The organism is Parasaccharibacter sp. TMW2.1890 (assembly GCF_023337645.1).
In the GTDB taxonomy this organism is placed as follows: domain Bacteria; phylum Pseudomonadota; class Alphaproteobacteria; order Acetobacterales; family Acetobacteraceae; genus Bombella; species Bombella apis.
In genome coordinates, this window is sequence record NZ_NWUV01000002.1 from 1 (window position 1) to 230,686 (window position 230,686).

Below are 230,686 nucleotides of genomic sequence, written 5' to 3' on the forward strand. Positions count from 1 at the left end.
AGCGTTCGCTCTGAGCCAGGATCAAACTCTCAGGTTCAATCCAGACCAACAGAATAAAACATCCAGCTTAATTCAACGCATCAAACTTAAAGTCAGATACATCAGCTTCCGTCTTCCATCAGCCTTCGCCAACGAAAACGCCGCCAACATATCCCTTCCAGTCTCTACTTTATAACCTATATTCTCTTGTCAATGACCACCCCAGCCGCCCCGAAACTTCCGCTCCAGCGCCGCCGGTGAATGGGCTTATACGCAGATCCCCCTCACCGCACAACCCCATCACACCAAAAAAATCAAAAAAACTTCAAAAAAAGTTACACCCCCAAAAACAGCAGAGGGAATGGACCCTGCGATCCACTCCCTCTGCCCACCCAAATAATAGAATCATCCAACCTCAGAAATTCGGCATGGAAGGTAACAAATCTCCCCCCTGCCGGAACGGACAGACCCTGATGGCAAGGCCCGTCACATCATCTGTCTCCACCATCAGGCCAGAGACAGTGGCCTTTCCACTCGCAGGCTGGAACCGTTCCGTCGGTACCTTTTTGAGCATCTTGCGAATGGCGTTCTCTTTTTCCATGCCAATCACACTATCATAGTCGCCACACATGCCTGCATCCGTCTGATAGGCAGTCCCGCCTCTCAGAATACGGTGATCGGCCGTTGGTACGTGCGTATGCGTCCCGACCACGAGAGAGACCCTTCCATCATAAAGATGGCCGAATCCCATCTTTTCACTGGTTGTTTCTGCATGGACATCCAGAATGGCCGCATGGACGGTTCCCCCGAGACGATGCCGGGAGAGAATCGCCTCCACCGCCCGGAATGGATCATCCAGCGCATCCATGAAAACACGTCCCATCACATTGATGACCAGAACCTTCCGTCCACAGGGCAAGGTGACGACACAGCTCCCATGCCCCGGGGTTCCTTCAGGATAATTGGCCGGGCGGACAACAGCTGGAAGCTGATCAAGCTGACCGATGAGGTCTTTGCGATCCCAGGCATGATTGCCCAGCGTGATCGCATCCACGCCACCATCAAGCAGATCCCGCGCGATCTGGGGAGACAGGCCGAATCCATGAGAGGCATTCTCTGCATTCGCCACAACCACATCCAGCGACAGCTCTTCCCGCCAGCCTTTCAGCCCACCAAGAACAGCCTCACGCCCTGACCGGCCAACAATGTCTCCCAGAAATAGCAGTCTCAATGTCTATCCTTCATTCTTTACTGATATGAATGACCTCACGCTCCGTCACGATGACTGGCAATCGATGGTCATGTTCATCCATGGGCAGGGCCTCCCTTTCCTGCGAGGACAGACCATACCCCACAAGAGCAGCCTGTGAGTGGAGCGGCAATGTCCTGTCATAATAGCCCCCCCCATAACCAAGCCGCCCTCCCTGTCTGTCGAACGCCACAAAGGGGACCAGAATGACATCCGGCGCCCACCGCCTACCTGTAGGGTGCTGCGTCCCGAAACGACCTTTCCGCATCGGCCGGTCATGCCGCCACTCCCGAAAGACGAGTGGCTGACCCCTGGGGGGAGTTTCCGGCAGAACCACACGATATCCCGCCCGACCAAGCTGCCGACACAACGGACGCAGGTCCGCCTCTCCAGGAAGGGGCCAGGTAGCAGCAATGACAGCTGGTTGCATCCGACGGAGATAGGCCAGAAGATTGGAAACAAGCTGGCGGTTCTGCCGGGGCAGGACAGAACGGCGACGGGCCAGGACTTCCTGACGGATCATCGCCTTGGTCTGATCGGAAGGAAGAGAAAGCAATGCCATGGAATCCATCACCTAGTGAAGCCGCCTTGGCCGTTGGTCTCATCAGCCCTCCCGGACCTGCTAGGGCAGGTGGGCACCGGTAATAACGTGACCACAGCCACGACAGAGCCAGTTCCCTTGGAAGTGCTTATCGGCCCAGAGGTTGATCTTGCCTGACGCACCAGGCAGCTCCGCCTCTCATATTGCACCCCTGCCCGGCGATAGACAAGCACTGGAGCCATGCTTTCTGCGGATTACAGCCACAGACAGAACCGATAGCCTCTACAGAATCTCATTCACTGGCCGCTGCCTCACCCGCAGCCGCTGCACTACCAGAAGGCCGAAGACCTTCTTCCACCCTGCTGAGCAGACTGGCCGCAATATCGGCAGCATCAGCCAGACGCCCTGCCGTCTGCTTGTAGGAGGCTTCGATCTGGCGGCTACGCTCTACCAGACTGCGCTCCTCATCCGTCATCTGCTTCTTTCGAGCCTCGTAAAGATCATCCGCCATGAGAAGCGATACCAGAAACATGGCCTCGCCATCACCACGCGGCCCCAATGTTCTGCGTACTTCCTCAAGACGCTGCGAAATGGAGGCGGCAAGCGCCTTCAGATGGTCTTCCTCACCATCCTGACAGCCAACCGTGTAGCTGAGGCCACCGACCGAAAGCGTTACCTGCGCCATGACCCTTATCTTTCCTCTTCTTCTGTTTCAGGAGACGCAGCAGCCCCGAGCGCCCCGGCATCCATCTCGAGAATTGTCCGCAGGCGGGCCTCAAGAGCATCGATCCTGTCCAGCAGGGCCTGCCTCATTTCCTTCTGTTCCGTACGCTCGGCTTCGGCCTGGATTTCCTGCTGCTCCAGAGCAAAACCAAGCTGGACAAGGGCAATTTCCAACCGTTCAAGATCCGGATTTTTCTGCATGACACTCAACTGCCTGTTCTCCTGCACTGACACCCCCACCTTCATGGCCTATGATGCACGTCTGCCATGGCAGGATTCCCCTGCACTCCCAACATGACCATCCAGCTGATTTCCCAGATAAAGCCAGAATGACCGATCTTTACAGTGCGTCAAGCACCTTTCCACCCTTTCCACGCCCCTTCATCACCATTTCCACCCGCCCTGCCCTCCTGAAGGCTCATCAACATTTCGCCACACGGCCCTTCACCATCCTCTCGCCCCTCCATGCCGGGGCAAGCCTGGGCGTAGACTGGTGGCTCCACCTCACCAGAGGATCTGAAGCCCCTTCCATTCTTGATTGCGGTGCCAGCGCCTCACTGGCCATCAACGCCCTGCATGAAGGGATTGACGGAGTCGTTTGCCGCGATTTCCGTGCTGGACTCCCCGACGACATGAAACATCGCCTTTTCTCCAGCCGCCCAGAAGGTGACGTCATGCTGGACCTGCCTCTCTTCCAGGAGACGAAATGCTGGTCAACCAGCCAACAATCTGTCACATCTGACCCTCATGAATCACTGTGACCTCTACCCTGTCATCCCCTCACTTCCCGCCCTGACACAGCTTCAGGCGCAGCTTCCTCCCCTGCTGGCGCAAGAGGCCGTCACGGCTCTGCGGCTCTGCTTCGACAGGCCACCAGAGCGGAAACAGCTGGATGCCGTTCGTCAGATGGCCTGGGAAAGAGATGTCGCCCTGATTCTGGCTCCCGCCAACCTTGATCTGCTCCATGGTCTCTCCCTCAAGGAGAGCGATGGCGTCCATCTTTCCAGCCCGAAAGATGTCAAAACCTTTGCCGGACGCAGAGACAGACCGGAAGCGTTCCAGATCGGCTGCCATTGCCTGACACTGGATGACGCCATGCTGGCCGGGGAACAGGGAGCCGATTATGTCAGCCTGCCCGCCATCGGGCTGACAGCCCTGAAGCAGTGGAGCCTGTTTGCGGAACTGCCTGTCGTGGCCGAGCATGTCTGCACCACGGAAGAAGCCTTGGCGGCCACCCAGGCCGGAGCTGACTTTCTGGCCATCACGCTGGACCCGGCAGAAAATGGCCTGGACCATTTCACGGCCATAAGTGCAGCCATCCCCTGACGAAACCCTGTTACTGGTAGGGAAGGATTGAATCCACCATATACAGAACCCCGTTGGACTGCGGATAGCCATCACCGGCCAATGTCACGGTGCCATCTTTGCCGATGACCTCCACATTCCCGAAGACCGTGGGCTTCAGGATCACGTCATAGCCGGGGCCGGCCAATGTCCGCACCTGTATGCTCCCGCCCCTCTTCGCCGCCTTGCGCCGGATTGTCGGCATGTCCCAGTGCCCCACAAGAATCATCTGGCCAATGAAGCCCGTCAGATAACCATGCCCCGTTGCCCTCATGAGGTCCGGCCTGACCTCATGCTTGAAGGCTTCAAACGGCCCATTGGGAACAGCCAGCACGGTATGATCCTTCTCTCCCTCAAGAATGGACCAGTATCCCGCCCTTATGACGGCAGCCTCAAAATCGGCCAGCTCAATGGCACTGGCCAGATTGTCGCTCAACGGCCTGTCCTCAAAAGAGAAAGCAGGCGGCATGTGGTACCGGACCTGCGGATTGGGAGGCGCATCCGGTGCGGCAGGCCGGTATGTCGCCTGAATGCTTTTCGCCTCGGGCAAGGCCTCCGCATGGGTTGAGCCATGTACGTCAACAGGATCCTGCCGGACCACCCGGTGGCCAGAACAACCCGCCAGAACGGCAAGAACCATACAGGACAGACCCAGCCTCACGGACAGAGCCTGTCCTCCAAAAGAGCTACGCATCAGGCTCAACATCCTCCCCCATACAGCTTCCATCCCACAACCTTGTCTCCCACAACCTCAAATGTCGTCTGACAGGTAGCGCTGTAATAGCTCGGGGGAATGTTGATGCCCCCCCAGCCGCCACCATAGCCGTACCCGTATCCACCGCCCCAGCCCCAATCCCAGCTGGAATAGCCCGGCGAAACCTGCGTCTGTGTCTCGATATAAGAGAGGAAATTGTGCCCCTGTACATCGTAGGTACGGGCCGGAACCCCAAACCGCCGCAGCAGTTCAACGGTTGACTGACCAACCATGGAATCCAGAACCTTTGGCCGCTGAAGGGCCGGGACCGTACACCCGCCCAGCAGCATGACAGCCCCAAGGACCAGCCATGCCCGGCGCTTTCCCGAACCATTCACATCTCGTTCCATATTCCTCCCCCTGTTCCACACGCCTGCACCCTGAACACAGAAAATTCCACTCCGCCTCAGCTTAACCAAAGAATCTCCTCAAGACGAGGGGCACCCGTTGCCAGCATCACGAGCCTGTCGAAGCCCAGTGCAATGCCAGAAGTCGGCGGCATGTCGGCCAATGCCTCAAGAAAAGCTTCATCCAGCGGCCAGTCCTGCTCTGGTGTGATCTGCATCCGCCGCGCCCGGTCCGTTTCAAAACGCTGGCGCTGCTCCTGCGGGTCCGTCAGCTCCTCGAAGGCATTGGCCAGCTCCAGCCCGGCAGCATACAGCTCGAAACGCAGAGCCACCCGAGGATCAGCCGGATCACGCTTTGCCAGAGCCGCCTGTTCGGCAGGCCAGTGCGTCAGAAAGGTCGGTCGCTCCCGCCCTATATGCGGCTCGATCCTTTCCAGAAGCAGGCGGAAGAACAGGTCCTCCCAGCTTTCTCCCTCCCGCAGCACCACCCCGGCCTCACGGGCCAGACGGTCGGCATCCCCGGCACTGGCCAGCAGGTCCACCCCGACATGGCGGGCAAAAGCCTCCTGCATCGTCAGGCGTTCAAAAGGCCGGTCCAGCTCCAGCATGACATCCCCATGAGAGAGACGGGGCGGCAGGACACGACGCAGCAGGTCCTCCGTCTCATCCATGAGGGACGACAGCCCGGCACCGGGACGATACCATTCCAGCATGGTGAATTCCGGCATGTGGGTCGCACTCCGCTCCCCGTTGCGCCAGACACGGGCCAGCTGGAACAGGGGCTGCCCCGTGGCCGCCACCAGACGCTTCATGGCAAATTCAGGACTGGTATGGAGGTAACGGACCTCGTCCGTGCCATCAGGACGTTTCAGAACCGTGCGGAAACAGCGCAGATGCACCTCTTCCCCCGGTGCCGGAACGGCATAGGGTGTCTCGACCTCCAGATACCCCCTGCCCTCAAAAAAAGCCCGCACGGCCTGCACCATCCTGGCACGCCGGCGCAGCAGGGGCAGGCGCTCCTGTATCCGGGCTGTCGTCTGTGTTGCGCTGGAACTCTCCATGACCGTTTCCTTCCACCCTCATCCGGCGATGCCGTCCCCTCCCTATAGGCCAGAGGCCCCGCACGGCACCATAGGCAGAGTTTTCTTGCAGGACGACGCGGCCTTTCGCTAGAGCAACCTCATGCACGATACCGCCTCATCCTCCCCGTCAGGCAGAACCCTCCGCAGCACACAATCGCTTCTCGAGGCGAAGCTCATCACGCCGGAACAGGCCCCGGCACTGGAGGAGGTGGCCAGGCATTATGCCACGGCCATTCCCCCCGCCTTCCAGCGGCTCATCACCAGCCCGGATGACCCGATCGCCCGGCAGGTCATTCCCGATGCCCGGGAGCTGCGGACCATGCCCCATGAAAGCGAAGACCCGATCGGTGATGAGGCCCTCTCCCCCGTTCCCGGCATCGTGCATCGCTATGAAGACAGGGCCCTGCTCAAGCCCCTGCTGGTCTGCCCGCTCTACTGCCGCTTCTGCTTCCGGCGGGAGCATGTAGGGCCCGATGGCGGCCTGCTGGGGGAAGAGGCTCTGGAAACCGCCTTCCACTGGATAGAGGCACATCCGCAGATACGGGAAATCATCCTAACCGGGGGCGACCCGCTGATGCTCTCCCCCCGCCGGATGCAACACATCATCCAGCGCCTGTCCTCCATCAGTCACATCGACATCATCCGCATCCACAGCCGTGTTCCCGTCGCCGCCCCGGAACGCCTGACCACGGCGCTTCTCGATGCCATGGAGACTGACCGTGCCCTCTGGATGGTTGCCCACATCAACCATGCCCGGGAGCTGACGGACGAGGCCCGTGTGGCTGTCCGGCAGATGCTGGGCCGGGGCATCCCCGTCCTGTCCCAGTCCGTCCTGCTGCGGGGCGTGAATGACACGACGGAATCGCTGGAGGCCCTCCTCCGTGCCCTGATCGCCGCCCGCATCAAGCCCTACTACCTGCATCACCTCGATTCCGCCCCCGGCACGGCGCATTTCCATGTGCCGGTGGAGGAAGGCCGTGCCCTGCTGGAAAGCCTGCGGGGCCGGGTCTCCGGGCTGGTCTGGCCGACCTATGTCGTGGACATACCGGGCGGGAAAGGCAAGGTTCCACTCGGGCCGGATTATCTCGTCTCCACCCCGGCCGATGAAAGCTCCGGCTCCTCGCAGGCACGGGGACCGGACGGAAAGCCTTACCCTTTTACCTAGAGTGTACAGAGGGAGCTTGCGCCCGCCCCACCGACGCGGCTAGAAGTCTCCCTGAAGTTCATCAGAGAGTTTCCGCTTCTGCCCTGCCTGCATGGCCAGAAGCCTTGAGCAATACCCGATCTTTTGCATGTACATCAGGAGCTGACATGAAACAGCAAGCCAACCTCATCCGGGCCGGGCAGGTCATCGAACATAACGGCCGCCGCTGGACCGTCCTCAAGCAGCAGATTCTGACCCCCGGCAAGGGCGGTGCCTTCATCCAGGTGGAGATGCGCGACCTCGCCAGCGGCAACAAGAGCAACGAGCGGTGGCGTACGGCCGACACCGTCGAGCGTCTCGTCACAGAGGACAACGACTACATCTATTCCTACATGGATGGCGACAACATCGTCCTCATGGACCCCGAGACGTTCGAGCAGACCATGCTGCCGAAGGACATCCTTGGCGATCAGCTCCCCTTCCTTCAGGACAACATGACCATCAGCGTCAAGCTGGTCGAGGGCGACCCGGTGGCCGTCACCCTGCCGCCGCAGGTCACGCTGGAGATTGCCGAGGCCGACCCGGTCGTCAAGGGCCAGACGGCCAGCTCCTCCTACAAGCCTGCCGTGCTCTCCAACGGCGTGAAGGTGATGGTGCCTCCTTTCATCGAGGCCGGTGAGCGCATTGTCGTCCGCACGGAAGACGCCACCTACGTCGAGCGTGCCAAGGACTGATCATGCGTCTTTCTCCCCATATGGCTGTCATGCAGAACACCGCGCAGAAAGCGGCGCGGTCTCTCCTGCGTGACTTTGCCGAGGTCGAGCAGCTCCAGGTCAGCATCAAGGGTCCGGGAGACTTCGTCTCCCAGGCCGACATGCGGGCCGAGAAGACCATCCGTGAAGAACTGGCCCGTGCCCGTCCCGGCTATGCCTTCCTTATGGAAGAGAGCGGGGCCTCTGGCGGTGACAACTGGACATGGCGCTGGATTGTCGACCCGCTGGACGGCACCTCCAACTTCCTCCACGGCATTCCGCACTGGGCCATTTCCATCGCCCTCCAGCGTCGCCATCCGAATGGGGACGTCGAGCTGGTGGCCGCCGTCGTTTACAACCCGGCCTCTCATGAGATGTTCTGGGCCGAGAAAGGCATTGGTGCCTTCCTCAATGACCGGCGCATCCGTGTCTCTGCCCGGCGCAAGCTTTCGGAAGCCATGTTTGCCACGGGGATTCCTTTCGCCAAGGTACCGGCCCAGTACCGCATGCCTTTTGGCCGCGTGCTGAGCAGCCTGATGCCCAAGGTCGCTGGCATCCGCCGCTGCGGCGCTGCCGCCCTGGACCTCGCCTGGCTGGCTGCCGGCCGCTATGAAGGTTACTGGGAGCTGGGCCTGAAGCCGTGGGACTGTGCCGCAGGGCTGCTGATTGTCCGGGAGGCCGGTGGCCATGCCACGGATGTTGAGGGCAACGACCTCGGTGCCCTTGATGATGATGTCCATGTCGTCGCTGGCAACCAGCACTTCCATGCCCCCCTGCGTGAACTGGTGCACAACGCCCTCACGCAGGACTGAAACATCATTCCACCATGACCGGGGATGGAGCCGTGTTCTCTGCTATGGTACCGCCATAAAGATTGCAGGATGCGGCTCCTCCGCATAGGATGCAGGCATGAAAAACCGGCTGGCTTCCCTCTTCCCTCTGCTTTGCACGCCTCTCATGGCGGGGCTTCTGTGCGCCCCGGCGGTGCGGGCCCAGGTTTCCACGAATCTGGATGCCCTCCCCGAGGCTGCACCAGCAACCCAGACACCCCGGCAATCCGCCCGGCATGAAAATCGCACGGTGACCCATCCTGCCCCCGTACCGCAGGCCCCGCCCGTACCGCCGGGATATACCCGGGTTCCCAGCATTGCTGCTGAGGCTCCCAAACCGACAGTCATCACCCCACCAGAATTCCCTGTCATCCTGCACCCTGCCGTTCCCGCAGCGGACGTCCAGCCCGACGGAAGCAGCCACAGCCATACCGAGCCGCAGGAGGCAGACGCCCTGCGCATCCTGTTCGACACCGGCAGCACCGGCCTGAACGCCACAACCATCGAGTCCATCCGCCATTATGCGGAGACCATGGCCCCGAAAGCAGACACACGCTTCGTACTCCGCAGTTATGCCACGGTGCCCGGCAGCGACATCTCTGCACCCCGCCGTCTGGCCCTCTCCCGTGCCCTGGCCGTGCGTGGCCTGCTGGTACGGAGCGGCATTGCCACGACACGCATCTATCCCATCGCCCAAGGGCGGCCAGACAGTACCGACACCGCCCCTGCGGACAGGCTGGACATCCTCCCCGAAGCCAACCCCTCTCCTTCAGACAGTCCTGAAAAAGGAAACACGGCACCATGACGCGCCCGACCCGTTATCTCGTCCGTATCGTTGTTTTTCTGCTAATCATCATGGGGCTGGCCTTTGCCCTGCGGGATGTGCTGGTCCATGCCTTCATGGTCAATCCGGGACTGGACGGTGTCATCATCGCCATCCTGATGCTGGGCATTCTCTGGAACCTCCATCTGACCATCCGGCTCTTTCCTGAAGTCCGCTGGGTCAACATCCTGCGTCAGCCACGAGCCGGGCTGAAAGTGCCGGAGCCGCCCCGGCTTCTCTCCCCCATGGCCCGTGTCCTGCGGGCACGGCGGGATGAGAATCCCGGTCTCTCCCTCTCCACCCAGACCACACGGGCCATGCTGGAAAGCCTGGAAGCCCGCATGGATGAAGGCCGGGAGATTTCCCGCTACATCACGCAGCTTCTGGTCTTTCTCGGGCTGCTGGGCACGTTCTATGGGCTGATTCTCACCGTACGTTCCGTGGCAGATGTCATCAGCGCCATGCCTTCCGGCGGGGCGGACATATCCACCATGTTCGAGCACGTCAAAACAGGACTGGTCAAACCGCTCGGTGGCATGTCCACGGCCTTCTCTGCCTCCATGTTCGGTCTGGCGGGGTCGCTCATTCTCGGCTTCCTCGACCTGACATCAGGACAGGCGCAGAACCGTTTTGCCAATGAGATCGAGGAATGGCTGGCTGACCAGACCTTTCTCGAAAACCCGGAAACAGGACCTGACAGCCCCGCAGAAGACAGACTGGCCACCATGGAAGCCTGGCTGCCACGTGTGCAGGACTTCATGCGGCTCACGACGGAAAATGTGGCCCTGCTCCAGCAGAACATCACCATCCTGCGCCGCATCCTGGAGGTGGACGGAGAGGACAACGCCAAGATCATTCTTGGCCTGCGCGCCCTGAACGAAACCATGCACAAGCTCTATGCCGATGGTGCCTTCCACAAGGACCAGTCCGCCATTCTCGGCCAGCTGACCAGCATGAATGAGACCTTCCGCAAGGGAGCTCCAGCGACGCAACATGACACATCCTCCCCATCCCGTGAAAATCAGGGGTCTCTCATTGAGAGACTGACGCGCATCAGCGAGAATCTCCTGCATCATCGTGAAGCAGCCGCTCAGCCTCATGACAAAGTCCTCCGTGAAGGGCAGGCCGCCATCATCGAGAAGCTGGCGGATATCCGTGAAGCCCTGCCTCATGAACGTGAAACCACATCCCATCAGCATGATGAGGCCATCCGGGCTGGACAGACGCACATCATTGAGAAGCTGACAGAAATCAACGAGACCCTCCGCAGCCATCAGGCACCCCCTGCCGCCCCTGCGCAGGACCTCTCGCAGCTCCAGCAGATCCTTCAGCAGATAGAAGAAGGGAACCAGGCCACACTGCGGACCATGAAGGCCCTGAGCAGCAGCGTCAGCCAGCGTCACTTCGAGGATCCGGCCGTCACCCAGCTGCTTCAGGACATGGAAAGGCAGCTGCTCGGCCTGCGTACCGATATCGTTTCCCTTGCCAGAAGTGAGAAAAGCCCCTTCATCTCCCGGCGTGGGGAGGGCTGACCATGGCCCGCCGCCGTCACCGCTCCGGCTCCATCAATGCCTGGCCGGGCTATGTGGACGCCCTCTCCTCCCTGCTGATGGTGGTCACGTTCGTCCTGCTCGTCTTCGTCCTCGGGCAGGAATTCCTCTCTGCGACCATCACCCAGAGAGAACACGCTCTGGAAAACCTGAAGCAGGAGCTCACCCATCTCAGTGACATGCTCTCCCTCAGTGAGGCAAAGGTCAAAACGCTGAGCAGTGCCGAGCAGGAACAGCGTGCCATGGTCGCCACGCTGAAGAGCCAGCTTGATGAGCGACAGCATCAGCTGGACGACATGCAGACCCACTCAAAAGAGGTCGAAAGCGCCCAGCTTGGCAGCATTGCCGATCTCTCATCGCAGATCACCGAGCTGACCCGCCAGCTCCAGGCCGTCTCCAGTGCCCTGGAGATTGAAAAAAAGAACGAGGTGGACAAGGATGCCCGCATCGCCGAGCTGGGGCAGAAGCTCAACATCGCCCTCGCTGACAAGGTCAACCAGCTTCAGCGTTACCGTTCCGAGTTCTTTGGCAGACTGAGGGACATTCTCAAAAATCAGCCGGGAATCTCCATTGTGGGCGACCGCTTTGTCTTCCAGTCCGAGATTCTCTTCCCCAGTGGCAGCGCAACTCTCACCCCGACAGGCCAGAAACAGCTCCTCACCCTGGCCCGTACGTTCCGTGAGGTGGCGGCCACCATTCCGTCTGATGTCCCATGGATTCTCCGTGTTGATGGCCATGCGGACCGCAAGCCGATCCGCTCCACTTTCCCAAGCAACTGGGAGCTGTCATCCGCCCGTGCCATTACGGTCGTCAAAACACTGATCACCAATGGGGTGGACCCGCATCACATTGCTGCCACGGCATTCTCCGGCTATCAGCCACTGGACAATGGCTCAAGCCCGGAAGCTCTGGCCCGCAACCGACGGATCGAGTTCCGCCTGACAGACCGCTAGCCCCCTTCACCCGTGGCGGGGGCCTCCCCGCCACCACACATGCTGACAGAACTTTCAGAATCACCTAATTAGGGCGTCATGACCGACACACCGCTTCACCTCATCCGCAATTTTTCCATCATCGCCCATATCGACCATGGCAAATCCACCCTGGCCGACCGGCTGATCGAAGCCTGCGGCGCCCTGACTGCCCGTGAAATGAAGGGGCAGGTTCTCGATTCCATGGAGCTGGAGCAGGAGCGGGGCATCACCATCAAGGCCCAGACTGTCCGGCTGACCTATCCCGCCAAGGATGGCAACGTCTATACGCTCAACCTCATGGACACGCCCGGCCATGTGGACTTCGCCTACGAGGTCAGCCGTTCCCTCGCCGCCTGCGAAGGGTCCCTGCTGGTCGTGGATGCCTCACAGGGCGTCGAGGCGCAGACTCTGGCCAACGTCTATCAGGCAATTGACGCCAACCATGAGATCGTCCCCGTTCTCAACAAGATTGACCTCCCAGCCGCTGAGCCGGAACGTGTCCGTGCCCAGATCGAGGAAGTGGTCGGCATCCCGGCAGATGATGCCGTGGAGATCAGTGCCAAGACGGGCCTGAACATCGAAGGCGTGCTGGAAGCCCTTGTCCAGCGCCTGCCTGCCCCCAAGGGTGATGCCGAGGCTCCCCTCCAGGGGCTGCTGGTGGACAGCTGGTACGACAGCTATCTCGGCGTCATCATCCTTGTCCGCATCAAGGAAGGCCGCCTGAAGCGGGGCGACAAGATCCGCATGATGCAGACCGGGGCAACCTATCATGTCGACCAGGTCGGCGTGTTCCTGCCCAAGATGCAGCCGGTCGATTCCCTTGGCCCGGGGGAAATGGGCTACATCAATGCCGCCATCAAGACCGTGGCGGACTGCAATGTCGGTGACACCATCACGCTGGACAACCGCCCGGCGGAAAAGGCCCTGCCCGGCTTCAAGCCCTCCATACCGGTCGTCTGGTGTGGTCTCTTCCCTGTCGATGCCGACGATTTCGACAAGCTGCGCACCAGCCTCGGCAAGCTGCGGCTCAATGACGCCTCCTTCCACTTCGAAGCGGAAACATCGGCTGCCCTCGGCTTCGGGTTCCGCTGCGGGTTCCTCGGGCTGCTGCATCTGGAGATCATCCAGGAACGTCTCTCCCGTGAGTTCAATCTGGACCTCATCGCCACCGCTCCCTCCGTCGTGTACAAGATGCACATGAACAACGGCGAGGTCGAAGAGCTGCACAACCCGGCCGACATGCCGGAGATCAGCAAGATCGACTATATCGAAGAGCCGTGGATCAAGGCCTCCATCCTCGTGCGGGACGAGTATCTGGGGTCCGTCCTCACCCTCTGCACGGAACGTCGTGGCGTCCAGATCGACCTGACCTATGTTGGAGACCGGGCCATGGTCGTGTACCGCCTGCCCCTCAACGAGGTGGTGTTCGACTTCTATGACCGTCTGAAATCCCTCACGCGGGGTTATGCCTCCTTCGAGTATCAGATGGATGGTTACGAGGAGAGCGATCTGGTCCGCATCTCCATCCTCGTCAATCACGAGCCAGTGGATGCCCTGGCTTTCATCGCCCACCGTACCGTGGCCGAGACACGGGGCCGGGCCATCTGCGCCAAGCTGAAAGACCTCATCCCCCGCCAGCTCTTCAAGATCGCCATCCAGGCCTCCATCGGCTCCAAGGTAATCGCCCGTGAGACGCTGGGGGCTCTCTCCAAGGATGTCACGGCCAAATGTTATGGTGGTGACATCTCCCGTAAACGCAAGCTGCTGGAAAAGCAGAAAGAGGGCAAGAAACGCATGCGGCAGTTCGGCAAGGTCGAAATTCCGCAGAGCGCCTTCCTCGCCGCCTTGAAGATGGACTGACCCATGCCCCGGACCGCCGCCCTTCTCTGCGTCCACAATGAAGCCAACAGGCTTGGCTGGTGGATCGCCCACCATATGGCGGCGGGTTTTTCGGCCCTGCTCATCTGTGACGACCATTCCACCGATGGTACGCAGGACATCCTGACCCAGGCAGCCCGCAACTACGACATCCGCCTGCTGACAACGGACCGCCAGGAAACAGACAGCCTGCACCGCCATCAGGATGCCCTGCTGACCATGCTCCAGCAGGAAGGCGACCATTTCGACTGGATCATCCAGCTGGCCGTGGATGAATATTTCACGCCTGATAGCGGCTCCGTGAAGGCGTTCCTGACCGGGATGGAGGCAGAACTGGGGGCAGAGACCTTCCAGAAAACCAGTCATCTCCCTGTCAACTGGTGCCTGACCGGCCTTGGCCAATGGGCCCACAAAACCCTTGATGGGCAGATGCCCCATCCACGGGCCCTCTTTCAGACCCACGCCGACAGCAATTTCCCGGACAGCCGGGTCACACGGTCTTTTTTCCGTCCTTCCAGCAGACAGGGCCTGCCAGACCCGTTTGCCCATATCCATGCAGCGCCGGACTGGTCCGCTGCCCGCATCCTGCATGATGCTGCCACCAGCAGCCACACACCGCAGATGCGCCGCCACTTCGACCGCAGCGAACAGTTCTACGACAAAGGGCAGGCTCTCCTGCCCCAGACGCTGGATATCAGCGCCCATCTCCTTCAGGGCCTGATCCTCGGTGCCTGTTACGCCATACAGAATGGACAGGCCCCTACCTCCTCCACCGGGGCACCTCCCCCCGAGACCGCCTGCCGCTTCAACCGGTTCCATCTGCACCGCGACGGACAGCGGCTTGCCCTGAACAGGGACAGCCGCATGACAGGCTTCCACCCCCTTGAGGAACTCCGGGACAGTCCCACGCTGATACCGCTCTGCCTCATCAAGCCGGAAAGCCCCGTACCGGGAATGGAAAATCGGGCATGGCTGTATGCAGACCGTCCGTCTGGCCTCCCATACCTGCCCGCAGCAGCCCCTGCCTCCACCTGTTTCCCGACCCTGCTGGACTGCCTGCCCCTCCATCTCCAACAGGATGACGGAGCTGTCAGGCTCTCGCTCCGCCCGACGGCGCTGGCTTTCCCCGATGACGCCCCCGTAACCCTCGTCCCCGCAGAGATCTCCTCATTCTCCAGGCTGGACCCCGTGGAAAACGCTCTCCAGCACTTTACACTCCATGGTTTTTCAGCCGCTGGACTCCATGAAGCCATACGGCAGGGCCGGTGGCTCTCACCATCCGTCATCGGGGCTCTCTATGCCCAGCTGCCAGAGCAGGAGGCCCGTACACTCTTTACCCCCCTGCTCTACCGGCTCTTCCACGACTGGCCCCGCTAGACATCCCCTCTTTCATGAAACATGACGCCGTGATCCGCTCTTCCCTTGACCATTTCTTCCAGATCACCCGGCGTCACTCAACAATCCCCCGTGAAATCAGTGCCGGACTGACCATTTTTGGCTCCATGGCCTATATCATGGCCGTCAATCCGGCTGTTCTGGCAGGTGCCGGACTGGCCCGCCATGACATGATCATGACCACCATCGCCGGTGCCGTAGCCGGAACACTGCTCATGGCCCTATGGGCACGGCTGCCCATAGCCCTGGCCCCCGCCATGAGCAGCAATGTCCTGTTTGCCCAGGTGGTCGTTCAGCAGGCCCATGTCTCACCCTCCACGGCCTTCACGGTCGTCCTCTTCAGCGGGACGTGTTTCACGCTCCTCTCGCTCACACGGCTTCGCCTGAAAATCATACAGAGCTTTCCACCCTGCATCATACTGGGCATCCAGACAGCCATTGGCGCTTTCATCGCCCGGATCGGTCTCATCTCCGCCGGAATCGCCGTCCCATCCGCAGGCGGGCTTGGTTTTGCCTCCCTCTCGCACCCGGCCGTGATCCTTGCCCTGGCTGGGGTGATGTTCTGCCTGCTGCTCCAGCTTCTCCGTATTCCCGCAGGGCTGCTTGTCACCATCATGGTCCTGACCCTTGCCGGCCTTGTCGTCCCCGGCCCTGATGGGCAGCCCCTGACCCAGCTTCCCGGCCACCTGATTGACTGGCCCCATTATCCGGTCAACATGCTTGCGCCCTTCGACTTCCATGAATTCTTTCAGCATCTCGGGCTGCTGCTGCCCATCACGCTCTATATCCTGCTCAGCGATTTCTTCGATGCCACAGGCACGATGCTGACAGTGACACGACAGGCTGGGCTCTGCGGCACCAGAGAACAACCCGACCTGCCTCCCCGCGCCTTTGCAGCGGACGGAGCAGCCAGCATCATCGGGGCCCTGCTTGGAACCTGTACCGTTTCCGCCTATCTGGAAAGCCTGACAGGCGCCGAAGCCGGTGGCCGTACAGGCCTCAGCGCCCTTGTGGTCGCCCTGCTGTTTGCCCTCTCCTGTTTCTTCTGGCCCCTGATAACAGCCATCCCCGCTCTGGCAACGGCCCCTGTACTGGTCTTTGTCGGAATCATCATGCTCAGCAACCTGACCGAACTGCCCGACAATCTGGAAGAGTCCTTCCCACCCCTCTGCATGGTTCTGCTGACGGTCGTTACGGGCAGTTTCATGCTGGCCCTTGCCTGCGGAATGCTGCTCTACACGGCCATGCTACTCATCAGACGGGCATTTCACAAAGTTACACCTGTCATAATTTGTCTTGATATAACTTTTCTCTGTTACATGATTCTGCAGGGGCGGTTTTAATGAAACTGTAAGACAAAAGCCCTGATGTTCCTCGATAAAAAACGTTAAAACAGGGTTGCCACTCTCCCGGAAAAACATCACGGCGCTCCGTGATGTTCCCCGACGGGCAGGATGAGGGCTGGAAAAAATCTCTCCATCCCTGTAATGCCCTGTAAGTTTCATGATCTGAACCCCGGCTGGATAGTTCATGCCCGACCCTACGACGACACAGACAACACCGCTGCACCAGCTTTCTTTTGAAAACGCCCTGGCCGAACTTGAGCAGATCGTCCGCGGGCTGGAAAGCGGCCAGATGAAGCTGGAAGACGCAATCTCCGCTTATGAGCGCGGTGCTGCCCTGCGCCGCCATTGTGAGGAAAAGCTGGGAGAGGCAGAAATGCGTGTGAAGGCCATCGTCCAGAAGGCTGATGGCTCCCTGTCGGAAGAACCTCTGGAGAAGGCGGAACAGCCTGCCCCACGCAGAAGGGCCAACGCCAGCCCCAGGAGGCCATCACCCGCCCCAAGGGAAGGCTGGTCTTCCCCGCCGCCTCATCTGGATGATGAGATTCCATTCTGATGAATCATTGCCTGCACACACTTACGACAGCCACCTTCCGCAAGGAGACTTCCCGATGACCGACAGCCACGCCCTTCCCCTCAAGGATGCCCTCCGCCAGGCCTGTCGTGAGATCGAGGCCAGCATTGATGCTCTCCTGCCGCCAGTGCCGGGTGATGAATCCCTGCTGATCGACGCCATGCGCTATGCCGCCCTGAATGGCGGCAAACGGCTGCGAGGATTCCTCGTGCTGGAGATCGCAGCCCTTTTCGGGGCATCCCGTGATGCCGCCCTGCGTGTGGCTGCCTCCGTCGAGTTCCTGCACGCCTATTCTCTCGTCCATGATGACCTGCCTGCCATGGATGATGATGACCTCCGCCGGGGCCAGCCTTCCACCCACAAGAAATTCAATGAAGCCTTCGCCATCCTCGCTGGTGATGCCCTCCAGACCAGTGCCTTCGAAGTCCTGCTGGAAGACGCCACAAGTGCAGACCCCACCATCCGGGCCGAGCTGGCGCTGGCACTGGCCCGTGCCTCCGGCAGTGCAGGCATGGTGGGCGGTCAGGTCATCGACATCCGCGGGGAAGGCAAGGCTCTTCCTCTCGAGAAGGTCAAACGCCTTCATGCCATGAAGACAGGTGCCCTCATCCGCTATGCAGCAGAAGCCGGGGCCATTCTGGCAGGGCTCAAGGCCGATGACCCACGCCGCCAAGCCATCGTCCGCTACGGGACCGACCTCGGCACGGCCTTCCAGGTGGCTGATGACATTCTGGACACTACCGCCAGCACCGAAGAACTGGGTAAAACGGCAGGGAAAGATGAAGATGCCTGCAAGTCCAACTACGTCTCGCTGCTTGGCATCGAAGGGGCCCGCAAAGAGGCCCTGCGCCTGAGCGAGCAGGCCCGCCAGTCCCTTTCCTCTTTCGGCCCCCGTGCGGATACGCTCCGTGCCCTCGCTGATTATTTCGTTGAACGCAGGAACTGATTGTTCATGAGCACGTCTTCCTCCATCCCTACTCTGGGCCGTTATCCTCTTCTGGATCGGGTAAGCGTACCGGCGGACATGAAAAACCTGTCCATCGAGCAGCTCACCACCCTGGCCGAAGAACTCCGCTCGGAGACCATCAATGCGGTTTCCACCACGGGTGGGCATCTGGGTGCCTCCCTCGGCGTGGTCGAGCTGACGGTCGCCCTCCATGCAGTGTTCAACACACCGGATGACCGGGTGATCTGGGATGTCGGCCACCAGGCCTATCCGCACAAGATCCTGACCGGCCGCCGTGAGCAGATCCGCACACTGCGCCAGCCGGGCGGTCTCTCCGGCTTCACCCGCCGGTCGGAAAGCCCCTACGACCCCTTCGGTGCGGCCCATTCCTCCACGTCCATCTCTGCTGGACTGGGCATGGCCGTTGCCCATCACCTCTATGCGGAGGACCATCCTTCCTACCGGGAACGGAATGTCATCTCCGTCATCGGGGACGGGTCCATCTCCGCCGGCATGGCCTATGAGGCCATGAACAATGCCGGGGCCATGGGTGGCAAGGGAGCGGAACGGCTCATCGTCATCCTGAATGACAATGAGATGTCCATTGCGCCGCCTGTCGGGGCCATGTCCAACTATCTCAGCCGCCTGATGTCCTCCCGCCGCTTCCTCACCCTGCGGGACATGGCGGGCAAGCTGGCCAAACGGCTGCCCTCCCGCATTGAGCGCACAGCCAAACGGGCCGAGGAATATGCCCGTGGCATGATCACCGGCGGCACGCTGTTCGAGGAGCTGGGCTTCTATTACATCGGCCCGGTAGATGGACACGACATGCACCAGCTCGTCCCCATCCTCCGCAACCTGCGGGATGCCGAGGACAAGGGACCCGTCCTGCTGCACGTCATCACGGAAAAGGGCCGTGGCTACAAACCGGCCGAGGCCGCCGGGGACAAATATCATGCCGTCGCCCGCTTCGACGTGGAAACCGGCAAGCAGAAAAAAGGGCCTGCTGGTCCCCCCACCTACACGGATGTCTTCTCCCGCGAGCTGCTCCACCGGGCCAACCAGGATGACAGGGTGGTTGCCATCACGGCAGCCATGCCGTCCGGCACCGGGCTGGACAAAATGGCCCAGCAGCATCCTGACCGCTATTTTGATGTCGGCATTGCCGAGCAGCATGCCGTGACCTTTGCCGCCGGGATCGCCAGCGAAGGGATGCGCCCCTTCTGCGCCATCTACTCCACGTTCCTCCAGCGGGCCTATGATCAGGTCATGCATGACGTGGCCCTCCAGAACCTGCCTGTCCGCTTTGCCGTGGACCGGGCCGGGCTTGTCGGTGCGGACGGCGCAACCCATGCAGGCTCCTTTGACCTGAACTATCTCTGCTGTCTGCCCAACATGACGGTCATGGCTCCGTCTGATGAGGTGGAGCTGCTTCACATGACGGCCACGGCATGGGCGCATGACAACGGACCAATCGCCCTGCGCTATCCCCGTGGGGCTGGTCTGGGCCAGAAACTCCCCGATGAAGGGGAAATTCTGGAAATCGGCAAAGGCCGCATCATCCGCTCCTCCGAAGGAGAAGGCGTGGCCATCCTTGCCCTCGGCCCCCGCCTGCACGAGGCCCTGAAGGCCGCCGAAACGCTGGCCAGGGACGGTATTGCCGTCACCGTGGCCGATGCCCGCTTCGCCAAGCCCGTTGACGGTGCGCTGATCGAATCCCTCGCCCGCCAGCACAGGGTCTTCATCACCATTGAGGATGGCGCACCGGGTGGGTTCAGCACGCAGGTAGTGCAGCATCTGGCCGAAACCGGCCTGCTTGATCAGGTCCGTTTCCGCCCCATGGCCCTGCCGGATACGTGGATCGACCACAACACCCCTGCGGCCCAGTACGAAGAAGCGGGCCTGACAGCCCGTCACATTGCCGATCTGGCCCGCAAGGCCTTTGATGGCAAGGCTGGGGCCTGATGGCCAAACGCCGTGCGGACCAGCTCCTTGTGGACAGGGGGCTGGTGGAGACACGCAGCCGGGCACAGGCCCTCATCATGGCCGGGCTGGTCTATGCCGGCCCGCATGGTGACAGGCCCGTCAAAAAAGCAGGGGATCAGCTCGCTGAAGACATGCCCCTGACCCTGAAAGGGCAGGACCATCCCTGGGTCTCCCGTGGTGGGCTGAAACTGGCCCATGCACTGGAACATTTCCCCCTCTCTGCGGAGGGAAAGATCGCCGTGGATGTCGGAGCCTCAACGGGCGGCTTTACCGACGTGCTGCTCCAGAATGGAGCGGCAAAAGTCTATGCCGTGGATGTCGGACACGGCCAGCTGGCCTGGAAGATACGCTCCGATGACCGTGTGGTGGTGCTGGAGAAAACCAACGCCCGCCACCTGAATGCCGAACACATACCCGAGGCCCCGGACATCGTCGTCTGCGATGCCAGCTTCATCAGCCTGAAAACCGTTCTGGCTCCGGCCCTTGGCATGGCAAAAAATGGGGCCTGGGCCGTGGCCCTCATCAAGCCGCAGTTCGAGGCAGGCCGGACCGACATCGGCCCCAAGGGGGTCGTACGGGACCCCGCCGTGCATGAACGTGTCTGCGAGGAAATCCGGGACTGGTTTGCCAGCCTCCCCGGCTGGACCATCCTTGGCCTGGTTCCCAGCCCGATCACCGGGCCCGAAGGCAACAGGGAGTTCCTCATCGCCGCCCGCAAGGACGCCATCGGGTAAGCCCACCCTTGCCCCTCACTTTTCTGACCCGGAAACGGGTTCCCATGCTATAGCCACCACATGACACATCCGATGCCTTCTTCAGCTCCCATTTCCTCCGATGCCGTGAATGCCCTCAACGAGAGCGAGCGCAAACGCATCGAGGCCAAGTCAGCCCTGTTCGCACCGCCAACACCGGTCACGGAGGATGGACGCCGTGAGCTGGTCGGCCTCTCCCGGGAAGAGCTGGCCGGGGTCCTGACCGAGATTGGCGAGAAGCCCTTCCGGGCCAAGCAGCTCTGGCACTGGATCTATCATCAGGGCGTGACGGACTTCTCCCGCATGTCCACCATCGCCAAGCCCTTGCAGGCCAAGCTGGAAAAGCACTTCATCGTCGGCCGCCCCAGCCTGACGACGCAGCAGACATCCAAAGACGACACGCGCAAGTTCCTCTTCCGCTTCCGGGACGGGCAGGAGGCAGAGACTGTCTATATTCCAGACAGGCGGGAAGACCGTGGAGCCGTCTGCATCTCCTCCCAGGTGGGCTGCACCCTGTCCTGCACCTTCTGCCATACGGGAACGCAGAAGCTCGTCCGCAATCTGGGAGCAGCCGAAATTGTCGGGCAGTTCATGGCAGCACGGGACAGCTATGGCGAATGGCCCAGCCCCAAGGGGGACACGCCCCGCCTGCTCTCCACCATCGTGCTGATGGGCATGGGAGAGCCGCTCTACAATTATGAGAACGTCGCCAAGGCCATGAAGATCATCATGGATGGCGAAGGCATCGCCCTCTCCCGCCGCCGGATCACGCTCTCCACCTCCGGCGTCGTGCCCATGATGGACCGCTGCGGTGACGAGCTGGGCATCAATCTGGCCATTTCCCTCCATGCCGTCCGCAACGACCTGCGGGACCAGCTCGTACCGCTGAACCGGAAATACCCGATTGAGGAGCTGATGGCCGCCTGCCACCGCTATCCGGCCGCCTCCAACTCCCGCCGCATCACCTTTGAATACATCATGATCCGGGACGTGAATGACAGTGATGCCGAAGCCCGGGAGCTGGTGCGGCTGATCCGTGGCCTGCCCGCCAAGGTCAATCTCATCCCCTTCAATCCATGGCCGGGATCGGACTTCCGCCCCTCCACACGGGAGCGGCTGGCCAGTTTTGCCCAGATCGTCATGGATGCCGGTTATGCCGCCCCCATCCGCATGCCCCGTGGCAAGGATATCCTCGCCGCCTGCGGGCAGCTCAAGACACAGAGCGAGCGGAAACGGCAGGCCGAATCCCGCAAAAACGAGGCCTGAGCCTTCTCTTGCGGATATGGGCCTCTGGCCCAATGGCCTGACAGCTGTTACAAGACCATAATAACTTAACGATATCTGGTTCTGTCTTTCAGCAGAGGTATATAACGATCATGAGCAAAGCCTCAGGCATCAAGAAAGTCGTTCTGGCCTATTCCGGTGGGCTGGATACGTCCGTCATTCTCCGCTGGCTTCAGGAGCATTATGGCTGCGAGGTTGTCACCTTCACGGCTGATCTCGGTCAGGGGGAAGAGCTGGAACCCGCACGCCGCAAGGCTGAATCCCTTGGCGTGAAGGAAATCTTTGTCGAAGACCTGCGGGAAACCTTCGTCAAGGACTACGTCTTCCCGATGTTCCGTGCCAACACGGTTTATGAAGGCCAGTACCTGCTGGGCACCTCCATCGCCCGCCCGCTGATCTCCAAACGCCAGATCGAGATTGCCGAGGCCGTCGGTGCGGACGCCGTGGCGCATGGTGCGACAGGCAAGGGGAACGATCAGGTCCGCTTCGAGCTGGCCTATTACGCCCTGAAACCGGACGTGAAGGTTATCGCCCCATGGCGTGAATGGGACCTGACCTCCCGCACCAAGCTGCTGGACTTTGCCGAGAAGAACCAGATTCCTGTCACCAAGGACAAGCGGGGCGAGGCTCCGTTCTCCGTCGATGCCAACCTGCTGCACTCTTCCTCCGAAGGGAAGATTCTGGAGGATCCCTCCCTGCCGCCGGATGAGATCGTCTTCCAGCGCACCATCTCCCCGGAAGCTGCCCCGGACAAGGCAACCGAGATCACCATCGACTTCAAGCATGGTGACCCGGTGGCCATCAATGGTGAGGCCCTCTCCCCGGCCAATCTGCTGGCCCGCCTCAACGAGCTGGGCAAAGCCAACGGCATCGGCCGTCTCGACATCGTGGAGAACCGCTTCGTCGGCATGAAGTCCCGCGGCATTTACGAGACGCCCGGCGGTACCATCCTGCTCCAGGCGCACCGCTCCATGGAGTCCATCACGCTGGACCGTGAAGCTGCCCACCTCAAGGACAGCATCATGCCCCGCTATGCCGAGCTGATCTATAACGGCCTGTGGTTCTCCCCGGAGCGTCACATGCTTCAGGCCCTGATCGACAGCAGCCAGAAATCCGTCAATGGCCGTGTGCGCCTGAAGCTCTACAAGGGCAATGTCATCTGCGTGGGCCGTGAAAGCCCCGACAGCCTGTATGATGCCCGTGTCGTGACCTTCGAGGATGACGAAGGTGCCTACAATCAGGTGGATGCACAGGGCTTCATCCGTCTGAACGCCCTGCGGCTGCGGCTGGGTGCCAACAAGGGACGCCGCGGCGGCACACCCTGAGCCTGCCGTCTCCACCGGGTCTGACGGCCCGGTGGTGCCCGCCTTTTCCTCCCAGCTTGCAAAGAGGCATTTCCATGTCCCGTTGTCTGCGTTCTTTCTTCCGTTATCTGCCGGTCTGCGCTCTGGCTGGTCTGCTCGGCCTGACAGGCTGCTCTGGCGACCAGAAACCGGACCTGACACCCCAGCAGTTCATGGATCAGGTCTACAAACAGCCCGGAGTGCAGAAACTGCCTGACGGTCTGGCCTACAAGGTCCTGAAATCTGGCCCCAAGGATGCGCCCCACCCACAGAAGGGAGCCACCATGATGGTCATCTATGAGGGCCGCCTGCCAGACGGGGGCATTTTTGATGCCTCGGAAATGCACACCGGCGCCGCCTACATGGAGATGCCTCTTGATGGTGTCATCGACGGCTGGATGGAAGGGCTGCCCCTGATGCGTGTTGGCGATACATGGGAGCTCTATGTCCCGCCCCAGCTGGGGTATGGCAAACGGTCCATGGGGATCATCCCGCCCAACAGCCCGCTGATCTTCAAGATCCAGCTTCTGGGTGTCGAGGATGACAATTCCCTTCAATAAGGGCATAGCCTTCTGCCATCTACCCAGCCAGCAGGGTTTTCCGCCGTCCCCTCACCTCTGAGCGGGGCGGCTTTTGTCTTTTCCTTCTGTCAGGACCATGTTCATGCAGCGTGTTTTTTCAGGAATCCAGCCAACAGGCATTCCCCATCTGGGCAATTATCTCGGAGCCATCCGCAACTGGGTCACCTTGCAGAAGGACCATGACTGCCTGTTCTGCCTTGTGGACATGCACTCCCTGACCATGCCATGGTCCCCGGAGGCCCTGCGTGAACAGACACTGGCCTCCACTGCCTGCCTTCTGGCCTCCGGCATCGACCCGACCCGCCTGTACAACCAGTCCGCCGTCAGTGCCCATGCCCGCCTCGGCTGGATTTTCAACTGCGTGTCCCGTCTGGGCTGGCTGAACCGCATGACACAGTTCAAGGACAAGGCAGGCAAGAACCGGGAAAACCATTCCGCTGGCCTGTATGTCTATCCCAACCTCATGGCGGCGGACATTCTGGCCTTCCACGCCACACGGGTGCCCGTGGGTGACGACCAGCGGCAGCATCTTGAGCTGGCCAATGACATCGCACAGAAGTTCAACCACGATATGGGTGTCGAGTTCTTCCCGCTGATTGAACCGCTCATTCCGCCTCATGCTGCCCGTGTGATGAGCCTGCGGGACGGCAGCAAGAAGATGTCCAAGTCCGACCCGTCTGCCCAGAGTCGCATCATCCTGAATGATACGGCAGACGATATCGCCCAGAAGATCCGCAAGGCCCGCACGGATGCCGAACCTCTGCCCTCCGAGGAAGCCGGGTTGGAAGGCCGCCCGGAGGCCCGCAATCTGCTGACCATCTACGCTGCCATGTCCAACAGGACGTTGGCTGACGTGCTGGGCCAGTTTGCCGGGCAAGGCTTCGGCACCTTCAAGCAGGCTCTGGCTGACCTGCTGGTCGAAACACTGGCCCCCGTGGCCGATGAAACCCGCCGCCTGATGGATGACAAAGCTCACCTCATGCAGGTCCTGCGCCAGGGAGCCGAACGGGCCCGTGCCGTCTCGGAACCGATTGTGAGCGAGGCGGAAAAGCTGGTTGGCTTCCTGCGCTGAAAGCACTCCCAGGTTGCCATCCTTTGGCATGAAAAAAGCCTGTCCCCTAGCAAGGACAGGCTTTTTTCATGAGCGCCGCAATTCAGACAATGGCGTTTCCATCAATGCCAATACCTCTCTGGCCGCTGACATGGCAGGCAGCTCCCCGCCCGGAGCTTCCAGCATGGCCAGAATATCGGCAAAAGCCTCCTGCTGGGCCTGCCGCTTTGCCCCATCTGTCAGGAGAGAAGTAATTTCATCCGCCAGTTTCTGGGGAGTACAGTCATGCTGGACCAGTTCTGGCACGACTTCACGCCCTGCCAGAATATTGATCATGGAAATGAAGGGAAGCCGCAGGAAAAGCCGCCCCAGCAGGGCTGAAAGCGGATTGACCCTGTAGGTGACCACCATGGGTACCTGCCCTATGGCCAGCTCCAGAATGGATGTACCCGATTTGGTCAGGGCACAGTCAGCAGCCCGGATAGCATCGTGCTTGTCCTCCGTATCCGTCAGGATGGAGGGGTGAACCGCCCAGTGCCGCACCATCTTCTTCACGAGTGGGGCCATGCCCGACGTAGCCGGAATGACGGGCTGAAGATCGGGGAAACGTTCATGAAGAATTCCGAGAGTCTTCTCAAAAACAGGCAGCAGCTTTGGGACCTCGGAGGACCGGCTGCCCGGCATGAGGATCAGAATAGGGCTGTCCGACCGAATGTCATGCCGTTTATGGAAACGCTGTGCCTGACCATGCGCCACGCCCGATTGCAGGATGGGATGGCCGACAAACCGGGCCTCGGGCAGGCCCCGTTCAGCAAACCATGCTTCCTCAAACGGGAAAAGGCAGAGCAGCCTGTCCCACAACCCCCGATACCCTTTGACCCGACTCTCCCGCCAGGCCCATGTCTGCGGCGCTACATAATGCAGGCGCCGGACATTCAGCTTGCGGATGCGCCGCAGAAGCCGGAACGAAAAACCCGGGCTATCAATGGTGATGACAATATCAGGACGGCGCAGCTCAATATCCTGCTCAGCTTCCAGCAGCCTCTGTGACAGAAGGCGCAACCGGGGCAGGACTTCCATGAACCCCATGACCGTCAGGTCTTCCATCGGGAAGAGGCTCCGCAGGCCCCGGGCCTCCATCCGCCCTCCGCCAACACCAGCAAAGACCAGCATCGGGTCAATGCGGTGCAGGGCCTGCATCAGACGGGCCCCGATACTGTCCCCACTGGGCTCACCGGCCAGAATCCAGATCACCCGGCCATGGTGATGAAGGGGAACCTCACCCTCTACAGGGGCACTCTCATCCACCATGGCAGCCTCTCCTTCTTTCCCGCCGTTGCAGGGCTCAACGCCGCAGCGTTGCCCCCGTCGCCTTCTGGACGGCACTTTCTACAGCCGTCATCAGCGCATCAAGCTGAGTATCCGTCAGGCTGTCTTTCTGCGGCTGGAGGGTCACCTCCACTCCCAGAGAGCGATGCCCTGCCGGAACGGAGCCACCTTCAAAGATGTCGAAAAGACGCACATCCGTAATCAACTTGCGGTCTGCCATACGGACAGCCTTCAGCACATCCTGTATCTGCACCTTTTCATCAGCCAGGAAGGCAAAGTCACGACGGACAGGCTGAAGGACCGACAGCGTCGGGGCAGCCTTCCGCTTCACCTTGGGCAGCGGAACCCTGTCCAGCGTCATCTCAAAGAGCGCCACCGTGCCGCTCAGGCCGAAGTGACGAGCCACACGGGGGTGCAGCTCACCGAAGCTGCCCAGCACCAGCTTGGGCCCCTGCCGCACGACACCGGAACGCCCCGGATGGTAATAGCCCGGCGCATCCGCCGTGCTGCTCAGGGAAGCCTCGGCCACACCGAGAGCTGCAAGAGCCGCCATGAGATCGGCCTTGGCATCCATCCATGATGGTTCCTCGGCAGACTGACCCGGAGCTCGGCCACTCACGCCACCCCGCACACCAGCCAGCACCATACGGGTGCCCTGCTGCCCGAAGCAGGGGCCAAGCTCGAAGAAGGAGGCATCCCCGCTGAAGCCCTGCCCGTGAGCCAGATTCCGCCCAAGGGCACGCAGCAGGTTGATGATTGGTGTCGGCCGCAGCTGGTTCAGGTCCGTTGCAATCGGGTTCAGCAACCGGTCCTGCTCCCGTCCTTCTTCAAACAGGGCCGCATCCTGATCGGACACGAAGGAAAAACCAACGGTCTCCATCAGGCCACGCCCCGCACACAGGCGGCGCAGAAGGGCTACCCGGGCCTGCTGTGGTGTCACCGCCGGAGCAGGCACCATATGGGCACGGGGCAGGGACAGGGCCGGAACTTCATCCAGACCACGGATGCGCAGAACCTCCTCGACCAGATCGGCCTCGGCTTCCATGACCTCCACACTGGCGGCAGCCCGTTCGGCCACAGCGGCATCGAGCGTGACAGCCTGTGCCAGACCATGCCCTGCCGCCACGTCATTCCGCCATGACGGCACGGAGAACACGGCCTTCTCTGCCGTGCGCTCCTGCACCTCAAACCCCAGGGCCTCGAGGATGTCCACGGCCCTGTCCGCCTCGATCTCCAGACCGCCCAGCGAGGCCAGACGCTCGAAACGCAGGCTGGCGGTTCTCTGCCATGCCGGTTCCGCCCCCGCCTCGGTCACCTCACTTGGCGTGCCGCCACACAGCTCCACGATCAGGGCCGTGGCGGCTTCCAGACCGGAACGTACGAGAGCCTGATCCACACCACGCTCGAAACGGTAACGGGCATCCGTCTGCACCCCAAGGCGGCGGCCTGTCAGGGCGATGCGCACCGGGTCAAACAGGGCGGATTCCACGAAGACATCGACCGTCTCATCGGTCACCGCACTGGCCTCACCGCCAATGATGCCCGCCAGCGACTGCACCCCGGCCTCATCCGCAATGACAAGATCATCCGTACCCAGAACCAGCTCCTGCCCATCCAGTGCACGGAAATGCTCCCCCGTGCCGGATGTCAGGGAAAGCCTGTCACCGGTCAGGCGGGCGGCATCAAAAACATGCAGCGGCCGCCCGACATGCATCATCAGATAATTGGTCACATCCACCAGGGCGGACTGCGGCCGCAGCCCCACGCTCTCCAGACGACGCTTCAGCCAGACCGGGCTGGGGCCATTCTTCACGCCACGGATCAGCCGCCCCGTAACATAACGGCAGGCCGGGTGGCTGATCTCCCACTGGATCGGGCTTTCACCCTGCCCTTCCACCGTCTCCGTCAGCCACGGCTTCAGGGTGCCCAGCCCCGCAGCGGCGAGGTCACGGGCAATGCCCCGGACGCTCAGCGCATCGCCACGGTTGGGCGTGATGGCAATCTCGATGACGGGGTCATCCAGCCGGGCATGGCGGACATAATCCTCACCCAGCGGAGAACCATCAGGCAGTTCAGCAATGCCATTGGACTCCTCACCGATCCCGAGCTCCCGCAGGGAGCAGAGCATCCCGTTGCTGGCCTGTCCCCGAATCTTGCCGGGCTTGATCGTCATGTCACTGCCGGGAATGTAGGTCCCCGGCGGAGCGAAAATGACATGCAGCCCCGTGCGGGCATTCGGCGCACCACAGACGACCTGAACGTCCTCGAAGCCCTGACCGGCCGAGACACGGCAGAGCTGAAGGCGGTCTGCATCCGGATGGGGGGAAGCCTCCAGAATCTTTGCCGTACGGAACCCGGCCAGACGTTCCGTCAGGTCATCCACGCTTTCGACCTCAAGGCCGATGCGGTTCAGCGTCGTGCATATCTCGTCCAGAGAGGCGGTAAAATCGAGGTGATCCCGCAGCCATGAGAGTGAAAATTTCATGTCAGAAACCCTCCGTCAGCGTTGCCGGGGACAGTGATGAAAAACCGTAATGACGCAGCCAGCGCAGGTCACTTTCATAGAAGGACCGCAGGTCCGTGATGCCATTCTTCAGCATGGCCAGACGTTCGATCCCCATGCCGAAGGCAAAGCCCTGCCACTCTGCCGGGTCCAGCCCGCAGTTGCTCAGCACCCGGGCATGGACCATGCCGGCACCCAGCACTTCCAGCCAGTCCGCCCCGGCGCCGATCACGCCTGTCTCCCGGGACCAGCCGATGTCAATTTCCATGGATGGTTCGGTAAAGGGGAAGTAGGAGGCACGGAACCGGACAGGCAGGTCCGGCTGACCAAAGAAGGCCCGCAGGAATTCGGTCAGGCAGCCCTTCAGATGGCCCAGCGTGATGCCTTTCTCGATGACCAGCCCCTCGCACTGGTGGAACATGGGGGAATGGGTGGCGTCATGATCGGCCCGGTAGGTCCGGCCCGGTGCGATGATGCGGATGGGGGGCTTCTCACCCAGCATGGTGCGGACCTGCACGCCGGATGTCTGCGTCCGCAGCACCCGCAGGTCCTCGCCTTCTCCGGCTGCCGGAAGGTAGAACGTGTCCTGCTCTGTCCGGGCCGGATGATGTTCCGGCGTGTTCAGGGCGGAAAAATTGTGCCACTGGCTTTCAATGTCCGGCCCTTCCGCCACATGGAAATCCATCGCCCCGAAGATGGTCGTGATTTCCTCGATCGTCCGGCTGACGGGATGGATGAGACCGGCCGGTGCCGGGGCGGGAGGCTGGGTGATGTCCACCGTCTCCTCCGCCAGACGCTGCTGGAGGGCCAGCTCCTCGATCTCCCTGCCACGCTGCTCGATCAGGGCCGTCAGCTCGTCACGCAGGCGGTTGAGGGCCTGCCCCCGCTCTTTCCGCTCCTCGTGCGGGAACGAACCGAGCTGCCGGAGCAGGCCGGTCAGTTTGCCTGAGCGTCCCAGCGTCCCCACACGGACAGCATCCCATTCCCCATGGGTGCTGGCCTGTTTCAGGGCCGCCAGTGTCTCATCCTTCAGAGTGTCGAGGTCATTGGCCATAGCCTGTCTTCCATCATCTCATGAGCCTGTTTCAGGAACGCTTCCTGCCCCGGCCCCTGAAGGTCCGGATGTTGAAACGTTTCTGAAGCAGCCTCAAAGAAAAACGGGCTGCTCCGTTGCCAGAACAGCCCGCCAATCATCAGTCCCATTCCTCACGGTCCATCAGGAACAGACCATGAAGCATGAGGAATCCCCTTACAGGGCTGCCTGAGCCTTGCGTACGATCTCGGCAAAGGCCGCTGCATCGTCATAGGCGATGGCAGCCAGAACCTTACGGTCGATCTCGATCCCGGCCTTGTTCAGACCGTTGATGAAACGGCTGTAGGTCAGGCCATGCTCACGCACGGCAGCGCTGATGCGCTGGATCCACAGGGAGCGGAAATCACGCTTCTTGTTGCGGCGGTCGCGATAGGCATAACGCAGTGCCTTCTCGACGCGCTCCAGAGCGATGCGATAGTTTGTGGAAGAACGCCCGCGATAGCCTTTGGCCAGATCAAGGACCTTCTTGTGACGGGCGTGGGTGGTCGTACCCCGTTTAACACGTGCCATGGTTTCTTAACTCCTTATGACAGCCCGTAGGGTGCCCACTGTTTGACGGTACGGGCATCCATGTCCGTCATTGTCTGCGGACCACGGTTGCTGCGCTTCATCTTCTGCGGACGGTTAATCAGGCCATGGCGTTTGTTGCCGGGACCACAGGTCACCTTGCCAGTCGCGGTGATCTTGAACCGCTTCTTGACCGAAGACTTCGTCTTCAATTTGGGCATTTTCATCTCCTTACAGTTCTGAAGTTCCCATTCCCCTAGTGGACAACGGAAACCGCACGGCCGGGCATGCCACATCATATGGCCCGGGCGCGTGCACGACCTGTTGGCGCTTATAGGGACAACGGGGGACGGCCTCAAGCAAAAACCGCATCAGAACGGCATGTTTTTTGAGCAGTGAGCATTAACTATTGTGAAGTAAATATCACATGGTTGTGAATATGATGATAGAGGCACTCATCCAGTCCGAATTATTACCCCCTGATGCTTGACCCATGGCCCCTTCCCTGTGCTTAAAGGCAGGAGATCATCATCCATGACGGGACATTCCTGTCAGGGCAACGCTTATCCAGGTTGAGTGATCGAGTTTAACAACACTGAGGCTTATCCATGTCCTCCACTTCCCGTACGGGGGGAATCTGGGTCTCGCTGGTTGCCATCCTCATGGCGATCGTCGGCCTGCTGCTGGTTGCCGGTGGTATCTATGCCATCAGCGAAGGCGGTCCCTTCTATTATCTCATCAGCGGGCTGGGCACGCTGCTCAGCGCGTTCTTCGTCCATAAACGGAAGCCGATCGGCCTTGCTGTCTATGCGGTCGTCCTGCTTGGCACGCTCATCTGGGCTCTCTGCCTCGTAGGCCTCAACCTCTGGAGCCTCGTGCCCCGGCTGGATGTGGTCATCGTCATCGGCATCGTCCTTCTGCTTCCTTTCATCCGCCGTCCGCTGGCTGCCAACCGGCTGGCCACCATTCCTCTGGGCATCGGCGTGGTCCTCAGTGCCCTGGCACTGGTGGTTTCCGCCTTCATGGACCCGTATGACATCGGTGGTTCCCTGCCTACGGAGCAGGTCAATGCCAGCCCGGCAAACCCGGACAACGTGCCGGATGGTGACTGGACCTCCTACGCACGCACGCAGGATGGCAATCACTGGTCCCCTCTGACACAGGTCAACAGCCAGAACGTCAACCAGCTGAAGGTTGCCTGGGTCATGCGGACCGGTGACCTGCCGGACAAGTCCCGCGACCCGGGTGAGGCCACCAACGAGGCCACGCCGCTGGAGTTCGACAACACACTCTATTTCTGCTCCCTGCATCAGAAGGTCTTTGCCGTCGATGCCGTGACCGGGAAGACGAAATGGGTGTTCGACCCCAAGCTGAACGTCAATCCTGGCTTCCAGCATCTGACATGCCGTGGCGTCAGTGCCCACACGAAGCCTGAAAATGCTGTCGACAGCAGCGGCCAGCCTGTCACCACGACAGACTGCACCAAGCGCATCATTGCCATGGTCAATGACGGCCGCATGGTCGAGATCGACGCACAGACAGGCAAGGTCTGCCAGGGCTTTGGGGACAACGGCCAGGTCGATCTGCGCTTCTCCCACCAGCCTTACACGACGGCTGGGGAGTATGCCCCGACATCACCGCCCGTCGTTACCGACAAGCTGATCATCGTCAACAGTGCAGTGAAGGACAACGGCTCCGTCCACCAGCCTTCCGGGGCAACACGGGCCTATGACGTCTACACGGGCAAGCTTGTCTGGGTATTCGACGCCGCCAATCCTGACCCGAATGAAATGCCGAGCGAAGAGCATCCGCATTTCCATCCGAACTCCCCCAACTCCTGGTCCGTCTCGTCTTACGACAAGAACCTGAACATGGTGTACATCCCCATGGGGGTTGGCACGCCTGACCAGTGGGGTGGCTACCGTGACAAGGATGCCGAGCGCTATCCGCCGGGTGTCATTGCGCTGAATGCGGACACGGGCAAGCTCGTCTGGTTCTACCAGACCGTCCATCATGACCTCTGGGACATGGATGCCTCCGCACAGCCCAACCTTGTGGACATCACCCAGAAGGATGGCAGCCTGGTTCCGGCCATCTACATCCCGACCAAGAGTGGTGACATTTTTGTTCTGGACCGCCGCACCGGCAAGCCGATCGTTCCGGCACCGGAGGTTCCTGCCCCGGGTGGCGCTGCCACGGGTGACCATACAAGCCCGACCCAGCCCCATTCCGAGCTGAGCCTGCGCCCGAAAGATCCGCTGTCCGACCGTGACATCTGGGGGGCCACGATCCTTGACCAGATGGTGTGCAGCATCTACTTCCACAGCCTGCGTTACGAGGGGCCCTATACGCCGCCTTCCACGCAGGGGACGCTGGTTTTCCCTGGCGATCTGGGCATGTTCGAGTGGGGCGGCCTTGCGGTTGATCCTCGCCGCCAGGTAGCCTTCTCCAACCCCATCTCCATTCCGTTCGTCTCCACTCTGGTTCCCCGTGGCCCGGGCAACCCGCGCTGGCCCGACCCGAATGGTGACAAGGGTGGCAGCGGCGGTGAGACGGGTCTCCAGCCGAATTACGGCATCCCGTACGCCGTCAACCTGCATCCCTTCCTGGACCCGCTGTTTGCCAAGTTCGGCCTTTTCGTGCCGTGCCGCACGCCACCATGGGGGGCTGTCGCCGGGATCGACCTGCGCACCAACAAGGTTGTCTGGCAGCACCGCAATGGTACGCTGCGTGACTCCCTGCATGGCTCGTCCCTCCCGATCCAGCTGCCACCCATCAAGATCGGTGTCCCGAGCCTTGGTGGCCCGCTGGCAACGGCTGGCAATGTAGCCTTCCTGACATCATCGCAGGACTACTACATCCGGGCCTATGACCTGACGACCGGCCATGTCATCTGGAAAGACCGTCTCCCTGCCGGGGCACAGTCTGCACCGATGACCTACAGCATCAACGGTCGCCAGTACATCGTGACCTACGCTGGTGGGCATGGCTCCTTCCTGAGCCGGATGGGTGATTATCTGATCGCCTATGCTCTGCCGGAACAGGCCGAGAAGAAGTGAGACCCTGACAAACAGGTTGTCACAAAACAGAAAAGGGGAGGTCCAGCCGGGCCTCCCCTTTTTTCATCATGCAACTGATCCCGGACCATACAGGCCAGCAGCCAATATCCTTCCCGTGCAGCACTATCAGTAACCCGGGACGATGGAGACAATTCCAGAGCCCTGTCCCCCACCCAACCTCAATTGATAATATTTGGTAATGACTGGCCGTTATTCTTTAAAAATAACATAGACTTCACTATCAGCAGCCTGAATTTCCTGTATAGGATAATGCCAGCCTATTCGTTCCCTGTTCTGACAGAAGGAAAACCCCCCATGATGTTCCGTCGCATGGCCACATTCGCCCTCATTGCCAGTGCCCTGACCAGCCAGGTTGCCTTTGCCGCCTCTCATGGCAAGGCTCACCACTGCCGCAATGAGAAAGGTCAGTTCACAAAGTGTGAAAAGCCGAAGGCCAAGCCCTGCCGCGACAAGAACGGCAAATTCAGCAAGTGCAACACTCAGGATGCCGCCAGCGCCAAGCCGTCCGAAAAGGCCGAAGCTACAGCTGACAGCGTGAAGGACAGCTCCAACCCGATGAAGTCCGACATGCCTGCCACCGATGCTGCAGCTCCGGCCACGCACTGAGACACGGGGACAGCCCCTGCATGAAAATGCCCTCTGGTTTTACCGCCAGAGGGCATTTTCTGTTCCGGCCAACGGCTCAGACTGCGGCGGCTCTTTGCCGGATGGCTTTTGCCATGGCCTCCACGCCATTGCCCCGATTGGCTGAAAGCGCCTTCACCAATCCCAGCTCATGCAGAAAAACCGGGTCAGTCGCCAGAATCTCATCCCGTGTACGACCGGAATAGACACGCAGCAGCAACGCCACCAGCCCTTGAACGATAGCGGCGTCAGACGCACCAGCAAAAAACAGACATCCGTTTTTTTCCTCAGCTTCAAGCCAGACCTGGCTCTGGCAACCCGGCACCCGGTGAGCGTCATCCTGCCAATCCTGCGGAAAGTCCGGCAGTTTCCTCCCCATCTCGATGATGTACTGATAACGCTCCATCCAGTCATCGAACAGCGCCAGTTCATCCCCGATGGCCGTGATGGCCTGTGCTGCATCATCTTCCTGCGGCTGAACAAAACAGGCTTCCCTATCGGCCATGCCATCCCCCTTCCTTCATCAATTTATGTTCGTGCGATCCATCATAACTGGAGGCACCAAAATGGGAACCGCTCCCCTCCGAAATGTCTTCGGCTCACTGTTTCAGCAAGGGTAACAGAAGACGCATCACCGTTCCCTCTCCGGGCCGGCTCTGCACAACAACATCCCCATGATGGGCCAGAACGAAACTGTAAATGCCAGCCAGCCCCAGCCCTGTGCCTTTCCCCGCCTGCTTGGTGGTGAAAAAAGGCTCAAAAATATGGCGCTGGACCTCTTCACTCATGCCTTCCCCTTCGTCCCGGACATCAAGTGCCAGCGCATGATCCTGCTCGCAACTGGATGGGGCAGCAGGCAGGACGTGGCGTATCCGGCTGGCAGAAAGAGTCACGGTCCCGCCATCAGGCATCGCATCCCGGGCATTCACACACAGGTTGAGCAGGGCCATTTCCAGCTGTTCCGGGCAGGTCAATACAGGGGGAACAGTCCCTTCCGGGAGGTCCAGCACAAAACGGATGGCCGGGACGGCTCCATAAAAACCATGCCGGAACAGGCTGGCCCGTTCCTCCAGAAAAGCCGCGATGTCAAACGGGCGCACCGTCCCACCATTCCGCCCCGCCCGGCCAAACTGAAGCAGACGGCGGGTCAGCCCTTCCCCCCGTTCCACGGTCTCCAACGCCCGGGCCAGCCATTTCTTCTGGATGGCACGGGCCGCTTCATCTCCCTGCAACTGCCCGGAAAGAGCCTCCAGACAATTACCCAGAATGGTGAGCAGGTTGTTGAAATCATGCGCGACACCACCGGCCAGACGACCCAGGGCTTCCAGCCGCTCACCCCGGTTCAGCCGGTCTTCCACCATCACACGCTGGGTCACGTCCCGATCCATGCTGACCTGCCAGGCCTCTTTCAGCGGGACATCCTCCGGCCATTTCAGCGCCAGGCGGACAATCTCGTGCCAGCGTCTCTGCCCATCTTCCGCCACGACCTCCAGAAGCTCCTCTGCCTGCCCGTCCTCCCAGACCTTTTCCCGCAGACGGGCAATCACAGGCTGAAGAATGGCCGTGTAATGGTCACTCTCGCACGTCCCCTGATGATGCCGGTTGCTGCGGATACAACGGCCTTGCGCATCGGAAAAAACCAGACCGAACGGCAGGCTCTCCATGAGGCCATGCAACAGGGCCTGCTCCACCTTCAGGGCCCTCTGGGCCTGCCATGTCCTGTGTGCCTCATGGACGAGGGACAGCACATGGTCCGCCTCCCACGGCTTGTGCACATAGGCAACGATCCTGCCGTGATTCAGGGCTGCCACAACGGCATCCAGATCCGCATATCCTGTCAGCAGAATAGCCCGGGCGTCGGAGCAGGCACTGGCACGGCTGAGAAACTGGTCCCCTGTCATGCCCGGCATCCTCTGGTCTGAAATGATGACCGAAATCTCCGGATGGGCGGCCAGCAGGGCAAGGGCCCTGCCAGGCTCGGCCGCTGTCAGAACCGTGCAGCTTTCCTCCAGCAGATCCCCGAGTGCCACGAGAATCTCTTCCTCATCATCCACCAGAAGAACACAAGGTTGGGCCTCGATACTGTAAGGCTCGTTCATGCCGTTTTTACTTCCTCCTGTGCCCTGTGCCGTTCAGGCTCCCGCACAGCCCAGCCTTCTGCCGTCTCGTGGACAGGAAGGCGAATCACGAAATATGCACCACGCCCGCCATTGGTCTGCCCATCTTTCTGGCAGCCATCTCCAGCCTCACAGGCGTCTGTCACGTCGATGGTTCCACCATGGGCCTGCACGATGCCATGAACGATGGAAAGGCCCAACCCTGTCCCTTCCCCCTGCGCCTTCGTGGTGAAGAACGGGTCAAAAATCCAGGGGCGGATCGACTCTTTTATGCCTGGACCATTGTCACTTACCGTAATTTCATAAACATCATCGTAAAGACGGGTCGCAATCCGTATCAGCCCATCATGATGCTTCTGCCCTTCCCGCCGCATATCATTCAGCGCATCGGCAGCATTGGCAATGAGATTCATGACAGCCTGATGGAACAGTGTTTCCTGGCAGACCAGCTGCCGGGGTGCCTCAAGCTGGCAGTCCACGGCAATGGACCTGCCAAGCCTATGGCGGACCAGGGCCAGCCCTGTCTCTATCGCCTCGCCCACATCCACCATGCGCCACTCTCCTTCTTCCAGACGGGAGAAACGGCGCAGACGCACGACCAAGTCCCGGATACGCCCCAGCCCTGTCTTCATCGCAGCCAGACGGTCCCTGGCCCGCCGAATGCGGGTCTGACCATCCTCATCCTGCACGACAGTATCCATCCAGTGCAGGCATCGCTCGACCGTATCGGCATGACCCAGAGTGAACGCCAGAGGATTATTGATCTCATGGGCAATGCCGGCCACCAGCTCTCCCAATGAAGCCATCTTGGCCGTCTGGACCAGTCGGGCCTGTGTCTGCACCAGCTCCTCATTCGCCTTGGCCAGCTCCTTGTTGGCTCTGGCCAGAGCCTCCGCCAGCGAGGCCTGCGCCTGTGCAGCCTCCAGCGCCAGAGCCGACTGCTGGCGTTCCATCTCCCGCTGATGAAACGCCTCATTCTCCCGCCGCCGCCGGACCATGGCCCGGATGCGCAGAGCCAGCACCATGGGCGTCATGTCACTCGGAACAAGGTCCTCCAGGCCAGCTTCCAGAAAAGCCACGCAGGATTCACCCCGGAAGCGGGCTGCCTGTATGATGCAGAGAATGCGGAACGGTGTACCCCCCTGCTCCCGCAGGGCCTGGCGGCGCTGGTCCAGCAGACGGCAGAAAGCGAGGTCTGTCTCGTTATCCTGTATGTCCTCCAGCACGATGCAGTCCGGCCCGTCCGGGCCTGTCAGCCAGCCGCCATTCAGCAGATCACTGGAGCGGGTGACAGAGGTCACCGTGTGTCCATCCCGCCAGAGAAGCTCCCCCAGCCCAGCCTCCTCCGTGCCGTCCCGGCTGTTTTCATGATCCATGATGCTGGGGTCATTCCAGAAATCCAGCAGGGTCTCATCATCAGGGGCACGGACGATGACAACCCTGGCCCGCCGCATGTGCCATTGGGGATGAAGCTGGCGCTTTTCTTCCGCCAGATGCAGGAGCGTGCGTATCCGCAGCAACAGCAGGTCAGAATGGGCAGAGCTGGAAAGGTAGGCATCGGCCCCGCTTTCAAAGCAGTCCAGCTCAACCCGTGAGGATACATCCTCCGTCAGCATCAGCACCGGTACGCCCTGCATGGCAGGAGTCGCCTTGGCACGGCGAACGAACTGCCCGGCGCTCATGCCTTTCTGGAGAGTGCAGCAGATGACCATGTCCACCTGATTGATACGACAGCGGGCCTCCAGCACTTCCAGCATCATTTCAGCACTCTGCCGGCAGACAACATCCATCCCCTCCCTGCGCAGAAGCTCATGGACCCGACTGTGAGCAGGACCGGCTGGATCCAGAAGAAGAACATGGACATCTTTTTCATCCAGCGTGGGTAAGATTTGCATTACGCCTCTCTTGAAGCTAGGTGCAGAAGCAGGAGGACAGAACAGAGGCCCCTCCGCCCTGCTTTCCGTCTCCCTCGCCATTACTATGCCATTGCCAGCCCGGCTGTCTTGCAGGAAGGTCTGAAACATTCATGGATACATCGCCCTCTTCCTCCCATTCCTCCCCGGCACGGGGCGAACGCCTGCTCTCGGCCACGCCATCACGCCAGCAGCAGGGCGGAGCCATCATGGGGCGGGTCCTGCTCAACCTCATATGGGCCGTGGCGCATTTCGTTTTCAGCTTTCTCATTCAGCTGACAGAACTGTTTGCTCCCATCCTGCTCATCCTTGGCGTCGGCTGGTCCCTGCTGCCGCACCTTGTCACCGTTGCCACGGCCAATCTCGGGTCCCTCACGGAAGACCAGCAGACGCATGAGATCGTCAACCACATCGCCCATACCATCCCCGAACAGCTCATGGTAGCCGGTCACACCCTTACACCGCACGGGCTGATAAAGGATGGTCTGCTCCTCATGGCTCTGGCAGCAGCCTCCTCCACGGCGGCGGCCTGGCTGGCCCGGAGGCTCTGAGGCACAGCCATGCGGAGCCCTGCATGATCGCCCTGGAGACGCTTCCGCTGCCTGTCGGCACGTCTCTCGTGCCGGGTGGCGTGCAGCACCTGTCCCTGCGGCTGGAACGGGGTGGCACCCTCTGGGTGACAGGCCCTGCCGAAGCGGGCAAGACAGCCCTGCTGGATACCATCGCCCTGCGCCGCCCTGCCACGGGCGGGATGATGACCCTCCTCAACCATGCCGCAGGACCCGGTCTTTCCGTACGGGGTCGCAGGCAGCTCCAGCAGCGCATCGGGTACATCGAGGCAGCCCCCCTTTTCATGGACCGCCTGACGCTGGCGGACAATATTGCCCTGCCGCTGGAGCTGAACCACCTGCGCAGAGCAGATGTGAAACGGGAAACCGACTCCATCATCCGCTGGTTCGGGCTGGAGAGCCATGCACAGCTTCTTCCTCACTCACTCAGTCAGACCATGAGAATGCGGGCCGCCTGTGCCCGGGCCCTGATCACCCAGCCTTCCATCGTCTTGGTAGATGAACCAGCCCTGACCCTCTGCCCTGTCCTGCGGGATCATCTTCTTTCCACCCTGCGGGGCCTGGCCAGAAATGGCACCACAACCCTTCTGGCCATGCAGCACCAGCCAGAAGGGACAGACCCTGATGACCAGCTCCTGACCCTGCCCCGGCTCCCCCCATCACCGGAAGTCTCCATTTCTTCTGCCTCCGGGAATGATCTGGCAGCCCCGCTGATCCTGTCCCCCAGAGATGAAAGGCTGCTCCCATGACATGCCTGTCCCGTGCTACAGACCGGCCTGCCCTATGGCCCCTGCTGCTTGGCCTCTGTCTCGTCACATGGCTGGCCGGGCTGGCTCTGGCCCTGCCCCATGGTGTGGATGGAGCTGTCCAACGCTGGGAAGGACAGGTGAACAGCCAGATCGTCATCGCCCTGCCTGTGATCGGCAAGGAGGCTCCCGCCCTGGCGGACAGCCTGCCCAAAGCCCTGACCGCCACATTCCCCGAAACCCACGCCACCCTCCTGCCAGAGCAGGAGGTTTCCCGACTTCTGGCCGCATGGTCCACCCCGTGGGAGGGGCCTCTCCCCAGGATTCTCACCCTCTCGTATCATGGGGACATGACCAGACTGGCCGCCTTTATTCACAGCACCGCCCCAGAGGCCATCATCGTTCCGCCGCCGCCCCAGCTGACAAAGCTTACCCCACTCATGACAGTCCTCCAGCAGACTGCACGCCATGTCGCCCTGATGGCTGGGCTGGCAGCCGCCCTGATCGTTCCCGCCCTGCTCTATCTGGCAGCCAGAACCGTCGCTCTGGCCAACCGGCAGCAGCAGGCCGTCCTGTGGAGACTGGGCGGAAAGCTGTCCGTCCTTCACCGTATTTTTGCCCGGCGGGTCGCCCTGATGGCCTTTCTGGGCAGCCTTGCAGGCATCGTCCTGCTCCTGCCTTCACTGGGCTTCATCACCGCTGCTCTGCACCCTCTGCTGCGCCTGCCACCCGCAGAGGGAAGCATGTCGTCCTTCATCTCTCCATCACTGCTGCCAGTCCGGCTCTGGCTGGCCTTTTCCCTGATGCCGGTCCTGATGGCACTGGCGGGCTGGGCCATGGTGCATCTGGTCTGTGCCAGACAGGAGCAACAGGCATCATGAAACGGCCGGGCCCCACTGTCTGGTCTCTCTTCTCTGGTGGGGTGACCATCGCAGGATGGCTCATGCTGGCCAGTTTCATTTATTTCTGTGCCGATGCCCTGCGCCCCTCACCGGACCTGCACAGCATCCCGGCTGACTGCGACGGCATCGTTGCGCTGACGGGCGGCAAAAACCGCATAGAAGCCGGAATTGCCCTGCTCCAGCAGAAACCGGAGCGACTGCTCCTGATCTCCGGCGTTTCCCCCCATACGGGGCTGAACCATATTCTGGCCGCCACGGGAATCGGCCCGCTGCCGCCGGATCTGACGCAGCGCATCAGCCTTGGATATCGGGCCGCCACTACCATCGGCAATGCATGGGAAACCGCCCAATGGGCAAAGCAGAAAAACCTGCATCATCTTGTTCTGGTCACGGCGGGGTATCACATGCGCCGCTCCCTGCTGGAGTTCCACGATATTGCCCCGCAGCTTCAGTTCACCCCCTACTGGGTGCAGCCTCCCGCCATGAGCACCCCCTTTCATCCACACACCATGCTGCTGATGTTCAGCCAGTACGGAAAGCTGATCGGGGCCTTCATCCGTCTCATGGTCCTCCACCAGCCGGACCATGCCCAGGAAGGATTCCGCCCTGTTCCTCCAGCTTCAGGAACACCTCCCGCCTGATTTCTGGCTCGCCCATCTTTTTCCCTTGCTCTTCGGATAGATTCTGCGCCATGCAGGGAGCATTATGATGAGTCTCGTCCGTGGCAGCCTGTTCAACCTGTATCTCCTGATTCTGACCCTCGTCATGGGGGTCTTCGCCTTTCCCATCCGCCTGCTCAACCGGCGGGATGCCGCCTTGGGCTATGCCAAGCTCTGGTCCAGGGCCGTGCTCTGGGGGCTGGAACGCCTCTGCGGCATCCGCATCGTCATCAGCGGGCAGGAGAACCTGCCTGATGGCCCTGCGCTCATTGCCTCACAGCATCAGTCTTTCTTTGATGGTTTTGTCTGGATGAATACCGTGCCGCTGCCGGCCTATGTCATCAAGAAGGAACTGACATCCATTCCGCTGGTCGGCCCCATGCTCATTCTCAGCGGCATGATTCCTGTCGATCGTTCCGGCGGATCTCAGGCCCTGCGGGGCATGATGGATGCCGTGGCAAAGGCACAGGGAGCCGGGCGACAGATCATCATCTTCCCGCAGGGCACACGCACGAAACCCGGTCAGGCTGTTCCGCTACAGAATGGCGTCATCGCTCTGGCCCGGCAGGCCACCTGCCCCATCCTTCCCGTAGTGACGAATTCCGGCCTGTTCTGGCCACATTCCCCGTGGCGGAAATACCCCGGCACGCTCCGGGTTGCCATCGGGAAGCCTCTCGCCGCCAGCCTGAAGGGACGTGACCTCATACCGGCCATCAGCGGCGCCTGGGAGGCACTCTGCAAGGAACATGACCTGCCCCATGAAGCTGTGGAAAACTCTGTGGATGTGAAGAAGGATAACCAGTAATTCCTGTCCCGCACGGAATGGACGCAGGTATAGACCATGAAAGTGCTGCCCTGTGGGTATCTGCCTAACCATCTGTAATACAACACATTTCATGAGGACTGCAGAGGGCCTCCCTTTTTGCCCCGTATCAACATTCTGGTGTGATTACTCTACAAAAGGTGAAGAACCTTCTGGGGACAAAGTAACAGGCCCGTCGTTCTATCCTTCTTCCACAGCGGAGGACAAATCTTGAGCCTGTTCCGCCGCCATTTCATCCTGATCACCTCCTGTCTGTTCCTCGCTCTTCTGGCAGGCAGCTGGGGGTTGTACCTTCGGACGCAGGCCCTGCTTTCCAACCAGCTGGCCCATCTGGCCGTCCAGTCCCTGCCTTCGGACGGTCCCACCCCAACCCTGACCATACAGAGAACCTCTGCCAGAGGATGGCCTTTCGGGGCCTGGCGTCGGCTTTACGGCGTGTCCTTTCACACCCATCTCAACGGGGCCGATATTGTCGGGGCCACCCCCATGCTCCGCCTGGGTGGGAACTGGCTGGACTGGGCACATTCCCTGACCACACGGACCGAACTTCCGCTACAGCTGCCGGACAGCACCATCCTCCGCATGGTCCGCAACGGCGAAAGCCTGACCCTGCGCCTACGCAAGGCAAAACTGCGCATCAGCAAGGAAAGTCTTCCCTGTCCACCAGATGCCAGATGCCATGACCACGGCACGCTGCCCCTGTACTGGGCACATTTCCGCATTGCTGAACTGGAACTGGCCTTCTCCCGCCTGTCACACAGCCTCATGCTGAATCACCCTGCCGGGACCATCCGTTTTGCACCGCAGTCCCTGTCGCAACCTGACCCTGCCCTGCAGAACAGGCCTCTGCTTTCCGCTGCCATCACGGCCAGAGAGCTGACCTATCCCTCCTCATTTCTACAGAATTTTCGGGTGGAACAGGTTCATGCTGCTTTTGCCCTGCTACCCGGCACCGGCACGACACCCCTCAGATTGCCGCCAGAAACCGATCATGCCACATCCTCCTGGCCTGACATTCCGTTACAGCTCAGGCTTCATGAGCTCAGTGCCACCATCCATCCGGTGGCTCCGGGAAAACAGGACACGCCACCGCCGCATCTCTCCCTTGGTGGCAAACTTTATGTCCCGGCCTTTTCTGGCATTCTGTCCGTCAGTCTGACCAACTGGCAGGAGCCCCTGCATGATCTGCTTCAGAGTTCATGGATCCAGCGCAACGTACCCATCGCCATGCAGGGGCTCCTGAACGACATGATGACCAGCCCCCGGATGCTGTCCCTCTCCTCCCATCCCCTGACGGTCAGCATCCCTCTTGACCACGGCGTTCCCCCGGGGCTTTCATCCGACCATTTGCAGACCCTGTACAGCCATTTCCGCCAGCTTGCTCCTCATCCTCAATGACCTTCCAGAGCCTTTGCCCGACAGACCTGATTACCGTTCTCATGACATTGGGCGATGATGCACCCCACGTCGCCCTGCTGCGCCATGACCGGGACACTCCCCCCCTGGAGGAAAGCCATCATTCCCTGCAGAAACGCCTCTGCCATTGGGCGGAAACCCTGACACACTGCCCCATCGGTTACATGGAGCAGCTCTATACATTCAGCTCCTTTCCCATACGGGAACAGACGCCCCATATTCACATCACCTATCTGGCCCTGAGCCACAGCCATCCACGGGACTGTCACGGTTCGCTTTACCAGCGTTTCCCCTGGGAAGACCGCCGGGACGAAAGCGGCAACAAGCAGCTGGCCGAGTTCATCACGGCCATCAGGCAATGGGCCGACGACAATGAGGAACGCCAGAGCCGCATCGCTCCAGCCTTTGGGCTGGATGGCCTGCCGTGGGACGATACCCGTGTTCTGGAGCGTTACGAACTGCTGTGGGAATCCGGGCTGGTGCCACGCAGCCCGCCCAAACAGAAAAACACGGACCGGGATGACCGTCGCCTTCTCGCCACGGCCCTGTCCCGGCTACGTGCCCGCACCCGCTACAGTCCAGCCGTTTTTGAGCTGCTTCCTTCGTCTTTCACTCTTCTACAACTGCAACAGGCGATGGAAACGGTATCTGGCCGCCTCATGCACAAGCCCAACTTCCGCCGCCTTGTCCTGCATCAGCAGCTTGTGGAAGAAACTGGCACCTACGACCGCCCAACCGTAGGACGCCCCGCCCAGCTATACCGCTTCCGGCCAGCTGCCATGGCTTCCTGCTATCTGGGAGCGGCATTCTTACCGCTTGAGGTGCCGACTCTTTAAGCGATTTTTATCACGTATGATGGAACTTCATTGAAACAGGCCCATCTTTAGAGAAAGACATCACAAAACTGTCCCAATTTCCCTGTCCTGCTTCTTCCATAAGTTCGTGAAGTGCTGGTACACCCACCGACACTTCCCCAAGGCATATTCACTCAGGGGGCGCGGACTGGCTTTCACTGCTCTCATCATGCAAACGCCCTCCACCAAGAAGACCCGCAGAGTTCGCCGCCATCCCCTTGGCAAGGCCGACGAGCTTCTGCGACATCGATCCGGTAACCAAGCCGCCGCCTGCATGGCCGTGCTACGATAATCCGATATGTTCGCCCGTTGCATCTGCCCGAAAGCAGACAGGCTGCCATGAATGAGCCGAAGCCACTACCGTATTCCAAAGCCAGAAAGAGACAAAGGCTGAGCCTGCGATGATGCCCCCGCCACCATTACCCATCCGGTTCCCGGAGAAGGGCTGACCTTTCCGCCCACATATCTGGCTCCATTCCGGGTATCTCCGGTAACCGTACCCCCCAACCAGAAAACGCCACCTTCCCCTGATTGTGGAGAGCCTCTGCCCAGTCACTCCCATCCAGAATACGCTCCCGAAAGAACGGTACGATCTTTCCTCCTGACACACCCGGAGCAGAAACCCCTTGGCATGGTCTCCAGCAGGGCCTATATTATGCTCATATTGAGTATAACCTTGGTAAGGACCTCTCCATGATGCAGGGCATTGCCCCTTCTCCGTCCCGCGCTGCGCTGTACAGCCCCGTGGCCTCCCTCATGGCCCGGCAGGACTGGGACCGGCTTTTTGCAGATGACATCGAGGCCATTCTCGAGCTGAAGCGCAAGCATAATGCCGTCATCCTCGCCCATAATTATCAGACGCCAGAAATCTTCCACTGCGTGTCCGACATCAGGGGGGACAGTCTGGCTCTAGCCCGTGAGGCCCAGAATCTGGAGCAGGATGTCATCATCATGGCGGGCGTCCATTTCATGGCCGAAACGGTCAAGCTGCTGAACCCCACAAAGACCGTCCTCATCCCGGACGAACTGGCAGGCTGCTCCCTGGCCGAAGGCATCACGGCGGAAAATGTCCGCACCCTGCGGGAACGCCACCCCGGCGTGCCGGTCGTTACCTATGTGAACAGTTCCGCTGCCGTAAAGGCCGAGACGGACGTCTGCTGCACGTCCGGCAATGCACGCCGTGTCGTGGAAAGCCTTGGCGTGCCAGAAGTCATCATGATCCCCGATGAATTCCTTGCCCGGAACATCGAGCGGGAAACCGGCATCAAGATGCACACATGGTCAGCCCGCTGCGAAGTCCATGAACGGTTCACCCCGCAGGAAATCCGCCAGTACCGGCGGATGCATGGCCCTCTCCATATCATTGCACATCCGGAATGCTCACCCGATGTCGTGGCGGAAGCCGACCATGCCGGGTCCACAGCCAGCATGATGGACTACATCGCCCAGCATAAACCTGAAAAGGTCATGCTCATCACCGAATGTTCCATGAGCGACAACCTCGCCGCCATGCACCCGCAGACCGACTTCATCCGTCCCTGCAATCTCTGCCCGCACATGAAGCGCATCACCCTGAAGAACATCCGTCAGGCTCTGGAAACCATGAGCACCGAAGTCACCATCCCGGCTGACCTTCAGGAACCGGCCCGCCGCTCCGTCGAGCGGATGCTGGCCATCAAGTGAAGGACCGTCCCATGCAGGGACATGCCCTTTCCCGCCACGCAGGCTGGCCAGTCATCATCGGGGCCGGGCTGGCTGGCCTCATGGCGGCTCTGGAGATGGACGGCCCCTGCGTGCTGCTTGCTCCCTCCTTCACAGGGGAAGGAACATCCAGCACCCTGGCCCAGGGCGGCATGGCAGCGGCGGTCGGTCCCGGTGACAGTCCGGCCAGCCACGCCGAGGATACGCTCAGGGCCGGTGCCGGTCTGTGTGATCCGGCCATCGTGCAGCGCATCACCGAGGCAGGGCCGGGTGCCGTGGAAACGCTCCTGCGGCTTGGCGTGCCCCTGGCCCATAACGGAAAGGGCCAGCTTGCCCTCCATCTGGAAGCCGCCCACAGCCATGAGCGGATTGTCTTTGCCGGTGGCGACCGAAGCGGGCAGGTCATCCTTCAGCATGTTCTCCAGCAGGCCCGGGAAAAGGACACCATCCACTGGCTACAGGCCACGCTGGAAGGGTTCCACGCCCCTGATGGGACAGTGCAGGGTGTATGGACATCCGCCGGGTTCATCCCCACACGGCACTGCATTCTGGCCAGCGGCGGCTGCGGCGGGCTGTATCAGCACACGACCAGCCCGCTTCCCAACCGGGGTACGACACTGGCTCTGGCCGCATGGGCAGGAGCTACCCTGCGGGACATGGAATTCACGCAGTTTCATCCCACGGCCCTCGTCGCACCGGGCCAGACGGGCCGCCTCTCCCTCATCAGTGAGGCCGTGCGGGGAGCCGGAGCCGTGCTGCGTCTGGATGACGGCCATCGCTTCACGGAAGAACTCGCCCCCCGTGATGTCGTCAGCCGGGCCATCGCTGCCCAGCTGCGGGAAGGACGCACCGTTTTTCTGGATGGACGCTCCCTGCCGGGTGCCCCCTTCAGCGCACGTTTCCCCGGCATCACACAGGCCTGCCGAAAAGCCGGTCTTGATCCGGACACCCAGCTTCTCCCCGTCCAGCCCGCCATGCACTACCACATGGGCGGCCTGAAGGTGGACCAGACAGGCCGCACGACCCTGAAGGGATTGTGGGCCTGCGGAGAGGTCGCCTGTACCGGCCTTCATGGTGCCAACAGGCTGGCCAGCAACTCCCTGCTGGAGGCTCTGGTCTGCGGGAAATGGGCAGGGCGGGACGTCAACACCAGCCGGAACGATGGAACAGCTCCCCCTCCCGCCACGGTACCGGCACGCCCCACCTTCACGACGGACTGGCCTTTCCGGGCTGAAATGCAGCAGCATCTCGGCATTCTCCGCACCCGCACAGGACTGGAAAATTTTCTGGAACGCACCCTGCCACTGGCCCGCCAGAATCTCTGCGCCCTGACCGCCTCCTTCATCGGCTGGGCCGCCCTGAACCGCCCGGAACAGAGAGGGGCACACTGGCGGGAAGACACGCCCGGTCTTCAGCCGCCCCGTCACATCGACATGCAGCTGACCGACCTGCCCCTGTAACCTCCTTCCATCCAGCACCAGGAGACCTATCATCATGGCCCTTGAGACGCTTTTCCTGCCCGACCTGCTCTGGGAACCGGTCATCAGCAACGCCCTGCGGGAAGATTTCGGCACAGGTGGCGACGTCACCACGCAGGCTCTCATGCAGGGCCAGCCCACACTTCGGGCCTCCTTCGTCGCCCGGCAGGATGGACGGCTGGCCGGACTTCCCGGTGCCCGTCTGGCCTTCACGCTTCTGGATGGCCGGACCCGTTTCACACCCTTCAGACAGGAGGGCGACCGCATCACCCGTGGCGACGTTCTGGCCGAGGTGGAAGGCCCGGCCAGCGCCGTGCTGGGCGGAGAACGTGTGGCCCTCAACCTGCTGTCCCATCTCAGCGGAATCGCCACCACCACGGGCCAGATCGTGGATGCCGTGGAAGGTACGGGGGTCAGCATCTGCTGCACCCGCAAGACGCTCCCCGGCCTGCGTGCCCTACAGAAATATGCCGTCCGGGCTGGTGGTGGCAGCAATCACCGCCACAGGCTGGATGATGCCATCATGCTCAAGGACAACCATCTGGCTCTTTTCGGCAGCAACATCCCCGCCGCACTGGCCGCTGCCCGCCAGCGGGCCGGACACCTCATGAAGATCGAGCTGGAAGTGGACTCCCTCGCCCAGCTTGCCGAGGCGCTGGACTGCCCCGACGGGCCGGATGCCTACCTGCTGGACAACATGACCCCCGCCATGCTGCGTGAGGCCGTGAACATGATCGAAGGCCGGGCCATTGCCGAGGCCTCCGGCGGCATCACGCCCGACACGGCCCGCAGCATTGCCGAAAGTGGCGTGGACATCCTCTCCCTCGGCTGGCTGACCCACAGCGTGAAAGCACTGGATATCGGGCTGGACATCCGCACGGCCTGACAACTCAGAACTGGTCTTTCTGCTTCCGCAGGCGGGCCAGTTCTTCCGGCGTCCGGGCCATGAGGAACGGGTTGGTCTGCCGCTCCACGCCCAGCGGAACAGGCACCGAGGGCCGCCCTTCCGCCCGGAGCTGCGCCACCTCTGCCCTGCGGGCCTCCAGCGCAGGGGTGCTTCTGCCCAGTGAGGCAATGAATTTCAGGTTCCCCTGCGTGTATTCATGGCCGGGGCAGAGAAGTGTCCCGTCCGGCAGATCATCAAACTGGCGGAAGCTGGCAAAAAGCTGTTCCGCAGTCCCCTCGAACAGGCGGCCACTCCCACCACTGAACAGCGTATCCCCACTGAAGAGGGCCGGGGTTCCACCCTCCAGCGCATAGCAGAGGTGATCCAGCGTGTGACCCGGTGTGGCCATGACACGGAATGTCAGCCCGGCCACCTTCACCTCATCACCATCCTTCAGCGGGTGATCGACACCTGCCACATCCGCTGGACCATAAACCGGCACGTCGTGGCGCCGTGCCAGTTCTGCCACCCCACCGACATGATCGCCATGATGATGGGTCAGCAGGATGGCAGCCGGAGCCTCTTCTCCCAGCATCGCCTCTGCTGGCCCGGCTTCACCGGGATCGATCACCACCCAGGGGTGCCCCTCCTTACGGACGAACCAGATGTAATTATCCTGAAAGGCGGGAACCGGCCTTATCTCCACACTCATGAAACCTCTCTCCAGACAGGGTTATCCCGCAGGAAACAGCGGGATAACGGAAGCCATGCCTCCAAGATGGCCCCTGCCACCTTTCCCTGCAAGCACACACCCAGCCCTGACCACGCCCTCCCCATCCCCGTCACGAAATACTTGACCCATCCAGCAGGTGACGTATGAGTAATCTCATGTCACTGATCAAATCTCTCAAACTCGTCCTTGCTCCGCCGCACCGTGCGGCAACACCCTTTCTGGGCATCGGCCTTCTGGCTGGTGTGTTCGGGCGGGCCACGCCATGGCGGCTGACACGGGCCCTGGGGACAGCAGGCTTTGCGTTCACAGGCTTCTGCCTCTATTTCTTCCGCAACCCACGGCGGACGTCTCCACAGGGTGAAGGGCTCGTCCTCGCCAGTGCGGATGGACGTGTGACAGGTGTTTCCATGGTCCCGCCGCCGGCTGCCCTGGAGATGGGCAGTGAGCCGGTCTGGCGTGTTTCGACCTTCCTCTCCGTACTGGATGTGCATGTAAACCGTATGCCCGTCAGTGGGACAGTCACGAAAATTGCCTATCATGCAGGCAAATTCCTCAATGCCAGCCTGGACAAGGCCTCCGAACATAATGAACGCAACGAACTGCGCGTAACTCTCCGGGATGGCCGCCAGGTGGCCGTCGTGCAGATCGCCGGGCTGGTCGCCCGCCGTATTCTCTGTGATGTGAAAGAAGGCGAACAGGTGCAGGCCGGGGAGCTGTTTGGCCTCATCCGCTTTGGCTCCCGCACGGACATCTACCTGCCACCGGGTATCACCCCCGATGTCCTGGAGGGGCAGACGATGATCGGAGGCGAGACGGTCATAGCGAAGCTCTGAGGGCCAGACATATGCAGAAGCCATCTTCCGACACGGCCATGGTGCATAGATACCGGCGCAAGCGGCGCCGGGTCCGTGGGCTTTCCTTCAACCGGCTTGTCCCCAACATCCTGACGATGCTGGGCCTCTGTGCAGGGCTGAGCGCCATCAAATTTTCCATGACAGGCCATTTTACCCATGCAGCCGGGGCCCTGCTCATCGCTGCCTGCATGGATGGGCTGGACGGACGCATCGCCCGCCTGCTGAAGGGGACATCCCGTTTCGGAGCTGAATTTGACAGCCTGTCGGACTTTGTCTGCTTCGGCGTCGTGCCGCCCTTCATCCTCATGCTCTGGGCTCTGCCTGCCACGCAGCGGCTGGCCTTCATCCCGTTCATTCTTTTCACGGTCTGCATGGCCCTGCGGCTGGCCCGCTTCAACTCTGCACTGGACGACGATACGGCACCGGAATATGCCGCCAATTTCTTCTCCGGCGTGCCCGCACCGGCAGGGGCAGGGCTTGCACTGTTCCCGGTCTTTCTGGGGCTGGAAGCCAAGCGCAACAACCTGACAGGCATCGAGCATTTCGCCCACTCCCCATGGCTGGCCGCTGGCTGCCTGATCGTCACCGCCCTGCTGCTGGTCTCCACCCTGCCGATCTGGTCCTTCAAGAACTTCAAGGTGCCATCACGCTATATTCTGCCCATGCTGGTCGGCGTCGGTGCCTATGCCGCCATTCTGGTAACAGAACCATGGGGCGCTCTGGCCGCAGCTGGTGTCCTCTATCTCGTCATGATCCCGCTCTCCCGCCGGTCTTACTGGCGGCTGCGGCGTGAGGCAGAAGATGCGTGGGAGCCCGTGGGAGATGAACCACCCTCTGCCAGCTCCACCAACGCCTGAAGAATGGATGCGGGCGACGGCGGGCAGCCAGGAATGGACCCATAGACCCGGCTGAGCGCATGGAGGCCACCCAGCGTGGCGTATGTGTTCTTCCACAATCCACCATCATGGGCGCAGTCTCCCACAGCCACGAGGCTGCGTCCTGCGGGCATGGCCTCCCACGCACTGGCCAGATCGCCTGCGCAGGAGCGTGTCACAGAGCCGGTGACAAGGAGCCAGTCCGCATCCTCCGGATGCTGGACCCTCTGAAACCCGCTCCCTTCCAACGGGTAGGCGCTGCTTCCCAGAGACACCAGTTCCATCGCACAGCCTTCGCAGCTTCCCGCCTCAAGCGTGAACAGCCTGATGCGCCGCCCCTGCCGCCTCACGGGGCGGGGGCGCCATTTCTGTACATCCAGAAAAGCAAGCATCATGGTCAGGGGAGCTGACTGCATGGCAGATGTGATCCTCACAATGGGAACAAAACAGCAGAACCTGTAACAGAAGGTTCATGCCGGGCACTATATAGTGTCCCGGCCCAGAGTGAAGTACCCTCCCCCGCCATGCACCCACCATCCTCCTCACCGCACCCCCATCCCCGCAGAGCACTGCTCATCATCAACCCGACAGCGGGGCATCACTCTCCCCGGCGGCAGGCTGCCTTCGTGAAGCATCTGGAACAGGCCGGGCTGGACGTGCGTGTCATGGAAACCCGCTACCGGGGCCATGCTGCGGAGATCGTGAAAACCCACCTGCCAGAAACGGACCTCATCATTGCCGGTGGAGGGGATGGAACGATTGCCGAAATTGCCCACGCCATGCTGGGCCAGTCTTGCCCTCTGGCCCTCTGGCCCGTCGGATCAGCCAATGTGCTGGCACTGGAGCTGGGCGTCCCCTTCCATGACGCCCGCAACGCCACCCTGATCGCCAGCGGGCAGACCCGCACGCTCTGGCCGGGCTGGCTCACCACAGAAGGACAGGCCAGCCCAACCCTGTTCCTCCAGATGGTCGGGGTCGGCCCCGATGGCTGGGTGGTGCAGCAGCTCTCCACGGCCCTCAAGAAACGGATCGGCCGGGCCGCCTATGCCGTCACCGCCCTGCGCCTGCTGTCCACCTATCCCTTCCCCGCATTCGAGACAGACGTGGATGGCCGATGCTACCAGTCCCGCCTCACCATCATCTCCAAAGGGCAGCTTTATGGCGGTCCGTTCCGGCTGTTCCACCACAACCACCATGAAGAGGCCGCCTTCTCCGTCTTCATGCTGCACCGGCTGCACCCGCTCTGCCTGCTGAAGCAGGCATGGGCTTTCCTCTGCCGGAACGACTGCACCACCCCGGCCTTTTCCTTCATCCGGGGACGGACCGTCACCTGCCCCGGCAGCCAGCCCGTTCCTGCCCAGAGTGATGGGGACTTCAGAGGAACAACGCCGCTCCACATCACCAGCGCGCCAGCTCCCCTGACGGTCATCTGCCCGGCTAGAAATCAGCCCCCATCTGGAGAAAGAAACTTCTTCCGGCAATGTAGCCTGAATATTGGGAAAAGGCGGTATTGAAGGCCCCATCCGGCACGAAGGGCGGCCGACGGTTGAACAGGTTGCTGATGCCTCCCATCAGCTGGAACTGGTGCCACGTCCCTGACACCGTCACGTCATGCAGGATCGTTCCTCCCACGTGAGTTCGCCCGGATGTGGCCGGGTCAAGATCACGGTGCCCGTCATTCATCCTCATCCCGCTGATGAGGCGTGTCATCCAGATGAGGCTGACATGGTCATGCCGCCATGTCGTGCTGATGTAATGCTGCTCCCGTGGTCGGCCACTGCCATTCAGATAGAGCAGACGACCTGTATAGTCCTGCCAGCTCCCGTTGCGGGTCAGCTTCTGCCTGTAATTCAGAAGATACTGGGTGTTTTCATGAAGGCTCAGCTGGTCCCTGTCGCCCAGGGGCAAGCTGTAATGCAGGCTGAAATCCAGACCATCCGTCTTCAGGGCACCGACATTCTGCGGCAGGGCCTTGATGGCCGTGATCTGCCCGCTGCTGGAACGGGGCAGGATGGCACTACAGAAATCCGGCTCGCTGCCAGTGTAACATCCATCCAGAAGCGTCTGCGTGCTGAGGGTCGAGATCATGTCCCGCAGGCTGTAATGCCAGTAATCGACAGAGAGCCGCAACGCCCTGAGAGAGCGGGGCGTGATGTCCATGCCGACCGTTGCCGTACGTCCATATTCCGGCCCCAGCCGAGGATTGCCACCGGAGAGGGTCGGCAGCTGCCCGACCAGTGAAGAGGTGAAGCTGGCCGGGTTGATTCCTTCCTTCTGGCACCGTGCCTGCACCGCTCCCGCACGGCTGCCATAGCTTCCCACATGGGCGCAGGGATCGGATGCAGAAGCATAGCTCAATGTCTGGCCGCCATAGACATCATACAGCCCCGGCTGCCGGAACGAGGTGCCCAGCGTCCCCCGGAAGGCCACATCCTGAACCGGTGCCCAGTGCAGGCCGGTCTTCCAGTTCAGCGGTGTTCCGTAATGACTGTATGAAGAGACACGGCCCTGAAGGTCAACCGTCAGGTCCCGGGCCAGTGGCGCACGCCGCAGCAGGGGAAGCTGGATTTCTCCATAACCCTCCGAAACGGTGAACCCACCGCCCGTATAGGCCCCCGCCGCCCCTGTGGACGCCCCCTGCGCCACGAGGGCATCAGGGTGATAGCTCAGCTGCTCCCCCCTATGTTCCATGCCTGCCGCCACCCCGACCGGCCCGCCATACATCCACGGCAGGGCAAAGAGATGCGGGTTCCGCAGGCGCAGCATCGTGTCCCGCAGCTGATAGGTGGCCCGGTCCTTCTGAGTGAACCGGACATGATCCTTCGCCTGCTGGCTGTAAGGCGCAAAAGGATTCTGCAACACGCAGCCCTGCGCCGCCTGGCATATGCCCGGGTCATAGACCACGGGACTGCGGGAATCCATCACATCCAGCTGTCTCGTCCCTGTCGTTTCCAGCAGGTTGCGGTAATTGATCATGTCCTGCGTGTGAGAGGACAGATGGCTGCGCCCGTAGGTATAGGAGAGGTCATAATCCCACCCGGCTCCCAGCTGTCCTTTCAGGCCGGGCAGGAAGGTCCATGTATCAGTGTTGATGTGATTGCGCCGTGGCCCGACATCTTCCATCCGCTTGATGATGGACGCATCCCGCTCCCACGGATTGTACGGACTGGCCGCCGGCAGCAGCCATGAAGACGGCAGTGTGGATGGCGGGACACTCCCCTGCACCGGCGCTGGCGACTGGGTCCGTTCCACGAGCGTGTGGCTGTATCGCATGGTGCCATAGAGCGTCACGAACCGGGAAAACCGCTCATGGGCATCAAGAGAGGCCGTGCCGTCATCATGGCGGTTCATGATCGTGGAATAGCGGGCAAAATTGTACAGATCGTCCCTGGTGAAGCGGCGGAAGCCGCCCTGCCCGTCCGGCACCATCTTCTGCCCCGTCTGCGGATTGATGAGCACGCCGGAAGGAATGATGGACGACCCGTAACTGGGGCTGCCCGTGGCCGGATTGTCATTCTGTGGCAAGGCTGACCAGCTGCGGTCCCGGTTATAGATGGGGCCGGTCGTGCTGTAGCTGCCCGCCAGCGTGACGTTGCCCCGCCCCTCATCAAAATTCATGCCGTGATAGGCGGAGACCTCGCCACCCCGGGCATCCCCGGCCTGCGCAATGCTCCCCCGCATGGTGATGTTGCTGCCCGTGAGGTCGTGCCGCAGATGGATGTTGATGACCCCCGCCACGGCATCCGCCCCATACAGGCCGGACCCGCCATCCTTGAGAATTTCCACCTTCTCGATCTGCTGCAACGGGATGGTGTTGAGGTCTACACATTCGGACCCGGCATTGAGGGTCGCCCTGTGCCCGTCAATCAGCACAAGCACCCGCCCCTGCCCCAGATTCCGAAGGTCCGTGCAGGATGCCCCCTTGCCCCCGTTGGTCAGGCTGTTCGGCGAACCGGATGAGCCGATGGAAGGCATCCTTTGCAGATAGTCCCCCAGAGACGTCACGGCACTGCGCTGTATCTCCTTCCCCGTGATGGTCTGCACGGGATTGGGGGATGTCTTCCGCCCACCCTGAAGGTAAGACCCTGTGACCGTCAACTGCTCGACAGACTGGAAACGGGCCTGTGCTGCCTGATGTGCTGGTCCGTTGCCCCTGTTTCGAGAATGTTCTGGTGCTGAGGGGGTTTTCACCGTCCCGGCCGTCTCAGGCTCCGCCACTGGCGGTTGGGCCTGCGCGGGCAGCACCGTCAGGACCGGGCAGACCAGCCCTCCACCCAGCATGAGGGCAACGCCCTGTCTGATAAACCGCACAGCCCCTCACACAACGCATGATGAATCTTAAATCATATTTTATATGTTATAATATAACATCATGACGGATGCCAGAGCTTTTCAGGCAGGCCATCTCACAAGGCAACTCCGGCGGGCGACAGGCCCAGAGATACCAGCGCAAGCCCCAGCTGTTCCGGCTCATGCCCTTCCAGCACGGAACCCAGCACGGCCAGAAGAGGCACAAGCGGATCCCGTATCTGAACACTGGCCAACCGTCCCTCCTTCAGCACGACATGGTACCAGACATCTCCTCGGGCTCCCTCGGCCACGCCCAACCCTTCATCAGTACGGGGCATGGCCTGGCGCTCACTCTCCGCACCATAATCGGCGACAATACACTCCAGGATTTTCAGGGCTTCCTGGCTTTCTGCCAGACGCTGCCGACTGCGTGCCCAGGCATCCCCTTCATGACGCCCAGCCCCACCCATCGCCCGCGTGCGGACACCCTCATCCATGTAGCGCATGTCCAGATACCGCCCACTGGCCCGGCCAATCACCCCACCCAGCGCATAATCCCACGCCAGTTCTGTCGGCACGGTGGCTATGGTCTTCAACCGTCCATCCGACAAACGGGCCAGCTGTCTGATCTGCTCCAGCCGTGGGGCCACCCCCTCCACCACGGCCTGAACAAACGGAATCATCGCATCAACGCCACTGCTTCCCTCCAGCCTGATGCTGTCTGTCAGACGGCGGGACAGACCATGCGCCGTACAGAGGCCCGCAAGATGCTCCCGGGCATGGTCGCACAGGCTCGCCATCAGGCCAGCACCAGCCTGATGGGCCGTCTGCGCCAGATCAAACAGATGCAGCCCCAGCCGCTCCACCTCCAGCAAAATGAGCCGTCTGTCCCGCTCCCGTGGGTCTATCTGGCGATTTTCTGCCTGCTCCAGCGCCCGGACGAACGCCAGAGGATGGGCCACAAACCCACCTGCTGAAATCCGGGCCACCAGCGGCATGGCCTCCTGCGGTGTCAACCCGACCAGACGGGACAGGACACCACGATGGCCAGCCGCAATCTGCACCTCCACCTGCTGCATCACACCGTCGGCCAGCACATAATCCACACCCAGCAGGCCCGGTATGGCCGTACGGAAGGGCGCAATCCTGCATCGTGGCAAAGGCTGCCCCGTCCCCTCGCTGACAGGCAGGGGACGGGCAGACAATGGCGCCGCAAGGGACCAGCTGCCATCATCCAAAGCCGGACTGTCATCCAACGCAGACCAGGCCTCCACACCCCAGAGGTCCCTGGCCATACGCTCCCCCCACTGGGCCGCCGGGAAATACTGCGAGGCTGCCTGATAACGCCCCTGCACCACCGCTGTACTGAGCAGCAAAGGCTGCTCACCCTGTAACAGGAACAGGGCCGTGGCCCATTCCTCATCCGCCCAGAAACCCAGCAGGGACATCAGCCGGACATTCTGCTGCAACAGATGCAGCCAGCCCTCCGCCGTCACACGGTAATGAAACAGCCCGACACGCTCCCCTTCGGGCAGGACGACTGATCCTTCCGTCATGTTCAATGTCCTTTCAGGTCAGGCAAGGGAGGAACCAGCATGCCTCCCCAGACCAGCAACGCAACGGCCAGCAGGACCAGAAGAACCAGCAGCAGAAGGAGTTCCCGCATCACCCAGCCACCACGCTGCCAAACGGCCAGAACACCCTGCGGCATGGTTTCCAGCTCCAGATGCCGGAATCCCAGCATCACACAGGCCAGCAGCCCAAGCAGGGCCGGCCAGCCCAGCAGCGGCACCATGACAGCCAGTACGATCATGATGACGGGCAGGACCATCTGCACCGGCAGGGCAGCCACACCTCCCAGAAGCAGGCCATCACATCCCAGCCGCAGGGCCGTGGCGAGCAGGGCGCCCCCATAAAGCAGGAGAAGGCATGGCATCTGCCCTGTTCCCGCAGCCAGCACGCCCAAACCCGTCATCCATGAAAGAAGTGGAAAACTGCCCTGTCGCCCCAGAAACGTGCCTGCCAGAGCCAGCAGTCCAGCCACCACCATGAGGTGCCGCATGAAAGGGGTCACGGCCAGCAACGCCATAAGAAACAGCGGAACAAAACGCAGCCCCGCATCCAGCAGGACCAGCTCTGCCCGGCTGGACACGGCACTCCCCAACCCCGCCATCATGCACAACCCTGTCAGCGCCAGAACCTGCCCAACCTGGGCTGCACTCTCGCTGCTGGAAAACACACCCCCTCCCTGCATCACTGCAAAGCCAAGCCCCGCCAGTATCAGGCCACTCAGCCGCAGACGGACCACCTCCCAGGCAGGCATGGCCCGCCGGGTTGCCCGGCCATCCCACCAGGCCAGCAGGACAGTCCCGGCACCATCAAAAAACAGGGCTGCCAGAGGGGGGCGCAGCAGAAGCCCCATAAACACGCAACCTGTTACCAGAAAGGGCAGATAGACGCTCATCCCTTCCCTGAAGGACGCCGTCCCCGTGATCGGTTCAGTTCTGCCCCGCAGAACAAAGAGCAGCGCCGGTACACAGGCCTCCATGGCCAGACAGACCTCCTGTCCCCACGTCATGCCGGACGAACAGCCCAACAGGGCCAGGCCACTGAGACCCAATCCCAGCCGTGCCATGAAGCTGGCCTGATCGGGCCGGCGTGAAGCCCACAGGACCCAGACCACCAGAAACGGCCAGCACATCAGCCCGAACAGCACAGGAGACGCAAACAGTCCGGACGAGAAAGACGCGGCAGCCAGCATCATCACCCTTCCTCCACCCGCAACCAGGCCAGCCGGGGCAGAAGCACAAGTGCCAGGAACACCATGACCGCCCAGAGTGCCACAGCCGTCACGAACAGCCCCCATGAAGGCAGGATGGCCGCCATCACCATGAGGCCATCCACAGCCATGATCAGCCCGCAGAACTGGGCCAGAGCCACACCACAGGCTGCTGCACACAAACCGGCCAGCACCAGACCGATGCCAAAAGTCGGCACCAGTCCGAGACCTGCCCCAAAGAAAGCCAGAACAACCTGAAGGAGCAATGTCATCACGACAGGCAGCAAACCCCGCCCACTGGCAAGGAGACGCCCTTGCTGGCCAACAGCAAAATGCCGCACGAGCCCCCACAGGATCAGATTGAAAACCGGCAGCAGCAGGGCACAGAGACCTGCCAGCCCTCCCGTACCGGATGTCCCCGCAATGATGGCGCAGAACCCGCCATAAAGCGGCAGCCAGCGACCATCCCGCCCCAGCCTCAGCAGAACGAATACCAGTGCGCAGGCAAACCCGGCCATCATACGGCAAACCTCCCGGCAAGCGCCATCAACCCGGCCAGCCCCAGCAGAAGGGCCACAAACCGTCCATGCCGTCTCATGCCTGTCATCTGCCCCAGAGCTACCAGAACACTCCCCCCCACGAACCTGACAGACAGCCCGAGAACTCCCCCCGGCCCCTCCAGACCAAACAGGACAGGCAGCAGAAGATCCCCCAGAAGCAGCGACCAGCCAGCATGATACACGCCCACGATCACCTGTCGCTGATCCCGTGCCAACCGGCCAACAGGCTGGCCCCTCGCCACCATGTCATCAGCCAGTGTCTGGCGATCCGGCAGGGAGGTCGTCAGGGCCAGCGCCACGGCACAGCAGAGGGCTGTCCCAGCCAGACTGGACCCCGGTGCCGCCAGCAAAAGCTGCTGCACACCCCGCAGGCCGGTCACACCCGGAGCCGCCAGCACGATGAAAGCTTCTGTCAGACAGAGGACCAGGCAGCAGCGTCCATGCATCCACCAGAGCGGCCCCGGGACAGCCCAGAAAGCGCCAGCCAGCAGAACACTCCCCATCAGCAACGGGTCCGCCAGCCATGCACCCATCACGGCACCGACATCCGGCATGACGATGGACAAACCCGCCAGACAGAGCAGCACCAGCAGCACCAGAGCCAGCATCAGCCCATCCTCCAGCGGCAGGCCATGCCGCAGGGTCAGCCGCCAGAATGCAGCCATCCGGCCATATCTCTCCCGCAATGGTGCCACAGCCCTGCCAACCAGCAGGGCCGGAACATCCTCCCCCAGCCAGAACATTACCGGCAGGAGAAGCAGGATCACGGCCAGCTGAAGGCTCAGCTCCAGCAGAACACGAAGGCCAGAAAGCAGAACCATGCCCATCATTGCGCCAGCCCCATGACAACCAGCACACCCCCCAGAAAGACAAGCCAGAAAACTGCTTCCGGCTCCTGCACAGGGAGAAGGGACAGAATCTCCCTTGCGGAAAGACGAACACTGCGAACCTGCCGCTGCCCCCGCATCAACCACCGCCGCAGGCCCCGGGGACGGACAGGCTGTGCCTGCATGTAAGGCTGGAGACTACCCAGCATGGGGCTGCTCCCTCCATCCCGTTGCAGGCCAGCATCCGGCCCATCACGCCAGCGCCCACGGGACAGGCAGAACCAGAGAGGCAGCAGGCCCGCCCAGAACAGCGGCAGAGCCATCAGACTGCCATCACCACCGGACAGGCCATACAACCAGGCCGCCCAACCCGCACCATGGCCCGTCATCCAGCCTGCCACCATGCCACAGGCCGAAGGCAGCCCCATGGCCAGAAAGAGACCCCATATCCAAGACCGGCGGCGCTCCTCTGGCAGGACGGCCGCACCTTCACCCAGCAGCACCATGCCATCCCCACAGGCAAGCCCCATGATGGCCACCCCCAGCAAACAGCCCACCACGGTCCATCCTTCCGTACTGCTGCTCAACCCCAAAGCCGCATGAAGACCAACCCACCCTACGACAAATCCCGGCAACGGCGGAGCTGGCAACAGCAGCAGGGCCGCCCGGTGCCAGATCACAGCCAGAGACTGACAGACAAGGTCCAGCAGAAGCGCAAAAAGGGCACCCTCCACCCCAAGGTCCATGCCCTGTTGGCGTGAAATTTCCACAATGCCCAACAGAAGCACGGGCCGCACCAACCGACAGTGCCGATACAGGGAGAGCCGGTCCGGCCACGCCCCGGCCAGAAGACATACCCCCGCCAGACCGACAGCGGCCAGAACCCACCCCAGAGGATGCAGGGCAGCCAACCCATGCCCCAGCCCCAGCAGCAGGAACAGGGCGACCAGACGGGCCGCCCCATCGCTGCCGGCCCGGCCCGCAGCCCAGAGACAGACGGCCATCAACCCCACGCCCCCTGCCCCATCAGGCAGCAGACCATACCCAACCAGCGCCGGAATCCCCCAGACGGGCTGAAAAACGGTCCCTCCTCCCATGAGGGTGAGCGACACGGCCACCAGACAGGCCGCCGCCCCCGCATGGTGCGAGACTGCCAGCGCCAGCATGGCCACGACCATGCCTGCCATGTGGCAGCCGCCCCGCCGCCAGAGAGCCAGTGGCACGGAACGCCAGAGCCCGCTGACAAAAATGCGGACATGCCTCTCCCCACAGAGCAGCACGGCCATAAAAACCAGCAGACAGACCATGAAAGGGTCATGAAACGACATGTCCGGCTTTACCCTGCCCTTCTCCAACCTCTGGCGTCCTGCTGCCAGTATGTCAGGCGGTATCCGGCCTGTTTCATCTCTTTCCAGCGCAGACGGGCCTGCTGGACGGCGTCCCCGTCATGCCCGTTGAACAGGTCGAAAATCCTCCTGAACCCCGTCAGCGCCCCATCCCAGGCCCCATTCATGCGGAACAGGAAGGCGCCGCCATTGGGTAATTCATCACACGCTGTCAGCCAGACAGGCTGGCGGTCCGCATGGCCCATCGCACGGCTGCCATGTGGCAGCCAGACACCGGCAGGCGTGGCCCACAGGGCCTCGTCCAGCATCTTGACCTGCCCGGCATCCTGACAGCGAATCACGGCACGCTCGCCAGCCTCAAGCGTCCGGTTCAGCAGGGCAGGCAGGGCGGCTTCAAAAGACGTCCGTGTCAGATGATAGAACCCCACCTGCACGTCCTGCGGCGGATACACCCTGCGCGTGACCAGCCCATCAGACGGCTCCTGCATGTCATGCCTCTTTCATGAAAAGCCCTTGCCGGTTTCCTTTCCCACAGGGGGGAAACCAGCAAGGGCCAGCCCGGACATGCCCCCCTGCGGGGACTGCCCGTCTCTCCATCCCTCAGTGCCGGGACGTTCTCTCCTGATGCAACCGGACAAACCGGTCCAGCAGCCGTACACCAAACCCACTGGCACCTTTAGGGGTAATGGCAGAAGCCTGCTCTGCCCACGCTGTGCCGGCGATATCCAGATGAGCCCAGGGTGTATCCCCGACAAAACGCTTCAGGAATTCGGCTGCCAGAATGGAACTGCCCGGCCGTCCCCCGATGTTCTTCATGTCGGCAATGTCGGAATCAATCCGGCGATTGTAAGAGGCCCCCATCGGCATGCGCCACAGGGTCTCACCGCTTTCCTCACCAGCCTGGGCCAACGCACTGGCAAGCTGGTCATCATTGCTGAACAGCCCAGCATGATCGCTGCCCAAAGCCACGACAATGGCCCCTGTCAGCGTGGCCAGATTGACCATCAGGGCCGGTTCAAAAGTCTGCCGTGTGTAGGACAGGAGATCCGCCAGAACGAGACGCCCTTCCGCATCAGTATTCAGCACCTCGATGGTCTGCCCGCTATGGCTTTTCACGATATCACCCGGACGTTGGGCCGCCCCGGAAACCATGTTTTCCACAAGGCCGACAACCCCCACGGCATTGACCGGTGCCTTCCGGCGGGCCAGAGCGCTCATCACGCCCACAACAGCGGCAGCACCGCCCATGTCCATCTTCATTTCATCCATGCCAGCAGCGGGCTTGATGGAAATGCCACCGGAATCAAAGGTCACACCCTTGCCGATGAAGGCCAGCGGCGCACTGTCAGTCCCGGCAGCCCCCCTATGCCGCATGATGACGGTGAAAGGCGGCTTCTCGCTGCCCTGCGCCACGCCCAGCAGGGCCCCAAAGCCAAGCTCTTCCATCCGGGCACGGTCCAGCACCTCGACCTCCAGCCCCAGAGATTCCAGCTCTTTGATGCGCTGTGCAAATTCCTCCGGGAAAAGGACATTGGCGGGCTCGTTGACGAGGTCTCGCGTCAGGAAAACACTTCTGCCAAGCCCTTCCAGCTCCTTCCAGCCTGCCCGGGCCTCTGCCAGCTGTCCAGCATCAGGCAGGACCACATGCAGTGCCTGAAGGGCCGGTGTCCTGCTGCTTACCGTTCTGTAGCGGTCAAACCGATAGCTACCCAGCTGGGCACCCAGGGCGATTTCCGCCGCCAGCGGCGCCTGCCCGGCTTCCAGCAGCAAGGCAGCGTCCTGCGCCTCGACACCGCTGGCCTTCAGCAGTTTCACAGCCTCACCCCCGGCACTCCGGGCCGCCGTCCCAACACTCTGCGGCTCATCATCCGCCGGGGCGCAGCCCAGAAGGTGGAACTGCGCCACAGCCGCTGATGGAGCTGTCAGGCTGAGAGTCTGTCCGGCCTTGCCAGAGAAGTCCCGCAAGGAAACAGCACGGGACAGGGCACCGCCCAGAGCCTCATCATGCTGGCGGAACACGGCACCCTGTGCAAACTCCGCTCCATGACAGAGCAGAACAGCGGAAAGGCCATTACCATCTTCCGGGCGGGCTGCTGCTGTAAAAGAAATATCGATCATGATCATCCTGTTTCATTCTTCTGGCAGGCCCCACCTTCTGCAGGAACAGCATGGACCCTGCCCTCATCTGCAAAGAAAGCCACAGCCCCGGCCAGGACTGGCGGACCAGCCTCACATGAGCGTGACGGGATGGGACTTCCCCTTTTCAGTCCGCCCATCATAGCAGAGAAGAGGAGAAGTGACGAATGATCCATAATACGGTAACCTGTTGCCATGACTGTTTCCCCCGAGACCCTCCCACACGACCATGAGCTGCTGACGCTGGCTCTGGAAATTGCCACCGAAGCCGCCGGGATCGTAAGAGAGATCCGTGACCGTGGGTTCCAGACCGAGATCAAGGCCGATTCCTCGCCTGTCACGGAAGCAGACAAGGCATCGGAGCGCCACATCCTCGCTCGCCTGCGGGACGCCTGCCCGGCCATCCCCGCCATTGCGGAAGAGGAACATGCCGCAGGCATCCATGTCCCGGCGGGCAACAGCTACTGGCTGATTGATCCCCTTGATGGCACACGGGGGTTCGCCGCCGGAGGGGAAGATTTCACCATCAATATCGGGCTGATCCGCAACAACAGGCCCGTGCTGGGTGCCGTGGCCCTGCCCGCCAGACAGGGCGTGTATGGCGGGGGTATCGGGCAGGGAGCCTTCCAGCTGATCGGCATGCAGCGCCACCCCATCAGGACGACAGAGCCGGGACCGGATGGGCTGCGGGTTCTGACATCATCTCACCACACATCCGAGGCCCTGCTGAAAAAATGGCTGGCCGGACGGCATGTCCAGTCCGTCACGCACATGGGGTCTGCCGCCAAGATCATCCTCATTGCCGAGGGCAAGGCTGATTTCTACCCCCGCTTCGGTCCGACCATGGAATGGGACACCGCTGCCCCGCAGGCCATCCTGGAAGCCGCAGGCGGGCACCTGCTGGACGATGCAGGCCAGACACTGCGCTACGGCAAAAAGGGCTGGCTCAACTCCCCCTTCTTCTGCACCGGCTATTCGCAGGACTGACCTTTCCCCCTCCCAACTCTCTCCCCCTCCCCGCTTCATCACCCGGTATCATCACCATGCCCCATACTGCCTCCTCCCATCACCGCACAGAACGGCTCGACCAGGACCATGATGGTATCCGGCGTGCAGCCCGGCTGCTCCGGCAGGGGGCTCTGGTCGCCTTCGGGACGGAAACGGTCTACGGGCTGGGAGGGCTGGCCACCTCACAGCGGACAGTGGAGCGTATCTTCAAGGCAAAGGGACGCCCATCCTTCAATCCCCTCATCAGTCATTTCGCTTCAGCTGATGCCGCCTTTGCCGAGGCCGACATGGCCATTCCCCTGCATGACATGGCCCGACGTCTGGCCCAGCGTTTCTGGCCCGGGCCGCTGACACTCATCCTGCCCCGCCATGCGAAGAGCCGTATTGCACAGGCGGTCACCGCAGGGTTGGAAACGCTGGCGGTCCGTGTTCCCAAAGGCCGTGCGGTGGAAGACCTGCTCCGCCTGGCCGGGGCTCCCATTGCGGCTCCTTCCGCCAATCGTTCCGGCAGGGTCAGCCCTTCCACCGCACGTCACGTTCTGGACGAGCTGGAAGGCCGGATTGATGCCGTGCTGGACACGGGGCCCTGTGCCGTCGGGCTGGAAAGCACCGTGCTGGACCTCTCCGGGTCCCACCCCATACTCCGCCGCCCCGGAGGCGTGACGCTGGAAGAGTTGCAGGAAATCTGCGGTCCCATCATTGTGGCCGACCATGCTGGCGCAGCTGATGGCACCAGCCACCCCAACGCCCCGGGGCAGCTGTCATCCCATTATGCACCGTCCCTGCCTGTCAGGCTGGATGCTACCCACGCCCAACCCGATGAGGCCTTCCTGACCTTTGGGGACACACAGGCTGAGACAGTTTCCTCCAGCCTCACCCTCAATCTCAGCCCCGATGGCAATGTGGAAGAAGCTGCCCGCCGCCTGTTTGCCAGCCTGCGCCAGCTGGACCAGTCTGCCAGTCGGCAGGGACTGGCCGGCATAGCCGTGGCTCCCCTGCCGGATGCCGGGCTGGGCCGTGCCCTGAAAGACAGGCTGAAACGGGCGGCCGCTCCCCGCCCGACGGATTCTGCCGCTCCCCCAACCTGACATGGCCCGGCTCCATGCAGGCAGGGGCGGGCGCCTCATAAAACCCGAAAGGCTCCTCCCCCTGCGGGAACGTTACATCCTCCAGCACCTGCTTCTGGGACTGGCCGCCCTGACGGGCGGAGCCACTGCCCTGATATGGCTGACCCAGTCGCTGCATTTCATCGGCATGATCGTCCAGCACGGTCTCTCCCTGCCAGCCTTCCTGCATCTGACCCTGCTGATGCTCCCCTCCTTCATCACCGTCATTCTGCCGGTGACCTGCTTCCTCGTCATTCTCTGGGTCTATCAGCGGCTGGACAGTGACCGGGAACTGACCATCCTCCAGGCTACCGGTCTGTCCCCTCTACGACTGGCCTGCCCCGGCCTGCTCTGCGCCGGTTTTGCCACTCTGACAGCTTATGGATTGAGCCTGTGGGGGGCACCTCTCGCCTATCATCACTTCCACCGGTATGAGCTGGAAATCCGCAACCGGGCGGCCGCCTTCCTGCTGGAAGAAGGGGTCTTCACCCCCATCTCGAAAGCCATGACCGTTTATGTCCGTGAACGCCGCAGCGATGACAGTTTTGGTGGTATCATGATTGAGGACAACCGGGTTCCGGCCAATCCCGTGACCATCCTTGCCGAGGATGGGCTGGCAGAGCCGCACGGCAATACGCTGCGCCTGATCCTGCATAACGGCTCCCGCCAGACACTCAACCGCCGGACCGGGGAACTGAGTACCCTGCTCTTCCAGCTTGAAACGCTGGATTTCGGCTCCCCACATGACCAGGCCCTCAGCCCGGACGTGGCGGAACTGACCATGTCCCAGCTTTTCCACCCACAGGGCGATCTGTCCCCCCATGCACGCAACAAGCTGCTCATCGAAGGCTGGACACGCCTGACCGGCCCGCTGGCCTGCCTGTCCTACGGCATGATCGGACTGCTCTGCGTGCTGCGGGGGCGTTTCAGCCGCCATGGCAACATCATCCGGCCAACAGTGGCCATCCTGAGCGTCGTGGGGCTGATGATCCTGTCCCTGATGCTCAAGAATCTGGCGGAAAAAGACCCATCACTCGTGCCCCTGCTATGGACGGAGGTTCTGCTGCCCATTACCCTCGGGGGAGGGCTTCTGCTGTGGGATGCCACCCGCCGTTACAGGCTGTCCGCCGCCCCTGTTCCCTCCCCGGCCTCCCGCTAGCCCGACACGACAGAGAGCGCTGCGCCCCCATGGTCCATTCCGGTTTCTCTTTCACTCTTGCCCGTTATGTCGGCCGCCGGTTCGTCATGACAACGTGCCTGACCCTATTGGCCCTGACCGGACTGATCTCCCTGTTTGACTTCATCGACCTCCTCCGTCGGGCTGCCGCCCATCCAGAGGCTGGCCTTATGCGCGTGCTGGAAATCACCGCCCTGCATGTGCCGTATTATGTGATCTATATCCTGCCCTTTGCCATATTGCTGGGGGGTGTGATCTGCTTCTCCCGTCTGGCCCGGTCTTCCGAACTTGTCGTAACCCGGGCGGCGGGAATATCCGCCTGGCAGGTTCTCACCAGCCCTGCGCTCTGTGCCGCACTGATGGGACTTGCCGTCAGTGCCGGGCTGTCGCCCCTTTCCTCCTTCAGCTACGGGCTGGCGGCCCAGCTGGACAAGACATGGCTGCGGGGCCAGCACGACCATGACGGAACCCGTTTTTCCGATCTATGGATACGGGACCCCGGCAATCCGGCTGCCCATGGTGATGTCATTTTTCATATCGGCACACTTCAGCAGCAGGGCCAGACCCTGCGCGGGCAGGCCATCACCATCTTCCGGCTGGGTCATGACATGACACTCCAGCAGCGGATGGAAGTCTCCGAAGGTCTGCTTGCGGATGGCTTGTGGAGACTCCATGGCGTTCTTGTCCTTTCGGATAGCCATCCCCCACAATGGAAAAATGACAGCCTGTTCCCCTCCGGAATCACTGCGGAAACCTTAAAACAGCGCACCCTTCCGGCTGATGCCCTGTCCCTCTGGGCATTGCCCGGGGTGATTAAACTGTTGCGTCATTCCGGTTTTTCCACGATACCTTATCGTCTCCACTTTCAAGGGCTACTGGCCCTTCCTATGCTGGCCGTCACCATGACGCTTGTTTCCGCCGGTTTTTCCATGCGCCCAGCCGGGCGGGGCGGGATCATGCGCATGCTGGGCGTTGGTGTCACCGCTGGCTTTGCCCTTTTTGCTGTCTCCAAAATAGCCGAGCAGCTGGGAAAGTCTGGAGCTCTACCCCCGTTCCCTGCTGCATGGGGTCCGGCGGGTGCCGGTTTGTGTCTTGCCGCAGCCCTGCTGCTGCACTTGGAGGATGGCTGATGCCACTGTCTGATGACTTTCCATTCCGCGCTGGAAAGCCCCGGTCACTGCTTAGCCAGGCCCTTGCAGGGACAGCCCTGGGGGCCCTGCTTCAGGTCATTCCTGCCTCTGCCCAGCCCGCCCCGCAGACCACTCCCGACAGCACGGCAGCCATGGCGGGCACAGCTCCCCGGGCAAAAGCCCCGAAAAATGCCCGCACTCTGCCCTCCAGCCCGACGACGGACAGTTCAGCAGATGGGCGTGTTTCCAGCTCAGACCCGGTGACGTATCTGGCCGACCATGAAAGCTACGATAAAACCGGGCTGCTCATTCTGGAGGGGAATGTCCGCCTCTGGCAGGGCGAGCAGACCCTCCGGGCTGATACGGTCACCTACGACCGGGCAGCAGGCATCATCAGGGCCATCCATCATGTAGCCCTGACACAGCCTGACGGGACCATCGCCTACGCTGACCATGTCGAGCTGGCCCACGGCATGAAAGATGCTGTCAGCTCCTCCATGTATGTCCGCATGCCAGATGAGGCCAAACTCTCCAGCAGCGGCATGCGCCGGAGCAACAGCCGCGTGACGGATTTCGCCAACCCCGTCTATACGGCCTGTCCCGTCTGTGCGGCTCACCCCGAGCGCTCACCCGTCTGGGACATCAAGGCCCATGGCATGACGCAGGACAAGGACAACCAGAACATAGAGTTCGACCGGGCCTGGCTGCATGTCCTTGGTGTGCCGGTCTTCTATTTTCCTTATCTGCCTGTCACGGATCCCAGCTCACAACGCCACAGTGGCCTGCTGAATTTCAATGTCAAACCCCATGACCATTATCTGGGTACGGTCTTCAGCCTGCCCTATTACTGGGTCATTGACGGACATCAGGACGCCACCTTCACACCGCTGGTCTCCACCAAATCCGGCCCGCAGCTTTCCACCATCTACCGCAACCGCCTGAACAACGGTTATATCCGTTTTGAAGGCGGGGTGGCTGATGACACCCTGCGGGGACGGCCCTTCTACAACGCCTTTGGCGAGCTCAGCAACGGCGGGAAAGAACACGGCGCACAGGCCTATATCGCCAGCCGTGGCGAGTTCAATCTCTCTCCGCACTGGCGGGTTGGCTTCAATGCCAATCGTGCCACCTCAGCCAACTACATGCGCGACTACAGCCTGCCAGGCTATGGCAACGACACGCTCAATTCCAACGCCTATCTGGAAGGCTTCGGGGTCGGCTCCTATCTCCGGCTGGATACGCAGGTCTATCAGGGGCTGAACCAGGGGCTCATCAACAACAGGGACCTGCCCTATTCCCTGCCCCGCTTCACCTATGAGTTCCAGGGAGAGCCGGACCGGCTCGGCGGGCGGCTGAGCATCCACACGACCGATTTCGTGGTCCTGCGCGAGCGTGGTGCCAACGACCAGCGTGGCGAGCTTGCCCTCCAGTGGGACCGCCCATGGACCAACCGTTGGGGACAGCAATGGGTGCTGACCGCTCGTGTTGACTCCATGCTCTACCACGCCACCCGCATGCATGAGCAGCCGCTCTATGAAAATGCAGGCTCCCATGTCCGGGGGCAGGCCCAGCCGACGGTGGCTGTCAAGGTCAGCTGGCCCTTTCTCCGCTCCTTTGCCAAAGGGCATGGCACGCAGGTTCTTGAGCCCATCGTGCAGCTGATCGCCGCCCCCAATACCGGTAATGCCCTGCACAGACAGCTCCCCAATGAAGACAGCTTCGCCTATGAATTCAACGATACGACGCTGTTCGCGCTGAACCGGTACATGGGCACCGACCGGCTTGATGGTGGCCTGCGGGCCAATGTCGGCCTGCATCAGAACTGGAGCTGGAATGGCCGCTCCATCGACATGCTGATCGGGGAGAGCTTCATCGAGCACCCCACCCGTGGTGGTCCGGCCTATCTTGCCTATTCTGGTGTCCAGCACACCTTCTCCGACCCTGTCGGACGGATCCAGATGACACCGTCGCGCTTTTTCGACCTGACAGCCCGCGGGCGCTTCAATCCCTACAGCCGGAGCTTCGATTACGGGGAAGGGCTCGTTTCTGCCGGGCTGCCTTTCCTGCGTGTGTCGGCCGGGTATGTCTATGAGCCGATAACATCATATTACTATTACTACACCCCGCATTTCAGACATCTGAACCCCACAATCCTGAACAATCCCTATCTCAGCAAGACAAGCGAGATCAGCGGGGGCGTCACGGGCCGGTGGAAACATGTCCATTTCGCCTACTACACACGGCGCAGTATTTCCCGTAAGGAATTTGTGGCGAATGGTGGGGTAATCGGCTACTCTAACGACTGTCTCACAACAAATTTCTATGTCTCCCGTCAGAACACCCGCATTGGGGGACGGCGCCCCAGACTGTCTGTCGGCTTCAGCATTTCACTCAGATCTCTCGGTACGTTCGGAAAATGATCTTGACCACGTCCTTCTGCTCCCGTCTCTCCCGCTCCACCCTTCTGCCCCTGACAGCCTGCGCCGCCCTGATGGTCGGCGGTGGCGCCGTGGCCGCCCGCCATGGGCAGGCCCCAGCCCAGAAGCAGGCAGCTGCGACCCCATCAGACCAGGCAGGTTCTCCCTCTGCCCTGACAGAAGACCAGATCATTGCGATCGTGAACGGGCAGATCCTCACACAGCGTGATGTGGAAGACCGGGCCCGGCTGTTTGCCGTTTCCACCGGGCTGCCCCTCACCCCCGAAATCATGGCACGGATGCGCAGCCAGCTCATCAACCAGCTGATTGATGAACGGCTGAAAATGCAGGAAATCCTTGGCCGGCACATCAATGTCGAGCCTGAGCAGATTGCCGAGGCCATCCACACCATTGAGGCCCGCAATGGCATGCCGGAAAATGCCTTGCGGAACCGCCTGAAAGCGGATGGCATCTCCCTGACGACCCTGATCGACCAGCTGCGTGTCCAGATCGGCTGGATGCAGGTTCTCCGGGAAGACCTCGGCGTTCGCAGCCGTGTGACCCCCCTCCAGATCACCCAGCGTGAGCAGGCCCTTCAGAATGAAGCAGGCCGCCCGCAATATTTCATCAGTGAAATCTTCATCCCTGTCATTGATCCCCGTCATGATGAGACGGAACTCTCCTTTGTGAAGACCATCATCACACAGCTGCGCAACGGAGCTCCCTTTCCCATCGTGGCAGCCCAGTTCTCGCAGGACCAGTCCGCCCTTCAGGGGGGCTCCCGCGGATGGATGCAGGAAGACAACATCGAGCCGGAAGTGCTTTCCGTCATCAGAAAAATGCCGGAAAATGCCATCTCCAACCCCATCAAGGTTCCCGGCGGTTATGCCATTGTCACTGTTCATGCCCGCCGGACCATCGGCAAGCAGATGGGGACACTCCTCAGCATGAGACAGGCTTTCTTCCCCTTCAGCTCTGCCCTGAATCCAGCTGAACCGACAGACCAGCAGAAGCTCTCCCTCCAGAAAGCTCTTCATGCGTCCCAGACCATCAAAAGCTGCAATGAGATGGAGAGCCTGAACACCTCCCTGGGCAATACCCGCCCCAGCAATCCTGGCCTTCAGGTCATGGAGCGTCTTGCGCCGCAGATGCGGCAGGTCGTGGAGAAAATCCCCACGGGGCATGTCTCCCGCCCACTTGTGGCACCGGATGGCATTGCGCTCATCATGGTCTGCTCCCGCGAAGAACGCAATCTGGCACAGCAGACACCCGGCCAGATTGCCGACCAGCTGATGAATGAACGTGTTGAGCAGGCCTCCCAGCAGCTCCAGCGTTCCCTACGCCGCCACGCCATCATCAAGCTCCGTCCGGCCGCCAAAACCGTATTGTCCCACGGATGACACCCGAGACTGCCCTGCCCCCCCTTCCTTCCCTGCGGGAGAGCATCCGGGCGCATGGGCTGGACGCCCTCAAGACACTCGGCCAGCACTTCCTGCTGGACCCTACGCTCTGCATGCGCATTGCCGCTCTGGGCGGCAATCTGACCGACAGTCACGTCGTGGAGATCGGTCCCGGGCCGGGGGGGCTGACCCGGGCCCTGCTGCAATCCAATGCCAGAAGCGTTCATGCTGTTGAAATTGACCGACGGGCCTGGCCTCTCCTTGAAGAGCTTCAGACCCATTATCCAGACCAGCTGCACATCGTCCGCCAGGATGCGCTGAAGCTGGATGCGGCCCAGCTCGCCCCCGCCCCCCGACAGATCATCGCCAATCTGCCCTATAATGTCGCCACCCCTCTTCTTGTAGGCTGGCTACGACAGGCCGGCCAATGGTCCCGCATGGCTCTGATGTTCCAGAAAGAGGTGGCTGAACGGGTCTGCGCCGCCCCCGGCACCTCCGCTTACGGGCGGCTGGCCGTTCTTTCACAATGGTGCGCTGACTGCTCCATCGCCTTGACCCTGCCACCGGGGGCCTTCTCACCACCACCCAAGGTCCACTCAGCTGTGGCGCTCATCATCCCTCATGCTGAGCAGCCTTCTCCGGCCTTGTTCAAGGCCATGGAACAGGTCACGGCAGCCGCCTTCGGGCAGCGCCGCAAGATGCTGCGGGCTGCGCTAAAACCCATCAAGGGGGCCATACTGCTGGAAGAAACCGGCATCGACCCGACCAGACGGGCAGAGACGCTCTCCATTGCCGAATTTGACAGCCTCGCCCGCTGTCATCTCCAACAAAAGCAGAACGATACATAAACAGAAAGCCCCCCATCATTTATCTGGGGGGCTTTCTTCTTCACGGACCTATCGACAGGCTCAACCTCCCGTCTTCGCTCTGTCTTTTTCCCGCTGGGCATTTTCAGCCTCAAACATGTAATCACGAGTCAGCGGTACCGCTTCAATGCCCCGGGTGATCTGAAGCTGGAAGTTCATATGCCCCTGAATACGGAAGGCCAGCTCACTGGCCAGCAGATAAAGCTCGAACATCCGCACGAAACGGTCATCATACAGGGCCCGTATCTTTTCCCTGTTCCCATCAAAACGCTTCCGCCAGTGTGCCAGTGTCTTGGCGTAATGCAGGCGCCAGACCTCGCAATCCGTCAACCACAGACCTGTCTGCTCCAGTGCAGCCAGTGTCTCGCTCAGGGCCGGAGAATAACCGCCGGGGAAAATATATTTCGAAATCCACGGATTGGTCATGCCCGGCCCATCCATCCGCCCGATGGAATGAATGACCGCCACGCCATCCGGTTTCAGAAGCCGCTTGATGTGGTTGAAGAAGGTCTCATACTGCCGCACCCCGACATGCTCGAACATGCCGACAGACACGATACGGTCGAACTGCTTTTTCAGCGTCCGGTAATCCAGCAGCTCAAATGACACAAGATGATCCAGCTTCTCATCCTGTGCCCTCTTACGGGCCACCTGAAGCTGTTCAACGGACAGGGTAATACCCGTCACCTTTGCACCGTAATCCCGGGCAAGCGTCAGGGCCATGCCACCCCAGCCACAGCCAATATCCAGAACCTCCAGCCCCGGCTGATTCAGGTTCAGCTTGGCAGCAATGTGCCGCTTCTTGGCACGCTGAGCATCATCAAGCGACATGCCATCGTGCTCGAAATAGGCGCAGGAATACTGTCTGTCCTTATCGAGAAACAGCTCATACAGGCTGCCATTGAGGTCATAATGATGAGCGACATTGCTGCGGGAACGCTTGAGCGAGTTCAGAGGGCGCAGCACACGGCTGACATAACGCAGCCTGCCGCTGATATCCTCACTCAACAGCCCTCCACGCTCCACATTGGGTATGATGACCCACAGGACGTCCTCCAGCGAACAGCCATCAGGCACGACCGTGCCGTTCATATATTCTTCACCAAAGGCAAGCGCCGGTTTGAGAGCCAGTGCCCTCTCCGCTGCGGCTGTAAGGATCCGGACAGCAGCCCTGCGCCCCGGCCTTTCTCCCTGATACTGTCGCACCGTGCCGTCGCTATAGGTCACGGACAGGCTACCAAAATAAATGAAGCGCTTCAGCAGAGCATCAAGAACCGATTTCATGCGTTATTCCATCCTGATTCGGAACGAAACAGGTCTGTTGCTACCAACCCCCTGCTTCAACTGCTTTTTCAGACTTTGGCATAGTCCAGCAATATGGCAAGCCCCCCAGCGTACTGGAAAAACGTCATCAGCTGAAAGGCGTCACTTTCTTCCCGCCCCCAAAAAGAAAAAACCCGGCAGACGCCTTGCCTGCCGGGTTCTTCTGGACGATGTCCGAAAGGAATGATCGAAGATCAGCCCTCGTGACCAGCGCCTTCAGCAACTTCGCCTTCAGCTGCCAGAGCAGCGGACTCAGCCGCAGCCTCTTCAGCAGCCTGCTCGGCATGAAGCTCACCGAGGATGTTGTCCTCTTCCTCTTCATGACCGACGGCCTCACCACGAGCCTGACGCTCGGCCTCTTCCTCAGAACGGGCCACATTGACCGTGATCTGGATGGAGACTTCCGGGTGCAGGATGATGCGGGCTTCTACAAGGCCAAGAACCTTGATCGGCTCATCCAGCACAACCTGCTGGCGGGCCACTGTCAGGCCAGCAGCCGTAGCGGCAGCAGCGATGTCACGCGGTGTCACGGAGCCATAGAGGCTGCCGCTGTCACCAGCCTGACGGATCAGCGTCACGCTCAGGCCATGCATACGCTCGGAAAGACGCTCAGCCTCTTCACGCTTGCGGATGTTCTGGGCTTCCAGCTGGGCGCGCTCGTTATCAAAACGGGCACGGTTTGCAGCCGTGGCACGCAGGGCCTTGCCCTTGGGCAGGAGGAAGTTGCGGGCATAACCCGGCTTCACACGGACGACGTCGCCCATCTGGCCGAGATTTTCCACACGCTGAAGCAGAATCAGTGATGTCTGGGACATGTCGTGCTCCTCAGTTTACAACGTAAGGGAGCAGGGCGAGGAAGCGGGCGCGCTTGATCGCCTGCGCCAGTTCACGCTGCTTTTTGGCCGACACTGCCGTGATGCGGCTGGGAACGATCTTGCCACGCTCGGACAGGAAACGGCTCAGAAGACGCACGTCCTTGTAGTCGATCTTCGGAGCGTTCGCACCGGAGAACGGGCAGGATTTCCGACGGCGGTAGAAGGGACGACGTGCCCCAACAGCCAGACGGCGGGAGGCAGGGTTGACTGCCGGTGTCGTGTTTGTGTCTGACATGGTTTCTTACTCCGCTGCAGCCGCGTTGTGATCGCGCGTCTCTGAGGAATCGTTATGACGACGGCCGCCACGACCGCTCTCATAACGCCCACCGCTGCGAGCCCCACCACGGGACCCACGGTCACCACGATCATCCTTGCGGGACAGGATCGGGGACGGTGTCTCATCGATCTCATCAACACGGAGTGTCAGCAGACGCAGGACATCGTCATGCAGGCCCATCTGACGGCTCATCTCGTTCATGGCCTCGACCGGGGCTTCAATCCCCAGCAGGACATAATGGCCCTTGCGGTTCTTCTTGATGCGGTAAGCAAGGGTACGCAGACCCCAGAACTCACGCTTGCGGATGGTCCCGCCGTGCTCGCCAAGAATACCGGAGATGTTCTCGACCAGGGTTTCAACCTGAGCCTGAGAGACATCGTTACGTGCAATCAGCACGGTCTCATAAAGTGGCATGAAAACTCCCTTCGGATAAGGTCAACCCGGACCAGCCCAGTGCTGGCCTGACCGCACTCCCCCAATGAAGGAGTGCCGGGTATAGCCGTTGCGCCGCCATAGCGCACGGCAGGGAAAGCGGCCTTTAAGCACGAAAACGGCCCAAAGGCAAGGAAAACCGGCAGGGCCCGAGGCCCTTACCGGCAAACCGGATCAATCATCAAGGAAGGAGCGCAGCTTGCGGCTGCGGCTCGGATGCTTGAGCTTGCGGAGCGCCTTGGCCTCAATCTGGCGGATACGCTCACGGGTCACATTGAACTGCTGGCCCACTTCCTCCAGCGTGTGATCGGTGTTCATGCCGATACCAAAGCGCATGCGCAGCACACGCTCCTCACGAGGCGTCAGAGAGGCCAGAACACGGGTCGTTGCCTCACGCAGGTTCGTCTGTATGGCGGCATCCAGCGGAATGACGGCGGTCTTGTCCTCAATGAAGTCACCAAGGTGGCTGTCTTCCTCATCACCGATCGGTGTCTCAAGGGAAATCGGTTCCTTGGCGATCTTGAGGACCTTGCGGACTTTCTCCAGCGGCATACCCAGCTTTTCAGCAAGTTCTTCCGGGGCGGGCTCACGGCCAATTTCATGCAGCATCTGCCGGGATGTCCGCACCAGCTTGTTGATCGTCTCGATCATGTGCACGGGGATACGGATTGTCTTGGCCTGATCGGCAATGGAGCGGGTAATCGCCTGACGGATCCACCATGTCGCATAGGTGGAGAACTTGTAGCCACGGCGATATTCAAACTTGTCTACCGCCTTCATCAGGCCGATGTTCCCTTCCTGGATCAGGTCAAGGAACTGAAGGCCACGATTGGTGTATTTCTTGGCAATGGAGATCACCAGCCGCAGATTGGCCTCAATCATCTCCTTCTTTGCCCGGGTGGAATCACGTTCCCCACGGGAAATGGTCTGATAGACCAGACGGAACTCATCCACCGGCAGGCCAGTTTCCTTGGCCAGGGCAGCCACTTCGTCCCTCATTTTCTCAAGGGCGGGGAGGTGCTTGCTTGTCAGGGTTTTCCAGCCTTTGCCGGGAAGCTGGCAGATGCCTTCGATCCAGTCCGGCGCCAGCTCCTGATGACGATACCGGTCCATGAAATCTTCACGGGGAATCTTGCATGTTTCTGCCAGACGCAGCATCCGCCCCTCAACGGCATTCAGCTTCTGCACATGAGCCTTCAGGGACTGGACCAGCTCCTCAATACGATTGTTGTGCAGGCGCATCCGCTCCACAAGAGCGACAAGCTCCGTCCGCAGCTTGTTATATTTCTTCTCGTCCGTATCGGACGGGGACCGCCCTTCCAGCAGGACCTTGAGACGCTGGCTCTGCATCTTTATCAGCTTCTGATAAAGCGGCTCGAAGGCTTCAAACAGCAGCATGATGTCCGGGCGGAGTTTTTCCTCCAGCGCAGAGAGTGACAGGCCACTCCCCTCGCTGCCACTGCCATCCCCATCACTGTCCTCAGACTCGTCATCCGGTTCGTTCTCTTCCTCGGATGTCAGGTCTTCCATATCCTCTGGCGATTCAGGGTCGCTCTGGCTGGCCTCAAGATCGATCACCTCACGCAGGAGCAGCGTCTCGTTCTTGAGCTGCTCATACCAGCCCAGGATGGACTGGAAGGTCAGCGGGCTGCGGCACAGCCCTCCGATCATCTCTCCACGCCCGGCCTCAATACGCTTGGCAATGGCAATCTCACCCTCACGGGAAAGGAGCTCCACCGCTCCCATCTCACGGAGATACATGCGGACAGGGTCATCCGTCCGGCTGGCCGCAACAGCATCGACATTACCACCATTCGCCTCGTCATCCGAGGCGTCGTCATTGCCAGAACGGTCTTCGCTACTGCCCTCTTCTTCCTCCTTGTCCACGCTTTCGACCACCTGTATCCCCATTTCGGAGAGGGCAGCCATGACGTCCTCGATCTGCTCGGAAGACATCTTGTCCTGCGGGAGGATGGCATTCAGTTCATCAAACGTGATGTGACCGGCAGACCGCCCCTTGGCAATCAGCTTCTTGACGGCTGAGGACTGCACATCAAGCGGAGAACTGTCCTGCTCTGGTGCATTCCTGTCTGATCCAGAGGCTGATTTTGTGGCCATGCGTCTCTCCGTCAACTTTACTCGAAAGCCAGTAATGGGGCAGCTTGGAATTGGTTAATCCAGCCCTCCAAGTCAAGGACCGGGGCACCAGAAAGTTGCGATTGCGTGCTTTATCCCGGGCATCGGGCTCAACGTCCATCCGCTACTTCAGCCGTCTTCCGGCTCCAGCTGCGGGCTTTCTCCCCGGCGGAGGGCAAACAGCACGTTCTGCTTGGCCTGCATCGCCGCCAGTAATGTCCGCTTCGTTGCCTCATCCGATTCGGAGGAAGAATTCAGAAGCTGCTCCACTGTCCGGCGCACCTCTTCTTCCACTGTTTCCTGAAGTGTCCTGAGATTTTCCAGCGCATAGAAATGCCACCAGAGCTTCATGACCGCCTGCATGCGGTCCTCACCATCCTCCACCCGCACCTGCCGGGGCATGGAACTGCTGCACAGTGCTGCCACCGCATCTGCCAGCCCCTGCCCGGCCATCCACTCCCGGCAGCTTTCCGCCGTCAGGGCACCGGTACATTCATCAGCCCAGCTCAACAGGGCCGTACGGATGTCGGCGAGAGAGCCCGACAGGGCCAGCGCATTATACTCCCGGTCAATACCCGGCAATATGTCCGGATGCTGGAGCAGGATGGCCGTGAGAATGTTCAGCCGTTCACCACTGCCCTCCTCTACGGTGCGCTCCGCTGAGACCGGAATGACAGAGGCGGTCATGCTGTCCTGCTGCCCACGCCTCCCCCATCCCGGCTTCTGACGGCGATAGCGGGCGAAGAACATATCGTTCAACGTGCTGCGATATTCACCAGCCAGCACCTTGTCCGGAATCATCCGGGCCAGGGCATTGAGTTTCTCCCGCAAGGCCGCCCGCCGCTCGGGCGTCGGGTCACGCTCCTGCGCTGTCAGCAGGCCGAACAGCTCTTCTTCCATCGGGCGGGCAGCCGCAAGACGGCGCTCCATGCCCTGTACGCCCTCCCGCCGGAGAAGGGAATCAGGGTCATCTCCACCATCCAGACGACAGAACCGCAGGCTGCGCCCGACCTTCAGCAATGGCAGGGCAACCTCGCAGGACCGCAGGGCCGCACGCTGCCCGGCGCCATCACCATCAAAACAGATGATGGGCGTGTCCGTCATCCGCCAGAGCAGTTCCAGCTGCTCATCGCCCAGAGCCGTACCCAATGGCGCCACAGCCCCGGCAAAACCTGCCTGAGCCATGGCAATGACATCCATGTACCCTTCCACCACCACGGCCTTTGCGCCCTTGTGGATGGCCTGCCGTGCCAGATCGATATTGAAGAGTGTCCGTCTTTTGGAAAAGATTTCTGTCTCTGGCCCATTCAGATATTTGGGCTGGCCATCCCCCAGAACACGCCCGCCGAAAGAGATGATCCGCCCCTTCCTGTCCCGGATCGGAAACATGACCCGGTTGAAGAACAGCTCGCCCTTGGCGTGCCCATTTTCATCGGTCCGCATCAGCCCGACCTGAACCAGCGTCGCCGCTGTAATGTTTTTCCCTTCCAGCGCCTTCAGCAGGGAGCGCCCGTCACCAGACCAGCCGAGCCCGAAACGCTCCAGCGTCTCTTCACTCAGGCCACGCTTCTGCAGGTAATCCAGCCCGGCACGACCTTCCGGCTGGTAGAGCCTGCTGCGATAGATGGCCTGGACCTCATCCATGACATCATGCAGGGTCTGCCGGACACGGGCCTTCTCGACCTGCCGCGGGTCATCAGCCGGAACCTCCATCCCGGCTTCCGACGCCAACCGCTCGACAGCCTCACGGAACCCGGCCCCCTCACTCTGCATGATGTAGCTGATCGCATCACCATGTGCGCCACAGCCAAAGCAGTGATAGTGATCATCATAGATGTAAAGCGAAGGCGTCTTTTCCCCATGAAAGGGGCAGCAGACCTTCCAGTTCCGGCCGGACCGGACCAGCTTGTTCCGCCGGCCGAACAGGGATGTAAGGGATGTCCGCTGGCGCAGTTCATCAAGAAACGCAGTGTCTATGGCCATGCATACACTGTGACACTCTCCCCCCCAAAAAGGAAGACGCTCCCGATTCCCCCTTGACGAAAGAATCCCAAACTTCAACACACGACAGGTCACACCCTCCATTCCAGAGCAGAGAGCGGGCCTTTTCATGACACGTTCCACCTTCACCGGCATTGCCTGCGGCGCCGCAGCAGGAGCATTGTGGGGACTGTCCCTCCTCGCTCCGGAGCTGATCGGCCCCTTCGCACCATTGCAGCTCGCGTCTGTCCGGTTCGTCACCTATGGGGTCATCGCCCTGCTGCTGCTCGCCCCGAAGCTGAAGACACTCCTTCCCCATCTGGGTGCTGCCGAATGGTGGGGCCTGCTGGGGCTCAGCCTGATGGGCAACATCATCTATTACAGCCTGCTCAGCACGGCCGTGCAGCTCTGTGGCGTAGCCATGCCCTCGCTGATCGTCGGTTTCATCCCTGTCACGGTGACCCTCGTGGGAGCACTGCGGCATGATTCCACCCTGCATGTCCGCCAGCTTGTCCCTTCCATGCTGCTCAGTGCAGGCGGCATTGTCTGCATCGCCTGGCAGAATTTTCACAATGCCTCTCCCCAGCATCAGGGAGGCCTCTGGGTCCAGCTGGCCGGGCTGCTCATGGCGGCCTGTGCCCTGCTCAGCTGGACAGGCTTTGTCGTCAAGAACGCCAACTGGCTGCGGCGGCTTGACCACATCACCCACAATGACTGGAACCTGCTGACAGGCCTCGTCACCGGGGCTCTCGCCCTGCTCATGCTGCCTCTGGCCTTCCTGCTGCCGCAGCATCTGCCCGCCACGGGCTGGGCGCATTTCCTCATGGTTGCCTGCGGGATGGGCCTGCTGGCCTCGGTCGTGGCCAATGCGTTCTGGAACGGCATGACACGCCTGCTGCCCCTGACGATGGTCGGGCAGATGATCCTGTTCGAGACGCTCTTCTCCCTGTTCTACGGCTTCCTCTGGGAGCAGCGTTTTCCCCGGCCTCTGGAGGCCTGCGCCATCGTTCTGGCCATCAGTGGGGTCATCTCCTGCGTCCGTGCCCACGGTCCGGCGAAGCACGGCTGAACATTCTTCCCTCTTGACGCAGGCACCATTACCTACAACACAGGCCCATATCGCATAATTAACAATTCAAGAATGAGCCTGCATGACACGTTCCATCCTCATGGGCACCGCTTATGGTGCCATGGCGGGAGCATTCTGGGGGATAACATTTCTCGCCCCGGAGCTTGTCGCCCCGTTCACGCCTTTTCAGCTGGCAACGCTGCGCTATCTGACCTTCGGGATTGTCTCCCTTCTCATCCTTCTCCCACGCCTGAAAACGCTGCTGCCACACCTTACCTTCAAGGCATTCCGGGCGCTCGTACTTCTCGCCATACTGGGCAGCGTGGGCTATTACAGCATGATGGGCGTGGCCATCCAGCTGAGCGGCGTAGCCATGCCATCCCTCATCATCGGCTTCATCCCCGTCACGGTGACACTGGCTGGCATCTGTCGCCATAATGCCGTTGTCACATTCCGCCAGCTCATCCCATCCATCCTGCTCAGCACGGCGGGCATCCTCTGCATCTCCTGGCAGAATTTCTTTGTCGGCTCCGCCCTGCATCATACCGGCCCGCTGCTACAGGCCGTCGGCCTGCTGATGGCCATCGGGTCCCTGCTGGGCTGGACACTGTTCAATGTCATCAACTCTGACTGGCTGAAAAAGCTGGATCACATCACGAGCGATGAATGGAACCTGCTGACAGGCGTCATGGCCGGTATCCTGTCGCTGGTCATTCTCCTGCCAGCCGCCTTCTTCTGGCCGGCGCACCTGCCCACGACCGGCTGGACACGCTTCATCCTCATTTCCTGCGGTGTGGGGCTGTTCTCCTCCACCATCGCCAATGCGTTCTGGAACCGCATGACCCATCTTCTGCCCCTGACGATGGTCGGGCAGATGATCCTGTTCGAAACGCTCTTCTCGCTGATCTACGGCTTCCTCTGGGAGCAGCGCCTGCCCACCATATGGGAAGCTGCTGCCTTCCTGCTCTCCGTCAGCGGCGTTCTGGCCTGTGTCCGGGCCCACAAGAACAACGAAGCCTCCCACTCCTACCACTGACACGAAAACCCCGCCTGTTTCATCAGGCGGGGTTTTCACACTCCGGTCCGCAAAGCGGAAAAACCGTCAGCCAAGATGGGCCTTGACGAGACCGCTGGCCCGTCCGGCATCCAGTGCCGCACCGAAGCGACCTTTCAGCACACCCATCACCTTGCCCATGTCCTTCATGCCCTCGGCACCTGTTTCCTTCACGGCCTCGGCAATGGCTTCTTTCAGGGCATCTTCGGACAGTTCCGCCGGGAGATAGTTGCGGATGGTCTCGATTTCCGCCTCTTCCTTGGCGGCCAGTTCGGGCCGGTTGCCCTGATGGTACATGGCCGCAGACTCCGTTCGTGTCTTGATCATGGAACGCAGGGCCAGAAGGATATCATCCTCACTCACCTCCCCACTCTTGGCCCGGGCAGCGACATCAAGGTCCTTGATCTTTGCGGAAATGGCACGGATCTGCGCCACACGGTCAGACTGACCGGCCTTCATGGCTGCCTTGAGATCATCCATGATACGGGTACGGAGTGACATGATGGTTCTCTCTCTTAATGATGAGTTTATAAGTTCCATAAAGGAGCGTAAGAGGTACCAGCCCTGCACTATCCTGTCGATATTGCAGGAGTCCACAGGGAGCAGTCACAGATGCGGGAAAAAACTTCCCACCATTGCTTGTATTCCGGCACCCTCCCTCCATATGGGAAAAAACTTCCCATCACGCTCTGGCTGCCCTATGAAGGGACAGGCCCATCCGGGTTCAGAACAGACAGGGCACGAGGCAGAGCAGCAGACAGATGAACGTCGATTCACTCATCAAGAAAGCAGGCGGTGCGGCTGAAATCGCCCAGCTTACCGGTGTCAGCACCGAGGCCGTGCGCAAGTGGCGGCAGGCTGGTATGATACCCACAAAACACTGGCCTGCCCTGCTTCATGTGCCGGGGATCACCCTGGCCGACCTGAACGAGACGTCAGAGGAGACATCCGCCATGACCCACCCTACCGATGACATGCCCCCCAGAGGCGCAACGGCCGTCCTCGTGCTGGCGGATGGCTCCCATTTCTGGGGCCGTGGTTTCGGGGCTTTCAATGACGGTGCCGCAGGCGAGCTCTGCTTCTCCACCGGCATGACGGGCTATCAGGAAACACTGACAGACCCTTCCTTCGCCGGACAGATCATCACCTTCACCTTCCCCCATATCGGCAATGTCGGCACCAACGGGGATGATGACGAGGCCCCCACCATGGCGGCCCTCGGCCTCGTGGTGAAAGAAGATGTCACCGCCCCGGCCAGCTGGCGGTCCATCCAGCCACTGCAGGACTGGCTGAAAGCCCACGGGCGGGCCGGCATCAGCGGTGTGGACACACGGGGCATCACCCGCCTGCTGCGGGACAAGGGGCCGCAGAACGCCCTGCTTTTCTACCCGAAAGATGGCCGCTTCGACCTCGCCGCCCTGCGCCAGAAGGCTGCAGAATGGCCCGGTCTGGAAGGGATGGACCTCGTGAAGGAGGTTGCCCAGCCCGCCCGCAGCTGGACGAAAACCACATGGCACAACACCCGCCCCGAGCGGGCCGTGAAACGCCGTGTCGTGGCTCTGGATTACGGAGCAAAAGACAACATCCTCCGCAGCCTCGTTGCCGCTGGCTGTGAGGTGCATGTCCTCCCCGGCACCGCCACGGGTGAGGAGATCCTCGCCCTGAAGCCGGAAGGCGTCTTCCTCTCCAACGGTCCGGCCGACCCCGCCGCCACGGCCGTCTATGCTGTCCCGGCCATCCAGGCCGTCATGGAGGCGGACATTCCGGTCTTCGGCATCTGCCTCGGCCACCAGCTTCTGGCCCGGGCACTGGGCGGCACAACCTACAAGCTGGACCGTGGCCACCGTGGGGCCAACCAGCCGGTGAAGGACCTCACGACGGGCCGGGTGGAAATCACCAGCCAGAATCACGGCTTCGCCGTGGATGAGAAGTCCCTGCCCGATACCGTCAGGGTGACGCATGTCAGCCTGTTTGACGGCTCGAACGAAGGACTGGCTTCCACCGTGAAGGAAGCCTTCTCCGTCCAGTACCATCCGGAAGCCAGCCCCGGCCCGACCGACAGTTTCTACCTCTTCGAGCGGTTTGTCGCCGTGATGGACCGCCGCGCCGCAGCCCGCACAACCAGCAAGGCAGGAGCCTGACCCATGCCCAAACGCACAGATATCCGCTCCATCCTCATCATCGGTGCTGGCCCCATCGTCATCGGGCAGGCCTGCGAGTTCGACTATTCCGGCGCACAGGCCTGCAAGGCCCTGAAGGAGGAAGGCTACCGTGTCATCCTCCTGAACTCCAACCCGGCCACCATCATGACCGACCCCGGTCTGGCTGATGCCACCTACATCGAGCCCATCACGCCGGAATTTGTCGAGCGCATCATCCTCAAGGAGAAGCCCGACGCCGTCCTGCCGACCATGGGTGGCCAGACGGCCCTGAATGCCGCCATGGCGCTGGACAAGTCCGGCTTCCTCACCAGGCACGGCGTGGAGCTGATCGGCGCACGGGCTGACGTGATCGACCGTGCCGAGGACCGCCTGAAGTTCCGTGAGGCCATGGATGCCATCGGCGTGGAAAGCCCCCGCAGTGCCATCGCCCACACGCTGGACGAGGCCCGCACGGCCCTGGAGCATATCGGCCTGCCCGCCATCATCCGTCCGTCCTTCACCATGGGCGGCTCCGGCGGTGGTATCGCCTATAACCGGGAGGAATTCTCCCAGATCGTGGCCAGCGGGCTGGATGCCTCCCCCACCACCGAGGTGCTGATCGAAGAATCCGTCATCGGCTGGAAAGAGTACGAGATGGAAGTGGTCCGTGACGTGGCGGACAACTGCATCATCGTCTGCTCCATCGAGAACATCGACCCGATGGGCGTCCATACCGGGGATTCCATCACCGTGGCCCCGGCCATGACGCTGACGGACAAGGAATACCAGCGGATGCGTGATGTCTCCATCGCCTGCCTGCGGGCCATCGGCGTGGAGACGGGTGGTTCCAACGTGCAGTTCGGCGTGAATCCGAAGGATGGCCGCATGGTCGTCATCGAGATGAACCCCCGCGTGTCCCGCTCCTCCGCCCTGGCCTCCAAGGCTACCGGCTTCCCGATCGCCAAGATCGCCGCCAAGCTGGCCGTGGGCTACACTCTGGATGAGCTGACGAACGACATCACCGGCACCATTCCGGCCAGCTTCGAGCCGACGATCGACTACGTCGTCACGAAGATTCCCCGCTTCACCTTCGAGAAATTCCCCAGCACGCCGGCCCTGCTCTCCACCTCCATGAAATCCGTCGGTGAGGCGATGGCCGTGGGCCGCAGCTTCGCCGAATCCCTCCAGAAAGGCCTGCGCTCCATGGAGACGGGCCTGACAGGTCTGGACCCTGTGGAAGCCCCCGGCGATGGCTCCCCGGATGCCTACCGTGCCGCCCTCTCCGAGCCACGGCCGGAACGCATCCTCATGGCCGCCCAGGCCTTCCGGGCCGGTCTCTCACTGGAGGACATTCAGGAAGCCTGCCATTTCGAGCCGTGGTTCCTCCGCCAGCTGGAAGGCATCATTGCGACGGAACGTGAGATCGAAGCGAACGGCCTGCCGGATGACGCCATCAGCCTGCGCCAGATCAAGGCCCAGGGCTTCTCCGACCAGCAGCTTGCCCGCCTGAGCGGCAAAAGCGTGAAGGACGTCGTCGCCCTGCGCACAAAGCTGGACGTGCTGCCCGTCTATCGCCGGATCGACACCTGTGCAGCCGAGTTCTCTTCTGACACGCCGTATCTGTATTCCACCTATGAAGGGGGCTTCGGCATCCCGGACTGTGAGAGCCGCCCGACGGACAAACAGAAAATCGTCATCCTCGGCGGTGGCCCCAACCGGATCGGTCAGGGCATCGAGTTCGACTACTGCTGCGTCCATGCCGCCTACGCCCTGCGTGAGGCCGGTTTCGAGACGATCATGGTCAACTGCAACCCGGAAACCGTCTCCACGGACTATGACACGTCCGACCGTCTCTATTTCGAGCCGCTGACAGCCGAGGACGTCATCAGCCTCGTGAAGAAGGAGATGACGAACGGCACCGTTCTGGGCTGCATCGTGCAGTATGGTGGGCAGACCCCGCTGAAGCTCTCCCGTGCGCTGGAGGAAGCGGGCATCACCCTGCTGGGCACCCCGGCCGATGCCATCGACCGTGCCGAGGACCGGGAACGCTTCCAGGCCATGCTGCGCAAGCTGGGCCTGCGCCAGCCCCGCAACGGCATTGCCCGCACCCCCGACGAGGCCCTGAAGATCGCCGAGGAAGTCGGCTATCCGGTCGTGGCCCGTCCCTCCTACGTGCTGGGTGGCCGTGCAATGGAGATCGTCTATGACAGGGCCGGTCTTTCCCATTACCTCAACACCGTCCTGCGTGCCGCCGGTGAGGATGTCTCCACCGGGCCGGTCCTGCTGGATCACTACCTGAATGAGGCCATCGAGGCCGACGTGGACTGCATTGCCGATGGTCATGATGTCTATGTCGCCGGGGTGATGGAGCATATCGAGGAAGCCGGAATCCACTCTGGCGACTCTGCCTGCTCCCTGCCGCCCTACACGCTCTCCCCGGCTCTGGTGACGGAGCTGAAGGCCCAGACCGAAGCCATGGCCCGTGAGCTGGGCATCCGTGGACTGATGAACGTGCAGTTCGCCATCAAGGATGACGAGGTGTTCGTTCTGGAGGTCAATCCCCGTGCCTCCCGCACGGTGCCTTTCGTGGCCAAGGCCACAGGTGTGCCGGTCGCCAAGATCGGGGCCCGGATCATGGCCGGAGCCAGACTGTCCGAGTTCCCGCTGGAAGGCCGGTCCGTCGCCCCACATGTGGCCGTCAAGGAAGCGGTCTTCCCCTTCAACCGCTTCTCCGGCGTTGATACGATCCTCGGGCCGGAAATGCGCTCCACTGGTGAGGTAATGGGGCTGGATGCCAACTTCGAGATGGCCTTTGCCAAATCCCAGCTGGCCGCAGGCGTGAAACTCCCCCGGACAGGCACCGTCTTCCTCTCCGTCCGGGAGAGCGACAAGGCCCATGTGCAGCCACTGGCCCGCAAGCTGGTGGAGATGGGCTTCACCATTCTTGCCACCCGTGGCACGGCGGACCGGCTCAAGGAAGCCGGTATTCCGGTCACCCGTGTCAACAAGGTGCTGGAAGGTCGCCCACACTGTGTGGATGCCATCCACTCCAACGAGGTGCAAATGGTCATCAACACCGCCCAGGGTGGCCAGTCCGCCCGGGACAGCTTTGACATCCGCCGCTCCGCCCTGACGATGAACGTGCCCCATTACACGACCATCGCCGGTGCCCGGGCAGCAACCTATGCCATCTCTGTCCTGAAACAGAAGGAGCCGGATGTGGCGCCGCTGCAATCCTATTTCCACGGCGCCTTCTAAGAGAAGGCTTGCAGCACGCATGGCGTGCTGGTTATCCTGTCCGCCACAGCGTATGCCGCCCCGCCCTTTTCCGCTCCATGTGGAAGGGGGCGGGGCGGTGTGCCATTCATCTCTTTGTACCAGTGCGAGGATTCCCTCCATGCAGAAAAGCCCCATGACCGCCCAAGGACTGAAACGCCTTGAGGATGAGCTTCGCCAGCTCAAATCAGAGGAACGCCCCGCCGTCATCCGGGCCATTGCAGAAGCCCGCTCCCACGGGGACCTCTCCGAGAATGCGGAATACCACGCCGCCCGGGAGCGTCAGTCCTTCATCGAGGGGCGGGTGCTGGAGCTGGAGAGCCTGATCTCCACGGCCGAGGTGATCGACCCCACGACCCTCTCCGGCAGCCGCATCCAGTTCGGTGCCACGGTCGAGCTGGTGGATGAGGAAACCGACAAGGAAAGCACCTACCAGATCGTCGGCGCTCACGAAGCTGACATCAAGCAGCACCGCATTTCCATCTCCTCCCCCCTTGCCAAAGCCCTCATCGGGAAGGAAGCTGGGGACAGCGTTTCCGTCCCGGCACCGGGCGGGGACCGTACCTATGAAGTTCTGAAAGTGATCTACAAATAATGCCGGACTCTGCTTCCAAGACCAGCCTGACCTTCAACGACGTCAAAGACGCCCAGAAGCGCATTGCCGCCACCATTGCCCGTACGCCCACGATCAGCAATGTGGCCCTTTCCCGGCTGACGGAAGCAGAGATTATCATCAAGCTGGAAAATCTTCAGGCCATTGGCTCCTTCAAGGAGCGTGGAGCGGCCAACCGCATGGCCCTGCTCACGCCCGAGGAACGCAAACGGGGTGTCATCACCGTCTCGGCAGGCAACCATGCCCAGGGCGTAGGGCGGCAGGCCAGCCTTCTGGGCGTGGAAGCCACCATCGTCATGCCCCGTTTCACCCCCGCCACCAAGGTGGCCGCCACCCAGAGCTGGGGAGCCAGAGTCGTTCTGGCGGGCGAGAATTTCGACGAGGCCGTGAAAACGGCCGAAAAAATCCGTCAGGAAGAAGGCCAGACCCTCATCCACCCCTTTAATGATCCTGCCGTCATCGCCGGACAGGGCACCTGCGCTCTGGAAATGATTGAGGATGCGCCCGATCTGGACGCCATCGTGGTGCCGATCGGTGGAGGTGGCCTCATGGCCGGTTTCGTCACGGTACTGAAAGAACTCAGCCCGAAGACGAAGCTCTATGGCGTGCAGGTGGAGGGCTATTCCCCACTGGGTGCCTACCCTGAACCGCTCCGTTCCGTTCCCGGCGGGTCAACCATTGCCGAGGGCATCGCCGTCGTCCAGCCGGGCCATCACTGCCTGGATGTCATTGGCAGGAACCTTGATGGCGTGTTCGTCGTCAACGAACTCCAGGTCGAAAGTGCCATCACGACGCTGGCCGAAAAGGCCCGTCAGGTGGGCGAAGGGGCCGGAGCCACGCCACTGGCCGCCATTCTGGCCAATCATGACCTCTTCAGGGGCAAGAAGGTGGGCTTTCCCATCTCCGGCGGCAACATCAATGCCCGCATCCTTGCCCATGTCATCCTCCGCTCCCTGCTGCGGGAAGGACGCATCCTGCGGCTGATCTTCCAGATTCCCGACCGCCCCGGCCTGCTGGCCGCCATCTCCGAGAAGATTGGCAGCTATGGTGGCAACATCATCGAGGTCTCCCATCACCGCCTCTTCGCCGCACCTTCCGTGCAGACGGCAGAGCTGGTGGTGATGATCGAAGCCCGTGACACGGAACATGCCCTGGAAATCGAGCGGGAACTCTCCCGCCATTACCACGTCGAACGGGACTGACCCCTGGAACGTCCTCTGAAGCAGAAGGGAGTGGTCCTGCCCGTGTGAGACGGGGCCACTCCCTTTTTTGCGTTCAGGCTCCCTCTTCGTCCGGGACGAAATGAAGGGCCAGACCATTGGTGCAGTAACGCAGCCCCGTGGGCGGGGGGCCATCAGGGAAGACATGCCCCAGATGACCGTGACAGCCTGCGCAATGTATCTCCACCCGCACCATGCCGAGACTGCGGTCCTCACGCTCGCCCACCGCCCCGGGCACGGCCCGGAAGAAAGACGGCCAGCCTGATCCGCTCTCATATTTCGCCGTCGAGCTGAACAGCCTCTTCCCGCAGGCGGCACAGTCGTAATGACCGGGCCGTTTCTCACCATTCAGCGGGCTGGAACCCGGCGGCTCGGTTCCATGACCATGCAGGACATGCTTCTGCGCTTCACTGAGCGGCCCACAGCCACAGACGGCTGCTTTTTCAGATGTCTGGTCTTTCATCTCCACTCCTCTCCGGGGCACCATCCCGCCCCTCCGGCTGGACAGACAGCCCATTCTCCGCCACAAAAGACATACGAAAACCGATCATCGCATCTGTCCCGCATGTCCCTGTCACTCATTCCTGCCTGACTGATCTCATGCTGTCAGATGTGTTTTTCAAGCCCCATACCATCCCACCCGGAAAGGGATTCCCAGGCAGGCTCATGCTCCCGAAACGCACCAGCACATCCCTCGCCCTCTGCTGGCTGCTGCCTTGCCTGATGCTGACCTGCCTTGCCGACCAGCATCAGGCCCATGCCGCCCCAGACCAGGCCGGTACTCTGTGGGGATCAAACACGCCCATTCCCACCACGGAGGCTGGCATCCGCAAGGCACGGGCTGCACGGCGGAATCTTCAGCAGCTTCTGGCCCAGAAAGCCCAGCTGCTCCAGCAGAAGGAAGAAGAAACCCGCAAGGCTGAAGCCCAGGCGCATCTCAGTGCCCGTCAGCTGGCCCGCCTGCGCCAGAAGCAGGCCAGACTGGCCCGGCAGCACATGCTCGTGGAACGTCACCTCACAAAGGTTTCAGCTCAGCTGGACCAGCTCAGTACGGGCAATGACCAGCTGAAAGCCGAAGAAAACACCATTCTTCTGGATGAAGCCACACGTCTTCCTGCCCTCCAGCAGATGAACACCACGCCAGAACTCGCCCTTCTTATGCCACCAGACAATCCAGCCATCAGCCCTGCAGTTCCTTTTGCCCTTCTCGCCCTGCGCCACCAGCAGAACCGGGACGCCATGGCAGACAACATCCAGCGGCAGACCCATCTCCAGAGAGAGCAGATGCGGCTGACAGACCAGAGCCGTACCATCACAGCACAGGAAACCCGCCTCCAGACCAGCCAGAACGAGGCAGAAAGCCGGGCCGAGCAGGCGGCCATAAAATCGGAACAGGCCCAGCAGGCCCTGCTAAAGCAGCAGGCTCTACTGACACAGGCCCGCCAGAGCACGGAGGCCCTGACAGCCATCATCACCGTCCTGGCCCGGCAGGAAGCTGAAACACGCCGCCGCCTGCGGGCCCAGAAGGCCCGGTTCCACAAGCTGCACCAGCGCCACAAGGAACAGGAAGTGGAGCAGCAGGACCGCAGCTTCAACCCCGGCAAAGGGCTGATGCGGGGCTCTGCACGGGCCCCTGTGCAGGGGCGCATCGTCACACGCTGGGCACAGCCTACCGAGGCTGGCCCCGCCACGGGGCTGACCTACCAGACGGCTCCTTCCGCCCCTGTGACCGCCCCCTGCACGGGCCGCCTGCTCTTCAGCGGGGCCTTCCGCTCCTTCGGCCCCATGGTGATTCTGGACTGCGGGCAGAAACAGCGACTTGTTCTGGCCGGTCTTGGCACGCTCCAGCTACAGAGCGGCCAGTCCGTCCAGCAGGGGGGCGTGATCGGCCAGATGCCCACCCGGGACCCTCTCCTCTTCGTACAGCTGCGGCAGGGAACAAAGCTCATGGATCCGGCCCATTTCTTCTGAGGCCATGCTGAGTCCTGCCGGGAGTTTCACCCGTGCCGAAAACACTGTAAGCTGCCTCCATCATGTCTCCGGGCCAGGGCCCTCTCATATTGATCGCAGCGAACCGCCTGTCTTCTAAATGTTAAGGAATAGACCGACCATGAACTTCCGCACTGGCCTTATGCTGGGTCTTGCCTGTTCAGCCATGGGTGTTGCCTCTGGTGCCTTTTTTGCCAGTCGCCCGTCACTCGTCCCCCCCGCCTGGGCGCAGGAGATCACACACAAGGACAGCAACACGTCGGCCAACAGCAGCGACAGCAACAATGCTGAAACCGTCCGTATGCTGACACTGCTGGGCACGGTGATGGACATTGCCCATTCGGAATATGTCTCTCCCCTTCCCAACAAGAAGCTCATCCGCAATGCCATTGACGGAATGATCAGCAATCTGGACCCTCACTCCTCCTTCATGGATGCCCAGCAGCTCAAGGACATGCAGGATGAGATGTCCGGCCAGTTTGGTGGGCTTGGGCTACAGGTGCAGGGCGATGCCGGGCATGTACGGGTCGTCTCCCCCATTGATGGCACACCGGCTGCCAAAGCGGGCATCCAGTCCGGCGATGTCATCACCATGGTGGACAACAAGAGCATCGCCAACCTCACGCTGGATCAGGCCGTCCGCAAGATGCGGGGCAAGCCGGGAACGCAGATCACCCTGACCATCCTGCGCCCCAAAACTGGCAAGCAGCAGAACCTGACCCTGACACGGGAGATCATCCATGTGCAGATCGTCCGTTCCGCCCTCTATGGGCAGACGGGCTATATCCGCCTGAGTGAATTTGATGATTCGCTGGAAAAGGAGATGCGCAAGGCTTACGGCAAGCTGGTCCAGTCCGTCGCCAAGACGCCCGGCAAGACACTGAACGGCCTCGTGCTGGACCTCCGCTCCGACCCCGGCGGGAAGCTGGACCAGGCCATCGCCGTGGCCCGTGACTTCATCAAGGATGGAGAGATCGTCTCCATCCGTGGCCGCCACCCCGAGGGCAACCAGCATTGGGATGGTGTCGGCAAGGACATCACCCACGGCCTGCCCATCATTGTCCTGACCAACGCCGGCTCGGCCTCTGCCAGCGAGATCGTGGCCGGTGCGCTGAAGGACCATCGCCGGGCCATCATCATGGGAGACCGGACCTTCGGCAAGGGGTCCGTCCAGACGATCATCCCCATTGCCGACCAGGGGGCCATCCGGCTGACAACCGCCCGTTATTACACGCCGTCGGGCCGGTCCATCCAGGGGCTGGGCATCACGCCGGATGTGCCCGTTCTGGCCAGCCGGGATGATGACAGCCTCTTTACATACCATGAGGCCGACCTCGCCCACACCATCACCAACACGGATGGCAAACTGCCCAAGGAGGCCCCACGGACGGACCTGCCCGCTTTCGCCAAGACCGTGGAACGTCTGCCCCCTGCTAAATGGCCTGCCTTCGACCCCACGAAGCCGGAAACGGACTTCCAGCTCCAACAGGCCCTGCATTTCATCAATGCCCAGACTGGCGGGGCTGATGCAGCCCATGAGGCCGCCCTGCTCGCCCATCCACAACTGCCGCCACAGTCCCACGACACGGCCCCTGATGAGGCCAAGGACGACAGTGCAGCAAAGACGAAGAAATAAGCCCATGTCCCTGCGTGAAACACTGGCCTACCGCCCCAATGTCGGCATCGTCCTCTTCAATGGGAAAGGCGAAATCTTCATGGCCCGCCGTGCGGACCTGCCGGGGGACATCTGGCAGTTTCCGCAGGGCGGCATTGATGAGGGCGAAGAGCCGGAACAGGCCGTCTGGCGGGAAATGAAAGAAGAGATTGGCACAAACAACGCCACCATGATCGGTAAGCGGGATGGCTGGTTTCTCTACGACCTGCCGGACCACCTTATCGGCAAGGCCCTGCACGGGAAGTATCGGGGGCAGAAACAGCAGTGGTTCCTCTTCCGCTTCACCGGCCAGGACAGCGACATCAGGTTGGACACGTTTGAGGAAATCGAGTTCACCACATGGCGTTGGGTGCCACCGGAGGATGTCCTGAGCGGCAGGTACAATCTGGGCTTCAAGAAGGACGTCTACGAACGGCTCCTGCCCGACATTCTTGCCATCTACCGGGCGGCGTCCAGAGCCTGAGCCTTCACCAGCCGGGCGTAAAGTCCGGCCCTGGCCATGAGCTGGGCATGGGTGCCCGTCTCGACAATCTGGCCCTGATCCAGAACCACGATGTGATCGGCACTCTGTACGGTGGAAAGCCGATGCGCCACGATGAGCGTCGTCCGCCCCTGCCGAAGCTGGGCCAGAGCCTCCTGCACACGGGCTTCATTCTCTGAATCCAGCGCACTCGTGGCCTCATCCAGCAGCAGCAGGCGGGGGTTACGCAGCAGGGCACGGGCCAGCATGATGCGCTGCCTCTGTCCACCCGAGAGCCTCTGCCCACCGGGACCGATGATGGTTTCCAGCCCTTCCGGCAGATCATGCACGAAATCCAGTGCCGCCATCCGGCAGAGTGCCTCCACCTCCTCCCGTGTCGCAGAAGGACGGCCAAGATGGATGTTCTCCCGCACGCTCATGTCGAACAGGGCCGTTTCCTGACTGACATAGGCCAGATGATCCCGCAGGCTGGCCAGCGTGAGGGACCGTATGTCCACCCCCTCCAGCGTGATCGTCCCTTCCGTCACGTCAAAAAGACGGGGGATCAGGGCCAGCATGGTAGATTTCCCCGCCCCGCTCGGCCCGACCAGAGCCACGCTCTGCCCCGGCCTCACATCCAGAGATATATTTTTCAGGGCATGATGCCCATCCTGAAAACGATAGGATACATCCCTGAACACAAGGTGCCCCGGCCCTTCCGGCAGGGGCCGGGCCTCCGGCTGTTCCTGCACGCTGGCCGGTTCATCAATCACGGCAAAAATGCGTCCCAGCCCGGCCAGTCCTTCCTGCATGGAGGTGTTGAGCGACCCCAGGGCACGCAGAGGACGTGAGGCCGCAAACAGGGCGGCAATGAAGGCCGTGAAGTCCCCCAGCGTGGCCCCGCCCGTGGCGGCACGCCAGCCCGCAAACCCCAGCACGAAAGCGATCGCCACACCACCGATGACCTCCAGCATCGGGTCCAGACGGGCACGGTTGCTGGCAATACGGAAGAACATGTCATGCAGCCTGTCGAGAGCCGAACCGATGCGGTGATGCTCATGCTCCTCCATCCGGTAGATGCGTATCTGCCGGGACAGGGAGAAGCTTTCCGTCAGCAGGGCCGAGGCTTCCCCGACCTGCTCCTGCATCCCGCCGGAGGCCCGGCGCACCCGCCGCCCGAGCTTCTGCACGGGAATGATGGCCAGAGGATACAGCACGACCGCAATCAGGCTCAGTTCCCAGTCCGTCCAGATCATGGAGGCGACAAGCCCGATGATGGTGATGACGTCCCCCAGCGCATTGACCGAACGTGTCAGGGCTTCCCTCATGGCGAGGGCATCCGTGGTGAAGCGTGCCGCCCAGCGGGCGGGAGCCTCTCTTTCAATCCGGGCCACATCCGCCTTCAGGGCATGGGTGAACATGCGTTCCTGAAGACGCCGCACGACCTGAAGGACCAGTGCCTGCACGCAGACATTCTGCCCATACTGGGCCAGAGCCTTGGCCCCCGTCACGACCACAACCAGCAGGGGAATCTGATACAGGATGCGGGGATCATGTGCCGTGAACATGTCGATCGCCCGCTTGATGACAAGCGGATAGGCCGCCGTCAGCAAGGCCATGACGACCGTCAGCACGAACACGGCCAGCAGCATGAGCCGGTGCCGGGCAATGTCCTCCCGCCAGAGCCTCCGCATCAGGGGGAAGGTTGCCTCATACGCTGCCCTGTCCGCAGGGTGCCTGCCTGTCTGCTGTGTCATGCAGACCTTCTAGCAGCCCCCTCAGGAAGGGGAAAGCTGGTGGCTCACCCAGTCCCGACATGCCCCGGCATCGGGACGGCAACCCTGTGTGAGCCACCAGTGCTGCGTCTGTTTCAGCCACCGCCCCATTTCCGGCCCCGGTTTCACACCCAGAGCAATCAGGTCCCGCCCCGCCAGAGGAAAAACGGGCTGCTCCACGGTTTCCAGCCGGTGCCGCAACTCATTCCAGCTCCCATCAGGCCGTCCCAGCTCCTGCGCCTGCACCAGCCAGCTTCGCAGCAGCAGGATGGACCTGTCCTGCTGGAAAAGAACCCGCCGGATGTCGTCATCATCCAGCGTGACCGCCAGTTCCGGCCCGTATCTGGCAAAAGCGGCCAGCATGTTCCGGCTCTCATTGGAGAGTTTCAGATGGGCACCAACATCCGCCATGCCCTGCCCGTCCCCTCCGCCGGGTGGATACAGGACGGCAAGACGATGCAGCGGCTCGGCAGGATCACCACAGGCCAGAAGACGCTCCAGACCAGACAGGGGCGCATGATGCGGCAGCAGCACGGCAAGGGTGCCCGTTTCCTCCATCAGTTCCAGCGTTCGCAGAAGCTGCGGGCCTGACAGGATTTTCAGCAGCTCCATCGCCACACGCTCGACTGAAAGACGGGTCATCGTCTCCCGCAGGCGGATGATGGCCTGACAGGCCTCGCCATCCGGTTCGCCACGGCCATAACGGGCAAAAAAGCGGAAAAACCGCAGGCACCGCAGGGCATCCTCCTCGATGCGCCGTGCCGCCTGCCCGACAAACCGTACCTTCCCGGCCCGGAGATCATCCAGTCCGCCGAAATAATCATGCAGCTGCCCATCCTGATCCAGCGACATGGCGTTGATCGTGAAGTCCCGCCGCTGCGCATCTTCCTCCCAGTCATCCGTCCAGGCGACGACAGCATGGCGGCCATCGGTACTGACATCACGCCGCAGGGTGGTGATTTCATAAGGGTGATGGTCAATCACCGCCGTGATGGTTCCATGCTCAAGGCCGGTCGGTATCACCCTGGCACCGACCTCTTCCAGCCGCCGCTGGGCTTCTCCCGGTGGAACCGGGCTGGCCAGGTCAAGATCATGCACGTCGCGACCACAGAGCAGGTCCCGCACGCAGCCTCCCACCAGCCGGGCCTCCGGCAGGGCCTGCCAGATACGGGCCAGCCCGGCGTGACCGGGCACATCGGACAGGGCTGCCAGAAGGGCGGCCGGAGATGGTGTCCTGATGGTCACACGCACAGCTCCTCAAGGTCGTCCACGGTCTCATCCGGCAGGCGGGAAAGCGGGAAGAACATCCCGTGGCTCCAGACTCCCATGCAGGGTTCACCCCCCACGCAGCCCGGAACGGCCAGAGCCGCCAGCTCGAAAAGGACCGCCCGGCTGATGCGGGCCAGAATGGGCTGCCCGCCTGCTCCGGTCCTCATGTGGATGTAGGGCACGGTCGCTCCATCAGCCGGGCGGTCCCAGTCACACAGAAGGGGATGCTCCGCATCCACACAGAAAACCTCATCCAGATTGGTCCGCAGGCACAATGTCTGCGTCTTTTCCGAACAGCCTCTGAAATCCAGCTCCACCGCCAGAAAGGGAACGTCATCCACCTGTATGACGCCAGCCTCGGTCGGCGTCCGCAGCCAGTAACGTCCCTGGCGGTCCCGGTCGAGGCAGGAGGCGAACAGGCAGAGCATGGCCTTGCGCCGGATGGGCGTCCCCCGGTACAGCCATGTCCCGTCCCGCCGGATATGGAAAGGCAGGTGCAGGACCATCTCGTCCTCGGACATCACGGCCTCATCCGGCCCCTCCAGCGGGGGCACCGGTCTCTCATAAGGCTTGATGCTCATGATCTCCTCCCTTTCCGTCCTTCCATCACGATGGACCTGCATGATGGTGTGCCACTTTCCTGCGACCCTCTCTTTTTAAAAGGGCCTCTTACATGGTAGCTTACCGCCTGCCCCAGAGTTGGGAATGATCCCGGCCTGTTAAAACCCCCTACCCTCTGTTTCCGAATCTGTAATGACCCAGCATCCTTCTGCCTCCGGCCCGACATCCTCCCCCCAGGACAGGGCGTTCCACCATGATGACACGGTCCGTGCCTTTGATGGGCTGGCCCCCAGGCTGAAAACGCTCGTACAGGAAATTGGCCGAATCGTCCTCGGGCAGGAAACGGTCATCGAGCATGTCCTCACAACCCTGCTGGGGGGGGGCCATGCGCTGCTGCTCGGGGCGCCGGGGCTGGGGAAGACGCTGCTGGTCAATACCTGCGCCCATGTTCTGGGGTTGGAAGACAGCCGCATCCAGTTCACGCCAGACCTCATGCCCTCCGACATCACCGGGGCGGAAATCCTGGAGCAGGATGAACAGGGCAGGCGCCATTTCCGCTTCCTGCCCGGCCCCCTCTTCGGGCAGCTGGTGCTGGCGGACGAGATCAACCGCGCCAGCCCCCGCACCCAGTCCGCCCTGCTTCAGGCCATGGCAGAAGGGCACGTCACGCAGGGTGGCAAAACATGGCCCCTGCCCAAGCCATTTCATGTTCTGGCCACCCAGAACCCCATCGAGCAGGAAGGAACCTACCCCCTGCCAGAAGCCCAGCTTGACCGTTTCATGATGCGCATTCCGCTGGATTTTCCGGCACGGGAGGCCGAGCGCCGGATGCTGCTCCAGACCACGGGGGCCACGAAACGGAAGGCTGAACGCATATTTTCCACCGCAGAGCTTCTGGCCACCCAGAAACTCGTCCGCACGCTGCCGGTCGGGGAAACGGTCGTGGAAGCCATCCTGACCATTGTCCGGGGCCTGCGGCCACAGGATGAAACAGCCAGTGCCGAGGTCCGTCAGTCACTGGATTACGGCCCCGGCCCCCGTGCTGCCCAGGCCCTGATGATTGCCAGCCGGGCACGGGCCATGCTGCATGGCCGTCTCTCCCCCTCGATGGAAGATGTCCGTGTGCTGGCCGAGCCTGTTCTGGCTCACCGCCTGGGCATCAGCTTCGCCGCCCAGACGCAGGGTGTGGATGCCCGGCAGCTCATTGCCGCCCAGCTGAAGCGCCTCGGCTAGGCCGGGCTCCCAGGCGGTTCCCAGAGTACGGACATGGCCAGCTCACCCTCCTTCTTCCAGCGGTTTTTTGGCACTCGCAAAGGGCGTGATGCCGCCCCGCAGCCTGTCTCCCTGCCGGAGCTGGTTCTCTCAGCCCGAGGGCTGGCAAAGCAGCTGCGCAGTGGCCCTCACGGCAACCGCAGAGCCGGGGACGGACATGAATTCTGGCAGTTCCGTCCCCATCAGCCAACAGAACCAGCCTCCCTGATCGACTGGAAACAGTCTGCCCGCTCGCCGGAACCAAACCTGCTCTGGGTTCGGGAGCGGGAGCAGCATGCCCCCCGGCCACTTTTCATCTGGGTTGACCCCTCTGCCTCCATGCGCTGGCGATCTGCCAACAGCCTGCCCAGCAAACATGACACCGCTCTGGCTGATGCCCTGGCCCTTGGCCAGGCAGCCCTGCTGGGCGGTGAGGATGTGGGCATTCCTGGCTTCCGGTCCCGTTTTTCCGGTCATCAGGCCTTGCCCCGTCTCGCCCATGCTCTCATGCAGCTTCCTCCCCGTGACGATACTGGCAGGGATGCGGTCCTGCCCAGCCTGACAGCTGTTCCCCCTCATGCAGCTCTGCTGCTCGTCAGTGACTTCCTTTGGAAGGAGGCCACCATGCAGCATTGCCTGGCGCCGCTGGCCACCCATCCCGGCCGCATCGCCCTGCTGGCCGTGCTGGACCCACAGGAGCATCGCCTGCCCTTCAGCGGGTCTGTCCAGTTTACCAGCTGCGAGGCTGAACCGGACCTGACACTCCCGGCCACGGAGAACCTGCATGAGGCCTATCAGGCCCGATTGACCGAACATTTCAGCCAGCTTGAAAAGATCGGAAAGGGACAGGCGCCCTTCTTCCGCCTCCATGTCACCGACCATCCTGCCCTGCCTGTCCTGGCGGACTGCCACACCTTCCTGCGGGGGCGGGCATGATCCTTCTCTCCCCTTACCTGCTGCTGTTCCTGCTCCTCCTGCCTGCCCTGTGGTGGCTGGTCCGGGCCATTCCTCCCCACCCCCGGCAACAGCGTTTCCCCTCTCTCATCCTGCTCCGCAGGCTCTCGCCTGTCCGGCAGGATGCCGCACGCACGCCGCTCTGGCTCCTGCTCCTGCGCATGGTTGCCCTAGCTCTGCTCGTTCTGGCCTTTGCCCGGCCACTCCATTTCCCCGGACAGGACCAGCAGACCCCGCAGAAACTGGTTCTCATTCTGGATGATGACTGGGCGGCCACCCCACACTGGGATGACCGCAGGAAAAATGCCCTCGCTCTGGGAGAAGCCACACTCCGCTCCGGCGGGCGGGTGACCCTGCTGCTGAACACGCCAGAGGCGGACGGCCACATGCCTCGCCCCTTCCAGCCCGGTGACCGCACTGCCCTGCAACAGTTTCTTGCCGGTCTGTCCCCCCACACATGGCCTGGGGACCGGCAGACCCTCGCCCGCCAGCTTCAGGCGCTCGCCCCGGACCTGCATGGAGCAACGGTCATCGCACTTTCCAATGGCCTGGCACAGCCGGGGGATGAGGCCCTGCGTGCCGCCCTTCAGCCTGCCCACCGGACCGAAGATGTACGCTGGCCCCGCTGCGACCTCATCCGTCTTTCCATCCGGCAGGAAAGCCAGCTGACGGCACAGGCGGAAACACTCCCCGACTGCCCGGAGCAGACACGCCGCCTGCTGGGCATGACGCTGGAAAAAGACGGACATTTCGCCGTCCTGGCCGATACGCCACTTCCCACCGGAACCTGGCGTACCCTGCCTGACCCGGACCATTTCGATGCCTTCAGCCTGCCATCCGTTTCCGGTCCGGCGGGCATGGTGCTTCTACCCGGCAGGACGGACCAGCACCGGGTTGGCCTTCTGCACATCAATGGTGATGATGCACCGCTGACAGGTAGCGGCTTCTACCTGACCCGTGCCCTGCAGGCTGTCATCCCCTATCAGGAGGGCACTGTGGACAGTCTCCTGCCCCGCCACCCGGACATCATCATCGCCACGGATGGCACGCTCTCCGATGCGGGGCTGAGCGACATACTCGGCTGGGTCCGCAAAGGAGGCATCCTGATCCGCTTCGCAGGGCCGGAACTGGCCCGCCAGAGCCAGCAGACCATGAAAGACGATGACGCTGCTCTTCTGCCCGTGCCCCTCCTCTCCGGCATGAGGCAACTGGGGGGCCCCATGTCGTGGGGCAGCCCGCAGAAACTGGCTCCCTTCCCGGCAGACACCCCTTTCGCCGGGCTGACCATCCCCGAAGACGCCACCGTATCCCGTCAACTTCTGGCCCAGCCCACGGGTGACCTGTCCCGGCATGTCTGGGCCACGCTGACCGATGGCACCCCCCTCGTAACTGCCCGGCAGGAAGGCGGCGGCCTGATCGTCTTCTTCCACATCACCCCGACGGCAGACTGGTCCAGCCTGCCACTCTCCGGCCTTTTCCCCCAGATGATGGAACGTCTCATCACCCGTACTCCCATCATGCAGACAAAGACAGGCACCAATCACACCACCTCGGACGCCCTGGCGCCATGGCGGGTCCTGACTCTCGACAAGACCCTCGTACCGCCATCCCCCGCCATCCGCCCGCTGCCCAGCACGACAGAACAGCCTGTCGATGCCCTCCATCAGGCCGGATTCTACGGAGGGGCTGCCCAGCATCACCCACTCAATCTGGCAGACCATCAGCCCCCTATGGCAGATGAAGCCGCTCTCGGTCCGATCAGGGCAGCAGGGCAGGCCACGCCAGAACAGCCCCTCTGGCCACCCCTCATGCTGCTGGCCCTCGGGCTGATCCTGCTGGACCTCTACCTCTCCCTCGGTCGGGCCGGACTGTTCCGCATGGCCCGCAACGCCACTCTTTCCCTGGGAGCCGGGCTGCTCATCGTGACGCAGTTGCAGGCCGCTACGACGGGGCAACCAGCCTCGGCCCCGCAGGCTCCTGTTCCTCCTGCAGCTCTGGCCATCCGTCTGGCCCATATCCAGACCGGTAACGCAGACACGGATGAGGCAGTCCAACAGGGGCTTGAAGGGCTGACGCACTTCCTCAACCAGCGCAGCACCACACATCTGGACAGTCCCGTAGGGGTCGTGCCGGGACAGGATGATCTGGCCTTCTATCCTCTCCTCTACTGGCCTGTCATACCCGGCACCCATCTGGATCCAGCCGGGAAAACAGCGCTTGCCCATTACCTCCAGCACAATGGCATGATCCTGATTGATGAGATGGGCGCAGGCAGCGCCATGGACGGTACGGATGGCCAGGCTACCCGCACCGCCCTCAGACAGGCCATGGAGGGACTGCCCATCCCACCGCTTGCCAGACTGACCGACCAGCACACCCTCTCCCATACCTTCTATCTGCTGCACGATTTTCCCGGTCGCATTGCTGGACAGCCCGTCTATGTCGCCCGGCAGGGAAACAATGATGACAGCGAAACCGTAAGCCCTGTCATCATCGGCAATGCAGACTGGGCCCATGCCTGGGCCATTGACCAGAATGGGGAGCACCCTTTCGCCGTCATTCCTGATGGCGAAAATCAGCGGACACTGGCCTACCGCTTTGGTTTCAACACCATCATCTATGCCCTTACCGGCAACTACAAGAACGACCAGCGCCATTATCCAGAGATGCTGAAACGTCTCAGGAACGGGGATGATGACGGCCCTGATGACGCTGATGAAAGTGAGGCTCCATGACGGACGCCCTGTCTTCCATCATCTGGGCACCATTCCTGCCCCCTTGGCTGCTTGCAGCACTGGCGGGCCTATGCCTGCTCCCTGGTCTCTATGGTGCCCTGCGCGGAAGGCGGGATGTCCTCTGGCGGGTGGGTGCCATCCTGCTGGGGCTGCTCTGGCTGGCCAACCCCCGGCAGATACACCCCCACATGCAGACCCAGCCACAGGATGCCCTCCTCGTGGTGGATGTTTCCCCTTCCATGGACATCGGGCAACGGAAAGCCCTCGTCCAACAGGCTCGTGCCCAACTGCTGCACCAGGGCCGGGCACTGCATGACCTGACAATCCATGAGCTGGAAGTTTCTGGCGGGCATGGCCAGGGCACACGCCTTTTCGACGCCATGGACCATGCCGCCCTCTCCCTGAACAATCCGGCAGGCATCTTCCTGCTCACGGACGGAATGGATCACGACATTCCCGACCAGCTTCCCCCGTCCCTCAAGGACATGACAGGCCGCATCATTCCCCTGCATCTCCTGCTTTCCGCCAGAGGGGAGGAAACGGACCGGCGGCTGCGGGTTCTCAGTGCCCCCCCTTATGTCATCATCGGCCAGACGGCCCATATCCGTGTTCAGGTCGATGATCTGGGAACGCCTGGCGGGCAGCCTGTCGATATTCTGGACCATGGCCCTGACGGCCAGACGAACATCCTCGCCCATACGAAGAGCGGCCAGCCCGTGGAGCTGGATGTCCCCGTCACCCATGCCGGGCTTACCCTGAAGGAACTCACGGCCTCCCCCCTGCCGGGTGAAGCTTCCCTGCGGAACAACAGTACCATCATCCAGCTTCAGGGCGTACGGGACAGGTTGCGTGTCCTGCTTGTTTCCGGTGTACCCAATCAGGGGGCCCGTGTCTGGCGCACCCTGCTGAAGGCCGATCCATCTGTTGATCTGGTCCACTTCACCATTCTGCGATCCCCCGATACGGAAGATGATACCCCCCTCTCCGACCTCGCCCTGATCCCTTTCCCCACGCATGAGCTTTTTGCCCAAAAGATCAACAGCTTCGACCTCATCATTCTGGATGGCTTCCGCAACCAGAACATTCTGCCGGAGAGTTATCTGGAAAATATTGCCCGCTATGTCCGCAAGGGCGGTGGGCTGCTTGTGGTTGGTGGGCCGGAAATGACACAGCCGGGCACATTGCAGGATACACCTGTCGGCGCCATCCTCCCTGCCCATGTCCCCTCTGAACAGGGTATCATGACACAGCCCTTCTCCCCCAGACGGACCGCCCTCGGGCTATCCCATCCCGTCACGCAGGCCCTGCCGGAACAGGGCCCCTGGGGCAAAGAATGGGGCCCATGGTACAGGGCACTCCGTACGGACCAGACGCAGGGCCGTACCCTTCTGGCCACACCTTCAGGGGCACCGCTGCTGGTGCTGGACCAGAAGGGACAGGGGCGTGTGGCCATGCTTCTCTCAGACCAGATCTGGCTCTGGTCCCGTGGAGAAAAAGGTGGAGGACCACAGGCCGAACTGCTGCGCCGCCTCTCACACTGGCTGATGAAGGAGCCGGAACTGGAAGAAAACCAGCTGGACGCCCATATCGAGCAGGGGCAGCTGCATGTCAGCCGCACCAGTCTGGCTCCTCTGGCCAATGTTCAGGCTGACATCATCGACCCGGATGGCCATCATGCTGTCCTTCCCCTCTCCCCCGTGCCGGGGCGTGACGGTATCTGGACAGGCAGCCTGCCCCTGCCATCACGGCCTGAGCAGAATGGCCGGATATGGACCGTCCAGCAGGGCGGGCTGAGCACAACCGTGGCCCTGCCTGAAACCAACCCGCTGGAAGACCAGGACCTGCGCAGTACCGCCACAAGGATGGCCTCCCTCGTAAACCGCTCCGGTGGTGGCCTGTTCTGGCTCGGAACAGGGACCATCCCGGAGATCAGACAGGTCGCCGAAGGCCATCCCCTGCATGGAACAGGCTGGGCAGGGCTGCCCCTGCATCAGTCGGCCCTTGCAGCGGGCGGATCCAGCACGGCTTTTCTGCCAGGATGGCTGGCCCTCATCCTCATTCTTGCCATGATGGGCCTTGGCTGGTGGCGTGAAGGACGGTAAAACGGCAGCAGGCCATGCTGTGGTGCCGTCACCCTGTGAAATTGACAGGCCCTGCCACTGCCTGACATGATGCCTGCGGCCTGTCCCCCGTAGCTGGTAGAAAAGAAAGCACTGTTCCCGATCATGCGTCCATTGAGTTCATTCCTGCCCCGTCTCGCTTTCGCCATCGGTCTTTCGGCTGCCTCCGTTGTGGTTCTGCCACACCGGGCCCATGCCCAATCCGCCGATGAAGCCGAGGCTGAGCAGGAAGCCATGGATGCCCAGAAACAGGCCGAGGCCCGCAAGGATGCACGACGTGCGGCGCCACCTTCTGCCCTGCCCGGCGCAGAGACGGACAGCGGCGACAACAGCCATGCCCGGATGGACATCAACCCGACAGCCGCCCTGTTTGATGCCATCAACCGTGGGTCACTCATCGGCGCCAAAGAGGCCCTCAGCCGTGGTGCTGACATCAATGCCCGCAACGTGCTGGAGCAGACGCCTCTGGACCTCGCCATAGACCTTGGCCGCAATGACATCATGTTCCAGCTGCTTTCCCTGCGGACCTACAACCCCGATGGCAAGCTCATCACCAGCGCCACGCATGATGAGAGCAGCAGCCATGTTACCGTCAATGGCCAGGCCAGCCTTGCCGCACGTGCTCCTGCGCCTGTTGTGGAAAATCCGGGCCAGCCCGTCCCCTCGGTCGGCTTTCTGGGCTTCGGGGGGCCGGCAGCCCCTCCGGCACGGACTGGAACAGCCCATGCCCCACAGCGCAGGCCCCACGCTATCGTGCATCGCACATCCCATCCGCAGAAAGCTCCAGCCCCTCGGACTGCGCCCTGAGCCTCTTCCTTTGTTTTCACAAAGCATGACTGATCATGAAAAAAGCCCTTCCCGTGGTCTGACGGAAAGGGCTTTTTTCATGGCAGCTGCCGGATGGTCACGGTGAAGCCATTAGCGGCAGAGCGCTATAATAGATGATGGAAATGCCCGCCAGACAGATGAGAAAAATCAGCAGGTCCCAACAGAAACAGACAAAAGCGGACTTCTTCTGCGGGCGCATGATGATGAAATGAAACAGAATGGCAAAAACCAAAGCTATGACGGCAATGACCAGCCCGGTATGTGTCTCCAGAAAATCCATGCGTCGTCCCTCCCCTTCACATCTCTGAAAAGCCGTTTTTCAGGCAGTTCGGCGCAGCAGATGTGTCTCCTGCCGCAATGTATCAATGGACAGGAACTGCCCGTCCCGTTCAAAATACCAGAATGTCCAGCCATTGCAGGAGGCCGCATTGGTCAGCAGGGCCCCCAGCTTGTGAATGGATCCCCGATGCTGGCCGGATACCAGCGTTCCATCCGGTGAGACACGAGCCTTCAGCCGCTTCTGGCGATCATATACCACCGTACCGGCGGGCAGACTGCCATTCTCCACGAAAGACCCGAATGGAATGCGGGGCATCTCCCGTTTGGCCGGAGTGATCTCCAGCTGGTCTGCTGGCAGAACTTCCACCCGCTCCAGCCGGGCTTCTGCTGCCTTGATGTAATCCGGATGCCTCTCAATGGCGAGATAACGGCGCCCCAGCTTTTTGGCCACGGCTGGGGTAGTCCCTGTCCCGCAGAACGGGTCCAGCACCACATCATCTTCTACCGTTGCGGCCAGCAGGGTCCGGTGCAGCAGACTTTCCGGCTTCTGGGTCGGGTGCAGCTTCAGCCCGTGATCATTTTTCAGCCGTTCATTCCCCGTGCAGAGAGGCAGGTACCAGTCCGACCGCATCTGAAGGTCCTCATTGAGTGCCTTCATCGCCTGATAGTTGAAACGGTATTTGCTCTCCGGCCCCCGGGCAGCCCAGATCAGCGTTTCATGGGCATTGGTAAAGCGACGCCCCCGGAAGTTGGGCATGGGGTTCGACTTGCGCCAGATGATGTCATTAAGAATCCAGAACCCCAGGTCCTGCATGATCGCACCAAGACGGAAAATATTGTGATAGGAGCCGATCACCCAGATGGTTCCGTCCTTGTGCAGCAGACGGCGTGCCTCACCCAGCCAGGCACGGGTAAATTCATCATAAGCCTCATAGCCCGTGAATTTGTCCCAGTCATCATCCACGCCATCCACCACGCTCTCATCCGGGCGACGAAGCTCTCCCCGCAACTGAAGGTTGTAGGGAGGGTCAGCAAACACGCAGTTCACGCTGGCATCCGGAAGTGTCTTCATCACCTCCACACATTCCCCGCGTAAAATCCTGTTCAGGGGCATATCCGCTTTCATGCTGCGTGAACCTTTGCTGCGATCATCTGTCTCACAGGGGCAAAACTGCGCCTGTGATGGAGGGTTATCCCCTCTTCTTTCAGTCCCGTCAGATGATGTGCCGTGCCATAACCAGCATTCCGGTCCCAACCATAATTACCATGGCGCATGGCGAGACGGGTCATCAGCCTGTCCCGCACGACCTTCGCCAGGATGGAAGCTGCCGCAATGGACAAACTCCGGCTGTCACCCTTGACGACCGTCTCCACACGGCAAGGCAGGGATGGTGCCCTGTTGCCATCAATCAGGGCAACGGCGGGCCATTCTCCCAACGCCTCGGCCAGACGGACCATGGCCCGCCGCATGGCCAGATGGCAGGCCTGACCAATATTCAGCCGATCAATCTCCGGGACGGATGCCGCACCAAGAGCCGCACAGACCGTATCATCCTCCAACAGAGCGGCATAAGCCTTCTCCCGGCGGCGGGCCGTCAGCTTCTTTGAGTCATCCAGCAGTCCGGACAGCAGAGGAGATGGTGGCGCACGGAACACAACCGCAGCCGCCACGACCGGCCCAGCCAGAGGGCCACGGCCGACCTCGTCCACACCGGCTACAAGCCCGTCATACTGTTCTTCCAGGCTGTAATCCGGCATCGGGTCCTTCTTCCACTCGCCTCACACGGCACATCATCAACGTGAGGCCGATTCTGAATCACTCCGAGTCGAAAGGAAAGACCTTTTTTGAAATAAAATGAGTCAATAGGAAAAATTATGCCCTGCTGGCCGGACAGACAGAAGCCGTCTGGCCATCAGAGCTCCACATGCCCGTTCTGGTCCGGACTTCCATCAGAAGATGCCCCGGACCCTCCATCACCATGAGACGCCTGACCATCCTGCCGGGGAAGCTCACGAGGGGACGAAGCAACCGGTTTTTCTGCCTGTTTCAGCTTCAGGAGCGGTTCAAAACCCGGTGGAGGATTGGAGAGAAGAATTCCGGCTTCCAGGAAGCCCAGGAAAAGGCAGGCAGCAAACAGCCCCACCCCACGGCGCAGCACTTTCATGCGGCACCAGAAATAACCCGGCAAGAACAGCCACCACCAGAAAGAAGGAGGTTTCACCCCAGCCCGGGCCAAGGTCTGGCGGTCCTTTATCAGCGTCAGAAACAGGATGACGTAAATACAGACACCCGTTACCGGCCGGTCCGGCGTGACCGCCCAATGTGTCCGCTGCCCGACAACGAGAAGAAGAAGGTCAACCAGCCCGGGAACCAGCATCAACCAGGCCCAGACGGACGACACCGCTCCCGCCACTCCTTCGTCCCGTGTGGATGACCGCCCACCCACGGTGACAAACAGCCGCACACCGGCGGAAGGCGACACAAGCCCAGCCTTGCTGGCCGGACGCCACTCATTCCCGAAACCCGGATGCCAGACGAGGGTTTGCGGCCGAATATGACGATGAATGATCAGCCGCACCATCTCGCTCTGCGATACTGGCCCAACCTCCCGACCATCCCGTTCGTAATACCAGTGCATGAACCCTCTCCGGCCTCCTGTTCCCTGCTTCAGCCACGCTTCCTGAAGAAGAGGCGTCCGATCACCAGCCCAACAAGGGAAACGATCCCCAGGGCAACGAAAGGACGCTCCTGAATGAAAGCGGCTACAGCCTCCAGGCGGCTTTCATTGGCATCGTAGAGATCCGCAAATTCATGTTTGGCACGACCACCCAGCTGGTCAATCTTCCCACCGGCCTGCATGGCAGCATCACCAGAGATCGCACCGACCGTGTCCTTCAGCCGACCTTTGGCTTCCTGCACGAAACCCTCGGCCTTCATCGACGTTGTATCAACCATTCCATCGCTCCCAATCAGCGCCATGCATTTCCATGCACCGTTTCACCTGTGGGCCCCAGTGCACTGCATGACGGGGCCACCCCGCAGATATGTAACCCTCATGGATTTTCTTCAAGAGGGGGACAGCCGTCCTCCCCCCTCAGGAGGAAGGTATTTTTGTGACTGCCGAATGTTTAGGTGCAATTCTGGCCAAGCATCTTTAATATGCGCCGGACTTTCTGACATAATGTCGATGATGTGCATGTCATGCACCGTTTCCCCAGCCTACAGGAGTGCCCTGCGACCATGAGCGCCGCCCCAGCTTCAGAAACCCGGCAGTCCGGCAGGGGGAAAAAATGGTGGATCATCGGGGCTGCCCTGGTCGCCATCCTGCTTTTCCTTGTCCTGCGTCCTCATGCCGGTGGTGGGCAGACCACCATGGCCCATGGCGACGTCGCCCAGGCCGTAGCCGTGGAGGCTGCCCACCGGGCCGATGTGCCGGTCATTCTCCAGCTGCTCGGTACGGTTGTCCCCATCACCAACGTCACCATCACACCCCGTGTCAGCGGGCACATACTGGCGGTCTATTATCAGGAAGGGCAGCACGTCCACCGTGGGGATGAGCTGGAACTGATCGACCCCCGCCCCTATGAGGCCACGCTGCACCAGTACATGGGCACCCTGGCCGCCGACCGTGCGCAGCTGGCCAAGGCCCGTGTGGACAATGCCCGCTACCAGAAGCTGATAAAGCAGAACTCCACATCGGCCATGCTGGCACAGGACCAGGCCTTCACCGTCCAGCAGCTTGAAGGGCAGGTCGCTTTTGACGAGGCCAATGTCCGCAATGCCGCACTGAATGTCCTGTACTGTCACATCGTCGCCCCGGTGGATGGCCGGGTGGGTATCCGTGCCCTGGATGCCGGCAACTATGTCACGGTCGGGCAATCCGGCGGGCTGACAACCCTGACCCAGATGCAGCCCATTTCCGTCATCTTCACCCTGCCGCAGAACAGCCTGCCGGATGTGCAGGACCAGCTGAACAGCCATCCCAGCCTGACCGTAGAAGCCTGGAGCAGCGACAACACCCGCCGCCTCGCTACCGGGACGGTCAATGCGCTGGACAGCCAGATTGATACGGCTACGGGGACCGTACGCCTGCGCGGCATCTTCCCCAACGAAACGGAGCGGCTTTTCCCCAATGAGTTCGTCAATGCCCATCTCCTCGTCCAGACATTGAAAGACGCCCTCGTCGTGCCCGGCAATGCCATACAGACAGGCCCTGACGGTGCCTTTGTCTATGCCGTACAGCAGGACATGACCGTGGCCATCCGCCTCGTGAAGACAGGCTATAGCGATGACCACCATACCGTCATTCTTTCCGGTCTCCAGGAAGGAGACCAGGTCGTGACAGATGGCGTCAACCATCTGCGCCCTGGCAGCAGGGTCACCATTGCTGCCGGGCCCGGTTCCTCACCGAACCCTGCCACCACCCAACCGCACTGATGCCTGCAAGGATGCCCACGCCCCTCTCCTGCCCGCCGACCGGAAGCCCGAGCCCGTGAATCCCTCGCGCATCTTCATCGAACGTCCCGTTGCCACCAGCCTGCTCATGCTGGCCATCATGCTGGCCGGTGTGCTGGGGTACCACTTCCTGCCCATCTCGGCCCTGCCGGAAGTGGAATATCCCACCATCACGGTCTCCACCTTCTATCCCGGTGCCAGCCCGGACGTGATGAGCACCTCCATCACCGCCCCGCTGGAAACACAGCTGGGACAGATGGCCGGGCTGGACCAGATGACCTCACAGTCCTCCGGCGGCGCCTCCGTCATCACGTTGCGCTTCGGGCTGAACATGAAGATGGACATTGCCGAGCAGGAAGTGCAGGCCGCCATCAACAATGTCGGCTCCCTGCTGCCCAGCGACCTGCCTGCACCCCCCATCTATGCCAAGGTCAACCCGGCGGACACGCCTGTCATGACGCTGGGCATCACCTCCCGCATCATGCCGCTGCCGGAGGTGGAGGATTACGTCAACACACGGCTTGTCCAGAAGATCAGCCAGATTTCCGGCGTCGGGCTGGTGACGCTCTCTGGAGGCAACCGCAAGGCCTACCGGGTGCAGATCAATGTTCCAAAGCTGACCTCCTACGGCATTGCACTGGATACGGTCCGGACCATCATCGGCACAGTCAACGTCAACTCTCCGACAGGGACCTTCGATGGTCCCCAGCACGCCACCTCCCTGCGGATTGACGGGCAGATACAGTCTGTCGAACAGCTGATGGACCAGGTCATCGCCTATCAGAACAATGGGCCCATCCGCCTCCGTGATGTCGGGCGCGTGGTGGAGGGCGCAGAAAACAGCCAGCTTGCCGCCTGGGCCAACAGGACACCGGCTCTCATCCTCAACATCCAGCGGCAGCCCGGTGCCAATGTCATTGCCGTGGCGGACAATGTGCTGGCCATCCTCCCCCGCCTGAAACAGGAACTGCCACCGGGCATCGACATCATCCCCCTGACCGACCGCACGACCACCATCCGGGCGTCCGTCAAGGATGTGGGGTTCGAGCTTGTTCTGGCCATGCTGCTCGTCGTGGGGGTCATCTTCGTCTTTCTCTGCAATGTTCCGGCCACCATCATTCCGGGTCTCTCCGTCCCCCTCTCGCTGATCGGCACCCTGTCGGCGATGTACATGCTGGGCTTCTCGCTGGACAATCTGTCCCTCATGTCCCTCACCATCGCCTCCGGCTTTGTGGTGGATGATGCCATCGTGGTCATCGAGAACATTTCCCGCTTCGTGGAGGCTGGGGACGACCGCTACACTGCGGCCCTGAAGGGCGCAAAGGAAATCGGTTTCACCATCATCTCCCTGACCGTCTCCCTGATCGCCGTCCTCATTCCCCTGCTCTTCATGAGTGACGTGGTAGGCCGTCTCTTCCACGAATTCGCCATGACGCTGGCCATCACCATCACCATCTCGGCCCTGGTCTCCATCACGCTCGTGCCCATGATGTGCGCCCGGATGCTGAGCGAGCATGGCCCCACCAGACATGGCCATACCCGCCGTGAAGGTCGCCTGGCCATGTTCGCCCGAAAAACCGGCCAGATGATGGACTGGTGCATCCGCCATTATGACCATGCTCTCGGCATCGTCCTGCGGCACCAGCCCCTGACACTGCTCACCACGCTCGCCAGCCTCATCATGACCGGCCTGCTGGCCTGGTCCATCCCGAAAGGCTTTTTCCCCCCGCAGGATACGGGAGTGATCCAGGGTATTTCCATCATGCCAGCCAACATCTCTTTTGAAGGCATGAAGAAAAAGCAGGCCGAACTGGGAGCGCTCCTCCTCCAGAACCCGGATATTGTCAGCCTCTCCTCCTTCATCGGGATTGACGGCCAGAACATGACACTCAATTCCGGCCGTTTCCTCATCAATCTCAAGCCCAAAGAGATGCGGACCCACTCACTGGCAGAGATACAGGCCGGACTGGAAAAAGCCGCCACGGCCCTGCCGGGAGTTCACCTTTATACCCAACCCGTACAGGACCTCTCACTGGAATCATCCGTTTCGGCCATGCAGTACCAGTTCCTGCTGGAAACACCCGATTATGATGACTTCTCCCTCTGGGTGCCCCGCTTCCTTGATGCGCTGAAACATGAACCCTCTCTGGGAGGGGTCACCTCCGACCTTCAGGCGGATGGTCTGACCGCCATGCTGACGCTGGACCGGACCAACGGTGCCCGCTACTCCATCACCCCGCAGACGGTTGACAACCTGCTCTATGACAGTTTCGGCCAGCGGCAGGTGTCCACAATCTACACGCAGTCCAACCAGTACCGCGTGATTCTGGAGACAGACCCACGCTTCCAGAAACATGAAAGCAGCCTCTCCCAGCTCTATCTGCCCGGCATCTCTTCGGAGGCCGGAGGCAGCACGAGCGGCCCCAGCCGCCAGCCCACATCGGGACTGGTCCCGCTCCTCCAGGTCACGAGCCTTTCCCGCATCGTGTCTCCCCTGCTCATCACCCATTACGGGCAGTTCCCCGCCACGACGATCTCCTTCAATGTCGCACCGCATCATGCGCTGGGGGAGGCCACGACAGCCATTGACCATATCCGCCAGAAGATAGGCCTGCCCGCCACATTCCAGACAGCCTTCCAGGGGACAGCAGCCGCCTTCCGGAATTCCCTGACCAATGAGCTGGGGCTGGTCGTTGCTGCCATCGTGGCCGTTTATATCGTGCTGGGTGTGCTGTATGAGAGCTTCATCCACCCCGTGACGATCCTTTCGACCCTGCCCTCGGCGGCCATCGGTGCCCTGCTCGGGCTGTACGCATTCGGTATGCCGCTGGACATCATGGGCATCATCGGCATCGTGCTGCTCATCGGCATCGTGAAGAAGAACGCCATCATGATGATCGACTTCGCCCTCCAGGCCGAACGTCAGGACGGGCTGGCACCTCCCGAAGCCATACGCCAGGCCGCCCTGCTGCGCTTCCGCCCCATCCTCATGACAACCCTTGCTGCCCTCTTTGGGGCGCTGCCATTACTTCTCAGTGTCGGGACAGGGGCGGAGCTGCGCCGCCCACTGGGCGTGGCCATCGTCTTCGGGCTGATGCTGTCCCAGCTTCTCACCCTTTTCACCACACCTGTCATCTATCTCTTCATGAACCAGTGCAGCCTGAGGGTGAAGCGCTTCTTCCGGACCTCAGCCGATGACAGCGGCCTGCCTGCCGATACACCGTGAGTCTGATCCGCCTCTTCGTCACCCGGCCTGTCGGCACCATCCTCATGACACTGGCCATGTTCCTTGCAGGCTGCATCGGCTATGTGAACCTGCCTGTCTCCGACCTGCCTGATGTCGATTTTCCGGTTGTCATGGTCATTGCCAACCAGCCGGGCGGGTCTCCCTCCGAAATCGCCAGCACGATTGCCGAACCACTGGAGCGCCACCTTGGCGCCATCGCTGGAATCCGGGAGATCACCTCCCAGTCCACCGTGAACCAGACCCGGATTCTTCTCCAGTTCGATCTGTCCCGGGACATTGACGGGGCTGCCCGGGATGTACAGTCCGCCCTGCGGGCCGCCCGGCAGGACCTGCCCACCACCCTGCGCAGCGACCCGAGCTACATGAAGGCCAACGCAAACGGGCCGCCCATCATGGTCCTTTCGTTGACTTCACCCACCCGCACGCCGCAGCAGCTCTATGATTTTGCCAACAATGTCATCATGCCCGGCCTCAGCCAGGTCGAAGGGGTAGGCAATGTGGACATCCATGGCAGTGCGCTGCCTGCTGTCCGGGTGGAAATCAACCCCCTGCGCCTCTTCCGTTACGGCATCGGCTTTGAGGACATCCGGGCCGCCCTGACCTCCGCCAACGCCCATACACCAAAGGGCTTCATAGAGCTTCAGGGGCAGCGCCTCATCCTTGCCACCAACGACCAGGCCACGAAAGCAGGTGCCTACCGGTCTCTCATCATCGCCTACCGCAACGGCCAGCCTGTGCGTCTCTCCGACGTGGCTGATGTCGTGGACAGTGCAGAGGACCTCCGACAGGCCGGTTATGTCAACGGTGAGCCGGACATCATCTGTACCGTCTATCCCCAGAGCGGGGCCAATGTCATCAGAACAACCGATGGACTGAAAGCCCGCCTGCCCCAGCTGCGCACGGCCCTGCCGGGCAATACGAAACTGGACCTCCAGCTGGACAGGTCCATCACCATCCGGGCCTCTCTGGCCGATACGCAGCGCACGCTCATCCTGTCCGTCATTCTGGTCGTGTTCGTGGTGCTGCTCTTCCTGCGGGACGGTATTGCCGTCCTCATCCCGGCCATTACTGTTCCCGCCTCCATCGTCACCACATTCGCCCTGATGGATCTCCTTGGTTATCAGCTCGACATCATGTCGCTCATGGCCCTGACTATCGTGACCGGCTTTGTGGTGGATGATGCCATCGTCGTGCTGGAAAACATCACCCGCCACCGGGAAATGGGCAAGACAGCCCAGCAGGCTGCCATAGAAGGCACCGGAGAAGTCATTTTCACCGTCATTTCCATCACACTGTCGCTGATCGTCGTGTTTGTGCCCATCCTGCTCATGGAAGGGGTATCCGGCCTGTTCTTCCACGAATTTGCCATGACGATCATTCTGGCACTCTGCGTCTCCATGCTGCTCTCCCTCAGCCTGACCCCCATGCTCGGGGCCCTGCTGCTCGCCCCGGGGGACAGATACCGCCCCAGTCTGGTCCGGCGAGGCCTGCGCTGGTGTGGGGCCAGGCTGGATGATGGCTTCCGGATGCTGACAGCAGGCTACATGAGGTCACTCCATGCCATCATGCGCCATCCCGTACCCGTACTGCTCTCCCTGCCTCTCAGCCTGCTGCTGGCAGGCTGGCTCTTCGTCATCCTGCCGAAGGAACTGTTTCCCCAGCAGGATGAAAGCATGCTCATGGGACGGCTGGTAGCTGACCAGGACATTTCCTTCCATGCCTTGCAGGCCCTGACCATCCGGGTGGAAAAGCGGCTGGCAAAGGACCCGGATGTCGTCAGTGTCATTGGGGGGCCGGGCAAGCGTTCCGCCAACTCCGTGAATCTCTTCGTCACGCTGAAGCCAAAAGCCGAACGGAACGATGATATTTCCGCCACGGTCAGCCGGCTGAATCACATATTCCGACACAGGGCCGGTTTTTCCATCAGGTTGCGCCTGCCCAGCATGATCGGCGGGGGGGCACGATCAACAGACGGCGCTTATCAATACAGCCTTCAGGGCGACTCTGCGGAGGAGCTGTATCAATGGACACCCCGGGTCGTGACGGCGCTCTCCCACCTGCCCATGCTCTCGGACGTGACCTCCGACGTGGAGGAAGGTGGCCGTGGCATCACGCTGGCCATCAACCGGGACATGGAAGCCCGCTACAGCATCACACCACAGCTTGTCAGCAACGCCCTGTACGACGCCTTTGGCCAGCGGGCTGCCTCCATCATCTATGAGCCCCTCAACCAGTACCGTGTCATCATGGAAGCTGCGCCCGTTTTCTGGGCCGATCCCGCTTTTCTGGAACAGATGCGTGTCAGTATTACAGGGGGAACGGCCAACGGGGCCTATGCGTCCAACAACATCCGTGTCCGGGCCAGCAGCCGCCCTGCCACCATGTCGCAGAGCCAACTTTCCTATCTGAATTCCGTGGCCAATGCTCTGGCCGGTGGCCGATCAGCCTCCAATGGTTCGGCTGTTACCACCAGCAGCGAAACCATGGTCCCCCTGCCATTGCTCGGACCGCTGAAAGCAGTCAATGCGCCGCTTGCTGTCAACCATCAAGGCCAATTTGTCGCCACGACCATCTCCTTCAATCTGGCACCGGGGGCCAGCCTGGGACCCGCCATACAGGCGGTGGAAGACACCATGGTCCGCCTTCACCTTCCCCACACCATACAGGGGGGATTCACCGGCAACGCCGCCAGTCTGAAAAAATCCGTCAGCCGGGAGCCACTCCTGATCCTCACAGCACTGGTAGCCGTCTATGTCGTGCTGGGCATCCTGTATGAAAGCCTGATCCACCCACTCACGATTCTCTCCACACTGCCTTCTGCCGGTGTGGGGGCTCTGTTGACCGTTGATCTGTTCGGGCAGCCTTTTTCACTTCTGACCCTGATCGGCGTCATTCTGCTCATCGGCATCGTCAAGAAAAATGCCATCATGCTGATCGACTTTGCCACCCATGCCCGCCATCAGGGCAAGACGGCAGAGGAAGCCATTCTCACAGCCAGCCATCTGCGTTTCCGCCCTATCCTCATGACAACGGCAGCCGCTGCCCTCGGAGCCGTTCCACTGCTTGTCGGTGGTGATTATGGCAGTGAAATGCGCCAGCCCCTTGGCCTCGCCATCCTGGGGGGGCTCTGCCTCAGCCAGCTTCTGACACTCTATACGACACCACTTGTCTATCTGTCACTCGACCGGCTGAGCCACAGGGTGCAGCGTTCACTCTTCAGGAAACATACATGACGTAATCTGCCCTCCGTATTGGAAAAACAAAAATCTCCTCCAATACGCCATGACAGATGTGATTGAATCATTCTCAGGAGAGAAAATTGCTTCAGAAAGACTGAAATACCTGATGGTTGTATGCATCGTATTTTATATATTCTTCTTTTTGGATCAAACAGATGAAGAAATCATAAATTCAGCCATGCGTGGGGACCGACAGACCTGTGACGGAAGAAATAGGCATCCACATACAGACCTGTCATCACACCACATTCAGACAGGCTGAGCTTGTTAAAAATTCTACTGCACATCTTTTGCCATCCTGGCTCAGTCATGCAAAACATCACATCCTGCCTTTCTTTCCCCACAAGATACCGCTAGCACCTTACCGGGCTTCCCTCAGCTCGCTGATATTCTTTATTCCAAAAACGTAATAATGCTCATGAACGTGCCTCCATCTGATATAACACCTCCTCACACAACACATTACCTTATCCATCATCACGCCCGGATTTTCATGTCGCTTCCCTTTCGTGCCCTTCGCTCTGCCGTTCTGACAACAGGCCTGCTTGCTACACTGGGGGGCTGCATGGTCGGGCCGGATTATCACCGGCCAAAAGCGATCATCTCCTCACGCTTCAAAGAAGCCCCTCCACCTGAGGGCTGGACAAAAGCCAATCCGGCCATGAGCAACATGCCCAAGGGAAACTGGTGGACCGTTTTCAATGATCCCACGCTGAACGGACTGGAAGAGGAAGTCAGCCGTTCCAACCAGAGCCTGAAGCAGTATGAGGCGCAATACCGCAAAGCACGGGCCATGATCGACTCCGTGCGGGCCAGCCTTTTCCCTACCCTCAACGGCAAATTCGGCTTCAACCGCAATTCCAGCGGGGGCAGGACCATCAGCGGCCTGAATGCCGAACCCCATACCTTCGTCAACACCACCAACACCTGGACCATGGGGCCCAGTGCCAGCTGGACGATTGACGTCTGGGGCATGATCCGGCGGCAGATAGAACAGCAGGTCAGCTCGACACAGTCCAGCGCAGCCCTGCTGGCCAACATGCAGCTCTCCTACCAGCTGGAGTTGGCCACCGATTATATGAACCTGCGTTATCAGGACAGCCTGATTGACCTCTTCACACGCAATGTCGGCCTGTACCAGCATAATCTGGAGATTCTCAGCAACCAGCTGGCCGCCGGTGTCGCCGACCCCACCAGTGTGCTACAGGCCAAATACCAGCTGGAATCAACCCAGGCCAGTCTGGCCAACGCCCATGTGGCCCGTGCCCAATACGAGCATGCCATAGCCGTGCTGATCGGCCGTCCTCCGGCTGACCTGACCATTCCCCATGCACCGCTGCCCTTCACGCTGCCACCCATTCCACAGTTCCTCCCCTCCGACCTTTTGCAAAGGCGACCAGACATCGCCCAGGCCGAGCGGGAAATGGAAGGATACAATGCTGAAATCGGGTACGAGATCGGGGCCTTCTATCCGCAGATCACCCTGTCAGCCAGCTATGGCTACAGCGGAAATCCTATCCAGCATCTGATCCAGCTGGCAACACGCACATGGTCGCTCGGTGCAGCCGCCAGCGAGACCCTCTTCAATGGTGGGGCCCGTTCCGCTGCCGTACGGGAAGCCGAAGCCGACTACGACAACGCTGTTGCCAATTACAGACAGGTCGTGCTGAAGGCCCTGCAGGATACGGAGGACCAGCTCTCCAACCTGCATTATCTCGGCGACCAGATGACCTACCAGAATCAGGCTGTAGAGAGCGCACAGCGGGCCGTGGAAGTCTCCATGAACGAGTATCTGGCCGGAACACAAATATACACCACTGTCATCACGGCGCAGCAGACAGCCCTGCAATATGAAGAATCCCGCCTTCAGATACAGCAGCAGCGCCTCAACAGCGTCATCCGCCTCATCACCGATATTGGTGGCGGCTGGAGCACAGACCAGCTACCCAGCAAGGATTCCCTCCAGACTGACAATCCCTTCCTGCCCAGCTTCATCCAGAAAGACAAAAACTGACCGCATCAAAAAAGGCGCCCTCTCCTCTGGGGAGAGAGACGCCTTTCCACGAGGACATGATTCTGTCCCGTGCCTTCAGGAAGGCTGCTGCTCCTGACAAGGCTTCTTCTTTCGGCCCAAAAGTATCCCTACGAAAAAAGCAAATCCAGTCCATCCCCAAGGATGGTCCATTACCAGATCCTCAATTACGTCCTGCACCATCCCCAGAATCGGGCTGCTTACGTCTTTCAGATTAGAACTCATGGCATTACCTGCTTTTCTATCGGGTACTCTTACCCCGTGAAAAAAGGCCGATGCCTGATGGCACCGACCTTTCCTTTATTCTCCCATTGGAGAAAAAGCTCAAGCAGCTTCCTGATCTTCTTTCTGAACAGGGCCGCTATCTTTGCCCTTGGCCTCGACATCACGCTCGACCAGCTCAATCACGGCCATGTCGGCATTGTCGCCATAGCGGACGCCAGCCTTCAGCACACGGCTGTAGCCACCTGCACGGCCTGCATAACGCTTGCTCAGCTCAGAAAAGAGCTTGGTGACGATGGCATCATCACGCAGCTGGGCAAAAGCCTGACGGCGTGCATGAAGTGTGCCACGCTTGCCCAGCGTGATCAGCTTCTCGACAACCGGGCGAAGCTCTTTGGCCTTCGGCAGAGTCGTGGAGATCTGCTCATGTTTGATGAGCGCAACAGCCATGTTGCGGAACATCGCAGCGCGATGAGTGGAGGTGACGCCAAGTTTACGTCCGCTCAGATTATGACGCATGTTGTTTCCCTAATCCTTCTACCCGAACTTCCCAGCCGGGGTTCTTAGAATGTCTCGTCGAGACGCCGGGCCAGATCCTCGATGCTCTCCGGCGGCCAGGCCGGGACATTCATCCCCAGCGAAAGCCCCATGCCTGTGAGCACTTCCTTGATCTCATTCAGCGACTTACGACCAAAATTCGGAGTCCGCAGCATTTCCTGCTCGCTCTTCTGCACGAGGTCGCCAATATACACAATATTGTCGTTCTTCAGGCAGTTTGCGCTACGCACGGAAAGCTCAAGCTCATCCACCTTACGCAGAAGGTGACGGCTGAACGGCAAATCATCCTGCGGCTCTTCATTCTGAACCGGACGCGGCTCATCAAAATTGATGAAGAGCTGAAGCTGATCCTGCATGATGCGGGCAGCCAGTGCCAGTGCGTCTTCCGGAGTGACGACTCCGTTTGTCTCGACACTCAGCAGCAGCTTGTCATAGTCGGTGACCTGTCCAACACGGGTCGGCTCCACCTTGTAAGACACACGCTGCACCGGCGAATAGATCGCATCAATGGGGATCAGCCCGATCGGTGCATCATCCGGACGGTTGGCAGAAGCAGGGACATAACCCTTGCCCATGTTCACCGTGAATTCCATGCCAAGCTTGACATCATCGTCAAGCGTGCAGATCACCAGCTCCGGATTCATGATCTCAATGTCATGGCCCGTCTGAATCTGCCCAGCCTTCACTTCTCCCGGCCCTGTTGCCGTGAGAACCATACGCTTCGGGCCCTCACCATGCATGCGCAAAGCAAGCTGCTTCACATTCAGCACGATGTCGGTCACATCCTCACGCACACCCGCAACGGATGAGAATTCGTGAAGGACCCCGTCAATCTGGATGGCCGTAACAGCAGCACCCTGAAGGGAGGAAAGAAGAATACGACGCAGGGCGTTGCCCATCGTCAGGCCAAAGCCACGCTCAAGCGGCTCTGCAACGATGGTTGCCATACGGGAAGGAACCGGGCCAGGCTCGACTTCAAGCTTCTCCGGTTTGATGAGAGACTGCCAATTTTTCTGGAGAACCAAGATCATGGCCTTTCAAACAACGAAGCCCGCCACAGGATGGCGGTGCCAGGCCCGCACTGTCGTGCGGTACGAACTCACCAAGGTCAATCTGGCTGCACCATCCATTCGTGACAGCCAGACCTACCAGATTTTTGCGTCCAGATCAGACGCGGCGACGCTTGCGCGGACGGCAACCGTTATGCGGCACCGGCGTCATGTCGCGGATGGATGTGATCGTGAACCCGACAGCCTGAAGGGCACGCAGAGCGCTCTCACGCCCTGAACCAGGACCGGAAACCTCAATCTCCAGCGTTTCCATGCCATGCTCGCGGGCCTTGCGCCCTGCATCCTCGGCAGCAACCTGAGCTGCATACGGGGTGGACTTGCGGGAGCCCTTGAAACCCTGTGCGCCGGAAGAGGACCAGGCGATGGCGTTGCCCTGGGCATCAGCAATCGTGATCATCGTGTTATTGAAGGTGGAAAGAACGTGAGCAACACCGGAAATGATGTTTTTACGTTCCTTCTTACGGATACGCGGTGCGGCAGCCTTGGCCATAGTATGCTTGTCCTATTAAATCTGCGATAGGGTGAAAGAAGCAGCGCCTATCAGCGCGTTGCCTTCTTCTTACCTGCAATGGCAACAGCCTTACCCTTGCGGGTCCGGGCGTTGGTATGCGTACGCTGACCACGAACCGGCAGACCACGACGATGACGCAGGCCACGATAGCAGCCAAGGTCCATCAGACGCTTGATGTTCATCGCCGTCTCACGACGGAGATCACCCTCCACACGATAATCGCTATCGATCAGGTCACGAATCTTCGTCACCTCATCATCAGACAGCTCATTCACGCGCTTGGCATTGTCGATACCGAGCTTCTCACAGATAGCCTGTGCGCTCGAAGGACCAATGCCATAAACATAGCGCAGACCGATGACCACCCGCTTGTTGGTCGGAATGTTTACGCCGGCAATACGTGCCACGCCAATTCTCCCATCCACACGGCCCAAAGCCGTGTTTACAAAAATCTTTGTCTGACCGGACCATGGCCGCTCACCGGCGTCGGTCCCCAGAACGATTCCAGCCCCACCATCAGGGCCGTACGCTCACCTTATGCTGGGCGAATATACTGCCCTGCCAGACAAGTCAAACCATAAAGATCACTTTTTCGTGATCAGCTCATTCATTCAGGAGCCTGCCCGATCGAGAATGGCATCAATCGCCCTCCCGACTGTTTCGACATCCTGCATACCATCAATGCGGTTCAGACGACCGTTCTGCTCATAATAGGGCAGGATGGGGGCCGTCTGCTTCCGGTACATCTCCAGCCGGGCATGGATCACCTCAGGATGATCGTCAGCCCTGCGAGAGCCATCTTCATGCTGCCGTTCAGACAGACGCTTCACCAGCGCTTCCTCACTGACCTCCAGAAGAATGACTGCATCAATCTTAAGCCCCTGCTCCTTCAGCATGGAGTCCAGAATCTCTGCCTGGCTTTCAGTCCTCGGGAAACCATCAAGGATGACACCCTTTCCACAGTCAGGCTGAGCGATACGGTTTTCAATCATCTGAACGATGATCGGATCAGGAACAAAATGCCCCTTCTCCATCAACGCCTTCACCTCCACACCAATCGGTGACTGCGCCTTCACCTCGGCACGAAGCATGTCCCCTGTTGAGATCTGCTTCATGCCCCGGCTGTCTTCAAGACGTTTTGCCTGTGTCCCTTTGCCCGCACCCGGCGGGCCAAGAAGAATGATGTTCACCGTAAGTTCCTTCTTTCCTTGCCCGCCCGGCCACGGGCTCCCTTCCGGCCACGCTGCTTGCGGATGAGCCCCTGATACTGATGGGCCACCAGATGGGACTGGACCTGTGTGACCGTATCGATCGTCACGGAGACAATGATGATCAGACTGGTTCCCCCAAAATAGAACGGCACATTATATTTGTTGATCAGGAACTGCGGCAGCAGACAGACCAGCACCATGTAGGCGGCACCGATAGTCGTCAGCCTTGAGAGAATCCGGTCAAAATAACGGGCCGTATTCGCACCCGGCCGGATACCCGGTACAAAACCACCCTGCTTTCTCAAATTCTCAGCTGTCTCTTCAGGATTGAAGGTTACCGCAGCATAGAAATAGGAGAAAAAGACGATCATGAAGGCATAAAATGCCATGTAAAGTGGCTGCCCCTGGGAAAGCCACTGCCCGACATGCCCCAGAAATCCACCATTGTTATGCATGAAGCCTGACAGCGTTGCCGGCACCAGCAGAACGGATGATGCAAAGATCGGCGGGATGACCCCGGCTGTATTGACCTTCAGCGGCATGTGCGTGGAATCGCCACCATAAATGCGGTTACCCACCTGCCTCTTGGGATACTGGATCACGACACGCCGTTGTGCCTGCTCCATGAACACGATGAAGGCAATGACAGCCAGCGCCAGCAGCAGGAAAACCACGACAAAAACCGGAGACAGCGCTCCAGTACGTCCCAGCTCCAGCAAGCTCCCCAGTGCATGAGGCAGGTTGGCCACGATACCCGAGAAAATGATCAGGGAAATACCGTTCCCGATACCCCGGGAGGTTATCTGCTCACCCAGCCACATCAGGAACAGGGTTCCCGTTACCAGCATCACGACATAAGAGACGAGGAAAGTCGGACCCGGCGAGATGACAGCACTGAGCCCTGCCTGCGTGTGCATGCTGCTCAGCCCCATGGCAAAGCCATAGGCCTGCACGATGGCGATCAGCACCGTCAGATAACGGGTATACTGGTTCAGTTTTTTGCGCCCACTCTCCCCTTCTTTCTTCAGCGCTTCCATGGAAGGCAAAGCCGTGGAAAGAAGCTGGATGATGATGGATGCACTGATGTAGGGCATGATGTTGAGAGCAAAAATGGTCATGCGCCCCAAAGCGCCACCCGTGAACATGTCAAACATGCCCAGGATGCCACCCTGCTGCTCCCCAACAAGCTGCCCCAGCACAGAGGCATCAATCCCCGGAACCGGGATGAATGTTCCCAGTCGATAAACAATCAACGCACCCAGCGTGAACCAGATCCGTTTTTTCAGCTCCGTCGCCTTCGCGAAGGCACCCATATTCAGGTTACCGGCCAGCTGTTCTGCGGCAGAAGCCATCTCCCCGTCCTTTCATGAAAACAGCGCCACCGCACATCGTACGGGACGCTGTTCACTAGTTCACCGTCGTCCCAGCAGGCTGGGCAGGACAGGCTCAGGCTTCAGCCTGAGCATCCTTCTTTGCGGCCAGAACCTTCACAGAGCCACCGGCCTTCTCCACTGCAGCCACAGCAGCAGCAGAGGCACCGGACACTTCAAAGTTCACGCCTTGAGACAGTTCACCTTTTGCCAGAAGACGCACACCAGCAACCTTGCGGCTACCGACCAGACCAGCCTGGTACAGTGCTTCTTCCGTCACAGGAGCAGAGGCGGAAAGCTTGCCAGCCTCCAGAGCCTTGCTCACTGCACCGATATTCACCGCAGCATATTCCTTGCGGAAAATGTTGACGAAGCCACGCTTCGGCATACGGCGATAGATCGGCAGCTGACCACCCTCAAAGCCATTGATGGCCACGCCGGAGCGTGCCTTCTGACCTTTGTGACCCTTTCCGGAGGTCTTGCCCTTGCCGGAACCGATACCACGCCCGAGACGCTTCTTGTGATAGCGTGCCCCGGCGTTGTCGCGCAATTCATTCAGGTTCATATCAACCCTCCACCTTCACCAGGTGGGACACCTTGCGGATCATGCCACGGACAGAAGGGGTATCCTCCAGCTCACGGCTGGAACCGATGCCACGCAGGCCCAGCCCCTTCACCGTTTCCGCCTGACCCGGTTTGGAACCGATCACAGAAGCGATCTGCGTCACCCGGATTGTCTTGCCTTTTGTCTCAGACATTGGCAGCCTCCGTCTCTGACTGCTCACGACGTCCGAACAGCTCGAATGTCTTCTTGCCACGGCGGGCCGCAACCTGACGCGGGCTGCTTGCACGCTCAAGAGCGTTGAAAGCAGCTTTGATCATGTTGTGCGGGTTCCGGGTCCCGAGGCTCTTGGCAACAACGTCGCTGATGCCCAGGCTCTCGAAGACAGCACGGATCGGACCACCAGCGATGATCCCCGTACCAGCCTCAGCTGCACGAACGACAACCTCACCAGCACCGAAATGGCCCACTGCATCATGATGCAGAGTCCGGCCTTCTTTCATCGGTACACGGATCATGTTGCGACGGGCGCGCTCGGTTGCCTTACGAATGGCTTCCGGCACCTCACGGGCCTTGCCAGCACCGTAACCGACACGCCCCTTCTGGTCGCCAACAACGACCAGAGCCGCGAAGGCGAAACGCCGACCACCCTTAACAACCTTGGCGACACGGTTGATGGTTACCAGCTTGTCAACCAGCTCATCACCCTGCTCGCGCTCACGACCACCACGGCCGCCTTCTCTTGGCTCACGTGCCATGTGTGATCCTCCTTAGAAAGACAGCCCGCCCTCACGGGCAGCCTCTGCCAGGGCTTTCACCCGGCCATGATAGAGATAGGAGCCACGGTCGAACACGACTTCCTTGACCCCAGCCTTGACAGCGCGCTCGGCAACGAGCTTACCGATAACGGTAGCTGCTGCGATATTCGCACCCGTTTTACCGGCTTCACGAACACTCTTCTCAAGCGTAGAGGCGCTGGCCAGCGTAATTCCACGGGCATCGTCGATGACCTGGACGTGGATATTCTTGCTGGAACGGAAGACCGACAAACGCGGCCGGCCGCCGCTCTTGCGACGAAGCTGGAAACGCAGCCGCTTGCGGCGGCGTTCCTGCAATCCTTGCAGCGATGCCATTACTTCTTCTTACCTTCTTTCTGACGCAGAACTTCGGTCTCATACCGGACACCCTTGCCCTTGTAAGGCTCGGGCTTGCGGAAGCTGCGGATATCCAGAGCTACCTGACCAACGCGCTGCTTGTCGTTACCTTCAACCAGAATGGCTGTCGGGCGGGGCGTCGTGATTTTCACATCGGACGGGATCGGATAGATCACATCGTGAGAGAAACCGAGGTTCATGACCAGATTGGAACCCTGAACAGCAGCACGGAAACCCGTACCCTGGATCTCAAGCCCCTTCTGGAAGCCCTCAGAGACACCTTTGATCATGTTGGCGAACACCGCACGGGATGTCCCCCACATCGTCCAGCTCTTGTTGGTACGACCACCCAGCGGAGACACGGTAACCTTACCGTCGGCAATCTTCACATCAACATGAGAAGATACCGGCACGCTGAGCTCACCACGTTTACCCTTGACGCAGAACATACCGTCCTTGACAGCTGCTTCCACGCCTGCGGGGAGGTCAATAGGATATTTACCTACGCGAGACATATTCCCTCCTTAGAAGACGCGGCAGAGGATCTCGCCACCAACATTGGCAGCCCGAGCCTCGACGTCTGAAAGAACACCGCGCGGCGTGGAGAGGATGGAAACACCCAGACCAGCATAAACACGCGGCAGCTCTTTGATTTTGGAGTACACACGGCGACCCGGACGGGACACGCGATGAATCTCGCGGATCACCGGCTGACCATCTGTGTACTTCAGCTCGATACGGAACTGGGAAATGCCCTTGCGGACTTCCTCGGTCGTGTAACCGCGGATATATCCTTCGCGTTTCAGTGCTTCAAGAACACTGGCACGCAGCTTGGACGCCGGAGCAACGCAGGCAGCATGGCGGGCACGCTGAGCGTTACGGACCCGGGTGAGCATATCACCCAAAGGATCAGACATAGACATTCAGACTACCCTTTTACCAGCTGGACTTGACCATGCCGGGGATCTGCCCCGTAGAAGCAAGGTCACGCAGAGCAATACGGCACAGTTCAAACTTGCGGTAGTTCCCACGGGGACGACCGGTCAGTTTGCAACGCAGGCGCACACGGGTCTGGGACCCATTACGCGGCAGCTTGGCCAGTTTAAGTGTCGCTTCGAAGCGCTCCTCCATGGAGAGAGAGCGGTTCTTGATAGTATTTTTGAGAGCGGTCCGCTTTTCAAGGTCACGCTGCGCCATGGCAGCACGACGATTATTACGGTTCACCGCAGAGACTTTCGCCATCTCGAATCTTCTCCCGGAACCTGTCAGGCCTATCCCGACGGTTTTCCAATCACCGGACTTGTAACGGAAACTCCCCCCTCATGTGAAGGGGGAAAGTCCATTTTCCCGTGATTGATACGAAAAATTGTCGCTCAGGACACGAACGGCAGATCAAATGCCTTCAGAAGAGCCTTCGCTTCTTCATCAGTTTTTGCCGTTGTCACAAAGATGATGTCCATACCACGGATGGCATCAACCCTGTCATAATCAATTTCCGGGAACACGATCTGCTCTTTCAGACCCATGGCAAAATTGCCACGGCCATCAAAGCCCTTGTTCGCCGGAAGACCGCGGAAGTCACGGATACGCGGCATGGCGATCGTCACCAGACGATCCAGGAACTCGTACATGCGAGCCTTGCGCAGCGTTACCTTACAACCGATCGGCAGCCCTTCACGAATACGGAAGCCCGCAACAGCCTTGCGTGCCACAGTCTTGACCGGCTTCTGACCAGAGATCAGAGCCATCTCTTCAACAGCGGCATCCAGCTTCTTCTGGTCAGCAGCAGCCTCACCGACCCCCATGTTCAGGACAATTTTCTCCAGTTTGGGGATCTGCATGTCGCTCTTATACCCGAACTGCTCACGCAGCTTGGCGCGGAGCTTGTCCTGATATTCCTGCTGCAGACGGGGCAGAACGGCACTCTTGTTATCGCTCATCGTTCGCTCCTCAGCCTTCGATCACTTCGCCGGTCACCTTGGCAACACGGACCTTGCGACCATCTTCCAGAACACGGAAACCAACACGGGTCGGCTTACCACTCTTCGGGTCGATCAGCTTCAGATTGGACAGATGAACAGGCATCTCACGCTCGATGATGCCGCCACCCTCGCCCATACGGTTCGGCTTGGAGTGGCGCTTGGCAACAGCCACGCCACGCACCACAGCCTTTTCCACCTTCGGCAGAACGGAAAGGACTTCCCCACGCACACCGCGGGAACGCCCTGTCAGGACCAGAACCTGATCACCTTTTTTGATACGTGCAGCCATTACAGCACCTCCGGAGCCAGGGAGATGATCTTCATGAACTTGCGGGCACGCAGCTCACGAACAACCGGGCCAAAAATACGCGTACCAATCGGCTCCTGCTGCTTGTTCAGCAGGACAGCAGCGTTCCGGTCAAAGCGGATGGCGGAGCCATCTGCACGACGCACCGGGTAAGATGTGCGAACGATGACAGCCTGATGGACGTCACCCTTCTTCACCTTCCCGCGGGGAATTGCTTCCTTGACGGATACGACAATGATGTCGCCGACCGAGGCGGTCTTCCTCTTGGAGCCACCCAGCACTTTGATGCACTGCACCCGACGTGCACCGGAGTTGTCAGCTACGTCAAGGTTGGTCTCGGGATGAATCATGTGTCTACCCCCTTATGCGCCGACAGAAGTCGAAGCGGCCTCGGCAACATCGACTCCATTACGGGAAACGACCGTCCACGTCTTACGCTTGGAGAGAGGTGCGCACTCAACGATGCGGACCACATCACCAACCTTGCATGCATTGGCGCCATCATGCGCTGCATACTTCTTGGAACGGCGGATAAACTTTTTATAGAGCGGATGCATGACACGACGATCAACAAGAACGGTCACCGTCTTGTCCATCTTGTCACTTGTCACCCGCCCTGTCAGGACGCGCCTGGGCATCGTCCGTCTCCTCTCAGGACTTGGCGGCGGACGTTTTTGCGCCCGCACGGTTCTTCGACTGGTTCAGCAGTGTCTTGATGCGGGCGACAGCACGACGCACGATCCTGACACGGCTGGTGTTCTCGGACTGGCCTGTAGCCGCAGAGAAACGCTGGTTGATCTGCTCACGCTTCAGATCCAGCAGGAGAGCCTTGAGCTCATCCTCGCTCTTTGCGCGCAGCTCGGCAACCTTATAGGTCGTCTCAGCCATTCTCAAGCCTCCCCGATACGCTGAATGAACTTGGTCTTGATCGGCAGTTTTGCAGCTGCCAAGCTAAGAGCCAAGCGAGCAACCTCCGGCGGCACCCCTTCAATTTCGAAGAGGATACGACCCGGCTTCACACGGGCTGCCCAGTACTCGGGGTTACCTTTACCGGAACCCATACGCACTTCTGCCGGCTTTGTCGAGACCGGAGTGTCAGGAAAAATACGAATCCAGACACGTCCGGCACGCTTCATGGCACGCGTGATGGCACGACGGGATGCCTCGATCTGACGAGCCGTGATACGCTCAGGCTCCAGAGCCTTCAGACCATACGCACCGAAATTCAGCTGCGTACCGCCCTTGGCCATCCCATGAATGCGGCCCTTGTGGGCCTTACGAAACTTTGTCCGCTTTGGAGAAAGCATGATTTTCTATCCTCACATCAAGCACCTCGGATAAAAGACGGGGGAAGCCCCCCGCCCCTTAACGCTGAGGAGCCTGCTCCGCAGCACGACGGTCCTGGGCCATCGGGTCGTGAGCCAAGATCTCACCCTTGAAGATCCAGACCTTCACGCCGCAGGAACCGTAAGTGGTGTGCGCTGTAGAAGTCCCATAGTCGATGTCGGCACGCAGCGTATGCAGCGGTACACGACCCTCACGATACTGCTCGTCACGAGCGATCTCGGCGCCACCAAGACGTCCACTGCATGTCACGCGGATACCCTGGGCACCCAGACGCATTGCAGACTGGATGGAGCGCTTCATCGCACGGCGGAAGGCCACACGGCGCTCCAGCTGCTGGGCGATGTTGTCTGCCACCAGAGTCGCATCGATTTCCGGCTTGCGGATCTCGACAATATTCAAAGCGACATCAGCCTTAGCCATGGCGCTGAGGGTCTTGCGCAGGGCATCAATGTCCTGACCCTTTTTGCCGATGATCACGCCAGGACGTGCGGCGTAGATCGTCACACGAGGCTTCTTGGCAGGACGTTCGATGACCACACGGGAAACACCAGCACCCGAAAGCTTCTTGCGCAGGAAAGAGCGCAGCTTCAGATCCTCATGGAGCAGACGGGCATAATCCCCGCCTGCATACCAGCGGCTGTCCCATGTACGATTGACACCGAGCCGAAGCCCGATCGGATTAACCTTATGTCCCATAGATCAGGCTGCCTTCTGCTCTTTTGAGTTCTTGCCGGCCTTCGGAGCTTCCTCAGCTTCAGCGCGCTCAGCAACAACAATCTTCAGGTGGCTGAAAAACTTCTCAACACGAGCAGAACGACCACGGCCCCGTGCATGGAAGCGCTTCATCACGATCGACTTGCCAACCTCAGCAGTCTTCACCACCAGCTTGTCAACATCAAGCTGATGATTGTTTTCTGCATTGGCCACGGCACTCTCAAGAGCCTTCTTGACCTGCTGGGCGATACGGCGACGGGAGAACGTCAGCGCAGCGATTGCCTTGCCTGCCGGCTGGTTGCGGATCGTGGCAGCAACCAGATTCAGCTTGCGTGGGCTGACACGGATGTTGCGGGCAACAGCCTGTGCCTCTGTATCAGCCAGGGTACGGATATGCTTAGGCTTACTCATGCTCAGCCTCGCTTCGACTTCTTATCGGAACCATGACCGGTATAAGTACGGGTGGGTGAGAACTCACCAAACTTATGACCGACCATATGCTCCGTCACCTGCACAGGCAGGAACTTCTGACCATTATAGACGCCGAACGTCAGCCCGACGAACTGCGGCAGGATGGTGGAACGACGGGACCAAATCTTGATCACCTCATTCCGGCCCGATGCACGGGCCTTCTCAGCCTTGCCAAACAGATACCCGTCGACGAACGGGCCTTTCCAGACGGAACGTGCCATCTTCTATGCCCCTCTCTTACTTGCCGGTTTTACGACGACGGATAATCAGGCTGTCCGTCTTCTTGTTGGTACGGGTCTTGTAGCCCTTGGTCGGCACACCCCACGGTGTGACAGGATGACGGCCACCAGAGGTACGACCCTCACCACCACCATGCGGATGGTCGACGGGGTTCATGACCACACCACGGTTGTGTGGACGACGCCCCATCCAGCGACGACGACCTGCCTTACCAAAGTGCTGGTTCATGTTGTCCGGGTTGGAAACCGCACCAACAGTTGCCATGCACTCGGCACGCACGATACGCAGCTCACCGGACTGCAGCTTGATCTGTGCGTAACCGGCATCCTTGCCAACGAGCTGGGCATAGTTGCCAGCCGAACGGGCCAGCTTGCCACCAGCACCGGGCTTCAGCTCGATGTTGTGGATGATCGTACCAACCGGCATGGAAGCCAGCGGCATGGCGTTGCCCGGACGGACGTCAGCATGATGGGCAGCAACCACACGGTCACCAGCCTTCACGCGCTGCGGAGCCAGGATATAGGCCAGCTCACCATCCTCATAGCGGACCAGTGCGATGAAGGCCGTACGGTTCGGGTCATATTCCAGACGCTCGACCGTGCCGACAACATCGAACTTGCGACGCTTGAAATCAACATAACGGTAGGACTGCTTGTGCCCGCCGCCACGGAAGCGCACGGTTGTACGCCCGTAGTTGTTACGGCCACCAGTCTTGTTCTTGCCTTCCGTAAGCTGCTTGACGGGCTTGCCCTTCCAGAGCTCGCTCCGGTCAATCAGCACGGTACCACGAGTGCTTGGTGTCGTGGGATTAAAGTGCTTCAATGCCATGGTATCTTACCCCGCGCCTCAACCAAGCTTCGCTGTGAGGTCAATTGACTGACCTTCAGCAAGCTGGACATACGCCTTCTTGATGTCAGAACGGCGACCCGGACGACCTTTGACGCGCTTTGTCTTACCTTTCTGGATCAGGGTGCTGACACCAGCCACCTTGACGTTGAAAAGCTTCTCGACAGCGACCTTGATCTGCGGCTTCGTTGCTTCCAGAGCCACCTTGAACACAACCTGGTTCTTCTCAGAAGCCATGGTTGCCTTTTCAGTGATCAGCGGTGCACGCAGCACATCAAACAGAGCTTCCTGAGACAGGCCAGCAGCCGCCTTGCGTGCATTCAGAACTGTTTTCGTTGTCATGCCAGACGCTCCTTGAGACCCTCAAGAGCAGCGTGGGTAATCACCAGCACATCATGCTTGAGAATATCATAAACATTTGCCCCGATCGTGGGCAGGAGATCAATCTTGGGCAGATTGGCAATCGCACGGGCAAACGGCTGGTCAGCAACCTGATCCACGATCAGCGCAGACGAGCAGCCAAGAGCCTTCAGACGGGCAGCAGCCTCACGGGTCTTCTCAACGCCTGCCAGATCCTTCAGGATGATCAGCTTGCCTTCAGAAGCCTTCTGGGAAACGGCAGAGCGCAGCCCGAGACGACGCACCTTCTTGGGGAGGTCGAAACCATGATCACGGGCGACCGGACCATGCACAACACCACCGGTCCGGAACTGCGGAGCTCTCAGAGAGCCCTGACGGGCAGAACCTGTCCCCTTCTGGCGATACGGCTTCTTGGTTGTGCCAGAAACGACACCCCTGCCCTTTGTTGCGTGTGTGCCAGCACGACGTTTGGCAAGCTGCCAGTTCACGACGCGGGCCATGATGTCCTTGCGGGGAACAATCCCGAAAATCTCTTCCGGCAGTGCGATTTTACCGGCACTTCCGTTTTCGAGGGTTTTGATATCGTATTCCATATCCCTCACCCGGCGGCCTCAACGGTCGCTGCCGGATATGGCGCGTCCGCATTACGGGCCTTCTTGATTGCATCGCGAACCAGAACAACACTGTTCTTGGCACCTGGGATAGCACCGCGCACCATGATCAGGTTACGCTCTTCATCCACAGCAGCAATTTCGAGGTTTTGTGTTGTCACGCGCTTGTCACCGAGGTGACCAGCCATCTTCTTGCCCTTGAAGACCTTGCCAGGATCCTGGCGCTGACCTGTAGAGCCGTGAGAACGGTGACTGATGGACACGCCGTGTGTCGCCTCAAGACCGGCAAAGTTGTGGCGCTTCATGACACCAGCAAAACCTTTACCCTTGCTGCGGCCCGTGACATCCACTTTCTGACCAACCACGAAATGGGCAGCAGAAAGCTTCGTCCCCGGTTCCAGCAGGGCATCCTCTGCCACACGGAACTCGGCCAGCTTCTTCTTGGGCTCAACCTTCACACGGGCAAAATGCCCACGGTTCGCTTTTGTGACGTGCTTGGCCTTTGCAGCCCCCATACCAAGCTGGACAGCCGTATAGCCATCACGCTCCTGTGTACGGGCATCCACAACCTCGACAGCATCAAGGTGCAGCACCGTCACCGGCACATGTGTGCCGTCTTCTTTAAAGAGCCGGGTCATCCCCAGCTTTTTTGCAATCAATCCGGTACGCATCGTCTGGACCTTAGAGTTTAATCTCGACATCTACGCCAGCGGCGAGATCGAGCTTCATGAGGGCGTCCACGGTCTGCGGGGTCGGCTCGACAATGTCGAGCAGCCGGCGGTGCGTTCTCATTTCGAACTGCTCGCGGCTCTTCTTATCCACATGCGGTGAACGATTCACAGTAAACCGGGCAATATGCGTCGGCAGGGGGATGGGACCCCGAACCCGCGCACCCGTACGCTTCGCCGTATTGACGATCTCTTTCGTGCTGTTATCCAGCACGCGATGATCATACGCTTTGAGGCGAATGCGGATGTTCTGGTCGTCCATGATTTCACTTCATCCTTAATAAACCGGATGCCGTCCTACTGCATTTCTCCTAGAAATGGAACCCCGGCCGAAAAAAATTCGACCGGGGCACCAGATTCCGAAGTCAGCAGGGACTTAGGCGCTGATGGAAGCCACCACGCCGGCACCCACTGTACGGCCACCTTCACGAATAGCGAAGCGGAGACCTTCGTCCATGGCGATCGGAGCAATCAGCTCGACATCCATGGTAGCGTTATCACCCGGCATCACCATCTCGGTGCCTTCCGGCAGGGTCACAACACCCGTCACGTCCGTCGTACGGAAGTAGAACTGCGGACGATAGTTGGTAAAGAACGGCGTATGACGGCCACCCTCTTCCTTCGTCAGGATGTAGGCCTCAGCCTTGAACTTGCTGTGCGGGGTGATGGTGCCCGGCTTTGCCAGAACCTGACCACGCTCAACATCTTCGCGCTTCGTGCCACGCAGCAGAGCACCGATGTTGTCACCAGCTTCACCGCGATCCAGCAGCTTGCGGAACATCTCGACGCCCGTAACTGTCGTCTTGACGGTAGGACGCAGACCAACGATCTCGACCTCGTCACCGACGTTGACTTCACCACGCTCGACACGGCCAGTCACAACCGTACCACGCCCGGAGATGGAGAACACGTCTTCGATCGGCATCAGGAACGGACGGTCAACCGGACGCTCCGGCTGCGGGATGTAGCTGTCAACAGCCTTCATCAGCTCCAGGATGGCTTCCTTGCCCTGTGCCGGGTTACCATCTTCCAGAACGGCCAGAGCAGAACCCTTGACGATGGGGATATCGTCACCAGGGAAGTCGTAGGAGGACAGAAGCTCACGAACTTCCATCTCCACCAGCTCCAGCAGCTCCGGATCGTCAACCTGGTCAACCTTGTTCAGGAAGACCACCAGAGCCGGCACACCGACCTGACGGGCCAGCAGGATGTGCTCACGTGTCTGCGGCATCGGGCCGTCAGCAGCGGAGACAACCAGAATGGCGCCATCCATCTGGGCCGCACCGGTGATCATGTTCTTCACATAGTCAGCGTGGCCGGGGCAGTCCACGTGAGCGTAGTGACGGTTTTCCGTCTCATACTCAACGTGAGCTGTGGAAATCGTAATACCACGAGCGCGCTCTTCAGGAGCCTTGTCGATCTGGTCATAAGCACTGAAGGTTGCACCACCGGTCTCAGCCAGTGTCTTTGTGATTGCAGCCGTCAGCGTGGTCTTACCATGGTCAACGTGACCAATCGTGCCGATGTTAACATGCGGCTTTGTACGCTCAAATTTAGCCTTTGCCATCGTCTCTCTCCAAAACCTTGACCCACAGGGGCCAGAGGTATGACTGAAACTTCATGCTGGCCACTCTGGAAACCAGAAAATGGCCAGAAGCCTTATTACCGGTAAAAATTACCAGCGATAATGACTGAATGCCTTATTGGCTTCAGCCATACGGTGAGTGTCTTCCCGCTTCTTGACGGCTGCACCGCGGTTGTTCACCGCGTCCATCAACTCATTGGAAAGACGGTCCTGCATGGTGTTCTCACCACGCTTGCGGGACGCCTCAATCAGCCAGCGGATAGCCAGCGCCTGACGGCGTTCTGCACGAACCTCTACCGGAACCTGATAGGTCGCACCACCAACACGGCGGGAACGGACCTCAACGGCCGGCTTTACATTATCCAGTGCTGAGTGGAACATGGCCACCGGGTCCGCAGAAGACCCGCCACGCTTACGCAGCACTTCCAGTGCTCCATAAACGATGCGTTCAGCAGTAGATTTCTTACCATCATACATCAGCGCATTCATGAAGCGCGTAATGACGGCATCTCCGAATTTTGGATCGGGAAGGATCTCACGCTTGACAGCGCGATGACGGCGACTCATTCCAAATACCCCTTATTTCGGCCGCTTTGCGCCATACAGCGAACGGCGCTGACGGCGTTTTGCGATACCCTGCGTATCCAGCACACCACGAAGAATGTGGTAACGCACACCGGGAAGATCCTTCACGCGACCACCGCGGATCAGAACAACGCTATGCTCCTGGAGGTTGTGCCCCTCACCCGGAATATAGCTCACCACCTCATACCCGTTGGTCAGACGCACCTTGGCGACCTTACGCAGGGCGGAGTTCGGTTTTTTCGGCGTTACAGTATAAACACGTGTGCAAACACCACGCTTCTGCGGACATCCCTGCAGAGCAGGAACCTTGTTCCGCTTTGCGGCCGGCTCACGGCCCTTTGCGATCAACTGGTTGATGGTCGGCATGCGCCCTTCCCAATCCTTGTCCATATGCTGACGGGGAAACCCCCGCCACGACATTCCGTTCTAACCGACATGCGGCTGAACCGCCTGTCTTCGCACGATTGCACAGAAGAAAGGAAAGAATCTTCCCTCCTCCAAAGCTACTTGCCTCTGGACTTAACCTTTTTTTCCAAGAAACAAAAGTAGTGCCAGATGCTATTTTTTATTCTGGGACGATTCCTTCACCTTAACAGGCGGGAACTGTCTAAGGCGCGGACCCTAAGTTGGGTTGGCCCGAGAGTCAAGCCTCTCTGCCATAACAGAGAGGCTTGACCCCAGAATTCCTCACTCAGCAGCGTCTTCTACCTCAGCTCTCCCCTTATCGAGGCGAGCCGGGGCCTGGTCTGCTGCAAGATTACGCAGACGCCGCATGGCACCGCCCGTCCCTGCCGGGATGAGACGGCCCACGATCACATTCTCCTTCAAGCCACCAAGCGTGTCGATTCTGCCAGATGTGGCAGCATCGGTAAGCACACGCGTAGTCTCCTGGAAGGAGGCCGCAGAGATGAAGGACTGCGTCTGTAGAGACGCCTTGGTAATACCCTGAAGGATCGGCATGGCCTTTGCCGGCTCACGCCCCTGCTCCAGAAGCATCCTGTTGTCCCGCTCGAACTCGATCCGGTCCACAGTCTCACCAATGAGATAGGTGGAATCACCCGGCTCCAGAACCTCAACCTTCTGCAACATCTGGCGGACGATCACTTCAATATGCTTGTCGTTGATCTTCACGCCCTGCAGGCGATAGACGTCCTGAATCTCATTGACCAGATAGTCGGACAGGGCTTCCATCCCCATGACCTTGAGGATGTCATGCGGCACACGGGGACCATCGACCAGCGGGTCACCCTTCTGGACAAAGTCACCTTCCTGCACGGAAATGTGCTTGCCTTTGGGTATCAGGTAATCCGTCCGCTCACCCGTCTCGTCATTATGTACGATGACACAACGCTTCGACTTGTAGTCCTTGCCGAACTCGATGCGGCCATCACCTTCGGCAATGATCGCATGGTCCTTCGGACGGCGGGCTTCGAACAGCTCGGCCACACGTGGCAGACCACCGGTAATGTCACGGGTCTTGGAACCCTCGCGCGGAATACGGGCCAGCACGTCACCGGCATGGACCACGGCCCCATTCTCCACGGACAGAATACTGTCAGGAGACAGGAAGTAGCGGGCCTCGTTGCCATTGGCGAGACGGACCACATTGCCATCCGCATCCTTGAGCTGGAGGCGGGGACGCAGATCAACACCCTTGGCGGCCTGCTTATAGTCCACGACAACACGTGAGGTCAGACCGGTCACCTCGTCAACCCGCTCGACCAGCGTGATGCTGTCGATCAGGTCCTGATACTCGACCGTCCCAGCCTGCTCCGTGATGATCGGCAGCGTGTAGGGATCCCACTCTGCCATCTTGTCACCACGCTTGACCTCCTGCCCTTCGGACACCATCAGGCGGGCACCATAAGGCACACGGTAGCGGGCCTTCTCCGCCCCGGTTTCGTCAATCAGCAGAATCTCACAGTTCCGGGACATGACCACAGGAACATTCTGGGAATTCTGGACGACGTTGCGGTTACGGATGGTCACCTTGCCGTCACGGAAAGCCTCGACCATGGACTGCTCGGCACCACGGGTCGCCGCACCACCAATGTGGAAGGTACGCATCGTCAGCTGCGTTCCCGGCTCACCGATGGACTGGGCAGCGATCACGCCAACGGCTTCACCGATGTTGACCGGCGTACCACGGGCCAGATCACGGCCATAACAATGAGCGCAGATGCCCGCCTTGCTGTCACAGGTCAGGACGGAGCGAATTTCCACCGCTTCAATCCCGGCACCTTCGAGCATCTCGACATCAGCTTCTTCCAGCAGACGGTTGCGCTCCAGCAGTTTCTCACCCGTCATCGGATGGAACACATCCTGGGACAGGGTCCGCCCGAGGGCACGCTCTGCCAGAGAAGCCACGACCTCACCGCTATCCGTCACCGCACGGACAACGAGGCCACGCTCGCTACCGCAATCAGTTTCGGTAATGATGCAGTCCTGCGCCACGTCGACAAGACGACGTGTCAGGTAACCAGAGTTGGCGGTCTTCAGCGCCGTATCAGCCAGCCCCTTACGGGCACCATGGCTGGACGTGAAGTAATCGAGAACTGACAGACCTTCTTTAAAGTTGGCCACAATCGGCTGCTCGATGATCTCACCAGACGGCTTCACCATCAGGCCGCGCATACCGGCAAGCTGCTTCATCTGGGCCGGTGACCCACGGGCCCCGGAATGGCTCATCATCCAGACAGAGTTTGTCGGCTTGCCCGGTACCTGCTTGGAAATCTCCTTGAGCATGGCCGCCTGCACTTCATCCGTACAGCGGGACCAGGCATCCACCACCTTGTTATAGCGCTCACCAGCGGTGATCAGACCTTCCTGATACTGCTGCTCGAACTCCTTCACCTCTTCGGTGGTTTTGTTGACCAGAGTGGTCTTTTCGGCTGGAACGATCATGTCGTCCTTGCCGAAGGAGATGCCAGCCTTGGCAGCGTGGCGGAAACCAAGAGCCATGAGACGGTCACAGAAAATGACAGCCTCTTTCTGCCCGCAGTGACGATACACGGTATCAATCACGTCGGACACCAGCTTCTTCGTCAGCTGACGATTGATCAGGCTGAACGGAATGGCCGGATGCTTCGGCAGGATCTGGGCAATCAGGGCGCGACCCGGTGTCGTCAGGATCATCTGACGGACCGGCTTGCCTTCCTCATCCTGAGCATCCAGACGCAGACGGATCTTGTCATGAAGCTTCAGCGCACCGGAAAGCAGGGCCGCCTCAATCTCGGCCACGGCCGCATAGGCAGGCGGAGCCGCCTTGATGACCTTGCCATCCTTGATCTCGGCTTCATCCGGCGTCAGACGGTACTCGGGCACCTCGAGGCTCAGATAGTACAGGCCAAGCACGATGTCCTGGGAAGGCACAATGATCGGCTTGCCGTTGGCCGGGCTGAGGATGTTGTTGGTGGACATCATCAGCACACGAGCTTCCAGCTGGGCTTCCAGCGAAAGCGGTACGTGCACGGCCATCTGATCACCGTCAAAGTCCGCATTGAAGGCGGTGCAGACCAGCGGGTGCAGCTGGATGGCCTTGCCTTCCACGAGGCTCGGCTCAAATGCCTGAATGCCGAGACGGTGCAGGGTCGGCGCACGGTTCAGCATCACCGGATGTTCACGGATGACCTCTTCGAGGATATCCCAGACTTCCGGACGCTCTTTCTCGACCATCCGCTTTGCGGCCTTGATGGTCGTGGCGTGCCCGTACTTCTCCAGCTTGGAATAAATAAAGGGCTTGAACAGCTCCAGCGCCATCTTCTTGGGAAGACCACACTGATGCAGCTTCAGCTCCGGCCCCACCACGATCACGGAACGGCCAGAATAGTCCACACGCTTGCCGAGCAGGTTCTGACGGAAGCGACCCTGCTTCCCTTTCAGCATGTCGGACAGGGACTTCAGCGGACGCTTGTTGGCCCCGGTGATGGCACGGCCACGACGGCCATTGTCGAACAGCGCATCAACGGCTTCCTGCAGCATGCGCTTTTCGTTGCGGACGATGATGTCTGGCGCACGCAGCTCGATCAGCCGCTTCAGACGGTTGTTACGGTTGATGACACGGCGATACAGGTCATTCAGGTCGGAGGTGGCGAAACGCCCACCATCCAGCGGCACGAGCGGACGCAGCTCCGGCGGAATCACGGGCACGATGTCCATGATCATCCATTCCGGACGGGCACCGCTCTCGACGAAGGATTCGACCATCTTGAGGCGTTTGACCAGCTTCTTGCGGGCTGCCTCGGATGTCGCCTTGCGCAACTTCTTGCGCATGACCGTCTTTTCCGAATCGCCGTCCATCACCTCGGCGTCGTAATCGAACGGATCCGGCTCGCCACGCTCCCGGGCAGCACGGCTCAGCTCGGCCTCCTGAGCATTCGGCAGACCCCAGTCATAGCTGGACAGCGCACGCTTGATGGCCTCGGCACCAATACCGACATCCAGACCGTCATCAGCGAATTCATCCATCAGCTCTTCGCAACGGATTTCATCCAGCAGATACTGGTCACGACGCTTGCCGTGCTTGTAGGACTCGACCTGATCGGACTCGCAGACGCCCTTGTCGAGCACCAGGAACTTCTCGAAATACAGGACCGGCTCAACATCCTTGAGCGGCAGGTCCAGCATCGTGGCAATGCGGCTCGGCAGGGACTTCAGGAACCAGATATGAGCGACAGGTGAAGCAAGGTCGATATGGCCCATCCGCTCACGGCGGACCTTGGCCAGCGTCACCTCGACACCGCACTTCTCACAAACGATCCCACGGAACTTCATCCGCTTGTACTTGCCACAGAGGCACTCGTAATCCTTGGTCGGACCAAAAATCCGGGCACAGAACAACCCGTCACGCTCCGGCTTGAAGGTACGGTAGTTGATCGTCTCCGGTTTTTTGATCTCGCCATAGGACCATGAGCGGATCTGCTCACTGGAGGCGAGCTGGATGCGGATCTGGTCAAACGTGCCTGACTGACCAGACTGACCCAGAATCTTCATGAGTTCGTTCATTTGCCGAAACCCCACTGTGCCGGGCGGCGTCCCGCCGGCACGTTAAACATGAACAATGAAGAAGAAGCGGAAAGCACTGCCCTCACAGCCCTCCCTGCTCAAGTTCGACATTCAGACCAAGCGACTTCAGTTCCTTCACCAGAACGTTGAAGCTCTCTGGAATACCAGCTTCAAAGTCGTCCTGTTCACGAACGATCGCCTCATACACCTTCGTCCGGCCGGACACATCGTCCGATTTCACCGTCAGCATTTCCTGCAGCGTGTAGGCAGCACCGTAAGCCTCCAGTGCCCAGACCTCCATCTCACCGAAACGCTGACCACCGAACTGGGCCTTACCACCAAGCGGCTGCTGGGTGACCAGCGAGTAAGGACCGATCGAGCGGGCATGAATCTTGTCATCAACAAGGTGATGCAGCTTCAGCATGTAGATGTAGCCCACCGTGGACTGACGCTCGAACTTCTCGCCCGTACGCCCGTCGATCAGCTGGGACTGACCACTCTCGCTGACACCAGCCTTCTTCAGCATCTCCTCGATGTCAGGGATGGAGGCACCATCAAACACCGGAGTTGCGATCGGCACGCCCTTGCGCAGGTTGTTGGCCAGCTCGATCAGCTGATCGTTGTCCATCGTGGCGATATCTTCATTGAAGATCTTCTCACCATAGACATCTTTCAGACGGTCCAGCAGCTCCTGCCGACGCTCACCCGTGCGCTGATATTCATCAACCATCGCACCGATGCTCTGGCCGATATTGGCACAGGCCCAGCCCAGATGCGTCTCCAGAATCTGCCCCACATTCATGCGGGACGGCACGCCCAGAGGATTCAGCAGCAGATCAACCGGCTGACCATTCTCGAGGAACGGCATGTCCTCGACAGGAACGACACGGGACACCACACCCTTGTTACCGTGACGGCCAGCCATCTTGTCACCCGGCTGAAGCTTGCGCTTCACGGCAATGAAGACCTTGACCATCTTCATCACACCAGGCGGCAGCTCGTCACCACGCTGGAGCTTCTCGACCTTGTTGTCGAAGCGGTTGTTGATGCGCTTGATGGCACCATCAAACTCACGGCACAGCGTTTCCAGCTCGGCCATGACGGCCACGTCGGCAACAGGAATGTTGCGCCACGTCACACGGGGATGCTCACCCAGCAGCTCGGCCGTGATCGGCGTACCAGCCCGTACGCCCTTGAAGCCTGCAGCGGCTTCCTGCCCGACCAGACGCTCCTTGAGGCGGTTGTAGAAGCTGCGCTCCTGGATGGCACGCTCGTCATCACGGTCCTTGGCCAGACGCTCGATCTCGGCCCGCTCGATGGCCATGGCACGCTCGTCCTTGTCCACACCACGGCGGGAGAAGACACGGACATCAACCACCGTCCCGCTCGTGCCCGGGGGCAGCTTGAGGGAGGTGTCACGTACATCAGAAGCCTTTTCACCGAAGATGGCACGCAGAAGCTTTTCTTCCGGTGTCATCGGGCTTTCACCCTTCGGCGTCACCTTGCCGATCAGGATGTCACCCGGATTGACCTCGGCACCGACATAGACAATGCCGGCCTCATCGAGGTTGCGCAGGGCTTCCTCACCGACATTCGGGATGTCACGGGTGATTTCTTCCTGACCCAGCTTGGTATCACGGGCCATGACCTCGAACTCTTCAATGTGAATTGAAGTGAAGATGTCATCCCGGGCGATACGCTCGGAGATCAGGATGGAGTCCTCGAAGTTGTACCCGTTCCACGGCACGAAGGCCACGAGCACATTACGGCCCAGAGCCAGCTCACCCAGTTCGGTGGACGGACCATCAGCGATGATGTCACCGGCAGCGACCAGATCGCCAACCTTCACCAGCGGACGCTGATTGAGGCAGGTAGACTGGTTGGAACGCATGTATTTGCGCAGACGGTAGATGTCCACGCCCTGGGTGGCCCCCTGCTCGTCCGTCGCACGGATCACGATACGGGCACCATCCAGCTGGTCCACCACACCGCCACGCTTGGCGATGATGGTCGCACCAGAGTCGTGCGCCACAGGGCCTTCCATGCCAGTACCGACCAGCGGGGCATCAGCCTTCACCAGCGGCACGGCCTGACGCTGCATGTTGGAACCCATCAGCGCACGGTTGGCGTCGTCGTTTTCCAGGAACGGAATAAGCGCAGCAGCCACGGAAACCAGCTGCTTCGGCGACACGTCACAGGCGGTAACCTGTTCCGGCGGCACAAGACGGAAGTCACCGGTCTGGCGGACAGCCACCAGCTCGTCCGTCAGACGATTGTCGCTCTGCTTGGCATCGGCCTGCGCCACCAGAAGGCGTTCTTCCTCCATGGCGGAGAGATACTTCCAGCCGTCCTGGAAAACGCCATCCTTCACCAGACGATACGGCGTCTCGATGAAGCCGTACTTGTTCACCTTGGCATAAGTGGCCAGGGAGTTGATCAGACCGATGTTCGGCCCTTCCGGCGTCTCGATCGGGCAAATACGGCCATAATGGGTCGGATGAACGTCACGGACTTCAAAGCCTGCACGCTCACGGGTCAGACCGCCCGGACCAAGGGCCGACAGGCGACGTTTATGTGTCACCTCGGAGAGCGGATTGGTCTGATCCATGAACTGGCTGAGCTGGGAGGAACCGAAGAACTCACGTACGGCAGCAGCAGCAGGCTTGGCGTTGATCAGGTCATGCGGCATGACCGTGTCAATATCGACAGAGCCCATACGCTCACGGATGGCGCGCTCCATACGCAGCAGACCGATGCGATACTGGTTCTCCATCAGCTCGCCGACGGAACGGACACGACGGTTGCCGAGGTTGTCGATATCATCGACCTGACCACGACCATCCTTGAGATCGCAGAGGATCTTGACCGTCCGCAGGATGTCTTCCTTGCGCAGCGTCCGCAGCGTATCGGGCGCATCCACATCCAGCCGCATGTTCATCTTTACACGGCCAACGGCAGACAGGTCATACCGGTCCTGCGAGAAGAACAGACCATGCAGCATGGCTTCTGCCGTCTCACGGGTCGGCGGCTCACCAGGGCGCATGATGCGATAAATATCGATCAGCGCCTCTTCCCGCGTGGTGTTCTTGTCCGCCATCAGGGTGTTGCGGATCCACGGGCCATGCGTCCCGTCAATTGCGAGAAGCGGAAGCTCCTTCAGGCCCAGCTCTTCCAGCTCGGCCAGTTTCTCTTCCGTCAGCTCCTCGCCAGCCTCGGCATAGATTTCACCGGTCTTTTCATTGACAAGGTCATGGGCAATGAAGCGACCCAGAATATCCAGACGCCCCACCTGCACAACACGGGTCTTCTCGGCGATCTTGCGAACGACACGGGCTGTCAGTTTGGTCTCGGCATCTGCCACAACCTCGCCGGTATCAGCATCCACCAGCGGGCTGAGCAGCTTCAGCCCACGGAAGGCATCCGGCTCAAACGGGCGGGCCCACTCGCCACCCATGCGGGTGAAGGGCACGACATCGTAGAAAGTGGAGAGAATCTCGTCCTCATCCATACCGGCAACTTCGAGTGTATCGACGTCACCACCCTCGGCCAGCTTGGCTTCACGAGCCTTGAGGTAATTGTCACCTTCCAGTGCATAGAGCAGCGTGGTGACCGGCAGCTTGCGCTTGCGGTCGATGCGGACATGGATGATATCCTTGGCATCGAACTCGAAATCGAGCCAGGAACCACGGTAAGGGATGATACGGGCAGCAAAAAGATACTTCCCGGAAGAGTGTGTCTTGCCCTTGTCGTGATCGAAGAACACGCCGGGACTACGATGCATCTGGGAAACGATGACACGTTCCGTCCCGTTGATGATGAAGGTCCCGTTGTCCGTCATGAGCGGCATGTCGCCCATATAGACCGGCTGCTCCTTCAGGTCGTGAATGGAGCGGGTCCCCGTATCCTCGTCAATATCCCACGTTGTCAGACGCAGAATGACCTTCAGCGGGGCTGCATAGGTCAGGCCACGCTGGATGCACTCTTCCACATCGTATTTCGGTTCTTCGAATTCATAATACTGGAAATCCAGCCGCCCACGGCCAGCAAAATCATGAATCGGAAAAACTGAACGGAACACCTCCTGAAGGCCAGCCGGCTCCCGGCTGTCGGGGCGCACATTCATCTGCAGGAAAGCTTCATAGGAAGCCCGCTGCACGTCAATCAAATTAGGCATCGGCGCAATTTCGGGAATGCGCCCGAAGCTCTTGCGGATCCTCTTACGCCCTGTGAACGATTTTGTGATCGCCATCTTATCCTGCCTCTGAACCAGACCTTCAAGTCGTCCGCTATGTGACCATCCCATTAACCCCATGGAATATCAGACGACTTGAACGGCTGGCTTAATCCTGTCTATGACGCGTGACGGAATGCCTTACTATAGACAACTTCCCTGTCAACGGCAAATGGGGCGGGCACCATAAAGCACCCGCCCACTCGCTCCAACGGCTCCCCCAAAGGGGACCGCATGGATACAGCTCTTACTTGATCTCGACGGTAGCGCCGTTCTCTTCCAGAACCTTCTTGATCTTCTCGGCCTCGTCCTTCGTGGCGCCTTCCTTGATGGTCTTCGGAGCGCCCTCGACCAGGTCCTTGGCTTCCTTCAGGCCCAGACCCGTGATGCCACGGATTTCCTTGATGACGTTGATCTTCTTGTCACCAGCCTTAGCCAGAACAACATCGAACTCTGTCTTCTCGGCAGCAGCTTCACCACCAGCAGCCGGAGCAGCAGCAACAGCAGCAACCGGAGCAGCAGCGGAAACGCCCCACTTCTCTTCGAGCAGCTTGGACAGCTCGGCAGCTTCCAGAACGGAGAGAGCGGACAGTTCGTCAACCAGTTTTGCCAGATCGGCCATGATAATATCCTCTAAGATGCGTAAATGTCAGGCGGCGTCGCTCATGCGGGCCACCCCGTTAATCAAGCGGCTTCCGTGTCGCCTGTTCTGGCATAGGCACCAAGAACGCGAGCAAGCTGCCCAGCCGGAGCCTGGGTGACGCCTGCGATGCGGGTTGCCGGGGTACTGATCATACCAACCAGCTGTGCACGCAGCTCGTCCAGAGATGGCAGGGAGGCCAGTGCCTTGACGCTATCAGCCGTAAGGGTCTGATTGCCAAGGGCACCACCAAGTACCACCAGCTTGTCATTCTTCTTGGCGAACTCGACCAGCACCTTCGCCACGCCAACCGGCTCATCCGACCAAGAAATGGCCGTCGGGCCTTTAAGCAGCGGCGCAATGCCGTCGAACTGGGTCCCATCCAGAGCACGGCTGACCAGCCGGTTCTTCGCAACCCTGTATGTCGCACCTACAGCGCGGATGTTGCGGCGCAGTTCTGTCGCATCGGCAACCGTCAGACCCAGATTCTGGGTGACGACAACCATGGACGTGCTACCAAACACCTTGCTGAGGGACTCGACAAAGGCCCGTTTTTCCGTACGGTCCAAAACCTGTCTCCTCGTTAGTCCGATTGCTCGGACCAAGTTACCCATAGGCCCTGCCCTACCCAAAGGCACAACAGAGCCCGCTCGCCTGTCCATGATAAGGAAGACCGCATCGCACCCAGAGGGCCTGATACGCTCTGCCCGTCTCACGCCTGCGCCCGAAAAGGGCTTTAAGGGATGACACCCACATGCGTTCTAGGACAGGAAAGGAGCAGCCTGGGCTGCTCCAGAACACCACCCTGGAGGGTGGCGATTCCATAACCTCCCCTTAATCAGCCTTCAAAGCTGGAGAGATCGATACGCACACCTACCCCCATTGTGGAGGAAAGTGAAGCCTTTTTCAGATAAGTCCCCTTCGCACCGGACGGACGGGCCTTCTGGAGCGCATCCACCAGAGCCTTCACGTTCTCAGCTAGCTGGGACTCGGAGAAAGAAGCCTTGCCGACGCCAGCATGAACGATACCGGCACGCTCGGCACGATATTCCACCTGACCGGACTTGGCAGCCTCAATGGCACCCTTGACGTCCATCGTCACGGTACCGAGACGGGGGTTCGGCATCAGGCCGCGCGGACCAAGAATCTTACCCAGACGTCCAACCAGAGCCATCATGTCCGGGGTGGCAATGCAGCGATCGAACTCGATCTCACCAGCCTGCACCTTCTCGGCCAGGTCTTCCGCACCGACAACCTCGGCACCGGCGGCGGCAGCTTCCTCAGCCTTCGGGCCACGGGCGAACACACCGACACGCAGCGTCTTGCCCGTACCGTGCGGCAGGGAGATCAGACCACGGACCATCTGGTCAGCATGACGGGGATCAACACCGAGACCGATGGAGAATTCAACCGTCTCATCGAACTTGGCCGTTGCGTTGCTCTTCACCAGAGCGACAGCGTCGTTCAGGGAGTACAGCTTGTCACCATCAACCTTGGCGCGCAGGGCGGCAATACGTTTGTTCTTGGCCATGTTCTCAGCCCTCCACCACATCAAGACCGATGGAACGGGCAGACCCTGCCAGCATACGCACGGCACCATCGATGTCGTTTGCGTTCATGTCCTGGAACTTCTTCTCAGCAATCTCACGCAGCTGGGATGTCGTCACGGACCCGACGGAAGACGCACGGCCAACCGTCTGGGAACCCTTGGTGATCTTCGCTGCCTTCAGCAGGAAGTAGGTGTTCGGCGGCGTCTTCGTAATGAAGGTGAAGGTACGGTCCGCATAGGCGGTGATCACGACCGGGATCGGCATCCCCGGCTCAAGACCCTGCGTCTTTGCGTTGAATTCCTTACAGAACTGCATGATGTTCAGACCGCGCTGACCCAGCGCCGGACCGACCGGCGGAGAAGGGTTAGCCTTGCCAGCCGGAATCTGCAGTTTGATGTAGCCAACTACTTTTTTGGCCATATCCGGGACTCCCTAATTTACAGTTCCCGAACCGTGGTTGAGACGGCAGGGATCATCCCCGCCTCCCACGTTCGACTGAGAGGGTGCCTAGACCATTCCCCCCATACCGTCAAGCAGGAATCAGGGGTGCGCTGGCACGGCAGCTGCCCCCGTCAGGTCACGTTCCGCAACGGGTGGTTCGATCTCAGAACCCTTCTGCGGGGTTCCCACCGGCACCTCACCGGCGGGGCGGGCATGGTGCAGCCCCTCATACTGCAACGGCCCAATCGGATCGATGCTCTTTATGTCCGGCAGGAGCCTGTCCGACCAGCCGCCGCCAAGGGCACGGATGAGCCTGACCGTGGACTGGAGCTGCCGTGTCTGCGCCTGCACCTCCAGCAGGCGGGCCTTCAGCGCATCCTGCTGGGCCACCAGTGCATCCAGATAGTTCGTCAGCCCCCCCGTATAAAGAGCCATCGTCATGGCCTGTGTCCGCAGTGCAGCATCCACTGCCTGATGCTGCTGGAGCCGTTCCTGATGGTACAGGGCTGTCTGGCTCAGCCCATCCTCAACATCCTGAAAGGCCGCCAGAACCGTCGCCCGATAGGCGTCCACGCGTTCCCGATATTGCGACCAGGCCCGTTGCAGGGCCGCACGCCGCATCCCCCCCGTGAAAAGCGGCTCCACAGCCTGCACGGCCACCCGCCAGAACGCCTTGGAGATGCTGGCCAGATCAAACCCGGCATCCTCGAAGCCACCCGTCGCACTGATGGTGATATGGGGATAGAAAGCTGCCCGGGACACACCAATGGCCCGTGCAGCGGCAGCCATCTGCCGCTCGCTCATGGCCACGTCGGGCCGTCTCTCCAGCAGTGTGGATGGGATACCTTCCTTCACCCGGATGGTATCAAAATGCAGCCGGAAATCCTTGACCGGCTGGATGTGGAAACTGGCAGGCACCATGTTCACCATGACAGCAATGGCATGTTCCTGCACCTGCCGGGTCGCCTCCAGATAGCTCCTTGCCGCCTGTGCGGAGTACAGCTCATTCTCCGCACGGGAAACATCCAGCCCCGCACCAATGGCCCCACCCTGCCGCAACCTCGTGATCTCCACGGCCGTACGGAAATACCGGATGGAATCATCATAAACAGCCAGCTGGGCATCAATCCCACGCAGTGCCATGTAGTTTGATGCCAGCTCGGCCTGGAGACTCAGCCTCGTCAGTGCATATTCAGCAGCCCCGGCCTGCGCCAGATTTTTCTGCATGTGCGTCTGATTGCGGATGGCATCCCAGAAATCCGGCTCCCACGTGGCGGCACCGCTATAGGCGACGTTGGATTCATAAATGGGCGTATTGTTGCTCCGCCGCAGGAAGAGCCGCCCATCAGACTGCTTGTTCCGGCTCATCTGCGCCCCACCGGCCAGCTGCGGATACAGACGACTTTCCGTCTCACGGGCGATGTCACGCTCCTGCGTGAAAACCTCCGCCGCTGCCTGAAGGTCCGGATTATAGACGTTCAGCCGCTCTTCCAGCTCATCAAGCTGGGGATCGTGGAACAGCTTCCACCATTCTCCCCGCACGACTGCATCGGCCGGCTTGGCATCCCCCATGATGCCTTTGCCTGCCCACCCCTCCGGGTAAATGAAATGTGGCCTGTGATAGTTCGGAGCCAGATCACATGATGTCAGAAAAAAAGAGAGCCCTCCTGCCAGAAGGGAGACCGTCTTCCACACCCCTGTTGCCATCAGTGCTGCCCCTGTTCCTGTCTGACAGGCGCAGAATCGGATGCCGTTGCCTCTCTTTCGCCCGGCTTTGCCTGATCATCAGGGCTGTTTTCCTCCGGTGGTGGCATCGCACCGACACGCCTCAGATCATTCGATGTCACATTCGGCACTGGCTTCTCAGTATCCTTGGGTTTGACATCATTATATCCACGGGTGGGTGTCACAACCCGGACCTCATCACCATCCAGCATGTCGGCTGTCGGATTGGCCACAATCTCATCATCCAGGGACATGCCGGAAAGAACCTGTGTCGTCATGCCAAAATTCGTACCGACCTGCACAGTCTCCAGCCGGACATGATGATTCACAACCTTGGCCACCTGCATCCCCTGGGCACGGAAGATGAGAGCACTGGTAGGTACAATCAGCACGTTCGGGTCGCCAGGAGCCTGGATATGCGCCGTGGCGTAAGAATTAGGCCAGAGCAGCCCATCAGGATTGTCCAGCACCAGCTCGGTCGTCACGGTCCGGGTTGCAGCATTGAAGGCATTGGCCGTGGCCAGAAAACGGGCCTTGAACACACGCCCCGGATATTGTGGCACGCTGAGCTCCGCACTGATGCGGGGCGAAATGACACTGGCAAAATCCTGCGGTACCGATACGAACACACGGATCCGATGCACATCCGCCACGGAAAACAGCTCGGCGATCGCCCCCCGTGAATTGAGATTGCCCCCGGCCGCGTTCACATAATCCCCGACATTGACCAGACGGGACGTCACGATCCCATCAAAAGGGGCTACGATACGTTTGAAATTCTCCAGCGCCTCCACCCGTTCAACTTCATGGGCGGCAGCGTCAAGCTCGGCCTTCTGGGCAGCGGCATTGGCAGCCTGCACATCCACCTCCTGCCGGGAGACGGCCTGTGTCCCCCGCAGAGCTGTCCAGCGCTGCGTGGTAATCAGCGCCAGTTTGTAACGGGCATTGATGACCTCATAATGCGCCTTGGCCGCTGCGTACTGGGCATCAATGCTCGGCGTGCTGACCTCCGCAAGAAGGTCGCCCCGCTTCACATGGGCCCCGTAATCCTTATACCACATCTTCACATAACCAGAGACCTGCGCATAGATCGGCGCCTCATACCAGGCTGCCAGATTGGCAGGCAGGTCCACGGTCCGGGTGGCAGGACCCGGCTGCGCCTTTATCAGCACGACACGGGCAATGGCACTGTCCTGCGTCTCCCGCACCAGCTCTCTCCTGTGCAGGGCACGCTGCACAAGCCCCAGTACAACCAGCCCTGCAAGCACCGCCAGAAGGATGAGAATCAGCAGGCGCCCCCTGCCACGAGCCGGAGATGGAGTCTGATGGGGGGACGGATTCATGAAGGTTCTCCTTCTGGAGTGGCCCGGTCACTCTTCGGGGCACCACCATGGATCAGGGCAAAAACGCAGGGGACAAACAGCAGCGTAGCCACCGTGGCCATCATCAGCCCGCCGATCACGGCCTTGCCCAGCGGCGCATTGGAGGAATTGCTGATGGACATGGGGATCATGCCGATCATCATGGCAAGGGCTGTCATCAGCACGGGCCGGATGCGTTCAAATCCGGCTTCCGAGGCGGCAAGAACGGCATTGCCGTGTTCCTCCAGCCGCTCCCGGGCAAAAGCCACAACCAGCACGGCATTGGCCGTGGCTGTCCCCATGCACATGATGGCCCCTGTCAGCGCCGGAACGGACAGAGTCGTATGGGTCAGGAACAGGCTCCACGCAATCCCGCCCAGAGCGGCAGGCAGAGCCATGACAATGACGAACGGATCCAGCCACGACTGAAAGTTCACGACAATGATCAGATAGACCAGCACGATGGAAAGCAGCAGCCCACCAATCAGCTGGACATAAGCATTGTTCATCGTCACGACCTGCCCACGCACCACCATGCTGGACCCATGCGGCAGGTCAGGCCGGACGCTTTCCACCTCCCGGTTTACAGCACGGGACAGAGCCCCGAGGTCGATCCCCTCTGCCGCCACGTAGATGTCAAACACCGGCATGATGTTGTAATGGGAGACTTCCGCCGGTGTCCCTGTCTGTTCGATATGGCTGACACCACCCAGTATCTGCATGGTCCCGTTCTGCGGGTTGCCATCCCCCTTGTCGAGCGGCATCTTCTCCAGGTCATTGAGGGTCTGGAGATACATGGCCGGGGCCTGCACGTCGATCAGCTGTGAAGTGCCCTGCGGGTTGAGGTAATAAGTCTGCCCGACCTGCGAACTCCCCGAAAGGGTTGTCAGCACATTGAAGGCGATATCACGCTCCGTGATGCCGGTGCCCATGGCGAAACTGCGATGGGCATTGATGAGCATGGTCGGCTGGGTCATGGGCTGCTGGACACTGACATCCACCGCACCGGGAATTCTGCGCAGACGCTGGGCCAGACGGACGGCGAAGGCATAATTATGCTGGAGATCCCGCCCGACAATCTGGACATCAATGGGAGATGGCAGGCCAAAATTGAGAATCTTGGCTGTCAGATCGCCCGGCTGGAAGGTGAAGCCTATCCCCGGGAAAGCCGTGCTGAGGGCCGTACGCAGGCGCTTGCGGTATTCGGCGATCGGACTTTCATCATCCTCCAGCTGAATGGTGACATCACAGTCCTGTGTTCCTGTCGTGGGAGAGGGCACCATGGCCTGGTTCATCTGGCTCATCGGCAGGCCGCAGTTATTGACGATCAGCTTCACCTGACCCGGCAGGGCCTCACGGATTTTCTTTTCAATCAACCCGCTGAGTTTGGCACTTTCCTCAATACGGGTTCCGACCGGAGCCCGGAAATGCATCTGCATGGTCCCGGATTTGATCTCCGAGAAAAAATCCTGCCCGACAAAGAAAAGCAGAAGAAGAGACGCCAGCGCACCGGAGAGGAAAAGAATGATGAACCGGGTCCGTATCGCCAGTACGGCCAGAAGAACATCATGATAACTTTGGCGGAACCGCTCGAAATATGCCTCAAACCTCTCCTGGAACCTGCCAAAGAAACCCTTTTTCCGGCTGGCATGGTCAGGATGGCGCTGCTGCTCCACCTGTGCGGCCAGAAGCCAGTTCGCCATCGTCGGGACGAGCGTTCTGGAAAGAACGAAAGAGGCAATCATCGCAAAAATGATGGCCTCGGCCATCGGCATGAACAGCCATCCCGCCACACCTGTCAGCTCAAAGAGCGGGAACCAGACAATGCAGATGCAGGTGGTCGAAACGAATGTCGGGATGACGATCTGGTTGGCAGCATCGACAATGGCAGGCTCAAGCTCCTTGCCCATATGAAGGTGGGCATCAATATTCTCGATCATCACCGTGGCATCATCCACGAGAATACCGACAGCCAGAGCCAGACCGCCCAGCGTCATCACATTGATGGATTGCCCGGCCAGGCTGAGGCCAATCAGAGCCGAAAGCATGGCCAGCGGAATGGAAACCGCTACGATCACGGTCGAACGCCACGACCCCAGAAAGAGCAGAACCGTCAGGCTGGTCAGGATGGCAGCGGTGATCATTTCCCGCACCACATCGACCACGGATTCCTTCACGAAGCTGGATGCATCGGTGAGAATATCCATGCTTGTGCCGGGGGGAAGCGTCTTCTGGATATCCGGCAGAAGTTTCTTCACCCCGCTCACCACATCCAGCGTGGAAGCGTTCCCGCTCTTCAGGATGACGATCATCACCGCCTGCTTGCCTCGCACCAGCACGGCGTTCGTCTGCGGCGGCCCACCCTTGTGGACCCAGGCCACATCCCGCAGATAGATGACGGAATTACCCACCTGCTTGATGGGCATCCGGTTGAAAGCGGCAATATCCATGGGGGCAGAATTGGTCCGCACCATGAAATCCATGGCACCGACCTTCTGATCCCCGGCCGGAAGCACGATATTCTGCCTGTTCAGGGCGCTGGCCACATCCACGGCAGAGAGACGGTGCGCCAGAAGCTTCACCGGGTCGATATCCACCATGATGTCCGCTGCCACACCACCATAAGGATTGGGGATGGCCGTCCCCGCTACGGAAACCAGCTCCGGCCGTATGAGGTTGGAGGCCATGTTATAGACCTCCGAAGCGGACATGTTGGGATTGTTGACCTGCAGGGTCAGGACAGGGACGGATGATGCATCCAGTGCCAGAATGAGCGGCGGCGTGGCCCCGGTGGGCAGCTGCTTGATGACCGTCTGGGACACGGAAGTGATCTGCGTCTGGGCAACGCTGGTATCCGTACCGGGCTGGAAGAAGATTTTGACAATCCCACGCCCGTAATAGGAGTTGCTCTCAATGTGCTCGATATTGTTGACGGTCGCCGTCAGGGCGCGCTCATAATAATAGACGATACGGCCGGAGACTTCCTCTGGCATCAGCCCTGTATAGGACCAGACAGCTGCCACCGTTGGAATCCTGATGTTGGGGAACACGTCCGTCGGCGTGCCCAGGATGGCCCTCACCCCGAAAATGAGGATCATGATGGACATGACCACAAACGTATAGGGCCGCCGCAGGGCGGTCAGGACAATGGCATTCATGACGGGCAGGACCCCATGTCGGACAGGGGCAGTCCCAGCATGAAGGCCCCCTCACCCATCCCCGCTTTCATTCGATAGGCTGTCTTCTCTGTCTCGATACTGCTGGGCAATCTGTCTCTCCACCTGGACGGGCCACAGGTGCCCGAAGGCCCCAACCCTGCGTCCGGGGGATTATAACGACGCAACCCAAAGAAAAAATGCTTTTCATCTGAAAAGATTTTTAAGAACACGGTTCCGTTACCAGCCTTTTATCTGCCACGGCCCATCACACCTCACCCTGCGCACTGGGCCTGTTCAGGAACCGGGAAAACAAGACGGAACACGGTTCCGCTGCCAACATCCCCCTGACGGTTCTCATCAATCACGAGACGGGCCTCATGCAGCCGGACGATGGCCGCCACAAGGCTCAGCCCCAGCCCGCTGCCGGGCACGTGGCGGCTCTTGTCTGCCCGGTAGAAGCGGCCCATCACGGCATCACGCTCCTCCACCGCAATACCAACCCCGGTATCCCGCACCTCGAACCACGGTTCCCCCAGCTCGTTCCGCCCTGCCCGTAGAGTGACAGCTCCCCCCTCCCCCGTGAATTTCAGAGCATTGTCCAGAAGATTGGCCAGAACCTCGTTCAGCAGGTCGGCATCCCCCCAAAGCTCCACGGGGCCTTCATGAGGTATCACGGACAGGGTCAGCCCCTGCGTTTCTGCATTGGGCTCGTACAGATCAGCCATGTCGGCAATGAGAGGCATGATATCCATGCGCCTGAAACCAGCCCTGCGCTGACCATTTTCAATCTCCCCGATCCTCAGCAGGGCCGTAATGACAGAAAAACACTGCTCGAGATCCCTCTGGCACAAAGCCATTGCCTGCTCGAAGCGGAGCTCCTCCTCCGGGGTCGATGTCAACGCCTGTACAAAACCGTTCAGGCGATCCAGCCGGGCCTGGACACGGGCCAATGGTGTACGGAGATCATGGGCAATGTCGTTGCCAACATCCCGCATTTCACCCATCAGCTGCTCCAGCCGGTCCAGCATTCTGTTGACCGACCCGGCAAGACGGTCAAGATCATCATGACCACGCCCGACAGGCAGGCGCTCCCGAAGCTGCCCCTTGACGATCTGCTCGATGGAATGATGCATCTTGGTGATGCGCCCCAACGCACGGCGGCTGAGGATCATCCCCGCCATGAGAGCAAACAGTACGACCGGAACCATGGAGAACAGGGCGCATTGCCGGGCTACACGCCGCAGCTCATCCACCATGTGGCGGGAGCGCCCCAATACCAGAAGGCGGGTCTTCCCCGGCTGCATCCCCGGCACTTCCACCACAAGAAAGCGCATGACCGTCACGGAATGATCCGGCAGGACAAAGGAGAGATTCTGGGTAGAAGGACTGGCCGTAAGCCCTGCGGGCCACGTTGTCATGTCCCCGGCTATGGGGTGATGGTCCCTGTCGAACAGGGCGGCAGCATTCAGGAAGATGCGCAGCTCGCTCGTGCTGCGTTCTTTCAGCCGGACCTCCAGATCACCCGGGGCCTCCTGCATCAGGACCGAAGCAGAACGGCGCAGCAGGTCGTTGGTGCGCAGCTGCTCATAAGTACTGATCTGCCCGTAAAGCAGGATCAGCTCCAGCAGCATCCCCAGCACGACGACACAGACAAGCCCCAGCGTCAGCCGGAACGCCGCCGTGCGAAACAGGTCACTCCGGGACACGCAGGCAGAACCCGGCACCACGGATGCTGTGGATCAACGGCTCCTCGCCGTCCCGGTCCACCTTGCGACGCAGCTTGCCGATATGCACGTCCACCAGATTGGTGCGGGGGACGAACCGGTAATTCCAGACATCCTCCAGCAGCATGGTCCGGGTCAGCACCGTATTGGGGCGGCGGATCATGTATTCCAGCAGCCGGAACTCCCGTGGCAGAAGGTCGATTTCCCGCCCGTCCCGTCGCACCCGCCGTTCCAGAAGGTCCATCTCCAGCGGCCCCAGCTTCAGCATGGAGGTACGGCCATAGATGGGACGGCGCAGCAGGGCTTCCAGCCGGGCGGCCAGCTCTTCCATCACGAATGGTTTTGTCAGGTAATCGTCCCCGCCCGCCTTCAGGCCACTGATGCGGTCATCCACGGCTGACAGGGCCGACAGGACCAGAACCGGCATGGTCATGCCCTGCTCCCTCAGGGTCTCCAACACGCTCAGCCCGTCCATGCCCGGCAGCATGCGGTCCATCACCAGCAGGGCATAATCATCCCGGCGGGCCATCTCCAGCCCCTCGGTCCCTGTTGCTGCACGTGAAACCTCATAGCCACGCCCGCACAGATCCCCCACGATCTCTTCCGCAAGACTGTCGTCATCCTCAACAAGAAGGAGCTTTACCGGGGCCTGTCCCTCACCCTCCAGCGGAGCATCGCTGGGCCATGGCTGCCGTTCCATCTTCTTCATCTTCTTTTCCGCCGCCATCGCATCGCCCCTCCTCTGGCCACCATCACACACCAGACCGCCCTGCCGCAGCCTGTCCGGCCGCCACGCCACTGGCCCAGGCCCACTGGAAATTGTACCCTCCCAACCAGCCTGTCACATCCACGGCCTCTCCGACAACATACAGCCCCGGTACCGTGCGGGCCTCCATGGTCTGGGAGGACAGGTCTCTCGTATCCACACCGCCCCGCATGACCTCTGCCTTGGCGTAACCCTCCGTACCCGCCGGGTGGAGAACCCAGTCACTCACCTGCGCTGCCAGGGCACGCACCGCCTTCGCTGGCTGTTCCGCCAGCGGGCGGTCATCCAGCATTCCAGCGACCAACACCTTCACCAACCGGGCGGGCAGGGCCTCCAGCAGGGCGGGCGCATGGGCCTTCGGGCGCTGCTGGCAGATCCCCCGCATATCCTCATGAACATCACGCCCCGGAGCCAGATTCAGGCGCAGGGCTTCATGCCCGTCCCACCATGACGATATCTGCAGGATAGCCGGGCCGGACACACCCCGATGGGTGAAGACCATCCCCCCCGTGAAGACCGGCTTCTTCCGACCGGCCAGCGAAGCCGTGACCTGAAGGGACACACCGGCAAGATTCGGCTGGGCCGCTTCAAGACGAAAGGGCACGAGGGCCGGAGCGGGTGGCACAATCCGCAGGCCGAACTGCCGGGCCAGCTTCAGGGCAATGTCGGTGGCGCCCAGCTTGGGCAGGGCCAGCCCCCCCGTTGCCAGAATGATGGACCGTGCCCGCACCGGCCCCTGTGATGTCTCCAGTGTGAAACTGTGACCATCATGGCTCACATCACTCAGGGAACAGCCCAGCTGGAACGTAACCCCGCCAACCCGACATTCATCTTCCAGCATGGAAACAATCTGCCGGGCCGATTCATCGCAGAAAAGCTGTCCCTCTTCCTTCTCATGCCAGCGAATGCGGTATTTCTCGACAAGGGACAGAAAATCCTGCGGGCGGTACCGGGCCAGAGCGGAGCGACAGAAACGGGGATTTTCAGAGCGGTAATATGTCCAGTCCGCCTTCAGGTTGGTGAAATTGCACCGCCCACCACCAGAAATGAGAATTTTCCGCCCCGGCTGATCGGCATGGTCCAGAAGGACAGTCCGCGCGCCCCTCTGCCCTGCCGTGGCAGCCGCCATCATGCCAGCTGCCCCCGCCCCCATGACGGCCACATCCCACATCACCATGTCTGCCCCACGCCCTTCATGACCTGTCAGAAATCAAGATCGGCATAATGGGCAGGTGGTTTCACGCCGCTGACACGGTCACCCAGAAGATCACGGAAACAGGGGCGGGACTTTATGCGGGCGTACCAGTCCCGCACGCACGGAGCCCGGCGCCAGTCGATATCACCCAGAAAATCCAGGGCGGAAATATGGGCCGCAGCCGTAAAATCTGCCGCTGTCAGAACAGAACCACCCAGCCATGTCCGTGTTTCGGCCAGATAGCCAATGTAATCCAGATGGAAACGGAGATTCTTGTACCCTGCCTGAAGAATCTTCCCATCAGGATGCCCCTGCCCGAAAAGACGCTTCTCCACCTTTTCCCCCAGAAGGTTGACCATGACTTCCTGCTGGAAGAGCCGCTCAAACCAGTCCATGAGGCGGCGGACTTCCACCCGTTCAGCCAGATTGCGCCCCAGAAGAGAGGTCTCCGGGTAGGCATCCTCCAGATATTCGGCAATCACACGCCCGCCAGGCACGACCATGCCACTGTCCTCCACCAGAACGGGCACCTCGCCTGCCGGATTCAGTTCGTGAAACCGTTCGTTCTGCTCCCACGTCTTTTCCACGACGAGCTCAAACGGCAGCTTCTTCTCTGCCAGCATGAGCCGCACAAAACGCGATTGCGGAGACAGGGGTAAGTGATGCAGTATACGCATATGTTTTTCCTACGGCATTTTTGCATCAGGGAACAGCGACCATTCCAATCAGTCCAGACACAACCACGGTGATCCACAGTTCATGTCCAGCCCATCAGCATCTCCGTCGTTTCATCCGTCAGATGCGTCCGCAGTGCAAGCCCCAGGTACCAGCAGAATGACCATCCGTGCCCGGGGCCGGTCTTTCCTGGCACTCATTCTCTCCCCAGAAGCCCCGCTGAAGGACTGGCTGGCCGGACTGGATGAGCATATGAGGCGCGCCGCCGGATTCTTCAACCGCCAGCCCGTCATTCTGGACCTCAGCCTGCTGGATGAAAATACGGAAGGACTGGCCGGTTTCCAGCAGGAACTGCGCCAGCGCCATATCCATCTGATCGGCATTGAGGGGGGAGATCGCCACTGGGCAGCCCTCCAGTCATGGGAGTGGCCCATCGAACTCCAGGGCGGGCGCCCGAGCGGGCCCGTGAACCTGCCCGATGGCGAAGAGCCGCAGGCGGCCGAGCCCGCCACTGCGAACCTGAGCGAGCCGCTCATCATCAACCGGGTCGTACGCTCTGGCCAGTCCATCCAGAATCCCGATGGGGACGTCATCGTGCTGGGGGCCGTCTCCTCTGGTGCGGAGATCATTGCCGGTGGGTCCATCCATGTTTACGGGCCGTTGCGCGGGCGGGCCATTGCCGGGGTGGACGGCCATCCCCAGGCCCGCATCTACACCGCCAAGATGGAGGCCGAACTGCTCGCCATTGACGGTTTCTACATGGTGGCCGAAGAAATGCCGGAAGACTCCGTGGGGAAAGCCGCACAGGTCTATCTGGAACAGGAACGGCTGAATGTGACTCCCCTTCAGGCAGGGACTGTCAAAATATGACTTTTCCTTTTTTGAAAAAAGAAAACTGCCCACTTGTGACACGGAATGTCTTATCAATGCTTAATCATCACTGTAGAGTATGAAGCAACAAGGCAAGGTTCCCTTTTACTGAACCTTAATCATCTGCAATAATGTCCACAAATAAGGCTCATGAGCCGACTGCGGGAAAGCTGAAAATTTCATGGCAAAGATCGTTGTTGTTACATCCGGCAAAGGGGGCGTTGGCAAAACGACAACAACAGCCGCCCTTGGGGCCGCCTTGGCGCGAAGCGGACAGAATGTGGCTGTGGTCGACTTTGACGTCGGGCTCCGCAACCTGGACCTCATCATGGGGGTCGAACGGCGGGTCGTGTTCGACCTGATCAACGTCATCCAGGGGGAAGCCACACTCCATCAGGCCCTGATCCGTGACAAGCGCTGTGATACCCTGTCCATCCTGCCGGCCTCCCAGACCCGGGACAAGGACGCCCTGACAAGCGAGGGCATAGAACGGGTGATGAACGAGCTGCGGGAGCGCTTCGACTGGATCCTCTGTGACAGCCCAGCCGGCATTGAGCGCGGGGCCCAGCTGGCCATGCATCATGCCGACCACGCCGTGATCGTCACCAATCCGGAAGTCAGCTCCGTCCGTGACTCTGACCGCATCATCGGTATGCTCGACAGCCAGACAGCCCGGGCACAGAAAGGTGAGACGGTCGAGAAGCACCTGCTTCTGACACGCTATGACCCGAGCCGGGCCTCCCGTGGTGAGATGCTGAGTGTTGAAGATGTCGTGGGCATCCTCTCCCTGCCCCTGCTTGGCGTCATTCCCGAAAGCGAAGATGTCCTCAAGGCCTCCAACGTCGGGGCTCCGGTCACTTTTGCCTCCCCGGAGAGCGTCCCTGCCCTGGCCTATTTCGAAGCCGTGGCCCGCCTGGAAGGCAAGGACATCCCCGTCACCATCCCGACCGAAAAACGTGGTCTGTTCGACCGCATCTTCAAAAAGAGGGGATCATGAGTTTTCTGGACAGCTTCTTTTCCCGGAAACGCCCCGAGGCAAGCAGCAATGTAGCACGGGACCGGCTGCAGATCCTGCTGGCGCATGAGCGGCAGGCGCAGGAAGGTGGGGACTCAACCCTCCTCCGGACTCTCCATGCTGAAATCCTTGAAGTTCTGGCACGTCATGTCTCCATTGATGAAGACAATGTGCAGATCAAGATGGATCGGGGGCAGAAATGCTCCAAGTTGGAGATCGACATCCAGGTTCCGCAGAGTGGCCTGCGGGCGCAGGTTTCCACCATGACTCCCAATGAGGACCTGTAGTACTCCCTTTCCCTTGACCAGACCTTGTGCGGGGCCTGCCCCGCCACTGTCTCCCTATACCTGACAGGGATGCTGCCAGGCCGGTTTCTGCAGTCTTCGCTGCTCCGCTCCCCAGAGGAGCTTTTTTTGTCCCATAATAAACGATTCATCATAGTTCATTATGTGTCCAGGACAGCACAGTACGGCGCCTTTCATGCAACAGGTGCCCTGTCACACCCTCTCTCCCATGGTCTTGAAGACGACTGTTCTATATCAGACAGACGCATAGATGTTTCTATTTTTCACTATGAAGAATAGGAGTTTGCCCAGATGATCCCCCGTGTGCAAGGTCCTGCTTCACCTGCTGGAAAGTTGGTCTCTGATGCGTTCCCTGCCTCCTTCACGTCGCCTGACTACCCTCCCCTCCCTGCTTGGCATCGGGCTGGGCTGCATGACGGCTCTATCCTCCCAGGTCAAGGCGGCAACCAGAGACCAGACCGTGGCACCGGCACAGGAAAAAATATCTGCCACAGGAAAGCCCAAACCCATCACCAGGCGGCAGGCCACCACCCCGTTGCGTCAGAAACACGTCCAGCAGGTGCCCGGCGGAACGGAAACACTCATCGTCACAGGGACACGGGAGATCGGGAAAAAGGCCCGTGATTCCATTGCACCCATTGATGTCGTCTCCAGCCGGCAGCTCACCAGTACCGGCCAGCCAACCCTGCGGGATGCCATGCAGCTCCTGCTGCCATCCCTCACCGTCCCCACAGGCGGCTTTGATACAGGCGCCCTGACGGATTCCATCAGCCTGAGGGGACTGAGCTCCAATGAGACGCTGATCCTCGTCAATGGGCACAGGCGGCACACCACGGCCAACATCTATGCCGATTCCGGGCCGCAGCAGGGCACGACCCCGACCGACATCGACATGATCCCCCTCTCTGCCATCGATCACATCGAAGTGCTGCGAGATGGTGCCTCGGCCCAGTACGGATCGGATGCCATTGCCGGGGTGGTGAACATCATCCTCAAGAAGCAGGATCACGGACTGACGATCCGGTCCAACAGCGGCATCACCAGCAAGGGAGACGGCTACCAGCAGGGCATCTTCATTGATGGCGGAGCCTCCTTCGGGGAGGACCGTGGCTTCATCCATGTCAGTGGCGACCTCGTGCATCAGGACCACAGCTTCCGCTCCGGACCGGACAGCCGGACCGGAACAACCATCAACAAGATCCTGAGCCAGCCGGAACAGACCCGGGAGTCCGTAGCCATCAATGCAGGCTATGACATCACCAACACGCTCCAGCTCTACAGCACGGCCACCTATGCCCACCGCCATGCGGAGGCCTTCCAGAATTACCGTCTGCCCTCATCCCTTGCCAGCACACCCGGTTACGCCGCCATCTACCCGGACGGCTATTCCCCCCTCCAGACGCTGGAAGAAAATGATTTTGAAATCACGGCAGGGCTGAAAGGCCGTCTGGCAGGCTGGCACTGGGACCTGTCCAGCACGTACGGGCGGGATTTCGACAATATCGGCCTAAAGAATGACGCCAACAAGGCCCTTCCCGCCTCCGCCCTGCAAACCACCTACAACAGGGTGCAGGGCTTCAATGACACGCAGTGGAACAACGAGCTGAACCTGAACAGGAAGCTCAATCTGTCCTTCTGGCCCCACAGCATCAATCTCGCCGGAGGGGCCGGATACCGTTATGAAGCCTACTCCATTGCTGAAGGCTCCAGTGCCAGTACCTATGGCGGCGGCACCAGCCTGGCCCTCGCCGGAACAAGCCCCCGCAGTGCGGGCAACTCCAACCGTGACGTGGTCTCCGGTTATGTCGACATTTCCACCCATCTGACAAAGCACTGGCAGCTGGACATGGCCGGACGGTACGAGCATTACACCGATGTCGGCAACACGCAGACCGGCAAGATTTCCACCCGTTATGACGTGTCAAGGAGGCTTGCCTTCCGGGGGACATTCAGCAACGGCTTCCACGCTCCCACACTGGCGCAGGAACATTATTCCGCCCTGACCCTCTCCCCGACCGTGGCCCGTGGGCTGGTGGCCGCCACCTCTCCCGGAGCCCTGGCTAGCGGGGCCCAGCGTCTGAAACCGGAGCAGAGCACGAATGTGGAAGGGGGCATCATTGCCGAACCCTTCAAAGGGCTGCATGTCACGACCGATTTCTACCAGATCGACCTGCGGGGCCGCATCCTGCCCGGGAACAACCTCTATGGTGTGGAAGCCGCCAACATTCTGGCAGCCAACGGCATCACCGACCTGCCCGCCAACATCACGAACAACAATCTGTCCACCCAGTGGTTTGCCAATGTGGCGAACACCCGCACGCAGGGCATGGACATGACCATCACCTACACCACGAAACTGCGCCACGCCGGGCGCATCAACTGGGATGCCGCCATCAACCTGAACCGCACCAGACTGCGCCATCAGGCGACCCGCAGCGACGGCACGCCGGTCCTCAACGCCCCCAGCCGGGCCTACATCACGACTGCGTATCCCCGCAGCAAGATCATCTTTGGTGGCACATGGGTATCCCCGGCGCATCGCTGGACCGTTGCCCTGCATGAAATCCGGTACGGGCAGACGACCTCCGCCCTGACCTATTACCGGAACAACAATACCTCAACGGCCTCGACCACCAACTACCTCCAGTTCCATAACAGACCGAAATGGACGACCAATCTTTCGGTGACGTACAACATCAACAAAATCTGGAGTACAACACTGGGCGGGAACAACATCTTCGCCGCCTTCCCCAGCAAGGTGCCTCATGGCAACCGTTATCTAGGAGCCGCCAAATACTACCTGAGCACATCCCAGCTCGGCATCAATGGCGGCTACTATTATCTGGATGTGTCAGCCCACTTCTGAAAAGTGGGCCAGACGGTCACATCTCGGCCCATGTCCGCAGCAGGTTGTGATACACGTTGGTCAGCCGCAGGACCTCCGCATCCTTGGGGCCGTGGCTCTGGGTCAGGGCCATGATGCTCTGGTCAAGGTCGAACAGGATGGACCGGTGCTCCTGCGAGCGGATGACGGACTGCGCCCAGAAAAAAGACCCCCAGCGGCTGCCCCGTGTCACGGGAGTGACCGTATGCAGGGCCGTGGTGGGATAGACAATCATGTCCCCCGCAGGCAGGCGCACCCGCTTTTCCTCTGAAGGCCCATGAAGGACCAGCTCGCCCCCGTCATATTCATCAAGATCGGAAATGAAAAGCGTGCTGGACACGTCCGTACGGATGCGGTGCCCCGTACCGGGAATGGGCCGCAGGGCGTTATCGACATGCGCCCCGAAATTCATCCCCACATCATAACGGTTGAAGAGCGGCGGCACGAGACGCAGGGGCAGCACGGCACTGTTATAGAGCGGGTTCGTGCCCAGCTTGCGCAGGACAAACGTGGAGAGCTCCTTCCCCAGCGGGCTGTCTGGAGCGATCTGAAGATTGTTCTTCACACTGCCAGACTGTGACCCGGCTGTTCCCCGGCCATCCACCCACTCTCCCGCGGCCAGACGGGACCGCAGGTCAGCCAGCTCTTCTGCCGAGAGAACTCCCGGAATATGCAACATCATGAGATCATGCCTTTCAGGCAGGCCAGCAGCCCCGCCACCTACAGGAAAAGGAGCAGACAGACCTGCCTGCTCCATGTGAAACCTTCACACCATCATCCACCGGTTTCAAGACCGGACATGCAGAAGGCATGGCCGGCCCCGACACTCAGTAATCCATGGTCAGACGGCCAAGGAATGTCCGCCCCGGTGCGGGCGTGGCATAGCCGCTGAAGAGACTGTTGTAGTTCAGCCGATTGGCCAGATTGTACCCGTTGAGAGAGACCTGCCAGTGCCGCCCGAAATGATGGGAAATGACGGTGTCAAAATCCACATTGGCAGGCACCTTGGAGGTGTTGTCATTATCCAGATACACTTTCTGACGCCATGTCAGACCACCACCGATGGTGAAGTTCCACGGCGTACCGGGGAAGGCCTCATAGGCGGACCAGAGGGTCGCCTGATTGTGCGGCACGTACTGGATCTGGTTATGCATCCGCCCGCCACCATTGGAGGATGTCTTCGGGTCATACAGGGCGTAAGTGGCCGTGATGTTCCAGCCCGGCAGGATCATGCCACCAAGGGAGAGTTCCATGCCCTGGTTGCGCTGCTGGGCACCCGTGTTGATAGTGGAGTTGGAGACCGGGTCCGTCGTCAGGGCATTGCTCTTGTCCAGACGGAAAAGCGAGATGGTGGCCCCCAGTCGGTCATGCAGCAGGCTGAACTTGCTGCCGACCTCATACAGGCGGGCACGCTGCGGGCGTGTATCCACGGTTCCCTTTGATCCCGGACGGACCGGTATGGCCCCGCTGGTCACATACATGCCCGTCGGCGTGGTGGAGCTGGCATAGGTGAAATAGACCGTCTGCCACTTCGTCGGTGTCAGCACGAGGCTGGCCGTCGGGTTGAAGGTGTTGGTCGTCTGCGGGAAGCTCCTGTCCGGGTTGTTCGGCAGTTCGGACAGGCCGGACGTCCGGTAGTTGCTCTGCCAACGGTCCCAGCGGAACCCGCCCTTGATGGACGCCCAGTTTGTCAGCCAGATCTGGTCATACAGGAAAATACCCGTGTCGAACCCATACCCGCGGCTGTTCGGCTTCTTGCCGATACCGGCAATGTTGGGCATGGAATTGGCCTGTGCGGAAACACGGCGCACCATCGCATCCGGCACATTGTGCGGGTCTGGATACAGCATGTTGGCGGTCGGCACCGCCTTTGTGAGGGAAGCACCCTCATAGGTATCCTGATGACGGGAATCATGGACATATTCCATGTCAAACCCTGTCACGACCTGATGCCGCAGGAACCCTGTCTTGAAGTCGGCCTGCAAGGAGGCGACGTCCTGGAAGGACCAGCTGTTCTGCTTGTAGGGCAGCGGCACGCTCCCGTTGGTGTTGCGGGTGATCACACCGGCACCGTAATTGCCACTGTTCAGCGCATTGACGCACTTCGTGCCGCACTGCACCTTGGAGGCCTCAAAGTCACGGCTGTACTCACCGAAGCGCAGATCATTGTGGAATGTCAGATGATCGTTGAAGATGTGCTTCAGGCGCAGCGTCTCCATCGTGTCATCGGTATGATTATGGTCCTGCTGCTTGCCGTACCAGTTCTGCCGGGGCACGCCATATTCCGAGATCGGCCGCCCATAGGCGGACCCACGGGCCTTGACGACCGGCATCCCGTAATCCGGGATGCTGTTGTCCGTCTCATGCATCACCTGAAGCACGACGGTCGTCTTCGTCCCCAGTCCGAAGGCCACGGATGGCGCAATGCCCCAGCGATGATCCCAGACATGGTCCCGCCCGACCACATTGTTGGACGCCCCCAGCCCTTCCAGACGGAAGGCCGTGGTGTCGTTGATCCGCTTGTTCACATCCACCGTGCCACGGAAATAATCCGCTGACCCGCCACTGAAATCCACGTTGTAATGGTCGTTGACCGTCGGCGTCTTCGTCACGACATTGATGGCACCACCGGTCGTTCCGTTACCGAAAACCTGTGAGGACGGCCCCTTGATGACATTGACGGAATCATAGTTGAAGCTGTCACGGGAATAGACGCCGAAGTCCCGCAGGCCATCTTCGTAGATGTCATTCTGTGCCGGGAACCCACGGATGAGAAACTGGTCCCCGTTGAGACCACCGGCCCCTTCCCCGACGGAAGCCGTGATGCCGGGGACGTTGCGCAGGGCCTCATCCAGAGACTTCGCATTCTGCTGCTTGATCAGTTCCCGGGGAACGACATCAATGGTCTGCGGCGTGTGCATGACATCCTGCGGCATACGTCCCATGTCGTTGCCTGCATGCATCGTGTTGAACGGATGACCGATGACATGGATGCGCTCCACCTGCGTTGCCTGCACACCATCCTGTGCCGCCCGGGATGCAGATGTTCCGGCTGTTGTCTGTTCCGCATGTGTTCCATCTGATGTGGCAACGCCATCCTGATGCAGGGCTGTTGTGTCAGCAGCATAGGCCCCCCCAGCGACACCACCCAGTGTCAGGACAGCCGAAGCCGGCTTGAGGCATTGATGGATAAAACGACTCATACAAAGGTGCTCCACATCAGGGTAATACGACCTCCACCAAGGAGAGACACCTTCCATAGATGATAATTATTCTCAGTTTCAAACCATAAAAATCATACCAAATCGTTTACAGATAAGATTGTGTCTTAATTGCCACAATATGACACACCATTACCATAATGGCTGTTTCCTGCTGTTTTTCAGCATGTTGCTACCTCCACTCCCATGTTGTGAACAGGTATTCCCGATTATTTATTAGAACTGACAGGATAAACCGAACACAAAAACAAGAGCCCGTTCCCCAGCCCCAATGCGGAGCCATACCTTCAGGCCGGACAGTATGTCCGGCCTGAAAAAACAGCTCAGTAATCCATGGTCAGACGGCCAAGGAATGTCCGCCCCGGTGCAGGGGTAGAATAGCCACTGAAGAGCGTGTTGTAGTTCAGCCGGTTGGCCAGATTGTATCCGTTGAGAGAAACCTGCCAGTGCCGCCCGAAATGATGGGAAATGACGGTGTCAAAATCCACGTTGGCGGGCACCTTGGAGGTATTGTTGTTATCCAGATACACACCCTGCCGCCATGTCAGCCCCCCACCGATCGTGAAGTTCCATGGCAGGTTGGGGAAGGCCTCATAAGCGGACCAGAGAGTCGCCTGATTATGCGGCACGTACTGGATCTGATTATGCATGGGCCCGCCATTGTTGGAAGATGTTTTCGGATCATACAGCGCATAAGTGGCTGTGATGTTCCAACCCGTCAGGATCATCCCCCCGAGGGAGAGTTCCATGCCCTGGTTGCGCTGCTGGGCCCCCGTGTTGATGGTGGAGTTGGAGACCGGGTCTGTCGTCAGGGCATTGTCCTTGTCCAGACGGAAGAGCGAGATGGTGGCCCCCAGGCGGTCATGCAGCAGGCTGAACTTGCTGCCGACCTCATACAGGCGGGCATGCTGTGGCCGGTTATCCACCGTTCCTCCATTCTTGCCCGGCCGGACCGGCACGGCCCCGCTGGTCACATACATGCCCGTTGGTGTGGTGGAGCTGGCATAGGTGAAATAGATCGTCTGCCAGCTGGTCGGTGTCAGCACGAGGCTGGCCGTCGGGTTGAAGGTATTCTTCGTCTGCGGGAAACGCTTGTCCTCATTCGGAACGGGGCGGTTTTTCTCATTCAGGGTCGTCTCTGGCCCACCTGTTACGGTGTACCCACTCTGCCAGCGGTCCCAACGGAACCCGCCCTTGATGGACGCCCAGTTTGTCAGCCAGATCTGGTCATACAGGAAGATGCCCGTATCAAACCCATAACCATGATTGTCCGGCTTTCTGCCCAGCCCGGCAATGTACGGCATGCTCTTCGGATTCTCCCCTCCCGGCACACGACGGGCCTGTGCATCCGTTACCTCATGCGGATTGGGATAGAGCAGATTGGCCGCAGGAATGGTCCCGGCATAGACGTCCTGATGACGGGAATCATGGACATATTCCATGTCAAACCCTGTCACGACCTGATGCCTCAGAAAACCTGTCTTGAAGTCGGCCTGCAAGGAGGCGACGTCCTGGAAGGACCAGCTGTTCTGCTTGTAGGGCAGCGGCACACTGTTGCCCGGCGTCGTGCGATTGACCAGCCCCTTGCCAAAATCACCGCCATTGATCGCATCAATACAGCCAGCCCGGCACACGACCTTCGAAGCTTCAAAATTACGGCTGTATTCACCGAAGCGCAGATCATTGTGGAAGGTGAAATGCCGATTGAAAACATGCTTCAGCCGCAATGTTTCCATCGTGTCGTCGGTGTGATTATGGTCCTGCTGCTTGCCAAAGAAATTGTGCCGCGGCACGCCATATTCAGACAAAGGCCGCCCATAAGCCGACCACTTTGTCTTGATGACCGGCATCCCGAAATCTGGCACGCTGTTATCTGTCTGGTGCATCACCTGAAGAACAACGGTCGTCTTCGTCCCCAGCCCGAAGGCCACGGAAGGCGCAATGCCCCAGCGATGATCCCAGACATGGTCCCGACCCACCACATTGTTGGACGCTCCCATGCCTTCCAGACGGAAGGCCGTCCTGTTATTGATGGTCTTGTTCACATCCACCGTGCCACGGAAATAATCCGCTGACCCGCCACTGAAATCCACGTTGTAATGGTCATTGGCCATCGGCGTCTTCGTCACGACATTGATGGCACCACCGGTCGTTCCGTTACCGAAAACCTGTGAAGACGGCCCCTTGATGACATTGACGGAATCATAATTGAAGCTGTCACGAGCGTAGACACCGAAGTCCCGCAGGCCATCTTCGTAGATGTCATTCTGTGCCGGGAACCCACGGATGAGAAACTGGTCCCCATTCAGGCCGCCAGCCCCTTCCCCGACGGAAGCCGTGATGCCAGGGACATTCCGCAGGGCCTCATCCAGAGACTTCACGTTCTGCTGCTTGATCAGTTCCCGGGGAACGACATCAATGGTCTGCGGCGTGTGCATGACATCCTGCGGCAGACGCCCCATGTCATTGCCTGCATGCATCGTGTTGAACGGATGACCGATGACATGGATGCGCTCCACCTGCGTCGCCTGCACGCCCTGCGTCTGGGCATCATTGACAGAAGGCGCTGGTGTCGTCGTTTCCTGCCCTGTAGGCGTGCTTTCTTCCTGATGGGAGGCAGAAGCAGCCAAAGCCCCCCCTGCCATGCTCCCTAAAGTCAGCACCGCTGAGACCGGTTTTAGACATTGATGGATAAAACGACTCATGGAAACAACCTTTGTCCTGAAAGGGTCACGCACATCCCCAGCGGGATAGCCGCTCATAAATGCGACTAATTCTTAATTTTAACTTTAAGAAATTGTTGTCCTTTGCAGAAATTTGATGCATGTGTCGTAAAAAACACATTTATTTTAATCTTTTGTTTATTATCTGTAAGACAGACACAGTCCCTCTCATGATTTTTGTTAATATTTAAACAATTAAATATTAACCATTGCGATCTCCCATAAAAAAACTGCGCCTTCCAAAACAGGAAAGGCGCAGAATCCAGCAGATGATCCGTGTCTGAAGGGTAGATCAGTAATCCATGCTCAACCGCCCAAGGAAGGCCCGCCCCGGAGCCGGTGTTACCCGGTTCGTGAAGAGTGAGTTGTAGTTGAGACGGTTGGACAGGTTGTAGGCATTCAACGACACGACCCAGTGCCGGTTGATGCGGTGCGAGATGTAGGAATCGAACTCCACGTTGGCGGGCACCTTCGCCGTGTTGGCAAGGTTCAGATACACGCCCTGCCGCCATGTCAGCCCCCCACCGATGGTGAAGTTCCAGAGCTTGCCGGGAAAGGCTTCATAAGCAGACCACAGCGTCGCCTGATTGTGCGGCACGTACTGGATGTTCCGGCCATGATTGGGACCGGACATCACCCGCGGGTCATACAGGGCATATGTGGCCGTCACGTTCCAGCCCGGCAGGATCATGCCTCCCAGGGACAGTTCCAGCCCCTGGTTGCGTTCCTTCACACCCGTGGCCAGTACCTGCCCGGCGACCGGGTCCGTTGTCAGGGCATTGCTCTTGTCCAGCCGGAAGAGCGAGATCGTGGCCCCGAGACGGTCATGCAGCAGGCTCATCTTGGACCCCACCTCATAGAGCTGGGAGCGTTCAGGCTGGGTGGCCACCTGCCCGTTCACGGGGCGGATCGGCAGGGCACCGTTGGTCACATACATGCCCATCGGCGTCGTGGAGCTTGCATAGGTGAAGTAGAAGGTCTGCCAGCTGTTGGGCGTGATCAGCAGGCTGGCCGTCGGATTGATGACGCCCTTCGTGTCATGATAATCCAACGCCGCAGACGGCGCCTTGCCCAACGGGCCACGGGCCGCCGCACTCTCCTGCCCGTCCGCTCCCCATGTCCTGTACATGGTCTGCCAGCGGTCCCAGCGCAGCCCACCCTTGGCGGACAGCCACTTGGTGAACCAGATCTGGTCATACAGGAAAAGACCCGTATCGAATCCATAGCCACGGGAATCCGGCCGCCCCAGACTGTAATTGGTGTTCTTCCAGCAGTTTCCGGAATCCGCCCGGCAGGTCGCATAACCATAAGCGTCACGCTGCGGATGGTAGGTGTTCTGCCACGGAATGGCCCGGTGGGCACCCACGGCATCATACGCATACTGGCGACGGGAATCCTGCACATATTCCATGTCGAATCCCGTCACGACCTGATGGCGCAGGAATCCCGTATTGAAGTCCGCCTGCAGGGAGGCCACGTCCTGAAAGGACCAGCTGGACTGCTTGTACGGCATCGGCCCGCCATTGAGGCCCACACCGGCAGCCGGATCGACCTTCTTGTACCCCGGATTGTATATCTGCATCTCGGAGCAGGACGCATTGGCACATTGCGGCGTGGAGGCCGCAAAGTCCCGGCTGTATTCACCGAAGCGCAGGTCATTGTGGAACGTGAAATGACGGTTGAAGACATGCTTCAGCCGCAATGTCTCCATCGTGTCATCGCTGTTGTCATGGTCCTGCGTCTTGCCGTACCAGTTGCCCCGGCGCACACCGAGAGACGACTGCTCCGTGATGGGATGGCCCTTGACGACCGGCACGCCATAATCCGGCACGTTGCGGGAGGTCTGGTGCATCACCTGCAACACAACCGTCGTTTTCGTGCCGATACCAAAAGCGATGGACGGCGCAATACCCCAGCGGTGGGAATAGGCGTAATCACGCCCCACCACGTCATTGGAATTTCCCATGCCCTCCAGACGGAAGGCCGAAGTATTCCCGATGCGTTTGTTCACATCCACCGTGCCACGGTAGAAATTCCCCGACCCACCACTGAAATCGGCTCCGTAATGATCCTTCAGTGTCGGGGTTTTGGTGATGATATTGATGGCCCCACCTGTCGTTCCGTTACCGAACACCTCGGAGGACGGCCCCTTGATGACATTGACGGAATCCTGAAAGAAACTGTCACGGGTATAAACCCCAAAATCCCGCAAACCATCTTCATAAATGTCATTTTGCGCCGGGAAGCCACGGATGAGGAACTGGTCGCCACTCATTCCTCCAGCCCCTTCCCCCACGGAAGAGGTGATACCGGGAACATTCTTCAGGGCTTCCTCGAGCGATTTTGCATTCTGCTGCTTGATGAGCTCCCGGGGAACGACATCGATCGTCTGGGCTGTGTGCATGACATCCTGCGGCATCCGGCCCATGTCGTTGCTGGCATGCATCGTGTTGAACGGGTGGCCGATGACATGAATCTGCTCGACCCCCTTGGCCTGAATTCCTCTGGAATCATCTGTTCCATCTGCAGGAGACGTTACATCCTGGGCAACCCTGTTTGCCGCTCCCGGCTCTGCATGGGCACTCCCTACAACACCCCCCATTGTCAGAACTGCAGATAACGGCCTGAGACCACTACGGATGAAACGACTCATATATACCACCAGAAAAACAACATTATTCAGAAGTCGTTCTAGGTGATAATAATTATCATTATATAATAAAGTTTAATTTAAAGATCGGACACACACCCTCCCTCACCAACAGAAGAATGGCAGGAAACTCATGTTTTTTCTGAAAAAAGCAGATGGGAACAGTCAGTGAAACCAGTCACAGGGGCACAGTGAAAGGTATATTCTATTATATGAATTAATTTATTTTATTCCCGATCAAAAGAACGGGGATGACACAGCCTGACAAGGTGACGGCGACAGAGCAGATCATCCGGGGCCCCGCTCTGCTTGCAGGCCAGCTCCAGCTCCTGCGTTGCCTCCGCTGCCTGGGAGAGAGCAACCTGAGACCAGCGCCTCATGCCCGCCAGAAAAGCATCCTTGTGACGAAAAAAGACAGGTGGCTTCAGGGCAGCCATGGCCTCCTGCCGGGACTGTCCCTCCTGCACCAGAAAAAACGCCCGCTGGAAGCGCTCCAGCACGGACAGTGTCACACGGGCAAAAGCAACAGGGCTGGCCCCATCCCCCATGGCCCGCTCAAACGCCCGGTCAGCCTCCAGCCGGTTCCCCGCCAGGGCCGCATACACCGCATCATCAAGGGACGCCTGCCCCGAATCCCCCACGCAGGCCTGGACGTCATCAACGGTCAGGGTGCTACCCGGCTCACCGTAAAGACGCAGTTTTTCCACTTCACTACGGACCAGCGTCCGATCATGCCCCAGATGACCGAGCAGCCACGCCATGCCATCACGATCCAGCCGGATATCATCTTCCGCCAGAATATCGCTCACCGTCCGGGCAAGGTTGCGCCCTTCCTCCGGATAACACCCGATGGACGCCACCTGCCTGTGTTTTTCTGCAAACTGCCGCAGCTTGGAGCGACTTCCCAATCCTGGCCCTTCCAGAACGACCAATGTATCGCTCTGATGCTCCAGAAGGGATTTCAGCTGGCCAAGAGCGCCATCCTGCACACCACGCAACCAGACAGCACGCCGCCCCCCTGTCAGGGACAGGGCCAGAGCCTCCTCCTCCAGCCTGTCCTGCTCTTCCGCTTCCAGCCGGGCCAGACGAAACGGGTCATCCAGATCATCCAGTATGGTCTGGACAGCCTCCCTCGCCCGCTCACGGATCAACCCGCCATCATCTCCGTGGAGAAGAATCACACGCCAGCTGCCAGCCTCCTTCAGAGTCTGCCTGGCAGCCTGCGTCTTGATCTTCACAGACCGTTATCCTCTTCGTCCTCCAGATTCCGGCTGTCCTCACCCGTCCATGTGGAGGCGTTGTTGCTGCTGCGCCCCGTTGCATTGGCTGGGAAGCCATCAACACCAATATAGCGCATGTCCGTCCGCTGCGTGCCGGGCAGACGGTCCAGATAGGGATCACGCCCCGGACGGATGGACTTCTCCTCTCCCAGAGACTGATGCGCCCGGAACCAGACAGCCACCTGCATGGTGATGTCATGCGCCAGGCTTTCCCCGATCCGCTTGTAAAGCGTTTCGTTATTGAGCGTCTGGGCAAAATACTGCTCAATATTCATGTTGAAGCCGTCCAGAGTGCGGGCATAGCCCCGTGCCAGCACCTTGCTGGTATCCCCGACACGATAAAGCCGCCAGTCAGCCCAGCCAACACCACGGGTACGACCCGAGGTATTGTCCTGATGGATATCGATCGACTCCAGAGAAGCCGTGGCATTCACACGCAGGATGTACCCCTCCGGCCGTTCGGGCCCATCCCCCGCCATTTCCTTTTGCAGGCCAAGGCGCAGCTCCTGCCCGAAACGGGTCGGAATGTTCGCTACATAAACATCCTTCAGCTGGGCATTGACGGCAGCATCCTTCTGCCCAGCCTGCCTGCCATAAAGTGGCTGGAAACCACACGCTCCCAGACTGGCAAGCCCGACCCCGGCCAGCAGGATGCCAAGGCCCCGGCGAGCCACTTTCTTCATCCGGGAGTTTCCGTTCATCCAGCCTCTCCCGCTCAGCCCGCTACCACAAAATTGACGATCCGGTTCGGCACATGGATCTCCTTGACGACCCGTCTGCCTTCCAGCGCTTTCGCCACATTCGGCTCGGCCCTGGCCTGTGCCAGCACAGTCTCCTTCGCCTCATCAGGGGCGCAGGTGATCGTACCACGCAGCTTGCCCAGCACCTGCACGGCAATGGTCACCTTCTTCACCGCCAGCAGGCTCTCATCCGCTTCCGGCCAGCTCCGCTCCACCACCATCGGGCCTTCCGGCTCCAGCAGCAGCATCAGCTCCTCGGCCAGATGCGGCATCATGGGAGAAACCAGCATGGCCAGAACATGGGCGGCCTCACGGCGGGCGGCAGGCAGGCCCTCACCATCCCGGCCCTCAGCCTCACCCAGCGCAGAGGACAGCTCATGCAAACGGGCCACGGCCACATTCGGCGTGAACCCTTCCAGAGCCTCCGTCACGGCGGCAATGGTGCGGTGCGTCACCTGCCGCAGCTCCTCCCCGGCAGCCCCGTGGGCGGCATCCGCTCCATCCCTTGCCGCAACGGTCTGAACCTGCCGGTAGAGACGCTGCATGAAGCGCCCGGACGCTGCCACACCAGCTGCTGTCCATTCCATGTCACGCTCCGGCGGGCTGTCGGACAGGACAAACCAGCGGGCCGTGTCGGCACCGTAACGTTCAATGATCTCCACCGGAGACACCGTGTTGCGCTTGGACTTGGACATCTTCTCCGAACGTCCGACCGTCACGGGATTGCCGTTGTCCTTGCGGACCACCTGATCCCCACGCTGCTCGACCTCATCCGGGTACAGCCACTGGGTACCATCCCGGTAGCTCTCATGCGTGACCATGCCCTGCGTGAACAGCCCGGCAAATGGCTCGCTGACATCCAGATGTCCCGTCTTCTTCATCGCCCGGGTGAAGAACCGGGCATAAAGCAGATGGAGGATGGCGTGCTCGATACCGCCGATATACTGGTCCACGGCCAACCAGCCATCAGCCGCCTTGCGATCAGTTGGCGTTGCGGCCTTTGGTGCCGTGAAACGGGCGAAATACCATGAGCTGTCCACGAACGTGTCGCAGGTATCGGTCTCACGCCGTGCAGCTGCACCGCATTTCGGGCAGGAGACGTGCTTCCATGTCGGATGGTGGTCGAGCGGATTGCCCGGCCTGTCAAACGTGACATCCTCCGGCAGCGTCACCGGCAACTGATCTTCCGGCACAGGGACAGCACCGCAGGACTCGCAATAAATGATGGGAATCGGGCAGCCCCAATACCGCTGACGGGAAATGCCCCAGTCCCGCAGGCGCCAGTTGGTCACGCCACGGCCAACACCCAACTCTTCCACCCGCTCGATGGCAGCCCGGATGGCCTCTTTCGTACTCTTCCCACTCAGGAAGCCGGAATTGTAGAGCGTGGCCTCACCCGTAACGGCCTTCTTGCCGACGCTGAAGCTGGCTTCCTCTTCCCCTGCAGGCAGCAGGACGGAAGGAACGTCCAGTCCATATTTACGGGCAAAGTCCAGATCACGCTGGTCGCCACAGGGGCAACCGAACACTGCACCCGTGCCATATTCCGTCAGCACGAAATTGGCGATCCAGACCGGAGCCGTCTGTTCCGGGTTCAGCGGATTCACCACACGCAGCCCGGTATCGAAACCACGCTTCTCCATCGTGCTCAGGGCTTCTTCAGACGTGCCAACACGCTGACATTCTTCAATGAAGCCCTGCGCTTCCGGGTTGTCCGCCGCAATCCTGCGGGCCAGCGGGTGATCCGCCGCAATACCGATGAAGCTCAGACCGAACAGCGTGTCAGGCCGTGTGGTGAAGACCTCGATGGAATCCTCATCCACGTCATAACCCTGCGGCGGGTTATGCAGGCTGAAACGGACCCGGGCCCCCTCGGAACGGCCAATCCAGCGCTCCTGCATGGTGCGGACACGCTCCGGCCACTTGTCCAGCTCCTTCAGCCCCTCCAGCAGGGGCTCGGCAAAATCAGTGATCTTGAGGAACCACTGGGAGAGCGTCTTCTTCTCCACCAGCGCACCGGACCGCCAGCCACGGCCATCAACCACCTGCTCGTTGGCCAGCACGGTCTGGTCCACCGGGTCCCAGTTGACAGACGAATCACGTCGTTCCACCAGCCCGGCAGCCAGCATGTCGAGGAACAGCTTCTGCTGCTGGCCGTAATAGTCTGGCAGACAGGTCGCAATCTCACGCTTCCAGTCCAGCGAGAAACCGAGCCGCTGGAGCGTCCCCCGCATGGTGGCGATGTTCTGGAGGGTCCATTTGCCCGGATGAACGCCCCGCTCCCGTGCGGCATTCTCTGCCGGCAGCCCGAAAGCATCCCAGCCCATCGGGTGCAGCACGGCATAGCCACGGGCACGCTTGTACCGGGCCACCACATCGCCCAGCGTGTAATTGCGCACATGCCCGACATGCAGCTGCCCAGACGGATAGGGGAACATCTCCAGCACGTAATATTTCGGTCTGTCGACCGGGGGCACGTCCGGCACATGGAAGATGTCGGCCTCCGCCCACCGGGCCTGCCAGTGAGGCTCACGGGCGTGGAAGTCGAAACTGGAGGAGTCAGAAACGTTGCTGGCTGTCATGTCACTCATCGGATTATGTTATTTCCCACCGCCGTTTTCGGCACGCAGCTGCCGGGCCCTCTCCAGAATACGGGCCGTGATATCCGCCGCCGTATTGGGAGCAGCCGGGGTATCCTGCCACTCTCCCCCATTGATGCGTGTCTGGCGGAAGACGCTCAGCCGGATGGCATCCGACCGCAGGCGACGGTCCAGCACATAGGCCGCAATCTTGAAACGCTCATCCTGCGTCCCCGGGGGCTGGTACCAGTCTGTCAGGATGACACCCCCCTGGGCATCGGCAGAGGCCATGGGCATGAAAGAAAGCGTATCGATCGCCCCCCGCCAGAGATAGGCATTCACCCCACCACGGAGCTGGTCATCACCACCCTGTGCGCCACGGTCCACACCCAGCAGATGGTTGCGGGGCAGCGTCAGCGAGGACGGATCCCTTGGCTTGCCACCACAGCCCGCCAGCCCCCCGACAGCCATCACCGCCAGCAGCGACAGTACCATGGGGCGGCGCAGGCTGCACCGGAGAATGGAAGAACGGGATACTGGGCGGGATGATGAAAGGAACATGGGCAAACCTGCAAAGGCCGTGCCAGGGCCGGTCTTGAACAAGGCTTCCAGCATGGCAGGGGTGGAAGCATCAACTGTCAGAACAGGTCCTTCATATCGTGTTCACCCTCACAGGCCAAGGGACATGGTACGATGACAGGCTTGCGAAACCGTAAAAAAAGCGCTAGCTAAGCGTTGCGTGTCCGCGTAGCTCAGCAGGATAGAGCACAGGATTCCTAAGATAATTGGGCACCGGGATGGCAAACCGCCCGGTGAATTCGCTCAAATTCGGGGAACGCTAACGCCCTCATCAGGCCAGGCCAATCCCGAGCCAAGCCTGCCCATACGGGCGGGAAGGTGTAGAGACTGTACGGGCGACACCATGGCAGGCATAAGCCTGTGGTGAAGAGACAGTCCAGACCACGAACGGCCCTGGTACGGGTTCCGGCGGCGAAAGCCGAAGTGGCATGAATCCTGGGGTCGAGGGTTCGAATCCCCCCGCGGACACCACGCAGCACCGATAACAACCGTACTGCCGATGGAATGACAGCAGGGAAAACCCCATGACCCAGAGAGACCTCGAGGCCCTGCGGACTTTCCAGGAATGGTTTGTCTCTCTTGCCGGCCCGGGCCTGATGCGTGTTCCCCTTCATCAGCCCACCTGCCAGAGAGACGGAATGGTCGCCATTACCCTGTACCGGCGCAATGGCTATCAGGCTGAACTGGGCTACATTCCACAAGGCAGGCGATACGCCATCTCCTTCCCTGAGGGGCAATATGCCCTCCTGTCCTTTCTTGGTGGATCGTTTGACTGTGATCCCTCCACCGTACCGGGTTTCCCAGACCCGGCTGGCCGGGCCTACCTGCCAGACAGGTTTCTGGAGCAGACAGGGCCTGATACCCACGCCCCGCAGATGGAACAGGTACACCCATGCCTGTCACTATCCACAGACATACGCACCATTGCCCTGACCAACGGTGCGCCCAGCCGGGTCGTGTTTTCATCACCCGAGGGAGATGGTGTTGTCCTTCTCTTCAGTTTTTACAAAGAGGGAGAGACGGCCAGCACTATCCGGCAACTGCACATGATCGCGGAAAAAGGACCCTGATTCTTCTGGCATTTCGTAACATGATGATTTATAATTGGTTAAAATTACCCGCCGCCAACAGACGCTGAGGGGCACTATCCGCCATGGCCACCTACTCCTATAACTCCAGCTACGACAATCTGAAAGCCATCGGAACCAACCAGGTTACTGGAAAAAGGAACTGGACCTTTATCCTGGGCGGCAACACGACCAGCACCACACAGGCACAGAGCAAACTCAACAATATTTACGTAGCCGGGACCGGTGGTCTTGGAAACAACATCTCGAACTCCCTCGCCTATGTCTATCAGAATACCCTGAACAACGGTATCGCCGTAAATGGCGGCTCTCTGGCTGCCGTCGGAAAAGTCGGTATCCTCTCGGGCGCCACAGCCCTTTCCGGAGCGTCCATCGAAGCTGTGGGGCAGGGAACCGTTCTGAATGGCATTGTCGGCTCGTCAGGGGCCGTCTTCGCAGGGGCTGTCACTCTCGCCCGCACCGACCCGAATGCGCCTTACGTCAACGGACCCGGCACGGCCATCAATCCCAGCGTCGGCTCTGGTGGATATGCGCTCGTAGGCGGTGGGGCCGCCGACTTCATCGTCAAAGGCTTCCAGGTCAACGGATCGGGTGGCCTCATGGTTGGCGGGACATTCAATCCTGGCAGCCTCTACGGAATTGGTAATGGGGGAACGGGAACCGGAGGCACCATCTTCGGCAGTCAGTCCGTTTTCTCCAACGGGCTCTCACAAAACCAGATCTTTGTCGGTAACAATGCTTTGCAGACAGTTGTCAGCAATGGTCTTTCCTCCAAAGCGACCATCATAGGCGGGACGCTTCTCAATTCCGGTGGAACCACATCCGGTGCCACGATCAGCAGTGGCGGGCAGATACGCATCACCGGCGGAACCTACGTCACCTGGCTGAATGCAGGCTATCAGAGCGTGACTGGCAGTTACGGGCTGGGGACCTCCTATGACGACACCATCACCTCCGGTGGCACGGAGGTGGTCGGCAGTGACGGAACCGTGTACCGCTCCGTCCTTTCCTCCGGGGCGGTCGGGACCATCCTCGGTGGAGGGACCTCCCTCTCTGCCAACATCGCCGGGGGAACGGAGACTGTCAGGTCCGGTGGTATCCTCAGCACAGGAACTGTCAGCAATAACGGTTCCATTTTTGTCTCTTCCGGGGGCTATGCCTCCAGCGTGGACATCAGCCAGGGTTATGCTGAGGTCACATCCGGAGGCATCGGCTCCGAATTCTCTGCCAGCAATGGCGGCACCATCCAGATTGATGGTGGCGCTTCAGTCAGCCATCCTGTCGTAAATAGCGGTGGTACCCTGACCATTGCCTCTGGTGCCGTCATTTCCAACGGGGCAACCATCAATGCCAGCCCCGATACCAGCATCGTTTTCCCTTCCGGGGCGACAGCGGACTATGTCGTGACCAACAATGGCACGACCCTCATCACTCCCGGGGCCACAATCCTCAACAATGTCGTGTACGCTACCGGTAGTGGTACAACCCTCCTTTCGGGCTCCGGTGCCACCATCGGGACGGCCCTTGCCGGGTTCAACCCCAACAGCAGCCTGGCCAGCCGCGGGACCATCGCTGTCAGCAACGGAGGTGTTCTCTCTGCTGCCACGGTCCAGCTGGGTGGGGCTGTCATTCTCGGCTCTGGCGGGACAGTTGGTGGTACTCTCAGCCTCCTCGGGGGGACGGGCTCGTTCCTCTCCGGCGGCAAGATGGATACCACCACGCCGTTGCAGGTTTCAGGCATCAGCACTTCCGTGCCCATGGGGACATGGGTTGGAGCACCGCTCAACACAGTAACATTTGGTGCCGCCCTTTATGTCGACTCCGGCTACAATTTCACGGAGATTGACGTTGGCAGCAAAGCCACAGCCACCATCAACGGAGGTACTGTCGGTACCTTCACGATCGGCAGCGGTGGGACCGACACCATTACAGGCGGGGCATCTGTCACGTCTCTTGCGGCTACAAGCGGGCTGAGCACCATCTCCGGCGGAACTGTCGACAGTTTCACGGCCACAGGAGGGACCAACAATCTCGCCGCCGGGGCCTCCATCAATACGTTCAACGTCACAGGCGGTGTCAACAGCATTGGTTCTGGCGTGCTGGTCAACACGCTCAGCGCTGGCCTGGGGGCATCCCTCGCCCTCGCCAGTGGGGCGTCCGTCTCCAATGTCACGCTCAATGGCGTCAACCTCACCGTCCCTCAGGGCGGAGCAGGGATCACGCTTCTTTCTGCCCTCAATGGGGCTACGAGCATCATCAGTTCCGGCGCCCGGATCGACAGCGTCTTCCTCTCATCCGGTAAGGCAACTGTCACCTCCGGGGCCTTCATCAGCCGCCTGACCATCATGAGTGGCGCCTCTGGCGTTCTGAACTCGGGAGCTTCCGTCCAGCATGTCGAGGTAGCCAATGGCGGCTGGGTCAGCGGGGCCCGCATCGCCAACAACAGTGAACTGGCTGTTTCCTCCGGCGGGACAGCTCTTCAGACACTTGTCACCTTCGATGCCGGTACGGGGCAGCATTCTGGCGCCTCCTACACCATGGTCCAATCCGGCGGGACCCTCTCCGGGGCCTCCATTATCGGGGCTTCCGGGGCCATCAGCAGCAACAATCTGGGGGGACTGCTGACTGTGGCCTCCGGGGCGGTGCTTCTCAACACGTCCATGGGCTATAACGCCCGCATCAAGGTCGATGGGCTGAAATACAGCAATTCCGGGAAGGTGACCATCAGGAATGGTACTCTGACAGTTACAGAAAATGGGCAGACCTGGGCGGTCGGTCTCCAGGGCAATTATGACGCCACCGGATTCGTTCTGAATGACGATGGACAGGGCAACACCATCATCGCCTATCAGAAATGCTTCCTGGCAGGCAGCATGATCCGCACCCCCAAAGGCGAAAAAGCCGTGGAGCGCCTGCGCAAGGGCGAACAGATCAATGTCTTTGTAGATGGCCGGGAAGAGACCCGTGACATCACGGCTGTCATCCAGCGTCGCGCCCGTGTCAACACATCCAGACCTGAAGACATGGCTGGCTGGTCTGTTCTCATCGCCAAGGATGCCTTTGGTGAGGGGCTGCCCAACAAGGACCTTTCCGTCACGCCGGAGCACTGCTTCTACTTTGAGGGCCGCTTTGTCCCTGCCCGTATGCTCGTCAATGGCACGTCCATCCGGTATGATCACAGTCAGGTTGAATACGATTATTACCACGTGCAGACGGAACCGCACTCTGTCATCTGGGCCAATGGTGTCCTGACGGAAAGCTGGCTGGATACGGATGAAGAAGATCTGTACAAACCGGAAGACGATACCTCGGAAGATACCCTGAAGCTGGCAGAGCGTCATCAACTCAACTGGGACGACCACGCCGCTGCGCCGCTGGATGTCTCCCAGACTTTCGTAAAGCCGCTGCATGACAGATTTGCCGCACGGGCCGTTGAACTCGGCATTGCCGAGGCCGGGACGTCACACGGTACGCCGCATGACGGCATGACAGCCGATCCTGCTCCCTATATCCGTCTGCCAGACGGGCGGACCATCCGGCCTCAGCGGCATGAAGCCGGGCGCTACCTCTTTGCCCTCCCGGCACATGCCCGCCAGGTCACGCTGGGCTCCCGGACATTCCGGCCCTCTGAGAGTATCGGCCCACACGTGGATGACCGACGTGAGCTCGGTATTCTGGTCGGACAGGTCTCCCTCTGGGTTGGCGAGAAGGAGCACATCATCACCCGCCATCTGACAGAAAAGAACCTGAAAGGCTGGGATGTCATTGAAGCCGGTCCCCATCGCTGGACGCAGGGTGAAGCGGAACTTCTCCTGCATGATGCCCCCGCTGCCAGTGTTGGCCAGAACATGCTCAGCATTGAAGTACAGGCTGGCGGCCCCTACCGGCAGGTCTGACCACACCCCGGGGAAGCAGGATGGTTTCCCCGGGCTCCAAAACGTCATAGGCTGTTTCATCGCTTTCCAACGCAGGACTGATGGCAGCCCATGACAACAGGCCTTTTCCTGACAATCATAGAAGCCATCCTGCCCATACTGGTCACGCTCGGGCTGGGGTATCTGGCAGCATGGCGGCGGGATTTTGATTCCCATCAGGCGGGTGTCCTCATCCGCCTTGTCATGCTTTATGCCCTGCCGCTGGCCCTCTTGGCCTCCATTCTCAGCACTCCACGGGAGCGGGTCCTCTCTGCGGGCCCGCTGGCTGCGCTGATCCTTGTTGCCATGCTGGGCGTGTATGTCGTCCTCTTTGCCATCCTGCGCTGGGGGCTGGGACGCCGACAGGGAGAAGCAGCCCTGATCACCATGACCGTGACAGGCCCTTCTGTTCCCTTCATCGGGATTCCTGTTCTTGGGCAGCTTTTTGGCCCAACCAGCGCCGTTCCCATTTCCGTCGCTTCGCTCATCATGAATCTCTGCCAGATTCCGCTGACACTGATCCTGATGAATCACGACCAGCAGCGCCAACAACGGCAGCAACAGGATGCCGAAACAAACCCCACATGGCAGACCACGCTACGAGAGCTGGGGGGCCATCTGCTCCATTCCTGCCGGGAACCCGTCGTCTGGGCGCCGATGCTGGCCTTCCTGATGGTTCTGGCCAATATTCACCTGCCCCTCCCCCTCAAAAGTTCACTCCAGCTGCTGGGACACGCCACGGGCGGCACGGCGCTGTTTGCCTCCGGGGTTGTCCTCTGCGCCCGGCAGGTCCGCTTCAGCCTGCCTGTAGGACTCATGGTGCTGGGCCGAAATGTCCTTATCCCTCTTGGTGTCTGCATGCTGGCCTTTGTCTGGCACCTTCCCTCTCTGACCTTGCAGGAAGGTGTCCTCGCCATGGCCATGCCCAGCGCTGCCATGAATGTCATTCTCGCCATGCGCTATCACATGATGGAGCGTGAAATCGCCTCGGTCCTTTTTTTCGGTACGATCAGCTCCATATTGACTCTGGCATTCTTCATATGGCTGACAAACGCATGACAGATTCATCCTCCTTTCCTTCATTTCTTTTTGTCTGCACCGGCAATATCTGCCGTTCTCCTCTGGCAGAGCTGGCCATGCGCCGGGAGGCGGAACAGCGCGGCCTGATGGTCGACATTGATTCCGCTGGCACGGGGAACTGGCATGAAGGCGACCGGCCTGACCCCCGTGCCCGTGCCACGGCACGGCGCCATGGTCTGGATGGCAACCAGCTCCGGGCCCGCCAGGTCAGGACCGTGGATTTTGACCGCTTCGACCATATCATCGCACTGGACCGGTCCCACCTTGCTGCCCTGAAAAAGCTTCAGCCTGCTGGTAGCAAGGCCCATGTCAGCCTTCTGCTGGACCATGTTTCCGGCCGGCGGGGGGATGATGTGGTCGACCCCTATTACGGTCCTGAAGAAGGCTTTGAAACTACGTGGCGGGATGTTGAAGCGGGCTGCAAGGCTCTGGCTGCCCGCTTTCTGGACAGACCTTCCACCTGCTAGGCAGCGGTCGGGTTGGACCTGATCCCCGCCTGCTCCCCACCTCTTGAAAGTGCGCATCATGACGGCAACACCAAAGACACAGCAGCATCTTCTCCTGCTGGAACCGCTCCCGGAACCCACACTGGCAACACTGGGGGAACATTTCGTCATCCATCACTTCAGCACCATGGATGAGCTAAAAAAAATCGCACCGGAAATCCGGGCCATTGCCACGGGCGGGTCCTATGGTGTGGCACCGGAGGTCATGGCCGCCCTCCCCCATCTGGAGATCATCGCCATCAATGGCGTCGGGCTGGACAGGATTGACCTTGCAGAAGCCAGGAGGCGGCATATCCGGGTTACCGTCACCACGGACATTTCCACCAATGACGTGGCCGACATGGCCATGCTCCTCCTGCTGGCCCTGAAGCGCAATCTCAGAAGCAATGAGCAGTTCCTGCTGAATGGCAGCTGGGCGGCTGGGAAACTGCCCCCTCTGGCTCATTCTCTCAATGGTCGGAAACTGGGAATCGCCGGTTTCGGTCGCATCGGTCAGGCCGTAGCCCGGCGGGCACAGGCCAGCAACATGGAGGTCGCCTACTTCAACCCCCACCCCCGTGAAGGCAGCCCTCTGACTTTTGAACCCAGTCTTGAAAAACTGGCCGCATGGGCGGATGTGCTCGTCATCACCCTTCCTGCCACTGCTGCCACAAAACATATCGTCAATGCCGACATACTGGCAGCACTTGGCAAGGATGGTGTGTTGATCAACACAGCCCGGGGCAGCGTGATTGATGAAGAAGCCCTGCTGGCCGCCCTGAAGGACAGGACGATCGCCGGGGCGGGGCTGGATGTCTTCCAGAATGAACCGACCATCAATCCGGCTTTTTCCACGCTGGACAATGTCGTGCTCCAGCCCCATCAGGCCTCCGCCACCATCGAGACACGGCTGGCCATGGGGCAGAACATCATCGACAACCTGCTGGCTCACTTCAGCAGGAAACCCCTGCTTACACCAGCCTGCTGACCCCTACGAAACATTACAGCCCGGGCCCCGTCAGACAGGTACCCGGGCTGTAAAATTCACCCTGCTGGAGCAGGCAGGCTCAGAACCATTCCTTGCGGTTCTGTACATAGATCCGATAAAAATCTTCATCAGATTTTGTCAGGTAAATCACTCCCTCGATGAAGGCGATCAACCCGATGATGACGGGAGGGAGCACCAGAATACACCCCAGAACCGACACCAGCAGCATGATCAGACCTGCCCGGGTGTATCCCAGATAAAATTTGTGGATGCCCAGCCCACCCAGAAAGAGGGCCAGAATCCCGGCAGCCGTTTTGGACTTGCCACCCACCTCTTCAAAGAGATTTCCTGCTGGCGTCTGGCCAGACCCGGGCACGATGAAAATGGACAGGGCCTCATCACCCTGCACATCAAAATCGACAACTGCACCATTCTTCAGGAAGGCACCTTCAGAGCCGAAGCTGGCCCCCTTGAAAGAGTAACGTTTTTCATCGTTCCCGCTAATGATGCCCTCACCATTGCGTATATCGTAGTTCAGGATCGTCCCGCGCATCTCATGTCTCCATCTTTACTGATTGGCCAAAACATTAAAATGAATTCGATCAGACATAAAGGAACATTTCTGTCAGAATTCCTCCCCAGACAGAAAATTGCTCCACTGGTATTTAAAAAGTAATGATTTATTCAGCAAACTGTTCCGCAATGATCCGTTCGGACAGGCTGTGATCAGGATCGAAAAGAAGCGTCACCTTCTTTTCATCGTCCAGCCTGACGATGACCTCACTCACGTCACGGATCTCCTCAGGCCCGGCCACAGCCGAAGCGGGACGTTTATCCGTGTCATAAAGCGTAAAACGGACTGTCACGCCTGCAGGCAGGAGAGCCCCCCGCCAGTGCCGGGGCTGGAACGGAGAAATGGGCGTGAGAGACAGCAGCTCCGCCCCCAAAGGAATGATGGGCCCATGGGCCGACCGGTTATACGCCGTTGAACCAGCCGGCGTAGCCAGAATGATGCCATCACAGATCAGACGGGACATCCGCACCCGGCCATCAATCTCAATGCCTATATGAACCGTCTGACGGGTCTCCCGATACAGAAACACGTCATTGAAACCAACACCTTCATGCAGCTCGCCAGACTTTGTCCGGGCCCACATGTGCAGGGGAGCAATCTCCGTATGCTGGGCATAAGCCAGCCGCTGGGGCAGGTGATCCTCCGCCGGGCTGTTCATGAGGAAACCGATTGTCCCATAATTCATGCCAAAGACAGGAATATCACTGCCACAGATATGCAGCAGCGTCTCCAGCATGAAGCCATCCCCCCCCAGACACACCAGCACCTCGGCCTGGTCCAGCGGGACATTGCCATAACGCTCAGTAAAACGCTCCAAGGCTTCCTGTGCAGCCTCGGTGGAAGCAGCAACAAAGGCAATGTTCATGGAGCGGCTCAGGGAGACCCGCCACCCTGATGCTCGATCACATCATAGGCAGCTGAACCGGGATAGGCCCCTTTGCGGACATCCAAGACCGAAGGACAGACCAGCCTGTCCTTGTCGTACAGGGCCAGTACCCAGATTTTCCGCCCATCGAGGCTGACCAGCCCATGCACCTTCACCTCATTGGCCAGACGCACGAACGGCAGCAGGGATTCCGGCATGACAACATCCCGCCCATCAGCGAACAGGACCCCATCACCCGTAATGCGACTGACCGTACCGGTGAAGACCGGAACGGGCTTCACGTCATACTGGCAGTCGGCTGCCTGAGCCACCACAGGAAGCCCGCCCAGCAGGCTCCCCATCAGGACGAAAAGAGCAGAAAATCGGGTGATCATCATGGAACCTCAATGTCTGAAGTGGCGCATCCCCGTGAAGACCATGGCAATCCCGGCAGCATCGGCTGCGTCAATCACTTCCTGGTCCCGGATGGACCCGCCGGGCTGGATGACAGCCGTGGCCCCTGCGGCAACCACACTCTCCAGCCCGTCCGCAAAGGGGAAGAACGCATCGGAAGCAGCAACGGACCCTTTTGTCAGAGCCTCGGACTCCCCGGCTGCATGCGCGGCATCCTCACTCTTGCGGGCGGCGATCCGGGCACTGTCCACACGGGACATCTGCCCGGCACCGATACCCACCGTAGCCTGATTCTTCACATAGATCACGGCGTTGGATTTCACATGTTTGGCAACACGGAAGGAGAAGAGAAGATCCGCCATTTCCTGCGCTGTCGGCTTGCGTTTGGTCACGACCTTCAGCATGTCCTCCGTGACATGCCCGTTATCCCGGCTCTGGGCAAGGAACCCGCCAGAAACGGACCGGAAGGACAGGCCCGGAGCCTGTGCATCCGGCACACCACCAGTCAGCAGCAGGCGCAGGTTCTTCTTCTTCGCCAGAATGGCTTTCGCCCCTTCATCAGCATCAGGAGCCACGATCACCTCGGTAAAGATCGCACTGATCTGCTCCGCCGTAGCCTCATCCAGCGTGCGGTTCAGGGCCACGATTCCACCAAAGGCTGAAACCGGATCGCAGCGCAGCGCAGCCTTCCATGCCTCAACCAGCGTGGCGGCAGAAGCCACACCACACGGATTGGCATGTTTGACGATCACCACCGTCGGCTCGTCAAACTCGGCCACAGCCTCGAAGGCAGCATCCGTGTCATTCAGGTTGTTGTAGCTCAGAGCCTTGCCCTGAATCTGCTTTGCCGTGGCCAGACCGGGCCGGGCACTGCCATCCCGATAGAAGGCCGCTGCCTGATGGGGATTCTCACCATAGCGCAGCAGCTCGTCACGCTGGCCGGAGAGTGTCAGGACCGGCGGCAGGGCGACCTTGCCCTCTTCATCACCCTGGCGGGTAAACCAGGCGGAGATCATGCCATCATAGGCTGCCGTATGGGTGTAGGCCGCAGCGGCCCAGTCCCGGCGTTCGGCCAGCGTCGTGCCGCCCTGCTCCAGAGCCGCCAGAAAGCCCGCATACTGGGCCGGGCTTGTCAGGATGGCCACGGAGGCAAAATTCTTGGCGGCAGCCCGCACCATGGCCGGACCACCAATATCGATATTCTCCACGCACTGCTCTGCATCCGCACCGGATGCCACCGTGGCCGCAAAAGGATACAGATTGACGCAGACCAGATCGATCGGCGCAATGCCATGTTCCTGCATCTGCGCCTTATGCTCTTCCTTGTCCCGCCGCCCAAGGATACCGCCATGAATCCACGGTACCAGCGTCTTGACCCGGCCATCCAGAATCTCGGGGAAGCCCGTATGCTCGGAGACTTCCTTTACCGGCAGGCCAGCCTCACGCAGCGTGCGGGCCGATCCACCCGTGGAGAGGATTTCAACATTCCGGGCCACGAGGGCACGGGCCAGATCAACCAGCCCTGTCTTGTCGGAAACGGACAGAAGGGCACGACGGGGAGAAAAGCGTGTATCAGTCATGCTTGTGGCATATCCCTCACCTTCCGGCTGTGCAAGACAGATTCACATCACGACCTCGCAAAAAAGCCACGTTTCTGTCTCCCCAGCCCTACCGGACCGATCTTTCCCCGCTCCTTCCTCCAGCCTCTGCCGTCATGCGCTGCTCGGTGGCAGCCAGCACGGGCTGCCAGCCCCCACCCAGTGCCCGATAAAGACTGACAGCAGCCAGTGTCGTCTCCATCCGCAGATCCGCCAACGTCACCTGACTGGAGAGCAACATGGACTCCGCCCGGTCCACTTCCAGAAAAGGTACGGCCCCATCCTCATATTGCAGGCGGGCAGCCCGGTAAGCCTTCCGGTTCTGCGCCACAAGTTCCGTGACATGCTGATAGCGGAGCTGAATCTGGGCCAGCCTCGTGATGGCATCATCCACATCCCGCCACGCATTCAGGACCGTCTGCCGATACGCCAGAGCAGCTTCCTGCTGCTCGGCCTTCTTCAGGGACAGCGTGCCCCGCAGGCGCCCCCCCTCAAAGATCGGCACGTTCACGGTCGGGCCAAGCGTGAAATACTTGGCCGCAGGCATGAAGAAGTCCCCGGCCGAAAGGCTCTGCGTCCCCAGATTGCCCGCCAGATTGATATCCGGATAGAAGGCCGCCTTCGCTGCCCCGACCTCCGCCGTGGCCGCATGGAGGCGGGCATCCGCCACCATGATGTCCGGCCTGCGCTGCGCCAGACTGGAGGGCACATCCACCCCGACAGAAACGGGCACATCCAGCTGGGGCTGGACCGGCAGAAGGTCCTCCTCCAGCGCACGGGGCGGAAGGTCCAGCATGACCCCCATCGTGTTGATCAGGGCGGCCTGCATGTCCCGCAGGGGCGGCAGGGCACTGTCCGTCTGCTCCACCTGCCCACGGGCCTGCGCCACTTCCAGATCATTGGCCGCCCCCTCCTTCTGGCGGGCCAGCACGAGGGCCAGATCATGCCGCACGAGGGCCTGATGCCGTTCTGTCAGGCCTATCTGGGCCTGAACCGCCCGCAGGCGCAGATAGGCCTCCACGAAATCGGCCAGACGGGCCAGCGCAATGCCACGGGCATAGGCCTGCTGCTCGTCCACACGGGCCTTTCCGGCTTCCACAAGGCGACGGATGCGGCCAAACACATCCATGTCCCACGAGGCCGAGCCGATATTGGCATACTGCTCATATTGCAGGTTGGAGCCCGGAGCTGGCTGGGCGAGCGTCAGGAAGCCCTTCCGGCTCTGCTGTGTCCATGTATAGGACCCGGCCCAGTTCAGGCTGGGAACACCTTCCGCCGCCACGACCTTCAGCTGCCCCCGGGCCTGAAGCACACGGGTGGCGGCCTGCCGGATATCCAGATTCTCCCGGGAGAGCCGCTCCACAAGCCGGTTCAGGACCGGGTCATGCCATTGCTGCCACCAGCTGACATCCACCGTGGCCGGACTGGTGAAACCACGGCTCCGCCTCTCCCGCACATCCGCCGCCTTCTGCCAGGCGGCAGGCTGATCGTTCTCCTTCGGGGTATGATAGTCCGGCCCCATCCGCACACATCCACCCAGAGAGACCAGCCCCAGCATGGCCCATCTGGCCACTTTCCCCCGACCGCAGACAGACAGACCCTTCATGCTCATTTGTCCGTCACCGCCCGGTCCGTCCGGGTCTGCGCCCTGACCACGGAACTCAGCCCCGTATCCACGGTCGTCTCGACAGAGAAACCCATCCGCAGCAGGCGGGCCAGAGGCTGCCCCGGCACCAGCGTGATCTTGACGGGCAGACGCTGGACGATCTTGGTGAAGTTGCCGGTCGCATTCTCCGGGGCCAGAGGCGCAAAGGCCGCACCGGAGGCCGGAGGCACGCTGTCCACAACACCATCAAGGTCGATGTCGTACGCATCCACATGGATGTGGGCCTTCTGGCCGGGGCGCATGTGCTGGAGGGCCAGCTCCCGATAGTTCGCCTCGATCCAGAGCTGGTCCATCGGCACGACCACCATCAGGGCTGCGCCATCAGGCACATAGTTGCCGCTCTGCACCGTGCGCTCCCCGACCATGCCATCAAAGGGCGCACGGATGGCCGTATAGGACAGGTTCAGCTCGGCCTGATGCACCCGTGCCCGGTCCACGTCCACCTGACGGCGGCTGGAATCCTGCCGGGCCTCCAGCACACGGAGCTGCGCCTCGGCGGCATCCCTCTGGGCTTCCGCTGCCTGAAGGGACGCCGTCAGATCATCCAGACTGGCCCGGGTCCGCTCACCCTCTTCCCGGCTGCCTGCACCATTGAGGGCCAGATGGGCATAGCGGCTGGCATTCTGCCGTGCGAACAGGAGCTGGGCGGAAAGCTGGGCCACCCGTGCCTTTGCCTCGGCAATGATGGCGGGCTGGCGGGCCACGCTGGCAGCGGCATCCATCACGAGGGCACGGTCATGGGCTTCCACCGCCCGGGCCTGGTCCAGGGCCGTCTGATAGTCCCGTGGGTCCAGCTGCACCAGAATGTCCCCGGCATGGACGGTCTGGTTGTCATCCACCGGGACGGACACGACCTGCCCCGGCACACGGGGAGCAATGACGCTGTAATGGGCCGTCACGTAGGCATCATTCGTCCAGACATGCGCTGCGGGCACAAAAACAATGACCAGCACGCTGATGATGAAGGCAAGGATGATCCCCCCGGCCAGCAGGAACGGCCAGCGTCGCCGTCTTTCCCGTGCCAGAGCAGCCCCGTCACTCGGAACCGTTCTGGTGACACTGGCCTGCGGGCGGGCATCTCCGGCCTGTTTGTCTGATTTCTGCGTCATCCCCATCTCCCCCGCCTTGTCATGCCCATCATCCCGTGTCTCTGCTCTTCCCTCATGCCCTGACTGTCTCCTTGTGATGAGCTGCCGGATGGTCAGGGGATTTCCTTGCTCCACGGGGAGCGAACACGACCCATGGCGGATAGGTCCGCACGGGGACAAGCAGGATGAAAACCATCAATACCCCCAGCAGGGCGGCCAGAACGCAGAACAGGTCCGACAGGGTCAGAACGGCTGTCTGATGATGGAACTGCTCCTTGAGGTACCCCATGCTTCCCCGATAGCGGGGCCGTCCGTCCGGCAGGAGCGGTGTCGGACTCTGGATGAGCGGGCTGCTGCCCTGCACCAGCGCATAACGATACTGCCCCAGATGATCCGCCAGCCTGTCCGAATGAAGCCCGCCCCGCCAGCGGCCCACAAGCTCCATCAGCCATGTACCACCAACCATCATGAAGGCCCGTGGCATGTTCACCAGAGCCACGGCAAAGGGCGATTCTTCCGCCACCACAGCATTGGTGGACATCAGCAGAAGGGAGGACAGCACCATCACACCGCCAATCCCCTGAAGAAACTGCCAGAGATAGAATTCCGGCCTCTGCCACACGGAAGTGACCAGTGAATCTCCACAACAGGCGATGAACATGCAGACCATGCCGAAGAAGCCGACAATCCGGCAGTCCACATCCCGCCGGTTGAGCAGGTAACCCACCAGCGGGGCTATGGCGATCTCCACGGCGGCAACTTCCAGCGTCACGAGATAGCTCTGCTCGGGCCGGTACCCCACAACCTTCGTCAGGAACTGCAAGGGCACGGCGGAGGCCGAAAGGGACACCACCACGAACAGGCTGATCCCCCCGACCCCGTAAATGTAATTGTTCCGGCTGAGCAGCTGAAAACGGAAAAACGGCAGAGGATGCTTCCATTCATTCCAGATCAGCAGTGGCACGGCTGCCAGCCCGATGGCGCCCAGCACACAGACCAGCGGTGAATTGAACCAGTCCAGCCAGTCCCCAAGGGAGAGGACGGTCGTCAGACACCAGGCCGCCACGGCAAAGAACAGAAGGCCATACCCGTTGAAAATCTGGAGCCGATGATGCTGTGGCTCCATGACGGGCATCCCGTACCAGATGAGCAGCCCTGCCAATGCTCCCAGCGGAATGGCCTGAAGGAAGATCCACTGCCAGCTGAGCAGGTCCGTCCATAATCCGGCAAGCATTGTCCCAAGATAGGGGAAACAGGTGGAAACCAGCGTGTAGGCCACCAGGCCATAGGCCCGGAGGTTGAAGGGCAGTATCTTGAGAATGGAAAACATGAGCAGCGGGATGGCGAAACCACCGGCCAGCCCCTGCACACTCCGCAGGATGTAAAGCAGGAGCGGCGTCTGGCAGAACGCCGTGGGCACGATGCTGCACACCGCCAGTCCCAGCACGAAAAAGGCCCACCGCCGCAGGCTGAAAGTAATGGCCATCCACGGCGAAAGTCCGGCCCCGATGACCTGTGCTGACGTATAGAGACTGACAAACCAGCGGGACGGATCATGGCTCAGTCCCATCCCGCCCATGATGTCATTGAGACCCTGCGCCGAGACCTGTTCGTTCAGTGTCGTCATGATGGCCGTCAGCAGCACACCGGACAGGCCGATGATTGACGTCATATGAGCACGAACAGCCTGCAACAATCCCTCCTGACTGACTGGTCAGAGTTGTATCAGGGAACGGGATACATTTTAACTGAAAGATCACTTTTTCATGATTATCCGACCAGTCTGTTACCTGAATACAACAGGCACCCCGTCCACACTCTTTCCTGTAGCGAGATACAAAAATGGCGGGGTACAGCCATGCCGTACAGCCCGCCATCTTTCAGACCGGGGGAACTCCCCCCGGTTCATGCAGCGCCAGTCTTAGCGCAGGCCCAGAGCCTTGGTCCGCTTGGCGACTTCCTCAGGAGACGCATCGCCAGCTGTCAGCCAGGAACCACCGACACAGCCAACGGTCGGCAGGGCCAGCCAGTCCTTGTAGGTAGCCTCGGTGATGCCGCCTGTCGGGCAGAAACGCACGCCAAGGTTGCCAAACACGGCGGACAGACCCTTGAGGGCCGGGATGCCACCGTTGGTCATGGCCGGGAAGAACTTGAAGCGGCGCAGCCCCAGGTCCAGACCCATCATGATGTCGCTGGCATTGGCCGTGCCGGGCAGGAACGGAATGTCACGCTCCAGCGCACCCTTGGCCAGAGCCGGCGTGATGCCCGGGCTGACGATGAACTTCGCACCGGCCTTGATGGCCTTGTCCATCTGCTCGGTATTCAGCACCGTACCGGCACCGACCAGAGCTCCCTCAACCTTGGACATCTCAGAGATGACATCCAGAGCAGCCGGTGTACGCAGTGTCACTTCCAGAGTGGAGATGCCACCAGCGACCAGAGCCTCGGCGATCGGACGGGCCTTGGCCACATCCTCAACCACCAGAACAGGCATAATCGGGCTGCGGTCCATCACCGCATCCAGTCTCTCGATGTAGCTCATACCTCGGTTCCTTTCTCAACATCGTCACCGATTTCTTCAAGTTCACGATCCATCATGAACAGCATCGGTGAAGCACCCTCTTCGGCGGACGGAGCCACCTCACGCATGAGGGCGAACAGTTCACGCCCCGTACCGGCTGTCGCACGGTGCGGCTTGGTCGGCGTGCGGGCGGCCCATTCCTTCTCATCCACCAGAGCTTCCAGCTTGCCGGTGCGGGCACAGACACGGATGACATCGCCATCACGCACCTTGGCGAGCGGTCCGCCCACCTGGGCTTCTGGACCAACATGCACCACGGCCGGAACCTTGCCGCTGGCACCGGAGAGACGGCCATCCGTCACCAGAGCCACCTTGAAACCCTGGTCCAGCTCGACGCCGAGGGACGGGATCAGGTTGTGCAGCTCGGGCATCCCGTTGCCACGGGGCCCCTGGCCGATGACGACCACAACGACATCACGATGCAGCTCGCCAGCCTTCTGGGCTTCCTTCACGGCGGTCTGGGACTGGAAGACACGGGCCGGAGCCTCGATGGTCAGCAGGTTGTCTGCCACGGCGCTGGACTTGTACACGCCACGACCCAGATTGCCCTGAAGCAGCTGGATGCCCCCCACCGGGTGGAACGGCTCCTTCGCACCACGCAGGATTTCCGGATCGCTGGAAGGCTTGGCCGGCGTGTAGACGACGTTCTTGTCATTCCCCATCAGGGCACGCTTGGCGTAGTCCTCAAGGCCGTTTTCGGAGATGGTCGGAGCATCACGGTGCAGCAGACCTGCATCGGACAGCTCGGCGATGACCGTCGGCAGGCCACCAACCTCGTTGAACTTGTTCACATCGGACGGACCGCTCGGATAGACCTTGCAGAGTGTCGGCACGACGGCAGAGAGATCGGAGAAATCTTCCCAGTTCACGATGATGCCAGCAGCACGGGCCACGGCCGGGATATGGATGGTATGGTTCGTGGAACCACCTGTTGCCATCAGGCCGACAATCGCATTGACGATGGCCTTCTCATTGACAACTTCCGCCATCGGGCGGGGATCCTTGCCCTTGTTGCTGATCTCGACCAGACGATGCACACCGGCACGTGTCATGGCCTGACGCAGTGGCGTATCAACCGGAATGAAGGAGGAATCCGGCATCATCAGCCCAAGGAACTCCGCCATCATCTGGTTGGTATTGGCCGTACCATAGAAAGTACAGGTCCCTTCGCTGTGATAGGAAGCCATTTCGGCTTTCATCAGCTCATCCTTGCCGATCTTGCCCTGCACATAGAGCTGACGGACACGGACCTTTTCCTTGTTCGGCAGGCCGGAGGTCATCGGGCCGGAGGGGATCAGCATACCCGGCAGGTGGCCGAAGCGCAGCGCACCCATCAGCAGGCCCGGCACGATCTTGTCGCAGATGCCAAGCAGAGCAACACCATCATACATGGCATGGCTGAGACCGACAGCCGTGGACTGGGCGATCACATCACGGGAGAACAGGGAGAGGTCCATCCCCTCCTGCCCCTGCGTAACGCCGTCACACATGGCCGGAGCCCCACCAGCAACCTGAGCCGTGGCACCAACCTCACGCGCAAAAACCTTCATCTGCTCTGGATAACGGCCATAGGGCTCGTGTGCGGAGAGCATGTCATTATAGGTCGTAATGATCCCCAGATTGGGACGCTGCTCAAACACCAGCTCCTGCTTGTCAGCAGCGCTGGAGGCAGCGACGGCGTGAGCCAAGTTGCCACAGGTCAGCCGGGACCTGTCTGCACCTTTTTCACGATTACGCTCCATAAGAGTGAGGTAACGACGGCGGGACGTCTTGGACCGCTCAATAATTCTGGACGTTACACTCTCAACAACGGAATTCAGAGACATTGAAGCACTCGCTGTTCGGCTGGACACCCCACAGACAGACGGATAATTCCCCCTGAGAGACACGGCATCATATTATCATCGCTCGCTTTCCACTCTCATCGAGGAAAGCACGCATCGCCTTTTTTAGGGAAAGACGTCTCACCGGGCAAGCGGGCCACCCATGCACATCTCAGTCATCATCATCTCGCCTACGGCAAGTCCATTTTACGAAAAAGGGCAGTTTCCGGTGGGTTTTTAAAGAAAAACCCAGCTGGAGCCTCATGCTGCCATGCATGAAACTCCAGTCTGGGCTTTGTGAAACGAACCCCTCGGCATGCCGGATCAGAGCTCAGCTGGGCGAGTCACGCCCCTGCTCCTCCTCACGGAAGCTCGGCCACTGGCCATCAGCCAGAGAAACGAGAGACGGCGTGGCCACATGGAGACGGCGGCCATATACCCAGTCATTGGTCAGAACATTGCGTACATACTGGCGCGTTTCCGGGCTGGGCAGGCACTCTATGAACATCAGCGGGTCCTGAAGACCCTTCTGGCCGCTTTCCCATCGGAGAATGGCCTGTGGTCCCGCATTGTAGGAGGCCAGAACTTTCAGCAGCGACGCCCCATCACTCTGTTCCCCCTGGGCAAGGCTGTGGGCCAGATAAAGCATATAGAGCTGCCCGACCTCCAGATTATAGCCCGGCTCCCGCAGGCGGCGCTGCATTTCCTGATTGAAATCATCACTGGAAGCCGCTGCAACCGTCTGAGGCAGGTGGTACTGCTCACTTACGAAGCTGGCCGTCGTCGGCCTCACCTGCATCATCCCGTACGCCCCGGCAGCCGATGATGCCGTGGCGTCAAAATTGGATTCCATCCGGGCCACCGCATAAACGAGCGCCGACGACAGACGGAAACCATGATGGGGCCGCAGATCGGGCAATGGCCCCAGAGCATCCTTGAACTCTTCTTTATGATCCAGTTTTGCCAGCGCCTGCTCCATCTGGTCAGCCAGAGCACGCATCCCGGCCTTTCTGACGACGAGCTGGAGCGAATGTGCCCGAACAGGGTCAGCCAGCGCATCCTGCCACATCTGGCGGGCCAGCATCTCGGCACGCCCCTGCTCACCGAGCTGGATCAGGGCGAAAAGATGCTCCCCCTCCCCCATGGAGGCCACGACATTAATGTCCACCTCACTCAGGGATGCCTGCTTCGCACCAGCCCGCCCGATCGTGGAAAGGGCGCCGGAAACGGCAGCGGCCTGTGATTTCTCGGAATGCAGCAGGCGCCCGGCCAGCAGGCCATAGAAACTCTCACTCTGCACGGATGTCCGGCGCAGCCATGTACGATACAGGGCTGTCTTGCCGTGCCGCTCCGCCACACGTCCGGCCCAGAAAGACGCCGCAGCCTGCACGTCACCATCTGTCTGCTCGGCATTGGCCGCCGTTTCGAACAGGCTGTAGGCCGCATCAAGCTGGCCCTCCCGCCAGGCAGCCAGACCAGCTGCAAAAGCAGGAAGCCCAACCCGGTACTGCCCTTTCTCCAGTCCGGCAGAACCAACACGCAGCGCTGTCCGTGTATCACCCTGGCTCAGAGCCTGCATGGCAATCTCGCCATACAGCTGGGCAGCATAAGCCGGAGACATCCCCGGTGTGACACGCAGCTGGGCCAGTGCCCTGCGGACACCTTCCTCCCCGGAGGAGGCCTTGTCCATGAGGTCCCGCTCCAGAAAACCATTGCGGACCAGTGTCTGGGAAAAGGACGTCGCCCGGTCGGACTGCTGGATATCCGCAACATTCCGGTACCCGGCAGACGGAGCAGCAGCAGACACCCCCCGACGCAGCTCTTCCTGCTTCTGCCTGAGCAGCGGGGCATCAGGAAGAGCCGGATAACGACGGAGCCAGCTGTCCAGCTCGGACTCGGAAGGAGTGAAATATATACTCAGGTACCGCTCGGCCAGATAATCCGGCAGCAGGAGCTGTCCCGCCGTGCCATCCGTCCCCGGGCCATGGGTCAATTCCCCGAGACGGGCCGCATCACCTGAGCGGACTGCCGCAAAAAGCGCCCTGTAGTGTCCGGCCACCGTGGCCGGCAAAGGATGAGGCAGGGAAACCCCCGCCATGGAAGAAGGTGGTGCATCGTGGCCCTCACCGTCTGAATACTCCGGCACGTGGGACGGAAAAGAAAGAGCCTGCCCCTGCGCCGGAAAAACAGTGTTTCCCGCCAGAATGGCAGCACCGAGAACGGCACCACGCCACACTGCGGGAGACCCACATGGCAATATCCATCGCATAATGCCGAGGGACGTAACCCGCTTTTATTTTTCTGGCAACCCTTGACGTCAAGCCAGACAATTCCAGTGTGCCTTTCATAGTAACGGCTCCCTAGCCAGGAATCCAGAATATTCTTCTGATTTTACACGCTGTTAGCTTTTTTTCTGTATCTGGTCAGCGGTAGAATTAAGAAATTATGAAATTCACTCCCATTCCGGCCCTCAGCCTCCTGCATCAACACCTGTTCCCGACTACGAATCGGCAGCCTGCGCTGCTTCCTGTGAGAGAGTCGCATCCAGCAGGAGCATGTCAGCCCACAGCGCCTTCCGCCGTCCCGCCGTTTCCCCCAGCTGGGCCGGGTGCCAGAGAGGTAACAGAGGCACACCCCCCTCCAGCCCTGGCACATGAGCCTCATGCCAGCGCCCCCGCAACTGACTCAGCCGGGAGGTATTCTGTAAGAGCATGGCAGCGGGCGTACTGCCCATCGTCACAATCCGGCGAGGTCGTGCCAGTGCCACTGCCCTGTGCAGAATGGGCAGGCAGGCTTCCACATCACGCTGTGAGGCACGCTGCCCTCCCGGCGGGCGCCAGGGGATGGCCGGCGCCATGGAAAGCTGGGACCGCTTCAACCCTATGGAGGCCAATATCCTGTCCAACAGGGCCCCCATGGGACCAGCGAAAAGAGTTCCATGCCGGTCCTCATCCTCATTTGGCACATCCCCCACCAGCAGAAATGGGGCTCCCTCCACGATGACAGGTGCCAGATGATGCTTGGCCGTCCGCATCAGGCCAACGCCCGGCAGCTGCTGGCTGGCCTTCAGCAGGGCGGCAACATCCCGGGCCGCAGCGATATCAGCCAACACCTCGTCCCGCCCCCTGACAACACGACGGGATGCGGAAGGTTTCTCCACTGGAGCAGCAGCCTTCTGGCGGGCCCGCACACGATCTGGCAGAACAAGGCTCTCACCCCAGACATCCCACGGCATGTCCTCCATGACAGCATCCACACCCCATTCCTGATGCAGACGGAGGGCAGCAAGAGCATCCTGAGCAGAGCAGGCCGGGAAAGATGCCATGATGAGCGAGATCTCTTCTCTACAGTTCCACGGGATGAAGGGGCGGCTGCACCCCCTCATGGTCTTTGAGCTTTCAATTTGTTACATAGCCTCATCGGAAATGAACACCCCTCCCCCGGACATGGTGCCAGAGCAGATCAGTCTCCCGCCTTGCCCGGCCTCTTCTGCAAGGATGCCCTGCCATGGCGCTGCATCAGGATATGGCTCACGCCAAGATCAATCTGTTCCTCCACGTCACCGGGCGCCGTGAAGACGGATACCACCTGCTGGACAGTCTGGCTGTCTTTGCTGGAGCAGGTGACCATCTCCACCTCTCCACCGGACCACAGGGTCAGGCAGACAGCCTCACGCTACAGGGTCCTTTCGCAAAAGGACTGGAAGCGGATGAAAACAACCTTGTCCTGAAGGCCGCCCGGGCCCTGCGCCAGACCCGGGGGGAGGAAGCAGCCAGACAGCCCGCCGCTGCCCTCACGCTGGAAAAACGGCTACCGGTGGCATCCGGCATTGGCGGGGGCTCTGCCGATGCCGCCTGCGCCCTGCGCCTGCTGACCCGTTACTGGAGCCTCCCAATGGAAGCGGCCGCCCATGTCGCCCCAACACTGGGGGCGGATGTCCCAGTCTGTCTGGCACAAAAAGCCACACGCATGGAAGGGATTGGTGACATCCTGACAGCAGCCCCGCCCCTGCCAGAGATGGGGATGCTTCTGGTCAATCCGGGGGTCGGTGTCTCCACCCCGAGCATTTTCCGACGTCTGGCAGAAACAGGCGGCATCACCCCCCGCCCGCCACTTGCCTTCCCGGAAGCAGGCTGGCCCACGCTGGACGCTCTCATCGCCTTTCTGGCGCAGACGGAAAACGACCTCCAACCCCATGCCATCGCTCAGGCGCCCGTCATTGCGACCGTACTGGAAACTCTGGCAACCCTACCGCAGGTGCGGTTCCATCGCATGAGTGGGTCAGGAGCGACCTGTTTCGCCCTGTTCGAGACAGCTGACCAAGCCATCAGGGCCGCAGACCATCTGATGGACAGGGACATAGCCCAGGCATGGTGGCACTGGGCAGGACCGGTCCTGCCCTGAACCCACCGGCATTCAGAATGCCCTGCAACAGAAAAGGCCCGCTGCGGAAGAGCGGGCCTTTTTCCATATCAGGAACAACCAGAACCAGCTTACTGTGCTGCACTCTTCAGCCGGGTGTTGCATTCGGAGTAATAACCGCCACCCTTCTGGATCCATTTCAGGCTGCCATTACGCCCGCTGCTTTTATTGGCATTATACTGTGCCAGGCAGGTCTTCATACGCGCCTTGCCCGGTGAGAGAGACGCAAACTCCGGCGAAACACGAGCCGGGAACAGGACATTCCCGCTGGCAACCGGAGCAGCTGCAGCTGGCGCAGCCGGCTTGCCTGTCTCAGCCGGGGCAGAAGCGACCGGCGTGGAGGCGGCAGGAGACTGGGGCTGAGCTGCCGCAGCGCTGCCCGTGCAATGGTCCAGCTTGAAATCGGCATACTTCTGACCATTCAGCGTACCGGCCTTCTTCGCATCGCTGAAAGCCTGACGACAGGCCGCCGCAGACATCTTGCCCGCTGGAGACGGAGCAGCCAGAGCGCCCTGAACACCCAGTACGGAACAGGCCACCATGGGCAGGCACAGACGCAACAGTTTCATAGTCTCACCCCTTTTTCATCGTTCGTGATAGCGCAGCCACAGGGGCAGAACGCCACAGTCAGCCGGGCGGATAGCCCGGCCTCACCGTACTGCCTACCAGCCTTATAGGGCTGCCCTGCCTCCGGCAAGAGACAAAACAGCCCTGCCAGTGCCTCAGTTCAGTCGCTCGCCATGCTGGGTCAGGTCCAGACCCATCTGCTCTTCCTCGGCAGAGACACGCATGCCGATCAGCCTGTCCACAACCCAGAAAATGAGGGCCGTCAGCACGACAGACCAGACAATCGTGACACCGACAGCCTCAGCCTGCCGGAGAAGCTGGCTCCATCCGCCGCTCACACCGGCAGGACTGGCTGCCGTCGCTGAAAGCGGCCCATAAGCAAACACACCTGTCAGAAGGGCTCCGACAATGCCACCAACACCATGCACACCAAAGGCATCCAGACTGTCATCATAGCCCAGCCTGTTCTTCAGCACGGCAGCGCTGTAGAAGCAGACGCCACCGGCTATCAGCCCGATGGCCAGAGCCCCACCGGGCAGCACATAGCCAGCAGCCGGGGTCACAGCCACAAGGCCCGCCACCGCACCAGAGATGATGCCCAGCGCCGTCGGCTTGCCATGCCGCCACCATTCCACCACCATCCAGCCAACACCACCACCAGCAGCGGCGATCTGCGTTGTCAGCATGGCCATGCCGGCACGGCCATTCGCACCGAGTGCCGACCCGGCATTGAAGCCGAACCAGCCCACCCAGAGCAGGGAAGCCCCGATGATGGCATAGGCCAGATTGTGCGGGGACATATCATCCCGCTTCAGCCCATACCGACGGCCGATCATGATGGCACAGACAAGACCAGCCACCCCGGAATTGATATGCACGACCGTTCCACCCGCAAAATCCACGGCACCAAGACCAGCCACCCAGCCCAGCGGACTCCAGACCCAATGGGCAATGGGAGAATAGACCAGCAGGGACCAGAGGATCGTGAACACGCAAAGTGCCGCAAAGCGGATTCGCCCGGCAAAAGCGCCTGTCAGCAGGGCTGGCGTGATGATGGCGAAGGTCATCTGATACATCAGATAGACACTTTCCGGGATGGTCATGGGGGTTTCAGCCGAAGTCCCGGCGCCCAGCGTGAAGGCTCCGTCCGCACCCTGATGGATATGCTCTGCCACACCCCCCAGGAAGAAACGGGACAGATCACCAATCCAGGGTGTGCCCGTCGTGAAGGCCAGACTGTAGCCCAGCACCATCCAGACAATGCTGACAATACAGCATATGCCAAAAGACTGGATCATGGTGGACAACACGTTTTTGCGCCGCACCATCCCGGCATAGAAAAGAGCCAGACCAGGAATGGTCATCAACAGGACCAGCGCCGTGCTGACCAGCATCCAGGCGGTATCACCCGTATCAATCGCACGCATCACAGAGCTCCCTCGCCGGTTTCCCCAGTACGGATACGCACCATCTGTTCCACATTGGTAACCATGATCTTCCCATCACCGATGCGGCCTGTCCGGGCCGTCTCCGTAATGGCCTGGATGATGTCTGGCACACGCTCATCCGCCACGACTGTCTCCACCCTGATCTTGGCAATGAAGCTGACCGTATATTCCGCCCCACGGTAAATTTCCGTCTGGCCTTTCTGGCGCCCAAAGCCCCGTACCTCCGTCACTGTCAGGCCATGCACGCCAAGCTCGGCAAGAGCCTCCCGCACATCGTCCAGTTTGAACGGTTTGATGATCGCCGTTACAAGTTTCATCCCTTGCGGCCCTCTCCCATGGCTCTTCTGCTGCATGAAGACAAAATCGTGCCACCTTCATAACGATTTCTGCAAGACTTTCTTTTCCGCAAGGATAGGGCTAGACACGATAGACCTGCTCCTTTGACGGAAAGTACCGCCATGACGGGAGCATCCTGCCATTCACCGGGCCGGAAGGAACATCTGCCATGGGCACGGATTACGACCTCTGCATAAATGGTGGTGGCCCCATCGGGGCGACACTGGCCTGCCTGCTTGCGCAGAAAGGGCTGCGCATCCTCCTTCTGGAGCGGGCTCCCCTCTCTCCCTCCCCGGCGCAGAATCCCGATGGCCGGGCGTATGCCCTTGCTGAAGGCGTCCGCCCCCTGCTGGAAGAAGCGGGAATCTGGCAGGCCCTGCCCCTGTCTCCCCAGCCCATCACCACCATCCATGTCACCGATAGTCAGGGGCGCATTCCCTCGGCATCCCGCAGCAGCATTGCAGACGGGCTGAGCTTTACCGGTGATGATGCCCCAGAAGGCCGCCCCTTCGGCTGGATGGTGGAGGCCCACAACCTTCTGGCAGCCATCGCCCGTACCCTGATGGCCCAGCCGGGGCTGGATGTCCGGACACCAGCAACGGGCCGCTTCACCTTCTCGCCCGACAGCGCCCAGATCACCCTGGATACGGGGGACACCGTTACGGCCTCCCTTGTCATTGCCGCAGACGGGCGACGCTCCCTCCTCCGCGAGCAGGCCGGCATCGGGCTGACCCGCATTCCCTATCACAAGGTTGCCCTGGTCAGCGTTCTGGCCCATGAGAAACCCCATCACGGCAGTGCTCTGGAAAACTTCCTGCCGCAGGGGCCTTTCGCCCGGCTCCCTCTTCCTGCCACCGAAGCCCACCCTCACCGCTCCGCCATCGTCTGGACAGACCGGCCCGAGCGCATCGACCATTTCACCCGGCTTGATGCCCGCAGCTTTGCCCGGCTGGTTCAGGACCGTCTCTGTGGGGAAGACCTTGGTGCGCTGGAGCAGGCAGGCACCCACTGGACGTACCCTCTGGCATCGCAATATGCCCATCGCTATTGCGCCACACGGCTGCTTCTGGCCGGGGATGCAGCGCACGGGCTGCACCCCGTGGCGGGTCAGGGCATGAATCTCGGCTTCCGTGATGTCCGCACCCTGAATGACCTTCTGGGAGACGCCCATGCGCAGGGACAGGATCTAGGAGACCCTGCACTGCTGCGACGCTATCAGCGTCTCAGCCGTCCGGGCAATCTCGCCATGCTGGCAGGCTGCGACATGATGGAGCGGCTCTTCAGCACCGACATGCCCCTCATCCGTCATGCTCGCCATGCGGGACTCATGGCCCTGAAGCGCCTGCCATCCCTGCGTCATGGTTTTGTCCAACGTGCCATGGGGCTATAAGAAAACAGCTATGGCCACTTTTCTCGACAGGTTTCCACACTCCTCATCAGAGCCCGGATTTCTGGAAGAATTCTGGACCACCATGCGGGCGCAGGCCTGCGGCTGTTCCGATGCTCTGATCCAGGGGCTTTTTGCAGTGAATATCTGCAACCATGCGGATTTTGCCTCTGCCCTGACATCACTGATCAGCGCCAAGCTGACAGACCGGGCCATGTCGGAAGCCGCCCTGATGCACCTTGTCGCCTCCACGCTGGAGGCCAGTCCCGACATCGTCCGGGCTGCAGCATCAGATATCGTGGCGACCTTCCAGCGGGACCCCGCCTGCCCGGACCTTGCTACGCCGTTCCTGTTCTTCAAGGGGTTTCATGCCCTGCAATCCTACCGTATTGCCCATCATCTCTGGCTGGCTGGCCGCAGACCACTGGCCTATCACTTCCAGAGCCGTGTGAACGAGAAATTCGGTATCGACATCCACCCTGCCGCCCGTATCGGCCAGCGCATCACAATCGATCACGGCACAGGTATCGTCATCGGGGAAACCACCATCATTGAGGATGACGTCTCCCTCTTTCAGGGGGTCACGCTCGGGGGAACCGGCAAAAACAGCGGGCAGCGCCATCCTGTCATCCGGCAGGGCTGCATGATTGGCGCTGGTGCCAAAATACTGGGCCATCTGGAAATCGGTGCCCATGCCCGTGTCGGAGCCGCTTCTGTCGTGCTGGGCAATGTCCCGCCCCGTTCCACCGCCGTGGGCAACCCCGCCCGTATCGTCCGTTTTGGCGACATGGACCAGGACTTCACGAATTATCAGATATGACCGGCACGCCCCGACTTATCCCCAGTTCAGGGGACAGGTTGGGGCATCACCCTGTGTGCCAGGACGGGAAGAATGTGGATGGAATCAGGCGACTCCTGAGAAAACCGCCCTCTTCTACTGTTGATGATCTGTTCCGGCCCTCTTTTCAGCTCACCACAAAGCCGGAACACCCACCAATGAAAAAGCCGGACCGATGCATGACTGCACCGGCCCGGCTCCTTTCCCAGGATTCAGCTCCTGAAAGCCTCAGCCCTTACTGGCGGGAAAAATGGAAGCTCATCCCGTAATCATAGGTCTGACCCGGCTTCAGCTCGATGCTCGGGAAGTTCGGCATGTTCGGGCTGTTCGGGAAGAATTCAGGCTCGAAAGCCAGAGCTTCCCATTTGCCATATGGACGGCCAGACGGCCCCTGATAATTGCCATACAGATGGTTGCCGGAATAGAACTGCATCCCCGGCATATTGGTGGCAACTTCCATCACACGACCGGAACGGGGATCCGTCACACGGGCCACGACACGCTCCGTATTGCCCGGCTGGGATGGGCCGATGAGGACCATGCACTTGTCATAGCCACCCTGCGGAGCCATCTGCGGGTCTGCACTGCCCAGACCTTCACCCACCGTGCGGGGCTGACGGAAATCGAACGGTGTCCCCTCAACAGAGGCCAGCTCACCCGTCGGAATGGAGTGCTCGTCTGTCCTCAGGAAACGGTCGGCATAGATCTGCACCACTTCCGGAGCAATGCTCCCGGAACCCTCGCCATTGAGGTTCCAGTAGTTGTGCGTGGACAGGTTCACGACCGTCGGAGCCTTGGTCGTCGCATTGAACTTCAGGCTCAGCGTGTCGTTGCCGCTCAGACGATAGGTAACCTGCGTCTTCAGCTCACCCGGGAAGCCCTGATCACCATCGGGGCTGACCATCTTCAGCACAACATAGGCCCCCTGGGAGTCCACGCCCTTGCGAACGATCTTCCAGAGTTTGCGGTCAAAGCTCTCAGCACCGCCATGGAGGGTGTTCGGCCCCTCATTGACGCTCGTATGATACTTCTCACCTTCCAGAGTGAAGACACCACCGGAAATACGGTTGGCCACACGCCCCAGCACGGCACCGAAGTGCGGGTCGGAGTTATGGTTTTCGTACCCGGCAATGTTCGGAAAGCCCAGAACAACGTTCCCCAGGCGGCCATTGCGGTCCGGCACGTCCATCTCATGGATGATGGCGCCATAGGTCAGCACGACAACCTTCACCCCATGATCATTGGTCAGGGTGATTGCCTGCACCTTCTTGCCAGTGGAAAGACGACCCCAGTCCTTTGTCTGGACCGTTGGCGCTGCGGCAGCCATGCCAGACAGGGCCACACTGGCAACCAAAGCGCTGGCAGACAGAAGCCAGCTGCGACTCTTCAGAAAAGACATAAAATCTCTCGCACTCCACGAAATACAGGACCCGCCAGGACGACGGGCTGCGCTCCTCCCGGGAGGGGCCGGAACACGTCCCCTTCAGGGCTGGTGTCCATCAGAAAACCTAACGATGCAAAAATGCAATACTTCTTTTTCTTAACATGCCTGATATTCGAAAGGGGTAGGCAGCATGGAGCAAGTACCATATGCTTGAGTTCACTGGTCTTCATGACTTGCGCATGTGGAATCAGACGTATGTTACGGCCCGTTCCCGTTAAAGGTACGCCGCTGCCATCTCCTGGTGGATGACGTGGCAAGCCGCATAGCCGGGCCTTGAAGAAAGAAAAAAACAGGAGCGGCAGCAGCATGGCGTGCACAGGCAGCACAAAACAGCATCATCGAGGCAGACTCACTGCACTTTCCGCACTGGTCGGCTGCCTGGCCCTGCTGTCGCTCGGCGGGTGTGGTTCCCTCCACGCCAAGCCGCCGACCGACCCAGACGATCTGGCGGATTACAAGGCGGTCAACGACCCTTACGAGCCTTTCAACCGCAAGATGTTCAGCCTCAACATGTGGGTCTATCACAAGGCCCTGCGGCCGGTAGGACGGTTCTGGAAGAACAACATTCCCCAGCCCATCCGCACCTCTGTCGCCACGCTGAACGAGACATGGCGCCAACCCGCCGTCTTCTTCTCCGATGTGGGGGCAGGGCGCCCGCGGCGTGCGGGGGATTCCTTCATGCGTTTCCTACTGAACATGACGACGGCTGGCTTCTATGACGTTGCCCAGCATCTTGGCTACAAGCAGCATGAGACAGACCCTGGCATGGTCATGGCGCTGTGGGGGGTCAAATCCGGGCCTTACATTTTCCTGCCCGGGCTTGGTCCTACCAATTTCCGTGATGCCGCAGGCTATGCCATCGGCCAGGGGCTGACACCCATCAACTACGTGCCCAGAGGGTATGGCCTCATCAGCTTCAACTGGGGCTACAACATTCTCGGCACCTTCAATACCTTTGCAGACAGTACAGACCAGCTGGACCAGCTGGAACACCAAAGTCTCGACCCTTATGCTTTCATGCGAAGTGCATGGCAGCAGCAGCGTCAGAGCCAGATCGATACCCTCAAGGCTGATCACCGCGCCACCACCCCCGACTGGTACTGACCATTCCGTCCCCATGAGGACAGCCTTTATTGGAAGGATCCCTAAACATGATGCTCCGTCAGCTTACACGCCGCACCATTCTGGGAGCTGCCAGCCTGTTCGCTCTCATTCCCACGCTGGCCTTCGCCACTCCCTCCAGTGATGAAGCAAAGGCGTTTGTCAATGATTTTGGCGGGAAACTGGTGGCCGTCCTGAACAGCGACACTTCGCTGGACAAAAAGCGCGAAGCCCTTCTGCCCCTCCTGCGGGCCAATGTGGACGTACCAGGAATCGGCCGCTACTGCCTGGGCCGCTACTGGCGGATCGCCACGCCGGAACAGCAGAAGCTTTATCTTGAGCTGTTTCAGGACGTACTGCTGAATGCTGTCACGGCCCGCGTGGGGGAATATCAGAACATTTCCGTCCGCCTGGTGGACAGTGTGCCCTCCCCGGCAGGCCAGAAGGTGACCCTTCAGATTTCCCGTCCGCATCAGCCCCCCATCCTGATGACGGCCGTCATTGATGGCGAACCGCCCAAGGTGGTGGACCTGTATGGTGAGGGTGCCAGCATGCGCCTGACACAGCGCAGCGACTACACGACCTACCTCACCCGCCATGGCGGGCAGGTGCAGACATTGATCGACGCCCTCAAGCATCAGCTGGGTCGTCACTGATCTCTCCATTCACAACGGATCAGCAACGTGGAGGGGGCCATAAGCCCCCTTTTCGCTGACTGGCCTGTTTCTCCAACCATGTCCCCGGAATGACTGACGACCTCTCCCTCTTCGATTTCACGCTCCCTCGTGACCATATCGCCACAGAACCTGCCCGCCCCCGTGACATGGCACAGCTCCTGCATGTCGTCCCACCGGCCCTTGCAGGAACTGATGATGCAACCCTCTCCCTCCATCGCATCCGCAATCTTCCCGAACTGCTGAAGGAAGGCGACCTGCTCGTCGCCAATGATACGGAAGTCATCCGGGCAAAAATGGAGGCCCGACGGGGTGACGCAAAAATCGGCATCACGCTGGACCGCATCCTGCCGGAAGGGCAGTGGCATGCCCTCGCCCGCAATGCCCGCAAGCTCCGCCCCGGCGACCGGCTCCACTTCGAGGATGATCCCGTCACGGCGGACGTCCTGACCAATGAGGGCGATGGGGCCGTGACCCTCCGCTTCTCGGTCGAAGGCGATGAGTTCGATGACTTTCTGGAACGCCGGGCCGCCCTGGCCCTGCCGCCTTACATTGCCCGCCCCAATGGTCCGACTGAAGCCGACAACAGCGACTACCGCACCATTTTCTCCCGCTTTCGTGGAGCCGTGGCGGCACCGACGGCAGGACTGCATTTCACGGAAGAACTGCTGGAGGCCCTTGCGGCCAGAGGCATACAAAAACAGACCCTCACCCTGCATGTCGGAGCCGGGACGTTCCTGCCCGTCCGCAGCACCATTGCCGAACATAAAATGCATGCGGAATGGGGCCATATTGATGAGGAAACGGCCCGTCTCATCAACGGGACCCGTGCCAATGGCGGCCGTGTCGTTGCCGTAGGCACCACCAGCCTGCGCCTGCTGGAAAGTGCGGCGGATGAACAGGGTATCGTTCATCCATGGACAGGCGAAACCTCCATCTTCATCCGGCCGGGCTACCGCTTCCGGGCGGTGGACGCCCTGCTGACCAACTTCCACCTGCCCCGCTCCACCCTTTTCATGCTGGTCTGTGCCTTTGCCGGTACGGAGACCATGCGCCATGCCTATCATCACGCCATTGCCGAAGGGCTGCGCTTCTATTCCTACGGTGATGCCTGCCTTCTGGAACGTGCCCCATGACGACCGAGTCCACCCGCCCCAACCTTACCCCATCCGACCGCATGCACTGGCAGAAAGACGCCCAGTGTGGGCGGGCCCGGGCAGGCTGGCTGCATACCCGTCATGGCAGCGTACCGACACCGACCTTCATGCCGGTCGGAACCGTCGGGACCGTCAAGGGCATCACGATGGACAATGTGCGGGCCACCGGGGCGGGCATCGTGCTGGGCAACACCTATCACCTCATGCTGCGCCCCACGGCAGAGCGGGTCCAGCGTCTCGGCGGGCTGCACCGCATGATGGACTGGCCCGGCCCCATCCTGACAGATTCCGGCGGGTTTCAGGTCATGTCTCTGGGGCCACTGCGGAAGATGGATGAGGATGGCGTCACCTTCCGTTCCCACATTGATGGCAGCTCCCACCGTCTGACGCCTGAAAGCTCGACGGACATCCAGTACAAACTGGATGCCACCATCACCATGGCCTTTGATGAATGTCCGGCCCTGCCCGCCACGAAGGACGTGCTGGAAGCCTCCATGGAGCGGTCCATGCGATGGGCCGCCCGCTCCCGTGAAGCCTTCATCGCCCGCCCCGGCTATGGGCAGTTCGGCATCGTGCAGGGCGGCACGGAACAGGACCTGCGGGAACGCTCCGCCCTTGCCCTGCGGGAGATCGGCTTCGAGGGCTACGCCATCGGGGGGCTTGCCGTAGGCGAAGGGCAGGAGCTGATGTTCTCCACGCTGGATTACACGACTCCCATGCTGCCCGAGGACCAGCCCCGCTATCTGATGGGCGTCGGCACGCCAGATGACCTGCTGGGTGCCGTCATGCGGGGCTGCGACATGTTCGACTGCGTCATGCCGTCCCGTGCAGGCCGTACTGCCCGGGCCTATACGGAGCGGGGCACGCTGAATCTCCGCAATGCCCGCTTCGCCGAGGACACCCGTCCCATCTCCCCCGAAGATGACAGCCCGATGGCAGGCCGGTACAGCCGGGCCTATCTGCACCACCTCTTCCGGGCCAACGAGATGCTCGGGCCGATGCTCCTGACCCTCCACAATCTCGCCTATTATCAGCGGCTCATGCGCCAGATACGGGCCGCCATCGTGGCAGGAACGCTGGAACAGACCGCCACCCAGCTCCGCCAGAACTGGGCCAGGGGCGACTGGAGCGAGGATGAATGGCCCATGCCCCGCTACCAGCAGGGCTAGGTCGTTCCTTCAGGGCACCTGTCCTTCATAGCTCCCCCAATGGGTGGCCAGCTCCCGCACGATTGGGCTGGCCACCTGATAGGCCGCACTGGTGGAGGCATAAAGGCCCGGCAGGTTTTCCTCATGCGCTGCATTGGCCAGCATGGTGGCCGGTGCCACGCCGTTGGGCGGCATGTCGAAATTGCTGGTCGTCCGCAGGATGAGGAGGCGCCGGTCATCCACACGTCCTGCTCTGGCCTGCAACGCCAGTGCCTGACAGAGGCCAATGTCCTCCTCTGCCGTCGTGACCATCTCGCCCTGATGGTCCGTCCAGTAAGCGACCCAGCGTTCCGCCCACCGGTTCATGAGCGCTCCAAGCCAGTATGTCTCACCGGAAATCGTATCACCCATCATCACATGCGGCGGCTTCAGTGCCTCGGGGAACCCCTGATAGGCCCGGCGATGGGCCTGAAGTTTTTCATTGTCCGGCAGAGCGATATGGCGTGTCCTTTCATAAGCCCAGCGCACAAGGGAAGGTCGCAACGTATAGGCCATGTCCCCAGCGATGGAATGGAGCGGTGGCCGTGGCTGCTCATCCGGTACATGGCCCTGCAACGGCGTAAAACCATCCGGCCAATCGGACGGAATTTCACGTGAATCAATCAGATGGGCTGCCCCGCCATTCACGACATGCAGCGCCCAGGCGGCAGACCCGATGCTGCCCTTATTGGGATTCACACCGGCAATCCCTGCCAGAACGAAATAGGCATGGCGGAGGTCAAACCGGGGGTCCAGCGCCAGAGCGGTAATGGCCGCTGCCATATGGCCCGGTCCCTCACCACTGACCAGCCCAAGCACATGGTCTTGCGCATTATAGCGAAGGACACCGTGCTCCGTCCCCGGTGCAGGCAGTGTTTGTTCCAGCGGGTACTGTTCCACCCAGTGCTGGAACTCTCCCGGCATGTCGCCACTATCCTGCCCCAGCTCGAAGGTTGTCACCACCACGACGTGTACCTCCAGCGGGGCAGCCTGTGCCGGACGGGCAGACCCCGCCCCCGCTGCCACCAGCCCGACCAGAAGACCAAGACCATACATCCAGCCCGCCTTCACTGCCTGTCTCATCACATGCCTTTCCTTCCCATCGTTCTCTCCGGCCTGTCTCAGGGCACGGACCGCAGCAGGGGATTCTTCATCACATCCTGCCCGAAAGCCTGAAAACGGGCCTCCAGCTGCCATTGCAGCCGTGCCTTCATATTGTCCTTCAGAAACCGTTCACAGGCTGGAGCGGCGCTTCCACCCGGCACCATGCCCGAACAGGCCGGCACAGCCTGCCCCAGATGATGCCCGGCCCAGAGGCTCTGCCCCGGCATGAACCCATATTCCAGCCCCGTACGGGACAGCTGGACAAGTGTCGGATAATCCAGATGGTAGGCCAATACGGCCCGCATGTATTCCTGCGTCAGATCGCTACGGGACACACCTTCATCATCTGTCGAGAGCGCCACGGGCACACCGGCCTGCCTGTAAAGCGAAAAAGGATGCCGCCCATCCCGGATACCCAGAATCTCATCATTGCTGGTCAGATTGATCTCCACCAGAATGGAGCGCCGTGCCATCTCTTCCAGCAGAGAGGCCGGGTCATGCTCCCACAGAACATCCACACCATGGCCGATCCGCTTGGCCCCCGCCACGTCAATCGCCGCCCGGATATGATGGTCCAGATCGCCCAGCGGCACGAGAGACGGTGTCACCTCCCCCGCATGAAGGCTCAGATTCGTCCCCGGATACAGCCGGTTCAGAGTATGGAACATCTGCATGTGCAGGTCATAGTCCCGCAGGGCCACCGGATCATCTTCCGGCGCCACGATGTTGACGCCGACCAGCCGGGTATCCTGGCGGGCACTCTCATACGCCGCCACGAGCTGTACCCAGACAAACGGTGCCGGAAATGTCCGCAGGGCGGAATACTGATAGCGCACCGTCACCCCACACCCTGCGGAAGCCTGCGCTGTGCCGCACTTCATGATGGTTCGGGCACGGGCCTCCATCTCATCAATGGCCACATGGGACAGGGCTGCCATCCGCCCCAGGGCGGGCTTCAGAACCTCATAAGCCCGACTGAAATCAGCTTCCGTCCTCAAGGGAGGCAGGGCAGCAGCCTTCATCATCTCCCCCAATGCATCAAAGGTAATGGGAGCGATCTGCAATTCCAGATACTGCACATTGTCACGGGCAGCCCGCTCGGCAGCCTCGGCCAGCATGTCCCCCTGATGCCTTGACTCCACCGCCATGAACCGCAGAAAGGTCGCAAAGAAATGATCATGGCCGGAGCGGTCATGTTCCGTAGGAATGAAATTGCGCATGGACAACGCATTGACCATCTCATTCCAGCCGGTTCCATTCCCTGGCAGACCATCTGCCGGAACCTGCCCCTCCCCCGGCTTTGGGCAATGACTGGCCAGAATGGTCCGCTCCTTCAGCGAAACGCAGAGGCCATCCCCCGCTGCCCATTTGAGGAAACTCTCGGCATAGACCGCCCCGGAAAGATGGTTGTGCAGGTCCGCTCCCTTGGGGAAGGCCCGCAGGAACAGCTCCAGCCGGACAGGGTCGGTCTTCACCCTTTCGAACAGGGTCGCCACGGAAGGCGGGGCCGCCACCGGGTCAGCAGACACCCGACCTGTCTGGCCAGCAAGAAAGACAAAAAGGGCAAAAACAGCAGGACAAAAGAATCTCATGCCTCATGATGGCGGCCTGCGCCGGAGCTGACAAGAAAATCCCTTTCCACACACAATGCCAGCTGCCACACTTCCCCCATGCACGCTCCTCCTCCACCCCCACCACAGTTGCAGAAGCGCAGCCTCAGCCTGTACGGGCACAGAACCTCCATCGCTCTGGAAGCCGAATTCTGGCAGGTTCTGGAGACCATGGCCCGTGCCGAACAGCTTGCCCTGGCAGCCTTCATCGCCCGGCTGGACAGGCATCGCCCCCCGGAACAGACGCTGGCCTCCCTGCTTCGCCTCACGGCACTACGCTTTGCCCTGAACCAGGCCCCGTCAGCCCCCGTGTGACCCGTCTTGGAAAGACCGCATATTCCTGTTCCGCCCTCCCCTGTCCCCGTGATAGAGTTTACAACCATGTGAACAGGGGGGGGGCATCGATGGCTTTCTGGGGGAAAATGTTTGGTGGTATTGCCGGTTTTGCCGCCGGGGGGCCGGTCGGCGGTCTTCTCGGGGCCATTCTGGGCCATATGAGCGATACGGACAGACTGTTGACCCCGCTCTCCGGCACATGGGGCGACCGTTTCCCCGCACGGGGGCAGCCCGACCCGCATAATGCCGCCTTCTTCACCGCCGCAAAACTCTCTGCCCTGCTGGGAAAGACGGATCAGCTCTACGGCCTTGGTGTCGTCACGCTCTCCGCCAAGCTGGCCAAAATCGATGGCCCCGTGAACCGGGCCGAGATTGAAGCCTTCAAGACGGCCTTCCGGTTCCCTGAAGACAACCAGAAAGAGGTTGGCCTGCTTTTTGACCGGGCCCGGAACCGGACGGACGATTTCGAACTTTATGCCCGTGAGCTGGGTCGTGCCTTTGCCGACAAGCCGGAGCCGCTGGAAACACTGCTCAGCGTCCTCTTCCGCATTGCCAGGGCAGACCTGCCTGCCGGGGCCCCGCTGCATCCGGCAGAAATGGACTATCTCCGCCGGACGCACAAAGCCTTCCGCCTTTCAGAACGGGCCTGGGAGCGGGCCGAGGACGGCCAGCCCCGGGCTGCCTCCACATCATCAACGGCAGAGTGCTATCGTGTGCTGGGCATCAGTGCAACGGCAACGGATGGCGAAGTCCGGACACGCTGGCGTGTGCTGATCCGTGAACATCACCCGGACCGTCTTGCCCAGCGCCCCATGAGCGATGCTCAACGGAAAGCAGCACAGGAGCGTGTGGCCCGCATCAATGCCGCATGGGACCAGATAAAGCGGGACCGTGGCCTGTAAGGCGGGTCTGCTCCATCACGGCTGGGGTTGCTGTCCCCCCAATGGCACAGCCACCCAGCGCAGCCCCTCACCATCCTGCACCAACAGAAGAATATCCGTCCGCTTCAGCTCACGGGCACGGTCCAGCGCAGCCTGCAGGGCCTCCGGTGTATTGACCTCCTGCTGCCCGACCTGAAGCACCAGATTCCCTTCCGTCAACCCACGGCTGGCAGCGGGGCTACCCTCATAGACACGCATCACCAGCACACCCCTCTGGCTGTCAGTCAGGCCATACTGCGTCCGGGCCGCTTCATCGACCACGCCCAGCTTCACCCCCAGTTCTTTCAGGGTCTTTACCGGATGTTCCGGCGGGTGCGTGTCGGAAGGAAGGGGATCCTTCTCATCGGGGTTGCGCCCCAGGGTCAGATCCAGCGTCTGATAGCTGCCACGCCGCCAAAGGGTGAAATGCACCGTCTCTCCCGGTTGATACCCCGCCACGAGCCGGGGCAGGGTCTGGCCTGTCACCGGCTGACCATTCAGGGCTGTCAGAATGTCCCCAACCTGCAAACCTGCCTTCCGGGCCGGCCCATCCTTGCTGACCTCGGCAACGATGGCCCCCGTTCCCCGTTCTTTTCCGGGCACATCCGCTTTCCAGAAATCAAGGTCTTCTGCCATGTTGCGGGTGACATCCTGATAGCGCACACCCAACCAGCCACGCCGGACATGGCCTGTCTGCCGCAACTGGTTGATGATGCCTCGGGCATCATCCGAAGGAATGGCAAAGCCGATGCCGATGGAATCCCCACCAGACCCGCCATAAATCAACGTATTGATCCCGATGACCTCACCCTTCAGATTGAAGAGCGGGCCACCTGAATTACCGTGATTGATGGCTGCGTCCGTCTGGATGAAGTCGTCATACAAACCGTGATCGACATTCCGCTTGCGGGACGAAATGATGCCAGCTGTCACCGTGCCACTCAGACCGAACGGATTGCCGATGGCCAGCACCCAGTCTCCGATGCGGGCATCGTCACTATGCCCCAACGGGACGGACGGCAGGGGCCGGTCTGCCTTCACCTGAAGGACGGCAAGGTCCTCCTTGCTGTCCCGCCCGACAATCCGTGCCGGATATTCCGTCCCATCCGACAGAGTCACGCTCACCTGCTGGGCATTGTCAATGACGTGATTGTTCGTCACCACCACGCCAGAAGGATCGATGATGAAGCCGGACCCCAGCGCCTGTACCTGACGGGCAGGGTGCCCATCGGCATGACGGCGGTGGAGATAATCATGGAAAAACTTCTCGAGCGGTGACCCTGGCGGGAAAGGGGATGATTGCGGCCCGGACGGTGTACTGCCATCCGGCCCGTCCGGCTGCTGTTCATCAGGGTGGATCACGCTGGAGACGGAAATATTCACCACAGCAGGCAGGAGCCGCTCCACCAGTGCCGCAAAACCGGGCATCATGGCCGCCTCATGCGCAGCACGGGTTGTCACGCTCCCCCCCTGCGGCAGCTCTTCCCCCGGCAGGGTCGGCATCGGCACATCATCCTGCGCCCAGGCTCCACCGGACTGGCCAAGAATACCAGAAAGCACGCAACAGGACAGCCAGCGGGCCACCCTCATGCGGGAGGAAGACAGAAGAGAAGAAGACATGAATCGGCTCATGCTGTAGAATCTACTCCACGGCGGACCGGACGTCATCCTTCCAGCCTGCAAGTTTGTGTTTTTTTGCCTCATGAGGGGCGTTGCATGAGAGGTCCTGCCCCATGACAGCCACCGACATCTCTTCCCTGAAAGACCTCATCTCCGACTTTCTCACAGCAGAAGAGCCTGCACGTCAGACCAGCATAGAAGCACTGACACTGGAAGATGGCCATCTCCACCTCATTCTGCGGACAACAGCTAAAGGTGCGGCGTTCCTCCAAGACGCTCAGACGACACTGGAGGACAGGCTCAGGCAGCACCCCGCCGTCAGCAGTCTGACCCTGTCCCTCACAGCTCATCGCCCGGCAGGCCCCGCCCCCCGCAAGGCCGGTGCAGAAAGCGGGCACCGGCCTCTGGCCCTCGGGAAGCGACCCACAGGCCGCTCCGCCCCCCCGGAAGCCTGCTTGCCCGATGTGCGGGCCGTCATTGCCGTGGCGTCCGGCAAGGGAGGCGTGGGGAAGTCCACCACAGCCGTCAATCTGGCATGCAGCCTGGCCCGGCTGGACCTTCGGACCGGCCTGCTGGATGCTGACATTTACGGCCCCTCTCTTCCCCACATGCTGGGTGAAACCCAGAAACCTGTTGTCGAGAATGGCAGGCTGCGCCCACTGGAACGCTGGGGCATGGAGACGATGTCCATCGGCTATCTGGTTGACAAGGAACAGGCCATGATCTGGCGTGGTCCCATGGTCATGGGCGCCCTGACCCAGCTCATGAGTGATGTGTCCTGGGGGGCGCTGGATGTACTGGTGGTCGATCTGCCACCCGGCACCGGAGATGCCCAGCTGACCCTGACCCGCAAGCTTTCGGACAAGCTGAAGGCCGGTGGGGCCGTCATCGTCTCCACCCCGCAGGACATTGCCCTGCTTGATGCCCGCCGGGGTGTCACGCTGTTTGAGAAGACCGAAACGCCCGTGCTGGGGCTGATCGAGAACATGTCCTATTTCTGCTGCCCGCACTGTCAGGAACGGACTGACCTCTTCGGCCATGGTGGGGCCCGCAAGGAAGCAGAGGCCCTCAACATTCCTTTCCTTGGGGAAATTCCCCTGCTGCGGGATATAAGATGCAGTGCTGATGAAGGGACCCCTCTTGTCCTGCGTGACCCGGATCATCCTGCATCACAGGCTTACAGAGCCATTGCCCGCACCCTGAAGGATAGACTGTTTCCCTCTTCATGCTGACCGGCAATCCTGTCCACCTCTTTGACCAACCCACGGAAGCCCATGCCGACTTTCTGCCATCCCCGTTTCTTCCTCCTGACAGGCCTTGTGCTCTCCCTGCTCAGCATGGGGGGCTGTAACAGACCCAACCAGGCTATCGGCCATCGTGGCCTTTCTTCTGATGGCTATGGCTTTGTACAGGATGGCCCTGTCCTTGCGCCCCCAGCCCATCTCATGCAGCACCAGAAGCCCGCCACCACGGGCCGCTGACCTGTCCGGCTGTTTCCTGGCCGGGATTTTTTCCCCACTCCCCTGATTTTCCACTTGATTTCTGGAGGGAAAAATGAGATGTACGGCCCCGTTGCCGGATTAGCACAGTGGTAGTGCAGCGGTTTTGTAAACCGAAGGCCGGGAGTTCGAATCTCTCATCCGGCACCACGATTTTCCCTGAAAATAGGCCGTTCCCCAGTGCTTCATGTCTGACGCATGTAGTATGTAAGACGCTGCTTTCCGTCCCCTACCCGACACGAAACCGGGCCCCCCGCGACGCACAGGCAGACGCCCCGTCGGCATAATCATGCCAGAGGAGGCGGAAGCGTCCTGCTGCACCTACCTTTCTCCCTCCCATCAGAATGAAGTAAAAGCAGCACAACATTATCCATCCCCACATCAAAGGCATCCCCTACTCCATGAAAAGCACCCTGCCCGGCTTCGTCACACTGTCCCGCCTGTTCGACATGTTTGAAGGAGCGGCCATGTTGATCCTGTCCATCTGCATCACGCTGGTGGCCTGCCTGGGGCTGCTGCATGTCGTGGTGGCAGTGGCAAAGCTCATCATCCATGCCGGCCTCAGCCCCACGGAGCCTGCCATATTGCAGGAAGTCTTCGGGCTGTTCTTCACCGTCCTGATCGCCTTGGAATTCCGCCACTCCATCCTCGTTCTTCCCGGTTCGGAATCACAGGGAATGATCCGCATGAGGTCCGTCCTGCTCATCGGCATGATGGCAGCCGTACGCAAGTTCATCGTGCTGGACCTGAATGGCGTGAATGTCCGTGAACTTCTGGCGCTTTCAGCCGCTGTTCTGTCACTCTCCGCCGCTTACTGGCTCGTCCGTGGCAAAGCCATGACCCGCACGGACCCTACGCCTCAGCCTCCTCCATCCAACCAATAAGCCCATAAAAAAACCCCTTTCCGGCCTGTGGCTGGAAAGGGGCCCGAACCTCCTGCTTCCCCTTTGCATCGGGAAGCAGGAAGCGTCATCAGAAGAGCTGGATGTGGGACTTGAAGCCCAGCATGGCGGCGTCCTTCAGGACACGCTGCATCCCCGGATGGAAGTAATACTGGAAATCCGGCGCAAAGGTCACACCCCGCATGACATGGATGCGGTAGGTGGCCTCCAGCGTGCTGCCCCAGCGCTGCACACCATAAGACCCCCACAGGAGCGGCGCCCCGCCACTCGCATAATAGGCGGTCGCCCCCTCTGGAGCCATCCCATGATCCACCTGGAACCGCTGCGCAGCACGGGTATAGCTGCTGGAACCGGTATAGGAGAAGGAAACACCCACCGTATCCAGCGGGCGGGCTGGCCAGAAGCCCGTATCCACAAGACCGAATGCATACATCTTGCCACGCATGGCTGTGGCTGGCTTGTTCCAGTATGCATCAAAGAAGGCCACCAGTCCCCCTTCTGGCGTGTCCTGTGTCTTGTTCTTCATGATCATCTGGTCCGCCAGGAACCACATGCTCCAGTTGAAATTGCGACGGATACCCGTACCGGGAACCTCATCGCCCACCCCCTGACAGGTCGGGCAGTTGGGAATGGTCATCCGGGTCCGCCATGCATTGCGCCGATTGGGAGGACTATACACACCAAGATAATGGTCGGACGTATCCGGGGAGAACCCAAATTTGTAGTGACCCGGCAGCTGCTGTTTACCAAACTCAGGCTCCCAGCCAACCTCGATCGGGGTCACGACCCCGCTGATGGTCCCGCCATTGAACTTGAACCCGCTGCGATTCTGCTGCACGCCATAAATACCGCGCTCGGGAAAATAGACACCGACCTGGATGTAGGTACTGTCTGTAGGACGGCCACGAATACGGGCCCCCCAGCTTGACCCCGGATAGGATGACCGTGTGTACGTATCCGTAACGGCCTTGGGGTTTCCGCAGAAAGCGTTGTTCATGAAGTTACAGTAGATCGGGCTGATGGCGAAGTCCGAATCCATGGACATGCGGCCTGCTGCGATATTCAGCCGTCCACCCCAGAGAGTCTCTTCCCCGTAGAAATAGACGAGATGGAACGCCACGTTACCACCACCACCATAGATTTCCTGGCTGGGGTTCACATTGTCGCCAAACATCCTGCTGGCTGGAATACCGTAACGGCCTACACCGATGACATGGGTCTGGAACCCGGGGATCCCGGCCAGCTTGTACCAGTCAATGTCATTCTCGAAACCATACTGTCCCGTATTGGAGGACCCCTGCCTCAACCCCAGTCCTTTCCTCGGAGAGGTGATGGCACCAGCAAATTCGTTGGTGTTGTCCAGCAGGACGACCACACCACGGTCCCGCAGCCACTCATTCCAACGCATTTTCTGGAAGAGTGCTTCTGGCCGGGGCAGCGGCGGCCCATCATTATTGGTCGGATCCCCTTCATGCAAAGGAATGTTCACGCGCTCGAGCAGCTCACGCCCGTTCTCACCGAACACACCGAATTCTTCCGTCGGATAATTGGAATATGGCCGACGCCGCAACCCCATGTCATGGATATAATGGGCCGCCGTCTTCTCGGCATCCACTACCTTCGGTTTCTGCACCACGGATACCTGCTGGACAGGTTTTCCGTCCCGTGTAAGGATGACCTGTCGCTCTGGTGCTTTCTCTGTCTGCTTTACGACGGCAGGCGTCTGCATGGCATGAGACAGGGCACCCTGGGCCGAATAGAGCAGAGGCTGACCTGCCCGGCTGCCATCAGCGGCCATCGAAGGCGATGCCCCAAAAGACATTGCCGCCACGGATGGCAGAAGAACAGAGCAGGCCCCCACACGGGACCTGTTTAAAAAAATACGCAGAATAGTCAGCATGGAAAACGCTGCCATATTCCCACTTCTCCCCAACAACTGGCCCGATTGCACAAAACACACCGCAAAAGTGGCCCCGTCACTTCTTATAGGGAAAATCTGACGAAAAAAAGTAGCTCATACAGCCTGCTTGCTCTGAAAGAAATCAAGTGACCTGCTGAGCACATCACGGCACACCCGCTCGGGACAGCCGGCTGTCTTGAGGATATGTTCCTCCGGACAGAAGGCAAGCATGCGCGCCACCCTGCCCATCATGCCAGGGTACAGCCCCATATAGGCCTCCACCAGACATTTCTTTGGCAGAACCGCCGTACTGCTACAGGCCGGGGCTGAAGGGCCAAGCTTCAGCAGTGCCAGATTTTCCATGACGATGCCACAGATGGCCAGACGCATCTTCTGCAACGCCCGGGCTGACAGGACGTCCATTCCGTACAGCCACGTCACCAGAACATTGACCCAGACACCCAGGGAAAGCGCTTTGACATCCAGCTTCGTCAGCTCATAAAAGCCGCTGCTGGTCTGGCCGGGCAAGGTATCCACAAACCATGAAGCAAGGTCAAAACAGGCTGCCAGCCGCCCGATGTTCAACGCTTCTCCTATGGAACAACGCTGGAACATGCTGGCAGGGATGAAAGAAATGACAATCTCATCCACCTCCCGCACCAGGGGAGGGTGATGACGCAGGATCGAATCATAGACACTGTCATTGCCGCTGCCATCTCCCTGGCCGACAAGACACCGTTTCTCCTGCCCCAGTCCGCCCGTGCCGGGAAATGGCCATTGCCCCTCGAGAAGGACAGGGAGCATCTGTACACCCATCCCTACAAGCCCTGCGGATTCATGATACCCGGCCAGAAAACGTCTGGCCGGCCCCGCAACGTGGCCATGCGGCTGAAAAACGGCACCCCGGGCGGTTTCGGCAATGACGCCAATAAGATTCGCCCCCTGTTCCCTCCCTGCCATCAGCTCTCTCCAGATGCTCCGATGCGGCCAGCCACAGCTTGCGGTACCACACCGGATAACCTTGCCCTACTTGGCACATAGAACATAGGTCAGGGTCAGAACAAGGTAAAATTGCCCCTGTCTTCTTTCAGGTCCGCCGTCTGGCCATACCGCAGCATATCCCTTATCTGCGAAAGCTTTACACCCGCCAGAACGGTACCCATCCCATAGCGGGGATTGCCGATCTCCGGAGCCGCCTGTTCCACCTGCTCCAGCACGGTACGGACGGCTTCAACCTCCTGTGTCAGGGCATCAAGACTCTGGAGCCGTTCCATCTGCCCGGCATCCAGCTCTCCCGTGCCGACATAATCTGAAACGACATCCTGAACATCCGAGAGCCGACCACAGACATCATCCAGAATGGCCCCCAGCCTCTTCATCAGCACCGAGGCCCTTATGCTGTCTGCCTCCCCGACAGGCTGGGTTCCTGTATCTTTGGGCATCATCTTTCTCTCTCCATACCGGCCTCTCCCATCATCACGACCGGTCGCCGGTCAGCACAGGTTCTGAAGAACTTTTCCTGTCGTTGGCCAGAAACGGATACGCCGCACCTGGTTGCCACCAAAACTGTAAGACACACAGCGGATCTCCTCCCGCCGGAAATAATCCAGAAGAAAACCGACATTCTCCTGACCAATGTCACTGGCAATGGACAGCACGGCCGCTCCACCAAACGCCTTGCACTGGAAACGCTCCCGCACGCCCCCTGCCTTCATGAGCCCGGTTTCCAGCCCTTTCATGGCGTTTACCCCGTACAGATAGGCAGCTGCATCCATGCTCCCCATGCAGTCCTCTCCGGGCAGAAGGAAATGGTTCATACCCCCTACCCCTGCCTGAAGATCATACATGCAGACTGAAATGCACGACCCCAGCAACGTGCCGAACACCACGCCGGGGTCATCCGAAATGGCGATTTCGCCCTGGATAACAGTCGTGATCTTCAGCAGGTCCGTCACCTGATAGGCCCGAAAACTTTCTCCAGGGTTTCCTTCAGCTTGGCGACCGTATAGGGCTTGGCCAGAAAATTGTTGACCCCCGCCGCAACGGCCTTCTGCACCAGCCCGGCATTTGCCTCACCTGTCAGAATGATGAACGCCAGTTTGGCTGTCTTCGGGTTGGAGCGCACGGCCTCCAGCAGGGCCAGCCCATCCATGCCCGGCATGTTGAAATCTGAAATCACGAGATGGATGGGGTTGGCCTCCAGATATTCCAGAGCCTCCTTCCCATCCTTACGCTGCACGACCCCTTTGAAGCCGAGCGCCGCCATGTGGCTGGCCAGAACCTGCCGGATGGAGGCCTGATCATCTACAATTAAAGCGCGAATCTGAGATGCGGACGGCATTTATGAACCTTTCTGCCTTCTGATAATCACTCTTTGTCAGGATGGCCTGACATCAGGAACGCCACGCCAGGCGTTCATCTTTCCTAGTGCAGGCCCATGGCCAGGCCGGGAATGTCCATCAGGGAGCCAACCTTTTCCACGGCTCCCAGCTCGGCAGCGACACGAGGCATACCATAGACGACCGAGGAGGCCCTGTCCTGCCCTATGGTCCGTGCCCCGGCCCGCCGCATGGCCAGCAACCCTTCTGCACCATCCTGCCCCATGCCTGTCAGGATGATCCCCAGTGAGGTCCTGCCTGCCGTCTGGGCAATGGAATGGAAGAGCCTGTCCACCGATGGCCGATGACCACCAACAGGCTCCCCAGACCGCAACCTTGTGAAAAGCCGTGGGGCATGTCCCTCCAGCACGAGATGGGCCTCCCCACCGGGAGCAATGCGGACCATGCCGGGAGCCAGCATCTCCCCATCCTGCGCCTCGGCAACGGAAAGCTGCGGGATCAGGCTATCCAGACGGGCAGCAAAACTGGACGTATAAAGCGAAGGCATATGCTGGCATATGACGATGGGCGGACTCTTGGCCGGGAAGTCTTTTATCACCTCTTCAACAGCTTCCACCCCACCGGTGGAAGAGCCAATCCCCACCACATCGAACGGTGTCCGCCACGACGCCGTACCGCTGCCTGCGACAGGCTCTGTCCGTACAGGCCGGGGGCCCGGGGTCGCCTGCCGGTGGCCGGGCTGATAGCGGGCGGCTTCCAGCACGATCTGCCCCAACCCGGCAAAGGCTTCCCCGGCCCCGCCCTGCTTGGGAAAACATTCAAAAGCTCCCATCTGGAGAGCCGTGATGGCCGTATTGGCCCCCCGTGTGGTCATGCTGGACACCATCACCACCGGGATCGGCCGCAGCCGCATGATCTTTTCCAGAAACTGGAGCCCGTTCATGCCCGGCATCTCGATATCCAGCGTGATGACATCAGGCTGGTCGGCGATGATGAGGTCCCGTGCCTCGATGGGGTTCGATGCCATGCCAATGACATCAATCTCGGGATATTTGAGAAAAGAGCGCCTTATCAGCTCTCTGGCGGTTCTTGAATCATCCACTACAAGAACCTTGACCCGTTCTTTCATGGCCTCAACCCTTTTTCATGTAGATTGTCGGCGCCACAGCCTCGAGATGGCACTCCCTGATGCAGTCCACCCGCTCGGAATGACCCACATAGAGAAATCCGCCCGGCACCAGCCGTTCGGCAAGCCGCTTCCACAAGGCATTGCGGGTTTCGTCATCGAAATAGATCACGACATTCCGGCAGAAAATGACATCAAACTGACCTTTGAAAGGCCAGTCCCGATTCAGGTTGAGCTGCCGGAACGTGACAAGGCGCCGTATCTCCCGTGCCATGCTGAACTGCGCCATCTCCACGGGTTCCATGTAGGCATCCCGCCAGCGCTGCGGCACACTCTGCACCTCCTCGCCGGGGTACTGGCCAATGCGCCCTGTCTCCACCACTGCGTGGTTGATGTCCGTTGCCAGAATCTTGAGATCCATCCGCAAGGCATCCGGCAGCTCCGCCATGATGGACATGGCCATGCTCCATGGCTCCTGCCCTGTCGAACAGGCTGCCGACCAGAAACGCCCCCGCCCTCCGGCACGCAGTTTCTGCCCCAGCTGGGGCAGGACATGCGTCTCCAGATGTTCAAAATGACTTTTCTCCCGGAAGAACTGCGTCACATTGGTTGTCAGAACACAGATGAGCTCCTTCAGCTCCTCCTGCCCCTCCCTCATGCTGACGTAATCCAGATAATCACGGAAAGACGCCCGCCCGGTAGCACGGATGCGCCGGGACACACGGGAAAACACGAGACTGCGCTTGGAGATGGGCAGACTGATTCCTGCTTCCTGCCGGGCGATCTCCTGCACACGCCGGAAATCAGCCTCCGAGTAGGAGAAACCGCCCTGTGGCTCCATGTTCATCATCGGCCTGCCCTCATCCTGCGGCCGTACCGACGGCCCCATCTCCCAGCAGGCGGGTCAGAACAGTATCCAGCCGCAGGATGCGGATGACACGCTCCCCAATGCTGACAAGACCACTCAGCTCAGCTGCACCACCATCAACGGAAATGGGCTGTATCTCATCCAGGGCAATCTCCGTGATGCCGATCACACTGTCCACAAGCAGCCCGCATGTAGCACGGTTCTGGCCATCCTCAATGATGATGACCACACGCCGCTCATTGTCGGCCTCCGGCACGGCCCCCAGATAGTTGGCAAGATTGACGACCGTTACGATATTGCCGCGGATATTGATGGCCCCTTCCACATAGGCAGGGCAATGCGGCAGGTAGGTCGGGTCTTCGAACTCCCTGATTTCCTTGATGCTCAGGATGGGAATGCAGTATCGCTGGTCCCCCACGGTGAAGATGATCATCTGCTCCCGTCCCCCGGAGGGAAGGGCCGAAGCCCCGTTCACCTGTCCGTCTGTCTGTTTCTTTTCTTCCAGAGACATAAGATCCATGACTTTCTTTCCTGACCTGCCTGTTATGCTGCCCGCTCTGCGATGGCTTCCAGCGCGCGGGTATCAACACGTTTCGTTGCGGAAACAATCAGTGTTGAAACATCAAGAATGAGAGACACGCTGCCATCCCCAAGAATGGTTGCAGCCGAAACACCCTTGATCTGGCGGTAATTCTTCTCGATGCTTTTGATGACAACCTGAGCCTGGTCGCGGACACCATCCACCACCAGCGCTGCCCGGGCACCAGCCTCGTTCTCCACGACAAGGACAATCAGCTGCCCCTCTTCCCCGGCGCGACCCATGTGATGGGTCTCTTCCTGCACACTCTCAACCTCCGGGAGGGTCAGCTCGTCTCCCAGATAGATCAGCGGGATGCAGCGCCCCCGCACGGAAACGACATGACTGCCATCCGGAATGGTGTACACATCATCCTTCAGCTGCACCGTGACAAGTTCCACAACGGATGATACCGGCACAACCATGGTGGACCCACGGCACTCGATGAGCATCCCATCCAGCACGGCGAGGGTCAGCGGCAGGCTGAGGGTGAAGAGTGTCCCCTTGCCCTGCGTGCTCTTGATGTTCACACGCCCACCAAGATTCTGGATGGCCTGCTTGACCACATCCATCCCGACACCCCGCCCCGAAAGGTCGGATACGGTTTCAGCGGTGGAAAAGCCCGGAGCGAAGATCAGCTCGTTGATCTCATTTTCCCCGAGCGATGCCCCGGAGGGGACAATCCCCCGTTTGATGGCTGTCTGAAGGACACGCTGGGTATTGATCCCACCGCCATCATCCCTGATCTCGATGAGAATGCGCCCGGAACGGTGACGGGCGGAGAGCCATATCGTACCCTGAGCCGGTTTCCCTGCCGCAAGACGGGCCTGCGGGGTCTCAATCCCGTGGTCCACCGCATTGCGCAGCATATGGGTCAGCGGATCCGTCAGGTTTTCGATAAGGGTCCGGTCAACCTCTGTCTCCTCCCCTTCCAGCACGAGCGCCACATCCTTGTCCGCCAGGCTGCTGGCCTCCCGCACTACACGCTGCATCCGCTGGAACACGTTGCGGACAGGCTGTGCACGGATCGCCATGACGGCTTCCTGAATATCCCGTGTCAGTGTCTTGATGACAGCCAGCCGCTTGAGCAGTTCCGGGTCATACAAGGCTCCCTCCCGTGTCAGGGCTGATTCAAGAGAGGCCTGGCCAATGACCATCTCCCCGACCATGTCCATCAACATGCCGATCCGCCCGATATCAACACGGATGGAAGCGTTCTGCTCCCGCTTGCGCCCCGATTTTGCCGGAGCAGCAGGAGCGGCGGCCTGTGCCTCACTTTCCACGGTCTCGGCAGGCACGGGAACCGCCGGAGCCATCTCCTGGACAGCCGGACTTTCCACAGCATCCGCCTCGACCGTATCGTCAGTCTGCTCCTCACGGGCAATCTGAAAATCGCAGACATCACCAACCCAGTCGAAGACGGCCTGGATATCATCCTCGGCCGTGCCGCCCGGAGGTTCCGGCAGACGGACCGTCCAGCCCAGGCAAGCCTCCTCAGGCGCCAGCTCTGACAGCACGGGCAGGTCCTGCGTGTTGCAGGTTACATCCATGGCCCCGGCATCTTCGGCCGGCAGCAGCTCCTTCAGCCCCAGCAGAAGATTCCGGGCGTCATCGCCACGGCTGTACAGTTCAGCCTGTGGCCGGAAGGTCACGACCAGCTTCGGCCGGGAAGATTCACCGCTCTCTTCGGCTGGCTCATCAAAATCGAAGCCACCCAGATCTACCGTCACGGGGGTAAAATCTTCCGGAACAGGGGTTTCCCCCACGTCAGAAGCAGCGGGGGCATCCCCCCCTTGACCGATGATCGCCTCCAGCTTGCGGACAGTCTCGTCTATCCGCCCGCCATCAACCTCATCCCCGGCCTGTTTCGCCTCGGCCACCAGATCACTGAGAAGGTCCATCGCCAGAAAGAACGTCTTGATGATGGCCGGGTCCGGCTCCACCTGACCGGACCGCAGACCATCCAACGCACTTTCATAGACATGGGCAAAACGGACGAGACGGTCCAGACCGAAGGACGCCGCTCCACCCTTGATGGAATGTACCGCCCGGAAAATGGCATTGATGGTTTCCTGACTGGACTCTTCCGCAGAAAGTTCACCCAGCCCGCTTTCCAGCTCGGGGAGCAGCTCATCACATTCCTCAAAGAATATCTTGAGAATATCATCCATGACGTCGCCCATATCCACGCTCCCTTACGCTGTAACCCGCCGGATGGCCCATACGAGCTTCTCGGCATTGAAGGGCTTGGCTATCCACCCCGTAGCCCCGAGGGATCTGGCCCGGCTCTTCTTCTCCTCATCCGTTTCGGTCGTCAGGCAGATGATGGGAATACTGGAGAAAGCCTCCAGTTTCCGCACCGCCTCGATGAACTGGAAACCGTCCATCCGGGGCATGTTGATGTCCGTGATGATGGCCTGCGGCATGGGGTCCGCCTGCTGCAGCACCTCCAGCCCTTCAACACCATCACCCCCCTGGATGACATCATAACCGGCCTCACTGAGGGCCTTGCGCAGGACACCCTGCATGGTGCGGGAGTCATCAACCGTCAGGACTCTCACCTTCGGTTCATCCGTCATGGCGGCTCTCCTTCTCATCCATCGATTCCAGAAGCTGCTGCTGGACACCAAACAGCGTGAAGGCTTCCGCTGCCTTGTCAGAACACGGGCCAACTTTCAGCCCGCTGGCCAGAAGGAGCTGAAGGCACAGCCCCCCGACATAATCGACCCCGGAAGCATCCAGCAGTGGCGTCGTCCCGTCTGCCGCTCCGATCTCCTCCAGCAGAAGAGCCTTCAGCCCTGCCGCCGCACCGGTATCCAGACGCTGCGGCAGAGAAATGAGGGGGGTTCCCTCCTGTACTGCCGCCGCCATCAGAAATGATCCCAGCCTGCTTCATCATCAGAGTGGGTCGGCAATATCTTGCCATCCTGCTGGATCTCACCACGCTGGCTGCTCAGCATTGGCGTGCTGCTCTTCGGCTGTGTCTGGGCAGCTGTCGCATTGGGAAGGGCCGGACGCTCATGAGAAAGCTTCAGGCTCTGGCTGGAACCAATGGTGAAAGTTGCCAGTGTCTGACGCAGCTTGACGGTCTGAGTGGTCAGGTTATGGCTGGCTGCCGTGGATTCTTCGACCATCGCCGCATTCTGCTGGGTCATGCCATCCATGCTGCTCACAGCATCGGAGACTTCTGCCAGGCTGCGGGCCTGTTCCTCAGTCGCCTTGGAGACAACCTCCACCCGATCCGCCAGGGCTTCCGTCCCTTCTTCCACATCCTTGAGCAGACCGCTGGTCCGGGCCACAAGGCGGACACCCTCCTGCACATGGGCTGTGGCGGTTTCCAGCACGTCACGGATCATGTCAGCCGCCTTGGCGGACTGCTCTGCCAGGGACTGGACCTCCTTGGCGACCACGGCAAAACCACGTCCGGCTTCACCGGCACGGGCCGCCTCCACACTGGCATTGAGTGCCAGCACGTTGGTCTTGAACGCAATGTCACTGACAGAGCGTGTGATCTGCACGATATCATCAGACGAGGTCTTGATGGAGTTCATCGCCACGCTGGTCTGTTCCATCCCGTTAGAGGCCGTCTTGACCTTTTCCAGCGTTGCCTTGGTCTCGCTGCTGGCATGGGAACAGTTGCTGGCCGTGACCTTGAAGCCGGAAGCGATCGATTTGACAGAAGCCGTTACCTGGCCAAGGCTTGCGGCCTGACGCTCCGTACGCTTTGCCAGATCATCTGATGCCGTGGAGATTTCACTGGCCCCGTTGGCGATCATGTTGGAGCTTTCCGCCACGACGGACAAAGCGCCGCCAAGGCCTGTCAGGGATTCATTGAAAGCCTCCCGCACGGGACCGAATTCACCATCAAACAGGGCACTGGTAATGCGGATGGACAGATTGCCCTGTGCCAGAAGCTGCATGACACGGTTCAGCTCTTCCACGACGGCATGTGTGCGGGCCTCACGCTCCTTGAGCTTTTCCGTCGTTTCCAGCGCCTTGTTCACAGCCTCGCTGTGCGCCTTTTCTGCTGCCTTCTGCTCCTGGAGGCTCAGGGCGAAAGAGGCCAGCATCCGGCCAACGCGTCCAACACAGTTTGTCCTGTTCTCATACAGGCTGAGATCAGGACTTTCACCACGGCTCAGGCCCATACCCATTGCCGTCAGCTTTTCAATGGGTTCGGTCAGGGCCTTGGTAAGGAAAAACCATACGGTCCAGACAAGCACCATCCCAAAGAGAAGTGTTGCCATATTGATGATGGAAACACGGCTGAAGATGCCACTCTGAACATAACCGACACCCTCCACGAGAAGCTGCACGGCGAGATAGAGCTCGATGGCCAGCATTGCCACCCGTACCTGCACGCGGAACGGGGCTGACTTATACAACCAGTTGAACATGAAAACGTCCCATCCCTCTAGAAATTTCATTCCTTCCGTCAACATGACCAAAGGCTTGGCTGATGACAGAGACTCAAGACATGAATTCTAAAAAAAGACCATACAAATGCATGGTTTAGACTTGATTATGCCCAAAACATGATGAAATTTTTAACGGAATAAAAGACATTTTTTTGAAAACAATGAATAAACTATCAAAACTTAACCTGTTTTAAGGGTAAATCTGTATTTTATTTACTATCGACAGCTGTAAGATCACATGACTCCGGTCATGATCCCACAGCTTCAGATTGCTGAATTGGCACACCTCCCCGAGGAACTGTAAAATCGTGCGGACGTATTTTCTGCAGAACACCATCACAACTGCTTTATGACCTGATGTTGTTCAGAATTTTACGATATGGGATCAGCCTTTCACCAATCCATCTTTTGAGACCAGCATGAAAAAACAGAAAAAGTGCCTCCCCAAACCCCTCTGCACCATTCTGGCCCTTGCGCTGCTGCTCCCCCCCGGCACAGCACCCGATGGCTGCATGCAGGGCCAGTAAGACACATCACAGCTCCCTCCCAATGATCACGGAGGGAGCGAACCTCACGGTGCGATGTTGGAATCGATCGGACTGTTCATACGGTTGATCGTATCGGGACTGAGCTTGCGGATGCCCGCCAGATACTGGGAAAGAATATTGGCACGGTCGGGCTGCATGTTGCCAATAACATCCGAAATCCGGCGGGGAATCATGTGCTGGGCCACAGGGACCAGCACCCGCATATCCAGAATATTGAACATGGCCGCCGCATCACGTGGAGGCATCTGCTCGTAGATATGGGCCAGCCGAGCAATGCTCTGCTCGACATCCTGCCGGCGCTGCTCCTGCTGGGCAGAAAGTTCGGAAGCATTCCGGCCCAGTGCCTGTAATTTTTCGTCCAGCTCCTTCTGCTCCTGCTCGAGAGCCTTCTGCTGGTGCTGGAAACGTTCCGCCTCTCCCTGCATGGCCTGCCGATGCGAGGCAAGGTCGTCATTCAGCCCCCGTTCAGCCAGACGGACACGGGAATCAGGCTGTTCCTCATCAACCTGCCCGGTGGCAGGATCATCATCCGCAAGACCATTGGCTGGCGTCCAGCCCTGGAGGTGGTTCAGAAACAGGCGCTGCCTGCTGGGCCGCACTGTCTCTGGCGCTTTCACACCCGCAGGCGGCGGTGCAGGTACCGCCTTTGCAGCCTTGCCCTGCGGGGCGGCCTCCCCCGACTTTCCATGAGCTGTCTCGGTCTGGGCAGAAGAACTGCTGATCTGTGCCGCAAGGGAATGAAGATTCAACGCCAGCAGCACCGTCATCAGGCAGGAGGCAAGATTGGTGATCCTGCTCAGGGAGAATCCCTTTTTTCTCATGGATCTGACATTCCCTCTCATGGCGTTCTTCCTCAATCCTTCATCAGATTGATGGCCCGTGCCAGCATGGACCGGGTCACCTGCATCGTATTGAGATTGGCCTCGTAAGAGTGCTGGGCATCGTGACTGTCCATGATCTCCACGATGGAGCTGACATTTGGCATCTTCACATAGCCCTGTTCATTGGCCGCCGGATGGGCCGGGTCATACCGCATCTGGAAGTCGGACTGATCCTCCCCGACAGAACGGATCGACACACTGGAAACACCACTCGCACGGTCCAGTGCTTCCCGGAATGTCACTGTCTTGCGGCGATACGGGTCAGCCCCGGGCGATGCGCCCGTCGTCTCCGCATTGGCAAGATTCTCGGCAGCAACCCGCAGGCGGGCTGTCTGTGCTCTCATCCCGGCCGCTGAAACACCAATCGTGTCGGAAAAATCCATCCTCTCCTCCTCTCTCCTTTACCGCACCACGACTTACTGGCCACTACCGCCAAGGGCCATGCCGTAAAGCCCCATGTACCGGCCATATACGGTAGTGGCGAAACGCTGCTGATCACTCGTCTGGGCGATTTTCCCCAGCTCGTCCTCCAGCACCACACGGTTGCCATCCAGCGAGGCCCGACCGCCCTGCCTGCGGGCATGTGTTTCCCCCGCAGGCCCCAGCATGTGCCCCGGCTGTGTACGCGTCAGCGCCACGGCATGGGCAGTCTCCAGAACACCCTGAAACGGCGAAACATCCTTCGGGCTGTAATGAGGCGTGTTGGCATTGGCGACGTTGCCCGCCAGCACGGATTCACGATTCTGGAGCCAGCTCATCCGCCGCTCGGCCAGGTTCAGAAGGTCCGTCCCGCCCGTATGTGTCACACTCATCCCACGTCACTCCTTCCTCATGCGCTCACTGTGCCTGCTGGGCCGATACAAGAAGACGGAACATCCGTCCGGCATCACCCTCAAAAGGCCGATCCCCCACACGATTGCGTATCCACTCCAGCGCACCTGCATCTCCGGCCCGGGAAGCATCCGATGCCAGCCGCAGGGCAAGAAGCTGCTGGGACACCGTCATGTCTCCCTGCGGTGGCAGAAGCTGCATCACCATGCTGCGCAGATCCGCCACGGCAGGAGACCATTCTTCCCGATTCTCATGGATATGGGCCCGTATGTCCGCTGCCTGCGGGTCCTGATCCGCTCCCAGAAGATACAGGGCGACCTCCGGCTTGCCCGAGGCAGCCGCCATGCTGGCCATGAGACGGGTCCGGCGTGCCGTTTCCTGTGGGGGCAGGGACGCCCCACCCGTATCCGCCAATGTGGCCGAGGCCTTGTCCAGCTGCCCCCGTCTGATCTCATTCTCGGCCAAGGCATCCCCGGCAGCAGCCCGGTCCTGCGGGTCTGTCATCATGGGAATGGCCGTGTTCATGGCATTCCCGGCCTGTTCCTCCAGCCCCAGCCGGCCAAGCAGCCGCCCATAGGCCAACAGCAGGTTGCCCTTCTTTGCGCTGGCCGGGAGATCCTGCATGTGCGCCTTCAGCAGGGCGGCTTCATGCAGCAGGGTGGCCTCATTCTGCGACCCACCACCATCAGGCCCGGGCAGCCCCTGAGCAACACCCGACAGCGCTGCGGACAGCAGGGCCTGCATCCTTGCTTCATCATGAGGCGGTGCTGCCTGACGGGCCTGATCCAGCGCCTGAAGAGCAGCTTCCCACTGATGGGCCCGTATATCGGCCCCAGCCCGCAGCATGTTGACAATCCCATCACGACCAGACAGCCGGGCATCTGGCAAAAGCGACGCATATTGCCGGGCCGCTTTTTCTGCCGGGAGGTGCCCGTCCCGCAGGCTCAGGGCCACACCCTCTTCCATCGCCTTCTCGGCAATGACAGGGTCATGATCCACAGAGAGGGCCTCCAGCAGGCTGGTGGCCTTCTTCTCATCCCCATCCCGCAGAGCACGCACGGCCTGAATGAAACGGAATTCACTGCCCTCTGGCAGGAAATCCAGCGCCTTGCGGTCCGCTGGCGTGCCACGGCGGGCAATGAGTTCCGCCGCCATGGGCAGCAGAGACGCCCGCAACGGCTCCGGATAATTCAGCAGACGTGGCATGTCCCGGGCCAGCAGCCGGGCCGCCTCGGCGTCATTCCCCCCGGCGGCGGCCTCATACAGGCCCTGCCACAGTTTTGTGGCCCGCATGGCCTGCTCCGGCCATTCCTGCATCAGCTGGGCCGCACCTTTCATCCGGCCCGCCAGCAGGTCAGTCGCCGCCAGAAAAAATCTTACATCCGGCCGGAAAGCTTCTTCCGGGTCATCTTCCAGAGCGACATCCATGATGGCCCGTGCATCGGGGAAGGCACCAACACCCAGAGCAGCCCGGGCTGCGTCCAGCCGTTTGCCAAAACGTTCACCAGGAGATGAATCCGCTGCCGCCACAAGAGCC

The 230,686-nt window shown here is 60.3% G+C and carries 205 protein-coding genes, 1 tRNA gene, 1 other RNA gene and 1 pseudogene (1 of these 208 cut by a window edge); 81 read left to right on the plus strand and 127 right to left on the minus strand.

Annotated elements, in window-relative coordinates:
* Positions 1 to 394: 394 nt before the first annotated feature.
* The 5 genes from CPA54_RS04760 to CPA54_RS04780 form a co-directional block, all read right to left on the minus strand.
* On the minus strand, positions 395 to 1,210 hold the full coding sequence (locus CPA54_RS04760; RefSeq protein WP_081563303.1) for a TIGR00282 family metallophosphoesterase: 816 nt from the start codon (positions 1,208 to 1,210) through the stop codon (positions 395 to 397).
* 10 nt (positions 1,211 to 1,220) lie between these two features.
* Positions 1,221 to 1,790 (minus strand): 5-formyltetrahydrofolate cyclo-ligase, encoded by a 570-nt coding sequence (locus CPA54_RS04765; RefSeq protein WP_249085718.1) that lies wholly within the window; start codon positions 1,788 to 1,790, stop codon positions 1,221 to 1,223.
* 14 nt (positions 1,791 to 1,804) lie between these two features.
* Positions 1,805 to 1,964, minus strand: a non-coding RNA gene (ssrS, locus tag CPA54_RS04770) — 6S RNA.
* Between the two features lie 97 nt (positions 1,965 to 2,061).
* A complete protein-coding gene (locus CPA54_RS04775) occupies positions 2,062 to 2,454 on the minus strand; it encodes a cell division protein ZapA (protein ID WP_043557956.1) in 393 nt (130 codons plus the stop codon).
* Between the two features lie 5 nt (positions 2,455 to 2,459).
* Entirely contained in the window at positions 2,460 to 2,693 is a 234-nt protein-coding gene (locus CPA54_RS04780) for a hypothetical protein (protein ID WP_103765175.1), read from the minus strand.
* Positions 2,694 to 2,821: 128 nt separating this feature from the next.
* Here CPA54_RS04780 and CPA54_RS04785 point away from each other — a divergent pair, with 128 nt between their 5' ends.
* On the plus strand, positions 2,822 to 3,253 hold the full coding sequence (locus CPA54_RS04785; RefSeq protein WP_249085719.1) for a hypothetical protein: 432 nt from the start codon (positions 2,822 to 2,824) through the stop codon (positions 3,251 to 3,253).
* Positions 3,240 to 3,818 carry a thiamine phosphate synthase gene (locus CPA54_RS04790; protein WP_081563299.1) on the plus strand — a complete coding sequence of 193 codons (579 nt, stop codon included), beginning with the start codon at positions 3,240 to 3,242 and terminating at the stop codon, positions 3,816 to 3,818. Before CPA54_RS04785 ends, CPA54_RS04790 begins: the two co-directional genes overlap by 14 nt.
* Positions 3,819 to 3,828: 10 nt before the next feature.
* On the opposite strand, the gene CPA54_RS04795 is transcribed toward CPA54_RS04790, so the two are convergent.
* The 3 genes from CPA54_RS04795 to epmA are packed head-to-tail and all read right to left on the minus strand — an operon-like array spanning position 3,829 to position 5,998.
* Complete coding sequence (locus CPA54_RS04795) at positions 3,829 to 4,530, minus strand: hypothetical protein (RefSeq protein WP_043557950.1); 702 nt, start codon at positions 4,528 to 4,530, stop codon at positions 3,829 to 3,831.
* Positions 4,531 to 4,535: 5 nt separating this feature from the next.
* Positions 4,536 to 4,940, minus strand: a complete 405-nt coding sequence (locus CPA54_RS04800; RefSeq protein ID WP_103765178.1) for a hypothetical protein — start codon at positions 4,938 to 4,940, stop codon at positions 4,536 to 4,538.
* A gap of 56 nt (positions 4,941 to 4,996) precedes the next feature.
* The gene (gene epmA / locus CPA54_RS04805; RefSeq protein WP_249085721.1) at positions 4,997 to 5,998 is read right to left on the minus strand and encodes an EF-P lysine aminoacylase EpmA; all 1,002 of its coding nucleotides are present in this window, start codon (positions 5,996 to 5,998) and stop codon (positions 4,997 to 4,999) included.
* Between the two features lie 121 nt (positions 5,999 to 6,119).
* Between epmA and CPA54_RS04810 the strand changes: the two genes are divergently transcribed.
* The 17 genes and pseudogenes from CPA54_RS04810 (at position 6,120) to trpS (ending at position 25,246) form a co-directional block, all read left to right on the plus strand.
* Positions 6,120 to 7,184 (plus strand): lysine-2,3-aminomutase-like protein, encoded by a 1,065-nt coding sequence (locus CPA54_RS04810; protein ID WP_086431221.1) that lies wholly within the window; start codon positions 6,120 to 6,122, stop codon positions 7,182 to 7,184.
* A gap of 146 nt (positions 7,185 to 7,330) precedes the next feature.
* Positions 7,331 to 7,897 (plus strand): elongation factor P, encoded by a 567-nt coding sequence (efp, locus tag CPA54_RS04815; protein ID WP_043557943.1) that lies wholly within the window; start codon positions 7,331 to 7,333, stop codon positions 7,895 to 7,897.
* A 2-nt stretch (positions 7,898 to 7,899) separates the two neighbouring features.
* Positions 7,900 to 8,727, plus strand: a complete 828-nt coding sequence (locus CPA54_RS04820) for an inositol monophosphatase family protein (RefSeq protein WP_043557942.1) — start codon at positions 7,900 to 7,902, stop codon at positions 8,725 to 8,727.
* 97 nt (positions 8,728 to 8,824) lie between these two features.
* Complete coding sequence (locus CPA54_RS04825) at positions 8,825 to 9,550, plus strand: OmpA family protein (protein ID WP_249085723.1); 726 nt, start codon at positions 8,825 to 8,827, stop codon at positions 9,548 to 9,550.
* Positions 9,547 to 11,100, plus strand: a complete 1,554-nt coding sequence (locus tag CPA54_RS04830; protein WP_249085725.1) for a MotA/TolQ/ExbB proton channel family protein — start codon at positions 9,547 to 9,549, stop codon at positions 11,098 to 11,100. Before CPA54_RS04825 ends, CPA54_RS04830 begins: the two co-directional genes overlap by 4 nt.
* Positions 11,101 to 11,102: 2 nt before the next feature.
* The gene (locus CPA54_RS04835; RefSeq protein WP_043557940.1) at positions 11,103 to 12,071 is read left to right on the plus strand and encodes a peptidoglycan -binding protein; all 969 of its coding nucleotides are present in this window, start codon (positions 11,103 to 11,105) and stop codon (positions 12,069 to 12,071) included.
* Between the two features lie 78 nt (positions 12,072 to 12,149).
* A complete protein-coding gene (gene lepA, locus CPA54_RS04840; RefSeq protein WP_043557939.1) occupies positions 12,150 to 13,952 on the plus strand; it encodes a translation elongation factor 4 in 1,803 nt (600 codons plus the stop codon).
* Positions 13,953 to 13,955: 3 nt separating this feature from the next.
* A complete protein-coding gene (locus CPA54_RS04845; RefSeq protein WP_249085726.1) occupies positions 13,956 to 15,347 on the plus strand; it encodes a glycosyltransferase family 2 protein in 1,392 nt (463 codons plus the stop codon).
* A 14-nt stretch (positions 15,348 to 15,361) separates the two neighbouring features.
* A complete protein-coding gene (locus CPA54_RS04850; protein WP_249085728.1) occupies positions 15,362 to 16,708 on the plus strand; it encodes an NCS2 family permease in 1,347 nt (448 codons plus the stop codon).
* A gap of 187 nt (positions 16,709 to 16,895) precedes the next feature.
* Positions 16,896 to 17,141 (plus strand): annotated as a pseudogene (locus CPA54_RS04855) (exodeoxyribonuclease VII small subunit); the annotation flags it as partial.
* A gap of 178 nt (positions 17,142 to 17,319) precedes the next feature.
* Positions 17,320 to 18,228 carry a polyprenyl synthetase family protein gene (locus tag CPA54_RS04860; protein ID WP_249085730.1) on the plus strand — a complete coding sequence of 303 codons (909 nt, stop codon included), beginning with the start codon at positions 17,320 to 17,322 and terminating at the stop codon, positions 18,226 to 18,228.
* Between the two features lie 6 nt (positions 18,229 to 18,234).
* On the plus strand, positions 18,235 to 20,193 hold the full coding sequence (dxs, locus tag CPA54_RS04865) for a 1-deoxy-D-xylulose-5-phosphate synthase (protein ID WP_249085731.1): 1,959 nt from the start codon (positions 18,235 to 18,237) through the stop codon (positions 20,191 to 20,193).
* Positions 20,193 to 20,948, plus strand: a complete 756-nt coding sequence (locus tag CPA54_RS04870; RefSeq protein WP_081563290.1) for a TlyA family RNA methyltransferase — start codon at positions 20,193 to 20,195, stop codon at positions 20,946 to 20,948. The genes dxs and CPA54_RS04870 overlap by 1 nt, the downstream gene beginning before the upstream one ends.
* 72 nt (positions 20,949 to 21,020) lie before the next feature.
* The gene (rlmN, locus tag CPA54_RS04875) at positions 21,021 to 22,232 is read left to right on the plus strand and encodes a 23S rRNA (adenine(2503)-C(2))-methyltransferase RlmN (protein ID WP_373364578.1); all 1,212 of its coding nucleotides are present in this window, start codon (positions 21,021 to 21,023) and stop codon (positions 22,230 to 22,232) included.
* Between the two features lie 110 nt (positions 22,233 to 22,342).
* On the plus strand, positions 22,343 to 23,575 hold the full coding sequence (locus tag CPA54_RS04880) for an argininosuccinate synthase (protein WP_043557929.1): 1,233 nt from the start codon (positions 22,343 to 22,345) through the stop codon (positions 23,573 to 23,575).
* 86 nt (positions 23,576 to 23,661) lie between these two features.
* Positions 23,662 to 24,153 (plus strand): FKBP-type peptidyl-prolyl cis-trans isomerase, encoded by a 492-nt coding sequence (locus CPA54_RS04885; protein WP_043558393.1) that lies wholly within the window; start codon positions 23,662 to 23,664, stop codon positions 24,151 to 24,153.
* 103 nt (positions 24,154 to 24,256) lie between these two features.
* Positions 24,257 to 25,246: a tryptophan--tRNA ligase gene (trpS, locus tag CPA54_RS04890; protein WP_086431348.1), complete on the plus strand. Its 990-nt coding sequence runs from the start codon at positions 24,257 to 24,259 to the stop codon at positions 25,244 to 25,246.
* Positions 25,247 to 25,312: 66 nt separating this feature from the next.
* Here trpS and lpxB read toward each other — a convergent pair whose 3' ends face one another.
* The 5 genes from lpxB to rpmI form a co-directional block, all read right to left on the minus strand.
* Positions 25,313 to 26,536 carry a lipid-A-disaccharide synthase gene (gene lpxB / locus CPA54_RS04895; protein ID WP_081563289.1) on the minus strand — a complete coding sequence of 408 codons (1,224 nt, stop codon included), beginning with the start codon at positions 26,534 to 26,536 and terminating at the stop codon, positions 25,313 to 25,315.
* 34 nt (positions 26,537 to 26,570) lie between these two features.
* Complete coding sequence (pheT, locus tag CPA54_RS04900) at positions 26,571 to 29,039, minus strand: phenylalanine--tRNA ligase subunit beta (RefSeq protein ID WP_249085733.1); 2,469 nt, start codon at positions 29,037 to 29,039, stop codon at positions 26,571 to 26,573.
* A 1-nt stretch (position 29,040) separates the two neighbouring features.
* On the minus strand, positions 29,041 to 30,111 hold the full coding sequence (gene pheS / locus CPA54_RS04905; protein ID WP_043557925.1) for a phenylalanine--tRNA ligase subunit alpha: 1,071 nt from the start codon (positions 30,109 to 30,111) through the stop codon (positions 29,041 to 29,043).
* Between the two features lie 195 nt (positions 30,112 to 30,306).
* Positions 30,307 to 30,660, minus strand: a complete 354-nt coding sequence (gene rplT, locus CPA54_RS04910) for a 50S ribosomal protein L20 (protein WP_043557924.1) — start codon at positions 30,658 to 30,660, stop codon at positions 30,307 to 30,309.
* Between the two features lie 14 nt (positions 30,661 to 30,674).
* Complete coding sequence (gene rpmI / locus CPA54_RS04915) at positions 30,675 to 30,878, minus strand: 50S ribosomal protein L35 (protein WP_043557923.1); 204 nt, start codon at positions 30,876 to 30,878, stop codon at positions 30,675 to 30,677.
* A 387-nt stretch (positions 30,879 to 31,265) separates the two neighbouring features.
* Between rpmI and CPA54_RS04920 the strand changes: the two genes are divergently transcribed.
* Complete coding sequence (locus CPA54_RS04920; RefSeq protein WP_043557921.1) at positions 31,266 to 33,716, plus strand: membrane-bound PQQ-dependent dehydrogenase, glucose/quinate/shikimate family; 2,451 nt, start codon at positions 31,266 to 31,268, stop codon at positions 33,714 to 33,716.
* 315 nt (positions 33,717 to 34,031) lie between these two features.
* Complete coding sequence (locus CPA54_RS04925) at positions 34,032 to 34,343, plus strand: hypothetical protein (RefSeq protein ID WP_249085735.1); 312 nt, start codon at positions 34,032 to 34,034, stop codon at positions 34,341 to 34,343.
* 76 nt (positions 34,344 to 34,419) lie between these two features.
* Here CPA54_RS04925 and CPA54_RS04930 read toward each other — a convergent pair whose 3' ends face one another.
* The 3 genes from CPA54_RS04930 to CPA54_RS04940 all read right to left on the minus strand — a co-directional run bounded on the left by CPA54_RS04930 (position 34,420) and on the right by CPA54_RS04940 (position 38,373).
* Positions 34,420 to 34,866 carry a SufE family protein gene (locus CPA54_RS04930; RefSeq protein WP_043557920.1) on the minus strand — a complete coding sequence of 149 codons (447 nt, stop codon included), beginning with the start codon at positions 34,864 to 34,866 and terminating at the stop codon, positions 34,420 to 34,422.
* 94 nt (positions 34,867 to 34,960) lie between these two features.
* Positions 34,961 to 36,460 carry an ATP-binding protein gene (locus CPA54_RS04935; protein ID WP_249085737.1) on the minus strand — a complete coding sequence of 500 codons (1,500 nt, stop codon included), beginning with the start codon at positions 36,458 to 36,460 and terminating at the stop codon, positions 34,961 to 34,963.
* Positions 36,457 to 38,373, minus strand: coding sequence for a hybrid sensor histidine kinase/response regulator (locus CPA54_RS04940; RefSeq protein ID WP_081563287.1), 1,917 nt, complete (start codon positions 38,371 to 38,373; stop codon positions 36,457 to 36,459). Before CPA54_RS04940 ends, CPA54_RS04935 begins: the two co-directional genes overlap by 4 nt.
* 131 nt (positions 38,374 to 38,504) lie before the next feature.
* On the opposite strand from CPA54_RS04940, the gene CPA54_RS04945 reads away from it, so the two are divergent.
* From CPA54_RS04945 to nadC, 10 genes are all read left to right on the plus strand, one after another.
* A complete protein-coding gene (locus CPA54_RS04945; RefSeq protein WP_043557919.1) occupies positions 38,505 to 38,942 on the plus strand; it encodes a hypothetical protein in 438 nt (145 codons plus the stop codon).
* Between the two features lie 23 nt (positions 38,943 to 38,965).
* Complete coding sequence (locus CPA54_RS04950; RefSeq protein WP_249085738.1) at positions 38,966 to 39,709, plus strand: ATP-binding cassette domain-containing protein; 744 nt, start codon at positions 38,966 to 38,968, stop codon at positions 39,707 to 39,709.
* Entirely contained in the window at positions 39,706 to 40,587 is an 882-nt protein-coding gene (locus CPA54_RS04955; RefSeq protein ID WP_249085740.1) for a hypothetical protein, read from the plus strand. The genes CPA54_RS04950 and CPA54_RS04955 overlap by 4 nt, the downstream gene beginning before the upstream one ends.
* Positions 40,584 to 41,249: a YdcF family protein gene (locus CPA54_RS04960; RefSeq protein WP_081563284.1), complete on the plus strand. Its 666-nt coding sequence runs from the start codon at positions 40,584 to 40,586 to the stop codon at positions 41,247 to 41,249. Before CPA54_RS04955 ends, CPA54_RS04960 begins: the two co-directional genes overlap by 4 nt.
* A gap of 67 nt (positions 41,250 to 41,316) precedes the next feature.
* Positions 41,317 to 42,072 (plus strand): 1-acyl-sn-glycerol-3-phosphate acyltransferase, encoded by a 756-nt coding sequence (locus tag CPA54_RS04965; RefSeq protein WP_043558381.1) that lies wholly within the window; start codon positions 41,317 to 41,319, stop codon positions 42,070 to 42,072.
* Between the two features lie 228 nt (positions 42,073 to 42,300).
* Positions 42,301 to 43,488: a hypothetical protein gene (locus tag CPA54_RS04970; protein WP_249085742.1), complete on the plus strand. Its 1,188-nt coding sequence runs from the start codon at positions 42,301 to 42,303 to the stop codon at positions 43,486 to 43,488.
* A complete protein-coding gene (locus CPA54_RS04975; protein ID WP_249085744.1) occupies positions 43,485 to 44,342 on the plus strand; it encodes an NrtR DNA-binding winged helix domain-containing protein in 858 nt (285 codons plus the stop codon). The genes CPA54_RS04970 and CPA54_RS04975 overlap by 4 nt, the downstream gene beginning before the upstream one ends.
* Before the next feature lie 714 nt (positions 44,343 to 45,056).
* Positions 45,057 to 46,043 carry a quinolinate synthase NadA gene (nadA, locus tag CPA54_RS04980; protein WP_081563426.1) on the plus strand — a complete coding sequence of 329 codons (987 nt, stop codon included), beginning with the start codon at positions 45,057 to 45,059 and terminating at the stop codon, positions 46,041 to 46,043.
* 11 nt (positions 46,044 to 46,054) lie between these two features.
* Positions 46,055 to 47,521 (plus strand): L-aspartate oxidase, encoded by a 1,467-nt coding sequence (locus CPA54_RS04985; protein ID WP_249085747.1) that lies wholly within the window; start codon positions 46,055 to 46,057, stop codon positions 47,519 to 47,521.
* 34 nt (positions 47,522 to 47,555) lie between these two features.
* Positions 47,556 to 48,425, plus strand: coding sequence for a carboxylating nicotinate-nucleotide diphosphorylase (gene nadC, locus CPA54_RS04990; RefSeq protein WP_043557912.1), 870 nt, complete (start codon positions 47,556 to 47,558; stop codon positions 48,423 to 48,425).
* Positions 48,426 to 48,429: 4 nt separating this feature from the next.
* Here nadC and gloB read toward each other — a convergent pair whose 3' ends face one another.
* Positions 48,430 to 49,137 carry a hydroxyacylglutathione hydrolase gene (gene gloB, locus CPA54_RS04995; RefSeq protein WP_198027086.1) on the minus strand — a complete coding sequence of 236 codons (708 nt, stop codon included), beginning with the start codon at positions 49,135 to 49,137 and terminating at the stop codon, positions 48,430 to 48,432.
* Between the two features lie 176 nt (positions 49,138 to 49,313).
* On the opposite strand from gloB, the gene CPA54_RS05000 reads away from it, so the two are divergent.
* Both CPA54_RS05000 and CPA54_RS05005 read left to right on the plus strand, forming a co-directional pair.
* Positions 49,314 to 49,991: a phosphatidylserine decarboxylase gene (locus tag CPA54_RS05000; RefSeq protein ID WP_043558376.1), complete on the plus strand. Its 678-nt coding sequence runs from the start codon at positions 49,314 to 49,316 to the stop codon at positions 49,989 to 49,991.
* A gap of 11 nt (positions 49,992 to 50,002) precedes the next feature.
* Positions 50,003 to 50,869, plus strand: coding sequence for a phosphatidylcholine/phosphatidylserine synthase (locus CPA54_RS05005; RefSeq protein WP_081562888.1), 867 nt, complete (start codon positions 50,003 to 50,005; stop codon positions 50,867 to 50,869).
* Here the strand turns inward: CPA54_RS05005 and CPA54_RS05010 are convergent.
* Positions 50,785 to 51,303 carry an NADH-quinone oxidoreductase subunit B family protein gene (locus tag CPA54_RS05010; protein ID WP_043557909.1) on the minus strand — a complete coding sequence of 173 codons (519 nt, stop codon included), beginning with the start codon at positions 51,301 to 51,303 and terminating at the stop codon, positions 50,785 to 50,787. The genes CPA54_RS05005 and CPA54_RS05010 overlap by 85 nt on opposite strands.
* Positions 51,304 to 51,411: 108 nt before the next feature.
* On the opposite strand from CPA54_RS05010, the gene CPA54_RS05015 reads away from it, so the two are divergent.
* Positions 51,412 to 52,401 carry a diacylglycerol kinase family protein gene (locus tag CPA54_RS05015; RefSeq protein WP_249085749.1) on the plus strand — a complete coding sequence of 330 codons (990 nt, stop codon included), beginning with the start codon at positions 51,412 to 51,414 and terminating at the stop codon, positions 52,399 to 52,401.
* Here the strand turns inward: CPA54_RS05015 and CPA54_RS05020 are convergent.
* The 8 genes from CPA54_RS05020 to CPA54_RS05055 form a co-directional block, all read right to left on the minus strand.
* Positions 52,325 to 55,198: a TonB-dependent receptor domain-containing protein gene (locus CPA54_RS05020; protein ID WP_249085751.1), complete on the minus strand. Its 2,874-nt coding sequence runs from the start codon at positions 55,196 to 55,198 to the stop codon at positions 52,325 to 52,327. The two genes, CPA54_RS05015 and CPA54_RS05020, sit on opposite strands and share 77 nt — an antisense overlap.
* A gap of 95 nt (positions 55,199 to 55,293) precedes the next feature.
* Positions 55,294 to 56,733 (minus strand): hypothetical protein, encoded by a 1,440-nt coding sequence (locus tag CPA54_RS05025; protein WP_249085753.1) that lies wholly within the window; start codon positions 56,731 to 56,733, stop codon positions 55,294 to 55,296.
* Positions 56,734 to 56,735: 2 nt separating this feature from the next.
* Complete coding sequence (locus tag CPA54_RS05030) at positions 56,736 to 57,941, minus strand: hypothetical protein (RefSeq protein ID WP_249085755.1); 1,206 nt, start codon at positions 57,939 to 57,941, stop codon at positions 56,736 to 56,738.
* Positions 57,941 to 58,477, minus strand: a complete 537-nt coding sequence (locus CPA54_RS05035; RefSeq protein ID WP_043557906.1) for a hypothetical protein — start codon at positions 58,475 to 58,477, stop codon at positions 57,941 to 57,943. The genes CPA54_RS05030 and CPA54_RS05035 overlap by 1 nt, the downstream gene beginning before the upstream one ends.
* The gene (locus CPA54_RS05040; protein ID WP_143539912.1) at positions 58,474 to 59,337 is read right to left on the minus strand and encodes a hypothetical protein; all 864 of its coding nucleotides are present in this window, start codon (positions 59,335 to 59,337) and stop codon (positions 58,474 to 58,476) included. Before CPA54_RS05040 ends, CPA54_RS05035 begins: the two co-directional genes overlap by 4 nt.
* Before the next feature lie 5 nt (positions 59,338 to 59,342).
* Entirely contained in the window at positions 59,343 to 60,671 is a 1,329-nt protein-coding gene (locus CPA54_RS05045) for a hypothetical protein (RefSeq protein WP_249085757.1), read from the minus strand.
* An 8-nt stretch (positions 60,672 to 60,679) separates the two neighbouring features.
* A complete protein-coding gene (locus tag CPA54_RS05050) occupies positions 60,680 to 61,177 on the minus strand; it encodes a DNA polymerase III subunit chi (RefSeq protein ID WP_052348873.1) in 498 nt (165 codons plus the stop codon).
* Between the two features lie 112 nt (positions 61,178 to 61,289).
* On the minus strand, positions 61,290 to 62,807 hold the full coding sequence (locus CPA54_RS05055; RefSeq protein WP_103765278.1) for a leucyl aminopeptidase: 1,518 nt from the start codon (positions 62,805 to 62,807) through the stop codon (positions 61,290 to 61,292).
* Between the two features lie 213 nt (positions 62,808 to 63,020).
* Here CPA54_RS05055 and CPA54_RS05060 point away from each other — a divergent pair, with 213 nt between their 5' ends.
* The 7 genes from CPA54_RS05060 to rsmA are packed head-to-tail and all read left to right on the plus strand — an operon-like array spanning position 63,021 to position 71,911.
* Entirely contained in the window at positions 63,021 to 63,812 is a 792-nt protein-coding gene (locus tag CPA54_RS05060) for a 3'(2'),5'-bisphosphate nucleotidase CysQ (RefSeq protein WP_249085758.1), read from the plus strand.
* Positions 63,813 to 63,868: 56 nt separating this feature from the next.
* Positions 63,869 to 64,921 carry an L-threonylcarbamoyladenylate synthase gene (locus tag CPA54_RS05065; RefSeq protein WP_043557902.1) on the plus strand — a complete coding sequence of 351 codons (1,053 nt, stop codon included), beginning with the start codon at positions 63,869 to 63,871 and terminating at the stop codon, positions 64,919 to 64,921.
* A 1-nt stretch (position 64,922) separates the two neighbouring features.
* Complete coding sequence (locus CPA54_RS05070; RefSeq protein WP_249085760.1) at positions 64,923 to 66,098, plus strand: LptF/LptG family permease; 1,176 nt, start codon at positions 64,923 to 64,925, stop codon at positions 66,096 to 66,098.
* Between the two features lie 29 nt (positions 66,099 to 66,127).
* Positions 66,128 to 67,246: an LPS export ABC transporter permease LptG gene (gene lptG, locus CPA54_RS05075; RefSeq protein ID WP_249085762.1), complete on the plus strand. Its 1,119-nt coding sequence runs from the start codon at positions 66,128 to 66,130 to the stop codon at positions 67,244 to 67,246.
* On the plus strand, positions 67,246 to 69,666 hold the full coding sequence (locus CPA54_RS05080; RefSeq protein ID WP_103765207.1) for an LPS-assembly protein LptD: 2,421 nt from the start codon (positions 67,246 to 67,248) through the stop codon (positions 69,664 to 69,666). Before lptG ends, CPA54_RS05080 begins: the two co-directional genes overlap by 1 nt.
* Positions 69,663 to 71,063, plus strand: a complete 1,401-nt coding sequence (locus CPA54_RS05085; RefSeq protein WP_408610220.1) for a peptidylprolyl isomerase — start codon at positions 69,663 to 69,665, stop codon at positions 71,061 to 71,063. Before CPA54_RS05080 ends, CPA54_RS05085 begins: the two co-directional genes overlap by 4 nt.
* Positions 71,060 to 71,911, plus strand: a complete 852-nt coding sequence (rsmA, locus tag CPA54_RS05090) for a 16S rRNA (adenine(1518)-N(6)/adenine(1519)-N(6))-dimethyltransferase RsmA (protein ID WP_052348870.1) — start codon at positions 71,060 to 71,062, stop codon at positions 71,909 to 71,911. The genes CPA54_RS05085 and rsmA overlap by 4 nt, the downstream gene beginning before the upstream one ends.
* A 60-nt stretch (positions 71,912 to 71,971) precedes the next feature.
* On the opposite strand, the gene CPA54_RS05095 is transcribed toward rsmA, so the two are convergent.
* The 6 genes from CPA54_RS05095 to dnaG form a co-directional block, all read right to left on the minus strand.
* Complete coding sequence (locus CPA54_RS05095; RefSeq protein ID WP_043557898.1) at positions 71,972 to 73,213, minus strand: cyclopropane-fatty-acyl-phospholipid synthase family protein; 1,242 nt, start codon at positions 73,211 to 73,213, stop codon at positions 71,972 to 71,974.
* Between the two features lie 233 nt (positions 73,214 to 73,446).
* On the minus strand, positions 73,447 to 74,067 hold the full coding sequence (gene rplI, locus CPA54_RS05100; RefSeq protein ID WP_043557897.1) for a 50S ribosomal protein L9: 621 nt from the start codon (positions 74,065 to 74,067) through the stop codon (positions 73,447 to 73,449).
* A 10-nt stretch (positions 74,068 to 74,077) separates the two neighbouring features.
* Positions 74,078 to 74,362 carry a 30S ribosomal protein S18 gene (gene rpsR, locus CPA54_RS05105; RefSeq protein WP_043557896.1) on the minus strand — a complete coding sequence of 95 codons (285 nt, stop codon included), beginning with the start codon at positions 74,360 to 74,362 and terminating at the stop codon, positions 74,078 to 74,080.
* A 6-nt stretch (positions 74,363 to 74,368) separates the two neighbouring features.
* Complete coding sequence (rpsF, locus tag CPA54_RS05110) at positions 74,369 to 74,818, minus strand: 30S ribosomal protein S6 (RefSeq protein WP_043557894.1); 450 nt, start codon at positions 74,816 to 74,818, stop codon at positions 74,369 to 74,371.
* A gap of 192 nt (positions 74,819 to 75,010) precedes the next feature.
* Positions 75,011 to 76,954 carry an RNA polymerase sigma factor RpoD gene (gene rpoD / locus CPA54_RS05115; protein ID WP_043557893.1) on the minus strand — a complete coding sequence of 648 codons (1,944 nt, stop codon included), beginning with the start codon at positions 76,952 to 76,954 and terminating at the stop codon, positions 75,011 to 75,013.
* A 147-nt stretch (positions 76,955 to 77,101) separates the two neighbouring features.
* Positions 77,102 to 78,955 carry a DNA primase gene (gene dnaG / locus CPA54_RS05120; RefSeq protein ID WP_249085764.1) on the minus strand — a complete coding sequence of 618 codons (1,854 nt, stop codon included), beginning with the start codon at positions 78,953 to 78,955 and terminating at the stop codon, positions 77,102 to 77,104.
* 127 nt (positions 78,956 to 79,082) lie between these two features.
* Between dnaG and CPA54_RS05125 the strand changes: the two genes are divergently transcribed.
* Both CPA54_RS05125 and CPA54_RS05130 read left to right on the plus strand, forming a co-directional pair.
* A complete protein-coding gene (locus CPA54_RS05125) occupies positions 79,083 to 80,021 on the plus strand; it encodes a DMT family transporter (RefSeq protein ID WP_249085765.1) in 939 nt (312 codons plus the stop codon).
* Positions 80,022 to 80,103: 82 nt separating this feature from the next.
* A complete protein-coding gene (locus CPA54_RS05130; RefSeq protein ID WP_081562871.1) occupies positions 80,104 to 81,057 on the plus strand; it encodes a DMT family transporter in 954 nt (317 codons plus the stop codon).
* 66 nt (positions 81,058 to 81,123) lie between these two features.
* Here CPA54_RS05130 and CPA54_RS05135 read toward each other — a convergent pair whose 3' ends face one another.
* Positions 81,124 to 81,576: a GatB/YqeY domain-containing protein gene (locus CPA54_RS05135; RefSeq protein WP_043557888.1), complete on the minus strand. Its 453-nt coding sequence runs from the start codon at positions 81,574 to 81,576 to the stop codon at positions 81,124 to 81,126.
* A 260-nt stretch (positions 81,577 to 81,836) separates the two neighbouring features.
* Between CPA54_RS05135 and carA the strand changes: the two genes are divergently transcribed.
* The 4 genes from carA to CPA54_RS05155 all read left to right on the plus strand — a co-directional run bounded on the left by carA (position 81,837) and on the right by CPA54_RS05155 (position 88,307).
* On the plus strand, positions 81,837 to 83,216 hold the full coding sequence (gene carA / locus CPA54_RS05140; RefSeq protein WP_043557887.1) for a glutamine-hydrolyzing carbamoyl-phosphate synthase small subunit: 1,380 nt from the start codon (positions 81,837 to 81,839) through the stop codon (positions 83,214 to 83,216).
* Positions 83,217 to 83,219: 3 nt separating this feature from the next.
* Positions 83,220 to 86,474 carry a carbamoyl-phosphate synthase large subunit gene (gene carB / locus CPA54_RS05145; protein ID WP_081562870.1) on the plus strand — a complete coding sequence of 1,085 codons (3,255 nt, stop codon included), beginning with the start codon at positions 83,220 to 83,222 and terminating at the stop codon, positions 86,472 to 86,474.
* Between the two features lie 139 nt (positions 86,475 to 86,613).
* Complete coding sequence (gene greA, locus CPA54_RS05150) at positions 86,614 to 87,087, plus strand: transcription elongation factor GreA (RefSeq protein ID WP_043557883.1); 474 nt, start codon at positions 86,614 to 86,616, stop codon at positions 87,085 to 87,087.
* The gene (locus tag CPA54_RS05155; protein ID WP_043557881.1) at positions 87,087 to 88,307 is read left to right on the plus strand and encodes a threonine ammonia-lyase; all 1,221 of its coding nucleotides are present in this window, start codon (positions 87,087 to 87,089) and stop codon (positions 88,305 to 88,307) included. The genes greA and CPA54_RS05155 overlap by 1 nt, the downstream gene beginning before the upstream one ends.
* Positions 88,308 to 88,380: 73 nt before the next feature.
* Here CPA54_RS05155 and msrB read toward each other — a convergent pair whose 3' ends face one another.
* Positions 88,381 to 88,788: a peptide-methionine (R)-S-oxide reductase MsrB gene (gene msrB / locus CPA54_RS05160; protein WP_043557880.1), complete on the minus strand. Its 408-nt coding sequence runs from the start codon at positions 88,786 to 88,788 to the stop codon at positions 88,381 to 88,383.
* Positions 88,789 to 88,991: 203 nt separating this feature from the next.
* On the opposite strand from msrB, the gene CPA54_RS05165 reads away from it, so the two are divergent.
* From CPA54_RS05165 to CPA54_RS05175, 3 genes are all read left to right on the plus strand, one after another.
* Complete coding sequence (locus CPA54_RS05165; RefSeq protein WP_166651576.1) at positions 88,992 to 90,296, plus strand: murein hydrolase activator EnvC; 1,305 nt, start codon at positions 88,992 to 88,994, stop codon at positions 90,294 to 90,296.
* A 139-nt stretch (positions 90,297 to 90,435) separates the two neighbouring features.
* A complete protein-coding gene (locus CPA54_RS05170; protein ID WP_249085767.1) occupies positions 90,436 to 91,950 on the plus strand; it encodes a S41 family peptidase in 1,515 nt (504 codons plus the stop codon).
* Between the two features lie 4 nt (positions 91,951 to 91,954).
* Positions 91,955 to 92,452 carry an RNA pyrophosphohydrolase gene (locus CPA54_RS05175; RefSeq protein WP_043557878.1) on the plus strand — a complete coding sequence of 166 codons (498 nt, stop codon included), beginning with the start codon at positions 91,955 to 91,957 and terminating at the stop codon, positions 92,450 to 92,452.
* Here the strand turns inward: CPA54_RS05175 and CPA54_RS05180 are convergent.
* Genes CPA54_RS05180 through CPA54_RS05190 form a run of 3 tightly spaced genes read right to left on the minus strand, consistent with a single transcriptional unit; the run spans position 92,428 to position 96,014 of the window.
* Positions 92,428 to 94,206, minus strand: a complete 1,779-nt coding sequence (locus CPA54_RS05180) for an ABC transporter ATP-binding protein (RefSeq protein WP_081562866.1) — start codon at positions 94,204 to 94,206, stop codon at positions 92,428 to 92,430. The two genes, CPA54_RS05175 and CPA54_RS05180, sit on opposite strands and share 25 nt — an antisense overlap.
* A 21-nt stretch (positions 94,207 to 94,227) precedes the next feature.
* Positions 94,228 to 95,469 carry a CCA tRNA nucleotidyltransferase gene (locus CPA54_RS05185; RefSeq protein WP_249085769.1) on the minus strand — a complete coding sequence of 414 codons (1,242 nt, stop codon included), beginning with the start codon at positions 95,467 to 95,469 and terminating at the stop codon, positions 94,228 to 94,230.
* Positions 95,466 to 96,014 carry a DUF1285 domain-containing protein gene (locus tag CPA54_RS05190; protein WP_086442113.1) on the minus strand — a complete coding sequence of 183 codons (549 nt, stop codon included), beginning with the start codon at positions 96,012 to 96,014 and terminating at the stop codon, positions 95,466 to 95,468. The genes CPA54_RS05185 and CPA54_RS05190 overlap by 4 nt, the downstream gene beginning before the upstream one ends.
* Before the next feature lie 232 nt (positions 96,015 to 96,246).
* On the opposite strand from CPA54_RS05190, the gene CPA54_RS05195 reads away from it, so the two are divergent.
* The 5 genes from CPA54_RS05195 (at position 96,247) to CPA54_RS05215 (ending at position 103,921) form a co-directional block, all read left to right on the plus strand.
* Complete coding sequence (locus tag CPA54_RS05195) at positions 96,247 to 97,287, plus strand: MoxR family ATPase (protein ID WP_052348866.1); 1,041 nt, start codon at positions 96,247 to 96,249, stop codon at positions 97,285 to 97,287.
* A 33-nt stretch (positions 97,288 to 97,320) separates the two neighbouring features.
* Positions 97,321 to 98,241 carry a DUF58 domain-containing protein gene (locus tag CPA54_RS05200; RefSeq protein ID WP_249085771.1) on the plus strand — a complete coding sequence of 307 codons (921 nt, stop codon included), beginning with the start codon at positions 97,321 to 97,323 and terminating at the stop codon, positions 98,239 to 98,241.
* Positions 98,238 to 100,994: a DUF4159 domain-containing protein gene (locus CPA54_RS05205; RefSeq protein WP_249085773.1), complete on the plus strand. Its 2,757-nt coding sequence runs from the start codon at positions 98,238 to 98,240 to the stop codon at positions 100,992 to 100,994. Before CPA54_RS05200 ends, CPA54_RS05205 begins: the two co-directional genes overlap by 4 nt.
* Entirely contained in the window at positions 100,991 to 103,096 is a 2,106-nt protein-coding gene (locus CPA54_RS05210) for a glutamine amidotransferase (protein WP_249085775.1), read from the plus strand. The genes CPA54_RS05205 and CPA54_RS05210 overlap by 4 nt, the downstream gene beginning before the upstream one ends.
* 123 nt (positions 103,097 to 103,219) lie before the next feature.
* Positions 103,220 to 103,921, plus strand: coding sequence for an ankyrin repeat domain-containing protein (locus CPA54_RS05215; RefSeq protein ID WP_249085777.1), 702 nt, complete (start codon positions 103,220 to 103,222; stop codon positions 103,919 to 103,921).
* Between the two features lie 97 nt (positions 103,922 to 104,018).
* Here the strand turns inward: CPA54_RS05215 and CPA54_RS05220 are convergent, their stop codons facing one another.
* The 5 genes from CPA54_RS05220 to CPA54_RS05240 form a co-directional block, all read right to left on the minus strand.
* The gene (locus CPA54_RS05220; protein ID WP_249085779.1) at positions 104,019 to 104,222 is read right to left on the minus strand and encodes a hypothetical protein; all 204 of its coding nucleotides are present in this window, start codon (positions 104,220 to 104,222) and stop codon (positions 104,019 to 104,021) included.
* Positions 104,223 to 104,261: 39 nt separating this feature from the next.
* Positions 104,262 to 105,347, minus strand: a complete 1,086-nt coding sequence (locus CPA54_RS05225) for a DNA methyltransferase (RefSeq protein ID WP_043557870.1) — start codon at positions 105,345 to 105,347, stop codon at positions 104,262 to 104,264.
* Positions 105,344 to 105,979 carry a ribonuclease HII gene (locus CPA54_RS05230; RefSeq protein ID WP_081562861.1) on the minus strand — a complete coding sequence of 212 codons (636 nt, stop codon included), beginning with the start codon at positions 105,977 to 105,979 and terminating at the stop codon, positions 105,344 to 105,346. The genes CPA54_RS05225 and CPA54_RS05230 overlap by 4 nt, the downstream gene beginning before the upstream one ends.
* Positions 105,980 to 106,134: 155 nt before the next feature.
* The gene (locus CPA54_RS05235) at positions 106,135 to 106,860 is read right to left on the minus strand and encodes a DUF4339 domain-containing protein (RefSeq protein WP_086431261.1); all 726 of its coding nucleotides are present in this window, start codon (positions 106,858 to 106,860) and stop codon (positions 106,135 to 106,137) included.
* A 29-nt stretch (positions 106,861 to 106,889) separates the two neighbouring features.
* Entirely contained in the window at positions 106,890 to 107,201 is a 312-nt protein-coding gene (locus CPA54_RS05240; protein ID WP_227449673.1) for a CsbD family protein, read from the minus strand.
* Positions 107,202 to 107,462: 261 nt separating this feature from the next.
* On the opposite strand from CPA54_RS05240, the gene CPA54_RS05245 reads away from it, so the two are divergent.
* The 4 genes from CPA54_RS05245 (at position 107,463) to CPA54_RS05260 (ending at position 117,177) form a co-directional block, all read left to right on the plus strand.
* Positions 107,463 to 108,659, plus strand: coding sequence for an efflux RND transporter periplasmic adaptor subunit (locus tag CPA54_RS05245; RefSeq protein ID WP_081562859.1), 1,197 nt, complete (start codon positions 107,463 to 107,465; stop codon positions 108,657 to 108,659).
* Positions 108,660 to 108,714: 55 nt separating this feature from the next.
* Entirely contained in the window at positions 108,715 to 111,903 is a 3,189-nt protein-coding gene (locus tag CPA54_RS05250; protein ID WP_284438451.1) for an efflux RND transporter permease subunit, read from the plus strand.
* Positions 111,900 to 115,157 carry an efflux RND transporter permease subunit gene (locus CPA54_RS05255; RefSeq protein ID WP_249085781.1) on the plus strand — a complete coding sequence of 1,086 codons (3,258 nt, stop codon included), beginning with the start codon at positions 111,900 to 111,902 and terminating at the stop codon, positions 115,155 to 115,157. The genes CPA54_RS05250 and CPA54_RS05255 overlap by 4 nt, the downstream gene beginning before the upstream one ends.
* Before the next feature lie 499 nt (positions 115,158 to 115,656).
* Positions 115,657 to 117,177: an efflux transporter outer membrane subunit gene (locus CPA54_RS05260; protein ID WP_043558323.1), complete on the plus strand. Its 1,521-nt coding sequence runs from the start codon at positions 115,657 to 115,659 to the stop codon at positions 117,175 to 117,177.
* A 342-nt stretch (positions 117,178 to 117,519) separates the two neighbouring features.
* Here the strand turns inward: CPA54_RS05260 and rplQ are convergent, their stop codons facing one another.
* From rplQ to CPA54_RS05475, 43 genes are all read right to left on the minus strand, one after another.
* Complete coding sequence (rplQ, locus tag CPA54_RS05265; protein WP_043557864.1) at positions 117,520 to 117,936, minus strand: 50S ribosomal protein L17; 417 nt, start codon at positions 117,934 to 117,936, stop codon at positions 117,520 to 117,522.
* A 44-nt stretch (positions 117,937 to 117,980) separates the two neighbouring features.
* Positions 117,981 to 119,000, minus strand: a complete 1,020-nt coding sequence (locus CPA54_RS05270) for a DNA-directed RNA polymerase subunit alpha (RefSeq protein WP_043558320.1) — start codon at positions 118,998 to 119,000, stop codon at positions 117,981 to 117,983.
* 142 nt (positions 119,001 to 119,142) lie between these two features.
* On the minus strand, positions 119,143 to 119,535 hold the full coding sequence (rpsK, locus tag CPA54_RS05275) for a 30S ribosomal protein S11 (RefSeq protein ID WP_043557862.1): 393 nt from the start codon (positions 119,533 to 119,535) through the stop codon (positions 119,143 to 119,145).
* A gap of 50 nt (positions 119,536 to 119,585) precedes the next feature.
* Positions 119,586 to 119,963 carry a 30S ribosomal protein S13 gene (rpsM, locus tag CPA54_RS05280; RefSeq protein ID WP_043558318.1) on the minus strand — a complete coding sequence of 126 codons (378 nt, stop codon included), beginning with the start codon at positions 119,961 to 119,963 and terminating at the stop codon, positions 119,586 to 119,588.
* Between the two features lie 204 nt (positions 119,964 to 120,167).
* A complete protein-coding gene (locus CPA54_RS05285; protein WP_043557861.1) occupies positions 120,168 to 120,746 on the minus strand; it encodes an adenylate kinase in 579 nt (192 codons plus the stop codon).
* Positions 120,743 to 122,119, minus strand: a complete 1,377-nt coding sequence (gene secY / locus CPA54_RS05290; RefSeq protein WP_043557860.1) for a preprotein translocase subunit SecY — start codon at positions 122,117 to 122,119, stop codon at positions 120,743 to 120,745. The genes CPA54_RS05285 and secY overlap by 4 nt, the downstream gene beginning before the upstream one ends.
* A gap of 94 nt (positions 122,120 to 122,213) precedes the next feature.
* Positions 122,214 to 122,702 carry a 50S ribosomal protein L15 gene (gene rplO, locus CPA54_RS05295; protein WP_043557858.1) on the minus strand — a complete coding sequence of 163 codons (489 nt, stop codon included), beginning with the start codon at positions 122,700 to 122,702 and terminating at the stop codon, positions 122,214 to 122,216.
* A 1-nt stretch (position 122,703) separates the two neighbouring features.
* Complete coding sequence (gene rpmD, locus CPA54_RS05300) at positions 122,704 to 122,895, minus strand: 50S ribosomal protein L30 (RefSeq protein ID WP_043557856.1); 192 nt, start codon at positions 122,893 to 122,895, stop codon at positions 122,704 to 122,706.
* A complete protein-coding gene (gene rpsE, locus CPA54_RS05305; RefSeq protein ID WP_043557855.1) occupies positions 122,888 to 123,457 on the minus strand; it encodes a 30S ribosomal protein S5 in 570 nt (189 codons plus the stop codon). The genes rpmD and rpsE overlap by 8 nt, the downstream gene beginning before the upstream one ends.
* A gap of 12 nt (positions 123,458 to 123,469) precedes the next feature.
* Positions 123,470 to 123,832 carry a 50S ribosomal protein L18 gene (gene rplR, locus CPA54_RS05310; RefSeq protein WP_043557853.1) on the minus strand — a complete coding sequence of 121 codons (363 nt, stop codon included), beginning with the start codon at positions 123,830 to 123,832 and terminating at the stop codon, positions 123,470 to 123,472.
* Complete coding sequence (rplF, locus tag CPA54_RS05315; protein ID WP_043557852.1) at positions 123,832 to 124,368, minus strand: 50S ribosomal protein L6; 537 nt, start codon at positions 124,366 to 124,368, stop codon at positions 123,832 to 123,834. The genes rplR and rplF overlap by 1 nt, the downstream gene beginning before the upstream one ends.
* Positions 124,369 to 124,377: 9 nt before the next feature.
* Positions 124,378 to 124,776 carry a 30S ribosomal protein S8 gene (gene rpsH / locus CPA54_RS05320; RefSeq protein WP_043557850.1) on the minus strand — a complete coding sequence of 133 codons (399 nt, stop codon included), beginning with the start codon at positions 124,774 to 124,776 and terminating at the stop codon, positions 124,378 to 124,380.
* A gap of 13 nt (positions 124,777 to 124,789) precedes the next feature.
* Positions 124,790 to 125,095 (minus strand): 30S ribosomal protein S14, encoded by a 306-nt coding sequence (gene rpsN, locus CPA54_RS05325; RefSeq protein WP_043557849.1) that lies wholly within the window; start codon positions 125,093 to 125,095, stop codon positions 124,790 to 124,792.
* Positions 125,096 to 125,226: 131 nt separating this feature from the next.
* Positions 125,227 to 125,793, minus strand: coding sequence for a 50S ribosomal protein L5 (gene rplE, locus CPA54_RS05330; protein WP_043557848.1), 567 nt, complete (start codon positions 125,791 to 125,793; stop codon positions 125,227 to 125,229).
* Between the two features lie 10 nt (positions 125,794 to 125,803).
* On the minus strand, positions 125,804 to 126,124 hold the full coding sequence (gene rplX, locus CPA54_RS05335) for a 50S ribosomal protein L24 (RefSeq protein ID WP_081562857.1): 321 nt from the start codon (positions 126,122 to 126,124) through the stop codon (positions 125,804 to 125,806).
* Positions 126,124 to 126,492 carry a 50S ribosomal protein L14 gene (gene rplN, locus CPA54_RS05340; protein ID WP_043557844.1) on the minus strand — a complete coding sequence of 123 codons (369 nt, stop codon included), beginning with the start codon at positions 126,490 to 126,492 and terminating at the stop codon, positions 126,124 to 126,126. The genes rplX and rplN overlap by 1 nt, the downstream gene beginning before the upstream one ends.
* Positions 126,493 to 126,504: 12 nt before the next feature.
* On the minus strand, positions 126,505 to 126,780 hold the full coding sequence (gene rpsQ / locus CPA54_RS05345; protein ID WP_043557843.1) for a 30S ribosomal protein S17: 276 nt from the start codon (positions 126,778 to 126,780) through the stop codon (positions 126,505 to 126,507).
* A 13-nt stretch (positions 126,781 to 126,793) separates the two neighbouring features.
* On the minus strand, positions 126,794 to 127,030 hold the full coding sequence (gene rpmC, locus CPA54_RS05350; protein WP_043557842.1) for a 50S ribosomal protein L29: 237 nt from the start codon (positions 127,028 to 127,030) through the stop codon (positions 126,794 to 126,796).
* 2 nt (positions 127,031 to 127,032) lie between these two features.
* A complete protein-coding gene (gene rplP / locus CPA54_RS05355; RefSeq protein WP_043557840.1) occupies positions 127,033 to 127,449 on the minus strand; it encodes a 50S ribosomal protein L16 in 417 nt (138 codons plus the stop codon).
* A gap of 58 nt (positions 127,450 to 127,507) precedes the next feature.
* Positions 127,508 to 128,185, minus strand: coding sequence for a 30S ribosomal protein S3 (rpsC, locus tag CPA54_RS05360; RefSeq protein ID WP_043557839.1), 678 nt, complete (start codon positions 128,183 to 128,185; stop codon positions 127,508 to 127,510).
* 3 nt (positions 128,186 to 128,188) lie between these two features.
* Positions 128,189 to 128,614 carry a 50S ribosomal protein L22 gene (rplV, locus tag CPA54_RS05365; protein WP_043557837.1) on the minus strand — a complete coding sequence of 142 codons (426 nt, stop codon included), beginning with the start codon at positions 128,612 to 128,614 and terminating at the stop codon, positions 128,189 to 128,191.
* Between the two features lie 2 nt (positions 128,615 to 128,616).
* Positions 128,617 to 128,895: a 30S ribosomal protein S19 gene (rpsS, locus tag CPA54_RS05370; protein WP_043557836.1), complete on the minus strand. Its 279-nt coding sequence runs from the start codon at positions 128,893 to 128,895 to the stop codon at positions 128,617 to 128,619.
* 16 nt (positions 128,896 to 128,911) lie between these two features.
* On the minus strand, positions 128,912 to 129,742 hold the full coding sequence (rplB, locus tag CPA54_RS05375; RefSeq protein WP_081562856.1) for a 50S ribosomal protein L2: 831 nt from the start codon (positions 129,740 to 129,742) through the stop codon (positions 128,912 to 128,914).
* 18 nt (positions 129,743 to 129,760) lie between these two features.
* Entirely contained in the window at positions 129,761 to 130,057 is a 297-nt protein-coding gene (locus tag CPA54_RS05380; protein ID WP_181005181.1) for a 50S ribosomal protein L23, read from the minus strand.
* Positions 130,058 to 130,098: 41 nt separating this feature from the next.
* Positions 130,099 to 130,713 (minus strand): 50S ribosomal protein L4, encoded by a 615-nt coding sequence (gene rplD / locus CPA54_RS05385; RefSeq protein ID WP_043557831.1) that lies wholly within the window; start codon positions 130,711 to 130,713, stop codon positions 130,099 to 130,101.
* A gap of 5 nt (positions 130,714 to 130,718) precedes the next feature.
* Entirely contained in the window at positions 130,719 to 131,402 is a 684-nt protein-coding gene (rplC, locus tag CPA54_RS05390; protein ID WP_043557830.1) for a 50S ribosomal protein L3, read from the minus strand.
* A 10-nt stretch (positions 131,403 to 131,412) separates the two neighbouring features.
* Positions 131,413 to 131,721 carry a 30S ribosomal protein S10 gene (rpsJ, locus tag CPA54_RS05395; protein ID WP_018980179.1) on the minus strand — a complete coding sequence of 103 codons (309 nt, stop codon included), beginning with the start codon at positions 131,719 to 131,721 and terminating at the stop codon, positions 131,413 to 131,415.
* 114 nt (positions 131,722 to 131,835) lie between these two features.
* Entirely contained in the window at positions 131,836 to 133,026 is a 1,191-nt protein-coding gene (gene tuf, locus CPA54_RS05400) for an elongation factor Tu (protein ID WP_043557828.1), read from the minus strand.
* Positions 133,027 to 133,134: 108 nt separating this feature from the next.
* Positions 133,135 to 133,611 carry a 30S ribosomal protein S7 gene (rpsG, locus tag CPA54_RS05405; RefSeq protein ID WP_043557827.1) on the minus strand — a complete coding sequence of 159 codons (477 nt, stop codon included), beginning with the start codon at positions 133,609 to 133,611 and terminating at the stop codon, positions 133,135 to 133,137.
* A 12-nt stretch (positions 133,612 to 133,623) separates the two neighbouring features.
* On the minus strand, positions 133,624 to 133,995 hold the full coding sequence (gene rpsL / locus CPA54_RS05410; protein ID WP_023979007.1) for a 30S ribosomal protein S12: 372 nt from the start codon (positions 133,993 to 133,995) through the stop codon (positions 133,624 to 133,626).
* Between the two features lie 321 nt (positions 133,996 to 134,316).
* On the minus strand, positions 134,317 to 138,633 hold the full coding sequence (rpoC, locus tag CPA54_RS05415) for a DNA-directed RNA polymerase subunit beta' (RefSeq protein ID WP_043557824.1): 4,317 nt from the start codon (positions 138,631 to 138,633) through the stop codon (positions 134,317 to 134,319).
* An 82-nt stretch (positions 138,634 to 138,715) separates the two neighbouring features.
* The gene (rpoB, locus tag CPA54_RS05420) at positions 138,716 to 142,882 is read right to left on the minus strand and encodes a DNA-directed RNA polymerase subunit beta (RefSeq protein WP_043557823.1); all 4,167 of its coding nucleotides are present in this window, start codon (positions 142,880 to 142,882) and stop codon (positions 138,716 to 138,718) included.
* A gap of 229 nt (positions 142,883 to 143,111) precedes the next feature.
* Entirely contained in the window at positions 143,112 to 143,486 is a 375-nt protein-coding gene (rplL, locus tag CPA54_RS05425) for a 50S ribosomal protein L7/L12 (RefSeq protein WP_043557822.1), read from the minus strand.
* 62 nt (positions 143,487 to 143,548) lie between these two features.
* Positions 143,549 to 144,073 carry a 50S ribosomal protein L10 gene (rplJ, locus tag CPA54_RS05430; RefSeq protein ID WP_043557820.1) on the minus strand — a complete coding sequence of 175 codons (525 nt, stop codon included), beginning with the start codon at positions 144,071 to 144,073 and terminating at the stop codon, positions 143,549 to 143,551.
* Between the two features lie 269 nt (positions 144,074 to 144,342).
* Positions 144,343 to 145,035 (minus strand): 50S ribosomal protein L1, encoded by a 693-nt coding sequence (rplA, locus tag CPA54_RS05435; protein ID WP_043558313.1) that lies wholly within the window; start codon positions 145,033 to 145,035, stop codon positions 144,343 to 144,345.
* 4 nt (positions 145,036 to 145,039) lie between these two features.
* Complete coding sequence (gene rplK / locus CPA54_RS05440; protein WP_043557819.1) at positions 145,040 to 145,474, minus strand: 50S ribosomal protein L11; 435 nt, start codon at positions 145,472 to 145,474, stop codon at positions 145,040 to 145,042.
* A 120-nt stretch (positions 145,475 to 145,594) separates the two neighbouring features.
* The gene (locus CPA54_RS05445; RefSeq protein WP_043557818.1) at positions 145,595 to 147,202 is read right to left on the minus strand and encodes an efflux transporter outer membrane subunit; all 1,608 of its coding nucleotides are present in this window, start codon (positions 147,200 to 147,202) and stop codon (positions 145,595 to 145,597) included.
* Positions 147,202 to 148,563: an efflux RND transporter periplasmic adaptor subunit gene (locus CPA54_RS05450; RefSeq protein WP_249085783.1), complete on the minus strand. Its 1,362-nt coding sequence runs from the start codon at positions 148,561 to 148,563 to the stop codon at positions 147,202 to 147,204. The genes CPA54_RS05445 and CPA54_RS05450 overlap by 1 nt, the downstream gene beginning before the upstream one ends.
* Positions 148,560 to 151,739 carry an efflux RND transporter permease subunit gene (locus tag CPA54_RS05455; RefSeq protein WP_043557817.1) on the minus strand — a complete coding sequence of 1,060 codons (3,180 nt, stop codon included), beginning with the start codon at positions 151,737 to 151,739 and terminating at the stop codon, positions 148,560 to 148,562. Before CPA54_RS05455 ends, CPA54_RS05450 begins: the two co-directional genes overlap by 4 nt.
* A gap of 272 nt (positions 151,740 to 152,011) precedes the next feature.
* Complete coding sequence (locus tag CPA54_RS05460; protein WP_043558309.1) at positions 152,012 to 153,445, minus strand: HAMP domain-containing sensor histidine kinase; 1,434 nt, start codon at positions 153,443 to 153,445, stop codon at positions 152,012 to 152,014.
* On the minus strand, positions 153,432 to 154,163 hold the full coding sequence (locus CPA54_RS05465; RefSeq protein ID WP_052348917.1) for a response regulator transcription factor: 732 nt from the start codon (positions 154,161 to 154,163) through the stop codon (positions 153,432 to 153,434). Before CPA54_RS05465 ends, CPA54_RS05460 begins: the two co-directional genes overlap by 14 nt.
* 52 nt (positions 154,164 to 154,215) lie before the next feature.
* Positions 154,216 to 155,400, minus strand: a complete 1,185-nt coding sequence (locus CPA54_RS05470; RefSeq protein ID WP_103765282.1) for an aminoacetone oxidase family FAD-binding enzyme — start codon at positions 155,398 to 155,400, stop codon at positions 154,216 to 154,218.
* Positions 155,401 to 155,432: 32 nt separating this feature from the next.
* Complete coding sequence (locus tag CPA54_RS05475) at positions 155,433 to 156,101, minus strand: glutathione S-transferase family protein (protein ID WP_043557811.1); 669 nt, start codon at positions 156,099 to 156,101, stop codon at positions 155,433 to 155,435.
* Between the two features lie 157 nt (positions 156,102 to 156,258).
* Here CPA54_RS05475 and minC point away from each other — a divergent pair, with 157 nt between their 5' ends.
* The 4 genes from minC (at position 156,259) to CPA54_RS05495 (ending at position 161,155) form a co-directional block, all read left to right on the plus strand.
* A complete protein-coding gene (gene minC, locus CPA54_RS05480) occupies positions 156,259 to 156,969 on the plus strand; it encodes a septum site-determining protein MinC (protein WP_103765221.1) in 711 nt (236 codons plus the stop codon).
* Between the two features lie 181 nt (positions 156,970 to 157,150).
* On the plus strand, positions 157,151 to 157,966 hold the full coding sequence (gene minD / locus CPA54_RS05485; protein ID WP_081562853.1) for a septum site-determining protein MinD: 816 nt from the start codon (positions 157,151 to 157,153) through the stop codon (positions 157,964 to 157,966).
* Positions 157,963 to 158,271: a cell division topological specificity factor MinE gene (gene minE, locus CPA54_RS05490; RefSeq protein ID WP_043557807.1), complete on the plus strand. Its 309-nt coding sequence runs from the start codon at positions 157,963 to 157,965 to the stop codon at positions 158,269 to 158,271. Before minD ends, minE begins: the two co-directional genes overlap by 4 nt.
* 361 nt (positions 158,272 to 158,632) lie before the next feature.
* The gene (locus tag CPA54_RS05495) at positions 158,633 to 161,155 is read left to right on the plus strand and encodes a TonB-dependent siderophore receptor (RefSeq protein WP_249085785.1); all 2,523 of its coding nucleotides are present in this window, start codon (positions 158,633 to 158,635) and stop codon (positions 161,153 to 161,155) included.
* A gap of 16 nt (positions 161,156 to 161,171) precedes the next feature.
* On the opposite strand, the gene CPA54_RS05500 is transcribed toward CPA54_RS05495, so the two are convergent.
* The 8 genes from CPA54_RS05500 to CPA54_RS05535 form a co-directional block, all read right to left on the minus strand.
* The gene (locus CPA54_RS05500; RefSeq protein ID WP_043558305.1) at positions 161,172 to 161,855 is read right to left on the minus strand and encodes a Fe2+-dependent dioxygenase; all 684 of its coding nucleotides are present in this window, start codon (positions 161,853 to 161,855) and stop codon (positions 161,172 to 161,174) included.
* Positions 161,856 to 162,000: 145 nt separating this feature from the next.
* Positions 162,001 to 164,376, minus strand: a complete 2,376-nt coding sequence (locus CPA54_RS05505) for a TonB-dependent siderophore receptor (protein WP_249085787.1) — start codon at positions 164,374 to 164,376, stop codon at positions 162,001 to 162,003.
* A gap of 341 nt (positions 164,377 to 164,717) precedes the next feature.
* Positions 164,718 to 167,099: a TonB-dependent receptor gene (locus CPA54_RS05510; RefSeq protein ID WP_408902144.1), complete on the minus strand. Its 2,382-nt coding sequence runs from the start codon at positions 167,097 to 167,099 to the stop codon at positions 164,718 to 164,720.
* A gap of 310 nt (positions 167,100 to 167,409) precedes the next feature.
* Entirely contained in the window at positions 167,410 to 169,770 is a 2,361-nt protein-coding gene (locus tag CPA54_RS05515; RefSeq protein ID WP_154981240.1) for a TonB-dependent siderophore receptor, read from the minus strand.
* Positions 169,771 to 169,994: 224 nt separating this feature from the next.
* Entirely contained in the window at positions 169,995 to 171,005 is a 1,011-nt protein-coding gene (holA, locus tag CPA54_RS05520) for a DNA polymerase III subunit delta (RefSeq protein WP_081562687.1), read from the minus strand.
* Positions 171,002 to 171,748, minus strand: coding sequence for a hypothetical protein (locus CPA54_RS05525; protein WP_227431506.1), 747 nt, complete (start codon positions 171,746 to 171,748; stop codon positions 171,002 to 171,004). Before CPA54_RS05525 ends, holA begins: the two co-directional genes overlap by 4 nt.
* Positions 171,749 to 171,762: 14 nt before the next feature.
* Entirely contained in the window at positions 171,763 to 174,378 is a 2,616-nt protein-coding gene (leuS, locus tag CPA54_RS05530; RefSeq protein ID WP_249085790.1) for a leucine--tRNA ligase, read from the minus strand.
* A 9-nt stretch (positions 174,379 to 174,387) separates the two neighbouring features.
* On the minus strand, positions 174,388 to 174,927 hold the full coding sequence (locus tag CPA54_RS05535; RefSeq protein ID WP_043558583.1) for a DUF3576 domain-containing protein: 540 nt from the start codon (positions 174,925 to 174,927) through the stop codon (positions 174,388 to 174,390).
* Between the two features lie 542 nt (positions 174,928 to 175,469).
* Between CPA54_RS05535 and CPA54_RS05540 the strand changes: the two genes are divergently transcribed.
* From CPA54_RS05540 to CPA54_RS05560, 5 genes are all read left to right on the plus strand, one after another.
* Positions 175,470 to 176,015 (plus strand): hypothetical protein, encoded by a 546-nt coding sequence (locus CPA54_RS05540; RefSeq protein WP_249085792.1) that lies wholly within the window; start codon positions 175,470 to 175,472, stop codon positions 176,013 to 176,015.
* A gap of 83 nt (positions 176,016 to 176,098) precedes the next feature.
* Positions 176,099 to 179,929 carry a Hint domain-containing protein gene (locus CPA54_RS05545; RefSeq protein ID WP_249085793.1) on the plus strand — a complete coding sequence of 1,277 codons (3,831 nt, stop codon included), beginning with the start codon at positions 176,099 to 176,101 and terminating at the stop codon, positions 179,927 to 179,929.
* A gap of 90 nt (positions 179,930 to 180,019) precedes the next feature.
* Positions 180,020 to 181,006, plus strand: a complete 987-nt coding sequence (locus tag CPA54_RS05550) for an AEC family transporter (protein WP_249085795.1) — start codon at positions 180,020 to 180,022, stop codon at positions 181,004 to 181,006.
* Positions 181,003 to 181,494: a low molecular weight protein-tyrosine-phosphatase gene (locus tag CPA54_RS05555; RefSeq protein ID WP_043558581.1), complete on the plus strand. Its 492-nt coding sequence runs from the start codon at positions 181,003 to 181,005 to the stop codon at positions 181,492 to 181,494. Before CPA54_RS05550 ends, CPA54_RS05555 begins: the two co-directional genes overlap by 4 nt.
* A 58-nt stretch (positions 181,495 to 181,552) precedes the next feature.
* Positions 181,553 to 182,500 (plus strand): 2-hydroxyacid dehydrogenase, encoded by a 948-nt coding sequence (locus CPA54_RS05560; RefSeq protein WP_249085796.1) that lies wholly within the window; start codon positions 181,553 to 181,555, stop codon positions 182,498 to 182,500.
* A gap of 79 nt (positions 182,501 to 182,579) precedes the next feature.
* Here the strand turns inward: CPA54_RS05560 and CPA54_RS05565 are convergent, their stop codons facing one another.
* The 11 genes from CPA54_RS05565 to CPA54_RS05615 form a co-directional block, all read right to left on the minus strand.
* Positions 182,580 to 183,053 carry a TM2 domain-containing protein gene (locus CPA54_RS05565; protein ID WP_043558287.1) on the minus strand — a complete coding sequence of 158 codons (474 nt, stop codon included), beginning with the start codon at positions 183,051 to 183,053 and terminating at the stop codon, positions 182,580 to 182,582.
* Positions 183,054 to 183,180: 127 nt separating this feature from the next.
* Positions 183,181 to 183,939: an NAD kinase gene (locus tag CPA54_RS05570; RefSeq protein WP_043558284.1), complete on the minus strand. Its 759-nt coding sequence runs from the start codon at positions 183,937 to 183,939 to the stop codon at positions 183,181 to 183,183.
* 8 nt (positions 183,940 to 183,947) lie between these two features.
* Positions 183,948 to 184,337 carry a hypothetical protein gene (locus tag CPA54_RS05575; RefSeq protein ID WP_081562697.1) on the minus strand — a complete coding sequence of 130 codons (390 nt, stop codon included), beginning with the start codon at positions 184,335 to 184,337 and terminating at the stop codon, positions 183,948 to 183,950.
* A gap of 6 nt (positions 184,338 to 184,343) precedes the next feature.
* Positions 184,344 to 185,933 (minus strand): bifunctional phosphoribosylaminoimidazolecarboxamide formyltransferase/IMP cyclohydrolase, encoded by a 1,590-nt coding sequence (purH, locus tag CPA54_RS05580; protein ID WP_249085798.1) that lies wholly within the window; start codon positions 185,931 to 185,933, stop codon positions 184,344 to 184,346.
* Between the two features lie 88 nt (positions 185,934 to 186,021).
* Complete coding sequence (locus CPA54_RS05585; RefSeq protein WP_227449677.1) at positions 186,022 to 187,557, minus strand: efflux transporter outer membrane subunit; 1,536 nt, start codon at positions 187,555 to 187,557, stop codon at positions 186,022 to 186,024.
* Between the two features lie 2 nt (positions 187,558 to 187,559).
* Positions 187,560 to 188,726 (minus strand): HlyD family secretion protein, encoded by a 1,167-nt coding sequence (locus CPA54_RS05590; RefSeq protein WP_081562703.1) that lies wholly within the window; start codon positions 188,724 to 188,726, stop codon positions 187,560 to 187,562.
* 52 nt (positions 188,727 to 188,778) lie between these two features.
* Positions 188,779 to 190,377 (minus strand): MFS transporter, encoded by a 1,599-nt coding sequence (locus tag CPA54_RS05595; protein ID WP_192848430.1) that lies wholly within the window; start codon positions 190,375 to 190,377, stop codon positions 188,779 to 188,781.
* 249 nt (positions 190,378 to 190,626) lie between these two features.
* Positions 190,627 to 191,247 carry a bifunctional 4-hydroxy-2-oxoglutarate aldolase/2-dehydro-3-deoxy-phosphogluconate aldolase gene (eda, locus tag CPA54_RS05600; RefSeq protein WP_043558277.1) on the minus strand — a complete coding sequence of 207 codons (621 nt, stop codon included), beginning with the start codon at positions 191,245 to 191,247 and terminating at the stop codon, positions 190,627 to 190,629.
* Entirely contained in the window at positions 191,244 to 193,112 is a 1,869-nt protein-coding gene (edd, locus tag CPA54_RS05605; protein ID WP_043558274.1) for a phosphogluconate dehydratase, read from the minus strand. The genes eda and edd overlap by 4 nt, the downstream gene beginning before the upstream one ends.
* A gap of 328 nt (positions 193,113 to 193,440) precedes the next feature.
* Positions 193,441 to 195,345, minus strand: coding sequence for a lytic transglycosylase domain-containing protein (locus CPA54_RS09210; protein WP_249085800.1), 1,905 nt, complete (start codon positions 195,343 to 195,345; stop codon positions 193,441 to 193,443).
* A gap of 264 nt (positions 195,346 to 195,609) precedes the next feature.
* Positions 195,610 to 196,494: a uracil-DNA glycosylase gene (locus CPA54_RS05615; protein WP_249085802.1), complete on the minus strand. Its 885-nt coding sequence runs from the start codon at positions 196,492 to 196,494 to the stop codon at positions 195,610 to 195,612.
* 122 nt (positions 196,495 to 196,616) lie between these two features.
* Between CPA54_RS05615 and CPA54_RS05620 the strand changes: the two genes are divergently transcribed.
* Positions 196,617 to 197,513 carry a 4-(cytidine 5'-diphospho)-2-C-methyl-D-erythritol kinase gene (locus tag CPA54_RS05620; RefSeq protein WP_043558269.1) on the plus strand — a complete coding sequence of 299 codons (897 nt, stop codon included), beginning with the start codon at positions 196,617 to 196,619 and terminating at the stop codon, positions 197,511 to 197,513.
* Positions 197,514 to 197,602: 89 nt separating this feature from the next.
* Here the strand turns inward: CPA54_RS05620 and CPA54_RS05625 are convergent, their stop codons facing one another.
* The 3 genes from CPA54_RS05625 to CPA54_RS05635 form a co-directional block, all read right to left on the minus strand.
* A complete protein-coding gene (locus CPA54_RS05625; RefSeq protein WP_227656506.1) occupies positions 197,603 to 198,100 on the minus strand; it encodes a hypothetical protein in 498 nt (165 codons plus the stop codon).
* A gap of 153 nt (positions 198,101 to 198,253) precedes the next feature.
* Positions 198,254 to 199,525: an ammonium transporter gene (locus CPA54_RS05630; protein ID WP_043558267.1), complete on the minus strand. Its 1,272-nt coding sequence runs from the start codon at positions 199,523 to 199,525 to the stop codon at positions 198,254 to 198,256.
* A complete protein-coding gene (locus CPA54_RS05635; protein WP_043558265.1) occupies positions 199,525 to 199,863 on the minus strand; it encodes a P-II family nitrogen regulator in 339 nt (112 codons plus the stop codon). Before CPA54_RS05635 ends, CPA54_RS05630 begins: the two co-directional genes overlap by 1 nt.
* 188 nt (positions 199,864 to 200,051) lie before the next feature.
* On the opposite strand from CPA54_RS05635, the gene CPA54_RS05640 reads away from it, so the two are divergent.
* Together CPA54_RS05640 and cysE are read left to right on the plus strand one after the other, a co-directional pair.
* On the plus strand, positions 200,052 to 201,272 hold the full coding sequence (locus tag CPA54_RS05640; RefSeq protein WP_249085804.1) for an FAD-dependent monooxygenase: 1,221 nt from the start codon (positions 200,052 to 200,054) through the stop codon (positions 201,270 to 201,272).
* A gap of 82 nt (positions 201,273 to 201,354) precedes the next feature.
* Positions 201,355 to 202,089 carry a serine O-acetyltransferase gene (gene cysE / locus CPA54_RS05645; protein WP_227449693.1) on the plus strand — a complete coding sequence of 245 codons (735 nt, stop codon included), beginning with the start codon at positions 201,355 to 201,357 and terminating at the stop codon, positions 202,087 to 202,089.
* Positions 202,090 to 202,342: 253 nt separating this feature from the next.
* On the opposite strand, the gene CPA54_RS05650 is transcribed toward cysE, so the two are convergent.
* On the minus strand, positions 202,343 to 203,506 hold the full coding sequence (locus tag CPA54_RS05650) for an aldose epimerase family protein (protein ID WP_086431281.1): 1,164 nt from the start codon (positions 203,504 to 203,506) through the stop codon (positions 202,343 to 202,345).
* A 351-nt stretch (positions 203,507 to 203,857) separates the two neighbouring features.
* Between CPA54_RS05650 and CPA54_RS05655 the strand changes: the two genes are divergently transcribed.
* From CPA54_RS05655 to tgt, 4 genes are all read left to right on the plus strand, one after another.
* Positions 203,858 to 204,655, plus strand: coding sequence for a VacJ family lipoprotein (locus tag CPA54_RS05655; protein WP_081563399.1), 798 nt, complete (start codon positions 203,858 to 203,860; stop codon positions 204,653 to 204,655).
* Positions 204,656 to 204,702: 47 nt separating this feature from the next.
* Positions 204,703 to 205,308, plus strand: coding sequence for a phospholipid-binding protein MlaC (locus CPA54_RS05660; protein ID WP_227449678.1), 606 nt, complete (start codon positions 204,703 to 204,705; stop codon positions 205,306 to 205,308).
* 89 nt (positions 205,309 to 205,397) lie between these two features.
* Entirely contained in the window at positions 205,398 to 206,462 is a 1,065-nt protein-coding gene (gene queA / locus CPA54_RS05665; RefSeq protein WP_081562715.1) for a tRNA preQ1(34) S-adenosylmethionine ribosyltransferase-isomerase QueA, read from the plus strand.
* Positions 206,463 to 206,503: 41 nt separating this feature from the next.
* The gene (gene tgt / locus CPA54_RS05670) at positions 206,504 to 207,652 is read left to right on the plus strand and encodes a tRNA guanosine(34) transglycosylase Tgt (protein ID WP_086442121.1); all 1,149 of its coding nucleotides are present in this window, start codon (positions 206,504 to 206,506) and stop codon (positions 207,650 to 207,652) included.
* A 9-nt stretch (positions 207,653 to 207,661) separates the two neighbouring features.
* On the opposite strand, the gene CPA54_RS05675 is transcribed toward tgt, so the two are convergent.
* Positions 207,662 to 208,753: a purine nucleoside permease gene (locus CPA54_RS05675; RefSeq protein ID WP_249080194.1), complete on the minus strand. Its 1,092-nt coding sequence runs from the start codon at positions 208,751 to 208,753 to the stop codon at positions 207,662 to 207,664.
* Positions 208,754 to 208,791: 38 nt separating this feature from the next.
* Positions 208,792 to 210,366 carry an adenosine deaminase gene (locus tag CPA54_RS05680; RefSeq protein WP_249080098.1) on the minus strand — a complete coding sequence of 525 codons (1,575 nt, stop codon included), beginning with the start codon at positions 210,364 to 210,366 and terminating at the stop codon, positions 208,792 to 208,794.
* Between the two features lie 78 nt (positions 210,367 to 210,444).
* Here CPA54_RS05680 and CPA54_RS05685 point away from each other — a divergent pair, with 78 nt between their 5' ends.
* Positions 210,445 to 210,699: a ribbon-helix-helix domain-containing protein gene (locus CPA54_RS05685; protein ID WP_043558252.1), complete on the plus strand. Its 255-nt coding sequence runs from the start codon at positions 210,445 to 210,447 to the stop codon at positions 210,697 to 210,699.
* An 89-nt stretch (positions 210,700 to 210,788) separates the two neighbouring features.
* Positions 210,789 to 211,622, plus strand: coding sequence for a TerB family tellurite resistance protein (locus tag CPA54_RS05690; protein ID WP_043558249.1), 834 nt, complete (start codon positions 210,789 to 210,791; stop codon positions 211,620 to 211,622).
* 15 nt (positions 211,623 to 211,637) lie between these two features.
* On the opposite strand, the gene CPA54_RS05695 is transcribed toward CPA54_RS05690, so the two are convergent.
* Positions 211,638 to 213,260 carry a Do family serine endopeptidase gene (locus CPA54_RS05695; protein WP_249080102.1) on the minus strand — a complete coding sequence of 541 codons (1,623 nt, stop codon included), beginning with the start codon at positions 213,258 to 213,260 and terminating at the stop codon, positions 211,638 to 211,640.
* Positions 213,261 to 213,373: 113 nt separating this feature from the next.
* On the opposite strand from CPA54_RS05695, the gene CPA54_RS05700 reads away from it, so the two are divergent.
* The 4 genes from CPA54_RS05700 (at position 213,374) to CPA54_RS05715 (ending at position 215,643) form a co-directional block, all read left to right on the plus strand.
* The gene (locus tag CPA54_RS05700) at positions 213,374 to 214,492 is read left to right on the plus strand and encodes an Mrp/NBP35 family ATP-binding protein (RefSeq protein WP_249080104.1); all 1,119 of its coding nucleotides are present in this window, start codon (positions 213,374 to 213,376) and stop codon (positions 214,490 to 214,492) included.
* Between the two features lie 42 nt (positions 214,493 to 214,534).
* Positions 214,535 to 214,741: a hypothetical protein gene (locus tag CPA54_RS05705; protein WP_081562719.1), complete on the plus strand. Its 207-nt coding sequence runs from the start codon at positions 214,535 to 214,537 to the stop codon at positions 214,739 to 214,741.
* A gap of 93 nt (positions 214,742 to 214,834) precedes the next feature.
* Positions 214,835 to 214,909: transfer RNA gene (locus CPA54_RS05710), tRNA-Thr, on the plus strand.
* A gap of 251 nt (positions 214,910 to 215,160) precedes the next feature.
* The gene (locus CPA54_RS05715; protein ID WP_081562771.1) at positions 215,161 to 215,643 is read left to right on the plus strand and encodes a phosphate-starvation-inducible PsiE family protein; all 483 of its coding nucleotides are present in this window, start codon (positions 215,161 to 215,163) and stop codon (positions 215,641 to 215,643) included.
* A gap of 88 nt (positions 215,644 to 215,731) precedes the next feature.
* Here the strand turns inward: CPA54_RS05715 and CPA54_RS05720 are convergent, their stop codons facing one another.
* From CPA54_RS05720 to CPA54_RS05795, 16 genes are all read right to left on the minus strand, one after another.
* Positions 215,732 to 217,576 carry a carbohydrate porin gene (locus CPA54_RS05720; RefSeq protein WP_249085806.1) on the minus strand — a complete coding sequence of 615 codons (1,845 nt, stop codon included), beginning with the start codon at positions 217,574 to 217,576 and terminating at the stop codon, positions 215,732 to 215,734.
* A gap of 99 nt (positions 217,577 to 217,675) precedes the next feature.
* Positions 217,676 to 218,521: a hypothetical protein gene (locus CPA54_RS05725; protein WP_043558241.1), complete on the minus strand. Its 846-nt coding sequence runs from the start codon at positions 218,519 to 218,521 to the stop codon at positions 217,676 to 217,678.
* 95 nt (positions 218,522 to 218,616) lie between these two features.
* Positions 218,617 to 219,006, minus strand: a complete 390-nt coding sequence (locus CPA54_RS05730) for a hypothetical protein (RefSeq protein WP_043558238.1) — start codon at positions 219,004 to 219,006, stop codon at positions 218,617 to 218,619.
* 48 nt (positions 219,007 to 219,054) lie between these two features.
* Entirely contained in the window at positions 219,055 to 219,516 is a 462-nt protein-coding gene (locus tag CPA54_RS05735; RefSeq protein ID WP_043558235.1) for a chemotaxis protein CheD, read from the minus strand.
* Positions 219,513 to 219,902: a response regulator gene (locus CPA54_RS05740; RefSeq protein ID WP_043558231.1), complete on the minus strand. Its 390-nt coding sequence runs from the start codon at positions 219,900 to 219,902 to the stop codon at positions 219,513 to 219,515. The genes CPA54_RS05735 and CPA54_RS05740 overlap by 4 nt, the downstream gene beginning before the upstream one ends.
* A gap of 83 nt (positions 219,903 to 219,985) precedes the next feature.
* Positions 219,986 to 221,029 (minus strand): chemotaxis response regulator protein-glutamate methylesterase, encoded by a 1,044-nt coding sequence (locus CPA54_RS05745; protein WP_043558228.1) that lies wholly within the window; start codon positions 221,027 to 221,029, stop codon positions 219,986 to 219,988.
* Between the two features lie 4 nt (positions 221,030 to 221,033).
* Positions 221,034 to 221,876, minus strand: coding sequence for a protein-glutamate O-methyltransferase CheR (locus CPA54_RS05750; RefSeq protein ID WP_043558227.1), 843 nt, complete (start codon positions 221,874 to 221,876; stop codon positions 221,034 to 221,036).
* Positions 221,877 to 221,886: 10 nt separating this feature from the next.
* Complete coding sequence (locus CPA54_RS05755; protein WP_227431512.1) at positions 221,887 to 222,414, minus strand: chemotaxis protein CheW; 528 nt, start codon at positions 222,412 to 222,414, stop codon at positions 221,887 to 221,889.
* Between the two features lie 23 nt (positions 222,415 to 222,437).
* Entirely contained in the window at positions 222,438 to 224,654 is a 2,217-nt protein-coding gene (locus CPA54_RS05760; protein ID WP_103765238.1) for a chemotaxis protein CheA, read from the minus strand.
* A 12-nt stretch (positions 224,655 to 224,666) separates the two neighbouring features.
* Positions 224,667 to 225,050, minus strand: coding sequence for a response regulator (locus CPA54_RS05765; RefSeq protein WP_249085808.1), 384 nt, complete (start codon positions 225,048 to 225,050; stop codon positions 224,667 to 224,669).
* The gene (locus tag CPA54_RS05770; protein WP_154981162.1) at positions 225,040 to 225,342 is read right to left on the minus strand and encodes a hypothetical protein; all 303 of its coding nucleotides are present in this window, start codon (positions 225,340 to 225,342) and stop codon (positions 225,040 to 225,042) included. Before CPA54_RS05770 ends, CPA54_RS05765 begins: the two co-directional genes overlap by 11 nt.
* Positions 225,342 to 226,868 carry a methyl-accepting chemotaxis protein gene (locus CPA54_RS05775; protein WP_249085810.1) on the minus strand — a complete coding sequence of 509 codons (1,527 nt, stop codon included), beginning with the start codon at positions 226,866 to 226,868 and terminating at the stop codon, positions 225,342 to 225,344. The genes CPA54_RS05770 and CPA54_RS05775 overlap by 1 nt, the downstream gene beginning before the upstream one ends.
* A gap of 592 nt (positions 226,869 to 227,460) precedes the next feature.
* The gene (locus CPA54_RS05780) at positions 227,461 to 228,258 is read right to left on the minus strand and encodes a MotE family protein (protein WP_081562775.1); all 798 of its coding nucleotides are present in this window, start codon (positions 228,256 to 228,258) and stop codon (positions 227,461 to 227,463) included.
* A 32-nt stretch (positions 228,259 to 228,290) separates the two neighbouring features.
* Positions 228,291 to 228,701, minus strand: a complete 411-nt coding sequence (flgC, locus tag CPA54_RS05785; RefSeq protein ID WP_043558212.1) for a flagellar basal body rod protein FlgC — start codon at positions 228,699 to 228,701, stop codon at positions 228,291 to 228,293.
* Between the two features lie 33 nt (positions 228,702 to 228,734).
* Positions 228,735 to 229,130 carry a flagellar basal body protein gene (locus CPA54_RS05790; protein WP_043558209.1) on the minus strand — a complete coding sequence of 132 codons (396 nt, stop codon included), beginning with the start codon at positions 229,128 to 229,130 and terminating at the stop codon, positions 228,735 to 228,737.
* A 25-nt stretch (positions 229,131 to 229,155) separates the two neighbouring features.
* A protein-coding gene (locus tag CPA54_RS05795; RefSeq protein ID WP_249085812.1) for a hypothetical protein crosses the window boundary here: on the minus strand, positions 229,156 to 230,686 show its 3' portion. It continues 1,223 nt past the right edge of the window; the window shows 1,531 of its 2,754 coding nt (coding positions 1,224–2,754); its start codon lies beyond the right edge, outside the window; its stop codon occupies positions 229,156 to 229,158.

Bases quoted from the DNA above. Each gene is read 5' to 3' on its own strand.
- CPA54_RS04765 (WP_249085718.1), bottom strand. From the start codon at position 1,790: ATGGCATTGCTTTCTCTTCCTTCCGATCAGACCAAGGCGATGATCCGT.
- CPA54_RS04775 (WP_043557956.1), bottom strand. From the start codon at position 2,454: ATGGCGCAGGTAACGCTTTCGGTCGGTGGCCTCAGCTACACGGTTGGC.
- CPA54_RS04780 (WP_103765175.1), bottom strand. From the start codon at position 2,693: ATGCAGAAAAATCCGGATCTTGAACGGTTGGAAATTGCCCTTGTCCAG.
- CPA54_RS04785 (WP_249085719.1), top strand. From the start codon at position 2,822: ATGACCGATCTTTACAGTGCGTCAAGCACCTTTCCACCCTTTCCACGC.
- CPA54_RS04790 (WP_081563299.1), top strand. From the start codon at position 3,240: ATGAATCACTGTGACCTCTACCCTGTCATCCCCTCACTTCCCGCCCTG.
- CPA54_RS04795 (WP_043557950.1), bottom strand. From the start codon at position 4,530: ATGCGTAGCTCTTTTGGAGGACAGGCTCTGTCCGTGAGGCTGGGTCTG.
- CPA54_RS04800 (WP_103765178.1), bottom strand. From the start codon at position 4,940: ATGGAACGAGATGTGAATGGTTCGGGAAAGCGCCGGGCATGGCTGGTC.
- epmA (WP_249085721.1), bottom strand. From the start codon at position 5,998: ATGGAGAGTTCCAGCGCAACACAGACGACAGCCCGGATACAGGAGCGC.
- CPA54_RS04810 (WP_086431221.1), top strand. From the start codon at position 6,120: ATGCACGATACCGCCTCATCCTCCCCGTCAGGCAGAACCCTCCGCAGC.
- efp (WP_043557943.1), top strand. From the start codon at position 7,331: ATGAAACAGCAAGCCAACCTCATCCGGGCCGGGCAGGTCATCGAACAT.
- CPA54_RS04820 (WP_043557942.1), top strand. From the start codon at position 7,900: ATGCGTCTTTCTCCCCATATGGCTGTCATGCAGAACACCGCGCAGAAA.
- CPA54_RS04825 (WP_249085723.1), top strand. From the start codon at position 8,825: ATGAAAAACCGGCTGGCTTCCCTCTTCCCTCTGCTTTGCACGCCTCTC.
- CPA54_RS04830 (WP_249085725.1), top strand. From the start codon at position 9,547: ATGACGCGCCCGACCCGTTATCTCGTCCGTATCGTTGTTTTTCTGCTA.
- CPA54_RS04835 (WP_043557940.1), top strand. From the start codon at position 11,103: ATGGCCCGCCGCCGTCACCGCTCCGGCTCCATCAATGCCTGGCCGGGC.
- lepA (WP_043557939.1), top strand. From the start codon at position 12,150: ATGACCGACACACCGCTTCACCTCATCCGCAATTTTTCCATCATCGCC.
- CPA54_RS04845 (WP_249085726.1), top strand. From the start codon at position 13,956: ATGCCCCGGACCGCCGCCCTTCTCTGCGTCCACAATGAAGCCAACAGG.
- CPA54_RS04850 (WP_249085728.1), top strand. From the start codon at position 15,362: ATGAAACATGACGCCGTGATCCGCTCTTCCCTTGACCATTTCTTCCAG.
- CPA54_RS04860 (WP_249085730.1), top strand. From the start codon at position 17,320: ATGACCGACAGCCACGCCCTTCCCCTCAAGGATGCCCTCCGCCAGGCC.
- dxs (WP_249085731.1), top strand. From the start codon at position 18,235: ATGAGCACGTCTTCCTCCATCCCTACTCTGGGCCGTTATCCTCTTCTG.
- CPA54_RS04870 (WP_081563290.1), top strand. From the start codon at position 20,193: ATGGCCAAACGCCGTGCGGACCAGCTCCTTGTGGACAGGGGGCTGGTG.
- rlmN (WP_373364578.1), top strand. From the start codon at position 21,021: ATGCCTTCTTCAGCTCCCATTTCCTCCGATGCCGTGAATGCCCTCAAC.
- CPA54_RS04880 (WP_043557929.1), top strand. From the start codon at position 22,343: ATGAGCAAAGCCTCAGGCATCAAGAAAGTCGTTCTGGCCTATTCCGGT.
- trpS (WP_086431348.1), top strand. From the start codon at position 24,257: ATGCAGCGTGTTTTTTCAGGAATCCAGCCAACAGGCATTCCCCATCTG.
- lpxB (WP_081563289.1), bottom strand. From the start codon at position 26,536: ATGGTGGATGAGAGTGCCCCTGTAGAGGGTGAGGTTCCCCTTCATCAC.
- pheT (WP_249085733.1), bottom strand. From the start codon at position 29,039: ATGAAATTTTCACTCTCATGGCTGCGGGATCACCTCGATTTTACCGCC.
- pheS (WP_043557925.1), bottom strand. From the start codon at position 30,111: ATGGCCAATGACCTCGACACTCTGAAGGATGAGACACTGGCGGCCCTG.
- rplT (WP_043557924.1), bottom strand. From the start codon at position 30,660: ATGGCACGTGTTAAACGGGGTACGACCACCCACGCCCGTCACAAGAAG.
- rpmI (WP_043557923.1), bottom strand. From the start codon at position 30,878: ATGCCCAAATTGAAGACGAAGTCTTCGGTCAAGAAGCGGTTCAAGATC.
- CPA54_RS04920 (WP_043557921.1), top strand. From the start codon at position 31,266: ATGTCCTCCACTTCCCGTACGGGGGGAATCTGGGTCTCGCTGGTTGCC.
- CPA54_RS04925 (WP_249085735.1), top strand. From the start codon at position 34,032: ATGATGTTCCGTCGCATGGCCACATTCGCCCTCATTGCCAGTGCCCTG.
- CPA54_RS04930 (WP_043557920.1), bottom strand. From the start codon at position 34,866: ATGGCCGATAGGGAAGCCTGTTTTGTTCAGCCGCAGGAAGATGATGCA.
- CPA54_RS04935 (WP_249085737.1), bottom strand. From the start codon at position 36,460: ATGAACGAGCCTTACAGTATCGAGGCCCAACCTTGTGTTCTTCTGGTG.
- CPA54_RS04940 (WP_081563287.1), bottom strand. From the start codon at position 38,373: ATGCAAATCTTACCCACGCTGGATGAAAAAGATGTCCATGTTCTTCTT.
- CPA54_RS04945 (WP_043557919.1), top strand. From the start codon at position 38,505: ATGGATACATCGCCCTCTTCCTCCCATTCCTCCCCGGCACGGGGCGAA.
- CPA54_RS04950 (WP_249085738.1), top strand. From the start codon at position 38,966: ATGATCGCCCTGGAGACGCTTCCGCTGCCTGTCGGCACGTCTCTCGTG.
- CPA54_RS04955 (WP_249085740.1), top strand. From the start codon at position 39,706: ATGACATGCCTGTCCCGTGCTACAGACCGGCCTGCCCTATGGCCCCTG.
- CPA54_RS04960 (WP_081563284.1), top strand. From the start codon at position 40,584: ATGAAACGGCCGGGCCCCACTGTCTGGTCTCTCTTCTCTGGTGGGGTG.
- CPA54_RS04965 (WP_043558381.1), top strand. From the start codon at position 41,317: ATGAGTCTCGTCCGTGGCAGCCTGTTCAACCTGTATCTCCTGATTCTG.
- CPA54_RS04975 (WP_249085744.1), top strand. From the start codon at position 43,485: ATGACCTTCCAGAGCCTTTGCCCGACAGACCTGATTACCGTTCTCATG.
- nadA (WP_081563426.1), top strand. From the start codon at position 45,057: ATGCAGGGCATTGCCCCTTCTCCGTCCCGCGCTGCGCTGTACAGCCCC.
- CPA54_RS04985 (WP_249085747.1), top strand. From the start codon at position 46,055: ATGCAGGGACATGCCCTTTCCCGCCACGCAGGCTGGCCAGTCATCATC.
- nadC (WP_043557912.1), top strand. From the start codon at position 47,556: ATGGCCCTTGAGACGCTTTTCCTGCCCGACCTGCTCTGGGAACCGGTC.
- gloB (WP_198027086.1), bottom strand. From the start codon at position 49,137: ATGAGTGTGGAGATAAGGCCGGTTCCCGCCTTTCAGGATAATTACATC.
- CPA54_RS05000 (WP_043558376.1), top strand. From the start codon at position 49,314: ATGTCACTGATCAAATCTCTCAAACTCGTCCTTGCTCCGCCGCACCGT.
- CPA54_RS05005 (WP_081562888.1), top strand. From the start codon at position 50,003: ATGCAGAAGCCATCTTCCGACACGGCCATGGTGCATAGATACCGGCGC.
- CPA54_RS05010 (WP_043557909.1), bottom strand. From the start codon at position 51,303: ATGCAGTCAGCTCCCCTGACCATGATGCTTGCTTTTCTGGATGTACAG.
- CPA54_RS05015 (WP_249085749.1), top strand. From the start codon at position 51,412: ATGCACCCACCATCCTCCTCACCGCACCCCCATCCCCGCAGAGCACTG.
- CPA54_RS05025 (WP_249085753.1), bottom strand. From the start codon at position 56,733: ATGACGGAAGGATCAGTCGTCCTGCCCGAAGGGGAGCGTGTCGGGCTG.
- CPA54_RS05030 (WP_249085755.1), bottom strand. From the start codon at position 57,941: ATGATGCTGGCTGCCGCGTCTTTCTCGTCCGGACTGTTTGCGTCTCCT.
- CPA54_RS05035 (WP_043557906.1), bottom strand. From the start codon at position 58,477: ATGATGGCCGGGTTTGCCTGCGCACTGGTATTCGTTCTGCTGAGGCTG.
- CPA54_RS05040 (WP_143539912.1), bottom strand. From the start codon at position 59,337: ATGGTTCTGCTTTCTGGCCTTCGTGTTCTGCTGGAGCTGAGCCTTCAG.
- CPA54_RS05045 (WP_249085757.1), bottom strand. From the start codon at position 60,671: ATGTCGTTTCATGACCCTTTCATGGTCTGTCTGCTGGTTTTTATGGCC.
- CPA54_RS05050 (WP_052348873.1), bottom strand. From the start codon at position 61,177: ATGCAGGAGCCGTCTGATGGGCTGGTCACGCGCAGGGTGTATCCGCCG.
- CPA54_RS05055 (WP_103765278.1), bottom strand. From the start codon at position 62,807: ATGATCGATATTTCTTTTACAGCAGCAGCCCGCCCGGAAGATGGTAAT.
- CPA54_RS05060 (WP_249085758.1), top strand. From the start codon at position 63,021: ATGACTGTTTCCCCCGAGACCCTCCCACACGACCATGAGCTGCTGACG.
- CPA54_RS05065 (WP_043557902.1), top strand. From the start codon at position 63,869: ATGCCCCATACTGCCTCCTCCCATCACCGCACAGAACGGCTCGACCAG.
- CPA54_RS05070 (WP_249085760.1), top strand. From the start codon at position 64,923: ATGGCCCGGCTCCATGCAGGCAGGGGCGGGCGCCTCATAAAACCCGAA.
- lptG (WP_249085762.1), top strand. From the start codon at position 66,128: ATGGTCCATTCCGGTTTCTCTTTCACTCTTGCCCGTTATGTCGGCCGC.
- CPA54_RS05080 (WP_103765207.1), top strand. From the start codon at position 67,246: ATGCCACTGTCTGATGACTTTCCATTCCGCGCTGGAAAGCCCCGGTCA.
- CPA54_RS05085 (WP_408610220.1), top strand. From the start codon at position 69,663: ATGATCTTGACCACGTCCTTCTGCTCCCGTCTCTCCCGCTCCACCCTT.
- rsmA (WP_052348870.1), top strand. From the start codon at position 71,060: ATGACACCCGAGACTGCCCTGCCCCCCCTTCCTTCCCTGCGGGAGAGC.
- CPA54_RS05095 (WP_043557898.1), bottom strand. From the start codon at position 73,213: ATGAAATCGGTTCTTGATGCTCTGCTGAAGCGCTTCATTTATTTTGGT.
- rplI (WP_043557897.1), bottom strand. From the start codon at position 74,067: ATGTCCCAGACATCACTGATTCTGCTTCAGCGTGTGGAAAATCTCGGC.
- rpsR (WP_043557896.1), bottom strand. From the start codon at position 74,362: ATGTCAGACACAAACACGACACCGGCAGTCAACCCTGCCTCCCGCCGT.
- rpsF (WP_043557894.1), bottom strand. From the start codon at position 74,818: ATGCCACTTTATGAGACCGTGCTGATTGCACGTAACGATGTCTCTCAG.
- rpoD (WP_043557893.1), bottom strand. From the start codon at position 76,954: ATGGCCACAAAATCAGCCTCTGGATCAGACAGGAATGCACCAGAGCAG.
- dnaG (WP_249085764.1), bottom strand. From the start codon at position 78,955: ATGGCCATAGACACTGCGTTTCTTGATGAACTGCGCCAGCGGACATCC.
- CPA54_RS05125 (WP_249085765.1), top strand. From the start codon at position 79,083: ATGACACGTTCCACCTTCACCGGCATTGCCTGCGGCGCCGCAGCAGGA.
- CPA54_RS05130 (WP_081562871.1), top strand. From the start codon at position 80,104: ATGACACGTTCCATCCTCATGGGCACCGCTTATGGTGCCATGGCGGGA.
- CPA54_RS05135 (WP_043557888.1), bottom strand. From the start codon at position 81,576: ATGTCACTCCGTACCCGTATCATGGATGATCTCAAGGCAGCCATGAAG.
- carA (WP_043557887.1), top strand. From the start codon at position 81,837: ATGAACGTCGATTCACTCATCAAGAAAGCAGGCGGTGCGGCTGAAATC.
- carB (WP_081562870.1), top strand. From the start codon at position 83,220: ATGCCCAAACGCACAGATATCCGCTCCATCCTCATCATCGGTGCTGGC.
- greA (WP_043557883.1), top strand. From the start codon at position 86,614: ATGCAGAAAAGCCCCATGACCGCCCAAGGACTGAAACGCCTTGAGGAT.
- CPA54_RS05155 (WP_043557881.1), top strand. From the start codon at position 87,087: ATGCCGGACTCTGCTTCCAAGACCAGCCTGACCTTCAACGACGTCAAA.
- msrB (WP_043557880.1), bottom strand. From the start codon at position 88,788: ATGAAAGACCAGACATCTGAAAAAGCAGCCGTCTGTGGCTGTGGGCCG.
- CPA54_RS05165 (WP_166651576.1), top strand. From the start codon at position 88,992: ATGCTCCCGAAACGCACCAGCACATCCCTCGCCCTCTGCTGGCTGCTG.
- CPA54_RS05170 (WP_249085767.1), top strand. From the start codon at position 90,436: ATGAACTTCCGCACTGGCCTTATGCTGGGTCTTGCCTGTTCAGCCATG.
- CPA54_RS05175 (WP_043557878.1), top strand. From the start codon at position 91,955: ATGTCCCTGCGTGAAACACTGGCCTACCGCCCCAATGTCGGCATCGTC.
- CPA54_RS05180 (WP_081562866.1), bottom strand. From the start codon at position 94,206: ATGACACAGCAGACAGGCAGGCACCCTGCGGACAGGGCAGCGTATGAG.
- CPA54_RS05190 (WP_086442113.1), bottom strand. From the start codon at position 96,014: ATGTCCGAGGACGAGATGGTCCTGCACCTGCCTTTCCATATCCGGCGG.
- CPA54_RS05195 (WP_052348866.1), top strand. From the start codon at position 96,247: ATGACCCAGCATCCTTCTGCCTCCGGCCCGACATCCTCCCCCCAGGAC.
- CPA54_RS05200 (WP_249085771.1), top strand. From the start codon at position 97,321: ATGGCCAGCTCACCCTCCTTCTTCCAGCGGTTTTTTGGCACTCGCAAA.
- CPA54_RS05205 (WP_249085773.1), top strand. From the start codon at position 98,238: ATGATCCTTCTCTCCCCTTACCTGCTGCTGTTCCTGCTCCTCCTGCCT.
- CPA54_RS05210 (WP_249085775.1), top strand. From the start codon at position 100,991: ATGACGGACGCCCTGTCTTCCATCATCTGGGCACCATTCCTGCCCCCT.
- CPA54_RS05215 (WP_249085777.1), top strand. From the start codon at position 103,220: ATGCGTCCATTGAGTTCATTCCTGCCCCGTCTCGCTTTCGCCATCGGT.
- CPA54_RS05220 (WP_249085779.1), bottom strand. From the start codon at position 104,222: ATGGATTTTCTGGAGACACATACCGGGCTGGTCATTGCCGTCATAGCT.
- CPA54_RS05225 (WP_043557870.1), bottom strand. From the start codon at position 105,347: ATGAAAGCGGATATGCCCCTGAACAGGATTTTACGCGGGGAATGTGTG.
- CPA54_RS05230 (WP_081562861.1), bottom strand. From the start codon at position 105,979: ATGCCGGATTACAGCCTGGAAGAACAGTATGACGGGCTTGTAGCCGGT.
- CPA54_RS05235 (WP_086431261.1), bottom strand. From the start codon at position 106,860: ATGCACTGGTATTACGAACGGGATGGTCGGGAGGTTGGGCCAGTATCG.
- CPA54_RS05240 (WP_227449673.1), bottom strand. From the start codon at position 107,201: ATGGCGCTGATTGGGAGCGATGGAATGGTTGATACAACGTCGATGAAG.
- CPA54_RS05245 (WP_081562859.1), top strand. From the start codon at position 107,463: ATGAGCGCCGCCCCAGCTTCAGAAACCCGGCAGTCCGGCAGGGGGAAA.
- CPA54_RS05260 (WP_043558323.1), top strand. From the start codon at position 115,657: ATGTCGCTTCCCTTTCGTGCCCTTCGCTCTGCCGTTCTGACAACAGGC.
- rplQ (WP_043557864.1), bottom strand. From the start codon at position 117,936: ATGCGTCATAATCTGAGCGGACGTAAACTTGGCGTCACCTCCACTCAT.
- rpsK (WP_043557862.1), bottom strand. From the start codon at position 119,535: ATGGCCAAGGCTGCCGCACCGCGTATCCGTAAGAAGGAACGTAAAAAC.
- secY (WP_043557860.1), bottom strand. From the start codon at position 122,119: ATGGCTTCTGCCGCAGAACAGCTGGCCGGTAACCTGAATATGGGTGCC.
- rplO (WP_043557858.1), bottom strand. From the start codon at position 122,702: ATGAACCTGAATGAATTGCGCGACAACGCCGGGGCACGCTATCACAAG.
- rpmD (WP_043557856.1), bottom strand. From the start codon at position 122,895: ATGTCTGAGACAAAAGGCAAGACAATCCGGGTGACGCAGATCGCTTCT.
- rpsE (WP_043557855.1), bottom strand. From the start codon at position 123,457: ATGGCACGTGAGCCAAGAGAAGGCGGCCGTGGTGGTCGTGAGCGCGAG.
- rplR (WP_043557853.1), bottom strand. From the start codon at position 123,832: ATGGCATCGCTGCAAGGATTGCAGGAACGCCGCCGCAAGCGGCTGCGT.
- rplF (WP_043557852.1), bottom strand. From the start codon at position 124,368: ATGTCTCGCGTAGGTAAATATCCTATTGACCTCCCCGCAGGCGTGGAA.
- rpsH (WP_043557850.1), bottom strand. From the start codon at position 124,776: ATGTCTATGTCTGATCCTTTGGGTGATATGCTCACCCGGGTCCGTAAC.
- rpsN (WP_043557849.1), bottom strand. From the start codon at position 125,095: ATGGCGAAAGTCTCTGCGGTGAACCGTAATAATCGTCGTGCTGCCATG.
- rplE (WP_043557848.1), bottom strand. From the start codon at position 125,793: ATGAGCGATAACAAGAGTGCCGTTCTGCCCCGTCTGCAGCAGGAATAT.
- rplX (WP_081562857.1), bottom strand. From the start codon at position 126,124: ATGGCTGCACGTATCAAAAAAGGTGATCAGGTTCTGGTCCTGACAGGG.
- rplN (WP_043557844.1), bottom strand. From the start codon at position 126,492: ATGATTCATCCCGAGACCAACCTTGACGTAGCTGACAACTCCGGTGCA.
- rpsQ (WP_043557843.1), bottom strand. From the start codon at position 126,780: ATGCCCAGGCGCGTCCTGACAGGGCGGGTGACAAGTGACAAGATGGAC.
- rpmC (WP_043557842.1), bottom strand. From the start codon at position 127,030: ATGGCTGAGACGACCTATAAGGTTGCCGAGCTGCGCGCAAAGAGCGAG.
- rplP (WP_043557840.1), bottom strand. From the start codon at position 127,449: ATGCTTTCTCCAAAGCGGACAAAGTTTCGTAAGGCCCACAAGGGCCGC.
- rpsC (WP_043557839.1), bottom strand. From the start codon at position 128,185: ATGGGACATAAGGTTAATCCGATCGGGCTTCGGCTCGGTGTCAATCGT.
- rplV (WP_043557837.1), bottom strand. From the start codon at position 128,614: ATGAGTAAGCCTAAGCATATCCGTACCCTGGCTGATACAGAGGCACAG.
- rpsS (WP_043557836.1), bottom strand. From the start codon at position 128,895: ATGGCACGTTCCGTCTGGAAAGGCCCGTTCGTCGACGGGTATCTGTTT.
- rplB (WP_081562856.1), bottom strand. From the start codon at position 129,742: ATGGCATTGAAGCACTTTAATCCCACGACACCAAGCACTCGTGGTACC.
- rplD (WP_043557831.1), bottom strand. From the start codon at position 130,713: ATGGAATACGATATCAAAACCCTCGAAAACGGAAGTGCCGGTAAAATC.
- rplC (WP_043557830.1), bottom strand. From the start codon at position 131,402: ATGCGTACCGGATTGATTGCAAAAAAGCTGGGGATGACCCGGCTCTTT.
- rpsJ (WP_018980179.1), bottom strand. From the start codon at position 131,721: ATGGACGACCAGAACATCCGCATTCGCCTCAAAGCGTATGATCATCGC.
- tuf (WP_043557828.1), bottom strand. From the start codon at position 133,026: ATGGCAAAGGCTAAATTTGAGCGTACAAAGCCGCATGTTAACATCGGC.
- rpsG (WP_043557827.1), bottom strand. From the start codon at position 133,611: ATGAGTCGCCGTCATCGCGCTGTCAAGCGTGAGATCCTTCCCGATCCA.
- rpsL (WP_023979007.1), bottom strand. From the start codon at position 133,995: ATGCCGACCATCAACCAGTTGATCGCAAAGGGCCGTGAGCCGGCCGCA.
- rpoC (WP_043557824.1), bottom strand. From the start codon at position 138,633: ATGAACGAACTCATGAAGATTCTGGGTCAGTCTGGTCAGTCAGGCACG.
- rpoB (WP_043557823.1), bottom strand. From the start codon at position 142,882: ATGGCGATCACAAAATCGTTCACAGGGCGTAAGAGGATCCGCAAGAGC.
- rplL (WP_043557822.1), bottom strand. From the start codon at position 143,486: ATGGCCGATCTGGCAAAACTGGTTGACGAACTGTCCGCTCTCTCCGTT.
- rplA (WP_043558313.1), bottom strand. From the start codon at position 145,035: ATGGCCAAGAACAAACGTATTGCCGCCCTGCGCGCCAAGGTTGATGGT.
- rplK (WP_043557819.1), bottom strand. From the start codon at position 145,474: ATGGCCAAAAAAGTAGTTGGCTACATCAAACTGCAGATTCCGGCTGGC.
- CPA54_RS05445 (WP_043557818.1), bottom strand. From the start codon at position 147,202: ATGGCAACAGGGGTGTGGAAGACGGTCTCCCTTCTGGCAGGAGGGCTC.
- CPA54_RS05450 (WP_249085783.1), bottom strand. From the start codon at position 148,563: ATGAATCCGTCCCCCCATCAGACTCCATCTCCGGCTCGTGGCAGGGGG.
- CPA54_RS05455 (WP_043557817.1), bottom strand. From the start codon at position 151,739: ATGAATGCCATTGTCCTGACCGCCCTGCGGCGGCCCTATACGTTTGTG.
- CPA54_RS05465 (WP_052348917.1), bottom strand. From the start codon at position 154,163: ATGGAACGGCAGCCATGGCCCAGCGATGCTCCGCTGGAGGGTGAGGGA.
- CPA54_RS05470 (WP_103765282.1), bottom strand. From the start codon at position 155,400: ATGTGGGATGTGGCCGTCATGGGGGCGGGGGCAGCTGGCATGATGGCG.
- CPA54_RS05475 (WP_043557811.1), bottom strand. From the start codon at position 156,101: ATGCGTATACTGCATCACTTACCCCTGTCTCCGCAATCGCGTTTTGTG.
- minC (WP_103765221.1), top strand. From the start codon at position 156,259: ATGACCATCCGTGCCCGGGGCCGGTCTTTCCTGGCACTCATTCTCTCC.
- minD (WP_081562853.1), top strand. From the start codon at position 157,151: ATGGCAAAGATCGTTGTTGTTACATCCGGCAAAGGGGGCGTTGGCAAA.
- minE (WP_043557807.1), top strand. From the start codon at position 157,963: ATGAGTTTTCTGGACAGCTTCTTTTCCCGGAAACGCCCCGAGGCAAGC.
- CPA54_RS05495 (WP_249085785.1), top strand. From the start codon at position 158,633: ATGCGTTCCCTGCCTCCTTCACGTCGCCTGACTACCCTCCCCTCCCTG.
- CPA54_RS05500 (WP_043558305.1), bottom strand. From the start codon at position 161,855: ATGATGTTGCATATTCCGGGAGTTCTCTCGGCAGAAGAGCTGGCTGAC.
- CPA54_RS05505 (WP_249085787.1), bottom strand. From the start codon at position 164,376: ATGAGTCGTTTTATCCATCAATGCCTCAAGCCGGCTTCGGCTGTCCTG.
- CPA54_RS05510 (WP_408902144.1), bottom strand. From the start codon at position 167,099: ATGAGTCGTTTTATCCATCAATGTCTAAAACCGGTCTCAGCGGTGCTG.
- CPA54_RS05515 (WP_154981240.1), bottom strand. From the start codon at position 169,770: ATGAGTCGTTTCATCCGTAGTGGTCTCAGGCCGTTATCTGCAGTTCTG.
- CPA54_RS05525 (WP_227431506.1), bottom strand. From the start codon at position 171,748: ATGAACGGAAACTCCCGGATGAAGAAAGTGGCTCGCCGGGGCCTTGGC.
- leuS (WP_249085790.1), bottom strand. From the start codon at position 174,378: ATGAGTGACATGACAGCCAGCAACGTTTCTGACTCCTCCAGTTTCGAC.
- CPA54_RS05535 (WP_043558583.1), bottom strand. From the start codon at position 174,927: ATGTTCCTTTCATCATCCCGCCCAGTATCCCGTTCTTCCATTCTCCGG.
- CPA54_RS05540 (WP_249085792.1), top strand. From the start codon at position 175,470: ATGACCCAGAGAGACCTCGAGGCCCTGCGGACTTTCCAGGAATGGTTT.
- CPA54_RS05545 (WP_249085793.1), top strand. From the start codon at position 176,099: ATGGCCACCTACTCCTATAACTCCAGCTACGACAATCTGAAAGCCATC.
- CPA54_RS05550 (WP_249085795.1), top strand. From the start codon at position 180,020: ATGACAACAGGCCTTTTCCTGACAATCATAGAAGCCATCCTGCCCATA.
- CPA54_RS05555 (WP_043558581.1), top strand. From the start codon at position 181,003: ATGACAGATTCATCCTCCTTTCCTTCATTTCTTTTTGTCTGCACCGGC.
- CPA54_RS05560 (WP_249085796.1), top strand. From the start codon at position 181,553: ATGACGGCAACACCAAAGACACAGCAGCATCTTCTCCTGCTGGAACCG.
- CPA54_RS05565 (WP_043558287.1), bottom strand. From the start codon at position 183,053: ATGCGCGGGACGATCCTGAACTACGATATACGCAATGGTGAGGGCATC.
- CPA54_RS05570 (WP_043558284.1), bottom strand. From the start codon at position 183,939: ATGAACATTGCCTTTGTTGCTGCTTCCACCGAGGCTGCACAGGAAGCC.
- CPA54_RS05575 (WP_081562697.1), bottom strand. From the start codon at position 184,337: ATGATGATCACCCGATTTTCTGCTCTTTTCGTCCTGATGGGGAGCCTG.
- purH (WP_249085798.1), bottom strand. From the start codon at position 185,933: ATGACTGATACACGCTTTTCTCCCCGTCGTGCCCTTCTGTCCGTTTCC.
- CPA54_RS05585 (WP_227449677.1), bottom strand. From the start codon at position 187,557: ATGAAGGGTCTGTCTGTCTGCGGTCGGGGGAAAGTGGCCAGATGGGCC.
- CPA54_RS05590 (WP_081562703.1), bottom strand. From the start codon at position 188,726: ATGACGCAGAAATCAGACAAACAGGCCGGAGATGCCCGCCCGCAGGCC.
- CPA54_RS05595 (WP_192848430.1), bottom strand. From the start codon at position 190,377: ATGACGTCAATCATCGGCCTGTCCGGTGTGCTGCTGACGGCCATCATG.
- eda (WP_043558277.1), bottom strand. From the start codon at position 191,247: ATGAGCTACATCGAGAGACTGGATGCGGTGATGGACCGCAGCCCGATT.
- edd (WP_043558274.1), bottom strand. From the start codon at position 193,112: ATGTCTCTGAATTCCGTTGTTGAGAGTGTAACGTCCAGAATTATTGAG.
- CPA54_RS05615 (WP_249085802.1), bottom strand. From the start codon at position 196,494: ATGAGGGGGTGCAGCCGCCCCTTCATCCCGTGGAACTGTAGAGAAGAG.
- CPA54_RS05620 (WP_043558269.1), top strand. From the start codon at position 196,617: ATGGCGCTGCATCAGGATATGGCTCACGCCAAGATCAATCTGTTCCTC.
- CPA54_RS05625 (WP_227656506.1), bottom strand. From the start codon at position 198,100: ATGAAACTGTTGCGTCTGTGCCTGCCCATGGTGGCCTGTTCCGTACTG.
- CPA54_RS05630 (WP_043558267.1), bottom strand. From the start codon at position 199,525: ATGCGTGCGATTGATACGGGTGATACCGCCTGGATGCTGGTCAGCACG.
- CPA54_RS05635 (WP_043558265.1), bottom strand. From the start codon at position 199,863: ATGAAACTTGTAACGGCGATCATCAAACCGTTCAAACTGGACGATGTG.
- CPA54_RS05640 (WP_249085804.1), top strand. From the start codon at position 200,052: ATGGGCACGGATTACGACCTCTGCATAAATGGTGGTGGCCCCATCGGG.
- cysE (WP_227449693.1), top strand. From the start codon at position 201,355: ATGCGGGCGCAGGCCTGCGGCTGTTCCGATGCTCTGATCCAGGGGCTT.
- CPA54_RS05650 (WP_086431281.1), bottom strand. From the start codon at position 203,506: ATGTCTTTTCTGAAGAGTCGCAGCTGGCTTCTGTCTGCCAGCGCTTTG.
- CPA54_RS05655 (WP_081563399.1), top strand. From the start codon at position 203,858: ATGGCGTGCACAGGCAGCACAAAACAGCATCATCGAGGCAGACTCACT.
- CPA54_RS05660 (WP_227449678.1), top strand. From the start codon at position 204,703: ATGATGCTCCGTCAGCTTACACGCCGCACCATTCTGGGAGCTGCCAGC.
- queA (WP_081562715.1), top strand. From the start codon at position 205,398: ATGACTGACGACCTCTCCCTCTTCGATTTCACGCTCCCTCGTGACCAT.
- tgt (WP_086442121.1), top strand. From the start codon at position 206,504: ATGCACTGGCAGAAAGACGCCCAGTGTGGGCGGGCCCGGGCAGGCTGG.
- CPA54_RS05675 (WP_249080194.1), bottom strand. From the start codon at position 208,753: ATGAGACAGGCAGTGAAGGCGGGCTGGATGTATGGTCTTGGTCTTCTG.
- CPA54_RS05680 (WP_249080098.1), bottom strand. From the start codon at position 210,366: ATGAGATTCTTTTGTCCTGCTGTTTTTGCCCTTTTTGTCTTTCTTGCT.
- CPA54_RS05685 (WP_043558252.1), top strand. From the start codon at position 210,445: ATGCACGCTCCTCCTCCACCCCCACCACAGTTGCAGAAGCGCAGCCTC.
- CPA54_RS05690 (WP_043558249.1), top strand. From the start codon at position 210,789: ATGGCTTTCTGGGGGAAAATGTTTGGTGGTATTGCCGGTTTTGCCGCC.
- CPA54_RS05695 (WP_249080102.1), bottom strand. From the start codon at position 213,260: ATGTCTTCTTCTCTTCTGTCTTCCTCCCGCATGAGGGTGGCCCGCTGG.
- CPA54_RS05700 (WP_249080104.1), top strand. From the start codon at position 213,374: ATGACAGCCACCGACATCTCTTCCCTGAAAGACCTCATCTCCGACTTT.
- CPA54_RS05705 (WP_081562719.1), top strand. From the start codon at position 214,535: ATGCCGACTTTCTGCCATCCCCGTTTCTTCCTCCTGACAGGCCTTGTG.
- CPA54_RS05715 (WP_081562771.1), top strand. From the start codon at position 215,161: ATGAAAAGCACCCTGCCCGGCTTCGTCACACTGTCCCGCCTGTTCGAC.
- CPA54_RS05720 (WP_249085806.1), bottom strand. From the start codon at position 217,576: ATGGCAGCGTTTTCCATGCTGACTATTCTGCGTATTTTTTTAAACAGG.
- CPA54_RS05725 (WP_043558241.1), bottom strand. From the start codon at position 218,521: ATGGCAGGGAGGGAACAGGGGGCGAATCTTATTGGCGTCATTGCCGAA.
- CPA54_RS05730 (WP_043558238.1), bottom strand. From the start codon at position 219,006: ATGATGCCCAAAGATACAGGAACCCAGCCTGTCGGGGAGGCAGACAGC.
- CPA54_RS05740 (WP_043558231.1), bottom strand. From the start codon at position 219,902: ATGCCGTCCGCATCTCAGATTCGCGCTTTAATTGTAGATGATCAGGCC.
- CPA54_RS05745 (WP_043558228.1), bottom strand. From the start codon at position 221,029: ATGAAAGAACGGGTCAAGGTTCTTGTAGTGGATGATTCAAGAACCGCC.
- CPA54_RS05750 (WP_043558227.1), bottom strand. From the start codon at position 221,876: ATGATGAACATGGAGCCACAGGGCGGTTTCTCCTACTCGGAGGCTGAT.
- CPA54_RS05755 (WP_227431512.1), bottom strand. From the start codon at position 222,414: ATGGATCTTATGTCTCTGGAAGAAAAGAAACAGACAGACGGACAGGTG.
- CPA54_RS05760 (WP_103765238.1), bottom strand. From the start codon at position 224,654: ATGGGCGACGTCATGGATGATATTCTCAAGATATTCTTTGAGGAATGT.
- CPA54_RS05765 (WP_249085808.1), bottom strand. From the start codon at position 225,050: ATGACGGATGAACCGAAGGTGAGAGTCCTGACGGTTGATGACTCCCGC.
- CPA54_RS05770 (WP_154981162.1), bottom strand. From the start codon at position 225,342: ATGGCGGCGGCAGTACAGGAGGGAACCCCCCTCATTTCTCTGCCGCAG.
- CPA54_RS05775 (WP_249085810.1), bottom strand. From the start codon at position 226,868: ATGTTCAACTGGTTGTATAAGTCAGCCCCGTTCCGCGTGCAGGTACGG.
- CPA54_RS05780 (WP_081562775.1), bottom strand. From the start codon at position 228,258: ATGAGAAAAAAGGGATTCTCCCTGAGCAGGATCACCAATCTTGCCTCC.
- flgC (WP_043558212.1), bottom strand. From the start codon at position 228,701: ATGGATTTTTCCGACACGATTGGTGTTTCAGCGGCCGGGATGAGAGCA.
- CPA54_RS05790 (WP_043558209.1), bottom strand. From the start codon at position 229,130: ATGAGTGTGACACATACGGGCGGGACGGACCTTCTGAACCTGGCCGAG.